The organism is Exiguobacterium sp. HSB13 (assembly GCF_056764755.1).
Genome location: NZ_JBUZOM010000004.1, coordinates 57,672 through 223,270, shown reverse-complemented (window position 1 = coordinate 223,270; position 165,599 = coordinate 57,672). Strand labels below are relative to the sequence as shown.

Genomic DNA, 165,599 nt, shown 5'->3' with positions numbered 1-165,599 from the left:
TTACTCACCCGTCCGCCGCTCATTCCGCTGCCTTCCCTCCGAAGAGTTCCGTCAGTTTCCTGCGCTCGACTTGCATGTATTAGGCACGCCGCCAGCGTTCGTCCTGAGCCAGGATCAAACTCTCCATGAAGTGTTTGACTTGCTCGTTGTTGTGACCGAAGTCACGATTGACGAAGCTTGCGCTTCATTCGTTTTTGTATTCCGTAGAATACGATTTTTGCCTCATCGTTCAGTTTTCAAAGTTCGTCGTGTCGTTTTCAGCGACTTTAATAAGATATCACGGAATAACTTAATCGTCAATCCCTTTTTGAAATCTTTTTTTCTTTCTCGTCACCGTTCAGTGCGTGTTGCCCTGTCGACATGTATTAATATACTATCTCGGTATAATACCGTCAATAGTTTTTCTAAAAAAACTTTTAAAATCTTTTTCCTTCTATATATAGCCAAAACAACATATAGAAAAAAAATAAAGCCGATCGTCATACGACCGGCTCATACGTTACGAGTTCGACCCCTGCTCCTTTAGTTGTTTGATAAGAAATCCTGATTAGACCTTTTCGCATGAAGAAATCAATCAGACTACTTAAATCCACTTTGACTTCTTGTAGTCGCTCTTCTTCCATCAATTCATACATCGTCCAAGGACTTGTCCGCTCACGCATGATTTCAAATAAATAGCGTCCTCCCGATAAGACCTTCGACTGCAGAAGATGCTCAAGTCCGATCAAGGCGAGGTGAATACGTTGATCTAATGTCTCTTCACTCATCAATAATTGTTCATATAGTTTATAGACATCCGGATCATCGAGTCGCGCTTGTTCCCAGACGACTGTTTCGGGATGTTTTCCTTTTTCCAGAACAGATAATCGCGCGAGATGATGTAATGCGTGATGGACGTGTGTATAGGCATCATAATGATGTCCGCGACTGAACAAGTTCCTTCCGTCTTGGAAACGACGCAAAAGTTTAGCGAACGAAATCGTCATCTGTAAACATCTTTCCTCATCAGGAAAGTTTAATAGCTGCCGTTTTAAATCAACTAAGTAATCATTTCGTTCAAAAACGATCGTTCCTTCTGCAATCCAGTGAATCGCGCGTCGATTGGCATTTAATAAAATCCAGCGTGATAACACATCTTCATGTACGAGGTGTAACGACACCTTTAGTGTATTCAGTCGATAATGTTTGATCGTCCACTCGACTTCTGGGTCTCTCGTGATGACGACAAGAAGTGTATCAAATTGATCCGTCAGGGAATCCCGTGGTTGCCGTTTCTCAACAGCAATGATCCCTTGTGTTTCACGATAAGCCGCGTACTCCGAATAAATCGTTCGTGTTGCTTGTTCCATGTACTTCTCACCCTTCTATACGAACTCGTCGTTACCATTTTCGACAAAAAAACAAGCTTTCCTTCTTCAGGCAATCCCACTTCTTATGCTAGACTGACAACAGGGGGAATTCACTTGAAAAAACATCGTAAAAATAAAATAAACCGAGCGCGAAACTTAGCTATGTTTCTCGTCTTCGGTGGGATGCTCGTCATGTATGGCGGTCTATTACTCAAACAATTTGAAATCATCATGGTCTTACTCATGCTTCTCGGTTTCGTCATGGTTCTCGCCAGTACGGCACTCTATTTCTTGATTGGTCTGACATCAACGAAGGCAGCTGTCGTCACTTGTCCGAACTGTGGAAAAGAAACAAAAGTCCTTGGTCGCGTCGACTTATGTATGCATTGCGATGAACCACTGACGATGGACCCATCTCTTGAAGGAAAAGAATTCGATGAAAAATATAATAAACACAATAAACGAGCTCCCCGCTAAGGCAGCTCGTTTTTTTATTGGACATTCGATTGACAGTCCGGGCAAGTTCCGTACACTTCTAATCGGTGACGATCGACTTTAAAGCCTGTTAAGTGCGCCGCAACCGTTTCGACATCATCGAGCACAGGATAGTTGAAGTCAACGATCTTTCCGCAATTTTCACAGATCATGTGGTAATGGCGTGTCGTAACGAAGTCGAAGCGACTTGAAGCGTCTCCGTAATTCATTTCCTCAACGATTCCCTTTTCTCGAAACACGCGTAAGTTATTATATACAGTCGCCACACTCATGTTTGGAAAACGATGTTCGAGTGCACGATAAATCTCATCCGCTGTCGGATGCGTGTGTCCCGTCGTTAAATATTCCAAAATCGCGTGACGTTGTGGTGTCATTCGAACGCCTGATTCCCGAAGTGACTTCACGGCGTCATCCAGCATTTCGTTAGCCACGTCCATCCCCTCATTTCTATCTTTCATTGATTATCAGATTGTAATCTTTATAAATAGTCTACCTACAAATAGGCATTCCGTCAACGGCTCTGCACCGGATTTGACGTCCATGATACAATCATATCGTGATATTTTTCACGAATCATCGATTGGAGGAATCCTCATGTCTACCCACACTACACGTCCTACTTCAGAGGCGTTATATGAAATCGCACAAGAGTGTATCGTTGGTGGCGTCAACAGCCCATCCCGTTCATTCAAAGCCGTCGGTGGCGGCGCACCTGTCTATATGGAACGCGGAGAAGGTGCTTACTTTTACGATGTCGATGGCAATCGCTATATCGATTACTTAGCAGCCTATGGTCCAATCATTACGGGACACGGTCATCCTCACATTACGGAAGCGATCACCCATGCTGCCCAAAACGGTCTTCTTTACGGCACACCACACCGTCTAGAAATCGACTTTGCACATAAACTACAAAAAGCGATCCCTTCGCTTGAAAAAGTACGCTTTACGAACTCGGGAACCGAAGCTGTCATGACGACGATTCGCGTCGCACGTGCGTATACGGGTCGTGAGCTCGTCGTGAAGTTCAGTGGATGTTACCACGGTCACTCGGATTTGATGCTGATTGCAGCAGGTAGCGGACCGGCGACACTTGGTTCTCCTGATTCAGCTGGTGTCACGAAAGCGACGGCAAAAGAAGTCATCACGACACCGTTCAATGATATCGAATCGTACCGTCAAATCATGGAACAATGGGGCGATCAAGTCGCTTGTGTACTCGTTGAACCGATCGTCGGAAACTTCGGTATCGTCGAACCGCAACCTGGTTTCCTTGCTGCGGTCAACGAAATCACGCATGCACACGGCGCACTCGTCATCTATGATGAAGTCATCACAGCCTTCCGCTTCACATACGGCAGTGCACAAGAGTTACTCGATATCCGTCCCGATATGACGGCACTCGGCAAAATCATCGGTGGTGGTTTACCGATCGGCGCTTATGGCGGTCGCAAAGAAATCATGGAACACGTCGCGCCACTCGGTCCGGCTTACCAAGCAGGTACGATGGCAGGTAACCCAGCATCGATGGCTGCGGGTATCGCTTGTCTTGAATTACTTGAGCAGCCTGGTGTCTATGAACAACTCGATCATCTTGGCGCCTTACTCGAACAAGGTGTGCTAGAAGCAGCAAAACGTCATGACGTCACGATTACGATCAACCGTCTAAAAGGTGCCATGACGGTCTACTTCACGGATGAAACAGTTATCGATTACGATGGTGCAGAACGTGCAGATAGCGAGATGTTCGGACGTTTCTTCAAATTGATGCTAGAAGAAGGCGTCAACCTTGCCCCTTCGAAATACGAAGCGTGGTTCTTGACGACGGAACATACGGAAGCCGACATCACAGAGACGATCGCAGCAGTCGATCGTGCCTTTGCTCGACTCTAAGTCTTCCTCCTAAAAAAGCAGCGACCCTCACGAGGATCGCTGCTTTTGTGTTATTCGACGAGTTCCAGATTTTGAATGGCATACAGTTCGAAATACGCACCCCGTTTTTGCATGAGGACTTCGTGTGTACCGATTTCCGTAATTTGACCATTTTCGATGACGACAATCTTATCGGCATCGGTGATCGTTGATAAACGGTGCGCGACAGTAAACGTCGTCCGCCCTTTCGCGAGACGCGCTAACGAATCTTGAATCATCGCTTCACTCTCCAAATCAAGCGCACTCGTCGCTTCATCCAAAATTAGAATCGGTGGATTCTTCAAGAAGACCCGTGCAATCGCAAGACGTTGTTTTTGACCACCTGATAACTTGACGCCGCGTTCTCCGACCGGCGTATGATAACCGTTTGGTAACCGTTCGATGAATTCATGGGCATTTGCTGCTTTTGCTGCCGCGATGACTTCCTCGTCCGTCGCCTCCGGATTCCCCATCTTGATGTTCATCTGGACCGATTCACTGAAGAGAATCGATTCCTGCATGACCATCCCGATTTGATCGCGAAGACCACGCAACTTCAAGTCACGAATGTCAACGCCGTCCAGTGTGATCCGACCGGCAGACACATCATAGAAGCGCGGAATCAAACTGACGAGCGTTGATTTCCCACCACCTGACATCCCGACGAAAGCAATCCGTTCGCCTGCCTGAACGTCAAGCGTTAAACGATCAATCGCTAGCTCGCCGCCTTCTTCATAAGCGAAACTGATGTTTTCGAACTGAACGTTTCCGCGGACGTCTTTTGGATCGCGTGCATTTGGTTTTTCTGTGATATCATACGGCTCATCTAAAAACTCGAACATCCGGTCCATCGAAGCAATCGACTGTGTCAACGTCGTTGAGGAGTTGACGAGACGACCGAGCGGCGCATACAGACGGTCGATATACCCAATGAATGCGACCATCGTTCCTAGCGACACTTGTCCGTTCAAGACGAAGAAGGCTGCCGTTCCGAAGATCAGGATCGGTGCGAAGTCCGTAATCGTCGAGACGACGACGTACGTTCGCGCATTCCAGTTCGTTTGACGAAGCGCGGCTTTTAAGAATCCATCATTTTGATGTTTGAACGCTTTGTTCTCGTGTGGTTCGAGGGCAAAACTACGAATGACCGCCATCCCGTTGACCCGTTCTGTCAAATGACCTTGTAGTTCCGCAAGGGCTGCCGAGCGTTCCCGTGTCAATCCACGTAAGCGACCATAAAAGAACTTAACGGCAAGGGCATAGAATGGTAATGGAATGATGGCGACGAGCGTCAATTTCGGATCAATCGTCCACATGATCGCGATCGCAATGAAAATCGTGATCATATCAAGCCATAAATTCATTAATCCCGTGACGACGAAATCTTTCGTCTGCTCGACATCATTGATGATCCGCGAAATGACTTCTCCGGTTTTCGTATTCGAATAAAATCGAAGTGATAATTTCTGAACATGATCAAACAATCGATTCCGTACGTCAAATAAAATCTTCGACGCGGACCATTGCGCGAGGTACTGACGAACATATTCGAGCGGCGGTTTGACGATCAAGAAGATGAAGACACCCGCTCCGATTAAGTATGCCAATTGTTTACTTTTTTCCGCCATCGGCATCGTGTTTCCGGTTAGGATATTATCGATGATGTACTTATACAACAACGGAAGTCCGAGTGGGATCGAGAACTTGATGATCCCGACGAAAACCGTCAGGAGAATCTGTTTTTGATACGGCTTGACGAACGCCATATAGCGGCGGATCGAGCCTTGTTTCTTACGTTTTGCTTGTGTTGCCACGTGTTTCACTTCCTTCAATTAAAAAAAGACGATGGCGAACCATCATCTCCGATATCTTGTTTCATATTCACGATACCACATATCCACGAAAGCCGGGTTAAATGGACCCTTCCGACTGCGGATCCATTGAATCAGGATTTGGACATTGTCTTTCAAAATACGATCGATCGCCTTCGGATAGTTCATCTCGCGGCGATGCTTCTCATACTCGTCCTCATCGAGGATCATGTAGGACATGTCCGGATATACTTTGATATCTAAATCGTAATCAATGTACTTGACTGCTCGATCTTTCTCATCGAACGTAGAAGGTGATCCAAGATTGCAGTAATAATAAATGCCGTCCTCCCGAATCATACAAATGACATTGAACCAGAGTTCTGTTGAAAAGTAACAGATTGCAGGCTCTCGTGTTCGCCACTGACGACCATCCGATTCACTGACCATAATGCGGTCATTGAACCCAATCAATTCTTCTTCCGTCGATTTCAGCACGAGCGTTTCTTCCCAAACTCTGTGTAAGCTCCCGTTATGTTTGAAACTTTGAATCTCAATCTTGCTACTTTCTTTTGGGAATCGACTCATGTGCTACTCCTTTCTAAAGCGTTTTTCTTCCATTCTGTTATACTCTCGTGCTTATTATACCCATTTTCAGAACGCATGAAAAACGAAAGGGTATTTTTTCAGAAAAATGACGGAATTCAGGCTTGAAAGTGATTCAAAATCGCATTTTTTCGTTGTTTGAACATCGGTTTCAAGATGAATGCTTCAATGATGAAAGCTGGCAAGAAGGATGCATACGTCACTTCATCCACGAAATAGACGCCAGATTCACGTTCTTCGACCCGATGCACATGGCACCATGCCCGGAATGGATACGGAACTTTTGTACCGACATCGACGAAGACATATTCTTCTACGAAAGGAATCCAAGACGTCCACGAGACAAATAGTGGAGGAACACCAACGCGCAGACGAATCGTATTTCCCGCTCGTGTCCGCGTATCGCCTGACGTCTTCACTTGCGGAAATACCGTCAATCGACTTAAGGCCTTGGCGTCACTTAAAAAATCCCACGCTTGCTCCTTTGATGTATCGACACGTGTCTCAAAACGAAAAGTATGCATTAGATCTCCCCCTTTAATAGTCGATCAATCTTCATTTGCGCGACAGATACCGGATGCTTCGCATACGTTTCCTGATCAACCAGTACCGTCTGGTCCGGCTGTTCCGTCACGCGATAAACGGCAATTTCCCAGATCCGGTGTGAAAAAATATGTCGGACGTGCCCGACAAGCGTTCCATTACGATCTTCTTCTGCTTCTCGAAGTGGGTATTGCCACATACCAGCAAGCAAACCGGTCTCCGCCCGTTGTTCAATTGCGATTTTTCCGTCTGCTTCATAAACAAGAGCATCATAAGGAATAATTTGCGTCTTCCCTTTCTTCGTCTTCACAGGTAGTTCTTCCTGTGCATTTCGATCATATGCAAAACAAACGTCTTGAACAGGACAGAGTCCACACATCGGAGACTTCGGCGTACAGACCATCGCACCGAGTTCCATTAGACCTTGATTGAAGCTTGACGGATCAGCCGGATCAATCAACTGATAAACCGCAGCTTCAAACAACTTTCTCGTCTTCGGTGCAGCAATATCTTCATAGATTCCAAGTACACGCGAGAGGACCCGCATCACGTTTCCGTCTACTGCTGGTTCTGCCTGTCCATAAGCAATCGACAGTACCGCTCCCGTCGTGTACGGACCGACACCCTTCAGCTGACTGAATAATTCCTTCTCATCCGGAACGATTCCGTCATATTTTTCAACAACTTCCTGAACCGCGATTTGAAGATTCTTGACACGGGAATAGTACCCTAAGCCTTCCCAGTGTTTCAGGACTTCACTCTGATCCGCTTGTGCTAAATCATGTGGAGTCGGAAAACGTTTCGTGAAGCGTTCATAATATGGAATGACCGTATCGACACGTGTTTGTTGGAGCATGATCTCACTAATCCAGATATGATACGGGTTTTTGGTTCTTCGCCACGGGAGATCCCGCTGTTCACGAAGGAACCAGGCAATCAGTTCTGTGGTAAATTGTGTTTTATTAAAGTTTGTGAAATATTCTTGAACGACAGTCAAAAGGTTACCTCTTTTCTCTTGGATACGATATATTTATTAAAAATTACTCGGCAGAACCTCGATGGATTCACCATCACGATTTTATAGAAGGAGCGAATTCGCATTGGATACTGGTACGCATATCGGCATGGGACTTTGTCTCGCCGCCATCTCGACGCTACACCCTGACGTCGCAGCGAGCACGACGATGTTTGCTGCCGTGACGACGACGGCGCTCGTCGGCTCACACGCACCGGACTTCGATACCGTCTTTAAATTTAAAGGAAACAGCGCCTACTTGCGTCAACACCGTGGAAAATCGCACGGGTTGATTGCCTTGCTCGCCTGGCCGTTATTACTTTCAATCGTCATCGGCACGTTGTTTGGTGTACCTCCGACTTCATTATGGCTGATGGCGCAGATCGCTGTCGCTCTTCATGTCTTTGTCGATCTGTTTAATGCTTACGGTACACAAGCCTTACACCCGTTCAAACAATCCTGGATCGGTTGGGGTGTCATCAATACGTTTGATCCATATCTGTTCACGATGTATTATGCCGCATTCGGGATTTGGCTACTAACGAGAGCGACGATCGTCATCTTCCCGATTTTGATCGCTATCGTCATCATCTATTACGCTGTGCAGTTCAAGTTGCGAAACGATGCACTCGCGACCGCTGCACGCTATTATCGCGGCGCCCATAAACTGTTCATCTCACCTGGCATGAAATGGGATGAGTGGCATGTCGCAGCACGATTACGCGATGAGTATTCCGTCGTTAAGATCAACAGTGGAACCGTCGTCGAATGTGGAAACTTCCGCATCAAGGACGAACCACACGGTGACGCCTTGTACGAAATCGTCAAACAAAATGCTGACTTGCAAGCGTTTCTTGAGTTCTCGAAGATTCATACGTATACGGTCTCACGAAAGGACGGCATTGTCGAATACCGCTTCACCAACCTGCGTTACTTCACGAAGGAAGTCTATCCATTCGTTGCCGTCGTCAGAATCGACGCTGCCACACAAAAAATCGTCAGCTCCTATACCGGCTGGGTCTTCAGTGAACGGACCTTGCAGAAAAAACTGTTCATCCCTGCATTATAAAGACAAAGCTCCGCGCAACGGAAATCCCGATGTGCGGAGCTTTTTTCATTCGACGTTTCGACCTGTCATCAAATGCTTGAATTTTTCGTTCGTCGTATTAAACCGGTGCAACATTGCCCCGTGCTGTTTGATCTGCTGCTCGACGAAATGAACCGCGACGGCTTCACCTTGATATTTCTCACCTGCGCGCGCGAGTGTCGCTTCGAAATCTTCCCAAAGCACTTCGACCCACGTCAATGCTTCTTCCGGGGTTAATACTTCATTTACTTGCAATAATTCTTCAGCCAGTTGCTGAAGGGCTTGTTCTCGATTCGTCATGTCTGTTCTCCCTCTCCTGTGAATAACGCGAGCGGAATCGCGACTTCCTGAGCGGTTCCTTCAAAATGTCCCCAGCCCATGACGCCATTGACGAAGTGTAACTCAAATCGTGCCTCTTCTCCTTCGATTCGGTAAAAGGCCCCCCGTTCGAATCGTGCCGGATCAATCAAATAACTTTTCGCAATGGCGATTTTCCGCGTCACGACTTCCACTTCACTGACGTTCCCGTGTTGCTCCGCTTTTCGTTTTTGTTCACTTAATTTCGTGATCAACATCTCAAGCTCGTATTTCGATAATTGACTCATTCGTGTCTCCATTACAAAAACTCCCCCTCTTCGTTTTTCAGTATAAACGAAAAGGAGGAGAAACTGGATGGATTAGCTTGATTTCAATTCAAGATTCCGCTTACTTTGTAACGCATACATTTTCGCATAAATCCCGGACGTTGCAAGGAGCACATCATGGGACCCGCGCTCGACGATCCGTCCATGATCGAGAACAAGAATCTCATCCGCATCCTTGATCGTCGACAAGCGGTGGGCGATGATGAACGTCGTCCGCCCTTTCGTTAACGTCAGCAAGGCATCTTGAATGACCGCTTCCGTTTCCGAATCAACGCTCGCTGTCGCTTCGTCAAGAACTAGGATCGCAGGATCGAACGCTAACGCACGGGCAAAACTGATCAACTGTCGTTCACCCGCTGATAATGTGGCACCTTTTTCGATGACTGGTTCATCGAGCCCGTTCGGTAAACGATCAATGAACCGATCCGCGCCGACGGCTTCGATTGCTTGTCGTACCCGTTCTTCTGAAATATCAGGATTGCCGAGTGTGATGTTCGAGCGAATCGTTCCTGTGAAGAGGAACGGATCCTGTAAGACGATGCCCATATGCTCACGAACCGCTTGTTTCGGTAAAGTCGTCACGTCCTGTTCGTCAATCAACAACTGTCCTTTTGACGGATCATAGAAACGCATCAATAAATTCATGATTGAACTTTTCCCGCTACCCGTGTGACCGACGAGAGCAATCGTCGCGCCAGGACGAGCATCGATTTGAATCTCACGTAATACGGGATTCCCCGCTTCATAACTGAATTCAACGTCTTTGAAGGTCACCGCTCCTTTAAACCGAGCAACGCGACCTTGTTCGACCGGCTCTCCCTTTTCGTCAAGCAATTGGAACATCCGGTCCGCTGAAACGAGTGCTTGTTGTAGCGGTGACAGCTGATTCATGATTTGGGTGACGGGTTCGAATAAACGGGACACGTAATCGATATACGCATATAAAATCCCGAGCGATAAAAACGATCCGTTCGTCAGACTTTTTCCGCCGACGACCCAAATCAACAAGGCGAGCGTCAAGTTTTTCAAAAAGTAGGATAGGTTATGAGACATCAGGGCATCGAGTCGTAACAACTTTGCCCGCGTCTGATAGTTTTCTTCGTTTTTTTGTTCGAATTCGGCAAGGACTTCCTTCTCGCGTGCATAAGCCTGAATGATCGGCATCGTCTGGATGTTCTCATTCAGTTGACCATTCATGTCGGCAACGAGCGAGCGGACCTTGAAGTTATTCTTCGTCGCAAGTTTCTGGAACAGCTGAATCCAAAAATAAACGATCGGAATGATGATCAGCGAGACGAGTCCTAAGCGATAATCGAGGAAGAACATCGCGACGAGAATCCCCGCCATCGTGATGATCCCTGAGAAGACTCGGGCGAGCACACCAAGATAAAGATCGCGAATCGTTTCCGTATCGTTCGTGACCCGACTGACGATTTTACCGATCGGTGTCTGATCGAAATAACGGACCGGTAACTGTTGCAGATGCGTAAAGACATCAAGCCGCATCCGTTTAATGATTTTATGGGCAGATCGCTGGAGCAAGATTTGTTGAATCCAGTTCAAACCAGCCGCTGCCAGCAGCAAGAGGACGTAGATCAAGGATAACCAGCCGATTGCTTTTAAGTCCTTTGAATAAAAATCATAGACCTGTCCTTGTGTCAGTTTTTGAATATTATCATACGTGTAGACGTCATCTCCACGCGTGATCGTCATCGTATTTCCATTGATTTTCCGCTCTCCCCCACTGACGACTTGTTTCGGTACGAAAAAGTAGCCGTTGGTCGTTTGGACGATCGAGACGGATTGAACAATCTGACTTTTCGAGACGTCTTGTGCTTTGGCGAACTGACGGCCGTCATAGATGACCGCACCGTCTGATTCAACCTCGACCCAGTCCTTTTCAATTGCCACGATATGTTCATCGATGATGACTTTCGCAATATACGGACCTGTCAATTCCGCTCCGACTGCCAGTACGAGTAGAAATAATCCTAAGAAAATCGCTTGTTTTTCATGCATCGCATAGCGGATCAACGAACGGATCGTCGTCTTCCGACGTGCCGGATCGAGTTGATATAATTCCAATTCATTCATGCAGAGGCACCTCCTTACATCTCTTCACTTTGTCGCTCGAATTGTTGAGCGTACCAGCCATTTTGTGCCATCAGGCTGTCGTGTGTTCCTCGTTCAGAAATCATTCCGTCTTGCAAGACGATGATTTCGTCCGCATGTGCCACTGCCGATAAGCGATGAGCAACAATCAATGTCGTTGATTGGTGACGGTTCGAGCGAATCGAATCGATGATATGTGATTCTGTTTTCGCGTCTACCGCTGATAGTGAATCATCCAGCAACAGCAACTCTGGTTTTTTTAACATCGCCCGCGCGATCGATAGACGTTGCTTTTGTCCGCCTGACAACGTGACGCCACGTTCACCGACCATCGTCTCAAGTCCTTGTTCGAGCGTTTCAATGTCTTTTTCAAAGGATGCGAGACGAATCGCTTCCTGCAATTCTTCTTCTGTCGCTTCACCTGCACCGAACAAGATATTGTCCCGGACGGATTTCGAGAATAGTAAATGTTCTTGTGACACATAACCCGTCCAACCGCGAACCGTCTCTAGCGCAACATCTTCATACGGTATGCCATTGACCGTCAGCATGTCCCGTCCAATCGGATACTCACGTAGGAATTGACGCAAGAACGTCGTTTTACCGGATCCGGTTGGTCCGACGATTCCGATCGTTGTTCCTTGTTCGATCGTCATATTCAAATCTCGTAAGACCGGATGGGCTGTCTCTGGATACGTAAACGTCAAATCGTTCATCTCGATCCGTTCAGGGCGATCGACGTGTTCCCGCGGTGTCGAAGCAATCAACGGTTTGACTCGCATCGTTGCTTCTAAGCGGTCAAGACTTGCTGTTCCGCGCTGGATGACATTGATCAATTCGCCAAAGGCGTACATCGGCCAAATCAGCATCCCGAGATAGATGTTAAAGGCGACCAATTGTCCGAGCGTGATGTCGTTCGTAAAGACGAGATATGTCCCGAACGATAAGCCGATCAAGTAACTAAAGCCGACGAGCAGCTTGATGATCGGTTCAAATAAGACATCGATTTTTGCGACGTGCATGTTTTTCTCAAAGACATCCGTCGTGACATCGTCGAAGCGTTTGACATCGACCGGTTCTTGGACGAACGAGCGAATGACACGCAGTCCGGAAATCGACTCGACAACCTGGTCATTCATCGTTCCGAATGAATCCTGGGCAGTGATGAAACGTCCGTGAATTTGACTTCCGAGCTTATTCATCGCGTAGGCGAGAAGTGGCATCGGTAACAAGGCAGCAAGTGTTAGCTTCCAATCGATCGCCACCCCCATGACGACGAGGGTGATTGCCGTCATGTTCAACGAGTCGACGAGCGTCAAGACACCAAATCCAGCTGTCCGCTCGACCGCCTTCAAGTCGTTCGTCGCGAGCGCCATCAAGTCTCCCGTCCGATTCTTTTGGTAGAACGTCGGCGTCAGTTTCAATAAGTGCGTAAAGAAGCGACTCCGAAGTGTCCGTTCTAATAAAAATGCCGTTCCGAATAATTTCGCTAACCACAGATACGTCAAGATGAAGGAAACGATGGAAATGACCGTTAATCCACCGACATACTGTAAGAGTGTCGTACGGTCCATCGAACCTGAGCGTAAACCGTCGATTACTTTTCCGATCAACCACGGCGGCGTCAAATCGATGAAGCCCGTGATAATCAGTAAGACGACTGCTACGAGGTAAGATGATTTGTGTTCTTTTAGAAACCAACTCAATTGCCGAAATAAACGCATGAGGGTCCCCCCTTTACTGTGAAATGAAGTGTTTTTTCCGAGCACGCAAAAAGGCATACGGATTTCCGGATGCAGTCCGAGAATCAGTATGCCTTGAAATGGGCATGATGCATTCTTGTTCGTCTGCGCGCTCGGGAGACGAATCCCCTTGCTCGCACATGAAATGAATTACTTATACGTGCTCAAGAGTCTCCGTCATATTCAGCTGTTGGATGTGTGTGAAACCAATTGGCTTTTTCATAGGACGGTTCCTCCTTTTCTTAGTCTGTGCGTAGAATAGCACAATTGTCGGATAATTGTCAATTTTTCGTCTTGCTTTTATTATTCCGCCTCTTCTTCTTTGATTTGTTCGAGGACTTGAGCTGCTAGACCGTACGGAAATCCCTTTCGGACGAGCGCTTGCTTCACCTTCTGTTCGCGTTCAAACGGTTCGAGTTGCCGGTACTTCGGATAATACTTGCGTGCTTGATAAAGTGCCGCCTGTTCTTCTCCGTCACCTTCTTCAGCTAAAAACACCTCTTCAATGCCCGCTTTAATCAAATCGGACGAGAACCCGCGCTGCATGAGTGTCATCTGTAGCTTTTGCGTCAATTCGCGTACAGAACGCCGTTGAAGCTCTTTTTGCTTTTGCCGCAAAAACTTCAGGACTTTTTCATATTCCTCTTCATCCGTAAACGTCGCGATTGCTTCATCAATTGCTGGCTTTGGGATCTTCAGTACTTCTAGATCACGGCGAATCTTTCCTGGTCCTTGTGGTGTCGTTGCTTTTTTCGTCGCCGTATAAGCAAGCGCGAACTGTTGATCATCCAGATAGCGTTGCTCCGTCAATCGATCGATCGCATGTTTAATCGCATGCTCCGGTGTCTCTTTTTCCGTCAAATACGTGACGACCTCACTTGTTGCCCGCATCCGGTACGATAAATGATTCAATGAGAGACGATATGCCTTCTGCTGTTCCTCAGCCGTCAGTACTTCCTTGACGAAGTCGTCATCGAGCTCCTTATCGCGTTGCAGATTGTATTTGATTAAGATATCCACATCTACGGCAAAGGCGTATTCTTCTTTGCCCTCACGCTCGACATAGATGTTGAATCGTTCGCTGTTCTTCTTCTGTGTCGAGATCCGTTTGATCTTCATGTCGTTCCCTCCCCTAACCTGATTCGGTAGTTCTACGATATCATGAACAGGCAGGTCTATGTTTGAGTGAAACCATGGAACGGGAACAAATGGAAAGAAGCTACTTTTACTTATTTCAGGGAGGATGGATTACATGAACATTGCGATTACCGGCGGAACTGGTATGATTGGTCAAGCCTTGACGAAGCGTTTACTAGATCAAGGACATCACATCTTTATCTTAACGCGTCATCCGAAAGCGAATGACGCGCAGGTCACATATATCAAGTGGATGACAGAAGACGCAAAACCGGAACAGCACTTAGAGGGCGTCGATGCATTCATTCATCTGGCTGGCGCTTCGATCAACGACGGACGTTGGACGGATGAACGAAAACGTGTCATTCTCGACAGTCGCGTCAGCACGACGAAGGAGCTCGTTCGAATCGTTGAAGCACTCGATCAAAAGCCGAATGTCGTATTGTCTGCATCTGCGGTTGGCATTTACGGACAAGATCGGCATCAAACATTTTCCGAAGATCAACCCCTTCCACCGACCGCTGACTTCCTAAGTCATGTCTGTGTCGCCTGGGAAGACCTTGCCCGCCCGATTGCTGACGCTGGCATTCGACTTGTCCATCCACGAATCGGTGTCGTCCTAACGAAAGCCGGTGGCGCTTACCCATTAATGCGCCTGCCCTATGTCTTGTTTGGCGGTGGAACGATGGGCGACGGAAAACAGTGGGTCTCCTGGGTCCACATCGACGATTTAGTCGATTTATTCATATTCGCACTTGAGACCCCGACAGTCGAAGGACCACTGAACATCACTGCTCCGCATCCGGAGACGATGCGGCGTTTCGGACAGACGATCGGAAAAGTCTTACATCGCCCTCACTGGCTACCGGCGCCACGCTTCGCGTTAGAACTCGCACTCGGTGAAAAGAGTACGATTGTACTAGAAGGAGCTCGTGTCATTCCGAAAAAAGCGCTCGAAAACGGATACAAGTTTCGGTATGCTGAACTAAAGGATGCATTGCGAGCAATCGAGCATTCAAACTAGTACAGGGGTGGACGATACTTGGATATCTTAATTCGAAATGCACATATCTATCCGATTACTTCGGACAGTTTTTACGGGGACATCCGCATTCGTGATGGGAAAATCATTGAAATCGGTGAATTACTGGATCATTTAGAAAACGATCAAGTCATTGAAGCAGAAGGTCACTTTTTATTGCCTGGTTTTATCGATGCCCATACACATCTCGGATTATATGACGAAGGTACCGGAACCGTCGGAAATGATGCGAATGAGACGATTTTCGCGATGACCCCTCATCTACGTGCCATTGATGGCGTTTATCCGCTGGATGAAGGCTTTAAGGAAGCCATCGAACACGGGATCACGACCGTTCAAGTCATGCCTGGTAGCATGAACATCATTGGTGGCGTCACGAGTGTCATCAAGACGCACGGACGGTTCATCGATGATATGATTCTTCGAAAGTATGCGGGTCTGAAGGTTGCGCTCGGTGAAAACCCAAAGCGTGTCCATAGTGCTGGTCGCGCCGGTGAACTGACACGGATGGGCATCATGGGGATGTTGCGCGAAGCCTTTCTTGAAGTTCGGACACAACGAGTTTCCGAAACGTTCGCTCATCAGATGATCAAACGGGTCCTTGATCATAAGATGCCGCTTCGTGTACATGCGCACCGAGCAGATGATATCCTTTCTGCCATCCGTTTTGCGGAAGAGTTTGATCTTGATTTACGTATCGAACATTGTACGGAAGGTCATCTCGTCGCAAAAGAAATGGAGCAATTGCCGATCGAAAAAGTAACAGTTGGACCGACATTCACGCGGAAGTCTAAAATCGAACTGAAGAATAAAACATGGGAAACGTACCGGATTCTTCACGAACATGGTCTTGAAATCTCGATTACGACCGATCATCCGTACACCCCTGTCCAATACTTGAACCTCTGCGCTGGTCTTGCCGCACGAGAAGGTCTACCGGTCGATATCGCCTTACGCGCGATCACGATTCATCCCGCCCGCTCGCTCGGTGTGGACGATCGTGTCGGATCAATCGAGACCGGAAAAGACGCGGATCTCGTCCTGTGGAGTCACTTCCCACTCGACTATTTAGCGAAGCCGCTCATGACGATGATTGATGGAAAAATCATTTTTGAACACGCTCAACTGAACTTGACTTAACTCCACCCCCGCCAGGTGTTTATTGCACCTTTCGGGGGTTTTAGACGCTTACGGAAAACATCTTGTTTTTGTATCTTTTTTCACAAAAATTATTTTCTTGCAATTTTAAAAAAAGAAGGTAATATTATCTTATCCGACAACTGAAGAAGGCATACCATGCGCGGTTCAAACGAGTCAGACAGGTAGCTTTCGACAATCATTCTTGCGGTCCTAAAAGGAGGAATGGAAGTATGCTCAAGCAACGGGAGCTGAGCGACTGCGCTGATTTGTTCGAACTGATGCAGCATCAAGACGTATATCCGTACGTCCGCCAAAAAACACGGTACTTTGATGAATTTCTGTTTACTACAAAGCAGGCAATCGAAGAGGAAGAACGTGGTGAAATCGTATCACGTACCATCCTAGATGAATTCGATCAACCGATTGGTACGATTAGTTTACTCGATATCGAAGGACAATATGGGTTTCTCGGTACATGGTTAGGTAAACCGTATCATGGTAAAGGATACAATCATTTAGCGAAAGAAGCATTCTTCTCTGAGCTGTTCTTCGAGCTTGTATATGAAAGTGTCTTCATGAAAATTCGCAAAAGCAATATTCGGTCACAAAAAGCAGCTGAAAAATTGCCGTATGCGTTCTGCGCGGATGAGTTGCGCCCTGCGCTTCTTGAGCAATTGAATGCCGGCGAGACACAGTTCACGCTATATGAAGTCTCAAAATCTAGTTTCCACATGTACATTCATGGTCGGGAGCTCGAAACACTATACGATCACCAACAACTCGAAGCATGAGAGCCTTGTCTCTCATGCTTTTTTGTGTCCACACATGCGCTTCTAAAGTTTGAAATGGTATGATAAATAAGAAAACTCATCTTTATGGAAGAAACACTTTCTTCTACAGGAAATGGAGCGAAGACTAATGCCAGAATCGTTTAACATTCTCGTAGTAGATGATGAAGCACAAATGCGTGACCTTCTCGTCTCGAATCTTGAAAAAGAACACTACACGACGATGACAGCTTCTAACGGACAAGAAGCGATCCATCTCATTCAACAAAATACATTCCATCTCGTTCTACTCGATGTCATGATGCCGGAAATGGACGGCTTGACAGCATGTATGCGCATCCGTGAATTCTCAAACGTTCCGATCATCATGCTGACGGCACGTTCGGACGAGCTCGATCGTATTCACGGTCTGAAAATCGGAGCTGATGACTATATCACAAAACCATTCAGCCCTCGAGAATTGCTTGCTCGCATCGAAGCGACTCTTCGTCGTTCTCATCGCTTTACAGTTGATCAATCGGCTACCCTGACGCTCGGCATGCTTGAACTCGACACTGAAAGTCGGAGTGTCCACGTCAATGGCAAGCCGGTCAGTCTGACGCGTAAGGAATTTGATTTGTTGCACCTGTTCGCTCAAAACAATGATAAGGTCTTTTCTCGCGAACAGTTACTCGATCAAATCTGGGGTGCGGACTATATCGGGAACTTACGGACGGTCGATACACACATCAAAACACTTCGCTTAAAGCTCGGGGAAGCTGGTGGCTCGATTCAAACGGTCTGGGGCATCGGTTATAAATTCGAGGAAGTATGATTAAGCGCTATACGATCCGGCGCCGGATTTGGATCACGATTTGGTTCACAAGCGTTTTTTCCGCCATTTTATTCGTCTTGTTGACGTTCTACCTCTACGATCGATTCTATCTTCAAACGCAGGAAGATATCTTATTGAACCGAGGCGAAAAGCTGATCAACATTTATGAATCTGAAGGATTATCTGGTGCTTTTTACGATGGAATGACTTATACGAATGAGTTGACGGAATCGAAAGTCTTCTTTATCGATTTCCTGAAGAAAAATCCAGCTGGACTGCGCTTTTTGACGAATGCGGATATCGAAGAACTTCGAAACGGTGAAACCATCGTCTCCAGTCGGACCCATCCGATTGAAGGAACGGATATTTTGATGACCGGATTTCCAATCATCGAAAACAATCGACTGGTTGGTACGCTGATCTTGTACCTGGAACTTGGGCAAATCAGTGAACCATTCCGCCCACTCCGCTTGATGATCTTCTTCATGATCGGACTGATTGTCTTGAATCTCGTCATCTTCGGACGACAAATCATCGATACGATCATCCGTCCGTTGATCGACATGAAGCGCGCCTCGACTGTTTATGCACAAGGTGACTTTGATTACCGGATTCCGATTCAATCGGACGATGAGATCGGAGAACTCGCAGAAACGTTAAATAAGATGGCGGAATCGCTCGGGGAAGTCGACGAGCAGCGAAAAGAGTTCCTCGCGAACGTCAGTCATGAATTGCGAACACCTCTCTCCTACATCCGTGGTTACACAGAGATGATGCAGGATGATTCGCTTGAAGAAGAAAAGCGTGCGCAGTATTACCAAATCATTGAGCGGGAAACGGAACGTCTGCAACGTCTCGTCAATGATCTGCTTGATCTCGCTCAACTCGAGCGCGATTCCTATCCGATGTCGAAGCAACCGCTTGTCTTCAGTCAAGTACTTGAAGATGTCATCTACCGGATGGAACCCATCGCCCAGTCAAAAGGAGTCACGTTCGTGATGAACCTCGATCCAGATCAAATTGTCTTAGGCGATACGGACCGCCTTGAGCAAGTCTTCGGCAATTTACTCGATAACGCCTTAAGGTACACACCGCCTGGCAAACAGATTTTCTTATCGACTGAAACGATCGGCGACCGGACGCATTGTCTTATCCAGGACGAAGGGGAAGGCATTCCGGAAGAACATCTTGATCGACTGACAAAACGTTTTTACCGTGTCGATAAATCACGGACGCGGAAAGATGGTGGCACTGGTCTCGGTCTTGCGATCACAAAACACATCATCGATCGTCATGATGGGACGATCCGGTTCGACTCCGTTCTTGGAGAAGGAACGACTGTCCACATCGAGTTACCGCTTCTTCCGGATGAAGAGGATGGATTCGAATGATGGAACAACATGTCATCCAAACCTTTGAACTCTTTGGACCGTTCGCTCCATTCGTTAGTGTCTTGGTCGGCGTCGTCGTCAGTGTACTTGGTGTCCTACCGAGTACGTTCGTCACCGCTGCGAATCTCGTCTATTTCGGATTATGGATGGGCACATTGCTCTCTTTCATCGGTGAAGTCTTAGGTGCGGTTTGTGCGTTTCTACTTTACCGAAAAGGACTGCGGTATGCCCTTCGTCGTCCGCTTCCCGATCGATTCGCTCGTTTGCAACAAAAACTGCAAGCACAACAAGGACGTGAAGCGTTTTGGACGATCATCTTGCTGCGGCTGTTACCGTTCATCCCGTCTGGCATCGTCAACATCGTCAGTGCCGCTAGTGGTATTTCGATTCTACTTTTCCTGACTGCCAGTACGATTGGAAAAATTCCAGCCATGTTAGTCGAAGTGCTCGCCGTCCATCAGTTCATGCAATCCTCGTCCATCGTTCAATGGTCGATTGCAGGCGTGGCACTCGTTGGTTATCTGCTATACCTTATTCAACAAAAACGAGCATCATCGATATAGAACTACAGATGTCTGAAAGGAAGTATCGTTCATGGAGTTAAGACGTTTTGGAACATCCGACCTACTCGTATCCCCGCTTGGGTTCGGAGCCGGTCACATCGGCGCAGAACAGATGACGGATCGCGAAGCAGTCTATTTGCTCGAACAAGCACGTGATCTCGGCATCAACCTGATCGACACAGCACGCGGCTATGGCTTATCGGAGCAACGCGTCGGACAATTTCTAAAGCATCGTCGGCACGACGTCATTCTGTCGACGAAAGTCGGCTATGATGTTCCTGGTGCGCAGGACTGGACCTTTGAAGCGGTTCATGGTGGCATCGATCAAGCCTTACAAACGATGCAAACGGATTATCTCGACATCGTACATCTCCACTCTTGTAGTCGAGAAGTTCTCGCCCAAGGAGATGTCATCGAAGCGCTTGAACAAGCAAAACAAGCTGGAAAAGTTCGCGTCATCGCTTATTCCGGTGATCGGGAAGACTTGACATATGCTATCGAAACGAATCGCTTCGACAGTTTCCAAACATCATTTAATCTGTTTGACCAACGTGTCGATGATGTCCTACCTACGCTTTCGAATCACGGAGTCATCGCAAAGCGTCCGATCGGTAATGCCCCGTGGCGCTTCACGGAGCGTCCGGTCGGACAGTATGTCGAACCTTACTGGGAACGTGCGCAACAACTCGCTTATCCCCTCGAAGAATCCAGTTGGCTTGAGACAGCGCTTCGTTTCACGGTTTTTGAGCCAGGAATCACGACGGCTATCATCGGCACGTCTCGACCAGAACACCTCGCATTGAATCAGCAACTGATCGAACGTGGTCCATTACCCGCTGACCGTGTTGCTCAATTAAAGGAACGCTTTGCTGAGTGTGACGCGACGTTCGGTTATTCCTCGCAAACATGATAAAAAGCCCGTATGTCCACTCGTTCAAGGAGTGCATACGGGCTTGTTACTTAGAACTTTTTCTTTTTCTTTTTTTCGAGCACGACGATTGCTTCAACGTGCGCTGTTTGTGGGAACATATCGTACGGCTGAATGTACGATACCTTGTATCCCGCTTTCATCAAGTGATCACAATCGCGGGCAAGCGTCTGCGGGTTACACGAAACATAGATGATTTTTTTCGCTTTAGACGAGATCATCGCGTTCAACAATTGTGTATCGCAACCTGAGCGTGGTGGGTCGACGATGAAGACATCTGGAATCCAGCCTTCCTTGACCCAACGTGGAATCCACGCTTCTGCCTTACCGACAACGTAGTGGGCATGGTCGAATCCGTATTGCTTCATGTGCGCATTGGCATCTTCAACGGCTTCTTCAATGATCTCCATACCGCGGACTTCTTTTGCTCCTTTAGCGATCCAGAGTCCAATTGAACCGACACCTGCGTATGCATCCAAGACACGCTCTTCGCCTGTCAAAGCAGCGGCACGCGCAATCTCTTCATACATCCGCTCTGCCTGTTCTGGATTCAACTGGAAGAAAGCACGAGGAGACAATTGATACGTGAACTCGCCCATCTCTTCTTCGATCCGTTCAACGCCACGCAAGACTTCTGTCTCTTCTCCGAAGACACGTGACGTTAACTTATCATTAATGTTCAGTGCGACCGAGACGACCCCCGGGATATCCATGATATCGCGTGACAAACCTTCTAAATCACGGAAGCCGTCTTTAAAGGCAACCAGTACGACTTGAATTTCGCCCGTTTTGATTCCTGTCCGGACGACGATGTGTCGCATGACACCGTCTTGTTTTGCTGCATGGTAAACGGGTACTTTATAATCGTTGAGCAGTTTCGTGACAGCTTGGTTGACACGAAGCGTATCTTTATTTTGAACGACACAATCATCAATCGCGACAAGACGATTCGAATTGGCCGAATAGAGACCGCTGACGATTTCATTCCCTTGTTTACCGACGACGAATTGTGACTTGTTGCGGTATTCCCATTCTTTCGAACCGATCGTCGGACGAATATCGGCTTTCTCGATATTCAATTTCGTTGATTTTAAGAAAGCATTGCGTAGCATCTCTTCCTTATAACGTAATTGTCCGTCGTAACTCATGTGTTGTAATTGGCAACCGCCACAGACACTATAGACCGGGCAAAGCGGTGTCACGCGGTCCGGTGAACGATCGTCACGCTTCAAGATTTTTGCATTCGCATAGTTTGCATGAATTTCCGTGATCTCGATCTGTGCCGTTTCCCCGACGAGTAATCCTGGGATGAAGACGATTTGTCGCTCGAGCGTCGCAATCCCTTCACCGTTGATTCCCATCCGTAAACACGTGACCGAACGGATCTCACCTGTCTTTAATTTGATTTTTGTTGCCATTGATTTCATCCTTTCCGTTTGTGCAAATGAAAAAGCGGTCTCAATCTACCGCTTTTTTCGTTTCTTCTTGTTCTTTCATATCCTTCGCATATCGAACGACCTTCGCCTTGAGTTGATCCAGTGATACGATCAGTCGTTCCAAATCTTCGATATCTGATGATTCATCAAGTGAATCGATTGTATGACAGAGAAGCTGCATTCTTGATTTTAGCACATTCATTTGACCAAGTTTATCAGTTCTTGCTTTTCCCATTATTCAGACTTCCTTTCTTCCGCTGGATTCCGACGTTATTTTAGCATACGATACGAAGTGGAGCACTAAAAAGGAGGAGTACCCATGCCACAATCATCACCCATCACGATCGCAAACGATCCGTGGGAAGCTTATCGTGACATTGAACAATACGGCACCGTCCGTTTGACGAACATCGAAGTCACGACGACAAAACTGTGTAACATGCGCTGTGAACATTGCGCCGTCGGTTACATGTTATCCAGTAGCGAGTCACCTGAAATCCCAGTCGAACTACTCATTCAACGTCTGGATGAAATCGAACACCTGCGTGCCTTCTCAATCACAGGCGGAGAACCGATGCTTTCGATGAAATCCGTCAAGGAATATGTCGTCCCTTTACTTAAGTATGCCCACGAACGTGGCGCTAAAACCCAAATCAACTCAAATTTAACACTTCCGTTATCCCGTTATGAATTAATCATTCCTTATCTAGATGTCTTGCACATCTCACATAACTGGGGAACAGCCGACGATTTCATCGATGGCGGCTTTGCGATGATGGAACGAAAACCGTCACGTGAAGCACGGACGAAACTTTTCGAGACGATGAAAGAGAATGCTCGTGTTCTGAATGCACGAGGTGTCATCGTGTCTGCTGAGACGATGATTAATAAACGGACGTTGCCACATCTTGAAGCAATCCATAAGGAAATCGTCGATATGGGCTGTGTCCGTCATGAAGTGCATCCCATGTACCCCGCTGACTTCGCGTCAATGATCGAAGCAGCTAGCTTGTCTGAAATCCGCGACGGGATCCACCGTTTGCTCGACGTCCGGGATAAAGACGTCTGGATGTTATTCGGAACACTTCCTTTCTACGCATGTTCGATGGAAGAGGCAGATTTAGAATTGCACCGTCGCTTGCGTCAGGAGAAAAACGTATCGGTCCGCAATGACCCAGATGGTCGTTCTCGTCTTAACGTCAACATCTTTGACGGTGAAATCATCGTGACCGATTTCGGCGACGAACTTGCTTCGCTCGGTACGATTCACGAGACGTCCTTCAACGATGCATATGCCCAGTGGCAAGAGACAGAACTGAATAAAAGCTTGTCGTGTCACTGTCCTGCTGTGCAATGCCTTGGACCAAACGCGCTTGTAAAAAACGCATATTACCCTGAGATTGATTTCACAAAACAATCCAGCCGGCTTTAAGAATGAAAAATAGGTTTTGAACGATGGCGTCCCGGGAAAAATGTCACAAAGTAGACACATTCTGTTTTCTAAAAAAAGGGGTGACCGGGATGGAATGGCTCGTAGGTATTGTCGCAATCATCGGTACGTTCAGCATGGTCTTGTTCGTCATGATGGTTGGGATTCGTACTTCACACAGCATCGAACATGATGAAGTGTTCGATCAGACAGACTGGGATGAACATCTTCTGCATATGCCGCGTCCGACACGTTTTGAACAAGAAAATAAATGAAGCACGCCCCGGTCTCCCGTTTCAGAGACCGGGGCGTGTTATGCTAAAAGAAAAAAGAAAGGTCGTCGTTACTTGTGTCACGTCGTTTTGCTCTCATTTTATCAATCGTCTTCATTTCCGGATTCACGCAAGGACTGCTGATTCCATTGCTCTCTATTTTACTTGAACGTCAAGGGACTCCAGCCTTCATCAATGGTCTCAGCGCTGCCGTTCTATACATTGGTGTCATCGTCGCTGCCCCTCTCATGGAAGGTCCACTGCGACGACGTGGTTATATTCCGGTCATCTCGTTCGGACTCGCTCTTGTTGCAGTGGCCGTTTTCTTATTTCCACTCCTTCCGAGCGTCATCGCTTGGATGATTTTACGGTTCCTCGTCGGATTTGGTGATCAGACGTTACACTATGGATCACAAGTTTGGGTGACGTCCATTACTCCAAATGAACGGTTAGGACGAACGATGTCACTATACGGGATGGCATTCGGTCTTGGTTTTGCTCTTGGTCCTCTTGCAGTACCTCTCGTCGATGTCATCAACTGGCTACCGTTCGTGTTGACTGGTACATTGACGGTCATCGTCCTGATCTTGTTATCGCGTCTGCCGAACGAAAAACCATCCTCCGTCATGCCGGAGGAGCTACAAAGTGCTGCCTCACGGTATCGACTTGTCTTATCAACCGCTTGGTTTACATTACTTCCTGGCTTTACATATGGTTTTCTCGAAGCCACACTGAATGCCAGTTTTCCCGTTTTTGCGACGCGTAACGGGTACGGTCTATCTGAGACGAGTACCTTGATCACGACATTCGTCGTCAGCTCGTTGATCATGCAACTTCCACTTGGACGACTTGCTGATCACTTCGGAAAACGTCGGACGTTAGTAACCGTTCTTTCGATTGGCTCTGTCGCTTTCCTGGTTGCTTGCTTCGTCTTCGAACGATACGGTTGGTTGTTTGCGATTTTTGCTGTCAGCGGGATGGCACTTGGCTCGACGTACTCGCTCGGTGTCGCCTATATGACGGAACAGTTACCGCGACACCTTCTTCCGACGGGCAACTTGCTTGCAGGGATTGCCTTTAGTCTTGGTTCGATCCTTGGGCCGATTGCTGGCAGCTTGTTCGTTCTGCTTCCAGCTATGCTTTATTTCAGTCTATTCGTTCTGGTCCTAGCGACACTTGCGTTTCTCTTACGATACGCGAAACGTCACGAATCATCCCGGATCTAAAACAAAGGATCTTGCGCTAATCATGCGCAAGATCCTTTGTTTTATTTCACGATTCCTTCTTGCCGAAAACTCCGCCAGAGCTTATCGTCGATCGCATACGGCTGTTCTTTTGCACGATTCAGCTCTTCTGTCTCGAGCAGCACGACGACCTCTCGACCGTTGATTGACCACACTGAATCGTAACCTCTCTCCGCCTCGATGATTTCCACATCCACATCTCCATGGGTTTCCTTCAACTGCTGACTGACGCACGTTACGACGAACCGGGCAAACTCATCACGTGGACGACGAGTGGCAATGATCTTTCGAACGATCTCATTCCGTTCCATTCGTTTTCATCTCCTTCCGTTTTATAGTCGCACTAGCCTTTCAGACAAGGCCGAATCGGTCTTCACTTGACCGTACAGAAAAAAGCCGAACAGGTCGGCTTAAGCAACGAACGATTGGGAGTTACTTTGATTGAAACTATTTTTGCACGATTCTGAATCTTCGTCAACCTCGCTTTTGAAACCAAACAGGAAGGTACGTCGAGACTAAAATACCACTTACGACGAAGAGTAATCCGAGCAACGCTTGCGGTGGAATCGTCTCGCCCAAAATCAGGGCCGATAAACTGACACCATAAATCGGTACGAAGAACATGAACAATGACACTTTACTGACCGGATTATATTTCATCAGTAAGTTCCAAAGCGTAAATCCAGTTGCTGATAAGAAGGCAAGATACACGAGCATCCAAGCACTTGTCGTTGAAAAAGTGAACGGTGCGACGTGACCATCGAGAATGACTCCTGCGATGAAGAGACCGATTGATCCAATGACCATCGCCCATCCAGTCATCGGTGCCACAGGATAATGTGCCGAGTATTCTTTCGCGATTAAATTACCGAACGCTCCGGAAACCATTGCTGCAATCAACAATCCTTCCCCTACTCCAAACGAGACACCTTGCCCCCCTTGCGGCCAGTTGGCCAAGATAACACCTGTGAATCCAAGGAATAAGGCGAGTCCTTTAAACCGATTCAGTCGATCGTCTTCATATCGAAAATGAGCCAGCAACATCTGGAAGAACGAAGTCGATCCCGCAATAATTGATCCTTGTACGCCGGTTGATAACGACAAACCGATATAAAAGAAGACATACTGCAAGAACGTCAAAAAGAAGCCAAGACGACTATAGGCATAGGTCCGCTCCTTCAGCGTAATCGTCTGTTTGAAGACGAGGACACTGACGACAAGTAACAGCACACCTGCCAAAAAGAAACGATAGCTTGCGAACAGCAGTTGCTCTCCGTATTCCGAAGACGTGATCTGTAATAAGTCATAACTTTTTTTTATGAAGGGAAACGCACTTCCCCACAAAAAAGTCGTCAATAACGCAAAGACGACGAGTCCAATCCGATGGGTTAAAATTTTTTGCATCTTTCTAGTTCCTTTCCTGTTCCTTTTCACTGAAGCATGGTATAGTAATTCTACAGATAATAATAATTATAATCTAGAGACAATGAAACTCATTATCAATCAGTTAAACTCATTGATATATCACATTCTCATTCTCTTTCTATAATGATTTCATTTCTCATTTACATTTCGAAAGGAGTTTTAATATGACGACTTCCACTACTACCGATGTTCAACAGCGTTCCGTATTCCGTCATGCTTGGGATGAGCATCACGAATTGATTCTAGCATTGTTTAGCGGAATATTGATTTTAGTTGCTTACGGACTTGAAAAATTCAATGCGGCGTCTGCCGTTTATGTCACATTGTACTTATCCGCATATGTGATCGGAGGATATGCAAAAGCGAAGGAAGGATTGACGGAGACGTATCAAGAAAAAACGTTGAATGTCGAACTGCTGATGATTTTAGCAGCGATCGGTGCTGCTGCCATCGGCTACTGGATGGAAGGTGCGATCCTCATTTTCATCTTCGCGTTATCTGGCGCCCTTGAAACATATACGATGAATAAGAACGAACGCGCCCTACAAAGTTTAATGTCTTTACAACCTGAGGAAGCAACACGTCTGAATGCAAACGGACAACTCGAAGTCGTTGGAATCGAACAATTAGCGGTCGGTAACCTCGTCTATGTTCGTCCCGGTGAACGAATTCCGGTCGATGGTGTCATCGTTCGTGGTCAAGCAGCGATCGAAGAAGCATCGATTACAGGTGAATCGATTCCGGTTGAAAAACAAACGGGCGATACCGTCTACAACTCAACTGTCAACATGAATGGGGTCTTGACGATTGAGATGACGAAAGCTGCTGACGAATCGTTGTTCCAAAAGATCATTCATATGGTCCAAAATGCACAAAGTGAGCAATCACCATCTGCTCAGTTCATCGAACGCTTTGAAAGCCGTTATGTCAAAATCGTCCTCCTCGTTGTCGCACTCATGATGGTCCTCCCTCATTACGTCGTCGGTTGGACGTTTGAGACAAGTATTTACCGCGCGATGATTCTTCTCGTCGTCGCCTCACCTTGTGCTCTTGTTGCATCGATTACGCCTGCTGCCTTATCTGCAATTGCCGCATCTGCGAAAAATGGCGTTCTGTTTAAAGGAGGCGCACACATCGAGACACTCGGACAAGTCGACACGATCGTCTTCGATAAAACGGGTACACTGACAACAGGGAAACCCGTCGTCACTGAAAGTCGTTATGCGGAAGGCATGGACGTTCGAACAGTTCAGCAAGCGGTTGCTTCCATCGAAGCACAGTCGAACCATCCGCTCGCACAAGCGATCGTCAATCACTTAAAAACCGATGTCCGCGAACCATCAACGTTTAAAGATGTAACAGGATACGGAATTGAAGCAACCGTCGATGGCATCACCTATCGTATCGGTAAACGGGCATTCCACGATGGTTTAGACGATCCATTCGTCGCGATGGAACAGTCACTGAAAGAACAAGGGCATACGATCGTTTATGTCAGTAATGGAGCACAGATTGTAGCGCTTTATGCGTTACGTGATACGATTCGCCCAGAGGCTAAAACAGCGATTGCTGCCTTAAATGATCTCGGCATCGCAACGATCATGTTAACAGGTGATAATCCAGTCACGGCAGCTGCCATCTCACGTGAAGCAGGATTAACGGATTTCGTTGCTGAATGTCTACCGGAAGATAAGGTCCGCTATATCAAGCAATACCAAACAGAAGGTCGGACCGTCGCGATGGTGGGTGACGGCATTAACGATGCCCCTGCCCTTGCACTAGCACATGTCGGTATCGCAATGGGTGAAGGAACAGATGCCGCGCTCGAGACCGCTGACGTCGTCTTGATGAAAAACGACCTAGGTCGCCTTGCCTATGCCGTGCATAAGGCACGGAAGATGAACCGGATCGTCAAACAAAACATCACGCTAGCGATCGGTGTCATTCTCCTATTGATCGCATCGAATTTGTCCCAGTTCCTAATCATGCCGTTCGCTGTCGTCGGACACGAGGGATCAACGATTCTTGTCATCCTGAACGGTTTACGCCTTCTTCAACAGGATGCTTTACCAAGTCTTCCACAGCGTTCATCTGAGAAACGATTAGCTGCTTAACACGAAAAAACGTCTGATTGCCGCAAGGCAGTCAGACGTTTTTTCGTATTTTCATCCGAACGTGTTCGTCGGAATGGCATCAAGTTCCGCTTGTTCCTTCAAGCGCTTTTCTTCCATCTTTTTTGGATCCGCTTTTTTCATGAACCGTTCCCATGATGCGTTCAATTCAGAACCGAGTAAGATGATCAGCCCTGTGAAGTAGAGCCATAGTAACAAGATGACGACACTACCGAGCGAACCGTACGTTTGATTGTAATTCGAGAAGTTCGAGACGTAAAATCCGAATCCAACCGATAATAATTGCCAGACGATGACACCAAAGACGGCTCCTGGAATTGCCTCTTTGAATGTAATCGGACGCTTTGGTGCGACGCGGTAAAAAATCGACAGGATACCAATCAATAGAATCGTCGACACGACATATCGTAAGACCGTCAGTAGGATTTTTTGCCCCATATCGATCGGCAACACGAAGTTGGCAAGATACGTAATGATCGGACCACCGAGCACATTCAAGACGATCAGCAACAACATCCCGACTCCGAGCACGATCGTGAGTAACAAGGCAATCCCACGCGCTGCGACAAAACCACGGGGCGAGAAGTCACCATAGGCATGGTTTGCTGTCGTGATCAAACGATCGACCCCTTTGGAAGCAGACCAGACAGCAAGAATGGCACCAATCGATAACAGACCACCCTGCGGTTCTTTGATGGCTTGGAAAATTGTATCCGTGAACGTATTGACGGCTCCGCCTGGCGCTAGGTCCCGAATTTGTGACTCGAGTGTCTGACGATCGATGTCAAAGAATGATAAGACCGAAATGACGAAAATGATTCCTGGGAAAATGGATAAAAACCAGTAATAAGCGAGTGTCCCTGCATAATCCGTGATATTATGATCGGACATTCGCTGCTTTAAGTTCAGGGCAAGCCCTTTTGGATCGCGTGAATGCGCCATCGTCATCTCTCCTTCATGAAAAAGAGGCAGTCGAAGACCACCTCATTGTTTTAATATACTTTTCCCATTTTATTTCAACTAAAACCTCATTCGTTTTCAGAAAGGATTAATTCATAGAATGGTTCTGTCATTTCTGCCAGCTGTTTGGCAAGTGACGGTGGACGAATCGGTAACGAAGGTAGCTCCGAACGCTTGATCCAGACCGGTGTATAACCCGATCCTTCCTCTTCGAACTCTTCACCCGTACCCGTGCCAAACTGACCACCAATTGTTTTCGCCCAAAAATAAGGATTATCGAATCCATTAAAACGGACGATGGCGGCAATACCGGTCAACTCCACGTCGATTCCAAGTTCTTCATGTGCTTCGCGAATCGCTGTTTCTTCTAACGATTCTCCGTCATCTTTCCCACCGCCTGGAAAGACATAATACGTTTCGTTCGGTTTATCCCGTCGAATCAACGCAATTTCATCCTGTTCGTTTCGTAAAATGATTGCACTTCGTTGAATCGGCATGACGCCACCTCCCTTTTATCATTTCTACTTATTGAAGAGCATCTAGCATTTCAGGAACGAGTCCATTCTCTGTCGAAGCGATGACTTCTGCTGCGACCTTCATACCAAGCTTCAAAGCCTCTTCTGCTGACTTTTCTTGTGTCAATTCGGACAAGACTGCGGAGAAGAAGGAATCGCCTGCTCCCGTTGAGTCGACAACCTTCACTTTTTTCGTTCCGACGTGACCTGATGTCGCCGTACGACGATCAACGTAGACCGCCCCCAGTTCACTCATCGTCACGACCGTAAACGGAGCGCCCTTTTTCGCTAGCTCATTTGCTACATGAATCGCATCTTCGACCGTCACGATCGATAGATCAGACAGAATTTCAGCCTCTTCTCGGCTACAAATGAATCCAGTGAACCCTTGTAGCAGATGACGATTTCGTTCGATGACGCTCAAGTGACCACAAACACCAAACAATGGCAACTCCATCTTACGACATAAATGAATCAAACGTTCTAAGACCGTGACGGACAAATCCAAATCGATTGCAACGGCATCGACTCCATCGAGTGCATAGATCGATTGACGTAAAATCGCCTCTTCGAGCAACTTAGCATCCGGTTGTTTCGAGATCGATGTTTGCAAGTCACCCTCGTTATCCATGACAGCTAGCCACATACCCATTCCATGATCTTCTAACATTTCGACGTGATCCACATTCGCACCGTAGGATTTCAGCTCATCGAGCACTCCCACGCCAATCTGATCATTCGTAACCGTCGAGATAAAGCGAACTTCATTCCCGAGGACGGCTAGATTTTGTGCTACGTTGCGTCCTGTTCCTCCATTTGAAAACGTGATGTCTCCTACGTTTTTCGCATCCTTATGCAAAGGAGCGAACGAAGTTCCTTTTATGTCGACGAATACTTTTCCGATTACCGCGATTTTATTCATTTCAGTTCCACCTCTAACCATATTTCCTGATTTCCGACCTTGTTTGATCTTTCAGGCACATTGCTTCAATTATAGTAAAATTTTAAATCAGTGACAACCGAAGTACTTTTTTTCTAACTGTTCCCTATCTTCACGTAAAAAAAGTAGCAAGCGAATCGCCTGCTACTTTGAATTAAGATTAGATATTCGCGATCACGAGACTGATTGCGAGTAAGAGTCCGAAAATCGTATTCACTTTACCAGTCTGTGCCATACCAGGCATCAGTTTTTCCGGTGGCAAGTCTTCCCAGAAGAGACGGACTGCTTTGATCATGAGTGGAATACTTAACAACGCGAGTAACGCAAACCATGAGACTTCGAATGCGAGTACAGCAATAATGAGAGACAGGACAGCTGCCGCAAAAAATGCGATCAAGACGTATACGGCACGACGATGTCCGACGAGACAGGCAATCGTTTTACGTCCGTTGACCTTGTCATTATCCAAGTCCCGAATGTTATTCGCAAGCAGGATCGAGCCGATCAAGATGGCAACAGGTACCGAAATCGCAACGGCTTCCGTTGGTACATAACCAATTTGCAAGTATGCAGAGATCGCGATGATGATGTACCCCATGAAAAAGCCTGCAACGACTTCTCCAAATGGTGTATAGGCAATCGGTAGCGGTCCTCCTGTATAGATATATCCGACGAACATCGAAATGAGTCCGACGACAAGTAACCACCACGATGTCTCGATACACAGATACACACCGAGTAATGCCGAAATCCCGTACAATGTAAGTGCGAACGCTAGGATCGTTCCCGGCTTGAATCCATCACGCACGATCGATCCACCGATTCCGACCGATTCCTCCGTATCTAAACCCCGTTTGTAATCGTAGTATTCATTGAACAGATTCGTTGCGATTTGAATCAGCATCGACGCGATCAACATCGCCACGAACAAATCCAAGCGTATCGATTCCACGCGTGGTGCGACAACTGCCGTACCGACGACGACCGGAACAAAACTTGCTGTTAACGTATGCGGTCGTGTCATTCGCCAATAGACAGCGATTGATTTATTCATATAATAACCCCTTTCCTGTCTAAGTGTATCGGGTTTCGTTTTTTGCTGTCAATGTTCAATCAGAGATAGCTTATTCCTTCTTTTTTGTCCGCAAAAAGTTTACACTTAGATTAAGTGAAACATATCACAGTATCTATAGACTAGGGGGCAATGAGCGGTATGGCTTACGCTCAACAAGAGCTAAAACAGTGTATCGAACAGGCCGTCAGTCAGGCGAACGCCTCACAACGACCTATACTCGCTTCGTATTCATGGGAAATCGAAGCAACTGACATGCGTTCCCTCGAACAGGGTATCGAGGAACGATTTTATTTCGCGACACCTGATCGCTCGATGCGGGCCATCGGGTTTGGCATCGTACAACAACTTCAGGCTTCAGGAACGGATCGTTTTTTACGGATTCAATCGCAATGGGCAAACTTGAATCGCGATCATGTCGGTCATGATTTATTTGCGTTCAGCGGATTTTCGTTTACCGAGCTCAAACAACCGGATTATCGTTGGTCTTCCTTCGGAGACGCTTCGATGACGATTCCGAAGTTTTTATTTCTAGAACAAGATGGCAAGACACGTGTGACGATTTTTGCTCGCGTCGAGCCTATGGATCAAGTCGATTCGATTTTAAATGAACTCGCACTCGATTTCGCCAAAGTCAATCAACCGCAAGCATCGACTTCGACAGGCGTCACGCGCTTACGACTATCGCGGGACGGAAATGAAGCCTTTGAAGCTTCGTTCCATCAAGCGATGCACTACTTGGAGACGACACTTGAAAAAATCGTCCTGGCGCGCGAAGTCGTCTATGAGCTGGATCGTCCGCTCGACGTAGCCGCTGTCGTCGCTGAACTCGAAGATACGCAGCCCGGCAGCTACGTCTTCTGTTTCCAACCGAATCCGGAAGAAGCCTTCATCGGCGCTACACCGGAACGACTCGTCTTAAAACGTGGACGTCGTCTTGAAACGGCAGCCGTCGCTGGTTCTGCACCACGTCACGCGACGGATGAGATGGACGAAGCACTCGGTCAATCGTTATTACAAGATCAAAAGAACCGGGTGGAGCACGGAATCGTCGCGGATTCGATCGAACGAACATTATCTGTCTTTTCAGAGGAACTGGATTGTCCGGATACACCGATTCTCTTGAAGAATCGCCATATCCAACATCTTTATACACCGATCACAGCTCATTTAAAAGAAGATGTGACGTTATTCCAATTAATCGAAAAACTGCATCCGACACCTGCGCTTGGGGGCGAACCAAAGCAGTTAGCAGTCGATGCCATCCAAGAAATCGAGACGTTCGAACGAGGATGGTACGGTTCACCTGTTGGTTGGATGAACGGACAGGATGACGGGGAATTCATCGTTGCCATTCGATCTGGATTATTTACAGAACGGGCGGTCATTCTTTATGCCGGTTGTGGTCTCGTCGAAGGCTCTCATCTCGATAGTGAACTGGCAGAGACGGAAACTAAACTATCACCGATGGTCCAAGCACTTGGACACGTCGGTTCGATTGAAAAGGATGATATTTATGTTGACTAAGTGGATGCATACGTTAATTGATACGCTCGTCGCTTCTGGTGTCCGGGACTTCGTCATCAGTCCCGGTTCCCGTTCGACACCACTTGCCATTGCTGCTTTTCTGCATCCTTCTAGCCGTACCCACGTCCTTGTTGACGAACGGTCGGCTAGTTTTTTTGCTTTAGGTCTAACACGGACGGACGAACGCGTTCGTCCCGTTGCGTTGATTTGTACGAGCGGTACCGCTGCGACAAACTATTATTCAGCAGTGACTGAAGCGAATATCTTTGAACTTCCGTTGATCGTCTTGACCGCCGATCGACCACACGAATTACGGAATGTCGGTGCGCCACAAGCCATTGATCAGGTCGGTCTGTACGGAAAGCAGGTTCGGCATGCGTTTGATCTTCCTTTAGCAGAAGAAGCAAGTCTTCCTTACGTCGCTCATGTCGCACAACGTGCAACCCTACTCTCCCTGACGGAACCAGCAGGACCGGTTCAAATCAATGTTCCGTTACGTGAACCCCTCGTACCGGAACTCGATCTCTTACGGACAGGGCGTCCGGTCGGTGTTTTACCTGAACCAACACCGGGAGTAAACAACGCTTTAGCGACCGCACTTCAAGAAGAACGTCTTCTGTTTGTACTTGGACCACAACTTACTGCGGCGGACAGTCAGGTTGTCATCTCGTATGCGAAACAAGCAAGGATTCCGGTGTTAGCGGATCCACTCAGTCAAGGACGACAATCGCATGATGCTCACGTTTTTGCCTATTACGATACATGGCTCAAACATCCCGCTAGCGCTCAGCACGTCAGACCAGACCGAATCATTCGTTTCGGTGCTATGCCGACGTCAAAACCTTATCTGCTTTGGTCTCGGGATATTCCGACGACAGTCGTCGGTCATCCAGGAAACTGGCGCGACCCGCAACTTCATTCGGATTTCGTAATTGGTCACGCGCGACAACTCGCGCATCACGAACCCGTTCCACATGATCCTGCGTATCTGACACTGTTGCAACAGGCGGAGCGACGCGTCGCCGATGCTTTTGCGACAATCGATCAAGAAAAGATGACGGAATATAACGTCGTCCGTGCATTGGCGACGTTACAGGACGGAAGTCTCTTCGTTTCGAACAGCATGCCAATCCGGGATGTCGATACGTTCCTACCGACAGGAACACCGCTTCGTCTACTCGCGAACCGAGGAGCGAACGGGATTGACGGGATTCTCTCCAGTGCGCTAGGAGCAACGTTTGACGCCAAGCATCGCTACTTACTCGTCGGTGACTTGGCGTTCATTCATGATATCAACGGTCTGATGACAGCACGGACGCTTCCGCTAACGATCATTCTCGTCAACAATGCGGGTGGCGGCATCTTTAGCTTTTTACCGCAACAACAACTTGAGCAAGAAGTCTTCGAACCACTCTTCGGCACACCGCAGCATCTCGACTTCGCTTCTCTCGCCTCCGGCTACGGCGTAACTTATCAGGCTATCGATTCGATCGCCGCGTTACGTCAAGCACTTGCGGAAGAGACGAACGTCACTCGGATTCTTGAAGTCAAGACGACACGAACAGAGAACGTACAGATGCACCGTTCGATCTGGGACGTGACGAATCAAGCGCTATCCGAGGTGTTCCAATGATTTTGCGTGGGCATACGTATCATGTGAAAATCGAGGGATCGGGTCCACCGCTCCTATTGCTTCATGGTTTTACAGGCACCCTCTCGACGTGGGACCTGCTAAGTGAGCATTTATCGACCCACTTCACCGTCTACCGTCTTGATTTGATGGGACATGGAAAAACGACACCGGCGTCTGAGCAACGAATGCGTTTGACGCAACAGGTCAAGGATCTCGAGGCACTGCTCGCTACGCGATCCGAGCCATGGATCGTCCTTGGATATTCGATGGGTGGACGAATTGCTTTAATGCTGAGCGTCGCCTCTGAACAAATCGCTCGGACGATTGCTGTTAGTACGACACCCGGTATCCAGACGGCAAGCGAGCGAAAAGTACGTCGTGCATCGGATCGAAAGTTAGCGGAGCGACTTGAAAAAGACGGACTCAATGCTTTCATCGATTACTGGGAGACACTTGGACTATTTAAACCCCAAGCCCTTCTCAAAGAACAGCAACGCACGCAACTGCGTCAGGAGCGCATGTCCCAAACGGTTGAAGGTCTGAGTGCTTCTTTACGTGCACAAGGTACAGGGAGCATGCCATCCCTTTGGTCATGCCTTCCGAAAGAGATTGATTGGATCGTCGGGGCAGAGGATGAAAAATTCCGTGCCATCGCTTCACGCGCGGCATCACCTGAAAAAATTCACGTGATTTTACACGCTTCGCACGCCCCACATATCGACCAACCGCAAAAGTTTGTTACAATGGTAGAGAATCTACTTATTCATCACTAACATATTGGGGGAATTCAAATGAAATATGCTCCGGAATGGGTATCAGCCCGCAGCTATGAAGACATCAAATATGAACAATGGAACGGGATCGCAAAAATCACGATCAACCGTCCTGAAGTTCGCAATGCGTTCCGACCACACACGGTTCACGAACTCATCGACGCATTTTCACGTGCACGTGACGATCAAAATGTCGGCGTCATCATCTTAACAGGTGAAGGCGATCTCGCATTCTGTTCTGGCGGAGACCAAAAGGTACGCGGACATGGTGGATATGTCGGTGACGACGAAATTCCACGCTTGAACGTCCTTGATCTTCAACGTTTGATTCGTGTCATCCCAAAACCAGTCATCGCTATGGTCGCAGGTTATGCGATTGGCGGCGGACACGTCCTTCACCTCGTGTGCGACTTGACGATCGCTGCAGACAACGCCCGCTTCGGACAAACTGGTCCAAAAGTTGGTTCATTCGATGCTGGATATGGCTCTGGTTACCTCGCACGCGTCGTTGGACATAAGAAAGCGCGCGAAATCTGGTACCTCTGCCGTCAATATGACGCACAGCAAGCACTTGATATGGGACTCGTCAACACGGTCGTTCCACTCGCAGATCTCGAGCAAGAAACGATTCAATGGTGTGCTGAAATCCTTCAACATTCACCAACGGCTCTTCGTTTCCTCAAAGCGGCATTCAACGCCGACTCAGATGGTCTTGCAGGGATTCAGCAACTCGCTGGAGACGCTACGTTGCTGTACTACACAACAGACGAAGCAAAAGAAGGACGCGATGCATTCAAAGAAAAACGCAATCCGGACTTCGGACAGTTCCCGCGTTTCCCATAATGAAAAAAAGGTTCAATCGTCTTCTGACATTGAACCTTTTTCGTATATTCATCTCAAAAGGAAGTGACTATTTTGTATCCTTGGATCTATACACGGGCAAAAGAACAACCAGATGACGTCGCGCTCATTACGGAAACCGAGCGATGGTCGTGGTCTGAACTGTATACACGTGCTCACCGCTTAGCAAGTACATGGGCGACGATTGTGACACGCGGAGACCGGATTGCTCTTTATGGTCCATCGAGTGCGCGCTACATCGTCGCACTTCATGCGGCTCAGTTGCTCGAATTGACCGTCGTTCCGATTAACACACGTTTGACACAGACAGAAGTATTACGTCAATTCAAACAAGCAGATGTACGGCTCATCGTGACGGACCGAACACTCGATACAAGGATCCCGTGTGTGGCTTTCTCTTATGAAAAAGAAGCCCCTGACCTGTTGATCCGTCATATGCCCAAGCAATACGTCCAATCGATGCTCTTTACGAGTGGTACGACCGGACATCCGAAAGCCGTCGAACAAACAATGTTGAATCATTTCTCGAGTGCGACGAACGCCGCGCGTCATATCGGATCACTGCCAGAGGATCGTTTTTTGATCGTCACACCGCTATTTCATATGAGTGGGTTAGCCGTCGTCTACCGGGCGGTCATCTACGGAGTGCCGATCATCCTCGAGCCACATTTTTCCCCAGAACGCGCCTTGCACTGGATCACGACGGAAAAGATTACCCATGTCTCACTCGTCTCGGTCATGCTCGACCGGTTGCTCGAAGCTGGGCTACGTCGTCACGCGCTTCGCGTCGTACTGACAGGAGGCGGTCCTGTTCCATTACCGATTCTGACGCGAGCCCTTGACCGCAACATCCCTGTCATGCAGACATACGGCATGACGGAAACGGCTTCCCAAATCGCAACTCTCTTGCCCGAGGATGCTTTACGAAAAATCGGCTCGGCCGGACAAGCAATTCATCCGACACAAATCCGCATCACGCGTCATCAAGAAATCGAAGTCAAAGGACCAACGATCATGAAAGGCTATTTTCATGAGGAAGAGAAAACGGCAGACGCTTTTACGGCAGATGGTTTTTTCAAGACTGGGGACTTAGGACGACTGGACGCCGATGGATACCTCTATGTTCTCGATCGTCGAAGTGATCTTATCATCTCAGGTGGAGAAAATATTTATCCGGCTGAAGTCGAATCAGCGCTTCTCTCGATCAATGGGATTCAAGAAGCAGGTGTCGTTGGACGCTTTGACCCTACATGGGGGCAAGTTCCGGTCGCCTTCATCGTCAGTAGCCTTGAAGAGACAACCATCCGAACCGAGATCAGTCAATTGCTCGCTAAATATAAGTGTCCGGTTGATTACGTCTATCACAGCACTTTACCGCGTAATGCGAATGGCAAATTGTTACGCAAGCAACTGAAGGAGTCATTATGAATATTGCACTACGCTCTGCCGAACTGTTCGATGTTCCACTCGTCTTTCGGCGTCCGATGCAAACCGCCCTCTCAACGTTGACCGTGCGCCGGACGACAATTTTACGCCTGACCGATTCGGAAGGGCGAATCGGTTACGGGGAAGGTGCCGCGTTCGATACACCATGGTATACGTCCGAAACACAACACTCTCTCCAAGGAGTCGCCCCGCTGCTGTATCAGTTACTTGAACAGCCACTCCATCATCCAGCAGACGTCACGGATCGTTTCCGCATCATCCAAGGTAATCCGATGGCAAAGGCGATGTTCGAAGGAGCAATCTATGAATTATTCGCAGCAGCTTCCAGGCAATCGCTCGCCACGTATCTCGGAGGTGATGAATCATCCCTCGTACCTTGCGGGAAAGCACTCGGACGGGCTTCTGCCGCACAAACCGTCGAAGCCGTAGGACAAGCGATCGCCTCCGGATATGGACGGATCAAACTGAAGCTCGCTCCGACAGACACGGGCGTTCTCGAGCAGGTTCGCGCCGCTTTTCCTGATGCGCCTTTGATGTTTGACGCCAACGGTAGTTTTACTGAAGCGGACTTTCCTCTGTTACAACAGTGGGATTCATTTGGTCTCGTTATGATGGAACAACCGCTCGCAGCATCGGATTGGTCCGGGCATCAACGACTCGCCGCACTCTTACAGACACCGATTTGTCTCGATGAATCCATCGTCACTCCAGCAGATACCGATTTGATGCAGGCGCTCCACGCCGGTCAGATACTGAATATCAAGCCGGCACGCGTCGGTGGACTGACGAATGCCCTATCCCTTAGACAAAAAGCGCCTTACTGGCTCGGCGGAATGTTCGAGAGCGGTATTGGGCGTCGTCAGACCCTTGCTTTTGCAACACTTCCTGGACTCGCTTATCCAATCGATATGGCAAGTACTGCCGATTATTTCGAAGAAGATTTGCTCGAGACTCCGTATCATGTCGAACACGGACACATACGGTATTCCGCTCCGGCCGTATCCGAATCACAATTGAACAAATTGGCAACCTCTCGAATCTCCTTGTAACAAGAACACTACGACAAAAAAGAGGCAATGGATTAATTTCCTTTGCCTCTTCTCGTGTTTTACTATATGAGCTTTTCTTAGAACGATTCTTTGCCATCGACTTTCGTCAAAATCTCATACCCGTCTTTTAAGACGACGACAGTGTGCTCGAATTGTGAGACGAGACTCCGGTTCGGTGTGTATAACGTCCAACCATCCCGCTCATCTTCGATACAGAACTCATCTCCCGTTGAAATGAACGTCTCGACAGCAATGACTTGCCCTTCCTTCAACAAATCGTTTTCTTCACGATTGAAATAGTTCGAGATAGATTCTGGCTCACCATGAAGTGTCTTCCCGAGACCATGTCCTGCTAAGTTACGGATGACCGTGAAACCACTCTTACGTGTCTCAGCGTAGATCGCTTTTCCAATCTGGTTGACCTTCGTTCCGGCTTTGACTTTTTCAAGTCCTTTCTCAAGTGCCGTCAACGATACTTCAACGAGTCGGACATCTTCCGGACGTTTTGCTTCTCCAGCGATGACCGTCTTCCCTGTGTCCGAGTAGTAGCCGTTCTTCACAGCCGAGACATCGACATTGACGATATCGCCTTCTTGAATGACATACTTCCCTGGGATACCGTGTGCTGCGATATCGTTGACACTGATACATGTCGCTCCTGGGAAATCGTACATGACGATTGGAGCAGACTCTGCCCCCTGTTCCTTCAGGATACGTGCTCCGATGTCATCGAGTTCCTTCGTCGTGATTCCGGGTTTGACGGCATCCGCCATCTCATCGCGTGCCATGGCGACGATTCGTCCAATTTCTCGTAATGCCTCGTAATCATAATCTAACACTTTCATTTCCTCCTCATTCACTCAATCGTTCTTGATATAGATAATCTGCAGATATATCCGCAAATAAGAACATCCCATTACCGAGCGGCATACTAAATGTCCGCGTTTGTTCGCTCGAGCTGAAGTCGACATATCGTTCGGACAAATATCCGCTATGTCGTCGTTCCATCGCTACCGTCGTCCGGATGAAGTAAGGACGAAAACTCCAATTATATCCCTTGTAGAAGGAATAGAGTTTCCACTCCCCACTCTTTTTACTGACGTTTGAAGATTGTTGGAATCCATTCGCATCCGTGATATAAAACCGGATGAATTCCGGCTCCATCTTCCGGGCGAGCGTCAGCAACCATTGGTCGAGATCTTGCTCCGGCTTCAAGGACTGACAATCTTCATTAAATCGGACTGTCCAGTCTTGCTCCAGTTGGAACAAGCGATTCATCTGTTCGCGATCATATTTGTAGAACATCGGAACTTCATGGATCAACACTTCCATACCAGGACAGGTCATGACCCATTCAGGTGATGCTTCTCCAAGTAAATTACCCATGTAGTAACGCCCTCCGTGCTGCCACGCATACCGAAGTTGACCGAGATGACTGATATTCTTATACAAAAGTGGCGCTCCGAGCTGATCACAGAGGTGCTCCATCGTCTGTAAGAGATGCGGATATGACGCTGAGACAGTCTTTTTCTCAATCATGGAGGATAAATCGACGATCAACATATCCGGTGACATCGAAAAGACACGTTCGAGACTCGTTGCTTCCGCACGGTCCAGCGCTACCTTCAGTCCAGAGTTCTGGTAATATGCGACGATCCGACCTAGACGGTCAAAATCATCGACTTGGACGTCCGTCAATGTGACGTACATCCGCTCTTTTGGAAACGATGAGTCGACCGTCCGTAAGACATGCAAGAAGTCCTCGCCACCGTTTTCAAACAGCCAAGCTGGACGGCAACGGATTAAGATGAACGCTTGTGCATCGGAGGGTACTTTTTGGAATGCTCGACGGACGACATGCCCCATGACTTCGAGTTGATACTCGATTGGAACATCATCTTCCTGAAAAAATGGTTTTAACGGTTCTCCACGAAAATGGGACTGGATTTCATACCCTTCCACCTTAAAAGGGGCAGCTCCTACGATCGGTTGAAACCACGCCTCTATCTCTTCGGGATGAACGATGACATCTAATGCATCCATTCTATTCCCCCCTTGTACTCTTGTTCTATCTTAACAAAAAAAGAGCCTCTCTGTAACGAGAGAGCCCCTGTTTTACGATAACGTCGTATCTTTCCGCAAAGCGATATACAAGTACACACCGAATGTCGCCGTCAAGTAGATGATACTCAGGACGCCGTATTGAATTCCGACGGCTCCTCCCTTACCGATGGCTAGCACAAGAAAGATGATGCCACCGAATAATAAGGTCGCCAACGGAATATAACGAAAATGTCCTTTTGTCGTCCGCTCACAAATCTTTTTCGTCGCGATAATCAGTGCAACGAGACAGACGGATGCTGCTACATAAATGGTATACACGAATGATTCAGCCCTCTCCCTATCGTTCATGGCTCATTTTATCATGACCGCTTAGATAAATCATAAAAAAGAACCGACTTGTCTGTGACAAATCGGTTCGAATCGTTTACTTTTCAAAACGTGGTTTACGTCCACCACGGTTACGATCGCTTTCGCTACGGTTGCTACGTCCAGCATAACCGCCTTCACGACGATCTGATGAAGAAGATGAACGACCACCTTCACGACGATCACTACCGCTACGTGGGTTGTTTCCACGGTATCCGCCACTGCGGTTGCCGCTTCCACTTCCACCTTTGTTTCCGTAAGGACGACGATTTCCACCACCGTTGCTACCGAAACGTTTCACGCGGATTGGTTCGATTGAAGAGATTTGGACTGGTGTTGCATCCGGCTCTTTCGTCAATCCTTTAAGTGCTGCTGAAAGAAGTTCCACTGCTTCGTACTCTTCTAAGAGTTCTTGTGCAAGTGTCGTATATTCTTTTGAGTCTTTTGCTTCAACACGTTTGATGAGTTCTTGTGCAGCAAGCTTCAAGTTGCCTTCTAAGATTTCATCAAGTGTTGGTGCATGACGACGTGACATTTTTTTGTTCGTAACACGTTCGATTGTTTTGATTTGACCGAATTCACGCGGTGTAACGAATGTGACAGCCGATCCTGTTTTACCAGCACGACCTGTACGACCGATCCGGTGAACGTAGCTTTCTGGATCTTGTGGGACATCGAAGTTGTAGACGTGTGTGACACCAGAGATGTCAAGACCACGTGCTGCAACGTCTGTCGCGACGAGGATATCGATCGTTCCTTTTTTGAAACGACGGATGACTTGGTCACGTTTTGCTTGTGTTAAGTCACCGTGTAACCCGTCAGCTGTGTATCCACGTTGGATCAAACCTTCAGTCATTTCGTCAACACGTTTTTTCGTACGACCGAAGATGATTGAAAGTTCCGGAGAATCCGTATCGATCAAACGGCAAAGGACGTCGAATTTTTGGCTTTCTTTTAATTCGATGAATGACTGGTCGATGTTTTCAACTGTCATTTCTTTCGCTTTGACTTTGATGTGTGTCGGAGTCGTCATGAAACGATCTGCGATTTTACGAATTTGTGGTGGCATCGTTGCTGAGAACAAGAGTGTTTGACGAGTTTCTGGAAGTGCACCGAGGATTTTCTCGATGTCTTCGACGAATCCCATGTTCAACATCTCATCTGCTTCATCAAGGATGACCGTTTGAACGTGATCGAGGTTCAACGTCTTACGGTTCATGTGGTCCATCAAACGTCCTGGTGTTGCAACGACGATTTGTGGATTTTTGCGAAGCGCACGGATTTGACGATCGATTTGCTGACCACCATAAACAGGAAGTGCATGAACGCGTTTTACGTCACCGATACGGTTCAATTCTTCTGCTACCTGGATTGCAAGTTCACGTGTTGGAGCAAGAATCAACGCTTGGATGTTGCGTGATTTCGCGTCAAGACGCTCGATTGTCGGGATACCGAATGCTGCAGTTTTACCAGTACCTGTTTGTGCTTGACCGATTAAGTCAACGCCGCTGAGTCCGACTGGAATTGTTTCTGCTTGGATTGGTGTTGCTTCTTCAAAGCCCATTTTTAGGACACCTTTGATAAGTGCCTCACTAAGATTTAATTCACGAAATGTTGTCAATGCTAAATACTCTCCTTTGTCATATGAAAAGCGTCTGCCACTAAACAGACGCTACCGTAACGAATACAATCGACTACCTATTATAACAGAATCTATCACATAAAGATAGAGTGGTTTCTCTTATAATAATGTTTAGGGAAGTCACCATCATAATCGTTGCCATAAGGGCGAGGGAAAGGCGTAATGCCCGGACCGTGCGATGAACGTCATCGCGTGCCCCCACTAGTGATGGGGTATATTCAGTAAATGGTCGCCGGTAATCAAACCAGCCGCAACCACCAAAATGATGAATTCCTTACTATCTATTCGAAACGCAGGCTTACTCGGTCCGATTATTTCGTCAACCGAATACCCGTTTCATTTTTTTCTATTTTTTTGTCTTTCAACAGGCGACCGAGCGCTCGTTTGAATGCTGCCTTACTGAGACCGAATACTTCATCGATCGTCTCGGGAGCTGTCTTATCACCATACGGCATCTGACCATCATGTTCAAGTAGATGGTTCAGAATCAACTCCGCGTCTGTATCAATGGCTTCAAAGGCACGTGGTCGTGCTGAAAGTAATACTGTACCATCTGGTTTTACATTTGTCACTCGTAATTTCAAGACTTCTCCAAGACGCGGCCAACGTTCCATTTCACGTTCATGCAAGAATCCAATCGACTGATCGTTGACCCAGACATTGACGCCTGGTTCGCGTTGTGAGAAGACGAGACCTTCGACGTCCATGTTGTTCCATTCCTCTGGTGCCGGCTTCGCACGTAAGTTGAAGTATGCATAAGGTGCGGGGTCTCCGAGTAACCGAAGCTTTTGATCATGTTTCAGACGAATGAAGAGTTGATCGCCTTCTTCTGGCCAGAACATCCGGCGCTGCGGCAAATCGTCAAGTGAGACGAGAACGTCTTTTTGAATGCCGATATTCGCGAATACTCCTGTGTTATAGCGTGTTCCATTAATCGTCGTCTTGACATAATCTTCAAATGAAGCTTCTGGAATCGTCATCGATGATGCCAGACGCCCTTCATTGTCTTGATACAAGAAGACTTCTACTTCATCATCGAGAGCTACCTTTTGTGTCTGCTCATTGTTATGCAACAACACGTCTTCGTTTCCATCTGTCAGAAACACTCCGAACTCTGCTTCGCGTTCTACTTTTAATGTGACAACCTGTCCTGCGCGTAATCCCATTTCGGGTCATCTCCTCTCTCTATTTGAATTGATTCAAGTTCTTTTGAATCATCCCTCTGTTCTTTCCCTACCATACTATACTCTTTTTCTGTTCACCTCTGATATCGACCACACGATGACAGTTGTGACATCTTTGTGAACGAAACACATTTGCGTGATTTTTTTGAAAAAAAGATATATGATTAAATAACAGGAAAAAGAAGGTTTAGTTTAGGTAAATATGGGGGATAAAAATGTTTCATAATATTCAATCGCGTTCGTTCGCACGACGCTTCACGAAAACATTGGTTTTTGCATTTTTTGCGTTCCTTGCTACGATTGGAATCGTCTTCGCAGAAGGATCAAATAGTACGGATATGACACCGAAGACACCAGCGCTTCAGCAAATCGATCGCCCTTAAAATCTACACCTTCCGTGTGGATTTTTTTATTTTTTCCGGACATTTACAGGACGATAAAGGAAAATCACGACTCACCTCGAATTGTAATGAACATACCATTATTTTTAATTTCGAGGAGGAAACGGACGTGCTCTTCTACTTATTCACGACGATTGCGGGTCTCATCACTACATACTTAAGTTTTGTTACCGGTTATTATACGAGTTCGGTCGGTGTGTTCGTCTTTACGCTAGCGATTTGTCTGTCACTATCATCAATTCGCCAACTGATACGTACGTCCTACCTGACTTACATTGAATACATCCAACACCGCCGTGTCAAAAAACAGTACGAACGGATGAAAAAACGTGAACGTTCTTATCAAGTCTCTTATCCTCAACAAGATTCCAACACACCACTTGCATTCTCCGCGACAGACCAGCATGATAAGTAAAGAACACGATTTCATCATCTAGGAGGAACAGATTCATTATGAACGAAATCCCTTTATCAAACGGTTGGACACTTCGCTACTCCCCTGTCATCGATTTATGGTTGAAGGAAGATGGCGTACTGCTCGTAGATCACGAAGATAAGGTCCGCTTGACTCTCATTTTGGATGAGGAAACGATGGAAATCAAACAGATCGACAATACGAACGCTACGTTCTCCGTCGATCCAACGACACGTCGCCTCACCTTTGAATTAGGAGAAAGCGAAGAGGAATCTGAACCTCGTTACTGGGAATAATCACGCAGACCGGGTGCGACGCCCGGTCTTTTTTTGTACAATAACATCAGTAATAAAAAAAGGAGCTGTCACTTCACTATGATACGTACTGTCATATGGTTCATTTATTTTGGACTTGTCTTACCCTGTACCTTACCGTTTTTACCTAGTGCAAAACGTCGAACCCATCTTGCGCGCTATGCATTCGTCCAGCGTGTAGCAAGCGCCTGGGCGAACTCACTTCTCCGACTCGCTGGTGTTCGTGTCAACGTGACGGGTCGTGAACATATCCCGGCAAACGAACCCGTCGTTTTCATCTCGAATCACCAAGGGAACTTCGATGTTCCGATCCTACTTGGGAAAATCGACAAACCGAAAGCATTCATCTCAAAAATCGAAGTGAATAAAATTCCAATCGTCAATGTTTGGATGAATCTGATGGGATGTGTCATGATTGATCGAAAAGATCGACGCCAATCTCTAAAAGCGATCCGTGCTGGTGTCGAGACAATCAAGGACGGACAATCAATGATCATCTTCCCAGAAGGAACACGCTCAAAAGGCGGACCGATGGCCGAATTCAAAGCGGGAAGCTTCACTCTCGCGACATCAAGCGGTGCTCGCGTCGTACCCGTCGCAATTTCAGGTAGCTATCGAGTCATGGAGGAAACGGGTAAAATTCGTCCTGCCACGGTCGAAGTCACGATTTTACCGTCGATTGATCCGAGTACGATGACACAGAAAGAACTTGTCCAGACAGTCGAACAGCAAATCAAACAGATTGTAGAAGGTGTCTAATATGTTAATGAAAGCAGAAAATCTCAAAAAAGAATTCGCCGATAAAATCGTCTTCGAAGACGTCACGTTCTCCGTCTCTCCAGGCGACCGGATTGGCATCATCGGCGTCAATGGTACCGGTAAGTCGACTCTCCTGCATATCCTGGCAGGTAAAGAGACGGCAGACGCTGGTACGATGCATCACCCGAATGATTATCGGATCCGCTTGCTATCGCAAACGACAGATTATCCGGAAGATCAAACTGTCATGGAAGTCCTCCTGTCTGGTGATACACCAACGATTAACGCCTTGCGTCACTATGAAACGGCGCGTCTAGCACTCGAACAAGATCCGACGAGTGAAACGTTACTCAACCGCTTCATCACAGCTCAGACAGAAGTCGATGCTGCGCAAGCTTGGGACACGGAATCACGCTTAAAGATGATTTTAAACAAACTCGGCATCCTCGATTTGAACGCGTTGATTGGCTCTCTTTCCGGAGGACAACGCAAGCGTGTCGGACTCGCTGAAGCTTTACTCGATGAAGCCGATCTTCTCCTGCTCGATGAGCCGACGAATGAACTCGATGCCGAGACAATTAGCTGGCTTGAGACACAGATTAAGGAATACCGTGGTGCGATTCTACTGATCACTCACGATCGCTATTTCTTGAATCGTGTGACGAATCATATGATGGAGATCGCAAACGGAACGGCTTATTTCTATGTCGGAAACTATGAATCGTTTCTTGAGAAACGTGCCGAACGTCGTGAACGGACGGCTTCTATGGAAGAAAAACGTCAAAACATCCTACGTCGTGAACTCGCCTGGTTGCGTCGCGGAGCAAAGGCGCGGACGACGAAACAAAAAGCCCGGATCCAGCGCGTGGATGCCTTACAGGATCTCTCATACGAAGAAGAAGAATCGACACTCGAAGTACAAGTCGGTTCGACCCGCCTCGGTAAGAAAGTCATTGAAGCGTATGATGTCTCACATCGATTTGGGGAAAGGACACTCTTTGAGTCGTTCAACGCTCTGATCGGACGAAAAGAACGCTACGGTATCGTTGGCCGAAACGGTAGTGGGAAATCAACGCTTCTTTCGATCCTTGCGCAACGCTTAGAGCCGACAACAGGCGAAATCATTCACGGAGAAACAGTCAAAATCGGCTTTTATGGTCAATTTGCTGAGTTCACGCATCCCGAACGCCGTGTCATCGATGAAGTCGAACGGATCGCAAAAGTCATCACGACACTCGCTGGTGAGGAAATCACGGCAAGTCAGATGCTCGAACAGTTTCTCTTTAAGCCAGAAGCCCAATATAAACAAATCGGTAAACTATCTGGTGGCGAAAAACGCCGTCTGAAATTGTTGACGATTTTGATGGAAGAACCGAACGTCCTCTTCCTCGATGAGCCGACGAACGACTTGGATACCGAGACGTTATCCGTACTTGAAGATTATTTAGAATCATTCCCAGGTACCGTCATTACGGTCAGCCATGATCGCTACTTCCTCGATCGGGTCGTTAATCGTCTGATTGCATTTGAAGATGCGAACATCGTCTTTTATTACGGACAATATACAGACTATCTCGAGCAAATGACGACACCTGTTTCTCCAGTCGTCGTTGAAAAGACGGTTGAGGTTGTTACACCTAAAGTAGAGGTACCGAAGAAGTTGAGTTATCAGGAACAACAAGATTGGGCGATCATTGAACAACAAATCGCAGAGAGTGAAGCTGAACTGGAACAATTAGAAGCCGAACTTGCTTCGGCAGGAAGCGACCTCGGTAAGGTCAATGAACTGTATCAATCCATCGAGAAGACTAAAGCAACACTGGACGAACGAATGGAATATTGGACCTATCTTTCCGAAAAAATCGAGGCATTTGAAACGTATCGTCAATCTAATCAGTAATTTCGATAAGCGGAGTTCTTCACTAAGAAGAGCTCCGCTTTTTTCATGAAATGGAAAACATCTCTTGTTTTCATTTTTATATGAAAATATATGTGAATTCATACTAGATATCGGGTAATGTTATAGCATATTTCTTTTTTTAAGGAAGGCTTGCGAAAGGAGGAGTTCCGATGAAACGGATCGTTCAAAACATCTACCCTACCGTCGCATTCTACTTAGTCGTTACGTATATTCTGCTCTGGCTATTGCCAGAAGACCGCTCGTTACAACTCTCGTCAGTCATTAGTTTGACCGGTTCTTTCATGATTTTCTTACTTAGCCGATCTAGTGTCCTTAAACAAACTTCTTTCCCTTATAAATGGCTATCCATTGCCTTCTTTTCGTATTTTTTAGGTGATTTACTGAATATGATCGGACGTCTCTTACAATGGAACTCTATTAATCTGAACGTCTTGCTCGATCTACCTTACACGATTCACTTGACGATGATGGTCTTTTTCTTTTTTCGACAATTGGATTTGTCTTTATTTAAAAAACAAAAGTTGTTGATTCTCGATTCTTTGACCTTATTCACCGTGTCGATGATTGCTGGATACATCGCTATTTTCCGTTTTGTTCCTTCTTATACACGAACAGTGCTCGAACAGATCAGTTGGACATTTTATGCTTTCTTAACGATTTTATTGACACTGTTCTTTTTCTTACTTTATGCTTCTGGACTAAAACGAAACGTATCGCGAACAGGATTCATCTTTCTTATACTCGGAACGTTTTTTCTCGGAATGACGAACTTTGTATTTTATACGTTGTTATTGAACGGCGAACCACAAATAGCGGGTCTATTGCTCCCGCTATATCCACTTAGCAGTTTATTTATCCTCGCCTTCATGAATACGCGTGCCCTTCCCATCAGTCGTGAGCAACAAGCGACTCTCATTCGGGTCGAGACGCTTACGCGTTCACTGATGGTTTATATCTTGTTATCTGTGCTGATTCTTTATATTACATTCTTCCCTGTCTCTCGAACTTTCTTCTTATTGTCTGTTGGTATTACGTTTTTATTATTTTTAACACGCCAGCTTTTCTCTTATCGGGAAAATCTTCGGTTGTTACAGGAAATAACGGCACTGCAAACGAATCTAGAAGACATCGTCCATCAAAAAACAGCACTCTTACAGTTACGGGAAAAAGAACTGACGTCGCTTTTTCTGTCTTATCCAGAAGTTGTGCTTGAAATCGATGCAACGTATCAGATCCGATCCGTCAACCCGGCTGCTACAGTGGCGGGATGGAATGATCTGCCGCTCGGACCGAGTCACCGCTTACAACTCGATCGACTCATTCCATTGCTTCAGCAAGAGCAGTTGACCTATCCCGCTCACCTTCTGCATGTACCGGCTACGGAGGAACATCCAGAAACCTTTTTGAATACGACTGTCATCGATATTCCACATCAGCAACGCTATTTCGTCATCTTAGCGGATGTCACGGAAGATTATCAGCAGGAAGTATGGCTAGAACGTTTGGGATACCACGATTCGCTCACTCGTTTGCCAAACCGACGTTACTTCGAAGAACAACTTTATTTAACTCTTCAGTCGCTAGATCACGGTTCCTTATTATTCATCGATTTGGACGGTTTCAAACAAATCAATGATACCTACGGACATGATGTCGGTGATTTACTGTTACAAGAAACGGCAATGCGTCTTCAATCAATGACGACGACAACTGATCTCGTCGCACGTTTGGGAGGAGATGAATTCTTGATCTTCATTCAGGCATCTGCTTCAGAAACACGACAGTTTGCCGAACACGTTCTCGAAGTCCTGAATCATCCATTTTATATTCAAACGTACACGCTTCGTGTCACACCATCCATTGGAATATCCTTATATCCTGAAGATGGTAAGAGTTCGGAACAATTATTGATTCGAGCAGACGAAGCCATGTACCATATTAAGAAGACCGAAAAAAATAACTATATATTCGCTTCCCACATCAAACGTTAGGAGGGATCCCTTGCTTAAATCGACCTATTTCATCCGTTGGTTCCCTGCCATGCTTGTCATCTCATTTGCCTTAATGATCCTTGCTACATGGACCCCTTCCATTTCTAATCGCATCGTCGAACAAGTACTTCAGTATATATCACTTGGATTGATTGCTTACTTCATCCTTACGGCTTATCGTAAGGAGAAAACATTAATAGTGCCAAGACGGAAGTTCTGGCTGATTGCTTTAGGCTCATTAGTTCTATCCTGTATCGGTTCCGTTCTTGAAACATTACGTTTCTTTGATTCGGACTTTCCAGTTCCATCATTTTATAGCCTAATTTTATTTTCGATATCACATTATGTATTCTTATACGCAATCTTTTACCGGATCATCACAAAACGAACGCTCGGACAACATGTGCTCGCTTTCATCGATGCTGCAATCATCGTCGTTTTCATTGGACTTGTCGCGTTTCATGTTCTCAATGAATTGACGAATCCGGGGCTTCAAACTGTTCCTTATGCCATCATCGTCATTACGAACACATCACTTGGCCTGTTTGTCTTCTTCTATTTTACATTCATCCAAGAAACACATTGGGTATCACGAATGGCATTGTTTTTATTATTCTTATCCATTTTCATTCGTGGTATCTATGAAGTCTCCAGTGTCTACTTCCCGGATTTTTCGGCGCATTATCTGCTGTTCTTTCCGATATTGATCCGTTTGGCGCAAAGCGCAGCTATTTTATGGCATGTTGATCATATTGAAGAAGGGACCGCACGAACGACGGTCATTCCCCGTTCGTGGCTTCCTTTACTGGCCGTTCCTTTATTCATCCATTACATGGTGGAACAAGAAGGTGGAAAGCTCGACATCTTCGTCATCTTATTCTTGCTGATTGTTCGACAAATCTTGATCGCCCGTCAGCATAGACTAATCGTCGCACAATTACACGAACGAAATGAGCAACTTGCTTCACGCATCGAACATCGAAAACAACAAATCCAAGAGAGCGAACAACAAGTCATTCCACTGTTTCTCGGTCATCCCGATCCGATGATTCGACTTAATCAGTCCGGCACTGCGATGTACGCAAATTTAGCTGCTCAACGTCTTTTTCATTTGCCCGACATGACGATTGAACATGTTCCTCGTACGATGCGTCATTTGTTGGAGACGCTTGAAACAGATGTCGATGAGTATGAAGATGAACAACATAGACAATATGAAATCATTGATATTCCGATTCAGATTGCTGCTACCTCGATGGGGCGATTCACGATTTTGCATGATGTCACGGAACGCAAAATCCGTCAAAAACGAATTGAATACCATGCCTACCATGATGCTTTGACGAGTATCGGAAATCGTCGTTCTTTAGAGCGTGATTTTTCAAATCGACTCCCTGAAAAGAACTATCTCGCCTTAGTCGACTTAGATGGATTCAAGCAAGTCAATGATACGTATGGTCACGAAGCCGGCGATTATGTCTTGATTGAGGTAGCAAAGCGATTGAGCGAACATATGAATTCTTCAGAATCCGTGTATCGCCTTGGTGGAGATGAATTCGCAATCCTCTTACAAGCCGATGATGAGCTGTCCTTACGACGAAAATGTAAATCCTTCTTACAATTTTTAAGACGTCCCTATGTCTATAAAGGACAATCCTTATTTGTTTCCGCAAGCATCGGTGTGACAGCATGTCACGCAGCTGATCTTGAAACATGCTTAAAGCAAGCCGATCTTGCCATGTATCGTGTGAAGCACCGGGATAAGAACGATGTCGCTTTATATCGAGCGGATTCATGAAAAAACCTAGGACACGTTGACCGTAATCAGTCATGTGTCCTAGGTTTTTTAGATCATTCTTCTGGTCTCGGGGCAATGTTGCCTTCTTCGATATCGAGGAGCAAGTCGATTAATTCCGCACAAAACTCAGGATACTGACGGAGTAACGCGTCTTCTCCCACTTCATTGACGAAGTCCGTCAACAAAGCAAGGACTTCTGGTACTAATGCGCGCGCTACCTTCATGTAGGCAATCGCAAAGCGCCACTTTCCAGAAATATAAAGTAGTTTTCCAACCAACAGATCACCCGGTTCAACTTCGATCTCAGAGAGATCGGTTTGATACGTCTGTTTCGACATTAAATCAACGACACCATCTGCCTCGACTTGAAACAGCGAAGGCATCGGGTCCGCCAACCCACGTAAGGCGCGATAAAGACTAGGTGATAGCTCTTCTTTCACCTGCTCGAGAAAACGACCGTGCGGTGTTTTTCCTTGATCATCCGTTTCATAGAAGATTGCCCAGTCAACGAACAAGTCCCGGAACAATTCAGCATCTTTTAAATACCAACGTCCTTCCGTCGCGATTTCTTCAATGAAAGCGACCCAGTCCGTACTGCGTGATGTCGCTGCTTCTTGATACATTTTTTTCAAGGCTGCATTCATTTCCGCTTCAGAAACCGTTGTCGGAAATGGAATTACTTTTCGATCGTTCTTCATTTCGATCGCCCTTTCCGGTGTGGAGTAGCCGGTCGCTTAATCGTCTGAGGAGCTGTAAATTCACGTTTCGGAATGACTTCTCCGCGGTAAATTTCCATTGGCTCCATCTCGACGCCCATTTGCTTCGCAAGTGTTTTTAAGTGTTTTAGGTCTTGATCCGTTACAAGAGCGAGTACCATACCGTTTGCATTACCACGTCCCGTCCGACCTGAACGGTGTACAAAGTCGTCAAGCGACTCCGGTAAATCGTAATGGACGACGTGTGTGACCGCTTCGATATCTAAACCACGCGCCGCAAGACCTGTCGTGACGAGTAATGGGAATTCTCCTTTTTTGTAAGAACGTAACGTCTCCATCCGCTCTCGCTTTCCTTTTTCAGCGTCTAAAATCCGGTATTTCAATGAGAATTTACTCAACTCTCCATTCAATGGACCAAGGAAAGAGCGGTTGTTGATGAATGTCAGCACTTTCGAACCTTGCATGTTCGCAAGACGACGTAACAGTTCCGGTTTCTGACGACGTGAAGTTTCCAAATAACCGAATGTCACTTGTGTGCTAACGGCACGCTCAACACGAATCGTCTCAGGATCATTCGCAAGCGTCCGTCCCCATTCCGCTGTCCGTTCCGGCAATGTCGCTGATACGAATGCTAGCTGTCGATCGCGTAATGCACTGTTTGCGATTCGCGTCGCCGAGTCACTCATGCCACTCTCATAGATTTGATCCGCTTCATCTAAGACGATCAATTTCACCTTATGCATTTTCAACTTCTTCGAATCAATCAACTCAACAAGGCGTCCAGGTGTACCAACGATGATTTGCGGTTTTTTCTTCAATCGTTCATATTGTCGTTTTAATTCAACTCCACCAATGAATGCACCGGATTTGATCCCACTTCCTTGAGCAAACAATTGAATGACTTGATGAATTTGCATGACGAGTTCCCGTGTTGGTGCCGTGATCACGACTTGCACGTGTGGTTCTTCTACTTCAATCTTTTCTAAAGCTGGAATGACATAGGCAAGCGTCTTCCCTGTACCTGTAGGCGCTTCAGCAAGGACATCTTTTCCTTCGCGCAACAATGGGATCGCTTGTTCTTGAACAGGCATCAACTCCGTAAAACGTGCCCGTTCCCATGCTTCCTGTAAAAATGGTTTTGTAAAGTTCATAACGATTTCTCCTACTCTCTTAATTCCATCATGCCGTTACGTATTCGACATGATCTCCTGATGCATCACGGTAACCCCGTAATGTCTGTGTATATTCATTTCCTGCATCGAGCAATCGAATGTGGAATCGGATCTCGCCTTCACCGGCTTCTTCTTCTAGAATCTCGAATCCTTGGATGACACGATCCTGTAATTCTGCAGCGAGTGCCGGATACTCCGAAAGACTCGCATACGTCGCTTTTACGTCGACGGGACGGCGAACAAGCGCAATCCAATACGATTCATCATAGCCGATAAAGTCTTCATAATCAAAATCGTCTTCAAACCGAATCCAGAATCCATCATCTTCGAATTCCGTGATCATTCCCGTTCGCGTCGAACCGTCCGATCCGATTTTCAGCGAGACCCAGTCTCCCGACTGATACTCTCCTTGTTGTGTTAATGATACATACTCCATTTGGCACACCTCCACGTTCTATATTCCCTTTTTCATTGTCAACGATACGTCTTAAAAATACAAGGCACCGTAGCGTGACATTCCTCACAGTTTCAACTGTTCTAGTGGATCTTTTTTAAATTAACTCATACAGTTTCCAAAAAACCTTGAATTAGCAACACCAAACTGTTTTTTTTGAACTATTTTCATATAGATACAGAAATAAAGAAAGCCCGTCATATCAACGTTTGTTCACTTGTTAAAACATTCACATGAACGTAAAGGGAATCAGCCCTTCCTTTTGTTACACTATTCACATAAGGAACTGATGATTAGCTCAATATTAAAGGAGTGGTATCCATGTTATTAGAAAAAACGAGTGCTTGGACGAACTTTACGTCTGGTGAATGGGTAAAGACGATCGATGTCGCAGACTTCATCCGACTCAACCGCACAGAATATACAGGAGATGATCACTTTTTAGTCGGTCCAACGCAAGCAACAGAACGGCTCTGGCAACAAATTCTACAGCTGACGAATGAAGAACGACAACGTGGTGGTGTGTTTGCCGTCGATGCTAAAACGCCATCAACGATCCTATCGCATGATGCAGGATATCTGAATCGCTCACTTGAAAAAATCGTAGGTTTACAGACAGACGAACCGTTTAAACGTTCGATTCATCCAAACGGTGGGATTCGGATGGTGAATGATGCCCTAGCTGCGTATGGCTTTGAAGCAGACGAGACCGTCACGAAAACCTTCAGCGAGTACCGGAAGACACATAACCAAGGGGTTTTCGATGCCTATACCCCTGAGATGCGCGCCGCACGTAAAGCCGGTATCATCACAGGATTACCTGATGCTTATGGTCGCGGACGGATCATTGGTGACTATCGTCGTGTTGCTTTGTACGGAACGGCACGCTTGATTGAAGAACGTAAGCGAGATTTAAAGGCGCGTGGCGGTTTCCTCTCTGAATCAATGATTCGTGATCGCGAAGAGATGAATGAACAGTTGCGCGCATTAACGGAATTGACCGAGCTTGGAACTCGTTATGGTTTTGACCTCTCTCGCCCTGCAGAAACAGCACAAGAAGCATTCCAGTGGGTCTATCTTGCTTATCTTGCTGCCATCAAGGAGCAAAACGGGGCAGCCATGTCACTCGGTCGAGTCTCGACGTTCCTTGATATTTATGTCGAACGTGATCTTGCGACTGGGCGCTTGACCGAAGAGACTGCACAAGAGCTCGTCGATCATTTCGTCATGAAGCTTCGGATCGTCAAATTCTTACGGACACCGGACTATAATGATCTCTTCTCGGGTGACCCGACGTGGGTAACGGAATCCATTGGTGGAATGAGTGAAGATGGGCGATCAAACGTCACGAAAAGTTCATTCCGCTTCTTACACACACTCTCGACACTCGGTCCGGCACCGGAACCGAATCTAACCGTCCTCTGGTCTACTCAGCTTCCACGCGGATTCAAGGAATTCTGTGCGAAGATGTCGATCGTATCGAGCTCGATTCAGTATGAAAACGATGATTTGATGTTGCCGGTTTATGGGGATGATTACGGTATCGCTTGCTGTGTCTCCGCCATGCGAATTGGGAAACAGATGCAGTTCTTCGGTGCGCGAGCAAACCTGGCAAAAGCATTACTCTATACAATCAATGGCGGAATGGACGAGAAGCTCAAAATTCAAGTCGCCCCCGCAAGTCCATTGATGCTTGATGAAGTACTCGATTACGAAACCGTCATGGCGGCTTATGATCGTCAACTCGATTGGCTCGCAGAACTGTACGTTAACACACTGAATGTCATCCATTACATGCATGATAAATACAGTTACGAACGGATTGAGATGGCGTTACACGATCCGGAAATCTTACGGACGATGGCATGCGGTATCGCTGGTTTATCGGTCGTCGCTGACAGTCTATCCGCCATCCGTTACGCAACAGTCCGTCCGATCCGAGATGCGGATGGGATTGCAGTTGATTTCAAGATCGAAGGCGAGTTTCCGAAGTTCGGGAATAACGATGAACGGGTCGATCAGATGGCAGTTGATCTCGTGACGCTGTTCATGGAGAAAATCCGTAAACATCCAACGTATCGCAATGCGCTTCCGACACAGTCTGTCCTAACGATCACTTCAAACGTCGTCTACGGTAAAAAGACAGGAAATACGCCAGATGGACGCCGTGCGGGTGAACCATTCGCACCGGGTGCTAACCCGATGCATGGACGTGATACTAGAGGAGCTGTCGCCGCACTGACATCTGTCGGAAAATTACCGTATGAACATGCGCTCGATGGTATTTCGTACACGTTCTCGATCGTGCCAAAAGCACTCGGTAAGGATGAGGTTACACGTATTCGCAATACGGTCGGATTACTTGACGGGTATATGGGTGGTACGACTTCAAAAGGACATCATTTGAATGTTAACGTCTTTGACCGTGAGACGTTACTCGATGCTATGGAGCATCCAGAACAATATCCGCAGTTAACGATTCGGGTATCCGGTTATGCCGTCAACTTCATTAAACTGACGCGTGAACAACAGATCGATGTCATCAATCGAACGTTCCACGGTTCTCTCTAAAATGATGTGTAGTATGTGAAAGGAAGTGAGTAAGATGGCCTATGGTATGATCCATTCCGTTGAATCATGTGGAACAGTCGATGGTCCTGGCATTCGATTCATCGTCTTTACGCAAGGATGTCCATTACGGTGTCAATACTGTCATAACGTGGATACATGGGAGTTCGGTTGCGGACGGCGTGTCTCAGCAGACGAAGTCGTAAAAGAAGCGATCAGCTATCGCTCCTTTTTCGAGGCAACGGGTGGCGGAATCACCTTCTCTGGAGGTGAACCACTCGCTCAGCCAGAATTCTTGGAGGCTGCTTTAACAGAAGCAAAACGCCATGGACTGCATACGGTCATCGATACCGCGGGATCCGTCGTCCCGAAAAACATCGACGCCATTCTCGATGCGACGGATTTGGTTCTGCTCGATATCAAACATATTGACGATGCTGCTTGCCGTGTCTTGACCGGACGAAGTAACGCCAATACACTCGCTTTTGCAAAACGCCTAGCCGAGCGAAATATTCCTGTCTGGATCCGCCACGTCCTCGTTCCAGGTATTACGATGTCGGAACATTTCCTTCGTCAGACTGGCGAGTTCATCCGGACGCTCGGAAACGTCGAGCGCGTCGAAGTACTTCCGTATCATCAACTCGGAGTCTATAAGTGGGAAAACCTTGGTCTTGCTTATCCGTTAACTGATGTCCTTCCCCCTTCACCAGAAGAAACGGATGCTGCGCAAACCTTACTTGAATCGTACTTGTGTTAACGTTTCCATTTTGTTACAATGACGTCATAGACTATGAACAGGAGGTACAACACCGAAATGAAGCAATCACTCGTACACGTCGCTTGATGAATGAAATCATCTCTTTCGCAATGCAGTTGCGGATGTCTGACGCTACGAGTCTGCTCTTTTTCGGTGTGACCAGTCTTTGGTCATCGCCTTCTTTGAGTTACACTCCGGCACACCATCCGCTCGCTTCGGATGGTGTGTTTTTCATTTCATCTTATCGGAAATGAACGCTAAAGGAGCTGCTTTTATGCCTACTGAAACACTTACGATCCAACACCTATCGATGGACTACGACGAACGACGCCTTTTCTCGGACGTTTCTTTTCATATTCATACCGGCGAACATGTCGCCTTAATCGGTCCGAACGGTATCGGAAAAACAACACTATTACACTTGATTGCTGACCAACTTCAGCCGACTGACGGTTCGATCAAACGTCATTATAAACAGCTCGGTCTCCTATCCCAACACTTCCAGCCCGGTGATAGAACCGTTCTTGATGTCGTCGAACGAGCGGATGCGGATCGTTACCAACTTCGCGCTGACGCCATGAATGGTGACTTGACGGTCTATCAACAAGCACTCGATCAGGATGCCTTCTCGCTTGAAACAGATGCGACACGCGTCTTAAAAGAAGTGAAATTAGAGGAAGCACTCTGGACACATGTAGCATCTAGTTTAAGCGGTGGTGAACAGACACGCCTCCAGCTTGCCTGTCTGCTTCTGTCACGACCTGATTTCATCATTCTCGATGAACCAACGAATCATTTGGATCAAGAGACACTCGAGTGGCTCACCGAATGGGTCAATACGTCCCAGGTTTCGATTCTCTATGTCTCACACGAACGGTTCTTCATCGATGCAACGGCAGATGCCGTCATTGAACTATCCGAATCAGGAGCAACGCGCTACAACGGAAACTACCAGTCCTATAAAGAACAAAAAGAACACCAAGCTCTGTCGCAACAACGAGCGTATGAAAAACAAGAACGTACACGTAAAGAGCTGACACGCATGATTCAGGGTTATCAGCAATGGCATCAAAAAGCCTCGAATCAAGCGAGTGAACGGGATCCCTATGCGAAAAAAAAGGCTGCTAAACATGCGACGAAGGTCAAGGCAAAAGAGCAGCAACTCGAGCGTCTACTCGAAGATCGTGTACAAAAACCACAAGTTGCACCGACTGTTCACGTCGCATTCGAACATGAAGCGATTCGTGCGAAACGACTGATTTCGTTTGAACGTGTCTCTTTCATGCATGAGACGAAACCGATCCTAAAGGATGTTTCGTTTACGGTAGAACGTGGTGACCGAATTGCTGTCATCGGACCGAATGGAAGCGGGAAATCGACCTTACTGCGTCTCATCGAGGGCGAGTATGTCCCTAATCAAGGGAACGTAATCCGTCATCCTCGATTGAAGACTGGCTATTTTTCACAAGCCCTTTCCCACTTACCGACATCTGGTACGTTGTTAGAGGCATTACTTGAGTACGGCACAATGAGTGAAACGGACGCTCGGACGTTGCTCGCCTGTTTTTTATTCCGTCGCGATGATGTTTACCGGTCGATTTCCGACGCCAGTATGGGCGAGAAATGTCGAATTGCCTTCTTACGCCTGTATTTTTCTGGTGCTCACTTGCTTATTCTCGACGAACCAACGAACTATTTGGATCTTGCGACTCGTGAACAAATCGAAGCCGCTCTCGATGTCTTCCCTGGTGAGCTCCTCTTCGTCTCTCACGATCGCTATTTCACCGATCGGCTGTCGAATCGGACGTTTGATTTAACGACTGGATTCAACGATCATTCGGTCGGAACTGCCACGGTACGAAACGCTCGCCGAAGTGACCCTGAAGCGATTCAATCCGACTTACACCGTCTTGATGCTTTGACGGGTAACGTGCCGTTCAATACAGAAACGAATGAATCAATTTCAAAAGAATAACGAGAAAAAGCATCTGCATAGAAAAAAGAGACTCCTTTTTCCGTTGCAGATGCTTTTCATATTTCAGTCGTATTATCGCTTTTGATACTTCACTTTCGTATGCGCTTGGGCCTGCTTGTGGATTTTTTTCCACTTTTCCTTCTCTGCCGCCTGCAACGCCACGTTTTGCTTGCGTTCCGCATAGGCGATTTCCCGTTTTAGCTTGACGAAGCTGTTCCAGCGCTCAGCAGTTAGTGTACCATCTTCTAAAGCTGTCCGAACGGCACAGCCCGGTTCCTTCTCATGTTCACAGTCTCGGAAACGACAGTTTTCAGCAAGCTTCTCAATATCGGAAAACGTCGACGATAAACCGTCACTTCCATCCCATAAGGCCAATTCTCTCATCCCCGGTGTATCAACAAGCAATAGACCGTTCGATAGTCGTTTCAGTTCGCGATGCGTCGTCGTGTGACGTCCGCGTTCATCGTCTTCTCGTACGCCCCCCGTCTCCATTAACTGTTCTCCAGCTAAAGCATTGACGAGTGTCGACTTCCCGACGCCGGACGATCCAACTAACACGATCGTTTGCTTGATTTTTAACTGTTCACGCAACACCTCTAATCCGTCACCCGTCAAGGAATCAACGGCAAGGATTGGTGTTCCGAACGCAATCGCTTCGACAGCCTGCAGTTCCGTTTCAATCGACGGCATCAAACTTTTTTTCGTCAGGACGATGATTGGTGTCACCCCTGCATCCCAAGCAACCGTTAAATAGCGTTCCAGTCGACGGACGTTGAAGTCATGTCCAAAAGCCATGACAAGCAAGGCGACGTCGACATTTGCGCAGATGATTTGTTCCTCGGTTTCCGTTCCTGCCGCTTTTCGGGAAAATTGAGAAGATCGTGGCAAGACACATTCGATTCGTCCTTTGCCTGGCTCTCGCTCTGTTTGGATGATCCAGTCCCCGACCGCTGGCAATTCAGCTTTTGTTCCCGATTGGAAACGTAACTTACCAGACAGCTCGCTGAGCGACTCTCCTGTTTCCGTCATAACACGATAGTGTGTTTGATAGACAGCTATAATCCGTCCTAATCGTTCTGTTCCTGTCGTTTCGTAGACAGGTGGTGTACCCCATTCGTTCAAATGGTTTCCTCCTCTGATTTAAGGGAGGGAAACCCCTCCCTGGTTTCCGACACATGTTACTTGTTTTACGTTGATTGTTGCACTCATCAACATCACTCCTCTCAATTCGATTCTTTTATAGAATACCATATCAATCAATGGTTCTGACAGCGCTTCCCTCGAAGTCAGACCTTCTCTCCGCCTTAAGCCCGAGAGCAAATACGGTCCAAAGAGCGTCGTCGGAACAGAAGGACTCCCGTATCATAAAGGTATCAACACAAGGGAGGCTTCCTCATGAAGCAATCGAAAGGAAAACAACTGGTGATGATTCTCGCTGGACTGGCATTACTTGCCGTTGTCATCGGAACATTACCGCACATGATCGGACTTGGCTTAGGGGCGTTACTCGCGTTCTATTCGATCAGTAAGTTCATGCAATCGAACAAATGGCCAGCGAAACTCGGTTTCGGATTCCTAGCAGCCATCGGAATCGGACTTGCCCTCTCGAACATCTGGGCAGTCATCGGAATCGCAGCAGCCATCGCATTGTACGTCGGTTACATGCGTATGAAACTACAACGTGTCAATGTTCAAGATCTCTTTAACCGTCGCCGTACATCAACGACACATTTCGAAGCAGACTGGAAAGACTTAGACGAAAAACGTTTCTAATCAAATCAAAAGGTATGACCCGATAGCATTCGCCACTTCTAAGGAGGAATTTTCCATGAAAAATGTATTTGATCAACTCAACGATTTTGCAACACAAATGATGACAGAAGTTAAAAAGGCAGCCGAACAGGGCGAAGTACCTGCTAAAAAGCTCGTTCGTCATATTCGATCTACAGAAGCTGATTTAAAAGAAATCGATCGACTACTCGAGCGTCAACGGACATTACTGCAAGAATTAACGCATAAACAAGAAGAAGCGAAGGATTTAGCCGATAAACGCTTCAAGCAAGTCGAGATCGCAAATGAAGCCGGTGAACAACAACTGGCTGAGCGCGCAGCCATCGAATCGAAACATTACGGGGAGCAATACCGGTTCTTCGAAGAACTCGTCGCTGAGACGAAACGCGAGTTGAACGAATTGGAACGTGAAGCTCTCGAGTTGAAGTTAAAGCTCGAAGATCTACAGAACAAACGGTACGAATGGATGATGCGCGAAAACGTCTCAAACTTAAAAAACAAGATGAACCAGGTGCTAGATCGCGAACCAAATGCTACTATAAAAGAAGAAGCACATCCGTTTACGGCAGAAGAGCCTGAGGCAAAACAACCAGCCGTTGATGAAGATGATATCGATGCGCGTATCGCTGAACTCGAGCGCCGCATTCACCAATAAGCAGTCAATGACGAAGGAGGCGTATGCCTCCCTTTGTCATGTTAGAAAGGAGATTGATCGTGCGACGATTAAGTACGAAACAACTGGTCGGTTACGTATCGATCCTGTTCGCCCTTGGTCTGTTCTATGACCTATTGTCCGGTGCAGGAAATGTATTGTTTGGTGTCTTATTTCCGTTCCTGCTGTACTATGTCGGGATTCATTTCCGACGACGCAATCATGAAAAATTAGCGATTCTCTTCTACATCGTCGGTACGATCATTCTTGCTGGCGTCGTCCTTAGTTCGGCTGCCATCGGTTTTGTCATTGCCGGAATTTTGCTCTATCTCGGGATTATTCTCGTAACACGGCATTCCGTCCGAGAATTTTTGTTTTCACGGATTGCCCCGCATCAATATGAAGAAGAAGGCATCAAGATTCAACCGGCTTACTCCTTCTCGACCCAAGCCGATGCACCATACGTCTTACAGGATTTGAGCGAACAGTTCATCGTCAAGGATTTAGAAATCGATTTGACACACGCTTACGTTCCGGAAGGTGAGACATTGATCGTCGTCAGTGGTGTTGTCGGGGACGTCCGAATTCTTTTACCGTCCGGCTATGACTATACACTCGACACGTCAATCGGCTTCGGAAGCGTCAAGACGGACATCCGCCGGATTCCGACTTTCTTTAATCGACGTATTCAATTCCGGGCACCGGAATACGGTGAAGCGACGCGTAAGGTTCGCATTCATGTCATGCTCGGTATTGGCAACGTGGAGGTGTCTTCGATATGAAGCGTGATCAATTCCCGCTTGGTGTCATTGCCCTCCAAGTCATGACGGGCTTTTTAACGGCTGTCATGACAACGTTGTTATTCTTAAGTACACGACAAGTCGATTGGCATGTCCTATTCGTCCGTCAACAAGATTTCCCTGTCCTTCTACTCGTTATCGGACTCTCGTTATTACTACCGCTTGCCATCGGTAGCATGCATTACTTTTTCTTACGACGTGACTTCAAACGTGTCACGACTGCCATCATTGAACTGGAACAAGGAAAAGATGTGACGATCGTTCCGGGTCCCTACTTTCATACGTTGACGCGCTTGTCGCGGATTGGAAAACGTATCGACGAACAAGTCGAGACCGTCCAAAAAATCAGTACACGTCCGCAACACGTTGAACAAGTAAGAGTTCAAGCCGTCACGGAAGAACGAAAGCGACTCGCACGTGATTTACACGACTCCGTTTCACAACAGCTCTATGCCATTTCCATGATGACAACAGCAGCCAAACAGACGATTCTGTCTCAACCTGAAGCTGCCGCCAAACAAATCGAGATGGTCGAGACGATGGCACAAACGGCACAGTCTGAAATGCGCTCACTCTTACTTCAACTTCGCCCCGTCGAACTTGAAGGGATGACGTTACAACAAGGACTTTCTCAATTGCTCGAAGAATTATCCAGAAAGCAGTCCACACAATTAAGTTGGAAGTTAGAAGAGATGTCACTGCCACGACAAATTGAAAACGAGTTATTCCGGATCGTTCAAGAAGGACTGACGAATGCATTACGTCACGCGAAAGCGTCTCATATGGATATTGAACTTCGACAATTCAACGAAACGATCATTCTGAGCATGAATGATGATGGTGTCGGATTCGTCGTTGATGAAAAGAAACTTGCCTCTTATGGCATTAATTCGATGCGGGAACGGACGGCTGAGATGGGCGGAACGATTCGTCTCGTCAGTGTTCCAGGACAAGGAACCCAAATCGAAGTCAAACTTAGAAAAGATCGGATGGTGCAAGTATGATACGCGTATTATTAGTAGATGATCATGAGATGGTCCGGGCCGGTGTGTCTGCTTTCCTTTCCACACAACCAGACATCGAGGTCGTCGCCGAAGCGTCGGATGGTCAAGCAGGAGCCTTGCTTGCGCTTGAACATCGACCGGATGTCATTTTGATGGATTTAGTGATGGAGCCAGTTGATGGCGTCGAAGGAACACGACTGATTCGCAAAGACTGGCCGGAAGCAAAAATTCTCGTCGTGACGAGTTTTCTTGATGACGAGAAAGTCTATCCTGTCATTGAAGCGGGTGCAATGAGTTATGTTTTAAAGACCGCTAGTGCCTTTGATATTGCAGAAGCGATTCGCAAGACGGCAAACGGTCAATCGGTCATGGCAGCACAAGTGACCGGTAAAATGATGGAACGTCTTCGTCGTCCTACGACACACTTGCATGATGATTTGACGGAACGTGAGCAGGAAGTTCTTCAATTGATGGCTCGTGGTATGGCGAACCAAGAAATCGCAGACGAATTATTCATTTCCTTAAAAACCGTTAAGACACACGTCTCGAACATCTTATCGAAACTCGATGTCGTAGACCGTACACAAGCTGTCGTCTATGCCTTCAAGCATAATCTCGTCAAATAAGATTTAGCCCTTCATTACTTATTCCTTAAGCTCACGCAAAGAACCCCGAATCGTCTCCTATTTAGAGACGATTCGGGGTTTTTAACTGTCTTACCAGAGTCTCCATCCGGGAGCTCCTGGAGGGGCATTTTCAATCATATGCCAAATCGGTACCGTATAGGCAAACGCAATCAAAGCGAACGTCACGAAAATCCATAGCTTCCAATTTTCAAAGAAGAGTGGTGTTGCCATCGCCTCTTCTTCTGTTTCAGCAATCGGAAATTCTTCTTTTCCCTTCGGTGCCCGGAAAGCAAGTTGGAACATCGCATAGAGGAATAGCAGAATCGAGATGAATAAAATCGTTCCACCGATCGCCATTGCAACATGATACGGAATCCAGTCGGCGACGATTGAATCTTTGAAATAAGCGGCCGGACCGGTCCGTCTTGGATTACCGAGTAGACCTGAGATATGCATCGCCGTCGACATGAAGAGCATTCCGATCGTCCAGGCAGCCGTTTGAACAAGTCCGAGACGATTCATTGCCGGCGTCAACGTCCGACCACGTAAGAGTGGAACAAGCCAGTACGCTGTTCCGAAGAACGTTAGTGCGACAGCCGCACCGACCGTGATGTGAAAGTGTCCAGTGACCCATAATGTATTGTGAACGATGATATTTAGTTGATGGGACGCATTAATGACACCACCTGCACCTGCTGGAATGAAGAATAACATCCCGATGAACGGTGCAAGAAAACGAACATCACGATACGGCATTTTCTTTACCCAACCAAATATGCCAGTTGCTCCCTTACGGCGTCCCGCTAACTCGAATGTCGCAAACATGGAGAAGGCTGTCATCAATGATGGGATGATGACGAGGAATGTCAAGACGACTTGGACATATTTCCAAAATGCTGAAATCCCTGGCTCTAACAATTGATGGTGAAAACCAACCGGGAAGGAAAAGAGTAGGAATAATAAAAATGACATACGTGCTAACGCGTCAGAAAAAATCTTGCCACCAACGATTTTCGGAATGACCGTATACCAGACGATGTAGGCAGGTAACAACCAGAAATAGACGAGTGGATGACCAAAGTACCAAAATAGCGTCCGGGATAGCTCGATTCCGACCTTATCTGTCCAACCGAGGGATAAGGGAAGTAACTGAAAGAGAATCGTTGCCGCTACGCCGAGTGTCGCAACGACCCATAACAAGGCAGTCATGATGCTCATGTACGCTTGAAGCGGTGGATGAACGCCAGGATGTTCCCGCTTGTAATCAGCATACATGCGGAACATGGCACCAGACGCGATCCATGTTCCGACGACGAAGATGACGAGTCCGATATAAAATACAGGGTGTGCCTTGAGTGGTGCATAGAATGTATAGAGGACGGAAGCTTCACCTGCAAGTACCATCCACGTGACGAGGACGACACCAAGGATCATGAACCAAAATCCGACCCATCCAAGACGTCGAGGAAACTCTTCGAAGCGTCCGAATGATTGACCTAAAAATGAAAACAATAATCCAAAAATGAATAATGTCGTAAAGACGATCGCAAGCATCAACCCGTGTGCAGTCAGAAGCTCATAATATCCGATTCCAGCAATCTCTGGAATGGCACCTGTTCGTACCATCGTTTGTAGTAATCCACATAGACCACCGATCAATAAAGCGACAAGTGAAAAACTGACATGTGCGAAGGCCAGTTTTGCTTCCTTGATTCCGATGACGGTAGCCGGTAAACCACGTTCCATCTCGAACTGTCGTAGTTTTTTTGAAATGGCATTCATCTTATTCCACCACCTTGATTTTGGTTGTCATCATATGATGAGCATTTCCACAGTATTCATTACAGACGACGAGATACTCGCCAGCTTCCTTGAACGTATACTCAATCGAATTAATATGTCCGGGAACGACCATCATGTTGACGTTCGTCTTAACGATTTCAAATCCATGAACGACGTCCTTCGATGTCACGAGAAAATCGACTGTCGCTCCTTTAGGTATGACCATATCTTTTGGTGTAAACTGAAAAGCTTGTGAAACGATGACCGCTTCATATCGGTTGTCATCAATCTTCTTTAGTCCTGGCTTATCAAACGGCTTCGTTTGATCGACTTTCGTCGGATCAATCAATGTCGCATCGGATGGCGGTTGATTCCCGGATGCAAAAGCGGATACGCCGATGATGATCAAGAAAACCGCTAGCATCGCTGATCCAAAGACCAGCCAGATTTTTTCTAGACGATGAATATGCATCGTGACTCCCCCTTAACGTGATATGAATAATAGAAAGATTGAGCTCCACATCCCGATGATGACACCTGCCACGATCAGAACGGCAACGAATGTTCCTTTTAGGTTCGATTCTGTTTTTTGGCTCATGGTGATTTCTCCTCTCCTGCTTTGAACTTGTCTTTATTGTAAGAATTCAGCAAGTCTGGAAACTGTGATAAATATCACTTTAAATATGAAAATTCCGCAGTTTTCTTTCTAAAAACACACAGAAAGTTCACATCTGAACAAGCGAGGAAAGTGCTACTTCTATACAAAAAAAAACAATTCCAACATGAGACAGAAAAAACTGCTTCACGTTCGAATTGTTCGCATACTATCGATTAAATTCGACAAACACCTGCCGGGCACCCTTCACAATGACACAGATCCCGTAAATATTGCGGATTGTGAATGATGATTTCTTTCGCTGTCATCGAAATGACCCCTTCTTTTTTCCACTGAGAAAACATACGATTAACAGTTTCACGTGGTGCACCAATCAATTGACCAAATTCACCGTCGGATGGTCGCTTCGCAAGACGATAAGCTTCTCCCACTTGTTCCCCTTCCATCGCAATCAGGCGAAGTAACGTCGAAGCTAATGCCCCTGGTTTTCCAAACAGTAGTAAGTCACGTAATTTCGTTTCCGTTTGCTTCCGCATTAATGCTTGCCATCGCATGATTTCAAGCGCAAAGGCACCGTCTTTTTTCATGAGCTCTTCTAATTGATTTTTTGATAAGAATCCGATGATGCTATCTTCCATCGTTTCAATACTGTAGGAGCTCGGAAAAGCTTCTCCTACATCAAATTCACCAAACAAATCCCCTTTGAAATATAAAAACATGAGTAATGGACTGCCCTTTTTCGTCAACTTCGATAGTTTGACGCCTCCTTGTTTCACATAAAACAACTTGTCGTTCAATTCCCCTTCCCAACAGACGATGGAATCCTTTTTGAACGTCGTTTCTGTCATAAAGCTCTCCAGTAACGTTCTTGTCTCAGGTGATAAGACGAACGTATTGGCTTCCGTCGTTCCACAAGTTAGCATATCCATTTCTCCTCTCCTCTTCTTCTGCTTTTAGTATAGAACATCACAGTCCAAAAGAATGGATTTTCAAAAGATTGTCAAACTTTGTTCAACATTTCACATTATTATTTTTAAAATGACCTGACGACTACTTTTAAGAATACAAAAGAAATCGTCAGGAGTGATGTCATGGATTTATACCATAGTAATGATGAACAATTCGATTGACTGCTTGACCCGGTGTCTGATCGTACCAGTTCTGTTGGAACTTCTGCATGTGTTGACGACATTCTTCAAGTATCACATCAGACATGATCCACTCCATCAACTGCTCCATCCGTTCAGTCTGTCGGACAGGTAGCGGTTTCGGATATTGATCAACGAGCCCTGGTAGTTGTCGGTATGTGTCAATGTCCGGTGTATACAAGAACGCCGGAATGTTGAGGAGACAACTTTCAAATGGAATGGAAGAATAATCAGTTACGAGAACATCTGTGATCAGCAAGTAATCATTGATCTGATACGTATCGTCTAGAAGATGGATATGGCTAGAACGATAGGTAGAAAGAGCTCGAATCGTCGGATGTAATTTAACGAGAATCGTCCATCCCGCTTGAGCAAGTTGTTCGAACTGTTGAATCGTATGATCTTCTGTCCCTTTGTATTCCCGGTATGTCGGTGCATACAATAAGATCCGACGGTCAGTCTTTGCGTATTGTTTTCTTAATTCCAGTGTTTTCTGCTTTCGTTGCTCCTCATCAAACCAATAGTCCGTTCGTGGCATGCCGAATGGTTTAAAATGGGATCGTTTTAAGTCGTGTGGTGTCATGAACTGTGTCGCACAGCGCATTCCCGGTACGATGAAATCGCCATATTCCTGATAAACACGTCGAAATCGATTGCGTACTCGTTCCGATACGAACAGACTTTTTGAAGAGGTCAGTCCAAATTGCTTTAATGTTCCTGCCGCGTGCCATAGCTGGATACGTCGTGCTCCTCGTCGCGTTGTTGCGACACTGAACTCTGCGACATAATTATCGACGAAGACCGTCCGGGAGGTCGCAAGCAAATACGCCAGTCGAACGAATCGTAAACGACGAAATCGAAGAGTCCGATCTGACTTCCACAGATCCGGCTGCTTCATGAAATGATGATCATATACAAGATACCGTTTCTCACTTGGCAATTCCTGCGCTAAGCGATCATTAACAGGTTTTGCGTTATCACCATACGTCATCCAAAACAAAGTGACTGATCGAAGCGGTAGCCATCGAAAGACACCATAACAAATACGAAACAACAATAAATAGACCCATACGATTCCTTCTCTAACCACTTTCATCCTGCCCTTCTACGAAGAAAGACCGCACGTCGATCGTGTGGTCTCCTCTTCAATCACTTCGAAGCTAATTCCGTTTTAATCTGGCTTGTAGAGATGCCTTCAGTCCGGCTGAGGTAAACGACTTCACAGTGCTCTTTCAAGAAGTCGAACTCACCTTTCCAGTCGTCACCCATGACGAAGAGATCAACATCATGTTTTTGCACATCTTCTACTTTTTGATCCCAACTGTTTTCTGGAATGACTTCATCCACATAACGGATGGCTTCAAGGATCATCTTCCGATTCTCGAAGTTGTGGTAAGACTGTTTATGTTTCAAACGATTGAATTCGTCTGTCGAAATCGCGACGATGAGGTAATCGCCCATCTCTTTTGCACGTTTTAAGATGTTGATGTGACCCCAGTGCAATAAATCAAATGTTCCGTACGTAATAACCTTCTTCATGATTTTGCTCTCCCTTTTATCCGTAAATTCTCTTTATGATCGTCTTCATCGCCCGTTCTGAAGCCTGCCCATCATCCCATTGACAATACGTCTCTTGGAACGCTCGGAATGCTGATGCATACCGTGTGTGCCAATCATCCAACTGATTCAATTCTTCAAATAGTGCTGTTTCAGTGGATAATAATGGTCCCGGTGCCTCCTGTTCAAAATCGAAGTAAAATCCGCGCAACTGATCGCGATAATGTTCTAAGTCATACGTATAGAACAAAATCGGACGCGATAAATGCGCAAAATCGAACATGACAGAAGAATAATCCGTGATCAAAGCGTCTGACGCCATATATAGCTCCGCGATATCCGGGTAGTCCGATGTATTTCGAACGGATGGATAAGCAGTGACGTCGAGACGACTTCCGACTAAATAGTGCATTCGGATAAGCAGGACATATTCATCCCCAAATCGCTTTTCAAATTCCTCCAACGAAAAGGGCAGCTCAAATGAATATTTCCCTTGACCTTCGAACGCATTATCTCGCCAAGTAGGTGCATACAGCAAGACTTTTTTTGAAGAATCAATCTCATAGTGGCGATAAACCGTTTCTTTGATTTTAGCATGCCGTGCCTCTTGATAAAATATATCATTTCGAGGGTATCCAATTTCTAGCATCTCACCTTCAAAAGCAAATGCCCGTCGAAAGATTGAACTAGAATAGGCATTCGGAGAAATTAAGCCGGACCATTTTGCAGTCTCCTGCTTAAATCCTTGCTTGTACCGCTCAGTCGTCGTATTCGCCATTTGGACATCATCCATATCAAGCGCGAGCTTTTTGAGCGGTGTGCCGTGCCATGTCTGGAGATAATACGTTTTTTTCGGTTTGATCAACCAACCCGGTAACCGACTGTTTGATACCCAGACCCGTGATGTCGCGAGCAAATAAATCCAGCGAAATGTCAACCGATCTACTGTCTTGACGTCTGGTGGAAACGTAACACCTCGTTGTTTACTAAAAATCAACTCACACTCCGGATGCATCGTACGCATCAATTCGTAGATGGCGCGCGGACTGTCACTATATTGTTTTCCGAGAAAACTCTCGAAAAGGACTCGATTTCGTTTTTGTGGAAACCATGTAAAGACTTTCATGACGGTCTGTAGACCGTATTCAATAAAACCTGTTCGTTTGATCCACTGTTTTACTTGATCTTTCAAGTGAAGAGCTCCTTCTTAAGTCAATTAATCACAGCTCATCATAACAAAAAGCGCATCCATTTGGAATTGCTATTTGTTCGCATGTAGCGGAAAGGTAAATCAAACGCCGTCGTGTTTTTGACGATTCCTTTACGGTGGCTGAACGTCTCGAAACTATACTTGCCATGATATCCACCCATGCCACTCGCCCCGACTCCACCAAATGGTAAATGATGCTGTGCGACGTGCATCAATGTATCGTTGACACATCCGCCACCGAATGAAATCCGTTCAAGGATACGATGTTCGACGGCTTTGTTCTCTGTGAACAGATAAAGTGCAAGCGGTTTATCACGCTCATTGACGAACGCGATGACTTCTTCGATTTCACGGTAGGTCAACACCGGCAGGATCGGTCCGAAGATTTCGTCTTGCATCAATGGAGCATCCACCGCTACATTCGTCATGACGGTCGGCGCCATCTTGCGCGTTTCCGGATCGACTTGTCCACCGAATTCAATCGTCCCTTGCGACAAGTAACTGCTGAGACGATTCAGATGATCGTCCGATACGATTTTGACGTAGGATGAGACACCGACGCCATTCCCGTACTGTTTGAAGGCTTCTTCTTCAATCAACTGCAAGAAGCGTTCTTTGACGTCTTCATGGATTAATACGTAATCCGGTGCAATACATGTCTGTCCGGCATTCAACCATTTTCCCCATGCGATCCGCTTCGCTGCTAGACGAAGATCCGCATCCTTGTGAACGATCGTCGGTGATTTTCCACCCAGTTCAAGTGTGACCGGCGTCAAATGCTTCGCCGCAGCCTGATGCACAATTTTTCCGACGCGTGTGGAACCCGTAAAGAAGATATAATCAAAACGTTCGTTTAATAAGGCGCTACTGACTTCAGCATCTCCTTCTATAACGATTCCGAATCGTTCATGGAATGCCGTTTCAAAGACTTCTCGTAATACACGAGAGACATTCGGTGTCAGCTCGGATGGTTTAAGGACGACCGTATTCCCCGCCGCAATCGCACCAATGACCGGAGCAAGTGCCAGCTGGAAAGGATAGTTCCATGGTGCGATGACAAGAACGTTGCCATAGGGTTCGTACTGGATTTCACTTTTCGATCCGATATGCAGAAGCGGTGTTGCGACACGCTTCGGGCGTGCCAGCCGACGGAGTTGTCGCTCCATCCGTTGAATCTCTCCATAAACGAAACCGATTTCCGTCGTAAAAGCATCATGCTGTCCTTTATTAAGATCTTGTTTTAATGCCTCATAGATCGCAGCTTCATGCGTTTCAATCGCTTGGCGTAAGAACGTCAGCATACTTAAGCGAAAAGCTAGACTACGTGTTGCACCTGTTTGGAAAAAGTGGCGTTGCGTCTGAAGACGTTCTGAAAGCACTGTCTCTGTCATCGTTGTTTCCATCCGAGAATCTCCCCTTTAACTGATCTATAACACTGATTTCATCTTACCATATCTCTTTTTCGATATGAAAAAAGACGGAGAGGCTTCTCCGTCTTGCTTCTTATAATTGAATCGCTGTCTCAAGTGCAACTTTCATCATATCGTTGAATGTCGTTTGGCGCTCTTCCGATGTCGTTTCTTCTCCTGTCAACAGGTGATCTGAAATCGTCAAGATCGTCAATGCATTCACTTTATGTTTCGCAGCGAGAGTGTAGAGTCCTGCTGCTTCCATCTCGATCGCGAGGCATCCGAAATCTGCCCATTTTTTGAAGTGATGGAAATCATCTTGATAGAACTGATCCGTCGTGAAGATTTGACCGACTTTTGCATCGATGCCTTGTTCTTTAGCTGCTGTATACGCTTTATGCAACAGATCAAAAGAAGCTGTCGGTGCGTAGTCTAATCCGTTAAAACGAACACGGTTTTGTGCCATGTCATGAGAAGCACTCATCGCGATGACGACGTCACGGACTTTAACGTCTGGAGTGATACCACCTGCAGTACCGACACGGATTAAGTTTTTTGCACCGTATGACTGAACGAGTTCGTTCGCATAGATTGACATCGATGGTACACCCATGCCTGTTCCTTGAACCGAAACTTTTTTCCCCTTATAAGTACCTGTAAAACCATACATTCCTCGAACTTCATTGTAGAGAACGACATCCTCTAAAAACGTCTCAGCGATGTATTTGGCACGTAACGGATCTCCTGGAAGTAAGACCGTTTCGGCTATTTGTCCTTCAGCTGCGTTAATGTGTACACTCATGTACGATTCCTCCTCGATAGTCGTTTAAATCGACAACAATTCACGAAACTCATTCGGTGTCATACCGAATTGTTTTTTGAACACTTTCCGAAAATATTTATCGTCCTGATATCCAACTTCAAGTGCGATTTCATAAATGCGCGCTTCCGTCTCACTTAATAACTCTTTCGCCCGATTCAAGCGAATCGTTTGAATGTAATCAGATAAGTTGACAGAAAAACGCTGTTTGAAGCGTCGTGATATATACTCTCGGCTCAAGTAAAACCGTTCGCTCATGAATTGCAGTGTCAATTCTTCCGCATAATGCGTTTCGATATATTTGGCGATTTGATCAATCGCTTCTCTTGATTCCACTACCGGATGGATACATTCCATCGCACGGGACAAGGCATCATTGAGTACATCCGGATCAACCGGCTTCAATAAATAATCAAAGGATTGATGCAAAATGGCACGTCGCATATACGTATAATCATCATACCCTGTCAGCACGATCGTGACGACCTTTGGATGATGATTTTTTGTCCATTCTAGTAACGTTAATCCATCGAGTCCTGGCATTTCGACATCTGTCAGCATTAAATCAATCGTTCCGGTATCCAGTAAGCGTTTTGCTTCTTCCCCATGCTCCGCCTCATAAATACGTGAGACCTGCCAACTGTCCCATTCTCCGAGCAGTTTGACCGCTTCCCGTACATGTTGTTCATCGTCTACGATCAACACGTTCATGCCAAGTCCCCCTTCTCATATGGAATCCGAATCACGATTTTAAATCCGCCCTCTACAGCTGAAGAAGAGAGCGTCATATTTGCTTCCTCCCCGTAAAAAATCAAGAGTCGTTCATAAATATTATGGAGACCAATCCCACTCGTCTCAAGATCTTCCGGGCTACGATGCATCCGCATTTTTCGATCAATCTCTTCAAGCCGTCCTGTTTCAAGGATGGCACCGCTATTCTCGATTTGAATGATGAGACGTCCACCATCCGTCCGTACTTTGTAAGCAAGATAGTTTTCCGTCGCTGCTAATTGTTGTCGGAAAGCATGCTTAAAGTAGTTTTCGGCGAACGGTTGCAAAATCATCTTCGGCACTTCAATATCATTGAGATGCCACGGAACGTCGACGATGTAACGAAACCGTTCTGGAAAGCGTTGCTGTTGCAATCGAATATACGCCTGGAGATGATCGACTTCTTGTTTTAAGGTCACGATTGTCTGCTCATTATTCATCGAATAACGCATCATTTGGGATAATCCGGTGATCGAGCGGTACGCAATCTTCCGGTCTCCTTGTAATGTCGTCGTACCAATGGATTGCAAGGCATTGAATAAGAAGTGCGGATTGAGCTGGGATTGTAATGCCCGGAGCTCATTCGTCCGATTCTCAAGTGCCAGTCGATACTCCCGTTTGATTAAACGATCGATGCGTTGAATCATACGTTGGAACTGGCGGTTGAGTAACCCAATCTCGTCATTCGTCGTCGCAACGAATGGCGCTGATAAATCCCCTTGTTCGACTCGCCAGACATTTGCCGTCAACTGTTTGATTGGTTTCGTAATCTGCATGGCCACGAGACTTGCGGCAATGATCATGACGAATAGTGAGACGAGACCAATCAAAACAAGAATCAATGCCGTTTCGTTCGCCCCTTGGATGACCGACGCATATGGAATTCGTTTGACGAGTGTTAGCGGAACGCCATTTGTCATCGTCTTCGAGTAGACGATAAACGATTTTCCGACACGCAAACTCCCACTCTGCCCAGTAAATTGATCGACTGGTAATTCCATCTCTGCTCCAGTTTGAGCCAAAACACGCTGTTCTGTCATCAACCATAACGACTCTTCTGGATCATTCTCGAACAACTTCAACTGTTGTTCAAACACACGAACTGGGATATCCACCGATAGGAAGCCGAGCGGCTCATCTGTCTCAACACGATCGATGCGATAACGAAAACTAACGACTTGTTTCTCATCCAGAATCATCGTGTGGACATTATAGGGTTCAATGGTGTGCGCTTCGTCAATCAACCAGCCACTTTTTTGTTTCATCAATTGAAAATAATCCGTTTCTTGCATCCAATCAAACGTTCCCCGACTCGTTGTTTTCATATTGTAGACCGAATACTCCGAATAACCATTTAAGATGACGAAATGTAACTGCTCGATATCCTGACGTGATAAAAACAGACCTAACATCGCCCGCGAAACGACTCCATCGGATTCGTCTAGTTCCTGATCTGCTCCGACACGCATGATGTTCATCAACGAACGGTTCGCATACAGACTCGTCGATAGACGGCGGATATCCTCTATGTAATGGGTCACCTGTGTGTTCCCCCGTGTTAACACGTTCAGGCTAGAACGTTCCGCCTGTTCAATGTTTTGGTGCCGCACATACAAATAGGAAATCGATGTCGCGAGGGCTGTCGGAATCAAGATTGCCAGGACAACGAGACGAATCAAACGCGTCCGGATACTTTTCATGAAAGGCGCCCCCATCCTTTTTCTTGTAATCAATCGTATCATAACCTTGAATCCGCTTACATCATTTCCTGATATTCTCTTTCGCGATTCCGATAAAAAATTCTTTTTTGTTTCGACTTGATTCCGAATGAATTTTACTATAATATCATCAATGTTCGTTTTTTAATCAATTTGTTATGAAGGTGGTCCTTTTATCCATGTTTAAACTTGCCGCACATCAAACAACCGTAAAACGTGAAATCCAAGCTGGATTCGTAACGTTCATTACGATGGCATATATTCTGCTCGTCAATCCGACGATTTTAGCAGATGCCGGTATTCCTCAAGCTCAAGCTTTTTCTGCGACGATCATCGCGACATTGATCGGTACGCTCTTGATGGGACTTTATGCGAATCTACCAATCGCAGTCGCACCCGGAATGGGACTTAATGCGTATTTTACTTATACACTTGTCGTTGGTGAGAAGATTCCATATCAGACAGCACTCTCAGTCGTCTTCGTCGCTGGTGTCATTTTCTTATTGTTATCACTCTCACCGATTCGTACGAAGCTGATTGAGATCATTCCGATGACATTAAAGCTTGCTATCACAGGTGGAATCGGTCTCTTCATTGCTTCACTCGGTCTTAAGATGTCAGGAATTCTCGTCGCTAGTGAAGATACACTCGTCACGATTGGCGCCTTGACGTCACCAGAAGCATTGATCACACTCATCGGACTATTGGTTGCAGCTATCTTGACGATTAAACGTGTACCAGGTGCAATTTTGTATGCCATGATCCTCTCTGGATTGATTGCATTCTTGACAGGTGAATTGAAGTTTTCTGATTCCTTCGTTGCGTTACCGACGTTACCAGAAGGATTGATCATCACGAATCCGTTCAACGCCATTCAAGACGTGTTCCAATACGGTCTGTTCAGCGGTGTCCTCTCCTTCGTTCTCGTGACGATGTTTGACACGACAGGTACGATGGTCGCTGTCGGAGAACAGGCTGGATTGATTGAAGAAGATGGGTCATTGAAAAACAGCGAACGTGCCCTATTATCTGATTCGACTGCGATGGTCGCTGGTTCATTGTTCGGAACGAGCCCAACAACCGCTTACGTAGAATCTGCAGCGGGCGTTGCTGCTGGTGGACGGACTGGACTTACGTCCGTGACGGTCGGGATTCTATTCGCATTATCTGCCGTCTTTGGACCGTTCGTTCAATCGATTTCGAGCGTTCCTGCGATTACTGCGCCAGCATTGATTTTAGTCGGTGCCTTCATGATTCAAAACATCAAACAGATTCCATGGGATGATTTCAGCGAAGCTTTCACGGCATTCCTCGTCATCTTGATCATGCCATTATCCGGTAGCATCGCAACCGGTATCGCATTTGGTTTCATCGTCTATCCGATCATGAAAGCTATCCAAAAAGAGCGTGTCCATCCACTCATCTATGTATTCGCGCTTCTCTTCTTCATCCAATTATTCTTCTTATAACAAAAAACATGCCTGTTCCGTCAGTTAATCGGAACAGGCATGTTTTTTGAATCACTTCTTATTTCTTCATTTTATCCCATGTCTTCGTGAAGTCCTGCAGCATCTCGTCGGCTGTTTTTTGCTTACCAACATACGCTTGCATGATCGCTCCGAACTCGTTTACAGCACCATCCGGATACTTGAACCAGTTCCATGAAATTGTTTTTCCGTCTTTCGAGTACGCTTGAATATCATCTGCAAGCGGTCCTAAATCCTTCGCTTCGATTGATTTGAAGGCAGGGATGAACTTGAATTTATTGACCATGTAGTCTTTTCCTGTATCAGACATCGCCATCCACTCGAGGAATTTTTTAGCTTCTGCTTTGTTCTTCGAGTTCTTGTTGACGACCCAGTTGTTTGGTACGCCGACAGGAAGACGATCCATTTTTTCTTTATCATCATTGATCGGCATCGGGATGAAGCCCATGTTGATGTCCGGATTGACGTCCGTAATCAATTGTTGTGCCCAGTTCCCTTGTTGAAGCATTGCTGTCTTACCTTCAGCAAATTGAGAGACTTGTGTGTTGTAATCCGTCGTTAACGGATTTTTATTACCGTACTCAATCGTTAAATCAAATAGATTCATGAAATCCTTGAACTGTTTGTTATCTTCGAACTTTCCTTTTCCAGAATTCAAGTCTGCGATGAACTGATCTGGATCATCCTGCTGTGCGACCGGAATGTTCAAAAGGTGATTACCGAGAATCCACCACTCGCCGTATCCAATCGAGAATGGCGTCACTCCGTCTGCTTTCAGCTTCTTAGAAGCTTCCGTCAATTCAGTTAATGTTTTCGGAAGTTCCGTGATACCGGCTTTTTTGAAGATATCTTTATTGTAGATAAAGCCATACCCCTCAAGGTTCATTGGCATACCATACAATTTACCATCAATCGTCATTGGTTCTTTTGATAGGTCCGTTAGATCACCGACCCACTTTTCATCTGACAAATCTTCTAACTTATCCTGCCATGTTTTTGCTTCCGTAAAGCCACCGTTGTTAAAGACATCCGGCTCATTACCTGAAGCGAACTGTGATTTCAGAGCCGCGCCATAGTCCGATCCACCACCGACTGTTTGCACGACGACTTTCGTCCCGGTTTCTTTTTCATACGCTTTTGCCATCTTTTCCATGTCTTTTGCGATTTCAGCCTTGAATTGGAATACGTTGAGCGTCTTACCGTCTTTTGAACCACTATCTTTCGAGTCATCGCTATTCAATGTACCGCCACCACATGCTGCCAAAGCGACGACCATCGCCGTCGTGACGACAGGTAATGCTGCCCATCTTCTTTTACGCATTCGGATTCCCTCCCTGATTTCGTTTCATTTCGTGCTACATCTTCACAATAAATGAAAACGCTTGCAATGAAGAGAGAGAAAGTTGTCCGGTGTGGTGGAAAATATTGAACAATCGTTATCCGAGTCTTTTTATCGGAATTGTTGTATCATGAAACTAGAGATTCTTTTATGAATAGGAGTTTGATGCCATGTCCTTGCAACTCACGATTTTATTGATTGGTATATTGCTGTTTGCCGCCGTCTGGACGACGAAGTTATCAAGCCGTCTGAATATTCCTGCTCTACTGATTTTTATCGCTCTTGGTATGATTGCCGGAAGCGACATTACGGGGTTCATTCGTTTTGACGATGCAGAACTGGCTCAGCTTCTCGGAACCGTTGCCCTCATCATCATCTTATTCGAAGGTGGTCTGCAAACGGTTTGGAAGGAAGTGCGTCATGAATTGGCCCCTTCCCTCTCGCTTGCGACGTTCGGAGTCTTCATCGCTACATCCATCGTTGCCGTTGCTTCCCATTATATTCTGGGCTTTAGTTGGGCGAATGCTTTTTTACTCGGCGCAATCGTTGGTTCGACGGATGCCGCTGCCATCTTTTCTGTCTTGAGTGGTCAGCCGATTCGACGGAAAGTCGGATCAACACTCGAAGTCGAGTCTGGTACGAATGACCCGATGGCCGTCTTTTTGACTGTCTTGTTTCTTGAATTCGTGACAAACCCTGAAGAAGCATCGCTCTTATCGGGACTTGGATCACTCGTTTGGGAAATGGCGATGGGACTTCTGATTGGTTTGTTGATCGGATGGGCAGCTTCGACCTTGATCAATCGGATCGATTTGTCCTCTTCTAGCTTTTATCCAATCATGCTCATGTCGTTTGCTTTCTTGTCTTTCGGTTTAGCTGATACGTTCCACGCCAGTGGATTTTTAGCAGTATATGTCACAGCGATCTACATCAGTAATCATGAACTCGTCTACCGACAGACACTCGTCCGTTTTACGATGAGTATGGCGCACCTTGCCCAAATCGGAATGTTCATCGTGCTCGGTCTGCTCGTCTTTCCGAAACAATTGCTCGATGTCCAGGTTATCCTGTCTTCCATTGCGCTGGCACTGATCTTAATTTTCATCGCTCGTCCTTTGTCAGTCTGGGTGAGTCTCCTTCCGTTTCGTTATTCGTGGCAAGAGAAGGTCTTCATTTCCTTTGCTGGTCTAAAAGGAGCGGTACCAATCATTCTCGCGACATACCCTCTCGTTGCCGATATCGAAAATGCATCGATGATCTTCAATATCGTGTTTTTCACAGTCTTATTATCAACGTTAATTCAAGGGAGTATGTTGACGTTCCTTTCCGAGCGGTTACGACTGAACGAAACACAGACTTCTGCTATCCATACCGTCATTGAATTCATGTCAATCGGTAAACCGAATGCGGAAATCATTGAATTGACGTTACCGATATCCCATCCATTCATTGGAATGACGATCTCAGAGATTGATTTGCCTCAGGAATTTTTGATCACAGCTATCATCCGTGATGATCAAATCATTACTCCACGCGGAGACACTGCCCTAGAAGGCAATGATCAACTGTTATTGCTAACGCCAAAACATCGGATCAAGACACTGAAACGATTCTTGTTTCCTCCCGCTTGATCTGTTCATGAAACAACGCAGTGGATCCTGAAGATCCACTGCGTTGTTTTTTACATATTCATGAATCTGATTGTTTCGTTTGTGCGTCTTGCTTCTGTTCCTTACGTTTCGCTTTGGCACGACGGTAGAGAACGTATCCACCAAGAATCACGACGATTCCACCTAAGATCCACCATAACTCTTGTTCTAACCCTTTTAGCATGGATTCAGCACGTTCTACTCCGAATCGTTCACCGACCCAGATGTAAAAGAAGGAAACTGGAAAAAGTCCAATACTTGAAGCGAGTAAATAGCGTTTGAACGAAAGACCAAACAAACCACACGGAATCGAGACGACCGAGCGCACGACTGGGAAAAAACGTCCGAACAAAGCAGACCATGTTCCGTATTTCCCGACGATGCGCTCCCCTTGCTCAATTTCTTTTTCTTTAATCAGTAACCATTTGCCGTACCGGATAAGTATCGGACGACCTGCATAACGACCTAGAAGATAAAAGACCGTCGCCCCCATCAGACTTCCTAAAAAACCGACCAGAACAGCAGCTGTCCAACTGACCGTTCCGTTCGACACATATAGACCGAGCAACGGTAAGCCCACTTCTGCCGGAATCAATTCCGTTCCAAGACCAACAATCATAATTCCTAAAAACAGCCAGAGATTGGATTCTCCGGCTGAAAACAACCATTCCAACATACGAATAACCCTCCGTTCATCCTCTCGCTGGACGGAGGAGATAATAAATGATGACGACTAATGTCGTCCAAACACCTGTGAAAATTCCGATAATCCCGACAATGAAGAAACCGAGTGCAACGATTGAGCCTGTCCGTTTATAATCCCGCCACATCGTCCGTAATCCTTTAATGTTGAACCAAAGGAATACAAGGAATAATACAGGGATGAGTAGTCCTATGATCAATAAAGAAGACATGTCTTCACCTCTTTCTTATTTATTGTTATCCCCATTCTACCAGGAATCGACACGTCTTTCCTCCGCCTGAGGTCGTACGAACCTAAAAAAGAGCACGCTCCGAATCGAAGCATGCTCTTTGCTTTATAAAACATCCTGTTTTGACGCTTTCTTACTATATATATGTCAGAGCAAGTGGACGCCTTCCGCTTGAAGACTTTTACGCGTCTCTTCCGACCAGACAGAAGCCTGGACTTCACCGATGTGACGTTTCTTTAATAAGAACATCGCCATACGGGATTGCCCGATTCCTCCACCCATCGTTAACGGTAGACGCTCTTCGAGCACACCTTGATGGAACGGGAACGCCAATTTATCCTCTTCTTGAGCAATCGCCGTCTGTTTTAAAAGCGCTTCACGGTCAACGCGAATTCCCATTGAAGACAATTCGAATGCTCCGATTTCTGGGTGGTGTACTAAAATGTCACCGTTGAGTGTCCAGTCATCGTAGTCAGCCGCTCGACCATCATGCTTCTCACCTGAAGCCAATGCCCCACCGATTTGCATGAGGAAAACTGCACCATATGCTTTTGTGACTTCTGTTTCACGTTCTTTCGTCGAAAGTGTCGGATACGCATCCTCTAGCTCTTGTGTTGTCATGAAATGAATCGTTTCCGGTAAGATTGCTGAAATGCCGTACTCCGCTTCCACTTCTTGCTCAACTTGACGAATCGTTGCATAGATCGCTTGTACCGTTTCTTGTAAATAAGCACTCGTCCGTTGTTCTTTCGTAATGATACGTTCCCAATCCCACTGATCGACGTGAATGGAGTGTGTCGCATCCAGCATCTCATCGCGACGAATCGCATGCATCAACGTGTATAAGCCTTCTCCTGCTTCAAATCCATACGTATGAAGCGCTTGACGCTTCCATTTTGCAAGAGATTGTACGATTTCAAGGTCTGCTGTGTGATCCAAGGCATCGAAGCGAATGATGCGCTCTACGCCGTTGAGATGATCGTTGACACCGAGTGTGCTTTCTACGAACAATGGTGCTTCGACACGTGTCAATCCGAGTGTCGTCGAAAAGCGTTCTTCAAAGCGTTTCTTTACGAGTGTGATAGCTTCCTGTGTGTGTTTCATCGATACGAGTGTTGTCATGGTGGTGTTCCTCCTCAATTGTGTTTTGAAAAAGAAGCCATAAAAAAGAGCCCTTCTTTCCCAAGAATATGGGACGAAAGACTCGGTTCCGCGGTACCACCCATGTTAGCAACGATGTTGCTCACTCAAAAGACGAATCACTTCATCTTCGGCCTTATGATAACGGACAGGCAACTCCGGCTACGCCTACTGACATTCGGGTTCGGGTAGCGACTCCGGGAGGTTCTTCGCATCTTGCTTCCGACTGGGCTCTCACCATCCCCAGCTCGCTATACGGTCGTACAAGGTGTTACTCTTCCCTTCAACGTCGTTGTTACAATTGAATTGAGAACATCGTACAACAGGTCGCAAGTGTTTGAAAAGACTTTTTTTCAAAAAAAATAAAAGTTGTCAGATTAATCTGACGTGTGAATCATGAAAAAAGCGCTCTCGCAGAAGCGAGAACGCGCTTACAAAAATTATTTGATCGACCCGCTCGTAATTCCTTGAATGATCTGTTTTTGCAAGGCAAAGAAGAACAACAATAACGGAATGATTCCGAGGACGAGTCCAGCAAGTGCTAAGTCCCACTGCTTCGTATACTGACCGAAGAAATAGAACGTCGCGAGTGGAATCGTCCGTAAATCAACGTCTCGTAACATGAGCGATGGCAGTAGGAAATCGTTCCAAATCCAAAGCGTATTCAAGATGATGATCGTGACCGTGATGGGCTTGAGTAATGGGAACACGATGCGCCAGAACACACCCCATTGTGAACAGCCATCAATGATGGCCGCCTCCTCGATTTCCTCTGGAATCGACTTCATGAATCCATGGTATAAGAAAATCGATAATCCTGATCCAAAGCCAAGATACATCAGAATCAATCCCCAATAACTGTTCTGCAATCCGAGATCACCAGACAGTTTCGATAAGGGAATCATGATCGACTGGAATGGAATGATCATCGCGGCAACGAATAAGAAAAAGATGATCGTCGACAAGCGTGTTTTCGTCCGGACGAGTTTCCAGGCCGCCATCGAACAAAAGATGATGATGACCGCGTTAGCGCCGACTGTGATGATGACGGAGTTTAAAAAGACTTTTCCGAAGTTCATGGCTTCCCATGCTTCTGAATAGTTGGACGTCATCCATTCCTTTGGAAGACCCGATGTATTCGTAAAGATATCTCCCTGCGTCTTGAATGAATTCGAGACGACGTAATAAAACGGAATCATATACAGAAGCCCCATCAATAAGGCGGCTAGTTCGACTGTTCCAAGACGGAGTGAATAACGACCTCTCGTCTTTTTAGAGCGCTTCGGTTTCTCCTCTTGCGGAGTGGGTAACGGTTGTGCCGTACTCATGCTTCCACCTCCCGTTTTTTCGTCAGATAGACTTGAGTAACTGTAATCGCCGCAACAACAACGAAGAAGATGATTGCCTTCGCTGACCCGAGTCCCAGATTATTGTTCGTAAACGATTCCTTGTAAATGTTTAAAGCAAGCATTTCGGTCGATTTGAATGGTCCACCATTCGTTAGGGATAAGTTCGTATCGAATAACTTGAATGACCACGAAATCGTCAAGAACAGACAAATTGTGACCGATGGCATGATCAGTGGCAACGTAATGTTCCGTAACGTCGATAGACGATTGGCACCATCGATTTTTGCTGCTTCAATCAGCTCTTGTGGCACGTTTTGTAGCGCCGCGATATAGATGACCATGATGTAACCGCCACCTTGCCAAATCGAAACGATGACGATACCCCAGAATCCTGTCCGGGCATCTCCTAACCATGGAAGTTCAAATATACTCCACCCTGTCAATTCACCAATCGATGCGAAGCCTTTGACATAGATGAACTGCCAAACAAACCCGAGGATCAACCCACCAATCAAGTTCGGCATGAAGAAAATCGTTCGTAAGAAATTACGTGTGCGAATATTTTGTGTTAATAAGAACGCCAAGATGAAACCGACGACATTCGTTAAGATGACGGCGACGACCGTATATTTCGTCGTCAACCAAAATGACTGCTGGAACTGCTCGTCACTCGTAAAGAGACGGACATAGTTATCAAAGCCGATCCAATTTAATTCTCCGGTCACACCGTTCCAATCTGTGAACGAATACATGACGCCATTGAAAAACGGTACAAGCACGATCACTGCGAATACAAGAAAGACCGGTCCGACGAAGAGCCAAAAATCAAGACCGCGTTTCCACTTCTTTTGTCCAGATGTCATTGTTTCATCCCTCCTCCACTCTACAGTACGTCTTTCTCTAACACTTGAACACGTCACCATTTGACCCATTGGGTGGAAAATATTGAACGTTTTCCTTTGGCGCGTTCGCACTAGATAGGCTACTATTAGAAAAAAGAGAGATCCAATCAAAGAGGGAGTCGATACCATGGAAAAGACCATTCGTTCGGACTTAGAAATCGCACAACAAACCGTCTTACGCCCGATTCGAGAAATTGCGGACCGGATTGGTTTGCAAGAAGAGGATTTTGATACGTACGGAAAGTATAAAGCGAAGTTGACAGACGGACTGTTGAACCGATTGTCAACGAAATCTGACGGTAAACTGATTCTTGTCACTGCCATCAATCCGACAGCTGCCGGTGAAGGAAAATCAACCGTCACTGTAGGACTCGGACAGGCATTGCATCGGGCAAAACATAAGACGATGATTTGTTTACGGGAACCCTCACTCGGTCCGACGATGGGCTTAAAAGGTGGCGCGTGTGGTGGTGGCTATAGCCAAGTCCTACCGATGGAAGAGATCAATTTGCATTTCACAGGCGATATGCATGCGATCACATCTGCTCATAATACAATCAGTGCCTTGCTCGACAATCACCTGCATCAAGGGAACATCCTTGGCATCGATCCGCGTCGTATCGTCTGGAAACGCGTTCTTGATTTGAATGACCGTGCCTTGCGCCAAGTCACGATTGGTCTCGGTGGTCCTGCGCACGGCGTGCCGCGTCAAGATGGCTTCGATATCACGGTCGCTTCCGAGATCATGGCGGTCCTCTGTCTAGCAGACTCGATCACGGATCTCGAACGACGCTTGAGCCGTATCGTCGTCGCCTATACGTACGATCAACAGCCGGTTACGGTCAAAGACATTCAGGCATCAGGAGCTGCGACGTTGCTTCTAAAAGATGCCTTTCGTCCGAACCTCGTTCAAACTGTCGAAGGAACACCAGCATTGATTCACGGTGGACCATTCGCGAACATCGCACATGGTTGTAACTCTTTGATTGCAACACAAACCGCACTGAAGCTAAGTGATTACGTTGTCACAGAAGCAGGATTCGGAGCCGATTTAGGTGCCGAAAAGTTCTTCAACATCAAATCACGTATTGGTGGACTCCACCCGGATGCCGTCGTCATCGTCGCTACGGTTCGTGCCTTGAAGATGCACGGAGGTGTAGACAAAACGCAACTCAGCGAAGAAAACCTCGCTGCCTTAACAGATGGTCTTGCGTTACTTGAAAAACATGTCGAGACGATGAGTCTGTTCGGCGTTCCTGCCGTCGTTGCCTTGAACCGTTTCTTCACCGACACGGAAGCAGAACGGAACATGATCCTAGAATGGTGTCAGGATCGTAATATTCGTGTCGCAGAAAGTGAAGTCTTCAGTAAAGGGGGGGCTGGCGGCGAAGCACTCGTCACGGAAGTCATGCAAGCTCTTGAGGAACCGAGCCAGTTCCGCCCACTGTATCCTGACGCATTACCGCTTCGTCAAAAGATCGAGCGTATCGCAAAGCGTGTCTACGGTGCAGCCGACGTTCATTTTGAAGACAAAGCGCTCCGCGAACTCGAACGGTGTACGGAGATGGGATTGAATGAATTACCGATTTGTATGGCAAAAACACCATTTTCTTTAACCGATGATCCTGCTCGTTATGGTCGTGTTGAAGACTTCACGATCACGGTCCGCGAAATCCGACCATCGGTTGGTGCAGGGTTCATCGTTGCATTGACTGGGAATGTATTAACGATGCCAGGATTACCCGCAGTTCCTGCCGCCTTCCACATGGGCGTTTCGGAAGACGGACAGGTATTCGGACTTTCTTGATGAGAGGATGAGTTACATGACGATTGATCATTCACATTGGATAGCCTCTGACGGCTATACTACGACATTGCATAGCCTCGAAGCCCATGATCCTAAAGGAGTCGTGATCGTCTTTCACGGGATGATGGAGCATGGCGCACGGTATGAGGAATTCGCAGAATTCCTCTATGCGCATCATTACCACACGATTATCGCAGACTTACGCTGTTTCGGAACCCGAGCAGCACAGCTCGGAACGCTCGGACACCTCGAGCCGAATCAGGGTTTTAAACAATTGATGCAAGACGCAGAAGAACTCGTTTCTGACATCAAAGAGCGTTATCCGACGCTACCGGTGTTCATTTTTGGTCATAGTTTTGGTTCGTTGATCGCTCGCCGGATCGGTCAAACACTCGGTCATACGGTAGCCGGAATCATCGCGAGCGGACCCCCGACAAGTACAGGTTTACTCGGTGATGTCAGTCAAAAACTCGTCGAACGTCAAATCCATCAGTTGTCAGCAACACACCCCGCTGAACGGTTTGGACAACTCGTGTTCGGACGGTATAACTTACGCTTCTTCCCAGCACTTTCTAAAAATGCTTGGCTCTCTTCGGATCCTCAATCCGTCATGCGCTATGATGCAGATCCATTGTCCGGTCAAACGGTCACATTAGGGTTCTTCCACGAACTCTTGCATGCAACGAAACTCGTCAACGCACTTGCTTCCATCTATCAGCATCCACGTCATTTACCCCTCTTATTGCTTGCTGGTGGGGATGACGCGGTCGCGTTCGATGGAAAGGGTATTCATCATTTGTTTGATATGTATAATCGCGTCCGTGTCGATGCCGTACAGCTGACGATTTATCGGGGGTTACGTCACGAGCTCTTCCATGAGTTCGAACGTATCCGCGTTTTCGCAGATATCGCGAGCTGGTTGAATAAACAAGTCAATCCAGCAGCTAAACAGTCATCTTCCCGTTCTTCTTAAGCCACACCGATCGATATAAAAAAAGGCAGCGGATCCTTGCGATCCGCTGCCTTTTGCACTTCTATCGTATCCTTCATTGAATCCAAGTTAGTGAAGAAATCATCGCTTCGATCTCCTCGATTTCAAGCGTCTCGCGTTCTGCAGAGTATGTCAACAAGACTAACCGTTCCCCGTCTGAATACGCGTAGATCCGTAAGAAGATATCTTCTTCTTTCCCATCTACCGCAAGCAACGCTTCTTTTGTTGAATTACGACGGACTTCAAGTGCTCCTGTCAGTTCGATGCCGAACTCTTCTACCAACAAGTTGATTTCTTGTTCCGCCGCCTCATACGGTGTCAGTTCTTCTGAATCGGACTCGTAGATGGATAATTGGAGCGTACCCATTGCATTTTCATCCGTCGAATAAAAACTGACATATGTTTCTTCTTCTTGATATTCAAATACCTTTGGATATTCTAGCGTGATCCAATGATCGACTGTGTACTGTTTCATTTGAATTCCTCCATTCGTTGTATCTCTTCAAAGCGGATACCCGTCACAGCCATACGCTCGAATTGTCGAGCGAGTTGAGCAGAGACGAACATGCGATGTGTGCGTTCATCCCGCATCAAATGGTGCGGACAAATCGAATCGCTGATTCGTCGTTCTGTCAAAAAATAGACGCGTCGTCTCGGGATCGGACGGAATACATCCGTCGTATGTAGATGTTCGATCCGACTGACAGATAAGAGATTGAGAAGATAGTACGGAACCACTCCGTCCTTCGTCTCAAGATGTACCTTGAGACATTGTACAGAAAAAGGCGCGTATGCCGCAATCATGCGTTGCACACGTTCCGAGACGAGCGGCAGATCGAATGTGTTTGGAAGGACATCCGGTAGCAAATCCGCATCTTGATTGATGGAAAAAGCAAGTACACCTACGTTATGGAACCACTCTCCTATCAATAAGCGATGACGATCGAATTGGTGGTGACAGATCGCCTTCCACCCTTTTCCCATCGGTAGTTCGCTCCAAACTCGCACTTCATTCACCAGACACTCTCTCCTCTACCCAACTTTACCCATATTACAAATCAAGATTACCAGTGTAAACGATTAACTAGTATTATTGTACACTGAATCTTAAAAGAAATTGCCTTTTTTCATAAAAGTTATGGAAATGCTCTCTTTGCTATGCTACTATATTTCATGTAGCCGATACGCGGGTGTAGTTTAATGGTAAAACCTCAGCCTTCCAAGCTGATGACGAGAGTTCGATTCTCTTCACCCGCTCCAATTATGACATAACATAGGTCTAGGACCATTTCCCTCTAGAGGGCAGGCGACTCGCGACGTGCGAGTCGTCTTTTTTATTTTTTCTGCTGATGATTCCAACGAATTTCCGGGTATACAACGATATAGATAGAGATTCGTAAAGGAGGATTCGTATGATTCAGATGAAAATGCCCGGCGTGACGATTTATCAAAGTACACTCATGAAAACGACCTCAACATTGATCGAGACGCCTGATTGTCTGATTGTCGTCGATCCTGGTTGGCTTCCCGATGAGATTGCAACGATTCGTCGAGACGTCGAAATCGTGCGTCGCGAACGACCGTTATACGTTGTCTATACGCACGCTCATTTCGATCATATTCTTGGTGCCTACGCCTTTACGGATGCCATCGTCATCGCTTCAAAACCGTTCATCGATGTCGACCGACAGGAAGCGCTACAAGCCGTTCAAGACTTTAACGATGAATTTTACATCGACTCCCCCGTGTTATTTCCAGATGTGACGCATGTCATCCATGAGTCTGAAACGATTTTGACGATTGGTCAGACGAAGCTGATCTTCTTTTTGACACCGGGTCATGAATCGACCCATCTTTCCTTCATCGTCATGCCACTCCACTTGTTAGTCTGTGGCGACTATGCTTCCGATGTTGAAATCCCCTTGATTGAACACGATTCCTCTGAGTATTTAACAACGCTCGAGCTACTCGAGTCATTCATTTACGAATATGAAGTCAAACTGTTGATACCCGGACACGGTCACATTTGTGATGTCCGAACGGAGATGATTGAACGACTTCATCAGAGCTATGATTACATCCTCGCACTCCGTGCCGGAAAAGAATCCGACTGGGCACCATCTTGGCAAACGACGCCATTCATGAAACGTCTGCACGAAAAAAATAAGCGGCAAGTTAAAAAAGAACAAGAGGAACGATTAGCTCGACGCCATTATGATTAAATAAAAGACTCAGTCGCCCAAGAGACGACTGAGTCTTTATGATTATCCAAGTAATGTGACGAGCAACGCTTTTTGTGCGTGGAGGCGATTCTCGGCTTGATCGAAGATGACAGATTGCTTGCCGTCGATGACGTCTGCCGTGACTTCCTCTCCCCGATGCGCCGGAAGGCAATGCAAGAAAATGGCTTTATCATTTGCTTGATTCATGATATCGGCATTGACCTGATATCCTTCAAATGCTTGCAGACGCATCGTCGCCTCTTCTTCTTGTCCCATACTTGCGAAGACATCCGTATACACGACGTCCGCACCACGCGCCGCTTCCTCGGGATCCGTCATGACGATGATGTTTCCACCCGTTTCCTTGGCGATGATTTGTGCTTCATGAACGACTTGTGGATTAGGAGCATACGCCGCCGGCGCACAGATGCGGACTTCCATTCCACTGAGCGCTCCACCAATCATCAGCGAATGCGCCATATTATTTCCGTCCCCGATATATGTCAAAATCTTACCAGACCGTGTTCCAAATGTCTCTTCGATCGTTAGTAAGTCAGCAAGGACTTGGCACGGATGGTGTAGATCCGTCAGTCCGTTAATGATTGGAATCGTACCGTGTGCCGCAAGCGTGTCGACGATCTCATGACCAAATGTCCGGATCATGAGGGCATCGACGTAACGACTCATGACTTGAATCGTATCTGATAGCGGCTCTCCCCGCCCGATTTGCATATCTGCTCCACTCAGTACGATCGGATGCCCACCGAGCTCGACGACACCCACCTCAAATGATAGACGTGTCCGCGTCGATGCCTTTTCAAACAATAAAGCAATTTTTTTATGACTTAATGCGTTTTGATAGACGCTTGGTTGATGTTTGATATCTTTTGCGAGTGCCAATAGCTCCGTCAATGCTTCCGGCGTCAGTTCCGCCATCGTCAAGAAATGTTTTAGTTGTTGTACCGTCTTCATTTTACTTCCTCCTTGATCGGCTCTGTCCATGTATGAAGTGGCTTCACAGCATAAGGGGACTTTTCTGTCGCTTGTAGATGATAATGCGCTAGTTCAGGTTCTGTCAGGACTTGTACCCCGGCAGCAAGCGCTGCTTCGCGACTCGCTTTTTCTTCTGTCACGTGCGAATAGAAAATCGCACATTGTCCCCAGTCAATCGTTTCATCTAACGCTACACCCGTTCCGAAAGCCTCTGTATCTGCTCCAGCAACGATGATGTCTCTCGTCGTCAAATGTCGTTTTGTCGTCTCGTCGAAAATGAAACGTTCCAGCGCCAGTCCGTCTGTCGTCCATTGCAGCGTTTCACCTGTCGAACGCATGACGGGACCTGTTTTCGGATCGACGCCTTGTAGTTTCAACGTTGAAAAAACAGGGGTCTTGACGGCATGGAAATCAAGTTTCGTCTGTTCCGTTGGTAGTGCGACCGCTTGACCGACCGCTGCTTGGACTGCCCACTGCAAGATCGGTTGACCTGTTACTTTGGCGACGATTGGTAACGTGCGGGAGGCACGTGGATTGATTTCTAGCACGTAGACTTGATCGTCATGCAAGACGAATTGGATATTGTACGCTCCTTTATAATCCATTCGTTGTCCGATCATCTGTGCCATTCGCTCGATTTCGCTCTGAACGGTATCGCTGAGCGATACAGGTGGCAGAATCATCGTCGAATCTCCAGAGTGAACTCCTGCCCGTTCCAATTGCTCCATCAAAATCGGAACGTACGTCGTTGTTCCGTCCGTAATACAGTCGACTTCGATTTCCTTTCCTTGGAGGTAGGCATCCACGAGGACAGGGAATGATAATTCGGACACGATCGTCTCTAATTGCTCTTGATCGTGGATGATATGCATTCCCTTTCCACCGATGACATAGGAAGGACGAATCATGACCGGATAACCGATCGTTGTTGCAACTTCTACCATTTGTTCGTGTGTCGCCACTTCTTGTCCTGGGATACGATCGATACCGATATCATCTAAAAATTGATAGAACCGCTCACGGTCTTCCATTTGATCGATGACATCTGCCGTCGTTCCGAGAAGATGATAACCGGCGTTCTCCAAACCAGACGCAAGCGCAATCCCCGTTTGTCCTCCGAACTGAACTAATACATCTTGGCAATCCTCTGCTTCTAGTACATGCATGACGTCTTCAAGTGTCAACGGCTCGACATACAGGCGATCTGCGACTTCGAAGTCGGTCGAGACGGTTTCCGGGTTATTGTTGATCATGATCGTTTCATAACCGGATGCTTGCAATGCACGTACCGCGTGAACGGAACAATAATCAAATTCGATTCCTTGACCGATTCGAATGGGTCCCGCACCGATGACAGCAACTTTCTTTTTCGTCGATGCTGTGACTTCCGTTTGACCACTCCAGTTTCCGTAGAAATAAGGCGTCGCACTCTTGAACTCTCCCGCACATGTATCAATCATGTGATAGACAGGAAGGATGCCTTTTTCTTTACGTAAGTGCTCAATCTCTACAGCACTAACACCTGTCAGAAGGGCAATTTGTTCGTCCGTGAAGCCCATCATTTTTGTCTGTTTCAGAGAACTTTCATCCGATACATCAATTTTTTGTTGCTGATCGACGAGTCGTTGGAGTATTTTGACGAATAAAGCTTGTACTTTCGTCTGTTCGACGAGTTCTTCGACGGTCGTCTCCTTGCGATCCAGTAGCGCGAGCATCGCAAGCAATCGACGATCCGTCGGCGCCTTTATTTCTTTCCACAATACGTCAGCCTCCGCTGTTCTCATCCATGTCGGATAAAGAGGCGCTTGCTCGACTCCTGCACCACGCCACGCCTTTTGTAACGCTTCTTCTAGCGTCTTCCCCATCGCCATGCTCTCACCCGTTGCCTTCATTTGCGTTCCAAGCGTCCGGTTACTGCCGGTAAATAGATCGAACGGGAAACAAGGCACTTTTGCCGTGATATAATCCATCGTCGGTTCAAAACTCGCCATCGTCTCCTTCGTGACAGGATTGATGCAGTCATCAAGTCGCTCACCGAGCGCAAGACGTGTCGCTAATTTCGCGATCGGATATCCCGTCGCCTTGGAAGCAAGTGCCGAAGAACGACTGACACGCGGATTGACTTCAATGACGAAGTAGCGTTCTTCCGTCGGATGGATCGCGAATTGAATGTTACATCCACCGATGACACCGAGGTGCGATACGATTTTCCGCGCTTCCGTCCGCAATTGCTGATTCATTCGATCTGAAATCGATTGAATCGGTGCAAAGACGACAGAGTCTCCAGTATGGACACCGACAGGATCAATGTTTTCCATGTTGCAGACGATGATCGTCGTATCTGCGCTGTCACGCATGACTTCGTATTCGACTTCTTTATAGCCAGCGATACTCACTTCAACCAAACACTGTGAAATCGGACTCGCTTGTAAGCCGTTCTGCGCTAACAGACGTGCCTCGTCCTTCGTCACCGCGATTCCACCGCCCGTTCCCCCGAGCGTAAAGGCTGGTCGGATGACGAGTGGCACCCCGTGTACTGCCATGAAATCTTCAAGTTTTGCTAACGACTCGATTGTTTGACTTTCCGGGAGCGGTTGCGCAAGTTCGATCATCTTTTGCTTGAATCGTTCACGATCTTCTCCGTCTCGGATTGTCTCAAGCGATGTCCCTAAAAGTTCGACACCGTATTGCTCAAGTACGCCTGCTTCTTCGAGTGACATCGCAAGATTGAGTGCCGTTTGTCCACCGACCGTCGCTAGGAGATGGGATGGTCGATCTTGTTCGATGATGGCCGTTGCTTTTTCAAGGGTCATCGCCTCAATGTAGACATGATCTGCCGTGCTCGGATCCGTCATGATAGTAGCCGGATTCGAATTCATTAAGATGACCTCGCATCCCGCTTCTCGAAGCGCCTGACAGGCTTGTGTGCCGGAATAATCAAATTCTGCTGCTTGCCCGATGACGATCGGACCCGAACCGATGACGAGTACTTTCTGTTTATCCCACATATGCTACCTCCTGATGTAATACGCTATTTACGAATTGATCGAAGACGACCATCGCCTCTGTCGGTCCTGGACTCGCTTCTGGGTGAAATTGGACTGTCATGATCGGTAGAGCCGGATGAATCAATCCTTCAACGGATCCATCATTGATGTGTTCGTACGCAAGTTCCATTTCAGACGCTTCGATACTTTTTACATCAACAGCATAACCATGATTCTGAGACGTCATGAACACTTGCCCGGACGCTAGATGACGTACGGGATGGTTCGCCCCTCGGTGCCCGTGATGTTGTTTTAATAAGGTACAACCAAAGGCATGAGCGAGGACTTGGTGCCCCATACAAATACCAAGTGTCGGATAGCTCGTCGCCAATTCATGGATTCCTGAAAGAAATGGATCCAGTTGTGTCGGATCACCAGGTCCATTGGAGAACAGCAGACCATCTGGGGCCAGTGCTTGAACCTGTTCCGGTGTCGTATCATATGACACGACCGTTACACGCATATGGCGTTCAAGCAAAGCATCGATCATCGATTGTTTTACGCCGTAATCGATACAGACGATGTGACCCTGTTCGACTTCCGGTACGTATTCGACGTCTGAAGTCGTTGATACGGAAGCGATGTATGCTGTGTCGATTGACTCAGTGACTGCCATATCCTCTTGCATCATGTCTCCGAATTGGTCGCCTTCCGTTCGTAATAGATGCACAAGAGAACGCGTATCGACTTCTGACAAAATCGGAATATTCGCTTCGCTCAACCAGCTCGCGAGTGATGTTCCTTCCCCGTCCTCTGCTAATGTTTGAACGATGACGCCAGCGACTTGAATCTGGTTGCTTTCTGACGCCTCCGCTTGAATACCGTATTGACCAATCAACGGGTATGTGAAGACAAGAATTTGACCCTGATAAGACGGATCCGTCAAGACTTCCTGATATCCTGTCATTCCAGTGAAAAAGACGACTTCGCCTTTGACTGGAGCTGTTCCTTGCCACGAACCGGTAAACGTCGTTCCGTCCGCCAGCATTAGTTTTCCGGATTGTTTCATACGATGACCTCCTGTTGACAAACGAGTTGTATTTTTTCGATGGCGTGCATGAGTTCCTGTTCCGTCACGAACAACGATGGCAATAAGCGAATGACATGAGGACCAGCCGAGACGACGAGAAGACCATTCTCACGTAAAGCGTCAATCAGCGGTGCAACAGGCATCGTACACTCGATACCAATCATCAAGCCACGTCCACGAATAGAACTCACGATTGACTTGGGTAATTTATTTTCTAGTTGTTGACGTAAATATTCGCCTTTTCCTTGAACGTCCGCCATGACAGTGTCACTTAACAAGAGATCAAGTGTTGCTTCCGCAGCTGTCATCGCGAGTGGATTCCCACCAAAGGTCGAGCCATGCGTTCCAGGTGTGAATACCTCCGCTGCCTCTGCCGTCGCAAGTAGCGCGCCGACCGCGAGTCCACTCCCAAGCCCTTTCGCGAGGGTAATGATATCCGGTACGAGTGGTGTCTGCTCAAACGCAAAACGAGAACCCGTCCGACCAATGCCGGTCTGCACTTCATCGACGATGATTTTGACATCGTATTGCTGCGCCTTCTTCATCAACGCTTCAAGCCACGCATCATCAGCGACGACGACCCCACCTTCTCCTTGAATGATTTCGAGCCATACGGCAGCAGTTTGCTCCGTAATCGCTGATAGACTCTCCATCTCGTTAAACGGTAAATGTTTGAAGCCATTCACCATCTCCCCGTATCCCGCTTTGATTTTCTCCTGTCCTGTTGCGCCCATCATCGCAAACGTTCGTCCATGGAAGGACTGTTTAAACGTGACGACTTCCGTTTTCCCTGTCCATTTTCGAACGAGTTTGTACGCCGCCTCGTTTGCTTCCGCACCACTGTTACAAAAGAAAGCATGGCTGAGATGACTGTCTTCCGTCAGTCGCTCGGCGACCCGCTCTTGGACCGCGATTTGAAACAGATTCGACGTATGCCAAATTTGATTCAACTGTTCCTCTAACCGTTGCTGAATATAAGGATGACGGTGCCCTGTGTTGCAGACAGCGATTCCCATGATGAAATCCAGATACGTCTTCCCTGTCGCATCTTCTACGATCGACCCTTGTCCTTTGACCAATTCCACATCAGTACGTTGATAAGTGGGTAGTAGTGCACTCATGTAATTCCTCCTTGATTCGTGTCCCTGTAGCTAATGCATTTTTCCCAGACCGAATGACGACCTCTGGAATACCATGCTGAGTGGCTTGCATCATCGCTTCGACCTTCGGAATCATTCCCCCGTAGATTTCTCCCGACGCTATCGCAGCTTCGATGGCTGCAGACGTGATTTCTGATTGATAGTCACCGTTTACTTTTACACCCTCGACATCCGTCAACAATTCAAATCGGTCGACAGACCAAGCCTTCGCGACAGCAATCGCACACGCATCTCCATTACTGTTCAATACACCTTGCTCCCCTGTGACAAGGGACGTGACGACAGGCACATAACCATTCGTACTCAACACCGTGAACAATCGTGGATGAATGTGCGTGATTTGACCGACTGCCCCGAGTCCTTTGATCGTTTTACCATGGACGCTTGCGCCGTCTAACCCGCTCATTCCGACGGCAGGAATCCCCGCTTGATTCAACTGCTGGACGATACCGGATTGGACTTCCCCTGCTAAGATCCGTCGCGCCCCGAGTAAGACACCATCCGTCGTTACACGGACACCGTTCCGAAACACGGGTTTGATTCCTTCTTGCTCACAGTAACTCGATAGAAGAGGACCGCCCCCATGGACAATCAATAATTCGTTACCGGTTTCGACCCACGCTTTCCATTCCTCGAAATACCGCGTATCCAGTTGCTCCCACACACTACCACCTAGTTTGATGACTTTTCGTTTCGTCATGTCCGGTAACTCGCATTGATTTTGACGTAATCGTACGTCAGGTCACATCCATAGGCGTGCCCTCGTCCTGTGCCGTCATGTAAATCGATATGAATTTGGACGTCCTGCTGTGCCAACTCCCGCGATGCAACTGCTTCATCGAATAAGACAGGCATGCTCTGTTGCAACACCCACTGCGAACCAATTTTGATGTCAACGTTTGATACATCAAGCGGCTCCTTGATACTCCCGACTGCAGCGATGATTCGTCCCCAGTTCGCATCTTCCCCAAAGATTGCTGTTTTGACGAGAGACGATCCGACGACTTGTTTGGCGATCATCCGCGCTACTTCATCAGTTTGTGTTCCGTCTACCGTCACTTCGATCAACTTCGTCGCACCTTCCCCGTCCCGCGCAATCTGTTTCGCTAAATCTTGGCAAACCGTTTCGATCGCCTGTTCGAATGCTAACGCTTCGTCCGTCCCTTCAACGATCGTTGCTCCTCCTGCAGCTCCGCTCGCTAAAATCATGACCATGTCATTCGTCGAACTGTCACCGTCTACGGTAATGCAGTTGAACGTCCGATGAATCGTCCGGCGCAATAGTGTCTGTAAGACATCCGGTTCAATCGTTGCATCGGTCGTCAAGAACCCAAGCATCGTTGCCATGTTCGGGTGAATCATCCCTGACCCTTTCGCCACGCCACATACTGAAATTTGGACATCCCCTTGCATGTATTGTTGACCAGCTGATTTCGTACCGGTATCGGTCGTCAGGATTGCATGGGCAAAATCACTCGCGGCATCCTTGTCATTTGTAGGCATCAGCTGTGGAATACCTGCCAGTAACGTATCAATGGCTAACGGTTGACCGATGATTCCTGTTGAAGCAATCGCGACTTGTTCTGGAGCAATCCCGAAGTGGGTCGCTAACGCTTGTTGGGATGTATACGCATGTGATAGACCAAGTTCTCCTGTGCAGGCATTCGCATTTCCGCTGTTGACGAGGACTGCATGAATGTGTCCTTGTGACGCCTGTAACGCTTGCTTCGTCACAGTGATCGGTGCTGCTTGCACCTGATTCGTCGTATAGACAGCTGCGGCACTTGCACCTTTCTCACACCAAATCAAACCAAGATCCTTCCGCTTTCGCTTTAGCCCGACGTGTACCCCTGAAGCTTGAAATCCCTTCGGTGTCGTGATCGTCAATGGGGTCTCTATTTGTACTTGCCACACAGGCGTTCCTCCTCTTTCATCTCAAAGTATTTAAATATAGATCGGTTGTTGGGTCAGACCAGACATTTCATCAAATCCTGCTAAAATGTTGGCATTTTGAACGGCTTGTCCGGCAGCTCCTTTTTGCATGTTATCGATGACTGAAACGATGGTCACGCGCCCTGTCCGATCATCCTTATAGACGGTCAAATCACAATGATTACTCCCGACGACGGACTTGATTTCCGGATCAGCCTGTTGGATTCGGACGAATGGTTCCGTTGCATACTGGTCAATCAACCAGGATCGCCACTCCGCTTCCGATAAATCGATCAACGGCTGGACCGTCATAATCGCCATGATGCCTCGATTGATCGGTAGTAGTTGGGTCGAGAACGTAATCGGATCCGATGATCCAGTCCATTCGAAAAGCGCCTGCTCAATTTCCGGAATGTGCTGATGCTGATTCACTTTATACAAACGAACGTTTTCGCTGGAATGGACATGATGCGTTTGTGCCGTTAACGTTTTGCCAGCCCCCGTTAGACCAGAAGAAGCTTGAATGATGATTTGAGATGGATCGATTTTTTTCTCTTTTAAGAATGGTGTCAGTCCGAGCAAAACTGCTGTCGCGTAACAGCCCGGATTCGCAATCCATTTGCTCGATGCAACAGCTTGACGATTCCATTCTGGTAATCCATAAGTTGCTCTTTGTTGTAACTGGAGATCAATTGGTTCCTTGTCATACCACGATGCATATGCTTCAGATGGAAGTCTCAAATCGCCACTCAAATCAATGACATAACCGGACCAATTTTGAAGTTGTTCTAAGTAATGCTTCGAAATCCCACTCGGTGTCGCTAAGAACACCATGTCTGTCTCGGTTTCCATCAAATGCTCGACCGAAAAGGAAGATAACGAGGAATATGTTTTTTTATTCATGAATGGGAATAGATCATGCATGGATTCCCCTGCCATCGAGTCACTCATTAAACAGACGATCTCAAATGAAGGATGTGCTTCTAGCAGGCGAATCAGTTCAATTCCGGTATATCCTGTTGCTCCGATAATGGTACATTTCATATCTGTACGCTCCCCTTCAAAGAATGTTATACCGATTTAAACATATGTATATTTATACTGTCAATTGAATTTTTATTAGTTTTCATACAAAAAAAGAAGCGTTGAAGCGATTGTCTTTTATAAGACAGTCCCTTCAACGCTTCTTTTACATGCATCTACTTAACGCTTTTCCGCACGTTGCGCTACGAGATGATCAATCCCAAATACGCCTGCACCCATAATCGCGACGACTACTACAAAAATCAATGTAAACATATGTATCCTCCTCATCGTTCACAAAAATGTCATTTGATACTTCTTATTGTGCAAGATTTGAACTAAAAAAGAAAGCGTTTACGACAAAAAATCGTCACATTTTTGATTTTTTATATTTTTCATAGAAACTCTTATGGTTGACGCCATCCAGAATATTCGTTAGTATTACGTTTGTTCAATGCTTTTGTGCATAAAAGCGTGTTAGTAACAGAGAGTCAACATACTTTCATATTTATATAAGGAGGTAGAAGCATGCGCATGTCATTCCGTGAATCCGCAGCTATCCTAGGAATCAGTATCATCATCTTATTGTCCGCGTTATTCGGTGCTAAAGCCGAACCGCATCTTGCCATCTTGTCCAGTCTTATTTTCGTCTCAGGATATGCCGTTTACCGCGGTTTTAAGTTCGAGGACGTCGAACACCATATGATTCAAGGTATTCGGGAAGCGATCAAACCGATCCTGATCATGTTGCTCGTCGGTATGACGATTGCGGTCTGGATGATGAGTGGCGCAGTGCCGACCCTTCTCCATTTTGGTTTATCTACACTTTCAGCGACTTGGTTCGCACCGAGCGCTCTTCTGATTGCGATGGTCGTCTCGACCTTTACAGGTAGCTCCTTTACGACGATTGGTACGGTTGGTGTTGCCTTGATGGGCATCGCGATCGCACTGGGCGTCAATCCAGCACTTGCAGCAGGTGCCATCATCAGCGGTGCCTGTTTCGGAGATAAGATGTCACCTTTATCAGATACGACGAATTTTGCGCCAGGAATCGTCAATGTATCTGTGTTCGATCATATTCGTTTCATGATGGGAACGACGATTCCCGCTATCACGATCACATTCATCTTATTCTTCATCTTCGGGCGTAGTAGTGGAAATGTCGATTCGTCTGCTGTTCAAACGACACAACAAGAGTTAGCTCGTTTATTTGACTTGTCACCTTGGACATTGCTTTCACCGTTGCTCGTCATGGTGTTAGCATTACGTAAAATGCCGGTCGTCCCAACACTTGTTGCTGGTGTTTTAAGTGGATTGTTATTAACAGGCATTGTACAAGGAAACTGGAATATCTCGAACTGGATGACCGTCATTCAGAACGGATTAAAACTAGAATCTTCTAGTGAGACGGTTACATCCATCATTAGTAAAGGTGGATTGCAATCGATGATGTGGTCGGTTTCGCTCGTTATGCTCGCACTTGCCTTCGGTGGCGTCTTGCGAGGTATCGGTGTCATTGACGTGGTCATTGAACGGACCGTTTCTAAACTAAAACGTGATGGTAGCATCATTTCATCCGTCGCCTTATCGTCTATCGGCGTAAACTTGATGGCTGGGGAACAATACTTGTCCATCTTGCTTCCGGGTCAAGCATTTAAGAAAATATTTGAAGAGCGTCAGATTGATCCACGTTTCCTCTCTCGTTCACTCGAGGATGGCGGAACACTTATCAATCCTCTTATTCCGTGGGGTGTTTCTGGGGCGTTCTTCGCTTCGACACTCGGTGTCCCAGTAACAGCATACGTTCCATTCGCATTCTTTTTACTCCTTTCACCATTATTTACGTTTTTACTCGCATTTCTTCGTCCAACGAAAATCGAAACAAAACAATCTCTCGCTTCTTGAGTCTATTTCATATTAAAGATCCGATAATGTCATATCGGGTCTTTTTTCTGACCACTATCTTCTTTATTTCCTGTTAAATACGTCCGATTTAAGACGAAAATGGCTTGGAATCGCGTTTTTTTAAAGAATCATGTGTAAAGATGAAATGAACTGGGAATATACCAAACATAAGAATAAAAATTACAGAGAATGATAGAGAGAGAGTACATTCCTGGTCGACCGAGGAATGACTTCGATGTAATTGTGGGAGGAGTTAATATGATCAAACGTGGTACGCTGGAGCGACTTGATGGCAAATATGCTGTCCTACTATGGGAAAATGGTTCAAGTTTCATTCCACGACGTTATTTACCACCTGAAGCACGATTAGGCGATATGATTATCTTTGACGGCACGACTTATACGCTAGATGTTAGTAATTCATCACCCTCTTCCTTTCAAACATTTTCGTTTCGGCAAATGGGTTGATGATCGATAAAAAGCCATTCGATGTCATGCATTGACTATAGAGAAGGAACTTCTCTCATCAGTCTTTCATGAAACGAATGGCTTTTTGTTTTATCTACGAACATATAAGGCGTGATGGCGACAGGAGGGACAGGGAAACTGATCAATGTCGGATATTTCGATTCGTTCTAACATCGTCTGATCATGCGGACATTCATAAAGTGGTTGAACGACATCCAGTTGCAAAAATAGAGCACACCAAAATCGATTCGAAAATCGGTGACAGGTCGGACAATGATATAAATCCAATTGATGTGGTACCCACTCATCTGCTAATTGTTCTTGATGCAACTGATAATGCTGGATTAATCGAAAACGATTCCAGTCGTCTACATATGTCCGCTGTAAGATAGGTTCATGCATCGACGGTACGAACCAAAGCGGAAGTCCTGTCATGAACGCTTCGACCCCTTGCGTCAAAACAGCAGGAAACGATGGCCAGCCATCCAGTTGACCGAGTTGAAATGTTTGTTGAAAGGAGCAGTTGTCGCATAGGAGTTCCATAGTCATCCTCCTGTTCGTTTCACCATCTCTTTTAACATCTGTTCCGTCACAGGACCGACGTGTTTTGCAAGAATCGTCCCTTGGCGGTCTAATACATAAGTAGCTGGCATTGCTACGAGACGATAGGCATCCTCTGATGTTCCTTGTCGATCATATAATACAGGATATTCAACAGGTGTTTTCTTCAGAAAATCAGCAACATCCGAAACACGTCGCTCTGAAGTCGTGACATTGATCCCGTAAACCGGTACATCTGTATGTCTTGCAAAGGCATTTAGTTCTGGAATCTCTTGTTTACAAGGCGGACACCATGTTGCCCAAAAATTAATGACAAAGACATCATGATTGATTTCGTCTAGATTGATGGTTTTTCCTTCTTGACGTAAGGATAGATTCGGGGCTTTCATCCCTACTTCAAGACCACCTTGTGATACTTGTTTTTGTTGTTGCTCCACTTTTTTTTGTTTCGCATCATATGTTTGATAACTTTGATAGGCAATGCCGATAATAGCAATCGCTAGGATCAGATAGATCAACGGTTTTTTCACATCTAACCCCCTCCTTCTTTGTTCAGTGTAGCAGACTTCCTCTTTTCGACTATCTACTTTTATCAACAAAAAAGCGAACTCTTCCGCCTTATATGCAGAAAGAGTTCGCTTCATTTTAGAGAATTCACATTTTAACGAGACAAACAGTTAGTTAAAACGTGGTAATTGTTTTTTGACTTGACGGTTATCTTTAACGCTACCGACAGCTTCCGCTCCCCCTAGGGCCTCATTCAAGGAGGTCTTCCCTTCCTTGACTTCTAGACGTCGATTGAATACTGATCGATTATCGACAGAAGCAACGAGAATCGATGCGACATCCGTTTCCGAAATCGTCGCGTCCTTCGTGTCCTTCAAATCTTCATCGGCTTCAATCAAGCCACGCCCTTCACCTGTTGTGATGGCAACCGGACAAATGATCGTATACGTCAAACCACTATGTTCAATCTGCTCCTCTGCTGCATTCTTAGCAGCATAGAACGGATAGACATCTTTCTTGAATTGCTCGGGGCGATCTGCACCATAAGCGCTCAGTAGAACGAAATGACGTACGCGTGCCTTTTTAGCTGCATCAATTGTTTTCAAAGCGACTGTTCGATCCAGCAGTTCTATTTCGGTTGCTTCGCCGTCTACTCCTGCGGTAGCCGCACAAATGACTGCATCCTGCCCTGCGACTCCGTGCTCAATGACTTTTTCGAGTTCTGTTTCGATATCGACGTAATGCGCCTTGACACCGAGTTTTTCGAATCGTTCCACCAGATGTTCATGACGAACGATGACCGTGACCTGATGACCCTTGGCAAGCGATTTGACGACGCGCGCTCCAATCGTACCGGATGCACCTACGACTAGTACTTTCATATGGGGGGTCCCTCCTCGATAAGTTAGTCACCTTCGTGGAATGTCATGATATCATGTCCAAAATCATCATTTCAGAGATAACCTAAAACAATCCACCAAAGGAGCAACGTACATCAATTTATACCCGCAATGACCGGAAGGAAACCCCTCCCCCTTAGTTCTTCAATGTGCCATAAAACGTCGTATCAAGCTGATCACGTAATTCTTGCAATGCCTTCTCATTTGGTAAATCATAGAAAATCCCGTTCAGTCGTTGGCTGACGGCTTCGATTTCATAATGTTTTCGTTCTGACATCAAGGCAATCGATAACCCTGCCGTCGCCATCTCGCGGACACTTAAATCAAGGTTCATCTCTTCTTTCATATACGTATGCGCTGCTGGAATTTTCGACCATCCAGTCGGCTTCATCAAATGTGTCGCGACGGCTTGGATGACTTCCGACTGACGATTCGCGCGCGCTCCGTCATTATCCGTTTTTCGATGTCTCGAATAGGCAAGTGCCATCGCACCATCCATATGGTATTCCTTCCCTTTTTGGAATGAATACTGATTTGCTTTCCCACTCGCATCCTGCTCGGAGAACGTTCCTGTCGAGACCAGGTCAATTCCGCCGATTTGATCCACTAATCCGATGAAACTATCGAAGGAGATGACAATTTTTCCATCGATTTCTTCATCGAGTAGACCCGAAACAGCATCTTGCGTACATTCTTCTCCACCGAAGGCAAAGGCATGTGTGATTTTATCCTTCTTTCCATTCTCACAGGAAATCGGTGTATACGTGTCTCGAGGAATCGACGTCAACTGAATCGTTCGAGAAAGTGGAACGAATTGCATGACCGACAGAGAGTCCGAACGTGATCCTCGCAACGATTCTCCAGGTCGTGCATCACTTCCGATCAACAAGAACGTGAACGGTTGTGAGGCAAAAAGAACGAATGCGATGAGCAACAATAAAAATAGTCCAAGAAGCTTTCGTTTAACACGACGTTTTTTCTTGATTTTTTTAGGATGAGCTTCTTGTGAAGAAACGTCAGGAGTCTGCCGTACCGATTGCTCTGATCGCCCCGCCTTCCTCGAGAGTCTCGAGCGATCCCGATTAGCAAACAACCGTGATCCGGCACCCCCGATCATCTGTGCGACCTGTTTAAGCATGCCGCTCCCGGAACGACGCGATGTACTTTTTCGATCTCGCGGTTGCTCTTCGACATATCGATGATACGTAGCCGGTTCTTGCTGCTTCTTAAAGGATTCTTGAGAAAATGATTCGTCCGGCGCGTATGCTTTCGAAAAAGCTTCTTCTCGCCTAGCCCGCTCTTCTTCTTGTCTAGCTTGCTCTTCTAACTGCATACGTCGTCGCTCCAAGCGAGAGCGGTGTGGTTGATGTTCTGCCATTCAGATACCTCCGTATCAATCTTTTGCGATCTGTTTCTCTTTCAAGAATTCGCGGAGATACGTCCGTTTCGGTTCGTGCATCGAGGCAGCCATCTGTTTGACCCACCCTTCTGTCCGTTGACCACCGGTCCGTTCTCCGTAATACGATGACGTTGACTCTTCGTATCCTGTCAGTAACTCACGCATCGTATCGTCATCAGTATACGTATTCCGGTGGAAGACCGCATCCATCGGAAGGCGGGGTTTTTTACCCGGTTGTTGATCCGGAAGACCGACCGCGACTCCAAATAATGGTACGACGTGATCTGGAAGTTGTAAGAGTTCGCTGACACGACGGGCATCATTTCGTAGTGAACCGATGTAGACCGTTCCGTAGCCGAGCGACTCGGCAGCTACGACTAAATTTTGAGCAGCGAGTCCCGCATCGACAGCCCCTACAACAAGCGCTTCTGTCGTCTCGATCGTCCGGCTAACGTCGCCTCCTGCTAGCTCTGCCGCTAACGTATGTTTGTGGTAATCCATACAAAAGACAAAGAAGTAACTGTTTTCTGCCACATATTGTTGACCACTTGCAACGTCAACTAATTGTCGCTTCAATCCTTCGTCTTCGACACCGATAATGGCATAAGCTTGCTGATAAGAAGATGTCGAGGCAGCCTGTGCGGCTTTTATGAGTGTTTCAATCGTCTCTTCGTCTAATTGATGTTGTTTGAATTTCCGGATTGACCGGTGGTTGAGTAAATGTTCAATGGTTTCATTCATGTGTAATCGTCCCCTTCTGTAATGAGTCTTCTTATTTAAGATAGTCGTCTCTGACTAAAAAGCGCAAATGAAGAGGTTCGGTTTATGAAAAAAGCGGGAAATGAATAGTGTTGTACTGTGCTTTTCTTGCGAAGGAGGGCGATCATGAGAATACGGAAACTGCGACTCTTACTAGAACAATATGGCGATACGACCCTTCGCGATATCATCGTCGAAATCTATCGTCAACTCCCGAGACAAGTCATCGAAGAGAAAGAGTTTGACGCCATGTTGACACAGTTCATGAAGTATAAGGATTTGCAAAAAGAACAGGAACAACCGACCGTCGAACAGACGATTGCTCAGACGGAACGGTTTATTCAATTAGCATACGATCTCCAGTACCTTGAGCCGAATCCGATCGTACCGCTTCGCGAACAAAAGAATTGGTATATCACCGCAAAACGTCTGTTGAAGCATTTACGCCATTATGCTCATCGTAAAAACGGAACCCGGATTGCCTTTGAGGAATTTTTCTTTCTTCTTTCGTCGGCTGCCGGGGAAGAACCTTTATTTTTAAGTAATGATCCGTTTCGATTATTGAAAGTCTCGCAAGTCGATTTTTTTCAAGAATTAGTCGGCTATTATAAAAATGATAGTCATGGTGTCGAATGGATGGAACGCGCCCTCTATACAGCGTTGAAGGTTCCGATGGACGTCGATACTGAGCGCAGTGATCTTTTGCTTGCCGTACTTGCTCATTGCGAGAAACCAGAACATCAAGAAGCATACATCCATTGCTTGAATGCGCATGCAAAAAAACTACAATCGCATGTTCGGATTGATGCGGACGCTTTATCCACCTATCAAGAAATTCGTTTCGCAGAGCTACATGCCCTCATTTCCCTACGCGCGTTAGAACGAGCGGAGACAATGCTGTTCACAGAATATATCCCATATTTTTCGCATCGCTCGACTCCGTTTCGCTATTACCTCGATCTCCTCGAACGCGCTGGACTCGAACAAGAACACGAACGAATGGCACGCGTTGGTCGAAAAAAACGAATTCATTTCTAAGAATAGATTCTTCTTGTTCACACGTAGTAGACAATAAAAGGCAAGTGACGATGGATTCGTCACTTGCCTTTTATTAGTCAGATTCATTTCAATCGGAGGCATTGACGATGCCAAGTCCGACTGTTGCGAGTAGTGCAATACAAGCGAATAGAAATGCCATGTCGTTCGGTGAATCGAATCCTTCATAAATCGGTTCCTCCCGATCAACGATGATATGATCCTCCGCGCCATAATTGCCATATGTCGTCGAACTGCTTACACCCGGTTCATCGTAATCACGTGCTTCGGCTACCAATGTATCCGCGCTGAGTAACCAGCCCGATAAACCGATGACGATCCAGAGATACTTCATGATCATTTTGCCTCGATTCTTTCTTATCTTCAGGAATCCATCTACTTTTTGTTTGAAATAGAAGATATAAATACCTTTTATTTCCTGTAATATAAAAGCAAGATATTTTCAACTTCACTTTGCTAAAGGAGGAACTTAATTTGCCTATTGTGTATTACAATCAATTATCTCATGTTCAAAGGCGACACGTCCATCAACTTCTACAGCACCATCAAAAGGCATCTGATTTTTCATTTTTTCAGCCGCTTGAAGATTGTCAATGGGTCTACCTCGAATCCGGTCAGGTGAAAGCGACGCTTGGATATCATGTCGTGCATGACATCGTTCACTTTATAAACGGTGCCTTTCACGATATCAAAGCCTTTCGTCGTCTGGCTATTTTGCTACACTTACATGCCGTTCGACAAGGATGTCGGCATATTCATGTACAAGTCTCCCCGCCGCATGATCTTTCTCTAACTTCGATTTGGAAAGAGCTTGGTTATAGTTTATATGCCGAACAGTTTCGTTTAATTGGACTCTCAGAAGGACAGCCTGCTACGCTGCGTTTGAAAGCTGTTCATGCACAGAATCAAGATACTTATCTCGCACTTCGTAATGATGCCATTCGAGGAACACATCACTTTTTTCCTTATCAGGTATCTGATTTAGACAAGTTGATTCACCGAAAAGCGATTCCTTACCTAGTCTATGATAAGCAACTGGTCGTCGGTACACTATTATTTCAAAAGCAGGGACAAAATATCCGTCTTCTTGAAATTACGTGCCTACCTGAGCTGAGACGTCAAGGATACGGTAGCCGTATCCTTCATACATTTCAAGAAAAATTACGACGCGCAAACATCCAAACGTTTGAAGTATCTTTTCTATCCACACAACAAGATGTACTACGCCTGTATCACCCCTCGATGTTTTGCGATATCCAGTTAACCTCTCATTGGCATACGTTCAGTACGGATCAACCTCCATTAATCATTTAGGCGATTGACGATTCCCTTGTATTCAGGCAACACATACTCCGCATCCATTTCCCGAAAATCAACATGACCCGTTTTACGAAGCACTAGCCCCATCTCGTATAACTGTTCGATATAGGCATCTCCCCATGTCAAGGCAAGTCCCGGTTGATGGTTATGAAAAGCAAGCAAGGCATCTTCAATAATTTCAGACGCAATGGATACTTGCATCACACGGTTCAACAAAGATTGGAACAGTACGGTTTGTCGTCCGATCAACGCATAAAAGGGGACATAATGTTTAGCATAAACAAACGTCGGCAAATAGGCATCCGCCTCAATCGTCTTTAGCAACAATGGTGAAGCGGGACGTTGTAATCGTTCTGCAAGTCCAACGGTCGCCTTGCATTCGCATAGTTGATCAAGCACTCGAATCGTCAACTCCTCTTCAATATCGAGCAATAAGACGAGATCAAGCAGATTCAATTCATGCGTCTCCATGAATTGATCACTGCGTTGAAGATGCATCGTATAAGTAACGTCCAGCTTTTCAGCAACAAGTGCCCATAACTCTGAATGGCGCGCCGCATATAGACCTACCGGAAAGTGAAGAGGTTGGCGGACGATCGAGCGATGCCCTTCAAGTGTATAGACTTGATTGACGTCCAGACCGTATGCTAGCAACATTTCGAGTAACTGCTGACGATTTTGACAAGTGACGAGTGTTTGAAACAGACGATCGACCTCGACGAGTGGTTGTTTCATTTCAAGCGCTATTTTTAAATGAGCAGGTGAATCCTGCTCTAGCGCACGCTTAATGAATTGTAAGGCCTGTTGTTCCGCATCGTTCAGTTGGGCAACATGTGTCCGAAACATTTCGATGTCAAGCTCCCGGAAGGCTTGTAACGCCGGTGCAATTGATTGATTTTTTATAAAGGGTTTCCACATGATTCCCTCGACCTCCTCATTCCAGTATCTCTTCGTAGTGTACGCAATATCGTATCGTCTTGAAAGCAAAAAATGGAGAATCTTCCGTCATTTCAGGAAGATTCTCCATTTTTTATTTTTTACCGACTTTTAGATGAGTATTTCGAAAAACGGCATCTTGTTTTCCTGTCTTTTCAACACTTGTTCCGACAGACCCCAGATATTCGATTTCATCCTTTGGTTGAATGAACTCGTATGTGATGGCAGGTTCACCCCGAAGTCGAACGTGTATGATTTGTCGATGTCGTAAAGAGAATGATGCGCGTACTTCAAGAAAGGAGGAAGCTGATAAATCATGTTGCCGCTCTAAAATCGTCATCAATTCTTTTTCAGAGTCACGATAATTTCCCTGCAATTGAGCATACGAAATACCCACTCCTAAAGATAGGATACCGATTAGACTAAGAGCGAAAATGACCAGCACTTTCTTCATGACTGATCCACCTCCGAGAAAAGTTCATTCTACTTATTCATCGGTTCATCGATCGTCGACGTGAAGTCTTTTTTCGAATCCTTTACGTGAAACTGCATGTCCACATGTGGAATATCATCTTCTAAATAAGGTTCGGATACGGTTTCGAAACCAAACGACCCGTAAAACCCTTCTAGGTGTGCTTGTGCCTGTAAGTAGATCGCAGCTTCTTTCTGCAAATGAACCATCGCTTTCTCCATCATTTGTCTTGCTAACCCAACCGACCGGTGTGCATGGTGAACGGCTACCCGTCCAATCGCTATTCCTTTTGTCGGATGATCGTATATCCGAAGACATCCGACGATTTGACCGCTCTCACTCCGTACGATTAGGTGTGTCGCTTGTTGATCTTGATCATCTAGCTCCGGATACGCACACTCCTGCTCAACGACGAAGATATCCGTTCGTAATTTTAAAAGTGCATATAAGGTATCAGGTGTCATGTGATGAAAAGACTTGAATTCAAATTCGTACATAAAAAGCTCTCCTCTTTAGTTACGACAAAGTCGTGATAATTGTCCTGCGTAGATCGTGACGGGAATACCTCTAAAAATCGTATCTTTTTCCCAATTCAGTCCGTTTGCACGAGCAACATTTTGCGAAGCACGATTATCAGGATGAATGATTGAGATGATTCGATCATGCCCTCGATTGAACCCCTCCATCATTAGTTGTTTCGCTGCTTCACGACCATAACCGACTTTCCAGTGCTTCGGTTCGAGCCAATAACCGACTTCTAACTCTTCTTTTCCATCCACTTCCTGCATCAATAACCCAGCGAAACCAATCGGTTCATTCGTTTCTTTTTTGAATAACAGCAAAAAACCAGTTTGTCGTTCATCCGAGTATCGCTCCAATTGCCGTTCGAACCACTCTCGTGCTTCATCTTCACTCAGAGCCGTACCTCCATTGATATAACGCATAACTTGCTCATTTTGGACAAGCGACTTATAAAAACTGAAATCCTCTTCTTCGAACGGTCGCATCCATAAACGTTCACTTTCCATCGTCATCGCCTCCTTCTATACTTCTCTTTTCCCGAGTTCTTTTCGCTTCATTCCTCTTCCTGATCCTGCTTTCCCTGTGACATTTTTCATTACTAATCGATGACATTCACTCCCTAGTGCTTGCAATTCCCGGCATAAGTCGGTATTTTGGGAACAGTATGTTGAACAACGACCGCACGATTAATGTTAAAATATATTTTGAGCGCATGAGCGCTGGGTAGGAATTCACGAAAAGGACTGAGACCATAATGACTGAACAAGTAATGACGGGACTGTATGAAGGCATTTCAAAAGAGTCCGTACTAATCAATGAACCGTTAAAATATCATACGTATACTAAAATGGGAGGAATCGCGGATTTATTCATCATCCCAACTTCTTATGAAGAAACGGCTTTTGTCGTCCGATATGCTTACGAACAAGGTATTCCCTTGACGTTGCTTGGAAACGGATCGAATCTTGTCGTTCGTGATGGTGGCATCCGCGGCATTGTCCTCTCCTTTGAGAAGTTAACCGATATCTCGGTCGAAGGACATGAACTCGTCGCTCAAAGTGGCGCAGCAATCATCGAAGCTTCACGTGTAGCTTACGCGCATCAGCTCAGCGGTCTTGAATTCGCTTGTGGGATTCCAGGAACGATTGGTGGCGCATTGATCATGAATGCGGGAGCATACGGTGGTGAAGTTAAGGATTGTCTCCATAGCGCTACTGTATTGACACGACAAGGAGAACTGTTAAACATTTCGCATGATGAACTCGAACTGGGATACCGGACAAGTTGCTTCTCGAAGAAAGAATATATCATCCTCGAAGGTCGGTTTGCCTTAACAGAGGGTGACCCAGCACTAATCAAGGAAGTCATGGATGATTTGACGCATAAGCGAGAAACGAAACAACCACTCGAGTATCCTTCTTGTGGTAGCGTCTTTAAACGTCCAGAAGGCTATTTTGCAGGGAAACTGATTCAAGATAGCAACTTACAGGGAACACGCATCGGTGGCGCTGAAGTGTCGAAGAAACACGCTGGCTTCATCGTCAACGTCGAGAATGCATCAGCATCCGACTATATCGCGCTCATTCGTCATGTCCAAGAAACCGTTCAAGAAAAATTCGGTATCTTACTTGAGACAGAAGTGAAAATCATCGGTGAAGAAGCATAATCAATCATTTTACGAAAAAGGTGAGCTCCGTATTCGGACTCACCTTTTTGTTCGTTTAGATCGACCAGTTTCCGTCACGCATGACTGATTCACGCGTTCCGTCCGCAAGTTCTCCTTCAATCGATAGATCCGCGGATCCAATCATGAAGTCGACATGCGTCATCGAGTCGTTCGCACCCTGTGCTTCTAGTTCTTCTGCTGAAAGGCTTGGACCATTTTCGAGACATGTCGAGTACGCACGACCAATCGCTAAGTGGCATGAAGCATTTTCATCAAACAATGTATTATAGAATAGGATACCCGAGTCAGAAATCGGCGAACGGTGCGGTACGAGCGCAACTTCTCCGAGATAACGTGCACCTTCATCAAGTGAAATCAAGTCATCTAGTGCTTCTTGACCCTGTTTTGCTTCCGCTTTAACGATTTTTCCGTTCTCGAACCAGAGTGTGAACTCATCAATCAAGTTCCCACTATAGCTAAGTGGTTTTGTGCTCGAGACGTGCCCGTTGACGCCTGTCTTTTTCGGTAACGTGAATACTTCTTCTGTCGGCAGATTCGCGATGAAATCAACACCATCTGCATTCGGACCACCGCCACCTAACCAAACGTGACGTTCTGGTAATTCGATTGATAATTCTGTTCCTGGGGCTGTGTAGTGCAATGTTTTGTATTTCTTCTCTGTCAGGAATTTTGCTTTTGAACGCAGATTTTGATCGTGATCCGCCCATGCAGCGACCGGATCCGCTTGATCGGCACGTGTTGCTTTTAAAATAGCTGACCAGAGCTCTTCAACTGGCTCACTTGAATCAGGGAATACTTTCTTCGCCCAGCTTTCAGAAGGTGCTGCTACGACACACCAGCTGACATTGTCACTCATGACGAACTTCCGCCAATTAGCGAGAGCGACACCGGCTGCTTTATTCGCACGTGCGATTCGACTTGAATCAACGCCATTCAATAAATCTGGATCTTCACTGACGACCGATAAGAACGCTGTCTTTTCTTCTGCCAGTTGGTCGTAACGTGCTTTTAACCAATCCGGGAACGTATCAAACGACTCTTCCGGTGCATCGAAATAACGGATTTTCGTCATCTCATCATCTGACCATTGTACATATACTTGCGTAGCTCCTACTTCGTAGGCAACACGCGTGATTTCACGAACGAGCGGCAAATTTTCGATTCCTGCACGCACCTCGAGTTGTTGTCCTGGTTGTAGATTAATTCCAGTACGCACGGCTAAAGACGCGTATTGTTGTAATTCTGCTTGTGTCGGCATTATGTAATCCCCTTTCTTGTATCTTTATTTTCACGAAATAGTTGCAATTTTGCAAGAAATAAGGCGAAACTAGAAGGAGAATAGAAGGAGGCATCACCATGGAATTTACACCCGGAGATTTTAAATCGGCTTATACGTATTTTCACCGACAGGCACTCGACCTCGTTGGGGATGAAAAAGCACAACAAGAATTGTTAGTTCGAGCAGAAGTCGGACTTGCGCACTTGACGCAAGATATCGCGTCTACAGAAAGCTCGGACATCGAACGCGAGGCAGAACTCGTCCTTTATTTTCAATTAAAACAACTGCTTGAAATGCTTCGTGCTCTCTATCAGAAAAAATTTGAAATGCATGCGGAACAGGAACAATTATTGTTGACGGCCGTTCTGTACTTCACGTCTCCTGTTGACGCCTTACCGGACGATAACGTCCTCGGGCTCTTTGATGACGCACAAATCGTCGAAACGATCTATGAAGAACTCGCAGCAGACGTCGATCGCTTTCAACATATGGAATAAAAATAGGCAGCTGTCGCAACAGCTGCCCTTTTTTATGCGTTTTGCTTCGAAGCGATATGAACCGGTGCCGTAGATTGACGTGATTCATCCACCTCTAGTTTTTCTTTATTCAACCACGTATAAATCATTCCCATGAAGACTGCTCCACCAATGATGTTACCAGCTAAAGCCGGTAACAGATTGTGCATCGCTCCTGCAAATGTGATCGTATCCGGGTGTGGTACGACTAATGCAATAGAGAACAATGCCATATTGGCGATGACATGATCAAATCCCGATGCGAAGAATACTGCAACAAGTACCATCATCATCATGATTTGCGCCAACTCATTCTTCATATTCTTTGGAATGAAAATCGCTAAACAGACCATCCAGTTACAGAAGATTGCCCGCGTGAAAATTTCCCACGTCGTATGATGAATTTTCGTTTCCGATACCGCAAACAACCAATTGTTCATACCAAGCTCTTGTATGATTCCTGTTTGGGAAAAGAGTAGCGCAAACGCCAATCCTCCAAGTCCATTTCCGATTAGACAGATTAACCAGACCTTCATCGTATCCATCTTCGTCGTATAGCCGCGCATCGTCGCCGTCGTGAAATACATCGTATTTCCTGTGAACAGCTCTGCCCCACCGTAAACGATCAAGACAAGTGCCACTCCGAAGGTCAGTCCACCGACAAGTGTCGCAACAGGTGACTCCGCCATATATAGACCGTTAATTGCTTTTAAGGTAAAAATAATTGCAAATCCAATGAAAATCCCCGCTAGCATGGCACGAACTAAATACTCGAGAGGACGCATTTGTAGCATGCGCGTCGACTTGATTGCTTTATTCCGTAATCCTTCTAATGCTTCTACCTCGTTCATCGTAGAAACCTCTCTTTCTTTTGTTCAACACTTCACAATGTTTGTTCATTTATTATCATACTTCCATCTTAAAAGATGTTCAAGTATTGAATAGACCTGTTTTATCGTTTTTATAAAAGAACGAGATGTAAACGATATCATTGTGTCGAGATTGTGAAAAATGCCTTTTCTTGCTTTATACAACTAATTAGTTTGAATTCGTAGTCGTGATGCGAAGCGTTCAAAGAAAGTATTTCGTCTTGATTCATCAAGCACATAGCCATCAATGACGACACGATTAAAGCGTCTAGAAGACGAAGTAGCTCGTTCGATATCGGTCGGAGTATAGGCGTCGAATGTTTTCCGGTCCATCGTAAAATCTGCACCTGAATACGGATCCGTGTAGTGAATTTCCAGGTCAGTTAAATCAGGAATCGTTGAAAATAAAACAAGCGTATGATGCATCAGAACTTTAGATAATCGAGCCTTTAAAAAATCCTGATTCACTTGTAGTGTCCCAGTATCGGTACCGATCCAAGCTTGTCGCTCTTTTCCTGTCACTTCATAGGCAAGACGTAACGATTCTCCTTCAACATCTACCTGTTTTAATTCTGATGAGAACGGAAGTTGTTCGGCTAGTTGACGAACCGCTACCGTATTCGTCATCGAGGCCCCCACTTGTCTCGCTACAAGATCACCATCATGCCAAATGGATGATTGATTTTTTTCGTTGGGTTGTTCAAAAAGACGAATTCCAACTAGTATTCCTAAGCAGATACAACCAAGAATCCATAACATTTTCTTCATTTTCATCACCTTCCTAAAAAAACGTACCCTTTTTCATCTTTTTTTCATAAGAAGGGTTGAAATTTTATGCATATGAGCGTACTCTTGCAGGCAGATACTCACAGAAGGAGGAGCATGAGGTCACTCATCATATTGCCATGACTACAACACACCCACAGAAAAAGAGAGTTGAAAAAATCAGTTTCTTAATCATTGGTACGTTGCTGTATTCCCTTTACATCAGCCTACTACTATCTCCAAATGATATCGGATCAGGTGGTATCATGGGGATCACGCTCATTATTCAAGAGCTCTTCCACACGCCAATCGGATTAACGCAATTGCTCTTAAACATTCCCCTCTTCCTTTTAGGTTTCCGTTTCCTGCGCAAACGATTCATGTTCTTATCTGGAATTATCGTCATTGCTTCTTCCTTTTTAATTGACTGGATCCCTACTCAAATCGTTCCGGAATCTCTAAATGATCCGCTCGTCGCTTCTATCTTTGCTGGTCTAGTTTCTGGTCTCGCAATGGCATTGATCTTCTTCGGTGGTGCTTCAACTGGAGGGCTTGATATTCTTGGAAAGTTTTTCTTTGCTCGTTTTCATAACTGGCCACTTCCTCGTATATTTCTGATGCAAGATCTTGTCATCTACATCCTAGTATGGTGGGTCTTTGATCTTAAACATGTTATGTACGCTCTCATCATGAGCTTTGTTCGCGCCAAAGCCCTTCAGACGGTTTACAGCTTCTATTCTGCTTCTAAGCAATGTATCATCATTTGTGAGAAAGCAGATGAAATCAATGAAGTCATCACAAAAGAACTCGGACGTGGCGTCACGATTCTTGATGCACGTGGGGGATACTCCAACCGAACGAAAAAAATGGTCTATGTCGTCGTTCAAAATAACGAAATCGTCCGTTTGCAAGAAATCGTCTCTTCTGTCGAACCGAATGCATTCGTTACATTCTCGGAAATCCACATGGTTTTCGGAAACTACAAGGAACATTCGTATTCGTTTTAACATCAAGCGCAGCTTAGCTGTGCTTTTTTTATCTTCTTAAAACAGCTTCTCGTATTGCATCATCTTTCCTGCTTTTTTATTAGTATTATTCACTTTTTCGATCATTATCCCTATTCAAAAAATAGACAGGCTTCACTTTTTTTACGATAGTCGTTAAGCTTATGACATGTCTTTTATTTAAAGGAATGATTGCATGCACTCTCTTTGGCGTCAGCGTATTCTGCTGATTTTCTTGGTCAGCTTATTCGCCTCTATCCCGATCATCTATGCGTTATCCGGTTATCGGACGATTGCAACGATGACCGAGCAAATGAAGGATCATGATATACCGTTAATCAATCAGGTAGATCAGTTGGTCGAACACAATCGAGATCGTGCCAATGCGGTTCGTGGTCTCTTATTGTATGAAGATAATCGTTATATCGAACAATATTACTTTTCAACGTCTAAAATTCATGATTTGCGCAATAGTCTGAACCAATCGTCGACTACCCCAGGGACGATTAAAGATCTCCTTCGCCGCAACAATGTCTGGGAGTCCGAGATTGAACGCGTGTTTGTTGTCTATGAACGTCAAAGTCCAACAGCCGCAAAACATCTTGCTAGACAGTCGACTCAGACGACTCAAACGATTCTCGAAGACTTATCCCGTGTGAAAGATGATTTGTATAAAACGCTTCAAGCCAAATTACAACAATCAGATTCTTTAATCGCTACATATAAATGGATGTGTCTCGCTCTCTCCATCCTGTCCTTTTTATTAATTAGTGCCACGGTCTTTTTCTTCCACCGCTTCGCTCCTAACGGATCAGAACAATCGTCTTTAGAATAAACGAAAAGCGCAGCTTCGGCTGCGCTTTTCGTTTATTCTAAAGATTTATTCAGGCATTGCTTTTCCCTCTTGTACATGTTCCATCACCATATGCACAAGCGATGATACATGATGATCATCTAAGGAATAATAAACGACTTTTCCTTCTTTTCGGAACTTGACGAGTCCTTGTTTCAACAAAGACCGAAGATGATGCGACGCTGTCGCGATCGAACAGTCGACAGAGGCTGAGACATCACAAACGCATAGTTCTTCTTCGATCGTCAACGCATAAACGATTCGCAGTCGTGTCGCATCCGAAAGAATCTTAAATAGCTTTCCGATTTCAAGCGTCGGAATCGTATCCACGATTCGTCCGATTTCAGACGCACGCTGTTCGTCAATCGCAATCGTTTCACAACGGGGAATGTCCATGTCTGTCACCTCGTTTCTACCTATATTGCACCACGAGAAACGGGACATTGCAAGTTCAGCGCATTCGTCTGCGAATGAGCCAAAACACGAACCATCCTCCTACGTAATCTCCGATATCCCAGACAATTCGATTTTGGTCGACAGCGAGTACGCCGATATCAATGATTTTCGTGCTTTCTAATCGGTTCGTATAACGTTGACGAAGTCGCGTCGGAATCGGTAGACGAAGAAGTGCCCGGTAATAAATATCTAAATGAGTATGACCCCAAATTTCCGTCGCAATCGAACTCGTTTTAATATACAACGGACGTTTGTAGCGTCTTTCATACTTTTCTTTCAATAAAAGGGCCATTTCATAGGAAACACGATTAGGACGCGGAAATAAGACTTTTCCTAGATGGTAGATCCCCTGATTATCGACTCGAATGATTTGTGGTTCTAACCGATATCGAATCCAATAGCCGCGAAAACGGATCGTCTGCCATTTCAATACAATCACCTCTGAACGGATTATACCCTGTTCTGAAGTGATTGATGCCATTCTCGCACAGCATCTGTCATTTGCTGCGCAGCGAGTTGTCGATCTTCTTTAGCGAAAATCTCTGAGATGACGGCATACCCTTCCAGCGGGATGGGCAGAGAGGAGACATTCGTTGCTGTGATTCCACCAATACCGATTAGAGGTAATCGTACGGCTTCCCGAATCGCCTGAAGCATCGTATGCGACATGGAATCAGCGTCCGCTTTGGATGACGTCGCAAATAGAGAACCCACCCCTAAATAAGAGGCTCCGTCTCGTTCTGCTTCAATCGCTTGTGCAACGGTCGCTACTGATACGCCAATCACAGCATCTGGTAAAAGGCGACGTGCTGCGGTTAAAGGAATGTCTTCTTGTCCGATATGCAAACCAGCTCCGACGAGTAACGCGATATCGATCCGATCATTGATGATCAAAGGAACATCGTAGCGATCCGTGAGTGCTTTTAACCGAACTGCCTGATCGAAGAATTCCTTTCCTTGCGCTGTTTTTTCCCGTAATTGCACGATTGTTGCACCACCTAAAATGGCTTCCTCAACGACCGTATCGATCGCGACTCCAGGATGGTACCGACGATCCGTCACTGCATAGATGGAGTAATCAATTGACACGTTCTGTCACCTCCACCAGGTCTTGCTCCGTCATAAGGCTGATGGCATTGAACAACTCTCGTTTAAAATCACCAAGACCTTGCGCGGAGGCTGCTTGTTCCCCTGCTTTTCCCATGACAAATGTCCCGTGGACAGCCGCCTCAAATGCCGTATATCCTGCACCGAGGAAGCTCGCAATCAAGGAGGCCGTCATACAGCCCGTACCCGTGATGTCTCCTAGACGCGGTGTTCCTACATGTAATTCCATTTCGCGCGTTCCATCCGTAATGTAGTCGTTCGGACCTGTCACGACGAGGACAGATTTGTGTTTGCGAGCGAATACGCGAATACTTTCTCGATCCATCATTGCATCTCCCGCAGCATCGACTCCCTTAGTTCGTCCGTCTTCCCCAAGTAACGTCTTGATTTCAGAAGCATTTCCTTTAATGACCGTACACCCGAGATCAATGAGTTCTTTGGAAAAAGCAGTACGTAATGTCGTTGCTCCTGCTCCTACGGGATCAAGAACGATTGGGACATTCAAACGTCCCGCTTCACGGACTGCGAGTCGTTGAGCTGCTTGCATGTCTGCATCGATCGTACCAATGTTTAAGACAAGAGCTTGCGCGAGTCTAACCATCTCTTCTACTTCACGAATGTCTTCTGCCATGACGGGGGATGCTCCAACAGCGAGTGTGACGTTTGCGCAGTCGTTGATCGTCACCGTGTTCGTCAGATGGTGAATGAGTGGTTTGTGTTCAAGAATGGTCGTAAACATGTGCATCCCTCCAAAGTGAATGAAAATGATGTGTCGGTCCAATACCTTGTCCGAGAGCAAATCCATGACGAATTGCCTCCGTGACATAGTTTTTCGCCTGTCGTACACTATCTTGTAAATCTTCTCCAAGCGCCATCCGCGCTGCAATAGCTGCGGATAAGGTACAACCAGTACCATGAGTATGTTGATTGTCTAATCGTTCCGATGTGAAGCGGTGTTCCACTTCCCCATCAAACAACAAATCCGTCGCAGCTCCTGAGAGATGTCCACCTTTTAGTAATACTGCACCTGTCTGTGTAGCCAATTGATGCATCGCCAGTCGCATTTCCTCTAGATTGGTGACCGATCGTCCTGTTAAACGCTCTGCTTCCGGTAAATTCGGTGTGACGAGTGTCGCAAGTGGTAAAAGTTCTGAAATCAATGCTTGTTCAGCTTCCGTCCGCAATAGGGCATGACCGCCTTTAGCGACCATGACGGGATCTAATATAATAGGGACTGTTTGTTTACGGAGATGTGTAGCAATGACACGAATCGTCTGCGCATTCGAGACCATTCCGATTTTGATCGCATCGACACGAATGTCTGAAAAAATCGACGTTAACTGGGCATCTACGATTTCTGGGGATAACTCTTCCACTGCTTGAACTCCCAACGTATTTTGCGCTGTGACGGCTGTCAGTACGCTCATTCCATAAACGCCTAAAGCCGAAAATGTTTTTAAATCTGCTTGAATCCCAGCTCCACCACCGGAGTCGGATCCCGCAATCGTCAGTACATGTTTCATGTTCTTTTCACCTTCCCATCGAGCAATGTAAGGGAGTCGTGACCAACAAAAAAGCGCCGACCGCTGTAAAAAAGCAGTCGACGCTATACGAAAGCGTTATACACGCATTCCGGTATCCGTTCGGCTCAACTTTCCTACGCTGGTATTATCCAGTTCAGGTAATAGGGTCGAAAACAGATTGGTTTTCCTCTCAGCCGGATTCCTCCAGCTCCCCTAGTTGCTCAAGTATTCGTTTCGCCTTAACTGTAGCATAGAGAAGAAAAAAAAACGAGCCGAAGCCCGTTTTGATTACAGATATGCCAATGGATTGACTGCATTTAGAGGAGAAGAAGCACTGTATTGATAGCCTCCGACATGTAGTTCGAAATGTAAGTGTGGTCCTGTTGAATTTCCTGTACTACCAAGTGTCCCGACTTGCTGACCTTGAGAGACCGTTTGCCCTGCACGAACCGATAATGAACTCATATGTGCGTAGACGGTCGTGTACACTTGTCCATCTAGGAAGTGAGAGATCATGACATGATTGCCGTAAGGTCCACCACCTGATGCTGTGATGACCGTTCCAGCTGCTGCCGCGACGATTGGAGACCCGACCGAACCACTGAAATCAACACCGTTGTGGAACGTGTAACCATTCGCACCGCTTGCTGGTCCGAATCCTTGTGACACTCCACCAGAAGACGGTCGAACGAATTTTCCTCCACTCGAAACAACGGGCGGGGCAACGGAACCAGTTGATTCCGAACTCTTACCTGTTTGTTTTGCTGCTTGAGCATTCGCTTTAGCGGCTTTTTCAGCTGCTGCTTTCTCCGCTGCTGCTTTTTCAGCCGCTGCTTTAGCGGCTGCCTTTGCTGCCGCAATTGCACGTTCTTGCGCTTCGAGAGTCGCTTGAAGTTCTTTTGCGTCTAACAGTTCTGTCGTGAACTTCGTCTTCCCTTTTCGTAATTTCTTCAGCGTAGCACTACGTTCTTTCATTTGAAGCTTTAACGCTTTCTTTTGTTCAATCAATACTTTCTTTTCCTGCATTTGCTCCGCTTTTTTCTCAACGAGCGCTTGTTTTGCTTCTGCTAATTTTTGTTGCGTAGCGATGTAATCCGAAATCATTTTATCGTCTTGCTCAGCGATTTTTTTCCCCGCCATGACACGGCTAAATAAATCACCTAAATCTTTCGATCCGAAAATGACTTCTTCCCATTTAATCGAGTTTCCATCGTTTTCTTGGAAAACACGCAAACGATCACCGAGTAGTTCTTCCTGTTTCTGTAACATTTCTTCGTAACGGACGATGTCTGCCTTTAACTCATCGATTCGAACGTTCAACTGTTCAATTTGTTTATTTTTTTCGGAGACTTGGAAAATCTTTTCATTGATTGCTGCGTCAATTTGATTGATTTGACGTTGCTCTTTTGAGATTTTAGCTTCTTGTTTTTTGATTGCTTTTTCAAGTTTACGTTGTTCAGCGGCATTCTCAGCCTTTTTTTCTTTAATTGTCGCTGCTGCAATCGGTTGTGTTCCTGTTATAAGTAATGCTCCTAAAACAATGGTAGAAATTAGTTTTTTTAGCATATATCGTTTTCCTCACTTATGTTTTTTCATATTTTATTATAGTATTCAAGTTTCTCTCATATCTGAAATAGATTATAGCACCGTAATCGTTTCAAAAAAATTTCATTTACATTTCAAATGAAAACGGTTTTTTGTAATATATGATTTGTTTTTTGAAAATGACAAAAAAAAGAACCGTTGCATATGCAACGATTCTTTTACGATTAAAGCATTGATAATGGATTGACTGAGTTAGCTGGACCAGTTGCACTATAGCTATACCCACCGACATGGATTTCGAAGTGTAGGTGTGGTCCTGTTGAATTTCCTGTACTACCTAGCGCGCCAATTTGTTGACCTTGGCTGACACGTTGACCAGCATGAACATTGAGTGAACTCATGTGAGCATATACTGTCGTATATGTCTTCCCGTTCAATTGGTGAGCGATCATGACATGATTTCCGTAAGGTCCGCCACCTGATGCTGTAATGACTGTACCTGTTGCAGCTGCCACGATCGGCGTACCGACTGGACCACCAAAGTCAATTCCGTTATGGAACGTATATCCGTTCTCTCCACCTGCAGAACCATACCCTTGTGTAACAGTTCCGGCAGTTGGATGAATGAACAGACCACCTGATGATGGTGCTGGTTTTGGTGCAGCTGGTGCTGGTGTAGATGGTTTTGGTGCCGATTGCTTCGTCGAACCAGAAGGTTTTGCCGATTGTGCTGCTTTCTCTTGTGCTGCTTGCTGAGCTGCTGCTTCTTTAGCGGCTTGCTCTTCTGCTGCTTTTTGTGCTGCTGCTGCTTGTGCTGCTTCAGCTTCTGCGCGTGCTTTCGCTTCACGTGCAGCTTGAGCTTGACGTTCTTTTTCAATTCGAGCTTCACGTTCACGCGCTGCTTTTTCAGCAGCAATCGCTTTTTCTTGCGCAATTAGAATTTGCTGGACTTCTTTTGCATCCATCAACTGTGTTTCGAACTTTTCTTTTTTCTTACGAAGTTCTTTTAAGCGTTTGTTCCGCTCTTTTAATTGCGATTCAAGATCTGCTTGTTGACGTTTTAATTCTTGTTTCTCAACGACCAACTGTGCTTTCTTTTCTTTTACTTTTTGTTGCGCATCTGCTAATTGCTTTTGCGTATTTTGATAATCCGTGATCATTTTATCATCTTGTTTTGAAATGGATTTCCCTGCCATGACACGGCTTACGAGGTCACCAACATTTTTAGAGCCAAAGATGACTTCTTCCCATTTAATTGAGTTTCCATCATTCTCTTGCATGACACGAAGACGATCACCAAGTAATTTTTCTTGGCGTTTTAGTTTCGCTTTATATTTCTCGATTTCTTTTCCAAGTTCAACGATTTCACGTTCCGTTGCTTTGATTTGACGATCTTTTGTTTCGACAGCAAAGATTTTTTCGTTCAACGCTTCGTCTAGTCGATTGACTTCTTGTTGTGTTTTAGAGATTTTTTGACCTTCTTGATTAACAGAAGACTCTAAGTTTTTTTGCTTTTTAGCATTGTCTTGTTGCTGTTGTTCGTTTTTGGCTTTCTGTTCACTTAAATCGTCAGCTGCTGCAAAATGAGGTGCTGATGAAAGAACCAGTGCGGAAACGATGAGCGACGCGAACGTTTTTTTCATGTAGTATTCCCTCTTTTTCTGTAGTGTATGTTTTATGATTTATCGTAGAGTATTTAAGTTAAATTTAAATTCTGTAATAGTTTTTCTTTTTTATAAGAACGTTTTTGATTATAGCATTCATTCCTCTTCCATAATATTTCAGTGATATTTCATTTTAAATAAATCTTTCCTCTTGTATGTAATAGAAACATTTGGAAGGTAACTCATCGTTGCAACTTTGAAGTGTTTTTGGGAAACTGAAACGAATAGAAGGAGGATATCATATGAAATTAGACCACACTGGAATTGCTGTTCGCGACATGCAGGAAGCCATTTCATTTTATACAAAAGTACTTGGAGGAACTTTAACAAAAGAGTACTCGAATCCTGCGCCTGGTGTCGCTTCCAATATTGCGGTCATCGAATTCGATGATGCGCACATCGAGTTGTTGACGCCAACAAGTCCGGATAGTCCGATTGCTCGTTTTTTAAAACAACGCGGGAAAGGTGTCCATCACATTGCTTATCGCGTAGAGAATTTAGATCAAGCGATTGAAGAAGCAAAACAACAAGGGTTAACATTTTTAGAAGATACGTATCGAACGACGCCATTCGGACGACGACTGATTTATATGAATCCCCGGCATTCACACGGCGTCATTACGGAACTCTGTGATTATCCAGAGAACCTATAAAAAAATCAGCACTGCGATAGCGCAGTGCTGATTTTTGTTCTATACCATTAGCCAAGTTTTGCAACGATTTCCCGATTGAATGCAGGAATATCATCTGGTTGACGACTTGAGACGAAATTATCGTCAACGACGACTTCTTCATCTGCAAAGTCCACACCAGCATTTTCTAAATCAATTCGAATTGATTTATAACCTGTCATTTTTCTTCCTTTGACGATTTTTGCGTTAATCATCAATTGTGGTCCATGGCAGATCGAGAAAATTGGTTTTTTCGACATATCGAATTCTTCGACGAATGAGACGAAACGCTCGTCTTCTCGAAGTAAGTCTGGTGAAAATCCGCCTGGAATCAGGAGAGCATCGTAGTCTGCTGCTGAAGTCTCATCAATCGAGAGATCAACATTTACTTTTGCCTCTTCCTGTTTGCCGACGAGTTCTACACCTTTTTTGGCACCAATGACAGTAATCTCGTGCCCTGCTTCTTTTAATGCATCAACCGGTCCTGTGAATTCTACATCTTCAAAATGATCGGCGAGTACGACTGCTACTTTTTTAGACATGTGATTCATCCCCCAAGTTGTTTGATTTAAATCGGATCTTCTCCGCGATCTCGTGGAGAGACCGTATCATCTGGCATTTCGTCTTTTCCTTTTAGGATTTCCTTTTGTTGCTCCTCTGTCAGTTTCCGTTCTTTATTCGACAGACGATCCCGTTCATCTTCAAATTCTTCATTTGGACGATCGGTTTCTTTCGGTGCCATGGAAAGCCCTCCTTATGATTCGTCGATTATGTTTATAGTGAATCGACGACTTTAACAGAAAGATCGACATCAATGTTACCACGTGTCGCTTTCGAGTACGGGCAGAAATTGTGTGTCTTCTCTAGTAAGTCTTCGGCTTCTTCTTGCGATACGCCAACGACCTCGACGACGAGTTTCGCTGCAATTTTTACACCGTTATCCGCTTCGTCCTGTAAGAGGCTGACTTCTGAATTCGTCCGCGTCTCGACTCGTTTTTTTGCTTGGCGCGCCATCAAATTATAGGCACCATCAAAACAAGCGGCATATCCTGCTGCGAATAACTGTTCCGGGTTTGATGTCGGAATGTCTTCTTTGCCTTTTGTTCCTGGCATGACTAAATCGAGATTGATGACGTTATCGTCTGAAGCGACTTTCCCGTCGCGACCACCGACTGCTGATGCACGTGAAGTAAGAATGACGTTTGACATGATAGAAAACCCCTTTTCCTGTTGAATTAAAAAATGCTTTTTTTGCCACATAGACAGTAATACCCGTCACTGAGGGAGATAAACACAAGAGGTGTCTATCACCTTAGCTAATCATTTTTTAAGTAGACAAAAAAGACGATGAACTCGAAGTCCATCGTCTTGCACATTCTATTTCTTATCCAATCTCTTCTGTTGCAGTTTCTTCTTGGTCAGGCAATTGAAGATAAATCGATTTCACTTGATGATTATCGACTTCCATGACTTTGATCGTGTATTCCTGATAGCGGAATTCTTGACCACTCGACACTTCCGTATCCTGTGCCATGACCCAGCCACCAATCGTATCGATGTCTTCTTCTTCGATTCCTAAGTTAAAACGTTCATTTAGGTCATCAATCAAGACACGGCCTGAGATGCGGTATAATCGCTCATGAATTTGTTCGATATCTGCTTTCTCATCCTTATCGAATTCATCTCGGATTTCTCCGACGATTTCTTCCAAGATGTCTTCCATCGTGATGACACCAGCCGTACCACCGTATTCATCGATGACGAGTGCCATCGGTGTCCGTTCCACCTGCATTTTCAGCATGGCATCTTGAAGCGGCGAATATTCGGATACAATCGGCAAGTTGTGGATGTAATAGCTTAATGCTTTTCCTTTGTTCGCCATATGATCCGTAAATAATTGTTTCGCATTGATGAAGCCAAGGATTTTATCCTTATCTCCTTCTTCCGCTACTGGGTAACGTGTGAACTGATACTCTTCAACGAGGCGAATGATGTCCTCCATCGATGCATCGTTCGAAATCGTGATTAAGTCCGTCCGCGGTAACATGATGTCTTTCGCGATCCGCTCATCGAACGAGAAGATGTTCTGCATGTAGGAAAGCTCAGTCTGGTTGATTTCTCCACTCTTATAACTCTGTGTCATGATGATTTTAATCTCTTCTTCAGAATGGACTTCTTCGTGTCCCGCTGGCTCGACGCCAAACAACCGAAGAATGATTCGTGCTGAACCGTTCAATGTCCAGATGAAAGGTTTCATGATTTTACCGAACCAATATAGTGGTGGCGCGAGTAACATCGTGATCGCTTCCGTTTTTTGAATCGCTAAAGATTTTGGAGCAAGTTCTCCAAGCACGACATGAAGAAACGTTACAATCGAGAATGCAAGAACGAACGAAATGATCGTCGAGACGGAGTTCGGAATGTCAATCTCTTCGAACAACATACCGAGAATTGCACCTACCGTTGATTCTCCTAACCACCCGAGACCAAGCGCTGTCACCGTAATCCCGAGTTGACAGGCCGATAAATAATAATCCAAATTCTCAAGTAGCCTCTTCGCCACTTTCGCAGTCTTGCTTCCTTCTGTAATCAACTGATCGATTCGAGACATTCGCATTTTGACGACCGAAAATTCGGCAGCTACAAAAAAAGCGGTTAAGACGATGAGTAGTGCAATGACGAGTAACCGAATGATGATCGTCGTCGTGTCGAATGTCTCCATTGAGTGTGTACTGTCCAATCGTTTCCCCGAAGAAAGGGGATTCACCTCCATTAATATAAAGCCAGATGCCGAGGCATCTGGTGGTTTACAGCAAAAAGAAGCTTCAGACTTTCAAAGCTTCTCTACTTTTTCATATTCATACTATAACGGAACTTTCACAAAATGTGTACTTGAAGACATCATTTCAGACCGTCAGACGACATAGAGAATAAAGATTACGATCATGAGTAACATCGTGATTCCCTTTAACAAGGCACTTGATAAGATACCGAGGACTGTTCCGATCCCGACTGAAACCGAGGTTTGCCATGTCTTTTTACTAATGATTTTTTCCGTCAAGATGGCGAAGACGAACGGGAAAATTAATAATCCGATACCCGGCAAAATAAATGGTCCCGCAATCAATCCGACTGTCGTTGCGATCTTAGCCGCTTGTGAGCCTCCTCGTCGATCGACGGTGTAGGCGCTAACGAGATAATCGAGTGTGAATAAGAGAATGATGAATATCGCTTGAATCACCCAAAAACTAATCGATAGTTCAGAGAACCCGAATCCAAATCCATAAATCAAGAAGCCCACAACTAAAATCGGTGCACTTGGGATGATCGGATATACGAGGCCTGCAAAAGCGACGAGAAAACACACGACGATCAGACTCCATAACAAAATGGTCACTTTCTATCCCTCCCTTCCTTTTTGAATCTCTTGCCATTATTACGTCGAAGATGAGACAAAGGTTTCATTCAACGCCCGATGGATTTGTTTTTGTAAAAAATCACGATCCCAGTCGTTCATTGTTTCAAAACGTACTTCCGAACAGATGTATGGAATGAACCGTTGAATCGTTTCATAGTGAGCTGGTAAGGCTTGCCGCTTCATCGTTCCAAGCGACTCAAGCATCGTCGCGAGAACTGAAATATCTTCTGCTCCGTAATGTCGTAGTTGATAAAACGTCGTGTATAACAATTGTTGGTAAGTTTCCCTGACGACGATGTGTTGCTGGTCCTTTCCAACAACTAGCACACCATCTGGTATTACGGCATACTGTCGCATTAAGTCACCAATAATCCGAACCGCATGTCTCGCTGTATTCGGATCATTGATTCCGGGAGAAATCGCACGTAAAGCAACTTCACTTAATTTTTCAAGAACAAATGCAAAATCCTGTTCTGAAGATTTCGTCGGTCCAATCAAGATACTTTCATTGATATCCCGGCAAGTTGCCCGTCCGATGGCTTCTCCCTCTGTTACGAATGAGCCGACCGTTCGATCAATATACACGCGGTCTTTCTGATCAAAAACATCATAATCGACTGCTTGAATATATCCGGTTCGAGTTGCCTGAATAAGATGTGGATAATTTGTCGTCATCTTTCTTTCAGTAATCTTTTGTTCTCCTGATCCTAGATGTTCGACTTGTCGTTTCAATAATTCGTTCCCTTCTTCGTGTAATCGATCGAGTAATGTTGTCACGCGAATCGACTGACTGACGATATGAATGAATGCGACGAATGCCACGATCGATATCAACACGACGAGAACGGCTACTGTCGAAGCGACGACGCTCGTCTTCAACGCCGGACGAAGAAAAAAGAGCATCGTCATCGAGTAACTGACCGCTCCAATGAATATGCCGAAAATGTGTTGCACTTGCCGATTCTCAATGAAGTTAGGCAATGTCCGCGGTGAAAATTGTGAGGAATAGGTCGTCAATACGACAAGAATGGTTGAAAATGTGAATGTCATCATGGCGAGCAGTCCGGTAAAGACAGAACTATGGATTGTCTGCGCTAAGCCAAGCGTCGTTTGCCAGTCTTTTGGAAACCAGTTTGATATATACACATCTAACCACGTCACGATTCCCGTCAAACCAATCCCAATGAGACCATATAACAATGGCCACCACCAATTGATTTCTCGAGACAGGACTTTCAGCTTCTTCAAAATAAAATTCCTCCTTTTTATAGCACTATATTGATTGAATTCCTGATTTAAAGCGCTTTAAAACCCATCTAACTGACTGACTTTGAGCAATATGTTTGGTCGAAGTGCACGGATGTGTTTTACTTCTTTTCATAACGTGAATAACTTAATTGTTATGAAAACGAATAGGAGATGAAATGATATGGCTCAAAAAAACGAAGCAACATTGCATACAGATTTCACGAAGATTTACATTGATGGTCAGTGGCGCACAGGCGCAAGTGACAGCAACATGACGAACACGAATCCTTTCACGGGTGAAGAGCTCTTTACAATCTCTGCAGCAAATCAACAAGATTTAGATGACGCTTATGAAGCGGCTCAAGTCGCTCAAAAAGACTGGGCGAAAGTTCCTGCCTTAAAACGTCAAGGTCTCATTGAAAACTTCTTGAAAGTCTTGTACGAAGAGAAAGAAACGATCATCGAATGGTTGATCAAAGAGTCCGGAAGTACACGCATCAAAGCGGAGGGTGAATTCCTTGCTTCTGTCTTGATCGTCAAGGAAGCTGCGACATTCCCACTTCGGATGCACGGTGAAATTCGTCCATCGGTCGTACCAGGCAAAGAAAACCGGATTTACCGTAAAGCACTTGGTGTCATCGGTGTCATCAGTCCATGGAACTTCCCGTTCCACTTAGCTGTACGGTCGATCGCTACTGCCATTGCCATTGGGAACGCAGTTGTTGTTAAACCGGCTACGGACACACCTGTTTCAGGTGGATTGATTTTTGCTAGTCTATTTGAAAAAGCTGGATTGCCAAAAGGTGTCTTGAATGTCATCGTCGGTCGCGGTTCAGAAATCGGTGATGCTATCGTCGAACATCCTGTACCACGCTTGATTTCATTCACAGGATCCACTGAAGTTGGTCGTCATATCGGTGAACTTGCTGGTAAACACCTGAAGAAAACAGCGCTTGAACTTGGCGGAAACAACGTCTTCGTCGTACTTGATGATGCTGATCTCGATCGTGCGGTCGAATCTGCTGTCTACAGCAAGTTCTATCACCAAGGTCAGATTTGTATGTCAACGAACCGGATCCTCGTCGCTTCTTCGATTCATGATGAATTCGTCGAGAAATATGTTGCTCGTGTAAAAGAGCTACAATACGGTGATCCATCACACGATCGGACACAGGTCGGACCGCTCATCAACCAATCACAAGTTGAACGGATTCTTGAAGATCTCGAGAAAACAAAAGCTGCTGGTGCAACCGTTCGTGTCGGTGGCGAAGCAAAAGATAACGTCATCGCACCTACTGTCGTCACTGGTGTTACGAATGATATGCCACTCGCTAAAAATGAAATCTTCGGACCGGTCGCTGTCATCATCCCGTTCGATACGGATGAAGAGGCACTTGAAATCGCGAACTCGCTTCCGTACGGATTGAGCGGCGCTGTCCATGGTTCTTCTATTGAACGCGCGACTGCCTTTGCGCTTGAAGTCGAGACTGGTATGATTCACATCAATGACCAATCAGTCAATGATGAGCCGCATATGCCATTCGGTGGTGAAAAAGATTCAGGACTTGGTCGCTTCAATGGTGAGTGGGTACTCGAAGAATTCTCCACTGTCCAATGGTTGTCTGTCATGCATGATCGTCGTCAATACAAACCATTCTTCGAATAAAAAAAGAGTAGGGTTCTTCCCTACTTTACATACTTTTGTTAAGGAGTGATTTCATATGCCGTTATTACGATTCGACGTCATTGAAGGACGTTCAGAAGAAGAGTTAAAAACATTACTCGACACTGCACACGATGCGATGGTCGAAGCCTTCGATGTTCCGGAGCGTGATCGCTATCAGATCGTGCACACGCACAAAGCGCATGAGATGGTCATTCAGGATACAGGACTTGGTTTTGAACGAAGTAAAGATATCGTCCTCATCAGTGTGACGAGTAAAACGCGGACAGAAGAGAAGAAACAACGTCTCTACCAATTGCTCGCAGAACGATTAGAAGCAAACTGTGGACTTGCACCGACTGATTTGATGGTGTCGATCGTCGAAAACGATGTTGCAGACTGGAGCTTTGGTCTTGGCGAAGCACAATTTTTGACAGGGAAACTATGATTGCTGATAAATAGAACGAAAAAAGGAAGGGTGTTACCGATAAGTTTCGGTAGTACACTTCCTTTTTTTGCTCACACTTCATTGAATGAGCAATGAACATCTATATGACTCATTCCTCAGTCTTTTCCACCTTCTCACGTGGATTTTCCCGTTGCAACGGTGCTTTCCAACTAAACTGATCAGGTTCTGGAACGAAGTCAAGCCCTCCTGGATGAAATGGTTGGCAACGAAGCAGGCGACGCGTCGTCAAATAACTGCCTTTTACTGCACCATGACGTTCAATCGCCTCCATCCCGTAATGGGAACACGTTGGATAAAATCGACAAGTGGCTGGTTTCATGGGAGAGATGACTTTTTGATAAAAACGAATTCCTCCCATTAAGACACGTTTCATACTGTCCCTTCTTTCATCTTTTTTTTTAGTGTAACGCATCTGTCCATCATTTTCAGATGTTCTGCCTTATACTAAAAGCAGAATTAGAAGAAGGATGTGTTGAAATGAAGGCATTAACATTCCATGAATTCGGAACGTCCGATGTACTACGGTTCGAAGATCTGCCAACACCAACAATCACCGAACATGAAGTTCTGATTGAAATGAAAGCGATTGGTCTGAATTTTGCAGATATCTATCGTCGAAAAGGAAACTATCATTTAGAAGGTCAGCCTCCTTATATATTAGGTTACGAAGGGGCAGGTATCATCACAGCGGTCGGTACAGCTGTTTCGACGTTCCACGTAGGCCAACGGGTTGCGTTTGCAGATGTCCCGCTTGCGAACGCTGAGTACGTAGCAGCACCTATCGATAAATTGATCCCTCTTCCTGACGGTATAACTTATGAAACAGCCGCATCCGTCTTATTACAAGGGTTGACGGCGCATTATTTGACTCGCGATAGTTATCGTATCCAACCAGGAGACACCGTCTTAGTTCATGCTGCTGCCGGTGGCGTGGGGCAATTACTGACACAACTTATTCGTTTACTTGGCGCAACCCCGATTGGATTAACTTCTTCCCCTAACAAGGCACAGATCGCAAAAACTGCCGGCTGTGAGTCTGTCTATTTGTACTCAGAGGACTGGGTTGACCACGTGCTCGCGCAAACTTCTGGTAGAGGGGTCGATGTCGTCTATGAATCCATTGGTTCTACCTTAATGGATAGTTTTCATGTAACGAAAGTTCATGGAACTGTCGTCTTCTATGGTATGGCAGGCGGTGATCCCGTACCTGTCGATCCCCGCTTTTTAATGGATACATCTAAAACATTAACAGGTGGCGACCTTTGGAATGTGTTAACGTCTTCTGAAGAACGCATCCGTAGATCGGGTGAGCTGTTTGATTGGATTCTGTCTGGTCACCTTACTCTGTCTTCCCCGACAACGTTTGCTTTATCTGATGGAAAAGCAGCGCATGATTTTTTAGAAAGCCGACGCAGTACAGGAAAGTTACTGTTGCTTCCCTAATCATTTTTTAAAGACGACTCCCCTCGAGTCGTCTTTTTTATGTGAAATTGGAATTATCGATTGCTTTTTTATAAGGAAGAGAGTAAAGTAAATTTCATCAAAACCTAAAACTCAAATTAGTTTTGAGTTTTAGAAAGGGGATTTGTATTTATGTTTCGCTCAGAATGGAAGAAATTGAAGAGTCCGATGATGATTGTCGTCATTCTCGCCCTCATCCTCGTACCGTTTCTTTACAACTCCATCTTCTTATCTGCATTCTGGGACCCATACGGTCAAACAGAAGATATCAAGGTCGCTATCGTCAACGAAGACAAGGCGACGAAGTTTAAAGGAGAGAAAGTCGACATCGGGGATCAATTCGTTGACAAACTCAAAAAAAATGATGATTTTGATTGGCAGTTCTTATCTAAGGACAAAGCCGAAAAAGAACTACGTGACGGTAAAATCTATATGACGGTCGTCATCCCGAAGAACTTCTCTAAAAATGCAACAACACTACTCGATGATCATCCGAAGAAGATTGAGTTGGAGTATTACTTGAATCCAGCCAAAAACTACTCGGGGACACAAATTTCGAGTACGGCTGCAAAACAATTAAACGAAAAGATTCGAAAATCCGTGACGAAACAATACAGTAGTGCGATCTTCGGTGCGTTGAAGAAAATCGCAAACGGTATGGAAAAGGCATCGGACGGTTCTTCTAAACTAGAAGATGGCAACCATAAAACAGCGGATGGTGCCAAAACACTGGCAACGAATCTTGGAAAGCTCGCAGACGGCAGTCTGACACTGTCCGAGAAACTCGGAGAAGCAAATCAAGGTTCTAAAAAACTCAGTGACGGGGCAACGACACTCGACGAAAAAACTGCCCTCTTCGCTCAAAAAACGGGTGAGTTATCTTCTGGGTTGAACACACTTGATGAAAACGGCGGAAAATTACAGGCAGGTGCCGCGCAACTAGAAGACGGGGCAACAAAACTCAGCGGTGGCTCGACACAAGTCCGTCAAGGGGCAGAACAACTCGCTGCAGGTACGGCTCAGCTCAACGAAAAAATCCCTCAATTGACGGACGGATTAAATCAACTGGATGAAAAAGCACAAGCTGCGAACGCTTTTTTAACACAACTCAATCAAGATGCTGAAAAGGCGAAACAGGACTTACGCGCCCGTCGCGAAGCTCTTGAGGCGAACGTCGCTCAACTAAAAGAAGTCATCTCTACTTCTGAACAGTTATCAGACGAAGAAAAACAAACATTGCTCGGCTCTATCAGTTCATTAGAAGAAAATGTCCAAAATCTTGCTGCCCAAGAAGGCGCGATTGATCAAAGTCTTGCTCAAGCAACGGACGCGACGAAGAAGATTGGTCAACTCGCTGCAGGGGGTCAACAAGTCGAGTCAGCTGTCTCGCAACTGAACGCTGGACAATTGAAGATCGTCGATGGTGCGAAACAAGTTGAGTCTGGCGCACAACAATTAGCAAGCGGTCAACAGACATTCAATGAAAAACTCGGTCAGTACACTGCCGGTGTGCACAAAGCCGCAACCGGTGGCGCCCAACTAGCTGACGGTGCGAACCAACTGTCAGATGGCACACATCAACTTCAAGCTGGGGCTAGCGCGTTGACTAGCGGGTTAGGACAATTGGCATCTGGTTCAACTACGATTACAGATGGAATCGGCAAAACGACCGATGGGGCTTCAAAAATCGCGGATGCCAATACCAAACTTGAAGACGGGGCTAAAACATTGAAGGACGAGCTCAGTAAAGGGGCGAAAGATGCGACCGTCAAACCGACGAAAGAACGGGATAACATGCTAGCAGAACCCGTCGTCTTAAAAGAACATGACTATTCGACGGTCAACAACTACGGTTCTGGTTTATCAGCTTATATCCTTAGTATCGCCTTATTCGCAGGTGCCTTGATGTTCTCGTCTGTCTATCAGATCCGTCCGGAACATGGTGAAAGTCTGACATGGCGCTTCCTTGTCGGTAAATTATCACTCATCTTACCGATTGGAGCGTTGCAAGGTGTCGCAGCGGCTACAGCCATCGTTTATGTCCTCGATGCTGATGTCGCGAGTGTTCCTGCGCTCTACGGATTTGCTGCCTTAACAGGTATGACGTTCATTACGATTCTGTTCACGCTCGCGATGCTACTCGGTCGCGTCGGACAGTTCCTTGCTTTCCTACTACTTCTGCTTCAAATCGGTGGCAGTGGTGGTACGTTCCCAGTCGAGATGACGCCAAGCTTCTTCCAAGCCATCCATACGTTCTTACCAATGACGTATTCAGTCGGCGGATTCCGTGAAGCGCTTGGACTTGGTGTGACAGACGCCCTCATCTCAAACAGTCAAGTCCTTGCGACCATCTTAGTCGTCGCGTTGATCATCAGCTTCGTTGGAGGGCTCGGAGCCAAGCGAATTTTACTCTCAACGAAAGTGAGACCAAAACAACATGACACAGTCTGATAAAGAAACACTGATACTAGACTCAGCGATGGCTTGCTTTTCTGAACTTGGTTATAAAGGTACGACGATCGAGCGTGTCGCCCGACGCGCTCATGTCGGAAAACCGACTGTCTACCAACTGTTTGAAAGTAAACTCAACCTGTTCGAATCGCTCGTAACACGTGTGCTGCAAGAAATGAAAGAAGAAGCAGAACGCGCTTACGTCGAACATGCGACGGTAGAAGAAAATAAGCAAGCAATGATCGACGCTATCGTCTATCATCAGCAACAACATTTGTTCATTCTTCAAATCATCGAAGAAACACGCAACTTAAAATTACAAGAGATGCAGGAACTACGGACACGTATCGAACGACATGTCGTCGAATATCTCAAAACGCTACTTGAGACTCGCCTTGGACAAGATGATCGTGATGTACCAGTCGATGTCACAGCCTTTCTGATTTTCCGGACGTACATTGCGCTAATTGCCGAATGGCCATTGATTGCTCGACCTTTAGAATTAGATACGATTCGTCGTGCCATGTTACGCATTTTATGAATTGAAAAACCGCCGGTCAGCTGATCGGCGGTTTTTCATATTCTCGATTCTTTTCTAAATTTCGTGCTGTTTGACTAGAAGTAACTGTTTTTTCATCCTTCAAAGTACCAAACAACCAATCTCCCACCGGATTGGATACACCAAACCAATAATGTTCATTTTTGAAATGATGTAATAGATGCGTCTTTTTCATCCATTTTCCAAAACGTGTTCTCGGTTTCAGTGGAACGTGTGCCACGTAATGTTTCCACTCGTAAACGAGTAACATGACGATCAATCCACTTGCAGCTGCGGCTGTCGAGACGACCGATTGCGTCAGAAGATAGGTCAGAGCCGCAAAGAAACTAAGATTCGGCAAGGAATACCAGACGGGCAAAAACAACAGATGCAGTTCATTCGGATGCGCATGATGATCGTAGTGAAGTCGCTTCAACAGCTTTCGTCCGAACGCATTCTTAGGTGGTGGCAAATGAAACAAAAAGCGATGGGTCAGGTATTCACTGAAACTAAAGATGATCAGTCCAAGACAAAAGAACAGTAAAATCGACCAATGAAATGGCTGAGCAAAGACATAACTACTGATCGCAATCAGTAATACGAGCATGATCAAAATATCCGGAAACAGAAAAAAACGACGATAGATATTTGACATAGGTGCCTTCCCCTTCCTCTTTCGTTACAGCATATCATCGTACGTTCATCGATTCGTCACGTTTTTTACTTCAAGTCGTATAATCATTCTCGCTCCCTCCTTTATACTAAATAGAGAATGGAGTGATGATTACTTTGAGTTTATCGACCGGAATCATCTTTGTGTTGCTCGCTTATACACTCATGTCGCTTTACGACGTGTGGCAGGTATACCGGATAACGAGCAAACTTTGGATATTTGTATTATTTCTTGCAACATTAATTAGTCTCATCGTTGCCTTTTTTGTGGCCCCTGTCCTTGCGCTATTCTTTTACTGGTCACGCCATCCATTGAAACGAAACATTGGTATCGTGTTACTGATTGTCGTGTGTCTTATCTCGGTCATGACAAAACTATCGTCTTGATTGAATTCCTTCATGAACATTTCATGAAGGTTTTTTCATGTCCTACTACCGAAGAAGAGGCGGCGCATCAACTCACGTTCCGGCATTTCCGTCGTATTGAGCACATCTAGAAATGGTCGATCATCATATGAAATCTTCAGGATTTCTGAACGGACTTGGTCCTTCTCCCAATCGATAATTGCTACTGGAGCAACAGCTGTTTCCTGACATCCAAGTGCACCTGGATTAATAAAGAGCGTTTGCTCTGTCTCGACTTGTTGCGCTGGATGATGATGACCGAAACCAATGATCCGTGCCTCACTTCCAGCAAACAGGACGGATAAGCTTTCTTTCGTTCCATCCACTGCTTGCTTTAATGGCTCTTCACCAATCTTCTTCGTCTGGTCGGCGTAAGCATAGTGCGTCAGGTGCATCGTTTGTTCCTGATGCGTAACATTTAAGATACGTGGTAAGTGCTCCAAATACTTTTGATTCTCTTGCGTCAACGTATCCGCGATCCATTGATGGTGCTCTTTAGCATGTCGGTAACTATCGGGATAGGTCTCCCCATGGATTAAAGCAAGGACACATTCATCATGATTTCCAGAAATCGTCTGGATATCAGACCGTTGTCTTAATAAATCAATGACCTCATTATGCTCTGGTCCAATACCGACAAGATCACCGAGACAATAAGCGGCATCGATATCTGTTTGTTGATCAAGATGGGACAATACAGCACGCAAAGCTGATGCATTGCCGTGAATATCTGTAAAAAGCATAACTTTCATGTAAACGCCTCCATTGTTGGTACATTAGGATTTCCCGATGATATCGTGAATTCCTGTCAGATTTCAGGAAAAATAAATTGTCAGAAAATATTGATTATTGATCAAGAGCATGTTAGGCTTAGAAAAATTCACAGAGAGGGGCACGATCGAATGATTCCGACGCAACAGCCATTTAACCAAGCCGGACGACTGATTATTCTATGCATGAGGGACTGAAAACTTTTCCGATGATGAAGCGGAAATGATTTTTGGGCCCTTCTTTCGATGCATCGAATGAGGCGCCCGCACAGAATGAGTGGCGCCTATCCCAAAAACGGATAGGCTTTTTTCATGGCAAAAAATAGAGATAGATAGAGAGAGGATGACAACGTTGAAAGAATATGCGATGGATCGAATGGTAAAAGTATCAGCTGGAATGGCAAATGCCGTTCTTGTAACACTTGGTGTCGGACTTCTGATTGAGACACTCGGAAATCTTCTACATATCCAAATGTTACTGACGATTGGTGGTGTCGCAAAAGTACTACTCGCTCCCGCGCTTGGTGCCGGTATTGCCTTTCAGCTCGGAGGAAACACACTTGTGCTGTTCAGCGCGATGATCGCAGCGACGATCGGTGGTGCCGCCCTTCAATCGACTGCTTCTGGACTCGTTCTTGTACCCGGTCAGCCGATCAGTGCATTACTCGCGGCTGCTGTCGCTGTATACGTCGGAAAACGCATGACTGGAAAAACGAAATTTGACATGATGGTCATCCCAATGAGCGCTGTCCTTGCTGGCGGTGTGACCGGAATCGGTGCTGCTGCCGTCACGACACCACTCCTTACAAAATTCAGTGCCATGATCACAGCTTCAGTCGAGTCTTCTCCTATTGCTACATCTCTTGTTATTGCACTCATCTTTAGTGTCTTATTGATGTCTCCTGCTTCGTCCGCTGCACTCGCTATCGCTTTGCAACTTGATCCTGTAGCGAGTGCCGCTGCACTCATTGGCTGTTCCGCTCAATTCGTCGGCTTTACGTTGATGGCATATCGTCAGACGGATCCAGGTGGTTTGATTGCTTCATTCTTTGTAACACCTAAAGTACAATTCCCGAATATCGTTAAAAATCCACGTCTTGTCGTTGCACCGTTTCTCGCAGCGATGATTTCAGCTCCTGTCGCGACGCTTCTTCTCTCTTTGAAAGTACCGTATGAACTCGCAGGACTTGGACTCAATTCGATGATTGCCCCACTCAATATCTTCGTCAATCAAGGCCCTCAAGCGTTCCTTGTCTTCTTCTTGACTGGTGTCGTTCTACCTGGTGTCTTGACGCTCGTCTTCTATCGATTGACGACTGTCGCAGGGTGGACGAAGCGCGGCGATCTTCATCTCGAAATTCAATAAAACATTTTACCACCCTTCCAACTATTCCTGATTGATTTCGGGAATAGTTTTTTTAACGCAAAAAAATCGTTCCTTCGAAAAGGAACGATTTCGGTATGATTCTGACTGGGCTCGAACCAGCGACCTCTACCCTGTCAAGGTAGCGCTCTCCCAGCTGAGCTACAGAATCATGCTGTGTTGTTACTGGGTATGTTTTTATTATAGCAGCATATCGAAAAGTGTAAAGCCTTTTTAACAAAAAAAATTATCTTTTTTCAAAATGATCTTTTTAAATAAAAACAGTTTTAAAGTTGCGGGTTCTATGAGTGTCCTCTACTATGTAAATAAGCACATATAAAAAGAAAGGAGCGTTCATATGAACTTCTTAACCCGATTTAGTTTGAAGAACTCGGTTGCTGTCTTCATCATTGCAATCCTATTGATTTTAGGAGGCGTGTATTCCTTCTCACAATTAAAAGTCGATCAGTTCCCGGAAATCGAGTTTCCTCAGATTTCAATCGAAGCGGTTTACCCTGGTGCATCACCTGACGATGTCGATAAACAAGTCGTCTCAAAGCTTGAAACTTCGCTTAAAGGAATTGAAGGGGCTACCAAGCTAACAAGTTCTTCTTATGAAAGTATCGGTATCTTAAACATCGAATTCCCGTTCGATACTGATATGGATAAGGTCGAACAACAAATCGATGCTGCCATCCAAGATGCGAATCTACCGGAGGAAGCAACGACGAAATTAAATCGTCTGTCCTTTGGATCGTTCCCGATCTATAATATCTCCTTCTTTAGCAAGGATGGTAAAGACATCGAGAAAATTCTAAAGGAAGATATCGAACCTGAACTTAATAAGATTCCAGGCATCAACAGCGTGTCGGTTGGTGGCTATAAGGATGATCTCGTTCAAATCACCGTCGATAAGGAAAAAGCGACGGAAGCGGGTCTCTCGCTCTCAAGCATCAAGGAACAAATCAATGGAAAGTATGTCTCGTTCCCATCAGGTCAGCTATCAGAAAACGATTCGAAAATTCCGATTCGCGTTGAAGAAAAACTAGAAAATCTAGATAAACTAAAAAATCTCCAATTGACACCTGCTGCAGGTGCAGCTAGTTCAGCAAGTAACGGTCAGTCATCTGCAGGCGGTCCACCACAAGATGCAACACAAGGACCACCAAGTACAACAGGTGGAGCAGCTGCAGATCAGACGGCTGAACCTGCAGAGCCGATTCGCCTAGAGGATATCGCAAAAATCGAAGCAGTCTCGCAACAAAGTGAAAAAACACGTTACGACTTAAAAGATTCCTTATCGATGGCAATCACGAAAAAACAAGATGCCAATACGGTCGAAATCGCAGATGAAGTCACGAAGATCCTCAATAAATATGATGATCAAGTCGACTATACGATTGGGATTGATTCAGCGAAGGATATCGAGGAATCCGTTGCGACACTCGTCAAAGAAGGATTACTGGGTGCACTCTTCGCATCACTCGCTGTACTCTTATTCTTACGGAACCTCCGTGCGACGATCATCGCCATCGTCTCGATTCCATTATCATTACTCATCGCAGCGATCTTCTTGAACTGGCAAGATATATCCCTGAACATCATGACACTTGGTGGGATGGCTGTTGCAGTCGGTCGTGTCGTCGATGATAGTATCGTTGTCATCGAGAACATCTTCCGGCGCGTCCGAAAATCCGAATCCGGTATGACGGATGAGATCATCGAACAATCGACAAAAGAGATTCTAAAAGCAATCACGTCATCGACGCTGACGACCGTCGTCGTCTTCCTACCGATTGGATTTGTCGGTGGGATTACTGGTAAGTTCTTCTTACCGTTCGCTTTGACGATTATTTTCTCATTACTTGCTTCACTACTCGTTGCGATTACGATCGTACCGATTCTCGCGAAGTTTGCATTCAAGAAGGTACCAGCGGAAGAAAAAGAAGGTGCTCTTCAACGTTGGTATGGCAAGCTGATTGAAAAATCACTCTCGCACAAGGCAATCATCTTGGTCGTATCGTTTGTCCTTCTCGGTGGTTCTTTGGCGATCGTACCGCGTCTCGGCTTTACGTTCATTCCGAACGAAGCATCGAAGACCTTGACGGCATCGCTTGAACTTCCTGCTGCTACATCACTTGAAAAAACAAGTGACGTCTCGTTTGAGATGGAAAAAATGTTCGACAAAGAACAAGCCATTGCTGACGTGACGACTTCTGTCGGAGCACGTGACTTCACGACAGGCTTACGTCTCGATAATAAAGCAAGTTATTTCTTGAATCTAAAAGACGGCGTAAACGTCGAGAAAACGATCAAATCACTTGAGACACAGATGGAAGACATCGCTCAAGATGAAAACGTCGATGTCAAAATCAGTGTGGCTGAACTATCAACAGGTGGTCCTCCATCGAATAACAATGTCGATGTCGACTTGTTCTCGAACGACCTCGAAGCTCTTCAAGAGGCGGCAAAACTCGTCGAGGATAACATGTCGAAAAATAATGATTTGAAATATATCACGAACAACTTCAGCGAAAAACAAAAGCAGTATCTCGTAGAAATCGATCCTGAGAAAGCAAGTGATCGCGGACTATCTGGTTTCCAGATTCTCGGTACCGTCAACGATCAAACGAAGCCTGTTACGGTCGGAACACTCAATCTCGACAATAAGGATCAAGACGTACAATTATCTTATGAAGAAGGTCTCGTCTCGAAAGAAGATCTCGAAGACGTCCAACTCTTCTCAGCAAACGGTCCTGTCGCTTTGAAAGATGTCGCGAACGTCAATGAAGTCGAGACCTTCACATCGATTCAGAAGCTCGATGGAAAAGTATATGCTCGCGTATCTGGACAAGTCAAAGGAGACGACGTTCAAAACGTATCGAATGCCGTAAAAGCTGACGTCGAAAAAATCGATTTACCAGACGGTGTCTCACTGACAAGTGGTGGCGGAAATGACGATACGGTTGAAATCTTCCAATCACTTGGAATTGCGATCGTCGTTGCAATCGGACTTGTTTACCTGACAATGTTGATTACGTTCGGAAAAGCTCGGATTCCATTCATCATCTTGTCTTCTCTGATCTTTGTTCCGATCGGTTCACTCGTCACGCTCTTCCTTGCGAATGAACCATTGTCTGTCAGTGTCATGATCGGCTTCCTGATGTTGATCGGAATCGTCACCACGAACGCAATCGTTCTCGTAGACCGCATCGGTCAAAACGTCGGACGTGGTATGCCGATTCGCGAATCATTGATTGAAGCTGGTAAAACGCGATTACGCCCAATCCTGATGACCGCATTTGCAACAATCATGGCATTGGTACCACTCGCATTAACCACTTCTTCAGGAACATTGATCTCAAAAGGTCTTGCCTTGACGGTCATCGGTGGATTAACGACCTCTACGTTGTTAACACTTATCATCGTTCCTGTCGTCTATGAATTGTTCTTCTTCAAAAAAGCAAAAAAAGAACGTACGACTAAGTAAATGCACATGAAAAGGAGCCTATCGCGATCCAAGCGATAGGCTCCTTTTCATTCTATAAGACCTTACGATTCTAACTGTTCATCCGTTCGTTCCAACGTACCATCATGTTGCGCCACTAATCCGTCGAGGACGGATGGCTCAAACTCTTCACCAATCGCGATGATCCCTGTTTGTCCAGGCGGAATGACACCGAGTGTTCGTTTGAATGTTTCTTGGATTTCTTGATTTTCCTTCATGTCTTTCGATCCACCAATTAGCATACCCGTCATCGAACCAAGTAAGATGCCGAATGTGCCTCCTAAAATACCAACCGCCATTCCAATTAACGACCCTTTGACGGCGCGATTCGATCCACTTAGGTCTACAGCATCTTCAAACGAAAAAGCACCATTCTCATTTCGCTTGATGACGGCAATCTGTTCGAAATCGACTTGACCTCGCGCATGATATTTCTTCAATTCACTGAACACTTGATAGGATGTCGCTTCTTCTTTGAACGTAAACGTCATGATGTGATGTTTCGCATCTTTTTTTGCCATTCGTTCCACCTCTTTCACCTGAGACGAATAACCGACTAAGTCAACATCCTCTATTTACCATATTTTTAAGAAGTCGAAACCTTTACTGGTTTCCATGGTGCGAGATGGAAATACTCTTCCATTGTTAGTCCACTGACTTTTAGGCGAGCGGCAAGCGTTGCTCCGACGTACCGATAGTGCCAGCTCTCATACGTATAACCCGTCCAAGATTCTTTGCCCGATGGATAGCGGAGATGGAAGCCATAGCGGTGAGCATTCGCAAACAACCATTTTGCCTCTTTTGTTTTTGAAAAGCTAAACGTGGCGTATTTTGTTGAATCAGCGCCTCCGATATCAAACGCAAGACCAGTCTGGTGTTCACTTTTTCCAGGTTCCGCACTATACGTACTCGCCTTCTCATATCCATCACGCGCAACATATTTATCAAATAACGTTTTTTGATAGGCATAAGAGCGATATGTACTAAACGCAACGAGCGTAATTCCCTCTTTTTTAGCCGCTATACGCATTTTCTCAAACGCTGCTCTTGCTTGTTGATTCTCACCCGGGGCGTACGTCGAGCGGAGCGCTAAGTTCTTATTCGCGATGAGGGTCTTACCGATCCGTTTTCCACCGATTTGTTCATCCGTCAGTAGATACTTCGTACTCGCATACCCAATCTTCGTACCATATTGTACTTTTGACCACGTACCGACTTTCGACAGTTCCGTCACATAGATCCCCGTCGGAATGACGGCAAGACTCGGTTGATCAATCGATGCTCCTTTACGCAAATGAAGGGATGTCTTTGCTTGTCGATAAGTAGAAGTCGATGCTTCGACCGTTGGTATATACACTGATGTACAGACCGCTGTTAATGTCAACGTCGTGATGAGTGTCGTGATGTATTTCATGAATCATTTATCTCCTTTATGCATGTTCTAATCTGCATCCATATTTTAGATTAGAATACCATTCTTTTTTTCAAACAGGGTTCTTTCGGAATGCTTGTCATGAAAATGAAGTATTTCTGAAGTTTTCTAAATGTAGCTTAAGGACGAATTACAATGGGTAAATAATGATGTATGCGTTTTCGAAACATGATTCTGATGTAGAAAGGAGTAGCGTACGTGTCACTTTGGGAATGGATTTTCAGTATTGGTAGTATCTGCTGGATTGGTGAGATGATTCGTTTCCGGAATCGCTCCGAGTCTAAGTCAGGCGCAGCAGAACAAGTTAGTTTTTATTTGATTTTCCTTGTCCTAAGCGGAACGATCGTCTGCGCTTTCCTCTTTGCGAATGAAACCGTTTCTTCTGTCATGCGCATCTCTTCATGCATTTTGTTATGGTGTGGTGTTTCCTTACGTCTATGGGGAATTCTCCACTTAAAGCAACAATTCACTCGTCATGTCGTCGTGGCGTCTGGTGATCAGCTCGTCAGTAGCGGTCCCTATCGCTTTTTACGTCACCCGTTATATAGTGGATTGTTGTTGATTACGATGAGCTTCCCCTTGTTCACCGGTCAGTTCGGACTTTTCATTCTCTCTGGACTTCTGATGTTCATTTTCTTGCTCTACCGGATTCGAATCGAGGAAGCGATGTTAACGAAAGGTTTTGGACCTGCCTATACGGTATGGGCTGCGAAACGAAAACGATTGATTCCATTCATCTACTAAAGGAGAAGTGATTCATTTGAAGAAACGCGCAATTGTCATTGGAGCAGGTCTTGCTGGTATGTCTGCCGCCATTCGTTTGGCTGGAGATGGTTATGCAGTCACGATGCTTGAAAAGAATGCAAACGTCGGCGGGAAACTGAATCAACGTAGTGGAAAGGGATTTACTTTCGATACCGGTCCTTCCATCTTAACGATGCCTTGGGTACTCGAACAACTCTTCTCAAGCGTTCATCGGAACTTAGATGATTACTTAGAAATCGAGCGCATTGAACCACAATGGCGTACATTCTTTGAGGATGGAACAAAAATCGATGTCAAAGGTGACTTACCTGGAATGCTTGAAGAAGTCGAACAAGTCTCGTCACGAGCTGATTTCGTTGAATTGTTCCGGTATTCCAAACAAATGTACGACTTGTGCCTCGACAGTTTTTATAAATACAGTCTCGAAGATTTAAAGGACTTAAAAAAATACCATACAATGTCTGATTTATTAAAGATGGACCCGATGAATACGGTCGCGACCGGAACAAAGAAACACCTCAATGATCCGTATCTCGAACAGCTGTTCAACTACATGGTCATGTATGTCGGTTCCAACCCTTATCAGGCACCTGCTGTCTTCAATCAGATGATTTACGTACAAATGGGTCTCGGCATCTATTATGTCAAAGGTGGGATGTACCAAATCGCGCGTGCCATGAAACGTTTGCTTGATGAGCTCCGTGTCACGGTTCATCTCAACTCACCCGTTGAACAAATCGTCCTTGAAAATAAAAAAGCGGTCGGCGTTCTATCGAACGGAACCTTCCATGCAGCCGACATCGTTGTCTCAAACCTCGAGGTCATTCCAACTTACGAACGGATCGTACCGGAGAAGAAAGCCCGGAAACAGGCTAAGAAATTACAGGCATCGTTTGCCCCGTCCGTCTCTGGACTCGTATTACTACTCGGTGTAAATCGTGAATACAGTGGACTCGCGCATCATAATTTCTTTTTCTCGGAAAATCCGGAGCGTGAATTCGCCCAAATGTTCAAAGAAGGAACACCTCCTGAGGATCCGACGATCTATGTCGGTGTCTCATCAAAATCCGACGCCTCCCAAGCTCCTGAAGGGAAGGATAACTTATTCGTCTTGACACACGTTCCACCGCTCACACTTCAAAAAGGTGAGGTCGACTGGGATGCGTATCGTGAAGTCGTTCTCGATAAATTGGAGCGGATGGGACTTCACGGTTTGCGTGAATCGATCGAGTTCGAATATCGCTTCACTCCAGAAGATTTAAAAGAATTATACGGTCCAAACGGCGGATCGATTTATGGTGTCGCAGCCGATCGGAAGAAAAATGGTGGATTCAAGATTCCATCGAAGAGCGACTTGTACGAAGGACTTTATTTCGTCGGTGGTTCGACACACCCAGGCGGCGGTGTACCAATGGTCACCTTGTCCGGTCAATTAACAGCAGACTTGATTCGAAAACATGAAGGTGCTGTTCCTACGCCTTAAGATTTCTTTAATTACAAAAGAGACGGAAGCTGATGCACTCATCAGTTCCGTCTCTTTTTTACTTTGTATTCGTTAAAAGTGGTACGACATGAATGTCCGCCTGTTCTCCTGCTCTCACATCCATTCGACACACGGCTGGCATCGGTAAGGATTTCCAAAATGCGTGATTAAACGTCGGATCAAATGTTTCTAAGAGTAACACCATGATGTTTCCGTGTGTTCCAAGAACGACTGTTTCGTCAGGATGCTTCTCCACTAGTTCGTCGATGAATTGCCGAATGCGTTGCGACGCTTCTTTGTTCGTTTCGCCTCCGTACGGATTTTCGTTCGGATGTTGCCATACATACGTGACAGCTGCTTGAAAATCGTCAAGCGCTTCCGGTGCTAATAATCGCTCTCGTAGTTCCTCTACCTCAATGATTGGTTTTCGACGTGCCTCTGCGAGCGGTGCAACCGTCTCAATCGCCCGTCGATACGGGCTACTGTAGAATCTGTCGATTGGAATTCCTTGAAATGTTTCAAGTAAACGTCTCGCATCTGCTTGTCCTGTATCCGAAAGTGGACGTGTTCGCTCATCTGGTGAGTATGTCGAATGTGCGTGCCGTACAAAATAAAGTGTCGTCATGGCTTGAATTTCCCCTTTATTGGTGTGTCCAGCGGTATCCGATTCCGCGAACTGTTTCCAGATGCTGTTCAATCGGAAAACCGCAAACCCGTAGTTTTTCCCTTAAATGTCTGATATGCGAGTCGATTGTCCGCTCGTCTACAGACGCTTCCGCTCCCCATAACATCGTCGTTAGTTGATCGCGCGTCCAAACACGTCGTGGAGAATCTAACAATACACCTAACAATTCAAACTCTGTCTTCGTTAATAAAATCTTTTGTTGGAGGTAACTACAACGATAGCCTTCCCGGTCATAGAATAGTCCATCATACCGTTGCTGTAATAAAACTTCCATTCGCCCGATCAGTTCCCCTTCTTGAATCGGTTTTGATACGTAATCATTCGCCCCCACTTCCCGTGTCCGAATGATGTCTTCCCGCTGATTCCGAGCCGTAACCATCAAGATTGGGGTGTTAGAGTGTTCTCGAATGAGACGACAACATGTCCAGCCATCCATATCCGGCATCATGACATCTAGTAAAATCAGGTCGAATACGTGCTGACGGCAGAGATCAAGAGCTTGCTGCGCAGAATCCACAAGCTGACACGTGTACCCATACGGCTGAATATACAGTTTGAGCAGTTCAAGCATTCTCGGTTCATCATCTACGATCAATACATGCGGCATTTTATTTCTCCTTCCACTGCAGTGTCACTTGTGTTCCATGTCCAAGTTGACTCTTGATGTTCAATTCTGCTCCATGTGTCCGTGCAATTGCTTCAACGATGGAGAGTCCGATTCCAGTTCCTCCATGTTTTCGAGAACGAGATGCTTCCGTTCGGTAGAGCCGTTTCGTTACATGAGGTAAAGATTCTGCAGCGATCCCTTCTCCTGTATCTTCGATTTGAATGAAAGCCCCTACTGCGTTGACACCATAACGAACGATGATTTTTCCCGACGTCGTATGTCGACGTGCATTTTCAATGATATTCACGATCATCTGACGGAGCTGCTGAGCGTCACCCATCACTTCTAATCGCTCACCTTCTATCTCGAACGAAACATTTTCTTGTTCGATGTCTGGACGCATCAATCGTATCACTTGATGAATCAAGTCTTCGACATCAACAGGTTTTCGTTCCATCATAAAAGCATTGGCATCAATACGTGCTAGCCAAAATAATTGCTCAATCCATTCATTCATTTGCTGACTTTCTTCTCGAATGATCGTAATGTAGCGTTGTTGCTCATCCGGCGTCAACGTTTGGCGTTCGAGAATATCCGCGTATCCCTTTATATATGTCAATGGTGTGCGTAGTTCATGAGATACGCTTGCTAAAAATTCGGATCGTTCCCGATTCAAAAAATCGAGATCCTGTTTTAATTGCTGAATTGAACGCGCCAATTGTCCCAGTTCGTCTTGTCGATCAATCGGCAACTCTCCACCTTCCCCATCCAATAGACGTGCCGTCGCTTTTTCCATTTGAATCAACGGACGAGAGATGAGTCGGGTCGCCCAAATGCTTGCCGCACCTGCCAATAAAAGTGCGAGCAGACCCACTTGAAAAAATTGCTGTTTCAACGGATCAAGTACGTGATCCACAATTGCTTTAGAAGCGAACATGAAGACATGACCACGATGTTCCCCATCGATGGTGATGGGGCTGTCCGTCATTAAAAAGTCACGCATCGTCACGATTTTTCCTTGTTGACGGTAATCAAAATCCGTATGCTCTAGCACACTTTTCATCTCATTCGACAAAGGTCGTGACGCTTCGAGTTGTTTTCCATCTGCATCAGTGATCACCACAGTAAACGATGAATCTGCTTCCATCATGCTGACATGGCGCATCGTCGTTTGGTCATAGGAATCGACAAGGACATCACGATGGGTATTTCCTCGGTTCAGTAAACCGTCCACTACTTCCTGCGTTCGTGTTTGAGACAACTGATAATACAACGTCGCAAACAACACACTGCCACAAATTAAAAATGCCGCAAGCACGATTCCTCCGACCGAGTATGAAATACGACGCATGACGTTTCCTCCTTTTCTCTCCACTTTAGTATAGCGAAAAAAAACGCGATAGACGCAGGCAAACGAAACTGTCACCTTATCTGCACACGATTTGCACATACGCTGGGTATAGTAAAGAAGACTAGCGACTTCAGGAGGGATTTAATATGAAAAAATCATTGACGTTAACCGTACTTGCTCTTAGTTCTACGCTTTGGCTCGGTGCATGTGGATCCGCCAATAACGCCAATAACGATGGAAGTAATAGTGACTCACATGATATGTCACATGGAGATATGATGCATTCGAGCGACGGAAAGCTACCATCCGGTTTAAAGGAAGCCAGTGATCCGACTTATCCGAAAGGAAGCAACGTCACGTTGACGACGGATCATATGGACGGTATGGACGGAGCTAAAGCAACGATTGCGGGTGCTTATGACACCGTCGTCTATGCGATCAGTTACAAACCGACCAATGGTGGAAAGATGGTGAAAAATCATAAATGGGTCATTCAAGAAGAACTCGATCCAGTTCCAACTAAGCCACTGCAAGTTGGTGATGAAACGACTGTCAAAGCGGATCATATGAAAGGTATGGATGGAGCTAAAGCGACGATTGATGAAGTAAAAGAAACGACTGTCTATATGGTGAACTATGAACCAACGGACGGTGGAGAGATGGTGAAAAATCATAAATGGGTCACAGAGGATGAGATAAAGAAATAATAAAAAAAGCCCGCTTTTCCTATAAAGGAGAAGCGGGCTTTCGGTATGATTCTGACTGGGCTCGAACCAGCGACCTCTACCCTGTCAAGGTAGCGCTCTCCCAGCTGAGCTACAGAATCATGTTTGCAGTACGTTATGTACTTGCTAGGACATGTATTAATATATCAAGAAACTAAAAGGCTGACAAGTCTTTTTCCGAAAAAAAATAAAAAAAAAATTAAAATGGAGGAATTGAACCCCACTTCCTCCATTTTGAATGACTTACAGGAATGTTGATACTTGATCGATCGGTAAACGTAGTGCGGGACGTTTTTTCGCATCTTCGACCGCTTTACCAACAGCAATTAACATGACCGGTACATACCGTGACTCGGTGATGAACGTTTCCGCAAAACGTTGATGATCAAATCCGCCCATTGCGAGTGTTGATAATCCACGTGCTTCTGCCGCAAGCATCAATTGCATCGCAGCAAGACTCGCATTCGACATTGCCGCGTCGCGACCGTATGCTTCACTTTGATAAGCGCCCTCTACTTGTGCCTTGATCGAATCGAACAAATCCTCTGTCATGCCACCTGCTTCTACTGCCGGACCATAAACCGGATTGTAGTTTCGATTAGCTTGAAGATCACCTAAGATTGCAATGACTGCTGAAGCCGAAGTGATGGCCGGCTGATTATAAGCAATCGGTGCAAGTTGCTGCTTCGCTTCTTCCGAATGAAAGACCGTGAAATGCCAGTGTTGCAGATTCCAAGCACTCGGCGCCGCTGTCGTCCATTCTAATAGTTCTTCCACTTCCTGTTTTGAAAGCTTGAACGTTTCGTCGTAATGGCGAACGGAACGTCTTTCTGTTAAGACACGCATTGTATCAAGTGTTGCCTGTGTCATGTATAAATCCCCCTTATCATTATCAGATTACTTAGATATCGTAGCATGTCTCTTTTTCATTGTCCTCTATCAGTACTTCAAACGCCTTTACTGTTATAAAACAATTGTTGACTTTACACTTCTGTACTAATACAATGAAAACAAGATAAAAATCATTGCGTATACTTTGAAGGAGGAAAAACACATGGAACAACCCCTTTACCAAGAAGCATCTGCTGCATTCTATCGTGAACTTCCCGTCAAGACGTGTGCCCATTGCGGAAAAGAGATGGATGAACAATGTGAATCCTATCAAACGGAATGCGATGAGTGTGCTGTAACAGAACACTAATAACACATGAAACAATCACTTAATTAGTGGTTGTTTTTTTATTTCTTGCAAACTGTTTCTAAATAAACCGATGTTTTTTAGGAAAATCGATTTATCGTCATCTTTTTGTCATCTGTTTGTTACAAAAGAAACAGTCAGAATGTTACATTATCTGTATATGATATTTTTTGACAAAAGGAGCGACAGACAACGATGGATCCATTTACCTCAAGCCACGCTAACGAACTCGGTCCACGACCGCGTACAAAAAAAAGAAAATTTTTCCCACGTTTTTTCTTACTTCTCACACTTGTCTTTCTCGGAGTTGGAGGATATGTCGCTTACCGATACGTTTTTACTCCTGAGCAACAATCCATTACGACAGGTAAATCCATTACTGAAGTACCTGTCGTCAATATGGAAAAAGCACGCGTGGAAAAATGGAATGGTGTAACGAAAAAAGTCGCCTATTTAACATTCGAAGATGGTCCATCTGCATTAACACCGGACTTACTTCGAACATTGGATCAACTTCAGACTCGTGCCACTTTCTTTTATCTCGGATCACAAGTAGAGGCTTTTCCGCAAGAAGTCAAAGCTGCTGCTAAAGCTGGACACTATATCGGATTACACGGGGAAACGCATGATTACGATACATTGTACGAAAAAGGAAAGTATGTCTCAGAGATGCAAAGTGTTCAGAAGAAAATCCATGAGTTGACGAAGCTAACACCACATTTGACACGACCACCTTATGGCTCTGATCCAGGCATCACGAAAAAAATGGCATCTGCCATTCATTCAGCAGACTTTCGTGTGTGGGATTGGTCGATCGATTCAATGGACTGGTATTACAAAGATAGTGCAAAAGAAGTAGCAAATACGGTCATTCGGCGAGCAGAGCGTCCGTTTGAAATCATACTCTTACATGAACAACCACAAGCCATTAAAGCACTTCCAGCCATTGTTGCCGGACTTCAAAAAAAAGGCTATCAATTCGCGATTTATGATGAAGATTTCCATATTCCGTACAACTTCGCGCAACACTCAAATTTATAAGGAGTTACTATCCAGATGAAAAAATCATTCGTAGCAGTATTGTTCCTGTCGAGCTTCGGACTCGCTGCCTGCTCCAACGATTCACCAGCTTCTCTTCATGAACAACTAGAGCAACAAGTCGAAGGTGAAGAGAAGGCATTCACGCTAGCTGATCAACGTGCTCGTAAGGACGAAATTTCAGTTAATACGTACCAAGCCGTTCTTGATGCAGGTGCTGAAGAAATCAAACGCTCTCAAAATGAACGAGAGGAATTAGAAGCCTTAAATGACGAACGGCTTGCTCTATTAAAACAAGAAGACACGTTACGTAAAGAAATGTACGCTACACTCGATCTTGAAGAATTGAAGGATGCTGTCAACAAGCTTGATGGTAAAGCAAAAACAGAAGGAACTGCCTTAGTGGCAATCATCAAGGAACGCCAGCAGACGTTTCAAACGTTCTCGAAAACTTATCGACAAGCGATGGACGCTGAAAAGAAAGTGCTTTCACGCTTGACGAAAAAACCGGATTTCGTTAAGATTGATGAGTCAACAGCGGATTTAAATCGTTTAACACGGAAAGCTACCGCGTCATTAAAGAAGTGGAATGCGCTGACCGTTCAATATAATCAAACGAAAACCCGGCTGTATCGTTTGCTCGACACATCAACTCAATAAATCACACAGGTTGCAACCAAACCCTGTCCAAAAAACCTGGACAAGGCCCCGTTGCAACCTTTTTTGCGTGGTTTTTACTAAAAATGGAGGGAATTTATTCATGCATCGCTCAAAAGCAACTTTATTCGTTCTCATCGGCGCTATCAGTTATGGTGTCCTCTCAACGATCGTCAAACTCGCTTATGCCGCTGGATTCAACTCAGCAGCCGTTTCAGGTAGCCAATTTTTCTTCGGCTGGCTCATGATTTTCGGACTTGCCTTATTTACGAAAAACCTTCGTCTCGATCTCAAAACAGCTGGTATTCTCATGCTGATTGGCATTTCAAGCGGTACAACCGGTTATCTCTATTACCAAAGTCTTCAGACCGTATCGGCATCCGTTGCGATCATTCTCTTATTCCAATTCACTTGGATTGGTGTCATCATTGATGCTCTCGCATTCAAACGTTTACCATCTCGCGCACACTTCCTGTCTGCGATTCTACTGATTGGTGGAGCCATTCTCGCGAGTGCTGCTTACTCGAGCCCACTCGACCTGCGTGGAACATTATTCGGTCTTGGAGCGGCTGTTAGTTTCTCGATTTTCCTACTCGCCAGTGGACGCGTTGCCAATCATCTACCCGTCATAAAGAAAAGCTTCTATATGATGACAGGTGGTCTTGCTTTCGTCATGATCATGTATCCACCGACGACGTTCTTGTCTTCTGCGAATTTCGAAAACGGTCTTCTTCTGTATGCAATTCCACTCGGTCTATTCGCGCTGATTTTGCCACCACTCTTATTTGCTGCGGGTGCGCCTCATTTGTCTCCAGCCAGCGTCTCTTTACTGGGTGCGGCAGAATTACCGACAGCAGTCATCTGTTCTGTATTGATTTTAGGTGAACATCTGATGAGCTCTCAATGGATTGGAATCGTCATCATCTTGATTGGAATCTTTTATCCGATCTATCGGTCAAGCAAAACAGCACCTGTTGCGAACGTACAGCAAAACGACCTTTCCTAAGCTCAGGAAAGGTCGTTTTTTCTTTACTTCTGTCGCTTCATCGCATCCGCAACGAATTCAACATCTGTGCCGATGATGATTTGAACACTTGTCGCACCCATCTTCATGACACCTTTTGCTCCAGCCGCTTTAATCGCTGCTTCATCAATGATACTTGGATCCTTGACTTGGAGACGTAAGCGTGTCGCACAGTTATCAATCGACGTGACGTTGTCTGTTCCTTTCAATCCGGCAAAAATTTGAGCTGCTTGTTGTTCATATTTATCGTCTGAGTCTGTCAGAACGACTCCCGTGTCTGTGACGAGCGATTCATCTTCGCGACCTGGTGTCTTCAGATCAAATTTCGTGATCATGAAGTAGAATAGGAAGTAATAGACGACCGCGAACGCGAGACCAACCGGGATGAGAAGTAATGGTTTTGTGGCAATCCCGAAGTTCAAGGCATAATCAATGAAACCAGCCGAGAAGGAGAAGCCATGTAAAATACCGAGTAAGTTAACGATGGCCATCGATAGACCTGTTAAAACTGCATGAATGACATATAAAACAGGTGATAAGAACATAAACGAGAACTCGATTGGTTCCGTGATCCCTGTCAAGAAGGACGTCAGTCCAAGACCAATCATCGCTCCAGCAACTGCTTTTCGATTTTCTTTACGCGCAGCCATGACAATCGCAAAAGCTGCAGCCGGTAAGGCAAACATCATAATTGGGAAGAAGCCCGCTTGATAAATCCCAGCTGTCGGATCTCCAGCGAAGAAGCGTGCGATGTCGCCATTCGCGACTGTACCATCTGCTTTTTCATATGAACCGAAGACGAACCAGAAAATATTATTCAAGACGTGGTGTAAGCCGACAGGAATCAAGAGACGGTTAAAGAATCCAAACAGAGCAGCGCCTCCTGCACCAAGACCAACCATCCATTCACCAGCACCGTTGATGCCTTGCTCGATGAACGGCCAGACATAACCAAAAATGAAAGCAAGTACGAGCATGACCGCTGATGTAATGATTGGAACGAAACGACGACCACCGAAGAATGCTAACCAATCCGGTAACTTAATGTTGTAGAACCGATTGTATAGAAGTCCTGCGACGATACCCGCGATGATTCCACCGAATACCGCCATATTAACGGTCGATCCGAGTGTCGCCTGATTCGCGATCGAACCAAGTGTCGCTCCGTCGACCTTGGTCGAGGAATCATTGACGATTGCGGCAATCGCATCATATTTTGCTTGAATCTGTGCACTGGAATACTCCTTGTTCATCGAGTCAACGCCGTTCTTTAAGACGAGATACCCAATGGCTCCAGCAAGACCCGCTGCCCCACTTGCATCGATCGATAGACCAATGGCGACACCGATGGCAAATATTAATGGAAGGTTATCAAAAATAGCCCCTCCTGCTGCTACCATCAACGGAATATCTAGCATATCCGCCGAACCTAACCGGAGCACGATCCCCGCAGCCGGTAATACTGCGATTGGTAGCATCAAGGCTTTACCAATTCGTTGTAGAAACTGCAACATACCTTTCACCCTTTCCTGAATAAAACGATAATGACAGAACAATGTAAACGCTTTTACGTTTTTTATTATTCCACATAAACAACTAAATGACTAGACCTTTATACAAATTATTTCTCATCTTTTTAGTTGATACAAAATTTCATTATAGCAGACGCTAAAAACCGGACTAGAGCGTTTACTCAGTCCGGTTTTATTTATTTAGTTAAGACAGCATTAGCGACGATTCGTATCTTCGAAATTTTGTTGGACGTTTCCGACTGTTTTCTTCGCCTCGCCTTTTACTTGATCTTTTTTACCTTCACGTTCTGTTGATTTATCGCCTGTTGCTTTCCCGAGCGCTTCTTTCGCTTTACCTGCTACTTTATCGACGAGACCATCTGCTTTTTTATTGAGACCACTGTTGTTTGACATAACCATTACCCCCATTTAAAAGTTTTTTTTGCGATAGTTGTCTGTTCCCTTGTCACTGATTTTCAAACGTTTCTTGTATCAAAATCGACACTTACCTAAACAAAAACAACAGTGAACATCTTGTCCACTGTTGTTCGATGAATCTATTCATTTACTGGGCGACGGAAACACCTAACACTTGTTCAATCCGTTCGAACGCCCAGTCCAACTCTTCTTTTGTAATGACGAGCGGTGGTGCAAAGCGAATGACTGTCTCGTGTGTTTCTTTACAGAGCAAGCCTTTTTCTTTCAACGCTTCGCAATATGGTCGTGCTGCTTCTGTGAGTTCAACACCAATGAACAATCCACGACCACGTACTTCTTTAATCATCGGGTTGTTGATTTGTTTTAATTTCTCCATGAAATACGTACCGAGTTCGAGTGAACGTTCCGGTAACTTTTCGTCTTCTAATACTTCAAGTGAAGCAATCGAGACGGCACAAGCGAGTGGATTGCCACCAAACGTCGAGCCGTGTGAGCCTGGATTGAAGACGGAAAGGACATCTTTATTTGCAGCCACACATGAGATTGGGAATACACCACCACCCAGTGCTTTACCAAGAATGTACATGTCTGGCGTCACTTCATCCCAATCAGAAGCAAACCATTTACCGGAACGACCGAGTCCAGATTGAATCTCATCCGATACGAGCAGAACATTCTGCGCACGACAGACTTCTTGTGCGTCCTTTAAGAAACCATCGTAAGGAATTAAGATGCCTGCTTCGCCTTGAATCGGTTCCAAGATGAATGCCGCTGTATTTTCAGTGATTGCCTGTTTTAATGCCTCAAGATCGCCGTATGGAATCGTCTTGATTCCAGGAAGAAGCGGTCCAAATCCCCTTTGGTATTCTGCTTCCGTCGACATCGAAACAGCTGTCATCGTCCGACCATGGAAGTTTCCTTCACAAACGATGATTTCAGCATCACCTGGGATTTGTTTGACTTCATATGCCCAGCGTCGTGCTGCTTTCACTGCTGTCTCGACAGCTTCCGCACCCGTGTTCATCGGTAATACCATATCTTTTCCCGTCAATTGTGCTACTTTTTCATAGAAGAAGCCCAGTTGATCATTATGGAAGGCGCGTGACGTCAAAGTAATCTTATCTGCCTGACGTTTGAGAGCGTCGATGATCTTTGGATGACGATGTCCTTGGTTAACGGCTGAATAGGCACTCAGCATATCCATATAACGACGTCCTTCAGGATCCGTAACGAATACACCCTCCGCCTCTGAGATGACGATCGGGAGTGGATGGTAGTTATGTGCTCCGAACTGTTCTGTCTGTTGAATGATTTTCTCTGTTTGATTCATCGAAATTCCCCCTCATAACTCTTTGGAAAACGCTTTCAATGTTATTATAGCAGATTTTTTCATAGAATCTTCACTTAAAAAGTATCCAAGCGAAAGGATTCTAATGCGTAATAATTGAATATATTGGGAAAAGATAAGACAAGTGAACCGTCATCTCTTTTCATTATAAAGGAGCGTGCGCACGTAATGGACCGTTCGACCATTGATTCCTATGAAGTCGTCATTCAAGAATTCCCTTTACCCGCTTTCATATTGAATACTGATTTGATCATCCGCTCTTGGAATAATCTAGCCGAACAGCAATGGGGCTGGACACAACAGGAAGTCGTGGGTCAGACTGTTCCACTTCTTGAACGGGAAGACATGGCATTCAGTCAACAGATTTGGCATGCCTTCTTGGAGCGCCGTCAATCCGTCCAATTACCGAATGCCTCCTTGTTGCATAAGACGGGCACTTCTGTAACGTCAACTCTCCTTCTGTCTCCTTTACTTGATCATACAGGAACCGTTATTGCCGCTTTTGCTTGCTGTATCCCTTCAGCTGAGCAACAAACGAACATGAAACCACTCTTCCAAGGATTGATGGATTTGCGTCATGCATTCGATCAGATTGCTTCTGTCGCCGTCTTCGATGCACGGGGAACGATCACGTACGTGAATGATCAACTCATCGATGTGACAGGATATTGCTCTGAGATGCTTCTCAACCAGCCTTGGTCACTCATCCTAGATCCATCCAGTCCCGTCGTTTCGGGGATTCGTGCACAACTTCGTGAACGAAAAGCATGGTCTGGTCGCCTTAGCCTCACTTCGCAAACGGGCGAACGAAAACATCTCCAAGCGACGCTCATTCCGATCTATGATGCAAACGGTGTTCGTTTTCAGCACCTGTTCATCGGCAACGATATCACGGAAACAGCGGTGCTTGAAGAAGAACTCGATTTTTTAGTGCATCATCATGAGATGACGCATTTATTAAATAAACGTGGATTTTTACGCGAAGGTGAAGCATTATTCCGCTCTGCTGCGTCGCATGATCCGATTGCCCTCATCTTGTTCGATATCGATCGTTTCAAAGTGATCAACGACTCGTTTGGAACACACGTCGGTGATCAACTACTTCAAGCAATGGCAACGCGCCTTTTGCAACATACGACAGGTATACTCGCTTTTCATCCGACGAGTGATCTATTCGGCGTCTTGTTACCTGCACCGTCGAGCAATCTGCTTTTCCAATATGCTCGGAAATTACAACAAGCACTGCAACGTCCTTATTACATCAATGGTCACTCACTGATCGTTTCTTGTACGTTCGGGATCACCGTCTATCCGTCCGAAGCCAAAACACTGGAGGATTTATATCGCCGGTCGGAAACAGCTCTATACGCAGGAAAATCAATTGGTACCGGAACGATTCAGTACTTAACACACGAGATGGACACACAATTCACACGTAAAATCCAACTCGAACGATCCCTCTTCACGGCACTCGAAGATCAATCCTTATATCTTGCTTATCAACCAATCATTGAACTTCAGACACAAGCCGTTAAAGGCTTCGAAGCGTTATTACGCTGGAATCACACGGCACTCGGGAGTATTCCACCAGATGAATTCATTCCACTCGCTGAAGAAGCTTCACTGATCACACCAATCAACAACTGGGTCATCATTGAAGCATGTGAACAGCTCGCGAAGTGGCAACAGACAATTGACCCTAAACTGACGATGGCAATCAACATTTCACCGCATCAGTTCCAAAGCGACTCCTTTATTCGAACGCTGCAACATATCGTAACGGAGCGACTCGTTTCACCATCTTCCGTTACGTTGGAGATGACAGAGAATATTGCGATCTTACAGACACAACGAACGGTCGAACGCATGCACCTCATCAAGTCGCTCGGCTTTCGTTTATCGATCGATGATTTCGGTACCGGTTATTCTTCTTTGCAGTATCTCAGTGCTTTTCCAATCGACGAATTAAAAATCGATAAAGTATTCATCGATGGTCTAGCGACAAATGACCACGCCTTGCTCGATTCCATCATTCAACTTGGTCACAACTTAGAGTTGAATCTTGTCGCTGAAGGTGTTGAGACAGAACACGCGTTAGATTATCTAAAAACGACATCGTGTCAGCATATGCAAGGGTTCATTTTCTCTGAACCTCTATCTGTACAGGATGTCGAAAAACGATTCTTAGCACCTTAATCAAAAAAGAAGTCACGGTGGATGAAAATCACCGTGACTTCTTTTGCATATCGTTTCTTACAATTGAATTTCTCCTACAACCATTCCGTAAACGGCTACTCCTGCTAAGACAACGAGGATCATACTAGCAATCCACTCATAACGTGACATGCCCGTCCGTTGCTGTTCTCGCTCTGCTAAAGCGTACGCAAGAATACCTGGAGCATAGACTAATGCCGCGATGACGATGTACCAGATACCCGACGCATAGACGAGCCAAATCGAATACGCTGATGCGATGATGGAGAAAAGTAACATTTTCTGATTGCGCTCTTCTCGCGATGTCCGAATGCTATACAATGCTGATAACAAATACGGTAATAACGCACAAATCCCAGCGATACTCGACAGGACAAGATAGGTTTGCGCTGAGAAAAGCGCGATTCCTGCGACAACTTGTGTCGCGATTTGTGTAATCAACAGCGCGCCGACTGGAGCACCTTTCCGATTCGTTTTTGCGAATGCTTTCGGAAATGCACCGTCTTTTGCCACAAGATACGAAATCTCCGATGCGAGAATCGTCCATCCGAGAAGTGCACCGGATAGTGAGATAATCAAACCGATCATGATGATCGTCGCACCGATTGGTCCAATCGCTGCCTCTAATACATATGCCATCGTCGGTTCTTTTAATCCAGCTAGTTGTTCTTGACTGAGCACTCCTAGTGATAGAACGGAAATTAAGATATAGATGACTAGAACGCCAACAAGTCCTGTTACTGTCGCCTTCCCGACATCACTTCGGTTTTTGGCACGGCTTGATAAGACGACAGCACCTTCGATACCGACGAAAGCCCATAGTGTGACGAGCATCGTTCCTTTTACTTGATCAAAAATCGAACCGAGTTCTGTTCCCTCTCCCCAAATATCCAAATTAAACGTTTTGATATTAAAAGCAATTCCTACTAGAAGAATGAAGATCAAGATTGGAACGAGCTTTGCGATCGTCGTAATCAAATTGACCAGCGTCGCTTCCTTGATTCCGCTCGAGACGAGCCAGAACAATCCCCAGATGACGACCATACTCATCAAAAGAAGGAATATTCGATTTTCTGCTGCGAAAATCGGGAAGAAATAACTAATCGCATTGAACACGAGCGTGATATTCGCAACTGTTCCGATCCACGCCGATACCCAGTATCCCCAAGCGCTGTTAAAACCGACGAAACGTCCGAACCCTTCACGCGCGTAGGCATAGATACCGCCTTCAAGCTCTGGTTTACTATTGGCGAGATGTTGGAATACTAGAGCGAGCATGATCATCCCAATCCCCGTTATACTCCATCCGATGAGGATAGGTCCTGCACTTGCACTTTGGGCCATTGCACCAGGAAGGTTGAAAGCTCCTCCACCGACCATGGAACCGATGACCATTGCAGCGAGCGCAAAGAATCCGATTTTTTGTTGATTCATGATGAGACACTTCCTTTTTCGTATATCTATTACATCTTACGTATATTCATTCGAAAGACACAAAAGTCATTATAACAAATCACCTTTTAAAGTAAAGAAAGGATTTGAGACGAATGAACTGGATTCATGTATTTCAGCTCGAAGACCTTCTAAAACTCCTGTTAGCCGCTACACTTGGAATTTTCATCGGATTCGAGCGTGAAATCAAAAATAAGCCGGTTGGTATACGCACTAGCCTCGTAATTACCCTGATCAGTTGCCTGTTAACCATCGTTTCCATCAAATCGGTCTTACTCTACCATGACATGGCGACGAATGTTCAGATGGATCCGATGCGTCTCGTCGCCCAAATCATTACCGGAATTGGTTTTATCGGCGCTGGTGTCATCTTACGTCGACCGCATGATATCGTCAGCGGATTAACGACTGCCGCTATTATTTGGAGTGCAAGCGGGATTGGAATCGCTGTCGGTGCAGGTTTCATCTGGGAGTCGATTTTTCTCGTTCTCTTTCTCTTCCTCTTACTGGAAGGTTTAACTCGGATGATGGGGCGTATCAACAATAGTCGGTTCGAAGCAAATGTCCTCGTTGCGCATCTCTTACTTCCTTCCGGACTTGATCCGACGGACATTGTTTTTGCTCTTGAGCGTAAAGGTGTACGTATTACGAATATGCGTTTACGTGGTAATCCCGTTCGATTGACGTTACGAATGTATTCCCCACATACGTTGACCTTATTCCTACTTTATGACTATTTGAAATCGCTTGGAATTGAGGATATAGACCTTGATCAGTGAGAATTATCTGAAAATTTATGTTGCATTTTTAATCACTTTCACTTAAATTAACAATATGTTCACATTTTTCTGAAATATTTAACACTAACTCTCGGGGGGTCATCGTTCCATGAATAAACCATCGAAAATCGCTTTTGCTGGACTTTCCAGCATCGCGCTTCTTGCTGTCGCTGCATGCGGGCAAGGAAATGACGAAAACACAAGCGGATCAGATTCGAAAAACAAAAAAAAGGAAGTCACACTCGTTTCGACGACGGATGTACCTCAGCTAGATCCGACGAAAACGACGGACTCGACTTCCATCATCGTCACGAACAACGTCTTCGAAGGGCTATATCGTCTTGATGGTGATAACAAACCAACACCTGGAATCGCGGAAAGCGTCGAAGTGTCGGAAGATAAAAAAACATATACATTCAAACTGCGTAAAGATGCGAAGTGGTCAGATGGATCAGCCGTCACAGCAGATGATTTCATCTATGCTTGGAAACGCGCACTTGATCCGAAGACAGCAGCAGAATACGCGTACATTCTACAAGATTTAAAGAACGCCAACAAAATCATGTCTGGCGACGCTGAACTTGATGAGCTCGGTGTCAAGAAAGTCGACGAGCAGACACTTGAAGTCCAACTTGAAGCTCCAGCACCTTACTTCCTTGGTTTGACAAGTTTCCCAACTTACTTACCATTAAAACAATCATTCGTCGAAGATAAAGGCGATAAGTTCGCGACAAGTGTTGATACAATGGTCTTCAACGGACCTTTTGTCCTCGATAAGTGGCAAGCGAATGCTGGCTGGACATACAAGAAAAATCCAGATTACTGGGATAAAGCGAATGTCAAGATGGATAAAATCGATGTCAAGGTCGTCAAAGAAATCTCAACTGGCGTCAACCTTTTCGAAGCGAAAGAAGTCGATTTCGCACCAATTACGTCTGAATTCGTTTCGCAGTATGAAAAATCAGATGATTACAAGACGCGTCCAGATGCTCGGATCAACTTCCTTCGCTTTAACCAAAAGAATAAAGCATTGAAGAATAAAAACATTCGAAAAGCACTCGCGCTTGGCTTTGAGAAACAAGGGATTACAGATGTCATCCTAAATGATGGATCAAAACCTGCAAACTTCATCGTCGCGAAAGACTTCACGTTTACACCAGATGGGGAAGACTTCCGCGCGAAATATCCAGATCTTCAAAGCTACGATGCTGACGCCGCGAAAAAAGCTTGGGATGCTGGCTTGAAGGAACTTGGTGTGAAAACAGTTGAACTCAGTATGCTCTCACGAGATGAAGATGCCTTCAAGAAGGTTTCTGAGTACTTAAAAGGAGATCTTGAGAAACACCTGCCTGGTTTGACGATCAAAATCAAACAACAACCATTCAAAAACTTCCTCGAACTCGAATCGAAGGGAGATTACGATATCTCTGCGGCTGGTTGGGGACCTGACTACCAGGATCCAATGACGTTCCTCGATATGTGGTTAACGGATGGAAGCTTCAACCGGATGGAATACTCGAACAAAAAGTTCGATGATCTCATCAAGGGAGCAAAACAACAAGCAGATGAAGCGAAACGTTGGTCGGACATGCAAGAAGCTGAAAAAATGCTGTTGACAGAAGACTACGCCATCGCACCAATCTACCAAAAAGGGGAAGCTTACTTACAACGGACAAACATTGATAAATTGTACCGTCACCCATTCGGTGCCGATATGAGCTTTAAATGGATGGAAGTAAAATAACCCTTTAAAACATTGATGAACAAGTAGCGGACCTCGTTCCCTACTTGTTTTTTTATTTCCAGACGACATTCTCAAAAAACAACAAAGACCCCTTCTGACGGAGCCATCGGGGGTCTTTACTGTGCAATTTGTTTGTAAAAAGCAATCTCTTCATCTTGTCCTTCCTCAACTGCTCGGAAGAATTCAGCGAAGTAAGCATAAAGAACGGTGCGTTCCTCATATGTCGGTCGAGCTTGACGAATGACGGAGAATGCAAGATTTCGCAACTGACGTTTCGTTCTTCGATGTGTCGGTAGGGCATGAAATTGACGCGTGAATGAACGGTAGACATCGGCAATCAAGGCTTCATGTCCTTCAAAATAGGTCTTATCCATAATGATGATCTCCTTTCTAATCTTGTTGTCCTACTGTTTTCTACGACCCTTCTAGATAAAAGTTTCATAGAAAGTGAGATTTCTCACAAACGATATAGAACTTACTATAACAAGCTTTCCAAAATGATTCAACATCCAAACTATTAAGTTTCATTAAGGATTTTTAGCCGTTTTGTAAAGTGGCTTTTTTTTGATTTTATCGTACCTCGATTGATAGAAAAACGGTCTGAGTCCCGGAATGAGACTCAGACTCGCGACGGACATCAGTCTGCTTGTACTGAAATATGCTGAAAGTGTTTTACGTCGAATAATCCACTGTCGGTCAGCTTTAACTCCGGAATGACCGGTAAGCAAAGAAATGACATCGTTAAATAGGGATTAAAGGACCGATCCGCCTCTAATACATCGAGTGCATCATTCAATGCTTCGAGTGTATCTCCAACTTCTTGGAAGGGACGATTCGTCATCAGTCCAGCGATTTCAAGCGGTAACTCAGCAAGTACCTCTTGCCCATTGACAGCAATGACTCCCCCACCCGCTTGGACGAGACGTTCTGCGGCCAGTTGCATCTCTTCGTCTGACGCGCCTACGATGACGAGGTTGTGTGAATCATGGGCAACAGTCGCTGCAATCGCTCCGCGTTTCATCTTAAAGCCTTTGACGATACCGACTGCCGAGAAGGCTGTCCCGTGATGACGTTCAATGACAGCAATCTTTAAGAGATCCTGTTCCGGCACAGGCACGAAATGTCCGTCTTGAAGTGGAACGTCGAGAATCAAGTGCTCGGTGACGATGCTTTTCGGAATGACTCCAATGACATGCGCACGCGCTGATTCAAGTGGAAGGGCGAATACTTCCGGTGTAATCGGTTTTGTATTCAAGGTTCCGCGTAATGACTCTGGCACATGCGCGCGGCGAACCGGACGAATCGTTTTCCCTGCTCGCGCAACACAATCACCTTGAATATAGACCTCGTCAATCACGACGTTATCAGCATCGGATAACAAGACGAAGTCCGCCCGACGTCCTGGTACGATGGCTCCCCGATCGTCTAAACGATACGCGTTCGTCGCGTGCAACGATGCCATCGCATACGCTGTCTCACGTTTAATCCCATGACGGATCGCATAGCGGATATTATAGTCGATCGTTCCCTCTCGTAACGTATCATCCAAATGTTTATCATCCGTACAGAAGAGGAAACGGCTCGCATTGCTTTCCGTTACAGCATCGAGTACTTCTTTTAAGTTTCGAGCTGCCGAACCTTCGCGTATTTCAACATACAGACCACGACGCGCTCGGGCGATGGCATCTTCCTTACTGACGGATTCATGATCCGTTCGAATTCCAGCGACACCATAAATGTTGATTTCGCGTGGTCCGAGTCCCGCAGCATGACCATCGATTAGTTTTCCTGCGTCTTCGATCTGTTTAATTTTTTGGAGCATATCGTGATCGGCTCGTTCGACCGCTGGATAATCCATGACTTCTCCTAAACCATGGACACCAGGATGATCAACGAACGGTGCAAGTGCCGCGGCGTCAAGAGATGCTCCCGCGTGTTCAAACGAAGTCGCTGGTACACAACTCGGTAACATCATGCGTACATCAAGGGCAAGACCTTCAGCATCGTCTAGCATGAAGGATAATCCTTCCGCTCCTTTGACATTCGCGATCTCATGCGGATCGGCAATGATCGTCGTGACCCCTAATGGTAGAATCGCTTGCTCATACTCACTCGGTGGGACCATCGATGATTCAATATGGACGTGGGCATCGACGAAACTTGGTGCGATGAAGAGCCCCTCTCCCGGACGATTATCGATTCCTTCGTATCCTTCCCCGACAGCCGCGATATAGCCTGAATCAATCGCTACATCTGCTGTATAGGTTTCTCGTGTCATGACATCAATAACTGAAATATTCTGATAGACGACGGCTGCTTTCTCTTTTTTTGCAGCAATCGCGATCAATCGTTCACGCACTGTTTGTTCCATCCTGTCTCCTCCTGTTGTAAGCGTATTTTTACCATCTTACAATTAGTTTGGAAGCTGTTGCAATTTATTTTTTGTAACGTCAAGATGAAAGAGTATCGATTTAATGTCTGAGGGGGAAAAACGCATGAAATATCGTGTTGGTTCACTTGTTCCAAACATCGATCCATCCGTTTATTTAGCGGACGGATCTAAAGTCATCGGAGAGGTCACAATCGGAAAAGACTCATCCGTCTGGTTCAATACGGTCATCCGGGGAGATGAAGGTCCGATTCACATTGGGGAACGTGTCAATATTCAAGATGGTTCGATGATTCATCAGTATGAAGGGTATCCGACCATCATTGAAGATGAGGTGACAATTGGTCATATGGCGATGATTCATGGTGGAATCATCCGAAAAGGAGCACTGATTGGGATGTCAGCGACAATTCTCGATGAAGCCGAGATCGGAGAAGGTGCATTTGTTGCTGCTGGCAGTCTTGTTCCACCGAAAATGAAGGTGCCAGCAGGCGCGATGGTCATGGGCGTTCCCGCCAAAATCGTACGGGATATCAGTGACCATGATCGATTCATCATGGAACGAACAGTACGAAAATATGTCAAACGGGGTCAACAATACACGGCAAGTTGCGAAGCCATTGAAGATGATTTGACAAGTTTGTGAAAACGTTTACAAAGTTCACGACTTCTTAACACCTCCCCTCTTCCGTCTTTACAATCCTTTCGTACACTAGAGGTGTAAGAGATGAATCAAGACACAGAGAGGGGATTTTACATGATTCCAGTATACGAAGAACGCATCATGTCTGATTTGTTTTCATCTACGAATAACC

At 45.8% G+C, this 165,599-nt stretch carries 163 protein-coding genes, 3 tRNA genes, 1 rRNA gene, 1 pseudogene, 1 riboswitch and 1 other annotated feature (1 of these 170 only partly in view); of the genes and pseudogenes, 70 read left to right on the top strand and 98 right to left on the bottom strand.

What is annotated here, in order from left to right; all coding sequences use genetic code 11:
• Positions 1-130 (bottom strand): 16S ribosomal RNA (locus ACZGCQ_RS15950); the annotation flags it as partial.
• A gap of 349 nt (positions 131-479) precedes the next feature.
• On the bottom strand, positions 480-1,349 hold the full coding sequence (locus tag ACZGCQ_RS15945) for a nucleotidyltransferase-like protein (protein WP_035398755.1): 870 nt from the start codon (positions 1,347-1,349) through the stop codon (positions 480-482).
• A 114-nt stretch (positions 1,350-1,463) separates the two neighbouring features.
• On the opposite strand from ACZGCQ_RS15945, the gene ACZGCQ_RS15940 reads away from it, so the two are divergent.
• A complete protein-coding gene (locus ACZGCQ_RS15940; protein WP_481266829.1) occupies positions 1,464-1,826 on the top strand; it encodes a DUF2614 family zinc ribbon-containing protein in 363 nt (120 codons plus the stop codon).
• Between the two features lie 14 nt (positions 1,827-1,840).
• On the opposite strand, the gene perR is transcribed toward ACZGCQ_RS15940, so the two are convergent.
• Positions 1,841-2,263: a peroxide-responsive transcriptional repressor PerR gene (perR, locus tag ACZGCQ_RS15935; RefSeq protein WP_369792039.1), complete on the bottom strand. Its 423-nt coding sequence runs from the start codon at positions 2,261-2,263 to the stop codon at positions 1,841-1,843.
• A gap of 175 nt (positions 2,264-2,438) precedes the next feature.
• Between perR and ACZGCQ_RS15930 the strand changes: the two genes are divergently transcribed.
• Complete coding sequence (locus ACZGCQ_RS15930; RefSeq protein WP_023467313.1) at positions 2,439-3,737, top strand: glutamate-1-semialdehyde 2,1-aminomutase; 1,299 nt, start codon at positions 2,439-2,441, stop codon at positions 3,735-3,737.
• A gap of 50 nt (positions 3,738-3,787) precedes the next feature.
• Here the strand turns inward: ACZGCQ_RS15930 and ACZGCQ_RS15925 are convergent, their stop codons facing one another.
• The 4 genes from ACZGCQ_RS15925 to mutY all read right to left on the bottom strand — a co-directional run bounded on the left by ACZGCQ_RS15925 (position 3,788) and on the right by mutY (position 7,712).
• Complete coding sequence (locus ACZGCQ_RS15925) at positions 3,788-5,521, bottom strand: ABC transporter ATP-binding protein (protein WP_047395203.1); 1,734 nt, start codon at positions 5,519-5,521, stop codon at positions 3,788-3,790.
• Between the two features lie 90 nt (positions 5,522-5,611).
• On the bottom strand, positions 5,612-6,154 hold the full coding sequence (gene ntdP, locus ACZGCQ_RS15920) for a nucleoside tri-diphosphate phosphatase (RefSeq protein ID WP_023467311.1): 543 nt from the start codon (positions 6,152-6,154) through the stop codon (positions 5,612-5,614).
• Positions 6,155-6,270: 116 nt separating this feature from the next.
• Positions 6,271-6,696, bottom strand: coding sequence for an SRPBCC family protein (locus ACZGCQ_RS15915; RefSeq protein WP_029340908.1), 426 nt, complete (start codon positions 6,694-6,696; stop codon positions 6,271-6,273).
• Entirely contained in the window at positions 6,696-7,712 is a 1,017-nt protein-coding gene (mutY, locus tag ACZGCQ_RS15910) for an A/G-specific adenine glycosylase (RefSeq protein WP_481266828.1), read from the bottom strand. The genes ACZGCQ_RS15915 and mutY overlap by 1 nt, the downstream gene beginning before the upstream one ends.
• Before the next feature lie 103 nt (positions 7,713-7,815).
• On the opposite strand from mutY, the gene ACZGCQ_RS15905 reads away from it, so the two are divergent.
• The gene (locus ACZGCQ_RS15905) at positions 7,816-8,799 is read left to right on the top strand and encodes a metal-dependent hydrolase (protein ID WP_481266827.1); all 984 of its coding nucleotides are present in this window, start codon (positions 7,816-7,818) and stop codon (positions 8,797-8,799) included.
• Positions 8,800-8,844: 45 nt separating this feature from the next.
• Here ACZGCQ_RS15905 and ACZGCQ_RS15900 read toward each other — a convergent pair whose 3' ends face one another.
• The 5 genes from ACZGCQ_RS15900 to ACZGCQ_RS15880 all read right to left on the bottom strand — a co-directional run bounded on the left by ACZGCQ_RS15900 (position 8,845) and on the right by ACZGCQ_RS15880 (position 14,434).
• A complete protein-coding gene (locus ACZGCQ_RS15900; RefSeq protein ID WP_023467307.1) occupies positions 8,845-9,117 on the bottom strand; it encodes a YfhJ family protein in 273 nt (90 codons plus the stop codon).
• Complete coding sequence (locus ACZGCQ_RS15895; RefSeq protein WP_023467306.1) at positions 9,114-9,434, bottom strand: DUF1811 family protein; 321 nt, start codon at positions 9,432-9,434, stop codon at positions 9,114-9,116. Before ACZGCQ_RS15895 ends, ACZGCQ_RS15900 begins: the two co-directional genes overlap by 4 nt.
• 60 nt (positions 9,435-9,494) lie before the next feature.
• Complete coding sequence (locus ACZGCQ_RS15890; protein ID WP_481266826.1) at positions 9,495-11,555, bottom strand: ABC transporter ATP-binding protein; 2,061 nt, start codon at positions 11,553-11,555, stop codon at positions 9,495-9,497.
• Between the two features lie 14 nt (positions 11,556-11,569).
• A complete protein-coding gene (locus ACZGCQ_RS15885; RefSeq protein WP_029340903.1) occupies positions 11,570-13,297 on the bottom strand; it encodes an ABC transporter ATP-binding protein in 1,728 nt (575 codons plus the stop codon).
• Between the two features lie 321 nt (positions 13,298-13,618).
• Complete coding sequence (locus ACZGCQ_RS15880) at positions 13,619-14,434, bottom strand: RecX family transcriptional regulator (protein WP_481266825.1); 816 nt, start codon at positions 14,432-14,434, stop codon at positions 13,619-13,621.
• A gap of 133 nt (positions 14,435-14,567) precedes the next feature.
• On the opposite strand from ACZGCQ_RS15880, the gene ACZGCQ_RS15875 reads away from it, so the two are divergent.
• The 7 genes from ACZGCQ_RS15875 to ACZGCQ_RS15845 all read left to right on the top strand — a co-directional run bounded on the left by ACZGCQ_RS15875 (position 14,568) and on the right by ACZGCQ_RS15845 (position 21,100).
• Positions 14,568-15,476 (top strand): TIGR01777 family oxidoreductase, encoded by a 909-nt coding sequence (locus tag ACZGCQ_RS15875; RefSeq protein WP_481266824.1) that lies wholly within the window; start codon positions 14,568-14,570, stop codon positions 15,474-15,476.
• Between the two features lie 18 nt (positions 15,477-15,494).
• Complete coding sequence (locus ACZGCQ_RS15870; RefSeq protein ID WP_481266823.1) at positions 15,495-16,634, top strand: amidohydrolase; 1,140 nt, start codon at positions 15,495-15,497, stop codon at positions 16,632-16,634.
• Positions 16,635-16,864: 230 nt separating this feature from the next.
• Complete coding sequence (locus ACZGCQ_RS15865) at positions 16,865-17,425, top strand: GNAT family N-acetyltransferase (RefSeq protein WP_481266822.1); 561 nt, start codon at positions 16,865-16,867, stop codon at positions 17,423-17,425.
• Positions 17,426-17,552: 127 nt separating this feature from the next.
• Positions 17,553-18,236, top strand: a complete 684-nt coding sequence (locus ACZGCQ_RS15860; RefSeq protein ID WP_023467299.1) for a response regulator transcription factor — start codon at positions 17,553-17,555, stop codon at positions 18,234-18,236.
• On the top strand, positions 18,233-19,627 hold the full coding sequence (locus tag ACZGCQ_RS15855) for a sensor histidine kinase (RefSeq protein ID WP_051656219.1): 1,395 nt from the start codon (positions 18,233-18,235) through the stop codon (positions 19,625-19,627). Before ACZGCQ_RS15860 ends, ACZGCQ_RS15855 begins: the two co-directional genes overlap by 4 nt.
• The gene (locus tag ACZGCQ_RS15850) at positions 19,624-20,190 is read left to right on the top strand and encodes a TVP38/TMEM64 family protein (RefSeq protein ID WP_481266821.1); all 567 of its coding nucleotides are present in this window, start codon (positions 19,624-19,626) and stop codon (positions 20,188-20,190) included. Before ACZGCQ_RS15855 ends, ACZGCQ_RS15850 begins: the two co-directional genes overlap by 4 nt.
• A 31-nt stretch (positions 20,191-20,221) precedes the next feature.
• Positions 20,222-21,100 carry an aldo/keto reductase gene (locus ACZGCQ_RS15845; protein ID WP_481266820.1) on the top strand — a complete coding sequence of 293 codons (879 nt, stop codon included), beginning with the start codon at positions 20,222-20,224 and terminating at the stop codon, positions 21,098-21,100.
• Between the two features lie 50 nt (positions 21,101-21,150).
• Here the strand turns inward: ACZGCQ_RS15845 and rlmD are convergent, their stop codons facing one another.
• On the bottom strand, positions 21,151-22,536 hold the full coding sequence (gene rlmD / locus ACZGCQ_RS15840) for a 23S rRNA (uracil(1939)-C(5))-methyltransferase RlmD (RefSeq protein ID WP_481266819.1): 1,386 nt from the start codon (positions 22,534-22,536) through the stop codon (positions 21,151-21,153).
• A 40-nt stretch (positions 22,537-22,576) separates the two neighbouring features.
• Entirely contained in the window at positions 22,577-22,789 is a 213-nt protein-coding gene (locus tag ACZGCQ_RS15835) for an SE1561 family protein (RefSeq protein ID WP_023467294.1), read from the bottom strand.
• Positions 22,790-22,873: 84 nt separating this feature from the next.
• Here ACZGCQ_RS15835 and yfkAB point away from each other — a divergent pair, with 84 nt between their 5' ends.
• From yfkAB to ACZGCQ_RS15820, 3 genes and pseudogenes are all read left to right on the top strand, one after another.
• Positions 22,874-23,986 (top strand): radical SAM/CxCxxxxC motif protein YfkAB, encoded by a 1,113-nt coding sequence (gene yfkAB / locus ACZGCQ_RS15830; RefSeq protein ID WP_029340895.1) that lies wholly within the window; start codon positions 22,874-22,876, stop codon positions 23,984-23,986.
• A gap of 89 nt (positions 23,987-24,075) precedes the next feature.
• Entirely contained in the window at positions 24,076-24,258 is a 183-nt protein-coding gene (locus ACZGCQ_RS15825; RefSeq protein ID WP_029340894.1) for a hypothetical protein, read from the top strand.
• Between the two features lie 68 nt (positions 24,259-24,326).
• Positions 24,327-25,481: pseudogene (locus tag ACZGCQ_RS15820) on the top strand (MFS transporter); the annotation flags it as partial.
• Between the two features lie 41 nt (positions 25,482-25,522).
• Here the strand turns inward: ACZGCQ_RS15820 and ACZGCQ_RS15815 are convergent.
• Both ACZGCQ_RS15815 and ACZGCQ_RS15810 read right to left on the bottom strand, forming a co-directional pair.
• Positions 25,523-25,810, bottom strand: coding sequence for a hypothetical protein (locus ACZGCQ_RS15815; RefSeq protein ID WP_481266818.1), 288 nt, complete (start codon positions 25,808-25,810; stop codon positions 25,523-25,525).
• Positions 25,811-25,973: 163 nt separating this feature from the next.
• Positions 25,974-26,903, bottom strand: coding sequence for a DMT family transporter (locus ACZGCQ_RS15810; RefSeq protein ID WP_481266817.1), 930 nt, complete (start codon positions 26,901-26,903; stop codon positions 25,974-25,976).
• A gap of 185 nt (positions 26,904-27,088) precedes the next feature.
• Here ACZGCQ_RS15810 and ACZGCQ_RS15805 point away from each other — a divergent pair, with 185 nt between their 5' ends.
• Positions 27,089-29,038 (top strand): heavy metal translocating P-type ATPase, encoded by a 1,950-nt coding sequence (locus tag ACZGCQ_RS15805; protein WP_481266816.1) that lies wholly within the window; start codon positions 27,089-27,091, stop codon positions 29,036-29,038.
• A gap of 51 nt (positions 29,039-29,089) precedes the next feature.
• On the opposite strand, the gene ACZGCQ_RS15800 is transcribed toward ACZGCQ_RS15805, so the two are convergent.
• From ACZGCQ_RS15800 to ACZGCQ_RS15785, 4 genes are all read right to left on the bottom strand, one after another.
• Positions 29,090-29,998 carry a YihY/virulence factor BrkB family protein gene (locus tag ACZGCQ_RS15800; protein ID WP_029340889.1) on the bottom strand — a complete coding sequence of 303 codons (909 nt, stop codon included), beginning with the start codon at positions 29,996-29,998 and terminating at the stop codon, positions 29,090-29,092.
• A gap of 86 nt (positions 29,999-30,084) precedes the next feature.
• A complete protein-coding gene (locus ACZGCQ_RS15795; protein ID WP_034785907.1) occupies positions 30,085-30,513 on the bottom strand; it encodes an NUDIX hydrolase in 429 nt (142 codons plus the stop codon).
• Positions 30,514-30,541: 28 nt separating this feature from the next.
• Positions 30,542-31,453 carry a guanosine-inosine kinase gene (locus ACZGCQ_RS15790; protein WP_029340887.1) on the bottom strand — a complete coding sequence of 304 codons (912 nt, stop codon included), beginning with the start codon at positions 31,451-31,453 and terminating at the stop codon, positions 30,542-30,544.
• Between the two features lie 178 nt (positions 31,454-31,631).
• Positions 31,632-32,525 carry a 1,4-dihydroxy-2-naphthoate polyprenyltransferase gene (locus ACZGCQ_RS15785; RefSeq protein ID WP_481266815.1) on the bottom strand — a complete coding sequence of 298 codons (894 nt, stop codon included), beginning with the start codon at positions 32,523-32,525 and terminating at the stop codon, positions 31,632-31,634.
• 159 nt (positions 32,526-32,684) lie between these two features.
• On the opposite strand from ACZGCQ_RS15785, the gene ACZGCQ_RS15780 reads away from it, so the two are divergent.
• The 6 genes from ACZGCQ_RS15780 to menC all read left to right on the top strand — a co-directional run bounded on the left by ACZGCQ_RS15780 (position 32,685) and on the right by menC (position 39,832).
• Complete coding sequence (locus ACZGCQ_RS15780; protein ID WP_481266814.1) at positions 32,685-34,070, top strand: isochorismate synthase; 1,386 nt, start codon at positions 32,685-32,687, stop codon at positions 34,068-34,070.
• The gene (gene menD, locus ACZGCQ_RS15775) at positions 34,060-35,703 is read left to right on the top strand and encodes a 2-succinyl-5-enolpyruvyl-6-hydroxy-3-cyclohexene-1-carboxylic-acid synthase (protein ID WP_481266813.1); all 1,644 of its coding nucleotides are present in this window, start codon (positions 34,060-34,062) and stop codon (positions 35,701-35,703) included. Before ACZGCQ_RS15780 ends, menD begins: the two co-directional genes overlap by 11 nt.
• Positions 35,700-36,476 (top strand): 2-succinyl-6-hydroxy-2,4-cyclohexadiene-1-carboxylate synthase, encoded by a 777-nt coding sequence (gene menH, locus ACZGCQ_RS15770; protein WP_481266812.1) that lies wholly within the window; start codon positions 35,700-35,702, stop codon positions 36,474-36,476. The genes menD and menH overlap by 4 nt, the downstream gene beginning before the upstream one ends.
• A gap of 18 nt (positions 36,477-36,494) precedes the next feature.
• Complete coding sequence (gene menB, locus ACZGCQ_RS15765) at positions 36,495-37,319, top strand: 1,4-dihydroxy-2-naphthoyl-CoA synthase (RefSeq protein ID WP_023469886.1); 825 nt, start codon at positions 36,495-36,497, stop codon at positions 37,317-37,319.
• Positions 37,320-37,391: 72 nt separating this feature from the next.
• Positions 37,392-38,765 (top strand): o-succinylbenzoate--CoA ligase, encoded by a 1,374-nt coding sequence (gene menE / locus ACZGCQ_RS15760; protein ID WP_481266811.1) that lies wholly within the window; start codon positions 37,392-37,394, stop codon positions 38,763-38,765.
• On the top strand, positions 38,762-39,832 hold the full coding sequence (gene menC / locus ACZGCQ_RS15755; protein WP_481266810.1) for an o-succinylbenzoate synthase: 1,071 nt from the start codon (positions 38,762-38,764) through the stop codon (positions 39,830-39,832). The genes menE and menC overlap by 4 nt, the downstream gene beginning before the upstream one ends.
• A gap of 77 nt (positions 39,833-39,909) precedes the next feature.
• Here the strand turns inward: menC and map are convergent, their stop codons facing one another.
• From map to ACZGCQ_RS15730, 5 genes are all read right to left on the bottom strand, one after another.
• On the bottom strand, positions 39,910-40,671 hold the full coding sequence (map, locus tag ACZGCQ_RS15750; protein WP_371742190.1) for a type I methionyl aminopeptidase: 762 nt from the start codon (positions 40,669-40,671) through the stop codon (positions 39,910-39,912).
• A 13-nt stretch (positions 40,672-40,684) separates the two neighbouring features.
• Complete coding sequence (locus ACZGCQ_RS15745) at positions 40,685-41,875, bottom strand: EAL-associated domain-containing protein (protein WP_481266809.1); 1,191 nt, start codon at positions 41,873-41,875, stop codon at positions 40,685-40,687.
• A 72-nt stretch (positions 41,876-41,947) separates the two neighbouring features.
• Positions 41,948-42,214: a hypothetical protein gene (locus tag ACZGCQ_RS15740; protein WP_029340877.1), complete on the bottom strand. Its 267-nt coding sequence runs from the start codon at positions 42,212-42,214 to the stop codon at positions 41,948-41,950.
• A gap of 106 nt (positions 42,215-42,320) precedes the next feature.
• Positions 42,321-43,883, bottom strand: a complete 1,563-nt coding sequence (cshA, locus tag ACZGCQ_RS15735; protein ID WP_481266808.1) for a degradosome RNA helicase CshA — start codon at positions 43,881-43,883, stop codon at positions 42,321-42,323.
• A gap of 332 nt (positions 43,884-44,215) precedes the next feature.
• Positions 44,216-45,070 (bottom strand): CvfB family protein, encoded by an 855-nt coding sequence (locus tag ACZGCQ_RS15730; protein WP_373953487.1) that lies wholly within the window; start codon positions 45,068-45,070, stop codon positions 44,216-44,218.
• Between the two features lie 233 nt (positions 45,071-45,303).
• Between ACZGCQ_RS15730 and ACZGCQ_RS15725 the strand changes: the two genes are divergently transcribed.
• The 7 genes from ACZGCQ_RS15725 (at position 45,304) to ACZGCQ_RS15695 (ending at position 52,687) form a co-directional block, all read left to right on the top strand.
• On the top strand, positions 45,304-45,471 hold the full coding sequence (locus ACZGCQ_RS15725; RefSeq protein WP_023467274.1) for a hypothetical protein: 168 nt from the start codon (positions 45,304-45,306) through the stop codon (positions 45,469-45,471).
• 127 nt (positions 45,472-45,598) lie between these two features.
• Positions 45,599-45,904 (top strand): hypothetical protein, encoded by a 306-nt coding sequence (locus tag ACZGCQ_RS15720; protein ID WP_481266807.1) that lies wholly within the window; start codon positions 45,599-45,601, stop codon positions 45,902-45,904.
• A gap of 38 nt (positions 45,905-45,942) precedes the next feature.
• Complete coding sequence (locus tag ACZGCQ_RS15715; protein WP_023467272.1) at positions 45,943-46,200, top strand: hypothetical protein; 258 nt, start codon at positions 45,943-45,945, stop codon at positions 46,198-46,200.
• Positions 46,201-46,278: 78 nt separating this feature from the next.
• The gene (locus tag ACZGCQ_RS15710; protein ID WP_481266806.1) at positions 46,279-46,977 is read left to right on the top strand and encodes a lysophospholipid acyltransferase family protein; all 699 of its coding nucleotides are present in this window, start codon (positions 46,279-46,281) and stop codon (positions 46,975-46,977) included.
• 1 nt (position 46,978) lies between these two features.
• A complete protein-coding gene (locus ACZGCQ_RS15705) occupies positions 46,979-48,877 on the top strand; it encodes an ABC-F family ATP-binding cassette domain-containing protein (protein ID WP_481266805.1) in 1,899 nt (632 codons plus the stop codon).
• A gap of 170 nt (positions 48,878-49,047) precedes the next feature.
• On the top strand, positions 49,048-50,889 hold the full coding sequence (locus ACZGCQ_RS15700) for a diguanylate cyclase domain-containing protein (RefSeq protein WP_481266804.1): 1,842 nt from the start codon (positions 49,048-49,050) through the stop codon (positions 50,887-50,889).
• 10 nt (positions 50,890-50,899) lie between these two features.
• Complete coding sequence (locus ACZGCQ_RS15695) at positions 50,900-52,687, top strand: diguanylate cyclase domain-containing protein (RefSeq protein ID WP_481266803.1); 1,788 nt, start codon at positions 50,900-50,902, stop codon at positions 52,685-52,687.
• 53 nt (positions 52,688-52,740) lie between these two features.
• Here ACZGCQ_RS15695 and ACZGCQ_RS15690 read toward each other — a convergent pair whose 3' ends face one another.
• Genes ACZGCQ_RS15690 through ACZGCQ_RS15680 form a run of 3 tightly spaced genes read right to left on the bottom strand, consistent with a single transcriptional unit; the run spans position 52,741 to position 55,011 of the window.
• The gene (locus ACZGCQ_RS15690) at positions 52,741-53,385 is read right to left on the bottom strand and encodes a hypothetical protein (protein ID WP_481266802.1); all 645 of its coding nucleotides are present in this window, start codon (positions 53,383-53,385) and stop codon (positions 52,741-52,743) included.
• Positions 53,382-54,554, bottom strand: a complete 1,173-nt coding sequence (locus ACZGCQ_RS15685) for a DEAD/DEAH box helicase (RefSeq protein WP_035412637.1) — start codon at positions 54,552-54,554, stop codon at positions 53,382-53,384. Before ACZGCQ_RS15685 ends, ACZGCQ_RS15690 begins: the two co-directional genes overlap by 4 nt.
• Before the next feature lie 28 nt (positions 54,555-54,582).
• Positions 54,583-55,011: a hypothetical protein gene (locus tag ACZGCQ_RS15680; RefSeq protein ID WP_214728524.1), complete on the bottom strand. Its 429-nt coding sequence runs from the start codon at positions 55,009-55,011 to the stop codon at positions 54,583-54,585.
• Positions 55,012-55,350: 339 nt separating this feature from the next.
• Here ACZGCQ_RS15680 and pflB point away from each other — a divergent pair, with 339 nt between their 5' ends.
• From pflB to abc-f, 3 genes are all read left to right on the top strand, one after another.
• Positions 55,351-57,600, top strand: a complete 2,250-nt coding sequence (gene pflB, locus ACZGCQ_RS15675) for a formate C-acetyltransferase (RefSeq protein WP_481266801.1) — start codon at positions 55,351-55,353, stop codon at positions 57,598-57,600.
• Positions 57,601-57,634: 34 nt separating this feature from the next.
• Positions 57,635-58,354, top strand: a complete 720-nt coding sequence (gene pflA, locus ACZGCQ_RS15670) for a pyruvate formate-lyase-activating protein (protein WP_481266800.1) — start codon at positions 57,635-57,637, stop codon at positions 58,352-58,354.
• 274 nt (positions 58,355-58,628) lie between these two features.
• Complete coding sequence (abc-f, locus tag ACZGCQ_RS15665; RefSeq protein WP_481266799.1) at positions 58,629-60,329, top strand: ribosomal protection-like ABC-F family protein; 1,701 nt, start codon at positions 58,629-58,631, stop codon at positions 60,327-60,329.
• A 72-nt stretch (positions 60,330-60,401) separates the two neighbouring features.
• On the opposite strand, the gene rsgA is transcribed toward abc-f, so the two are convergent.
• Complete coding sequence (gene rsgA / locus ACZGCQ_RS15660) at positions 60,402-61,451, bottom strand: ribosome small subunit-dependent GTPase A (RefSeq protein WP_481266798.1); 1,050 nt, start codon at positions 61,449-61,451, stop codon at positions 60,402-60,404.
• A gap of 273 nt (positions 61,452-61,724) precedes the next feature.
• On the opposite strand from rsgA, the gene ACZGCQ_RS15655 reads away from it, so the two are divergent.
• From ACZGCQ_RS15655 to ACZGCQ_RS15635, 5 genes are read left to right on the top strand one after another with little or no spacing between them, the layout of a single operon-like run.
• Positions 61,725-62,102, top strand: coding sequence for a lmo0954 family membrane protein (locus ACZGCQ_RS15655; RefSeq protein ID WP_023467260.1), 378 nt, complete (start codon positions 61,725-61,727; stop codon positions 62,100-62,102).
• 55 nt (positions 62,103-62,157) lie between these two features.
• Positions 62,158-62,775, top strand: coding sequence for a PspA/IM30 family protein (locus ACZGCQ_RS15650; RefSeq protein ID WP_029340865.1), 618 nt, complete (start codon positions 62,158-62,160; stop codon positions 62,773-62,775).
• A 59-nt stretch (positions 62,776-62,834) separates the two neighbouring features.
• Positions 62,835-63,554, top strand: a complete 720-nt coding sequence (liaF, locus tag ACZGCQ_RS15645) for a cell wall-active antibiotics response protein LiaF (RefSeq protein WP_029340864.1) — start codon at positions 62,835-62,837, stop codon at positions 63,552-63,554.
• Positions 63,551-64,576: a sensor histidine kinase gene (locus ACZGCQ_RS15640; protein WP_034785901.1), complete on the top strand. Its 1,026-nt coding sequence runs from the start codon at positions 63,551-63,553 to the stop codon at positions 64,574-64,576. The genes liaF and ACZGCQ_RS15640 overlap by 4 nt, the downstream gene beginning before the upstream one ends.
• A complete protein-coding gene (locus ACZGCQ_RS15635; RefSeq protein ID WP_023467256.1) occupies positions 64,573-65,202 on the top strand; it encodes a response regulator in 630 nt (209 codons plus the stop codon). The genes ACZGCQ_RS15640 and ACZGCQ_RS15635 overlap by 4 nt, the downstream gene beginning before the upstream one ends.
• Positions 65,203-65,292: 90 nt before the next feature.
• On the opposite strand, the gene ACZGCQ_RS15630 is transcribed toward ACZGCQ_RS15635, so the two are convergent.
• The 11 genes from ACZGCQ_RS15630 to ACZGCQ_RS15580 form a co-directional block, all read right to left on the bottom strand.
• Positions 65,293-66,984: a b(o/a)3-type cytochrome-c oxidase subunit 1 gene (locus tag ACZGCQ_RS15630; protein ID WP_481266797.1), complete on the bottom strand. Its 1,692-nt coding sequence runs from the start codon at positions 66,982-66,984 to the stop codon at positions 65,293-65,295.
• Position 66,985: 1 nt separating this feature from the next.
• Positions 66,986-67,456, bottom strand: a complete 471-nt coding sequence (locus tag ACZGCQ_RS15625) for a cytochrome c oxidase subunit II (RefSeq protein WP_029340861.1) — start codon at positions 67,454-67,456, stop codon at positions 66,986-66,988.
• 12 nt (positions 67,457-67,468) lie between these two features.
• Positions 67,469-67,582 carry a hypothetical protein gene (locus ACZGCQ_RS15620; RefSeq protein WP_023467253.1) on the bottom strand — a complete coding sequence of 38 codons (114 nt, stop codon included), beginning with the start codon at positions 67,580-67,582 and terminating at the stop codon, positions 67,469-67,471.
• A 233-nt stretch (positions 67,583-67,815) separates the two neighbouring features.
• The gene (locus tag ACZGCQ_RS15615) at positions 67,816-68,529 is read right to left on the bottom strand and encodes a Crp/Fnr family transcriptional regulator (protein ID WP_231925695.1); all 714 of its coding nucleotides are present in this window, start codon (positions 68,527-68,529) and stop codon (positions 67,816-67,818) included.
• A 160-nt stretch (positions 68,530-68,689) separates the two neighbouring features.
• Positions 68,690-69,844 (bottom strand): CDP-glycerol glycerophosphotransferase family protein, encoded by a 1,155-nt coding sequence (locus ACZGCQ_RS15610; RefSeq protein ID WP_029340859.1) that lies wholly within the window; start codon positions 69,842-69,844, stop codon positions 68,690-68,692.
• 53 nt (positions 69,845-69,897) lie between these two features.
• Entirely contained in the window at positions 69,898-70,287 is a 390-nt protein-coding gene (gene tagD / locus ACZGCQ_RS15605) for a glycerol-3-phosphate cytidylyltransferase (RefSeq protein ID WP_029340858.1), read from the bottom strand.
• 16 nt (positions 70,288-70,303) lie between these two features.
• Complete coding sequence (locus tag ACZGCQ_RS15600; protein WP_481266796.1) at positions 70,304-71,497, bottom strand: CDP-glycerol glycerophosphotransferase family protein; 1,194 nt, start codon at positions 71,495-71,497, stop codon at positions 70,304-70,306.
• Positions 71,498-71,535: 38 nt separating this feature from the next.
• Positions 71,536-72,918 (bottom strand): aldehyde dehydrogenase, encoded by a 1,383-nt coding sequence (locus tag ACZGCQ_RS15595; protein ID WP_481266795.1) that lies wholly within the window; start codon positions 72,916-72,918, stop codon positions 71,536-71,538.
• Between the two features lie 100 nt (positions 72,919-73,018).
• Complete coding sequence (gene deoD / locus ACZGCQ_RS15590) at positions 73,019-73,726, bottom strand: purine-nucleoside phosphorylase (protein WP_023467244.1); 708 nt, start codon at positions 73,724-73,726, stop codon at positions 73,019-73,021.
• A 24-nt stretch (positions 73,727-73,750) separates the two neighbouring features.
• Positions 73,751-74,455: a response regulator gene (locus ACZGCQ_RS15585; protein WP_481266794.1), complete on the bottom strand. Its 705-nt coding sequence runs from the start codon at positions 74,453-74,455 to the stop codon at positions 73,751-73,753.
• The gene (locus tag ACZGCQ_RS15580) at positions 74,452-76,215 is read right to left on the bottom strand and encodes a sensor histidine kinase (protein WP_481266793.1); all 1,764 of its coding nucleotides are present in this window, start codon (positions 76,213-76,215) and stop codon (positions 74,452-74,454) included. Before ACZGCQ_RS15580 ends, ACZGCQ_RS15585 begins: the two co-directional genes overlap by 4 nt.
• Before the next feature lie 197 nt (positions 76,216-76,412).
• Between ACZGCQ_RS15580 and ACZGCQ_RS15575 the strand changes: the two genes are divergently transcribed.
• On the top strand, positions 76,413-77,702 hold the full coding sequence (locus ACZGCQ_RS15575) for an NCS2 family permease (RefSeq protein ID WP_029340854.1): 1,290 nt from the start codon (positions 76,413-76,415) through the stop codon (positions 77,700-77,702).
• 58 nt (positions 77,703-77,760) lie between these two features.
• On the opposite strand, the gene ACZGCQ_RS15570 is transcribed toward ACZGCQ_RS15575, so the two are convergent.
• Positions 77,761-79,041: an ABC transporter substrate-binding protein gene (locus ACZGCQ_RS15570; RefSeq protein WP_029340853.1), complete on the bottom strand. Its 1,281-nt coding sequence runs from the start codon at positions 79,039-79,041 to the stop codon at positions 77,761-77,763.
• A 188-nt stretch (positions 79,042-79,229) separates the two neighbouring features.
• Here ACZGCQ_RS15570 and ACZGCQ_RS15565 point away from each other — a divergent pair, with 188 nt between their 5' ends.
• Positions 79,230-80,690 (top strand): potassium/proton antiporter, encoded by a 1,461-nt coding sequence (locus tag ACZGCQ_RS15565; RefSeq protein ID WP_481266792.1) that lies wholly within the window; start codon positions 79,230-79,232, stop codon positions 80,688-80,690.
• A gap of 58 nt (positions 80,691-80,748) precedes the next feature.
• On the opposite strand, the gene ACZGCQ_RS15560 is transcribed toward ACZGCQ_RS15565, so the two are convergent.
• From ACZGCQ_RS15560 to ACZGCQ_RS15540, 5 genes are all read right to left on the bottom strand, one after another.
• Entirely contained in the window at positions 80,749-81,384 is a 636-nt protein-coding gene (locus ACZGCQ_RS15560; RefSeq protein WP_051656215.1) for a DedA family protein, read from the bottom strand.
• Positions 81,385-81,400: 16 nt separating this feature from the next.
• Complete coding sequence (locus ACZGCQ_RS15555; RefSeq protein ID WP_481266791.1) at positions 81,401-81,622, bottom strand: hypothetical protein; 222 nt, start codon at positions 81,620-81,622, stop codon at positions 81,401-81,403.
• Positions 81,623-81,787: 165 nt separating this feature from the next.
• The gene (gene asnA / locus ACZGCQ_RS15550) at positions 81,788-82,762 is read right to left on the bottom strand and encodes an aspartate--ammonia ligase (RefSeq protein WP_029340849.1); all 975 of its coding nucleotides are present in this window, start codon (positions 82,760-82,762) and stop codon (positions 81,788-81,790) included.
• A 66-nt stretch (positions 82,763-82,828) separates the two neighbouring features.
• Positions 82,829-83,076, bottom strand: a binding site (T-box leader).
• Between the two features lie 144 nt (positions 83,077-83,220).
• Positions 83,221-84,108: a carbohydrate ABC transporter permease gene (locus tag ACZGCQ_RS15545; RefSeq protein ID WP_087682156.1), complete on the bottom strand. Its 888-nt coding sequence runs from the start codon at positions 84,106-84,108 to the stop codon at positions 83,221-83,223.
• The gene (locus tag ACZGCQ_RS15540; protein WP_023467232.1) at positions 84,105-84,992 is read right to left on the bottom strand and encodes a carbohydrate ABC transporter permease; all 888 of its coding nucleotides are present in this window, start codon (positions 84,990-84,992) and stop codon (positions 84,105-84,107) included. Before ACZGCQ_RS15540 ends, ACZGCQ_RS15545 begins: the two co-directional genes overlap by 4 nt.
• Positions 84,993-85,158: 166 nt before the next feature.
• Between ACZGCQ_RS15540 and ACZGCQ_RS15535 the strand changes: the two genes are divergently transcribed.
• Positions 85,159-86,838 carry a formate--tetrahydrofolate ligase gene (locus ACZGCQ_RS15535; protein WP_481266790.1) on the top strand — a complete coding sequence of 560 codons (1,680 nt, stop codon included), beginning with the start codon at positions 85,159-85,161 and terminating at the stop codon, positions 86,836-86,838.
• A gap of 16 nt (positions 86,839-86,854) precedes the next feature.
• Entirely contained in the window at positions 86,855-87,811 is a 957-nt protein-coding gene (locus ACZGCQ_RS15530; protein ID WP_082663119.1) for an alpha/beta fold hydrolase, read from the top strand.
• A gap of 73 nt (positions 87,812-87,884) precedes the next feature.
• Here the strand turns inward: ACZGCQ_RS15530 and ACZGCQ_RS15525 are convergent, their stop codons facing one another.
• A complete protein-coding gene (locus ACZGCQ_RS15525; protein WP_023467229.1) occupies positions 87,885-88,304 on the bottom strand; it encodes a hypothetical protein in 420 nt (139 codons plus the stop codon).
• Positions 88,301-88,846, bottom strand: coding sequence for an imm11 family protein (locus tag ACZGCQ_RS15520; protein WP_481266789.1), 546 nt, complete (start codon positions 88,844-88,846; stop codon positions 88,301-88,303). The genes ACZGCQ_RS15525 and ACZGCQ_RS15520 overlap by 4 nt, the downstream gene beginning before the upstream one ends.
• Positions 88,847-89,015: 169 nt before the next feature.
• Between ACZGCQ_RS15520 and ACZGCQ_RS15515 the strand changes: the two genes are divergently transcribed.
• Positions 89,016-89,089, top strand: a tRNA-Gly gene (locus tag ACZGCQ_RS15515).
• Between the two features lie 152 nt (positions 89,090-89,241).
• Entirely contained in the window at positions 89,242-90,051 is an 810-nt protein-coding gene (locus tag ACZGCQ_RS15510; protein WP_069940336.1) for an MBL fold metallo-hydrolase, read from the top strand.
• 42 nt (positions 90,052-90,093) lie between these two features.
• Here ACZGCQ_RS15510 and argF read toward each other — a convergent pair whose 3' ends face one another.
• The 7 genes from argF to argC are packed head-to-tail and all read right to left on the bottom strand — an operon-like array spanning position 90,094 to position 99,257.
• Entirely contained in the window at positions 90,094-91,023 is a 930-nt protein-coding gene (gene argF, locus ACZGCQ_RS15505) for an ornithine carbamoyltransferase (RefSeq protein WP_481266788.1), read from the bottom strand.
• Positions 91,020-94,052: a carbamoyl-phosphate synthase (glutamine-hydrolyzing) large subunit gene (carB, locus tag ACZGCQ_RS15500; protein ID WP_481266787.1), complete on the bottom strand. Its 3,033-nt coding sequence runs from the start codon at positions 94,050-94,052 to the stop codon at positions 91,020-91,022. Before carB ends, argF begins: the two co-directional genes overlap by 4 nt.
• Positions 94,042-95,100: a carbamoyl phosphate synthase small subunit gene (locus tag ACZGCQ_RS15495; protein WP_481266786.1), complete on the bottom strand. Its 1,059-nt coding sequence runs from the start codon at positions 95,098-95,100 to the stop codon at positions 94,042-94,044. Before ACZGCQ_RS15495 ends, carB begins: the two co-directional genes overlap by 11 nt.
• Positions 95,097-96,242 (bottom strand): acetylornithine transaminase, encoded by a 1,146-nt coding sequence (locus ACZGCQ_RS15490; protein WP_481266785.1) that lies wholly within the window; start codon positions 96,240-96,242, stop codon positions 95,097-95,099. Before ACZGCQ_RS15490 ends, ACZGCQ_RS15495 begins: the two co-directional genes overlap by 4 nt.
• The gene (gene argB, locus ACZGCQ_RS15485; RefSeq protein ID WP_481266784.1) at positions 96,208-96,981 is read right to left on the bottom strand and encodes an acetylglutamate kinase; all 774 of its coding nucleotides are present in this window, start codon (positions 96,979-96,981) and stop codon (positions 96,208-96,210) included. The genes ACZGCQ_RS15490 and argB overlap by 35 nt, the downstream gene beginning before the upstream one ends.
• Positions 96,978-98,195, bottom strand: coding sequence for a bifunctional glutamate N-acetyltransferase/amino-acid acetyltransferase ArgJ (gene argJ / locus ACZGCQ_RS15480; protein WP_481266783.1), 1,218 nt, complete (start codon positions 98,193-98,195; stop codon positions 96,978-96,980). Before argJ ends, argB begins: the two co-directional genes overlap by 4 nt.
• 30 nt (positions 98,196-98,225) lie before the next feature.
• A complete protein-coding gene (argC, locus tag ACZGCQ_RS15475; RefSeq protein WP_481266782.1) occupies positions 98,226-99,257 on the bottom strand; it encodes an N-acetyl-gamma-glutamyl-phosphate reductase in 1,032 nt (343 codons plus the stop codon).
• Positions 99,258-99,764: 507 nt separating this feature from the next.
• On the opposite strand from argC, the gene nhaC reads away from it, so the two are divergent.
• Positions 99,765-101,141, top strand: a complete 1,377-nt coding sequence (gene nhaC, locus ACZGCQ_RS15470) for a Na+/H+ antiporter NhaC (RefSeq protein ID WP_481266781.1) — start codon at positions 99,765-99,767, stop codon at positions 101,139-101,141.
• A gap of 258 nt (positions 101,142-101,399) precedes the next feature.
• Complete coding sequence (locus tag ACZGCQ_RS15465; RefSeq protein WP_029340836.1) at positions 101,400-101,609, top strand: DUF3006 domain-containing protein; 210 nt, start codon at positions 101,400-101,402, stop codon at positions 101,607-101,609.
• A gap of 90 nt (positions 101,610-101,699) precedes the next feature.
• Here ACZGCQ_RS15465 and ACZGCQ_RS15460 read toward each other — a convergent pair whose 3' ends face one another.
• The 5 genes from ACZGCQ_RS15460 to nfsA form a co-directional block, all read right to left on the bottom strand.
• On the bottom strand, positions 101,700-102,152 hold the full coding sequence (locus ACZGCQ_RS15460; protein ID WP_481266780.1) for a hypothetical protein: 453 nt from the start codon (positions 102,150-102,152) through the stop codon (positions 101,700-101,702).
• 2 nt (positions 102,153-102,154) lie between these two features.
• Complete coding sequence (locus ACZGCQ_RS15455) at positions 102,155-102,700, bottom strand: TlpA family protein disulfide reductase (protein WP_029340834.1); 546 nt, start codon at positions 102,698-102,700, stop codon at positions 102,155-102,157.
• Positions 102,701-102,847: 147 nt separating this feature from the next.
• Positions 102,848-103,558, bottom strand: coding sequence for an NAD(P)H-binding protein (locus tag ACZGCQ_RS15450; RefSeq protein ID WP_023467211.1), 711 nt, complete (start codon positions 103,556-103,558; stop codon positions 102,848-102,850).
• A gap of 154 nt (positions 103,559-103,712) precedes the next feature.
• A complete protein-coding gene (locus ACZGCQ_RS15445) occupies positions 103,713-104,954 on the bottom strand; it encodes an LCP family protein (protein ID WP_481266779.1) in 1,242 nt (413 codons plus the stop codon).
• 15 nt (positions 104,955-104,969) lie between these two features.
• Complete coding sequence (gene nfsA / locus ACZGCQ_RS15440; RefSeq protein WP_481266778.1) at positions 104,970-105,716, bottom strand: oxygen-insensitive NADPH nitroreductase; 747 nt, start codon at positions 105,714-105,716, stop codon at positions 104,970-104,972.
• A gap of 144 nt (positions 105,717-105,860) precedes the next feature.
• Between nfsA and ACZGCQ_RS15435 the strand changes: the two genes are divergently transcribed.
• Positions 105,861-106,772 (top strand): hypothetical protein, encoded by a 912-nt coding sequence (locus tag ACZGCQ_RS15435; RefSeq protein ID WP_029340830.1) that lies wholly within the window; start codon positions 105,861-105,863, stop codon positions 106,770-106,772.
• An 88-nt stretch (positions 106,773-106,860) separates the two neighbouring features.
• Here ACZGCQ_RS15435 and ACZGCQ_RS15430 read toward each other — a convergent pair whose 3' ends face one another.
• Positions 106,861-107,124: a hypothetical protein gene (locus ACZGCQ_RS15430; protein WP_481266777.1), complete on the bottom strand. Its 264-nt coding sequence runs from the start codon at positions 107,122-107,124 to the stop codon at positions 106,861-106,863.
• A 149-nt stretch (positions 107,125-107,273) separates the two neighbouring features.
• On the opposite strand from ACZGCQ_RS15430, the gene ACZGCQ_RS15425 reads away from it, so the two are divergent.
• A complete protein-coding gene (locus ACZGCQ_RS15425; RefSeq protein ID WP_481266831.1) occupies positions 107,274-108,104 on the top strand; it encodes a GNAT family N-acetyltransferase in 831 nt (276 codons plus the stop codon).
• Here the strand turns inward: ACZGCQ_RS15425 and ACZGCQ_RS15420 are convergent.
• The 4 genes from ACZGCQ_RS15420 to ACZGCQ_RS15405 form a co-directional block, all read right to left on the bottom strand.
• Complete coding sequence (locus tag ACZGCQ_RS15420) at positions 108,093-109,028, bottom strand: hypothetical protein (RefSeq protein ID WP_481266776.1); 936 nt, start codon at positions 109,026-109,028, stop codon at positions 108,093-108,095. The genes ACZGCQ_RS15425 and ACZGCQ_RS15420 overlap by 12 nt on opposite strands.
• A gap of 112 nt (positions 109,029-109,140) precedes the next feature.
• Positions 109,141-109,500, bottom strand: a complete 360-nt coding sequence (locus tag ACZGCQ_RS15415) for a hypothetical protein (RefSeq protein ID WP_029340826.1) — start codon at positions 109,498-109,500, stop codon at positions 109,141-109,143.
• A gap of 29 nt (positions 109,501-109,529) precedes the next feature.
• The gene (locus ACZGCQ_RS15410) at positions 109,530-110,015 is read right to left on the bottom strand and encodes a GNAT family N-acetyltransferase (protein WP_051656213.1); all 486 of its coding nucleotides are present in this window, start codon (positions 110,013-110,015) and stop codon (positions 109,530-109,532) included.
• A 15-nt stretch (positions 110,016-110,030) separates the two neighbouring features.
• Entirely contained in the window at positions 110,031-110,546 is a 516-nt protein-coding gene (locus ACZGCQ_RS15405; RefSeq protein WP_047395100.1) for a GNAT family N-acetyltransferase, read from the bottom strand.
• 248 nt (positions 110,547-110,794) lie between these two features.
• Here ACZGCQ_RS15405 and murB point away from each other — a divergent pair, with 248 nt between their 5' ends.
• A complete protein-coding gene (gene murB, locus ACZGCQ_RS15400; RefSeq protein ID WP_035398835.1) occupies positions 110,795-111,706 on the top strand; it encodes a UDP-N-acetylmuramate dehydrogenase in 912 nt (303 codons plus the stop codon).
• 55 nt (positions 111,707-111,761) lie between these two features.
• On the opposite strand, the gene ACZGCQ_RS15395 is transcribed toward murB, so the two are convergent.
• The gene (locus ACZGCQ_RS15395; RefSeq protein WP_214729209.1) at positions 111,762-112,985 is read right to left on the bottom strand and encodes an aminopeptidase; all 1,224 of its coding nucleotides are present in this window, start codon (positions 112,983-112,985) and stop codon (positions 111,762-111,764) included.
• A gap of 98 nt (positions 112,986-113,083) precedes the next feature.
• On the opposite strand from ACZGCQ_RS15395, the gene ACZGCQ_RS15390 reads away from it, so the two are divergent.
• The gene (locus ACZGCQ_RS15390; RefSeq protein WP_029340822.1) at positions 113,084-113,503 is read left to right on the top strand and encodes a YkvA family protein; all 420 of its coding nucleotides are present in this window, start codon (positions 113,084-113,086) and stop codon (positions 113,501-113,503) included.
• Positions 113,504-113,535: 32 nt separating this feature from the next.
• Here the strand turns inward: ACZGCQ_RS15390 and ACZGCQ_RS15385 are convergent, their stop codons facing one another.
• Positions 113,536-114,372: a formate/nitrite transporter family protein gene (locus tag ACZGCQ_RS15385; RefSeq protein WP_069940324.1), complete on the bottom strand. Its 837-nt coding sequence runs from the start codon at positions 114,370-114,372 to the stop codon at positions 113,536-113,538.
• A 183-nt stretch (positions 114,373-114,555) separates the two neighbouring features.
• Positions 114,556-115,017, bottom strand: a complete 462-nt coding sequence (locus tag ACZGCQ_RS15380) for a hypothetical protein (protein WP_152548162.1) — start codon at positions 115,015-115,017, stop codon at positions 114,556-114,558.
• Between the two features lie 278 nt (positions 115,018-115,295).
• Here ACZGCQ_RS15380 and ACZGCQ_RS15375 point away from each other — a divergent pair, with 278 nt between their 5' ends.
• Both ACZGCQ_RS15375 and ACZGCQ_RS15370 read left to right on the top strand, forming a co-directional pair.
• Positions 115,296-116,162 carry a YitT family protein gene (locus ACZGCQ_RS15375; RefSeq protein ID WP_406748772.1) on the top strand — a complete coding sequence of 289 codons (867 nt, stop codon included), beginning with the start codon at positions 115,296-115,298 and terminating at the stop codon, positions 116,160-116,162.
• 193 nt (positions 116,163-116,355) lie between these two features.
• Entirely contained in the window at positions 116,356-116,994 is a 639-nt protein-coding gene (locus ACZGCQ_RS15370; RefSeq protein ID WP_481266775.1) for a CHASE3 domain-containing protein, read from the top strand.
• Positions 116,995-117,039: 45 nt separating this feature from the next.
• Here ACZGCQ_RS15370 and ACZGCQ_RS15365 read toward each other — a convergent pair whose 3' ends face one another.
• The 7 genes from ACZGCQ_RS15365 to ACZGCQ_RS15335 all read right to left on the bottom strand — a co-directional run bounded on the left by ACZGCQ_RS15365 (position 117,040) and on the right by ACZGCQ_RS15335 (position 123,286).
• A complete protein-coding gene (locus ACZGCQ_RS15365; protein WP_029340817.1) occupies positions 117,040-117,408 on the bottom strand; it encodes an ArsR/SmtB family transcription factor in 369 nt (122 codons plus the stop codon).
• Between the two features lie 55 nt (positions 117,409-117,463).
• Positions 117,464-117,907, bottom strand: a complete 444-nt coding sequence (locus ACZGCQ_RS15360) for a hypothetical protein (protein WP_481266774.1) — start codon at positions 117,905-117,907, stop codon at positions 117,464-117,466.
• Between the two features lie 11 nt (positions 117,908-117,918).
• Entirely contained in the window at positions 117,919-118,557 is a 639-nt protein-coding gene (thiE, locus tag ACZGCQ_RS15355) for a thiamine phosphate synthase (RefSeq protein WP_481266773.1), read from the bottom strand.
• Positions 118,547-119,314 carry a hydroxyethylthiazole kinase gene (gene thiM, locus ACZGCQ_RS15350; protein ID WP_481266772.1) on the bottom strand — a complete coding sequence of 256 codons (768 nt, stop codon included), beginning with the start codon at positions 119,312-119,314 and terminating at the stop codon, positions 118,547-118,549. Before thiM ends, thiE begins: the two co-directional genes overlap by 11 nt.
• On the bottom strand, positions 119,295-120,098 hold the full coding sequence (thiD, locus tag ACZGCQ_RS15345; protein WP_481266771.1) for a bifunctional hydroxymethylpyrimidine kinase/phosphomethylpyrimidine kinase: 804 nt from the start codon (positions 120,096-120,098) through the stop codon (positions 119,295-119,297). The genes thiM and thiD overlap by 20 nt, the downstream gene beginning before the upstream one ends.
• A gap of 114 nt (positions 120,099-120,212) precedes the next feature.
• Positions 120,213-120,323: riboswitch (TPP riboswitch) on the bottom strand.
• A 63-nt stretch (positions 120,324-120,386) separates the two neighbouring features.
• Positions 120,387-121,664 carry a murein hydrolase activator EnvC family protein gene (locus ACZGCQ_RS15340; RefSeq protein ID WP_214729194.1) on the bottom strand — a complete coding sequence of 426 codons (1,278 nt, stop codon included), beginning with the start codon at positions 121,662-121,664 and terminating at the stop codon, positions 120,387-120,389.
• A gap of 203 nt (positions 121,665-121,867) precedes the next feature.
• On the bottom strand, positions 121,868-123,286 hold the full coding sequence (locus tag ACZGCQ_RS15335; RefSeq protein WP_481266770.1) for a murein hydrolase activator EnvC family protein: 1,419 nt from the start codon (positions 123,284-123,286) through the stop codon (positions 121,868-121,870).
• Positions 123,287-123,549: 263 nt separating this feature from the next.
• Here ACZGCQ_RS15335 and mce point away from each other — a divergent pair, with 263 nt between their 5' ends.
• Positions 123,550-123,960 carry a methylmalonyl-CoA epimerase gene (gene mce / locus ACZGCQ_RS15330; protein ID WP_481266769.1) on the top strand — a complete coding sequence of 137 codons (411 nt, stop codon included), beginning with the start codon at positions 123,550-123,552 and terminating at the stop codon, positions 123,958-123,960.
• Positions 123,961-124,007: 47 nt separating this feature from the next.
• Here the strand turns inward: mce and ACZGCQ_RS15325 are convergent, their stop codons facing one another.
• The 6 genes from ACZGCQ_RS15325 to ACZGCQ_RS15300 form a co-directional block, all read right to left on the bottom strand.
• Complete coding sequence (locus tag ACZGCQ_RS15325; RefSeq protein WP_290716447.1) at positions 124,008-124,520, bottom strand: type 1 glutamine amidotransferase domain-containing protein; 513 nt, start codon at positions 124,518-124,520, stop codon at positions 124,008-124,010.
• Positions 124,521-124,546: 26 nt separating this feature from the next.
• Positions 124,547-124,720 carry a hypothetical protein gene (locus tag ACZGCQ_RS15320; RefSeq protein ID WP_481266768.1) on the bottom strand — a complete coding sequence of 58 codons (174 nt, stop codon included), beginning with the start codon at positions 124,718-124,720 and terminating at the stop codon, positions 124,547-124,549.
• A gap of 32 nt (positions 124,721-124,752) precedes the next feature.
• Entirely contained in the window at positions 124,753-125,187 is a 435-nt protein-coding gene (locus ACZGCQ_RS15315) for an organic hydroperoxide resistance protein (RefSeq protein WP_023467178.1), read from the bottom strand.
• 175 nt (positions 125,188-125,362) lie between these two features.
• Positions 125,363-126,700, bottom strand: a complete 1,338-nt coding sequence (locus tag ACZGCQ_RS15310; protein WP_023467176.1) for a hemolysin family protein — start codon at positions 126,698-126,700, stop codon at positions 125,363-125,365.
• A gap of 192 nt (positions 126,701-126,892) precedes the next feature.
• A complete protein-coding gene (locus ACZGCQ_RS15305) occupies positions 126,893-127,375 on the bottom strand; it encodes a DUF456 domain-containing protein (RefSeq protein ID WP_481266767.1) in 483 nt (160 codons plus the stop codon).
• Positions 127,376-127,414: 39 nt separating this feature from the next.
• Positions 127,415-128,644: a DUF2254 domain-containing protein gene (locus ACZGCQ_RS15300; protein ID WP_481266766.1), complete on the bottom strand. Its 1,230-nt coding sequence runs from the start codon at positions 128,642-128,644 to the stop codon at positions 127,415-127,417.
• Positions 128,645-128,825: 181 nt separating this feature from the next.
• On the opposite strand from ACZGCQ_RS15300, the gene ACZGCQ_RS15295 reads away from it, so the two are divergent.
• Positions 128,826-130,310, top strand: a complete 1,485-nt coding sequence (locus tag ACZGCQ_RS15295) for an aldehyde dehydrogenase family protein (protein WP_481266765.1) — start codon at positions 128,826-128,828, stop codon at positions 130,308-130,310.
• A gap of 55 nt (positions 130,311-130,365) precedes the next feature.
• Complete coding sequence (locus ACZGCQ_RS15290; RefSeq protein ID WP_214729182.1) at positions 130,366-130,755, top strand: tautomerase family protein; 390 nt, start codon at positions 130,366-130,368, stop codon at positions 130,753-130,755.
• A gap of 109 nt (positions 130,756-130,864) precedes the next feature.
• On the opposite strand, the gene yidD is transcribed toward ACZGCQ_RS15290, so the two are convergent.
• Positions 130,865-131,149 carry a membrane protein insertion efficiency factor YidD gene (gene yidD, locus ACZGCQ_RS15285; protein ID WP_214729180.1) on the bottom strand — a complete coding sequence of 95 codons (285 nt, stop codon included), beginning with the start codon at positions 131,147-131,149 and terminating at the stop codon, positions 130,865-130,867.
• A gap of 104 nt (positions 131,150-131,253) precedes the next feature.
• Here yidD and ACZGCQ_RS15280 point away from each other — a divergent pair, with 104 nt between their 5' ends.
• From ACZGCQ_RS15280 to ACZGCQ_RS15270, 3 genes are all read left to right on the top strand, one after another.
• The gene (locus ACZGCQ_RS15280) at positions 131,254-132,219 is read left to right on the top strand and encodes a quinone oxidoreductase family protein (RefSeq protein WP_481266764.1); all 966 of its coding nucleotides are present in this window, start codon (positions 131,254-131,256) and stop codon (positions 132,217-132,219) included.
• 150 nt (positions 132,220-132,369) lie between these two features.
• The gene (locus ACZGCQ_RS15275; RefSeq protein WP_481266763.1) at positions 132,370-134,688 is read left to right on the top strand and encodes a YhgE/Pip family protein; all 2,319 of its coding nucleotides are present in this window, start codon (positions 132,370-132,372) and stop codon (positions 134,686-134,688) included.
• Complete coding sequence (locus ACZGCQ_RS15270) at positions 134,675-135,229, top strand: TetR/AcrR family transcriptional regulator (protein ID WP_029340803.1); 555 nt, start codon at positions 134,675-134,677, stop codon at positions 135,227-135,229. The genes ACZGCQ_RS15275 and ACZGCQ_RS15270 overlap by 14 nt, the downstream gene beginning before the upstream one ends.
• Positions 135,230-135,245: 16 nt before the next feature.
• Here ACZGCQ_RS15270 and ACZGCQ_RS15265 read toward each other — a convergent pair whose 3' ends face one another.
• The gene (locus tag ACZGCQ_RS15265; protein WP_481266762.1) at positions 135,246-135,881 is read right to left on the bottom strand and encodes a sterol desaturase family protein; all 636 of its coding nucleotides are present in this window, start codon (positions 135,879-135,881) and stop codon (positions 135,246-135,248) included.
• 125 nt (positions 135,882-136,006) lie between these two features.
• Here ACZGCQ_RS15265 and ACZGCQ_RS15260 point away from each other — a divergent pair, with 125 nt between their 5' ends.
• Positions 136,007-136,285 carry a hypothetical protein gene (locus ACZGCQ_RS15260; protein ID WP_481266761.1) on the top strand — a complete coding sequence of 93 codons (279 nt, stop codon included), beginning with the start codon at positions 136,007-136,009 and terminating at the stop codon, positions 136,283-136,285.
• Positions 136,286-136,320: 35 nt separating this feature from the next.
• Here the strand turns inward: ACZGCQ_RS15260 and ACZGCQ_RS15255 are convergent, their stop codons facing one another.
• Positions 136,321-137,055 (bottom strand): metallophosphoesterase family protein, encoded by a 735-nt coding sequence (locus tag ACZGCQ_RS15255; protein WP_481266760.1) that lies wholly within the window; start codon positions 137,053-137,055, stop codon positions 136,321-136,323.
• Between the two features lie 361 nt (positions 137,056-137,416).
• Here ACZGCQ_RS15255 and ACZGCQ_RS15250 point away from each other — a divergent pair, with 361 nt between their 5' ends.
• A complete protein-coding gene (locus tag ACZGCQ_RS15250) occupies positions 137,417-138,439 on the top strand; it encodes a PTS sugar transporter subunit IIC (RefSeq protein WP_029340800.1) in 1,023 nt (340 codons plus the stop codon).
• Positions 138,440-138,535: 96 nt separating this feature from the next.
• On the opposite strand, the gene ACZGCQ_RS15245 is transcribed toward ACZGCQ_RS15250, so the two are convergent.
• Positions 138,536-138,608, bottom strand: a tRNA-Val gene (locus ACZGCQ_RS15245).
• A 186-nt stretch (positions 138,609-138,794) separates the two neighbouring features.
• Between ACZGCQ_RS15245 and ACZGCQ_RS15240 the strand changes: the two genes are divergently transcribed.
• On the top strand, positions 138,795-141,926 hold the full coding sequence (locus ACZGCQ_RS15240) for an efflux RND transporter permease subunit (protein ID WP_214809118.1): 3,132 nt from the start codon (positions 138,795-138,797) through the stop codon (positions 141,924-141,926).
• 62 nt (positions 141,927-141,988) lie between these two features.
• Here ACZGCQ_RS15240 and ACZGCQ_RS15235 read toward each other — a convergent pair whose 3' ends face one another.
• Together ACZGCQ_RS15235 and ACZGCQ_RS15230 are read right to left on the bottom strand one after the other, a co-directional pair.
• Positions 141,989-142,465, bottom strand: a complete 477-nt coding sequence (locus tag ACZGCQ_RS15235; RefSeq protein ID WP_481266759.1) for a hypothetical protein — start codon at positions 142,463-142,465, stop codon at positions 141,989-141,991.
• Between the two features lie 65 nt (positions 142,466-142,530).
• Positions 142,531-143,358 carry a M15 family metallopeptidase gene (locus tag ACZGCQ_RS15230; RefSeq protein ID WP_069940310.1) on the bottom strand — a complete coding sequence of 276 codons (828 nt, stop codon included), beginning with the start codon at positions 143,356-143,358 and terminating at the stop codon, positions 142,531-142,533.
• 216 nt (positions 143,359-143,574) lie between these two features.
• Here ACZGCQ_RS15230 and ACZGCQ_RS15225 point away from each other — a divergent pair, with 216 nt between their 5' ends.
• On the top strand, positions 143,575-144,120 hold the full coding sequence (locus ACZGCQ_RS15225; protein WP_023467151.1) for a methyltransferase family protein: 546 nt from the start codon (positions 143,575-143,577) through the stop codon (positions 144,118-144,120).
• Positions 144,121-144,136: 16 nt separating this feature from the next.
• The gene (locus ACZGCQ_RS15220) at positions 144,137-145,624 is read left to right on the top strand and encodes a phytoene desaturase family protein (RefSeq protein WP_238238822.1); all 1,488 of its coding nucleotides are present in this window, start codon (positions 144,137-144,139) and stop codon (positions 145,622-145,624) included.
• Positions 145,625-145,682: 58 nt separating this feature from the next.
• Here the strand turns inward: ACZGCQ_RS15220 and ACZGCQ_RS15215 are convergent, their stop codons facing one another.
• Genes ACZGCQ_RS15215 through ACZGCQ_RS15205 form a run of 3 tightly spaced genes read right to left on the bottom strand, consistent with a single transcriptional unit; the run spans position 145,683 to position 148,267 of the window.
• Positions 145,683-146,249 (bottom strand): histidine phosphatase family protein, encoded by a 567-nt coding sequence (locus tag ACZGCQ_RS15215; protein WP_481266758.1) that lies wholly within the window; start codon positions 146,247-146,249, stop codon positions 145,683-145,685.
• Positions 146,250-146,265: 16 nt separating this feature from the next.
• Positions 146,266-146,916 carry a response regulator transcription factor gene (locus ACZGCQ_RS15210; RefSeq protein WP_481266757.1) on the bottom strand — a complete coding sequence of 217 codons (651 nt, stop codon included), beginning with the start codon at positions 146,914-146,916 and terminating at the stop codon, positions 146,266-146,268.
• 1 nt (position 146,917) lies between these two features.
• Positions 146,918-148,267, bottom strand: coding sequence for a sensor histidine kinase (locus ACZGCQ_RS15205; protein ID WP_481266756.1), 1,350 nt, complete (start codon positions 148,265-148,267; stop codon positions 146,918-146,920).
• A gap of 146 nt (positions 148,268-148,413) precedes the next feature.
• Between ACZGCQ_RS15205 and ACZGCQ_RS15200 the strand changes: the two genes are divergently transcribed.
• A complete protein-coding gene (locus ACZGCQ_RS15200; RefSeq protein WP_058703727.1) occupies positions 148,414-148,974 on the top strand; it encodes a YdhK family protein in 561 nt (186 codons plus the stop codon).
• A gap of 46 nt (positions 148,975-149,020) precedes the next feature.
• On the opposite strand, the gene ACZGCQ_RS15195 is transcribed toward ACZGCQ_RS15200, so the two are convergent.
• Positions 149,021-149,093, bottom strand: a tRNA-Val gene (locus ACZGCQ_RS15195).
• 142 nt (positions 149,094-149,235) lie between these two features.
• Positions 149,236-149,862: a nitroreductase family protein gene (locus ACZGCQ_RS15190; RefSeq protein ID WP_481266755.1), complete on the bottom strand. Its 627-nt coding sequence runs from the start codon at positions 149,860-149,862 to the stop codon at positions 149,236-149,238.
• A 184-nt stretch (positions 149,863-150,046) separates the two neighbouring features.
• Between ACZGCQ_RS15190 and yhfH the strand changes: the two genes are divergently transcribed.
• From yhfH to ACZGCQ_RS15170, 4 genes are all read left to right on the top strand, one after another.
• The gene (gene yhfH / locus ACZGCQ_RS15185; RefSeq protein WP_064505459.1) at positions 150,047-150,193 is read left to right on the top strand and encodes a protein YhfH; all 147 of its coding nucleotides are present in this window, start codon (positions 150,047-150,049) and stop codon (positions 150,191-150,193) included.
• A 192-nt stretch (positions 150,194-150,385) separates the two neighbouring features.
• Positions 150,386-151,231, top strand: coding sequence for a polysaccharide deacetylase family protein (locus ACZGCQ_RS15180; RefSeq protein ID WP_481266754.1), 846 nt, complete (start codon positions 150,386-150,388; stop codon positions 151,229-151,231).
• Between the two features lie 15 nt (positions 151,232-151,246).
• A complete protein-coding gene (locus ACZGCQ_RS15175) occupies positions 151,247-151,888 on the top strand; it encodes a YkyA family protein (protein ID WP_481266753.1) in 642 nt (213 codons plus the stop codon).
• 100 nt (positions 151,889-151,988) lie between these two features.
• Positions 151,989-152,891, top strand: coding sequence for an EamA family transporter (locus tag ACZGCQ_RS15170; protein ID WP_481266752.1), 903 nt, complete (start codon positions 151,989-151,991; stop codon positions 152,889-152,891).
• A gap of 23 nt (positions 152,892-152,914) precedes the next feature.
• Here ACZGCQ_RS15170 and nagE read toward each other — a convergent pair whose 3' ends face one another.
• The 3 genes from nagE to ACZGCQ_RS15155 all read right to left on the bottom strand — a co-directional run bounded on the left by nagE (position 152,915) and on the right by ACZGCQ_RS15155 (position 156,188).
• Positions 152,915-154,423 carry an N-acetylglucosamine-specific PTS transporter subunit IIBC gene (gene nagE / locus ACZGCQ_RS15165; protein ID WP_029340789.1) on the bottom strand — a complete coding sequence of 503 codons (1,509 nt, stop codon included), beginning with the start codon at positions 154,421-154,423 and terminating at the stop codon, positions 152,915-152,917.
• Between the two features lie 213 nt (positions 154,424-154,636).
• The gene (locus ACZGCQ_RS15160; RefSeq protein WP_149426819.1) at positions 154,637-154,834 is read right to left on the bottom strand and encodes a CsbD family protein; all 198 of its coding nucleotides are present in this window, start codon (positions 154,832-154,834) and stop codon (positions 154,637-154,639) included.
• Between the two features lie 151 nt (positions 154,835-154,985).
• The gene (locus tag ACZGCQ_RS15155; protein ID WP_029340787.1) at positions 154,986-156,188 is read right to left on the bottom strand and encodes an ornithine--oxo-acid transaminase; all 1,203 of its coding nucleotides are present in this window, start codon (positions 156,186-156,188) and stop codon (positions 154,986-154,988) included.
• A gap of 186 nt (positions 156,189-156,374) precedes the next feature.
• Here ACZGCQ_RS15155 and ACZGCQ_RS15150 point away from each other — a divergent pair, with 186 nt between their 5' ends.
• Positions 156,375-158,402, top strand: a complete 2,028-nt coding sequence (locus tag ACZGCQ_RS15150) for a putative bifunctional diguanylate cyclase/phosphodiesterase (protein ID WP_481266751.1) — start codon at positions 156,375-156,377, stop codon at positions 158,400-158,402.
• 57 nt (positions 158,403-158,459) lie between these two features.
• Here the strand turns inward: ACZGCQ_RS15150 and ACZGCQ_RS15145 are convergent, their stop codons facing one another.
• Entirely contained in the window at positions 158,460-159,857 is a 1,398-nt protein-coding gene (locus ACZGCQ_RS15145) for a basic amino acid/polyamine antiporter (protein WP_481266830.1), read from the bottom strand.
• Positions 159,858-159,967: 110 nt separating this feature from the next.
• Here ACZGCQ_RS15145 and ACZGCQ_RS15140 point away from each other — a divergent pair, with 110 nt between their 5' ends.
• On the top strand, positions 159,968-160,651 hold the full coding sequence (locus ACZGCQ_RS15140; RefSeq protein ID WP_481266750.1) for an MgtC/SapB family protein: 684 nt from the start codon (positions 159,968-159,970) through the stop codon (positions 160,649-160,651).
• 109 nt (positions 160,652-160,760) lie between these two features.
• Positions 160,761-162,395: a peptide ABC transporter substrate-binding protein gene (locus ACZGCQ_RS15135; RefSeq protein ID WP_195865865.1), complete on the top strand. Its 1,635-nt coding sequence runs from the start codon at positions 160,761-160,763 to the stop codon at positions 162,393-162,395.
• A 116-nt stretch (positions 162,396-162,511) separates the two neighbouring features.
• Here the strand turns inward: ACZGCQ_RS15135 and ACZGCQ_RS15130 are convergent, their stop codons facing one another.
• Together ACZGCQ_RS15130 and ade are read right to left on the bottom strand one after the other, a co-directional pair.
• Complete coding sequence (locus ACZGCQ_RS15130) at positions 162,512-162,769, bottom strand: hypothetical protein (protein ID WP_023467133.1); 258 nt, start codon at positions 162,767-162,769, stop codon at positions 162,512-162,514.
• Between the two features lie 263 nt (positions 162,770-163,032).
• Entirely contained in the window at positions 163,033-164,766 is a 1,734-nt protein-coding gene (ade, locus tag ACZGCQ_RS15125; protein ID WP_029340782.1) for an adenine deaminase, read from the bottom strand.
• A gap of 124 nt (positions 164,767-164,890) precedes the next feature.
• On the opposite strand from ade, the gene ACZGCQ_RS15120 reads away from it, so the two are divergent.
• Together ACZGCQ_RS15120 and ACZGCQ_RS15115 are read left to right on the top strand one after the other, a co-directional pair.
• Positions 164,891-165,430, top strand: coding sequence for a gamma carbonic anhydrase family protein (locus ACZGCQ_RS15120; protein WP_029340781.1), 540 nt, complete (start codon positions 164,891-164,893; stop codon positions 165,428-165,430).
• Between the two features lie 111 nt (positions 165,431-165,541).
• Positions 165,542-165,599, top strand: partial view of a hypothetical protein gene (locus tag ACZGCQ_RS15115; RefSeq protein WP_023467130.1) — the start only. It continues 128 nt past the right edge of the window; the window shows 58 of its 186 coding nt (coding positions 1-58); its start codon is at positions 165,542-165,544; its stop codon lies off the right edge, out of view.

What these genes read in the sequence shown, in the direction of transcription:
- ACZGCQ_RS15525 (WP_023467229.1), bottom strand. Translation starts at nt 88,304, where the DNA reads ATGAAACAGTACACAGTCGATCATTGGATCACGCTAGAATATCCAAAG.
- ACZGCQ_RS15510 (WP_069940336.1), top strand. Translation starts at nt 89,242, where the DNA reads ATGATTCAGATGAAAATGCCCGGCGTGACGATTTATCAAAGTACACTC.
- ACZGCQ_RS15275 (WP_481266763.1), top strand. Translation starts at nt 132,370, where the DNA reads ATGTTTCGCTCAGAATGGAAGAAATTGAAGAGTCCGATGATGATTGTC.
- ACZGCQ_RS15130 (WP_023467133.1), bottom strand. Translation starts at nt 162,769, where the DNA reads ATGGATAAGACCTATTTTGAAGGACATGAAGCCTTGATTGCCGATGTC.
- ACZGCQ_RS15680 (WP_214728524.1), bottom strand. Translation starts at nt 55,011, where the DNA reads ATGGAGTATGTATCATTAACACAACAAGGAGAGTATCAGTCGGGAGAC.
- ACZGCQ_RS15430 (WP_481266777.1), bottom strand. Translation starts at nt 107,124, where the DNA reads ATGAAGTATCTCTGGATCGTCATCGGTTTATCGGGCTGGTTACTCAGC.
- ACZGCQ_RS15390 (WP_029340822.1), top strand. Translation starts at nt 113,084, where the DNA reads ATGGAATTTACACCCGGAGATTTTAAATCGGCTTATACGTATTTTCAC.
- ACZGCQ_RS15630 (WP_481266797.1), bottom strand. Translation starts at nt 66,984, where the DNA reads ATGAATGCCATTTCAAAAAAACTACGACAGTTCGAGATGGAACGTGGT.
- ACZGCQ_RS15885 (WP_029340903.1), bottom strand. Translation starts at nt 13,297, where the DNA reads ATGCGTTTATTTCGGCAATTGAGTTGGTTTCTAAAAGAACACAAATCA.
- ACZGCQ_RS15580 (WP_481266793.1), bottom strand. Translation starts at nt 76,215, where the DNA reads ATGAAAAGTATCCGGACGCGTTTGATTCGTCTCGTTGTCCTGGCAATC.
- ACZGCQ_RS15235 (WP_481266759.1), bottom strand. Translation starts at nt 142,465, where the DNA reads ATGGCAAAAAAAGATGCGAAACATCACATCATGACGTTTACGTTCAAA.
- ACZGCQ_RS15785 (WP_481266815.1), bottom strand. Translation starts at nt 32,525, where the DNA reads ATGAATAAATCAATCGCTGTCTATTGGCGAATGACACGACCGCATACG.
- ACZGCQ_RS15890 (WP_481266826.1), bottom strand. Translation starts at nt 11,555, where the DNA reads ATGAATGAATTGGAATTATATCAACTCGATCCGGCACGTCGGAAGACG.
- nfsA (WP_481266778.1), bottom strand. Translation starts at nt 105,716, where the DNA reads ATGAATGAAACCATTGAACATTTACTCAACCACCGGTCAATCCGGAAA.
- nagE (WP_029340789.1), bottom strand. Translation starts at nt 154,423, where the DNA reads ATGTTGCAGTTTCTACAACGAATTGGTAAAGCCTTGATGCTACCAATC.
- menC (WP_481266810.1), top strand. Translation starts at nt 38,762, where the DNA reads ATGAATATTGCACTACGCTCTGCCGAACTGTTCGATGTTCCACTCGTC.
- nhaC (WP_481266781.1), top strand. Translation starts at nt 99,765, where the DNA reads ATGCGCATGTCATTCCGTGAATCCGCAGCTATCCTAGGAATCAGTATC.
- ACZGCQ_RS15290 (WP_214729182.1), top strand. Translation starts at nt 130,366, where the DNA reads ATGCCGTTATTACGATTCGACGTCATTGAAGGACGTTCAGAAGAAGAG.
- yfkAB (WP_029340895.1), top strand. Translation starts at nt 22,874, where the DNA reads ATGCCACAATCATCACCCATCACGATCGCAAACGATCCGTGGGAAGCT.
- ACZGCQ_RS15320 (WP_481266768.1), bottom strand. Translation starts at nt 124,720, where the DNA reads ATGGCACCGAAAGAAACCGATCGTCCAAATGAAGAATTTGAAGATGAA.
- ACZGCQ_RS15635 (WP_023467256.1), top strand. Translation starts at nt 64,573, where the DNA reads ATGATACGCGTATTATTAGTAGATGATCATGAGATGGTCCGGGCCGGT.
- ACZGCQ_RS15850 (WP_481266821.1), top strand. Translation starts at nt 19,624, where the DNA reads ATGATGGAACAACATGTCATCCAAACCTTTGAACTCTTTGGACCGTTC.
- ACZGCQ_RS15610 (WP_029340859.1), bottom strand. Translation starts at nt 69,844, where the DNA reads ATGAAAGTGGTTAGAGAAGGAATCGTATGGGTCTATTTATTGTTGTTT.
- ACZGCQ_RS15895 (WP_023467306.1), bottom strand. Translation starts at nt 9,434, where the DNA reads ATGGAGACACGAATGAGTCAATTATCGAAATACGAGCTTGAGATGTTG.
- ACZGCQ_RS15540 (WP_023467232.1), bottom strand. Translation starts at nt 84,992, where the DNA reads ATGACATCTGGACAAAAGAAGTGGAAACGCGGTCTTGATTTTTGGCTC.
- ACZGCQ_RS15810 (WP_481266817.1), bottom strand. Translation starts at nt 26,903, where the DNA reads ATGCAAAAAATTTTAACCCATCGGATTGGACTCGTCGTCTTTGCGTTA.
- ACZGCQ_RS15180 (WP_481266754.1), top strand. Translation starts at nt 150,386, where the DNA reads ATGGATCCATTTACCTCAAGCCACGCTAACGAACTCGGTCCACGACCG.
- ACZGCQ_RS15150 (WP_481266751.1), top strand. Translation starts at nt 156,375, where the DNA reads ATGGACCGTTCGACCATTGATTCCTATGAAGTCGTCATTCAAGAATTC.
- ACZGCQ_RS15945 (WP_035398755.1), bottom strand. Translation starts at nt 1,349, where the DNA reads ATGGAACAAGCAACACGAACGATTTATTCGGAGTACGCGGCTTATCGT.
- ACZGCQ_RS15460 (WP_481266780.1), bottom strand. Translation starts at nt 102,152, where the DNA reads ATGGAACTCCTATGCGACAACTGCTCCTTTCAACAAACATTTCAACTC.
- ACZGCQ_RS15210 (WP_481266757.1), bottom strand. Translation starts at nt 146,916, where the DNA reads ATGCCGCATGTATTGATCGTAGATGATGAACCGAGAATGCTTGAACTG.
- ACZGCQ_RS15395 (WP_214729209.1), bottom strand. Translation starts at nt 112,985, where the DNA reads ATGCCGACACAAGCAGAATTACAACAATACGCGTCTTTAGCCGTGCGT.
- ACZGCQ_RS15495 (WP_481266786.1), bottom strand. Translation starts at nt 95,100, where the DNA reads ATGAAACAATCCGGAAAACTAATGCTGGCGGACGGAACGACGTTTACC.
- ACZGCQ_RS15170 (WP_481266752.1), top strand. Translation starts at nt 151,989, where the DNA reads ATGCATCGCTCAAAAGCAACTTTATTCGTTCTCATCGGCGCTATCAGT.
- ACZGCQ_RS15365 (WP_029340817.1), bottom strand. Translation starts at nt 117,408, where the DNA reads ATGGACATTCCCCGTTGTGAAACGATTGCGATTGACGAACAGCGTGCG.
- argB (WP_481266784.1), bottom strand. Translation starts at nt 96,981, where the DNA reads ATGACGAAACGAAAAGTCATCAAACTAGGTGGTAGTGTGTGGGAGCAA.
- ACZGCQ_RS15625 (WP_029340861.1), bottom strand. Translation starts at nt 67,456, where the DNA reads ATGCATATTCATCGTCTAGAAAAAATCTGGCTGGTCTTTGGATCAGCG.
- ACZGCQ_RS15800 (WP_029340889.1), bottom strand. Translation starts at nt 29,998, where the DNA reads ATGGCGCATTCACGCGATCCAAAAGGGCTTGCCCTGAACTTAAAGCAG.
- ACZGCQ_RS15855 (WP_051656219.1), top strand. Translation starts at nt 18,233, where the DNA reads ATGATTAAGCGCTATACGATCCGGCGCCGGATTTGGATCACGATTTGG.
- ACZGCQ_RS15585 (WP_481266794.1), bottom strand. Translation starts at nt 74,455, where the DNA reads ATGAACGTGTTGATCGTAGACGATGAACAACATGTACGGGAAGCGGTC.
- menH (WP_481266812.1), top strand. Translation starts at nt 35,700, where the DNA reads ATGATTTTGCGTGGGCATACGTATCATGTGAAAATCGAGGGATCGGGT.
- ACZGCQ_RS15845 (WP_481266820.1), top strand. Translation starts at nt 20,222, where the DNA reads ATGGAGTTAAGACGTTTTGGAACATCCGACCTACTCGTATCCCCGCTT.
- ACZGCQ_RS15570 (WP_029340853.1), bottom strand. Translation starts at nt 79,041, where the DNA reads ATGCGTAAAAGAAGATGGGCAGCATTACCTGTCGTCACGACGGCGATG.
- mce (WP_481266769.1), top strand. Translation starts at nt 123,550, where the DNA reads ATGAAATTAGACCACACTGGAATTGCTGTTCGCGACATGCAGGAAGCC.
- ACZGCQ_RS15710 (WP_481266806.1), top strand. Translation starts at nt 46,279, where the DNA reads ATGATACGTACTGTCATATGGTTCATTTATTTTGGACTTGTCTTACCC.
- ACZGCQ_RS15385 (WP_069940324.1), bottom strand. Translation starts at nt 114,372, where the DNA reads ATGAACGAGGTAGAAGCATTAGAAGGATTACGGAATAAAGCAATCAAG.
- ACZGCQ_RS15435 (WP_029340830.1), top strand. Translation starts at nt 105,861, where the DNA reads ATGAGAATACGGAAACTGCGACTCTTACTAGAACAATATGGCGATACG.
- ACZGCQ_RS15420 (WP_481266776.1), bottom strand. Translation starts at nt 109,028, where the DNA reads ATGTGGAAACCCTTTATAAAAAATCAATCAATTGCACCGGCGTTACAA.
- ACZGCQ_RS15230 (WP_069940310.1), bottom strand. Translation starts at nt 143,358, where the DNA reads ATGAAATACATCACGACACTCATCACGACGTTGACATTAACAGCGGTC.
- ACZGCQ_RS15255 (WP_481266760.1), bottom strand. Translation starts at nt 137,055, where the DNA reads ATGAAAGTTATGCTTTTTACAGATATTCACGGCAATGCATCAGCTTTG.
- ACZGCQ_RS15595 (WP_481266795.1), bottom strand. Translation starts at nt 72,918, where the DNA reads ATGGAAACAACGATGACAGAGACAGTGCTTTCAGAACGTCTTCAGACG.
- ACZGCQ_RS15865 (WP_481266822.1), top strand. Translation starts at nt 16,865, where the DNA reads ATGCTCAAGCAACGGGAGCTGAGCGACTGCGCTGATTTGTTCGAACTG.
- ade (WP_029340782.1), bottom strand. Translation starts at nt 164,766, where the DNA reads ATGGAACAAACAGTGCGTGAACGATTGATCGCGATTGCTGCAAAAAAA.
- asnA (WP_029340849.1), bottom strand. Translation starts at nt 82,762, where the DNA reads ATGACAACACTCGTATCGATGAAACACACACAGGAAGCTATCACACTC.
- ACZGCQ_RS15700 (WP_481266804.1), top strand. Translation starts at nt 49,048, where the DNA reads ATGAAACGGATCGTTCAAAACATCTACCCTACCGTCGCATTCTACTTA.
- ACZGCQ_RS15265 (WP_481266762.1), bottom strand. Translation starts at nt 135,881, where the DNA reads ATGTCAAATATCTATCGTCGTTTTTTTCTGTTTCCGGATATTTTGATC.
- ACZGCQ_RS15175 (WP_481266753.1), top strand. Translation starts at nt 151,247, where the DNA reads ATGAAAAAATCATTCGTAGCAGTATTGTTCCTGTCGAGCTTCGGACTC.
- ACZGCQ_RS15685 (WP_035412637.1), bottom strand. Translation starts at nt 54,554, where the DNA reads ATGAACTTTACAAAACCATTTTTACAGGAAGCATGGGAACGGGCACGT.
- ACZGCQ_RS15575 (WP_029340854.1), top strand. Translation starts at nt 76,413, where the DNA reads ATGTTTAAACTTGCCGCACATCAAACAACCGTAAAACGTGAAATCCAA.
- ACZGCQ_RS15690 (WP_481266802.1), bottom strand. Translation starts at nt 53,385, where the DNA reads ATGAAGAACGATCGAAAAGTAATTCCATTTCCGACAACGGTTTCTGAA.
- ACZGCQ_RS15535 (WP_481266790.1), top strand. Translation starts at nt 85,159, where the DNA reads ATGGAAAAGACCATTCGTTCGGACTTAGAAATCGCACAACAAACCGTC.
- ACZGCQ_RS15260 (WP_481266761.1), top strand. Translation starts at nt 136,007, where the DNA reads ATGATTACTTTGAGTTTATCGACCGGAATCATCTTTGTGTTGCTCGCT.
- argC (WP_481266782.1), bottom strand. Translation starts at nt 99,257, where the DNA reads ATGAAATGTACCATTATCGGAGCAACAGGATATACCGGAATTGAACTG.
- ACZGCQ_RS15410 (WP_051656213.1), bottom strand. Translation starts at nt 110,015, where the DNA reads ATGTACGAATTTGAATTCAAGTCTTTTCATCACATGACACCTGATACC.
- ACZGCQ_RS15315 (WP_023467178.1), bottom strand. Translation starts at nt 125,187, where the DNA reads ATGTCAAACGTCATTCTTACTTCACGTGCATCAGCAGTCGGTGGTCGC.
- ACZGCQ_RS15925 (WP_047395203.1), bottom strand. Translation starts at nt 5,521, where the DNA reads ATGGCGTTCGTCAAGCCGTATCAAAAACAGATTCTCCTGACGGTTTTC.
- ACZGCQ_RS15640 (WP_034785901.1), top strand. Translation starts at nt 63,551, where the DNA reads ATGAAGCGTGATCAATTCCCGCTTGGTGTCATTGCCCTCCAAGTCATG.
- ACZGCQ_RS15930 (WP_023467313.1), top strand. Translation starts at nt 2,439, where the DNA reads ATGTCTACCCACACTACACGTCCTACTTCAGAGGCGTTATATGAAATC.
- ACZGCQ_RS15620 (WP_023467253.1), bottom strand. Translation starts at nt 67,582, where the DNA reads ATGAGCCAAAAAACAGAATCGAACCTAAAAGGAACATTCGTTGCCGTT.
- ACZGCQ_RS15250 (WP_029340800.1), top strand. Translation starts at nt 137,417, where the DNA reads ATGACAACGTTGAAAGAATATGCGATGGATCGAATGGTAAAAGTATCA.
- ACZGCQ_RS15370 (WP_481266775.1), top strand. Translation starts at nt 116,356, where the DNA reads ATGCACTCTCTTTGGCGTCAGCGTATTCTGCTGATTTTCTTGGTCAGC.
- ACZGCQ_RS15715 (WP_023467272.1), top strand. Translation starts at nt 45,943, where the DNA reads ATGAACGAAATCCCTTTATCAAACGGTTGGACACTTCGCTACTCCCCT.
- murB (WP_035398835.1), top strand. Translation starts at nt 110,795, where the DNA reads ATGACTGAACAAGTAATGACGGGACTGTATGAAGGCATTTCAAAAGAG.
- ACZGCQ_RS15215 (WP_481266758.1), bottom strand. Translation starts at nt 146,249, where the DNA reads ATGACGACACTTTATTTTGTACGGCACGCACATTCGACATACTCACCA.
- ACZGCQ_RS15745 (WP_481266809.1), bottom strand. Translation starts at nt 41,875, where the DNA reads ATGGATGCATTAGATGTCATCGTTCATCCCGAAGAGATAGAGGCGTGG.
- rlmD (WP_481266819.1), bottom strand. Translation starts at nt 22,536, where the DNA reads ATGGCAACAAAAATCAAATTAAAGACAGGTGAGATCCGTTCGGTCACG.
- thiM (WP_481266772.1), bottom strand. Translation starts at nt 119,314, where the DNA reads ATGTTTACGACCATTCTTGAACACAAACCACTCATTCACCATCTGACG.
- ACZGCQ_RS15780 (WP_481266814.1), top strand. Translation starts at nt 32,685, where the DNA reads ATGGCTTACGCTCAACAAGAGCTAAAACAGTGTATCGAACAGGCCGTC.
- deoD (WP_023467244.1), bottom strand. Translation starts at nt 73,726, where the DNA reads ATGAGTGTACACATTAACGCAGCTGAAGGACAAATAGCCGAAACGGTC.
- ACZGCQ_RS15155 (WP_029340787.1), bottom strand. Translation starts at nt 156,188, where the DNA reads ATGAATCAAACAGAGAAAATCATTCAACAGACAGAACAGTTCGGAGCA.
- ACZGCQ_RS15465 (WP_029340836.1), top strand. Translation starts at nt 101,400, where the DNA reads ATGATCAAACGTGGTACGCTGGAGCGACTTGATGGCAAATATGCTGTC.
- ACZGCQ_RS15445 (WP_481266779.1), bottom strand. Translation starts at nt 104,954, where the DNA reads ATGGCAGAACATCAACCACACCGCTCTCGCTTGGAGCGACGACGTATG.
- ACZGCQ_RS15200 (WP_058703727.1), top strand. Translation starts at nt 148,414, where the DNA reads ATGAAAAAATCATTGACGTTAACCGTACTTGCTCTTAGTTCTACGCTT.
- ACZGCQ_RS15860 (WP_023467299.1), top strand. Translation starts at nt 17,553, where the DNA reads ATGCCAGAATCGTTTAACATTCTCGTAGTAGATGATGAAGCACAAATG.
- ACZGCQ_RS15270 (WP_029340803.1), top strand. Translation starts at nt 134,675, where the DNA reads ATGACACAGTCTGATAAAGAAACACTGATACTAGACTCAGCGATGGCT.
- pflB (WP_481266801.1), top strand. Translation starts at nt 55,351, where the DNA reads ATGTTATTAGAAAAAACGAGTGCTTGGACGAACTTTACGTCTGGTGAA.
- ACZGCQ_RS15730 (WP_373953487.1), bottom strand. Translation starts at nt 45,070, where the DNA reads ATGGGATTACGCGCAGGACAGGTTGTCACATTAAAAGTAGAACGCGAA.
- ACZGCQ_RS15380 (WP_152548162.1), bottom strand. Translation starts at nt 115,017, where the DNA reads ATGACGAATACGGTAGCGGTTCGTCAACTAGCCGAACAACTTCCGTTC.
- ACZGCQ_RS15310 (WP_023467176.1), bottom strand. Translation starts at nt 126,700, where the DNA reads ATGGAGACATTCGACACGACGACGATCATCATTCGGTTACTCGTCATT.
- ACZGCQ_RS15450 (WP_023467211.1), bottom strand. Translation starts at nt 103,558, where the DNA reads ATGAAAGTACTAGTCGTAGGTGCATCCGGTACGATTGGAGCGCGCGTC.
- ACZGCQ_RS15205 (WP_481266756.1), bottom strand. Translation starts at nt 148,267, where the DNA reads ATGCGTCGTATTTCATACTCGGTCGGAGGAATCGTGCTTGCGGCATTT.
- ACZGCQ_RS15795 (WP_034785907.1), bottom strand. Translation starts at nt 30,513, where the DNA reads ATGCCGATTCAACGAAGTGCAATCATTTTACGAAACGAACAGGATGAA.
- ACZGCQ_RS15240 (WP_214809118.1), top strand. Translation starts at nt 138,795, where the DNA reads ATGAACTTCTTAACCCGATTTAGTTTGAAGAACTCGGTTGCTGTCTTC.
- perR (WP_369792039.1), bottom strand. Translation starts at nt 2,263, where the DNA reads ATGCTGGATGACGCCGTGAAGTCACTTCGGGAATCAGGCGTTCGAATG.
- abc-f (WP_481266799.1), top strand. Translation starts at nt 58,629, where the DNA reads ATGCCTACTGAAACACTTACGATCCAACACCTATCGATGGACTACGAC.
- ACZGCQ_RS15325 (WP_290716447.1), bottom strand. Translation starts at nt 124,520, where the DNA reads ATGTCTAAAAAAGTAGCAGTCGTACTCGCCGATCATTTTGAAGATGTA.
- ACZGCQ_RS15340 (WP_214729194.1), bottom strand. Translation starts at nt 121,664, where the DNA reads ATGCTAAAAAAACTAATTTCTACCATTGTTTTAGGAGCATTACTTATA.
- ACZGCQ_RS15545 (WP_087682156.1), bottom strand. Translation starts at nt 84,108, where the DNA reads ATGAGTACGGCACAACCGTTACCCACTCCGCAAGAGGAGAAACCGAAG.
- ACZGCQ_RS15835 (WP_023467294.1), bottom strand. Translation starts at nt 22,789, where the DNA reads ATGGGAAAAGCAAGAACTGATAAACTTGGTCAAATGAATGTGCTAAAA.
- ACZGCQ_RS15160 (WP_149426819.1), bottom strand. Translation starts at nt 154,834, where the DNA reads ATGTCAAACAACAGTGGTCTCAATAAAAAAGCAGATGGTCTCGTCGAT.
- ACZGCQ_RS15375 (WP_406748772.1), top strand. Translation starts at nt 115,296, where the DNA reads ATGACTACAACACACCCACAGAAAAAGAGAGTTGAAAAAATCAGTTTC.
- thiD (WP_481266771.1), bottom strand. Translation starts at nt 120,098, where the DNA reads ATGAAACATGTACTGACGATTGCGGGATCCGACTCCGGTGGTGGAGCT.
- argF (WP_481266788.1), bottom strand. Translation starts at nt 91,023, where the DNA reads ATGAAGACGGTACAACAACTAAAACATTTCTTGACGATGGCGGAACTG.
- ACZGCQ_RS15335 (WP_481266770.1), bottom strand. Translation starts at nt 123,286, where the DNA reads ATGAAAAAAACGTTCGCGTCGCTCATCGTTTCCGCACTGGTTCTTTCA.
- ACZGCQ_RS15875 (WP_481266824.1), top strand. Translation starts at nt 14,568, where the DNA reads ATGAACATTGCGATTACCGGCGGAACTGGTATGATTGGTCAAGCCTTG.
- ACZGCQ_RS15915 (WP_029340908.1), bottom strand. Translation starts at nt 6,696, where the DNA reads ATGCATACTTTTCGTTTTGAGACACGTGTCGATACATCAAAGGAGCAA.
- ACZGCQ_RS15530 (WP_082663119.1), top strand. Translation starts at nt 86,855, where the DNA reads ATGACGATTGATCATTCACATTGGATAGCCTCTGACGGCTATACTACG.
- ACZGCQ_RS15880 (WP_481266825.1), bottom strand. Translation starts at nt 14,434, where the DNA reads ATGAAGATCAAACGGATCTCGACACAGAAGAAGAACAGCGAACGATTC.
- yidD (WP_214729180.1), bottom strand. Translation starts at nt 131,149, where the DNA reads ATGAAACGTGTCTTAATGGGAGGAATTCGTTTTTATCAAAAAGTCATC.
- ACZGCQ_RS15815 (WP_481266818.1), bottom strand. Translation starts at nt 25,810, where the DNA reads ATGGAACGGAATGAGATCGTTCGAAAGATCATTGCCACTCGTCGTCCA.
- pflA (WP_481266800.1), top strand. Translation starts at nt 57,635, where the DNA reads ATGGCCTATGGTATGATCCATTCCGTTGAATCATGTGGAACAGTCGAT.
- menD (WP_481266813.1), top strand. Translation starts at nt 34,060, where the DNA reads ATGTTGACTAAGTGGATGCATACGTTAATTGATACGCTCGTCGCTTCT.
- ACZGCQ_RS15295 (WP_481266765.1), top strand. Translation starts at nt 128,826, where the DNA reads ATGGCTCAAAAAAACGAAGCAACATTGCATACAGATTTCACGAAGATT.
- ACZGCQ_RS15280 (WP_481266764.1), top strand. Translation starts at nt 131,254, where the DNA reads ATGAAGGCATTAACATTCCATGAATTCGGAACGTCCGATGTACTACGG.
- ACZGCQ_RS15825 (WP_029340894.1), top strand. Translation starts at nt 24,076, where the DNA reads ATGGAATGGCTCGTAGGTATTGTCGCAATCATCGGTACGTTCAGCATG.
- tagD (WP_029340858.1), bottom strand. Translation starts at nt 70,287, where the DNA reads ATGAAGAAGGTTATTACGTACGGAACATTTGATTTATTGCACTGGGGT.
- ACZGCQ_RS15705 (WP_481266805.1), top strand. Translation starts at nt 46,979, where the DNA reads ATGTTAATGAAAGCAGAAAATCTCAAAAAAGAATTCGCCGATAAAATC.
- ntdP (WP_023467311.1), bottom strand. Translation starts at nt 6,154, where the DNA reads ATGAGTCGATTCCCAAAAGAAAGTAGCAAGATTGAGATTCAAAGTTTC.
- ACZGCQ_RS15135 (WP_195865865.1), top strand. Translation starts at nt 160,761, where the DNA reads ATGAATAAACCATCGAAAATCGCTTTTGCTGGACTTTCCAGCATCGCG.
- ACZGCQ_RS15805 (WP_481266816.1), top strand. Translation starts at nt 27,089, where the DNA reads ATGACGACTTCCACTACTACCGATGTTCAACAGCGTTCCGTATTCCGT.
- ACZGCQ_RS15120 (WP_029340781.1), top strand. Translation starts at nt 164,891, where the DNA reads ATGAAATATCGTGTTGGTTCACTTGTTCCAAACATCGATCCATCCGTT.
- ACZGCQ_RS15560 (WP_051656215.1), bottom strand. Translation starts at nt 81,384, where the DNA reads ATGTTGGAATGGTTGTTTTCAGCCGGAGAATCCAATCTCTGGCTGTTT.
- menB (WP_023469886.1), top strand. Translation starts at nt 36,495, where the DNA reads ATGAAATATGCTCCGGAATGGGTATCAGCCCGCAGCTATGAAGACATC.
- ACZGCQ_RS15415 (WP_029340826.1), bottom strand. Translation starts at nt 109,500, where the DNA reads ATGAAGAAAGTGCTGGTCATTTTCGCTCTTAGTCTAATCGGTATCCTA.
- ACZGCQ_RS15790 (WP_029340887.1), bottom strand. Translation starts at nt 31,453, where the DNA reads ATGAATAAAATCGCGGTAATCGGAAAAGTATTCGTCGACATAAAAGGA.
- ACZGCQ_RS15565 (WP_481266792.1), top strand. Translation starts at nt 79,230, where the DNA reads ATGTCCTTGCAACTCACGATTTTATTGATTGGTATATTGCTGTTTGCC.
- ACZGCQ_RS15655 (WP_023467260.1), top strand. Translation starts at nt 61,725, where the DNA reads ATGAAGCAATCGAAAGGAAAACAACTGGTGATGATTCTCGCTGGACTG.
- carB (WP_481266787.1), bottom strand. Translation starts at nt 94,052, where the DNA reads ATGTGGGATAAACAGAAAGTACTCGTCATCGGTTCGGGTCCGATCGTC.
- yhfH (WP_064505459.1), top strand. Translation starts at nt 150,047, where the DNA reads ATGGAACAACCCCTTTACCAAGAAGCATCTGCTGCATTCTATCGTGAA.
- ACZGCQ_RS15555 (WP_481266791.1), bottom strand. Translation starts at nt 81,622, where the DNA reads ATGTCTTCTTTATTGATCATAGGACTACTCATCCCTGTATTATTCCTT.
- ACZGCQ_RS15490 (WP_481266785.1), bottom strand. Translation starts at nt 96,242, where the DNA reads ATGAGTGCACTACTACCCACTTATCAACGTACTGATGTGGAATTGGTC.
- ACZGCQ_RS15725 (WP_023467274.1), top strand. Translation starts at nt 45,304, where the DNA reads ATGTTTCATAATATTCAATCGCGTTCGTTCGCACGACGCTTCACGAAA.
- ACZGCQ_RS15190 (WP_481266755.1), bottom strand. Translation starts at nt 149,862, where the DNA reads ATGACACAGGCAACACTTGATACAATGCGTGTCTTAACAGAAAGACGT.
- ACZGCQ_RS15650 (WP_029340865.1), top strand. Translation starts at nt 62,158, where the DNA reads ATGAAAAATGTATTTGATCAACTCAACGATTTTGCAACACAAATGATG.
- ACZGCQ_RS15900 (WP_023467307.1), bottom strand. Translation starts at nt 9,117, where the DNA reads ATGACGAATCGAGAACAAGCCCTTCAGCAACTGGCTGAAGAATTATTG.
- ACZGCQ_RS15140 (WP_481266750.1), top strand. Translation starts at nt 159,968, where the DNA reads ATGAACTGGATTCATGTATTTCAGCTCGAAGACCTTCTAAAACTCCTG.
- ACZGCQ_RS15615 (WP_231925695.1), bottom strand. Translation starts at nt 68,529, where the DNA reads ATGGATATGCTAACTTGTGGAACGACGGAAGCCAATACGTTCGTCTTA.
- ACZGCQ_RS15405 (WP_047395100.1), bottom strand. Translation starts at nt 110,546, where the DNA reads ATGGAAAGTGAACGTTTATGGATGCGACCGTTCGAAGAAGAGGATTTC.